Origin of the sequence: Wolbachia endosymbiont (group A) of Philonthus cognatus (assembly GCF_947251755.1) — a bacterium.
GTDB classification, from domain to species: domain Bacteria; phylum Pseudomonadota; class Alphaproteobacteria; order Rickettsiales; family Anaplasmataceae; genus Wolbachia; species Wolbachia pipientis.
Genome location: NZ_OX366388.1, coordinates 57,672 through 288,357 on the forward strand (window position 1 = coordinate 57,672; position 230,686 = coordinate 288,357).

The window sequence follows — 230,686 nt, forward strand, 5'->3', positions numbered from 1 at the left end:
TTCAAAATATAATACCGTATCCACCATATGCTCCAAAGTTTTAGGTCCAGCTATTTGTCCATCCTTAGTTATATGGCCAACTATTAAGAGGGAAATACCATATTGTTTCGCAAGAATGGTTAATTCATGTGCGCAAGTGCGGACCTGAGTTACAGTTCCTGGTGCTGATATAATTCTGCTATCATACATTGTTTGTATAGAGTCAATTACTAAGAATTTAATACTTTTGTTTTCCTTTATTGTTGCTACTACATCAGTTAAAGACACTGTAGACAAAAGCTTAATTTTAGGTTCATTTATCTTAAGACGCTTTGCTCTGAGGCTCACTTGCTCTAAAGATTCCTCGCCGGATACATAAAGACATTCAAAAGAGGAAAGTTGCACAACATTAGCTGCAATTCTAAGCAAAAGGGTAGATTTCCCAATTCCAGGTTCGCCACCAATTAAAATGCTAGCACCTTGAACGATACCTCCACCAAAAACTCTATCTAATTCTTCTATTCCTGTTAAAAAACGACTTGGAGTGATAATTTCGCTACCCGATAACGTCTTTATTAAAATTGGCGCAGATATACTTCTTTTGCCCGTTTTTACTGCTATTTCCTCAACAACTGTATCCCAATTGTCACATGCAATACACTTCCCTACCCACCTGCCAGTGCTGTGACCACAGGATTGACATACATATACAGTTTTCATCAAAGCCAAAATTATTTTGTTGTAATTGTAATAAAAATTAGCTGAATATGCGAAGTAAATCTATAGCTAACCCAAGAAAGGGTTCCCTATGTCATACCGCGATTCATTCGCGGTATCTCTAGATCCCGCTAACAAGTAGCGGGATGACGAGCTTATCGTCACGCCGCCGCGAACCGTCATACCGCGATTCATTCGCGGTATCTCTAGATCCCGCTAACAAGTAGCGGGATGACGAGGTCATGCCACCGCGCGAACCGTCATACCGTCACGGTATCTCTAGATCCCGCTAACACGTAGGGGAATGACGAGGTCATGCCGCCGCAAACCGTCATACCGCCGCGGTATCTCTTAGCCGCTAACACGTAGCGGGATGACGGTTGTCGTTTAGCTACAAACGTTAAGAAATTTACCAAATGAAAAAAAAGGCAAAAGAAGCCCTGGGGTTATTATCCGCTTTAAAATATTGGCGTTTTTTATGTTTTAAACGCTTGACAAGCAAGATTAAGCTGCTTTTAATTGCAACTAACTTACGCTGCAAATGTTTAAGAAGTTTACTAAGCAGAAAAAAAGACAAAGAATCCCCGAGTTAGCTAGTCTTTTACTATCTCTGTCGAGTATTGGCATTTTTTGATGTCTTGTAACGCTTTATAAGCGCGTTCAGCTTATTTAGATAAAAATCTAGATGTAGATGAAGTTTTGTAAAGACATACAGTATCTATGTACTGCAAAAAATTAAACATAAGACGCCGATACATTAAGTAATCCTTACCTTTTAATCTGCAGATTGGCGAAAGCAAATACAATAGCTTCAGTTTTATGATAAGGGTGCTGGCGAAGGGTGTCAAGCAAGTTTTTTGTTTCTATTCCCAATGTTATATGGTTATGTAAGAGGTTGTCCACAAACCAGTAAATCAAGCATATTCCCTACTTAACATAACTTTACTCATAGCCAGATATATGAAACTTTCAGTAGATGTTGTAAGTAAATCGTACTCCTTTGATAGCCTTCTATTTCTATTGATCCAAGCAAAAGTCCTCTCTACCACCCACCTTCTCGGCTGTACTGAAAATCCAGGATCCCGTTGTGGCAATAGTTCTAGTGGTGTATCTTTATGCACCCAAAACCTACATGGAGGCCTTTTGACAATTTCAATATCTATCCCATATTCTCTCTTTACGTAATCCTTTAAATCTTTTCCTTGGTATCCCATATCAGCCCACATTTTCTTAATATTGCTGTATTTTTCCTTCATATTGTCCAATGCCATCTTCACCCCATCTCTGTCATTTTCGCTTGCAGCTCCTACATAGCAACCAAGCACAAATCCTTGAGTATCTGTGATTATATGTCTTTTTCTCCCCTTTACCTTTTTCGCACCATCATAACCTTTGCCCCCCCTTTTTCCGTGGTTTTACCGATTGACTGTCCACTATGCATGCGCTCGGCTTCCCATTTTTGACCTACTATATTTAGTGATATCATAGTTCATTTTCTCAAAAATTCCCTGCTTTTTCCATCTTCTAAACTGTTCATGCACAGCCTTCCACGGCGGAAAATCGTGTGGTAAATAGCGCCATTGACATCCTGTGCGCAGTATATAAAGAATTGCATTTACTATCTCACACTTACTGTATTTTGGTGGCCTTCCTCCTTTCTTGTACGATACTCTGAAGTGTTTTTCTATTCTTGCCCATTCCCTTTTACTTAAATCTGTTGGATATTTTTTCCTCATCTCTTACCTCAATATTCTTTCTTTATATACTACGTATTCCTTGGTTTGTGGACAACCTCTTACCAACTTAATAAAATTCCTGGATCCCAGTGGGCTTTGTTGCATCGCTAGCTATGATGGATTAAAGATAAAAAAGATAGGGAATATCAGTAGCTTATTATTCTGGTATTTATAACAAGAACGGTCAGTGAATACCTAAATTTGAGTAAAAGAAATTTCACTACCACTCACTAATCTGGCTAAAATTCAAGAATTTCAATGCTTTAGCTATTTTCAATAGAATTAAATTTATTAATATAAATAACAAATTACTATTCTTAAATTTGATCAGATTGATTGCAAAAAAACAAGATTTTCAATAGGTTGCTTATAATCCTAACTATAGTTAGCCTTTCATAAGTAGCGATGCAACAAAGCCATCCCAGTGTCAAGCACTGGGATGACAAGAAGAGGGTACTTGGATAAGAGGCATTGCCCTCCTGCTAGGCCCAAATTGCAATGTCCGTACAGTTATGGATTCATTCGCGGTATAGATTCCGCTAATGAGTAGCGGAATGACGAATTTGTTGTTTTTCAAATTGTAGGTAAACCTAAGCCACTTTAGCTATATATAATAGAATTTCGCTTTCTACTATCTTTCCAGTTGTTTTATACATAATTCTCGAATTTTGAAAATTTGCTCCATATCTAATTTCTCACTTGTATAAAATTTGTTTTCTTACTTCGAGACCTAATCTACCACAACTTTTATATGGCGTTTCTTTCCTGCAGATAATTTTATAAATGGCTGATCTTTAAAGCTTTCGAAATTTATTACATGATCAATATTGTTTACAACATTATCATTAATCTTGCATCCGTTGCCCTGTATTAAACGCTTTGCAGCGCCTTTTGAAGGTTCAAAACCGGTGTCATGTAGTAGGTCTACTAAGGATATGCCGCTTGCAACTTGTTCTTTTTTTATGATGTAATCAGGAAGTAGTGAGCTATCTTCATTCTCAAAAGCAGAAATTGCAGCAAATTGTGCAAGTTCCGCTTCTTTGTCACCATGACATATTTTTGTCACTTCTGTTGCCAAGACCTTTTTTGCTTCATTTATTTCTTGATCCTTTAAAGACTCTAATTTTCTAATCTCATCAATTGGCACATCAGTGAGCAATCTTAAAAAACGTCCAACATCTTGATCATCAACGTTGCGAAAATATTGCCAGTAGTCGTAAGGCTTTAGCATATTATCATCAAGCCACACTGCTCCACTTTCAGTTTTGCCCATTTTTTTTCCTTGTGCATTTAATAAAAGAGGCATGGTAAGGCCAAATAGCTCAGGTAAATTCAACTTTTTTCCAAGTTCAATTCCGTTTACTATATTTCCCCACTGGTCTGACCCTCCAATCTGCAGACGACAATCATATTTTTTGTTTAATTCAATAAAGTCGTAAGCTTGCAATAGCATGTAATTAAATTCCAGAAAGCTTAAGGTTTGCTCTCTATCCAGCCTGGTTTTCACACTATCAAAACTTAGCATACGATTTACAGAAAAATAAGCTCCTATATCACGCAAAAAATCTATGTATTTTATGTTATCCAACCAATCTGCGTTATTTACTATCATTGCACCAGTCTTGCTGTCATTAAAAGACACCATTTTCTCTAATATTCTCCTTATACTGGATGTATTTTGATTGATGTTCTCTACAGGCAAGATGCTTCTTGCTTTATCTTTGAAGGATGGGTCACCAATTTTTGTTGTGCCACCTCCAAGTAAGACTATCGGCTTATAACCAAATTTTTGTAGGTGACAGAGCATCATAATCTGAATTAGGTGACCAGCATGAAGACTTGGTGCTGTGCAATCAAACCCAATGTATGCAACTATATAATTGCTCTGCAATAATAATTGATCTAGTCCTTCAATGTTTGTGCATTGGTATAGGTACCCTCTTTCTTGGATGAAATTTAAAAATTCAGATGCGTGTTTCATTTTATAAACCCCAGTCTATCCTGTCATTAATGCCGAAGGTAACCCTAATAGAGAAGCCAGTGCCCAGACACTGGAACTTAATTATAAACAAGCACACTATACAACGTTTTCGATGAAATTGCATGAAAAACTGGATTCCAGTGTCAGCTACTTTCATGACACCACTACCTGTGCAGGAGTTGCCTTCAAAATTACAACGTTTGTGCAATTGTGTACCAGCTATCTGGATAATCAATTCCATAACTCTTCTATTTTATAATACTCCCTTACTTCCGGCCTGAATATGTGAACCATTATGCCTTGAAAATTCAAAACCACCCAATTGCCTTCATCCATACCTTCTACATCTATTTTATCATGTGGCTTGAGGCTTTTTATTACGTGCTCAGCTAAAGCTTTAACGTGACGGCTTGAATCACCAGATGCAATAATCATATATTTTGCAATAACGGTTTTATTCTGCACATCAAAAGTTACTATATCATGACCTTTATTTTGATCTATTATCTCTTCAATTGTACTTCTTATCGATTTCATATCGCTAAGCATTGTTTACAGGTTATATGATTCATTTATAATTATATACTCAAAATTTCTAAATATGAACTATTTTCAACGCAACTACTTGTTAAAGGTATTACCTGCATCTATTTTATCATCATGTTTTTAGCATGTACAATGTATATACTTTTTATATAATTGAAAATAGCTTTTTACTAGTATTCATTATGGGCAAGACTCTCATCTACTTAATCGGCTTTCCAGGCAGTGGTAAGTTTACTACTGCAAAGGAACTGTGTAAAATCATTGGTGCAGTAATAGTAAGCAATAATCTATTCAATAATATTATATTTGATATTGTTAAATTACAAAACGCTGAAGTTCCAGATGACCTATGGGAAAAAATTTTTGCAGTTAGGGAAAATGTATTAGCAATACTGGAAAAACACTACGTAAAATCAAAACATTATATATTTACAAATGAATTGATAGAGGGTGATCCCTATGACCAAAGATTATATAACTCAGTGGTAAATTTAAGTAAAAAAATGGACATGGAAATTTTTTCTGTAGTATTACATTGTAATAATGAAAAACTAGTAAGACGTGTCCAATCAGAAGAGAGATATCAGGAAAATAAAATTACTGATCCGGATTTTGCTATAAAGAAAATTGAAGGGAAAAGGCTATTTATACCTGAGGGTTCGCTTGAAATTGATAACTCGAACTTGAGTGCAAAGGAAGTTGCAAAGAAAATTGTTGAAGAGATGAAGAAAGAAAAAAATGGAAAATTAATTAAAACTTCTGTAACAAATCATTTAAAAACAGAGCGTACTCGTGGTTGAGCAGAAAGATAAGTACCGTCCTTGTGTTGGCATAATGCTATTTAACAGACAAGGACATGCCTTTATTGGAAAACGCTTTGATAGCGATTCTTACTGGCAGATGCCACAAGGAGGTGTTGATGATGGTGAGGAACTGGAACAAGCAGCGTTACGTGAGTTGCTAGAGGAGGTTGGTACTAATAAAGTAAAGGTTATAACTAAAAGCAAGGATTGGATATACTACAACTTGCCTGAAGAAGTTATACCAATATGCTGGAATGGAAAATATTCTGGTCAAAAGCAAAGGTGGTTCTTAATGAAGTTTTGCGGAGAGGATGAGGACATTGATATTAATTATACTGGTCATCCAGAGTTCAAAGAGTGGCGTTGGCAAGGTATAGATAGTTTAGTAGCCAGTGCTATATCATTTAAAAAAGAAGTTTATAAAACAGTGATAGAAGAGTTTTCTTCTATAATAAAAGCCTCAACAATAAGCTCATGATAGTAGATTCTCATTGCCACTTGATTTATTTTTCTGACGATGAAATACCAAAAGTAATTTCAAGGGCAGAGCAAAATGGTGTAAAGGTTTTGCATAACATATGCGTAAGCATTGACGATGTTCCTAAGTTATTAAAAATTTCTTCATCCTATGATCAGGTCTACTCCTCTGTTGGTATACATCCGCTTGATGCTGCTATAGAAAACGGTGAGTGTATACATGTTGATGAATTAGTTGAATTTACCAAGAACCAAAAGGTAATTAGTATCGGTGAAACCGGGTTAGATTTTTATAAATCTGACAACAAAGACAATCAGAAAAAAAGTTTTGCATTACATATAGAAGCGTCAAGAATAACTGGACTACCTTTAGTTATTCACACAAGAAGCGCTGATAATGAGATGATCGATATGTTAAGGTCAGAAATGAAAGCCGGTGCTTTTAGTGGAGTAATGCACTGCTTTGCTTCCTCTAAAGAACTTGCTTATCAATCTATAGATTTGGGGTTATATATTTCATTTTCTGGAATTATTACTTTTAAAAATGCGAGCTTACTCAGAGAAATTGCACAAAATGTACCACGCGAGCGTGTTTTAGTCGAAACTGATGCACCATATCTATCACCTGAGCCTTATAGGGGAAAAAAGAATGAACCAGCAATGGTGAAATACGTTGTTGATTGTTTGGCAGAGTTGTGGAATGAGTCACCAGAACAAGTAGCGAAGGTAACCACAAGCAACTTTTTTAGGCTGTTTGAGCTATAAAGAAGCTCTATAAAACCATTAATTTGCTTATGAACCTAAAGATTTCACCAGCTCTCTCACCGAGTTTACAGACTTATTAAACATTTCTTGTTCACTATCATTCATTTTAACTTCTAGGATCTTTTCAATTCCGTTTTTTCCAATAATTACAGGAACACCAATAAACAAATCTTCTACACCATATTCACCATTAAGGTAAGCAGCACATGGTAATATGCGCCTCTTATCTTTTAAATATGATTCTAACATGCATATAGCTGAAGATGCAGGAGCGTAGTATGCAGATCCAGACTTAAGCAGATCAACTATTTCTTTACCGCCATTGCGAGTGCGTTCAACTATTTCATCGACTTTTTTCTGTGTGATAAGACCCATATCGATAATTTGAGTAAGTGGAATTCCAGCAACTGAAGTACAATTGATTAGTGGTACCATAGTGTCGCCATGTCCTCCAAGCACAAAAGCAGATATATCTTCAACTGAGATATTTAACTCACTTGCAAGAAAGTAACGAAAACGGGAAGAATCAAGCACTCCTGCCATGCCAACAATCATATTAGTTGGAAGGTTTGAAAATTTATGCACCACTGAAACCATGGCATCCAAAGGGTTGGTAACCACTATTACAAACGTGTTTGGAGAATATTTTTTAATATTTTCGCCAACCTCCTTCATTACTTTAGCATTGGTTTGCAGGAGGTCATCTCTGCTCATTCCTGGTTTTCTGGCAATGCCAGCGGTTATTATAATTGCATCGGAGTTTTTTATATCTTCATACCTATTTGTGCCAGTAATATTGACATCAAATCCATCAATAGGGGATGATTCTGCTATGTCGAGTGCTTTACCTTGTGGTATTCCATCACTAATATCAAGTAAAACAACATCACCGAGTTCCCTTAGTGCAATCATATGGGTGAGAGTTCCACCGATATTTCCTGCACCGATTAAAGATATTTTTTTTCTTTGTACTGTCATTTTCTACTCCTTTGTATTTACTTTTATGGTTTTACCTTCCCAAGGCGATAAGCTATCAAACATACGAAAATCTTGCGGTAAATCTATAGGATTATATACAACCTTTTTTGTCTCTATATCATATCTTACTTCCTCATAACCAGTGAGAGGGAAATCTTTTAACATTGGATGACCTTTGAATCCATAGTCTGTTAGAATCCTACGCAAATCAGGGTGATCAGAAAACTCTATTCCATACATATCAAACACTTCACGCTCAAACCACAAAGCCGTACTAAATATCTTCGCTACACTTGGAGGCATGTCGCTTTCACATAACTGAAGCTTTATGTGTACTCTAATATTATGCACAATGCTGAGCAGATTGTATATTAGCTCGAAACGCTTCTCTCTATTTGGATAGTCAACCCCAAAAATATCAACTAATAGTTCAAACCTACACTTTTCATCATCACGTAGAAAGAATAGGTACTTTTCAATTTCATCTAAAGTTGAATATATTACAATAATGCCATCATCTTTTTGAATGCACTCGCATTTGGTCTTTTTTTGTATATACTTTGCAGTTTTATCCATTCCGAGTCCGTTTTATTTTGTTTTGTAGGCATAGCATTCCATATAGCAACGCCTCAGCGGTTGGTGGGCATCCAGGGACATACACGTCAACTGGCACAATTCTATCACAGCCTCGAACTACTGAATAAGAGTAATGGTAATAACCACCACCATTTGCACAACTTCCCATGGAAATAACATACTTCGGGTCTGCCATTTGATCATAAACCTTGCGCAATGCTGCTGCCATTTTATTAGTTAGTGTGCCAGCAACAATCATCACATCTGATTGACGTGGGCTTGCACGAAACATTATACCATATCTATCAAGATCATAACGGCTGGATGCAGTATGCATCATCTCAACTGCGCAACATGCAAGACCAAATGTCATTGGCCACAATGAACCAGACCTTGCCCAATTCATTACATAATCTGTTAAATCACCAAATTTAGTGACAAGAAACCCTTCTTTTTTATAACGACCCCAGTCATCATTAGATAGAATTTGATTTGTCATAAACTACTCCCACTCTAATGCACCTTTACACCATTCATAGATAAAACCTATAGTGAGTATTGCAAGAAATACCATCATAGACCAAAATCCACCATAGCTTATCTTAGATAAAGAAACAGCCCAAGGAAAAAGAAAAGCAATTTCTAAGTCAAATATTATAAATAATATTGAAACTAGATAAAATTTAATGTCAAAATTTTTTCTTGCACTAGATAGTGGATTGAAGCCACACTCATATGTGGAAAGCTTTTCACCATCTGGCTTACTCACTGCAAGAAACATAGGCAATATACCTAAAGCAAAAGATACTACAATTGATACGCAGATAAAGATTACTATGGTTAAATATTCGCTCATTTAACAAAACATATAACACTATGAGTTTACATGCTTTCCTAACTTTTTACCACCTAAAATATGCACGTGAAAGTGTGGTACAACCTGCTCTCCATTTTCACCGTAGTTAGTGACTAATCTATATCCTGTTTTTTCTAGATTATATTTGTGTGCTATCTCTCTTACAGTTTTGAAGAAATCCACTATTTCCTCTTCAGGAGCTTTTAGAATGAAGTCATCATATGAAATATATTGATTTTTTGGTATAACTAAAATATGAACTGGCGCGTCAGGGTACTTATCATGAAAAGCTAGTACATTTTCATTTTCATGTACCTTCTCACAAGGTAACTCACCTCTTAATATTTGAGCAAAGATGTTATCGCTATCATAAGCTTCATTGCTCATATTTTAAGAGCGACCTTTCCCTCTTTCTTCGTTTTTCTCTACATTAGGTGTAGATAGTGGTTTTATCGCTTCACCAGAAGCATCTTCAAGATTTAAAGAGCTTACAAGTTCCCTTACTTTTACCATGTCCTGCTGTTCTTTCAAAAAGGGTTCTATTCCACTTACCCTTTTTCCAGTAATAACTCCTGGTTGTAAGTGATACATATCCCCAGGAACAGTTAGACTATGATGTCTTTCCTCTATTTTTTTAGCTTCACTCATAATACTCCCCTATAACTTATTTTTGCATTCCACAACTTTGCGACTTACCTGCTTTTATAGCTTCTTGCGCCCATTTTTTCTCACCTGAAGCTATAGTTTCTGAAGGCTGACCAACATCAGACTTCACAACTTTGTCTGATGACTGCTTTTGATTATCATAATACAATTTTTCTGCAATACCATTCAGCAATTTTAAGTCTGTATGAATTTTAAATTCTCCACCGGTAATTTTTGCCAGCTTCTTAAGGTCTTCGTCAACTTTATTAGCAATTCCTTTAAGAACAAGCTCTTTTATTTCTTTCTCGCTCTTGCCTGTATTATCAGGATTAGTTTTAATAGTGTTAGCTATTTCCTCAACGTTAATTTCAATTACAATTTTATTTTCTTCTCTATGTATAGTGATGTTTGAATACTCACTTTTTAGTGCTTTTATTTTATTCAATTGTTCATCATTCAAATAAGGTATATCTCCCGTCAGAGTTCTTGACACTAAAAAACTTACCTTTCCTATCCCTTTCTTTTGCTCTGTTATTTGTACACCAAGATCCTTACTAGCCTGTGTGGTTTCTATAGGTGGATCATATTCCCTTTCTTCTTCAGGTACATCTATACCAACAGCTTCCTTTAACGAAACTGTGGCATCATGTTTCATTTCACCCATTGAAGCAAACGGCTTCTTTATAGGGTAAATAAGTGCTTTAGGCACAAGAGCAAGCACCCGACCTGTAGCCTTTACACCTCTACCTAGAAAACTTCCTACTTTAGCTAGTATAGAAGTAGATTCTTCATTTTGGTCGTTTTTTGGCATACATACCTCCAAGGTACTTTCTATAACTAAATACATTTTAATTATAGACGAAAAAATTTAAACTTCTATATCCATTATAAGATAGAATTATAGGGATTGCAACCATTATTTGTACATTGTCTAAAACATGTAGTATTTTCGCTACTTTTATTGTTCAATTTATTATAAAGAATACTCTAAATTATGTGTAAATGGAACACAAATAATATCATTGATGCAACTGGCGGAAGAGACGTAAATGGTTGTAATTGGATACATAGCTCAAATATTTCAACGGACACAAGAAGCATAAAAAAAGGTGATTTATTTATTGCACTCAAGGGAAAGAATTTTGATGGCCATAATTTTTTGCATGAAGCGTTTTTAAAAGGGGCTGTCGCTGCAATAGTGAGTGAGGGTAAATATAAAAGTTTCCCTCTCATTATTGTACAAGATACCCTGAAAGCTTTGCACGATATGGCATCATACTACATTAGAAATGTTCTTATTGATGCTAAAGTTATTGCAGTTACAGGCAGTGTCGGGAAAACCACTACAAAGGATATGCTGCATACTGTTTTATCGCAATATGGAGTGTCCCATGCAAACGAAGGTAACTTAAATAATAATATAGGGTTGCCTTTGACAATTCTAAAAGCTCCAAAAAACTGCCAGTACTTAATTCTTGAAATGGGAATGAATAAAGCTGGTGAAATAAAAGAATTATCAAAAGTTAGTAATCCGAATATTGCAGTTATTACCAACATCGAACCTGCACATACTGAAAATTTTTCATCACTATTTGACGTTGCACAAGCGAAGTTAGAAATTCTGTATGGTATGAAAAATAACGGTACTTTGGTTTTAAGCAGAGATAATAAATATTATGATTATCTCTCATCACACGCCAATAGAAATGTAATAAGCTTCGGTAAAGATAAAAATGCTGAAGTTTGTTTACTAAACTTAATAAGAAACGATGAACCTTCTGTCATTTCAGCACTATCTTCTGTCGTTCCAACACCCTCCTCTGTCATCCCAGTGCTTGACTACTTGGATCCAGAAAATTTAATTGCAAATGAGCATATCAGACGGTTGTATAATAAAGACTGGATTCCAGCGTCACGCGCTGGAATGACATCAAACCGAGTTGCTAATAGATTAAATTTAAAAATCAGGCTGAGTGATAATCAAATTATAAACTGTAATTTACGTGTACAAGGTGAGCATTTTGCTTATTCGCTACTTGCTGTTGCAGCAGTTGTGCAAAGCCTCGGACTTGATTTATCAAAATTACCACTTGCACTTAAGAATTTTGGTGTAGCGAAAGGTAGAGGCAATATTCATAAGGTCAAATACAATAGAAAATATATACATTTAATTGATGACTCCTATAACGCCAGCCCTGCTTCGATGAAAACTGCGATAAAAACTTTGAGTACATATTCTAATCAGAGAAAAGTAGCTTTGCTTGGTGATATGTTGGAACTTGGTGATGAAAGCATAGAGTTTCATACAGATTTGGTTAAGATTATCACAGGAAATAATATAGATAAAGTTTATACAGTTGGTAAATTTATGTTAGAATTGCATGAGCTTTTGCCAGATAATATAAGAGGCGCGCATTTTAATGATTCTAATCAATTGAAAAGTGATTTAGCTAACATTATTCAGAATAATGATGCAATTCTAGTTAAAGGCTCACGAGGAATGAAAATGGATCTTATTGTACGGGAATTCGTAATAAAATATTAAGCGAAATCATTGTATTAATTTACAGTAACAAATTATTAGGAACTTTAATTGTGACAAAACGTGTAATTATTTTTGGTGGAACGGGGTTTATAGGGAAACACATCGTAAGACGCTTGGCAGCAGAAGGATATTTAATAAAGATATTCACTCGTAATCAGGAAAAAGCTGCTTGTTTAAAATTGTGTGGCAATTTAGGACAAATATCAATATTTAAAGGCGATTTTTTTGATGAAAAATCAGTTCTGGATGGTATGGAAGAATGTGATGTAGCTATAAACTTAGTGGGAATATTATATGAAGCAAAAAAGCACGATTTTTACGCTGTTCACGTTAAAATAGCTGAAAGGATAGCAAAAGCTGCAAAAATGAAAAATGTACCTATGATGATACATTTTTCTGCTATGGGAATAGAAAATAGCAAGTTGTCAAAATATGCCAAAAGTAAATTGGAAGGTGAAAAAGCTGTAACTTCAGCATTTCAAAAAGCAATAATAATTAGGCCAAGCCTTGTATTTGGTAAAGAAGACAACTTCTTTAATAAATTTGCAAGATTAGCAACTATTCTTCCTTTCTTACCACTAATTGGCAATGGAACGACTAAATTTCAGCCCATATGTGTAACAGACTTAGCTGAAGTGGTATATCGTATTATCAGTTTTAATAAGCAAGACAAGAAAATTTATAACATGGGTGGACCAAAGGTTTACTCCTTCAAAAGCTTATTGAAGTTTATTCTGAATGTTACTAACAGAAAGTGTTTGTTGATCAATGTATCTTTTCCAATGGCAAAGTTAATAGCTTTCTTTTTAGAAAATAAAATTATTTCTATGCTGCTAAAACCAATAACCGGAGATACGAACCCTGTGCTTACTCAAGATCAGGTGAAAGTTATGATGAATAGTTCAATCGAAAAGTCAGTTGACCTTGAAACAATGAAGGTTCGACCATTAGCAATTGAAAATGTGGTGCCAGAGTACTTGAAGATTTATAGAAAGTATTGATAGAAGAGTGTGCCCGGTGGGATTCGAACCTACGACCCACAGCTTAGAAGGCTGTTGCTCTATCCAGCTGAGCTACGGGCACACAACATATATAAAATGCTTCTTAGTACAAGTGAAGTCAAGTACTTCGTGTGAATATGATGTTTATCTTGCGACACCTTGTCATTGCAGTTGTGTGTCGCGCGCTGCCAAAATTGGATGCAAGAAGTCTATTTATTTTAGAAAATATTATATAGAAACTTACTTAACAAACTCCGCCAGCGCCCTTATCATTGCACTAAGAGTATTTCTGACTCAAAACTTGTTTTTGATCCGCGCGGGCTCAACAACAAAATCCAGTAAAAAAACTCAGGTGTTTATTAGCGGATTATATAAAATTATAGCGGCTGCATGTCTTTTAAATTTTTTCTACATTCAGCCAAATCGCGCTTAAACTAAGCGTCAGCACATTATTACAGCGCCAATTTAAAGCATTAGAGAGTCAAAACTCGCACTACGGGGTTTCTTTGCCTTTTTTTTTATTTGGTAAGTTTCTTAAATATTTATGGATAAACGACAACCGTCATCCCGTTACTTGTTAGCGGATGAGATACCGTGACGGTATGACGGTTCGCGGCGGGATGACAAGAAAGGAGCAACAGAATGACAGAGAGTAATGCAAGAAAATAATTGGATTTTTTGTAATGCTACGGAGTCCAGTGTTTTCTACAAATTTTTACGTGATTTGTTAGCAAAATTGACAGTTGCTGAAATACTGGATAAAACGCTTGTATAGTGTTTAGTAGAGAAAAGTTATGAAATATGAACAGTGGATAAAAATATTAAGTGCAGTAAATGCTGATGGTGATTTAAATCAGGGTAACATAATCGAAAAGATAAAAGAGAGGTTACAGAGGATAGATTTAAGTACATTCCAGGATTGGAAAAATGATAGATTTAACATAAATTATAAATTCACCTTATATACAGGTTCTCTAATTGCATGAAAGTCAATAATAATTTTTTGTATCATGAAAAATATTTTTTGATGTAAAATTCAGCTCTAATACAATCTTTTATTTACTATCGTATTATCTTATTCAATCAAAAGGGGTTTTATTGGCAATTAAAACACTAGCACTAAATTTCTATTTAATCCCTTTTAAATTAATGTAGCCAATGAATATGTGAATAAGTACGCTACACACACTTAAAGTACTTATTCACATATTCATTAGGCTTATAAAAATTAAAGTGTCATACTTTCCCCATCACCCTAATATAAGTTAAAATAGTATGCTTCCATGGTTCTCTCCGCGGTCTAACATGGCCAAAATTTTAATTTGCCAAGCCGCACTATACTTGTTAGGCGGAAGTGGACGGCAACATGTCTTTCACGAAGTCTATGCTTCAACCTAAATTCTTGCTTATCCCTTCCATCGGCATTACTATCTTCACTTTCAGTAAAATTATTGTTTTATACTCCTTTAGTGTTTATTGATAACAAAATTCTGTTTTGTTAACCAACATCCTATGCATAATTACAGATAATTTTCTTGCTACAGCAATAATTGCTTTCTTCATACCCTTCTTTTTTGCAAGCTTTAATCCCCAGCTTCTTAATTTAAATGTCCTTTTACATTTTACCAGTAAGACTTGTGCAGCTTCATACAACATATTCCTACATTCCACTGGCCCCATTTTTGATATACTTCCGTGTCGATCAATCTCACCAGAAGCGTACTGTCTTGGGCTTAATCCCATATAGGCTCCAACCGTATAGGATGTTTCAAACCTATATGGATTATCTATTGCAGCTTTATATGTCATTGCTACTATAATACCAACTCCTGGAACAGTAGTTAATAATTTACAATCCTCATCTTTTTTACCTTGCTCTGAGAGCATTTTATCAAGTTTTCTTATCGATTCTTCTATTGTTTCTAAACTATGTACTAATGATTCAATTGAGTTTTTGCTAATTTCATCTAGATTGTTAATTGTTTCTTGCATTTTGAAAGCAAAGTTTGCAAAACTAAGACGTTGATTAACTTTTATCCCGTATATTTTCAGTAATCCTCTTATTGTTCCCGCAATTTGCTCTCTGCTACGTATTAATTGTCTTCTGCTTCCAAGCATTATTTTAACCTGACAAGCTTCGTCTGATTTTACTAATACCTCCTTAAATAGCCCAACTCTCATCATTTGTGCTATACCTCTTGCATCATTTTTATCATTCTTATTGATCCTTGCAGATAATGCTGCTGCCATATGTCTTGCATCTACACAAATTACTGGCAACCCAAGATTCTTCAACTCTTTACACATCGATATTGACAATTGCCCACTTTCTATTCCTATGGATTCGTATTCTCTGCTTTGAATAAGCAGAAACTCAGCTATTGCACTGCTCTCACTTGCAACAACTTCTTCTTTAACAATTTTTCCTTTCTCATCAACGATACTAATAAAAGTTTCTTTGAGTGAGACATCTAATCCACTATAATATTTCATGAGACTACTCCTACCGTAAAAGTTTAAATTATTTTTGAAGAACTCATTCTATTGAATTTGTTACCTCGCGCTAAAATAATGGAGTATGTCTCTCCATCATTCAATAGCAATTACAGTATGTCTTGCCTCTTTTAAACTTACATTGTTATATTTGACTACTAGGGATGGCTGCAAAAAGGTAGTAGAAGCTCTGATATCAAATGGAGCTGATGTTAATACGAAAGATATGAATGGACTGACCCCTTTATATTGGGCTGCCAAAATTGGTCACAAGGAGGTAGTAAATGCTCTAATAAAAGCGGGGGCGGGGGTTAATATTAATGCAAAAAGTAAGAAGGAACAAACTTCTTTGCATAGGGCTGCTGAAACAGGCCATACGGGTGCAATAAATGCTTTATTAGCAAAAGGGGCTGATATTGATGCAATAGATGATAATGGAGAAACTCCTTTACGTTTGGCTATTAAAAATGGCCATACAAAAGCAGTAAATGCTCTATTGGAGGCAGAAGAATTTAATATTAATACGAGTGATGGTTTATGGAATTATGGATGGGCTCTTTTACATTGGGTTATTGCAAATGACCATAAAAAGATAGTAGAAGTTCTAATAGCAAGTAAAGCTAGTGTTAATACGAAGAGTGAAAATGGATGGACTCCTTTACATTGGGCTGCTGAAAATGGTTATACAGATGCAATAAATGCTCTATTAGCAGCAGGGGCTGATGTTGATGTGAGAGATTGTTGGCTTTACGATACTCCTTTACATTTGGCTGCTGAAAATGGCCATACAGATGCAGTGAATGCTCTATTAGCAGCAGAGGCTGATGTTAATTTACAAAACGCAGATGGCAAAACTCCTTTGCATTTGGCTGTTGAAAAGAAACACAAAAGTGCAGCGGAGTTTCTGATAGCACATGAAATTAAGTTACAAGGTTCCAATGCACAAAAGCCAGAATATCTAGTACAACATAATTCTAATTTTACAAGGGAAATGTCAGAATATTGGAATAGGTGCCTAGGTGAATACGAAAAACTTGAGGAGGAAGATAAGTTACTACATGACTTTTTGAAGGAAAGTGACACTAGTACATTAGTAAGTATATGGGAAAAAAATGAAGATATATGCAGTAAGTTTGATAACCAAAAAAGCTTACAAAGGCAATATCCAGAATATGCTTATACTCTAATTAATAAAGCTAACGAAATAAAAAAAGAAATTTTTCTGCACAATCATGAGCCGCTAATTGATGCTTTATCAACGCATTATAGGCGTGATTTTCAAGCAATGATATTTGCTGGTATAGAAAACTTTTTTAAAGTTCACAAAGATGACTTTAGAAAAGAGTTAGGAAATGGAGGAATCACTCTAATTAACTTCGTAGATTTTGAAAATTTTGCAGAAAGGCATGCTCCTACATTGAAAGTAAGAGCGTTTGCAAAGGTTATAGAGAATAACCTATCAAGCGAGAGCCCTGATGATCAAAACATTGATCAAGCTTGTTCTTCTAGTGTTGATGAGCAAGTTCCTCAGCCTGTAAGTGAAATAACTGGCATTATTAAACACATAGGTGCAAGTAATAGTGAGGCTTCTTCAGAACTCGAAAGTAATGGTAATCAACAAAGTACACAACCAGAATTTTTAACAACCAACGGTAACTCTAGTAGCATAGCTTCTGAAGGTGGCAGTACTAAAATACTAGTTTCAGATCAAGAAAATGACATCCAGAACAATAATATACGACCAAGTCCACAAAATGAAAAGAGGAGCAAACTGCCTATTGTAACTGCCTCTGTACTGGCAGTGGCTGGAGTTGCTTTAGGAGTAGCTATTGCAGTTCACCTAGAAATGTTAGCGGTGGGAATAGCAGTTGGAGCTTGTTGTCTGGTTGCTGCTGCGATCATATACTATTGTAATGAGCCTTCAAAGTCGCTTGAAAATATCAACGTCCAAGGGTTTTCTAAAGAGGGTCAAGAACCTACTTTGTAAAATTCACAAGAACCATTAAAATATTTTTTTACTTTTCATTGTATATTTCTCAACATATTATCTTTAAGTACTAAAATAATTAACAATATGGCATTATTAATAGTTGAATCACCTGCGAAAGCAAAGACAATAGGTAAATATTTGAGTAAAGAGTTCAAAGTAGCTGCATCCTTTGGACATGTGAGAGATCTTCCAGCAAAAAACGGTTCTGTCGATCCAGATAATGATTTTGCTATAAAGTATGAAACCATTGAAAAAGCAGAAAAGTATATAAAAGAGTTAGTAAAAGCCGCAAGCAAAACATCAGATATATATCTTGCAACAGACCCAGACAGAGAAGGGGAAGCAATGGCTTGGCATGTGATAGAGACATTAAAAGAAAAGAAAGCAATCAGTAATGAAAACAACATTTATAGAGTAGTCTTTAATGAGATAACAAAAAGAGCAGTACAAGAAGCAATAAAGAATCCACGTGAAATAAATATGGATTTAGTGCGTGCACAACAAGCACGTAGAGCTTTGGATTATCTAGTTGGATTTAGCTTGTCACCACTGCTGTGGACAAAATTGTCGGGGAGCAAGTCTGCAGGGCGAGTGCAGTCTGTTGCATTAAAGATTATATGCGAACGAGAAGATGAAATTATTAAATTTATAACACAGGAGTATTGGAGCATAAAAGCAGAAATGCAAAATAGCAAAGATGAGGCTTTTTTTGCTATGCTAAGCCACTATGACAATAAAAAGCTAGAAAAATTTGATATTAAGAATGAAGAAGAAGCAAAGAACTTAGTCAGGGAGATTGAGTCAAGGCAGTATGCTGTAAGCACAGTAGAACGCAAGCAAGTTAAGAGAAACCCGCTTCCTCCATTTATTACTTCAAGTCTTCAGCAAGATGCAGTGAATAAACTGTATTTTAATGTGAAAAGTGTTATGCGCATAGCGCAAAATTTATATGAAGGTATCGATATTGGTGGTGAAACTGTAGGGTTGATAACTTACATGCGTACAGATGGGTTTCATATTGCAGATGAGGCTATAAACTCAATTAGAGGGTCAATTAAGTCATTATATGGTGATAAATATTTACCGCAGTCTCCTCGTAAATATGTAAAAAAGGTTAAAAATGCTCAAGAAGCACATGAAGCAATTCGTCCAACTGATATCAATAGAACACCGGGTAGTATTAAGGATTACTTAACGCCAGAGCAATTTAAATTGTATGATTTAATCTGGAAAAGGACCATTGCAAGTCAAATGGAGTCGGCGATTCTTGATCAAGTGGTAGTCGAAATTAGTTCTACTGACCAGAAAGTAATTCTGCGAGCAAGTGGATCAAGTATATTCTTTGATGGTTTTTATAGAGTCTATCAAGATAACATGGAAGCCGAAAATGAAGGCCTGCTACCTGCCATGAAGGAAGGGGAAGCATGCAAGCTGATTTCAGTTGAGCCAAAACAACATTTCACTCAACCGCCACCTCGTTATAGTGAAGCAAGTATCGTAAAAAAAATGGAAGAAATCGGTATAGGCCGCCCATCAACTTATGCAACAATTATTTCGGTATTACAAGATCGTGAGTACGTTTCATTGGATAACAAAAGATTTATTCCAAGCAGCCGCGGTAAAATCGTTACTATATTTTTAGAAACCTTTTTTCAGCGTTGTGTAGAGTATGATTTCACAGCACAAATGGAAGAAAAGCTTGATTTAATTTCAAATGGACATGCAGATTGGAAAAAAGAATTAGGCCACTTTTGGGTGCCATTTTTTGGTCATGTAAACTCTGTCAAGCAAATGACGCATGATGAAGTTTTTAGCGGCATTCACGATTTGGTAGTCGATTGGTTTTGTTCAGAAGAAGGAAGAAAAGAGGTGAATACGAAATGCCCTGACTGCTTAGGTGGCATATTGAAATTGAACTTTGGAAAAGCCGGGGTGTTCCTTGGATGTTCTAACTATCCTGAATGCAACCATACAAAAGAAATTACAGGTAGTAACGACAATTCAGAATATCCAAAAAGTTTAGGTGTAGATGATATAACAAACCAAGAAGTGATGATCAAAAAGGGTCCTTTTGGACTTTATCTGGAGTTTAATAACGAGTTAAAAAAGAAAAAAACGGTTTCCATACCAAAAGATATAAATGTTAATGAGATTGATCTGAGCACCGCTACTCAGTTACTTTCCTTGCCAAAAGTAATCGGAGAACACCCTGAAACCGGAAAGGAAGTAAAAATAGGCCTTGGGCGATTTGGGTACTATATTTTCTATGATGGTAGATACTTTTCTCTTAAGAAAAGCTCCAAAGAGGTGCTGAATACAGAATTGAGCGAAGCTGTACAAATTATTGCAAACAGTCCACGCAAAGAGTTAAAATCTCTCGGGGTTAATGAAAAGGGAAAAGAAGTTTTTATCTGCAACGGTAGGTACGGATTCTATATAAAATGCGGTAAAACAAACGTTGCTTTGGGCAAGAGTGCAGATATTGAGAGTATAGATCTGGAGAAGGCTTTAGAGTTGATTAAGGGTAAGAAATAGACTTTTATTGAAATATTAGGTAAAGTTAAAATATACTCTAATAATGCGGTGGGATAAATGATATTTTACACACAGGGCGACACTCCAGCTTTATGTAGGTTAGATTACACGGATGTAAGTAAGTTAGTAGGCATACCAAATATCACAAGACTTGATTTAACTGAGTGCAAGATTAGTGTTGAAATTGTAAAAGAATTAGCTGAGCTCAAAAATCTTACTTCACTTGATTTAGGTAAGTGCAAGATTAGTGTTGAAGTTGCAAGAGAATTAGCTAAGCTTATAAATCTTACTTCACTTGATTTAAGTGAGTGCAAGATTAGTGTTGAAGCTGCAGGAGAATCAGCTAAGTTCACAAATCTTACTTCACTTAATTTAGCTGGGCACAAGATTAGTGTTAAAGATGCAAAAGAATTAGCCAAACTTACAAATCTTACTTCACTTGATTTAGGTAAGTGCAAGATTAGTGTTGGAGTTGCAAAAGAATTAACCAAACTTACAAATCTTACTTCACTTCATTTAGCTGGGTGCGAGATTAGTGTTGAAATTGTACAAGAATTAGCTAAGCTCAAAAATCTTCCTTCACTTGATTTAGGTAAGTGCAAGATTAGTGTTGGAGTTGCAAAAGAATTAACCAAACTTACAAATCTTACTTCACTTCATTTAGCTGGGTGCAATATTGGTGTTGAAGTTGCAAAAGAATTAACCAAACTTACAAATCTTACTTCACTTCATTTAGCTGGGTGCAATATTGGTGTTGAAGTTGCAAAAGAATTAACCAAACTTACAAATCTTACTTTACTCAATTTAATTGGTTGCAAGATTAGCAATGAAGTTGCAAAAGAATTAGATAAACTCAAAAAAAATCTTCCTTCACTTAATATAATTGGTTACAAGATTAGCGGTAAAGGTGCAAACGTAAAATTGCAGGATGAGGTATCAAACTCGCAAGAAAAACTTAAGAGCAGTAGCAAATACTATATTTGTGGAGCAACAGTTGGTTTAGTTATTGGTCTAGTTGCAGCATATTGTTTAGGGGCTGCTGCTTTAACTCCTGTTGGTGTTTCTGTTGCAGCGTTTATTGCATCTGCTGTGGTTGGCGCGTTACTCGGAGCTGGGGTGGGTTATGCTGTGAGTACATATCTTGAAAGCACTGAATTAAACAATATGCAACCACGAAGGAGTTGTTGAAGATCCGTGTTAAATTCTAGTACAGGAGCTTTTTTCTAATGCTAAAGTTTACAGTTGAAACAAACCACTTGGCCACGTGGAACTGATTTCAGTTTATCAGTTGAAACTTGATTTGAGGTAACCGTTCACGCAATGGCGTCAACTTAAGAGCCTTCATTAGCAGACTCTCCTAAAGACATGATGGCGTTTAGGCTTATCAACTTTGTCCATTCACGGTATAAGAAAGTAGTTTACAAAAATTGCATAATTAGTATAAAAAACAATAAACTAGATAGATGAGGGGTTGATGATAGAGGTGCTACAAGAAAAGATTGTGGTATTGGAGTCAGAAGTTGGTACTCTGAAAGCAGAGAATGATAAGTTAAGGACAAAAATAATTGAGCTAGAGGATAAGCTGGGTTTAAATTCAAAAAATTCATCGCTGCCACCATCGCAAGATGTATATCGCAAAAAGACAAAAAAGAAGAGCGATAAAAAACCAGGCGGGCAGCCAGGACATGAAGCGCACAAGCGGGAATTGATGGTAGCAGATGAGGTGGTAAAATGTTCAATTGATACAATTTGCATGTGTGGAAGCCAAGTTATTTTAGAAGAAGAAACTGTGCATCAAAAGGTTGAATTGCCAAAAATTAAACCGATAGTGACTGAATATAGGCTACAAAAAGGCTACTGTAAGGCGTGTAAGAAAAGGATCTCAGCTAGTCTGCCTGAAGGTGTGACAAGGGATCTTTTAGGAGCTAATGCAAAAGCAGTAATTAGCAGTTTTAGTGGATTTTTTATCAATTCAAAAAGGGAAGTACAGCAAATTTTGAGCAGCATATTTAATCTGAATATAAGCCTAGGTTTGGTATCAAAGACCGAGGGTAGAGTATCAGAAAAATGTATATCTGAATACGAAAAAATAAGAGAAGAGCTACGGAAAAGCAAGTATTTACATATAGATGAAACAAGCCATAGGAACCAGGGAAAGAAAGGTTGGAGTTGGGTAGTAACGAATAAAACAGCAACACTTATGAAGTTAGTTGGATCTCGCGGAAAGAAGATATTAAAAGGGCTATTGCCAGAGTATGATGGAATAGTTATAAGCGATAGGTATGCTGCGTATAATTACTTTAATCGTGAAAACAGACAGATATGCTGGGCCCATTTAGCAAGGGACTTTGAAAGGTTTTTTTACAGTAAAAATGTTGAAGTGAGCAGAATTGGCGCAGCATTAAAATCGCTGAGCAACAGGGTATTTGTGGTAGATAGAGCACGTAAACAAAACCTGATAGACAATTTAAGATTTTTCCGGTTAATGAGGAAGATTCGAAAAAGGGTGAAACATTTTTTGCGAGAGATAACAAGGGTTGCAAAAGGAACTCAGGCCTCGAGAATGGCTGCCAATATACTACGTTCTGAAGATATGATGTGGAGATTCGTGCGCAATCCTGATCTGATCGAGACAACCAATAACCTTGCAGAACGTCAGGCTAGACGGTACGTCATTTATCGTAAAAATAGTTTTTTCACTTGGTCAGAACGTGGAGAAAAGTTCATTGAAAGAATGCTTTCGATATTTTTGACTGCACGTTTGAATGATCAGAATCCTGTCCAGAAACTACAGAATTTAGTCGCTATTCCTGCCTAATTGGGAATATTCCGTGAACGGTTACGATTTGAGCAGAATATGTATTTTATTGTGTTGCTTGGAGTAAGTGAGTTATCAACAGCAATTCTATCATCAAAAACAAAACATTCTCCTTTCCAATTACCATTTTTATTATAAGTTTTTTCAAGGTAAGAAAGAATGCCGCCTTTAAGATGGTAAACATCACTAAATCCAAGGCTTTTCATATATGCTGTAGATTTTTCGCATCTAATCCCACCAGTGCAGTACATAGCCACTTTCAGGTCTTTACTCTCAGAAAATGACTCTGTCCACTGAGGAAACTCACGGAAACATTGTGTGTGTGGATTAATTGCATTCTTAAACTTGCCTAATTTCACTTCATACTCATTTCGTGTATCTATTACTAAAACGTCAGGTTGAGAAGTAAAATCATCCCAATGCTCTGGATCAACATATTTACCCTTAAGGGAAATATCAAGATTGCCTACACCAAGATTCACAATCTCTCTTTTTAATTTTACCTTCATCTTGCTAAATGGTTGATATTCTGCTGCACTCTCTTTCCATGTAAGGTCCCTTAGCCTATAATCAGAACGTAGAAAATCGAATATTTTATCAATCGCGTTTCTTTCACCAGATACGGTTGCATTAATACCCTCTTCTGCAAGGAGTATAGTACCCTTTAATTCAATGTTGTCGCATGCAGTTTTTATTTCGTCTTTCATGTCATAATAATTAGAGAGTTCTACAAAGTGATAGAAAGTTGCAATGACGAAGCTCATGATTATTCACTTATCAACTAAAAACATGATATACAAAATTATAAAGATATTCAATAGTACGGCTGTTAATTACTGGATATCTTTAGTTTTTACATATAACATTTTAATATCAAATATAGATCCAAATTAATGTTTTTGAGAGTATTTAAAAATATATTCTTATTTTCAGTAAGTATATTATTCGTCTGTCCTATACTATCGTTAATATCGATTCTATTTACAGAATCAGCAAATTCTGGATGGGTAATCAGCACACTTTTCCCTGAATATATACTGAATACGTTAATTTTGATGATAGGAGTGGGGGGAATATCCTTTATATTTGGAGTAATTCCAGCTTGGCTTACCACATTTTTTTCATTTCCTGGAAGTAAAATTTTTGAGATTGCTTTGTTCTTTCCAATATCGATTCCTGGATATATAGTAGCGTTCGTCTATGTAAATACACTAGAGTTTTCAGGTCCGGTGCAGAGCTCATTAAGAGACATTTTAGAGTGGAGCAAAGGTGACTATTGGTTTCCTGAAATAAAATCCCTAGGTGGTGGAATATTAGTAATGGGATTCAGCCTATATCCATACGTTTATATGTTAGTCCGCTCAAGTCTAAAGAATGTTAGTAACTCAGTCACTATTGCGTCAACACTTGGGTTCTCCTCATTGAAGAGCCTGTTTTCTGTCATCATACCCTCCATACGCCCATCAATTATAGCTGGGTTGTCTTTGGTACTAATGGAAGTAATTACAGATTTCGGCACACCACAGTTTCTTGCTATCGATACTTTTACGACAGGAATATATCGCACCTGGTTTTTACTGCATGACAAATATTCAACTACTGTTTTAGCAGTTGCAGAGTTGATTTTCGTTGCAACACTAATAGCTATCGAAAAAAAACTACAAAAAAAAGGAATATCCTACTCTTCAATCAATACCAATTCAGATTATCACAACAAACGGAGTATAAGTGGCGCTATACCGTTGATCTTTGCTTATCTTATGTGTGTATTGCCGATATTAATAGGTTTTATTTTGCCAATGATTCCGCTCATATATTGGAGCATAGAGAAGGGGTTTTTCATATACGAAGCAAGATTCTATAACATAATAGCAAATAGCATTAGTTTATCATTTATCACCGCATTAATCTCAATTAGCATTGCAATAATGATTGGATATACGGCGCGTAAAAATAAGGTAATCAACAATATAGCGCGTCTCATTTCTTTAGGCTACGCAATTCCAAATGCAATTATCGCAATTAGTATAATAATATTTTTAAGCAGAATATCCTCTTTCATTACTCAATATGTTGTGGAAATTAGCTTAGTAGGAACTATTGGCGCATTAGTTTACTCATATTTATTCCGTTTTTTTGCTATATCTTTCAAGGCGGTAGAGTCAGGGCTCAAAAAAACACCAAATGAAATTGAGTGGACTGCATATACTATGGGTCATGGACCTATTTCCACATGTTTGAATGTTCATATCCCTCTCATCAAGAAGAGTATATTATCGGGATTTTTGCTCGTATTTATGGATACTATCAAAGAGCTCACAGCAACACTTATTATAAGACCATTTAATTTTGAAACTATATCAACTAGAATATATGAACTTGTAAGCGATGAGCGCTATAGAGAAGCTGCCCCATTTTCGTTAATAATAGTTATAATAGGCTTAATCTCTACAATAACCTTATTTACACTTGATGATAAGGATAAAAAATAAACGTAACTGTTCACAGATTTCCACTTAATTCTTCAATCTCACTAATAGAAAGGCCAGTAAACTTAACAATAGTGTTGACATCAACATTATTAGCCAGCATTGCTTTTGCGACTTCAATTTTCCCTTCAATTTTCCCTTCAATTTTCCCTTCAATTTTCCCTTTCTCTATACCTTTTTGTATACCTTTCTCTTCAGCAAGATCAAGTCTGTATTCAAGAATAGCTTCTTCTTTGCGTAGATCCATTATCCTTTCTTCATAGGCTACTAAATCTTTTTCGTTCCAACGAAACTTGTCTAATTCATCATATGCTAGCTTTATTATTGGCGCTTTTTCTGCTATCTCTTTTAAGTCCTCTTCTGTTGTTTCTTCTGCGTATTTAAAAAAGAAACACCACCTTTCTACTATACTTTCTAACTGCTCTACTTTATTTTTTGCGAATTTAGGCAACTCAATAAAGACAAACTGAAAATCTTTTAAGTAATGGCCGTTAGTTTTTATATCACGTATATTGTGAGTAGAAATATAATCAACTTCTTCAGGAAGTAAGTTACAATTTGATATAGCAATAAAGAAGACTTTCTTTAAATCAATGTAGTTGCCAGATTTATCTAATTGTCTTGAGTAGGCTTTAGCGGCATATAATTGAGCGCGTTTTTCGAAGCCCTTGTCTCTAGCGAGCTGCATTTCTGCTATATATCTATTTCCGTGAGAATCCTTGCAGAGAACATCAACAATACTTTGTTTATCAGAGGCAACTTCGGGATCCATAATAGTGCTAAGAAACTCAACTTCTTGTATTGCATTTATCTCAGTAAACCCTAAAATATCGTTCAAAAAGTGGATCAGGATATTCTTATTTTTTTCCGTTCCAAAGATTTTTTTGAAACACAAATCATTGCGAGGATCGAGAAATTTTGAAAGAGCCATGGCAAAAATGCTTGAAAATATTAATAATTATACACTATTATTAACAATTATTCAACCATATTTTTGAAGATAGCTAGTTTCTGTATTTATTTTAAATTGAAGAAAGCTCAAATGAAAGATCGTGCTTTGCTAAAAATCACAGAATGCAGTCTGGTTACAAATAAACTATTTTGACAGTTAATGGGGTCTAGTTTTGATGTATGGACTATCCAAAGAAAAGGGTGGTATCATAACTTCAAAAACTTTTATGCTTTCTTCATTCAGAAATTCATACTTACCCTGCATTATTCCTGACGGTACATTTAAGTATGTTCCACTTGTGTATTTAAATACCTCTCCAGATTTTATCACAGGCTGTTCTCCGATAACACCAACTCCGGCAATTTCATTTACTTTGCCCTTATAATCTATTATTTGCCAATGACGACTTAACAATTGAATAGTTGATTGGCTTTTGTTTTTTATCTTAACGTTATACATCCATACATAGCAATTTTCATAAGGAATGGATTGCTCTTCAATGTAAATTGGTAAAACTGTAACTTCAACAAAGTTGGTAGTCAATGTGTATTCTAGAATCATTATAGAATATTCATGATAAAAAGATAATATTCTAATTATATGCTTTTTTCATAGATTTTTCAAGTATACTTTAATTAGGAAATATCAATTTATAGTATGAACGAACCAGATGCGCTTAGCAAAAAAGTAATAGGAATAATAGGTGGTGGACAATTAGGTAAAATGACTGCTATCGCTGCAACAAAACTTGGACAAAAAACACATGTTTTTGCCAGTGCTAAAGACGATCCGGCTTGCTCTGTTGCTGATGATTTCACAATAGCAGATTTCTCTGATAAGAAAGCTCTTGAATCTTTTGCACAGAGTGTGGATTTAGTTACTATTGAGTCTGAAAATATTCCATGTAGTGCAATTGATATCGATGTAAATTTTTATCCGGGTAAAAAAGCGTTACACATTTCGCAGAACAGACTGAGAGAAAAGGATTTTATTAAAAACTTGGGTATAAAAACTGCTAACTATAAGAGTATACAAAATTATAATGAGCTACTGAAAAGCAGTAGAGCTTTTGGCTATCCAATAAGGCTGAAAACAACAGAAATGGGTTACGATGGAAAAGGACAATATGTGCTTGAGAATGATTCTGAAGTGAAGCAATTTGCTTCCTTTGATTGGAATACAGAGTACATTCTTGAAGCAAGTGTTGATTTACTGAAAGAGGTTTCAATAGTCGTTGCAAGAGATAAAAACTGTAAAGTAGCTTTTTTTCCTATAGCAGAAAATTACCACGTTGATGGAATACTTGATACTTCAACAGTGCCAGCTAAAATAGATAGCAAATTAACTCAAGAGGTACAACGAGCTGCAAAGAAAATAGCAAATGCGCTTGATGTAATAGGAATTCTGGCTATTGAATTTTTTGTTACTAAAGATAACGAATTGTTAGTTAATGAACTAGCTCCCAGACCTCACAATTCTTGCCACTGGAGCTTGGATGCATGTAACGTTAGTCAATTTGAACAGCTAGTTAGGATAATATGCGGGTTACCTATGCAGGAAGTAGTATTACGCTTTCCTTGTATGACGAAAAATATAATAGGTAATGATATATATGATTCTCATAAGTATTTGAGCAACGAAAAAGCTAGTTTAACCATATATGGGAAAAAAGAGGTTAGGGATAAGCGTAAAATGGGACATGTCAATATAGATTTAAGTTAACAGTTTTTCTACGTCATACCGCCACAACTGTACGAACATTGTGATATGATGAGATGTTACATAGTAAACGGTGTCATTCTAGCACCTCTTTTCCCGTCATCCCGCTGCTTGTTAGCGGGATCTCATTTCACTTTGTGAAGGTGTCATCCGAGTAGCCTGACTACTTGGATCCAGGAATTTTATTAAGTTGGTAAGCATAAAAGTGGCTGATCTTATGTTAAAACACAACGTTCTTGATGAGATTACAGCAAGGCTGGGTTCCAGCGTCAGCTACTTGAATGACAGCAGTCCTACGTCATGCCGCCGCGGTATCTCTAGATCCCGCTAACAAGTAGCGGGATGACGATTGTCGTTTAGCCATAAATATTAAGAAATTTACCAAATAAAAAAAAAGGCAAAAGAAGCCCCGTGGTGGTTGGCTATTTACTATGTACTAAAATATCGGCGTTTTTTTTATTCTAAAACGCTTGATTAAGAGCGATTTAGCTGCTTTTAACTTGCAACTAACCTACACCGCAAGTGTTTAAGAAATTTACTAAGCAGGAAAAAAGGCAAAGAAACCCCGTAGTAGCTAGCATTCAAATTCTCCCTTGTCAATTTGACGTTTTTTGCTGTCTTAAACGCTTTGTAAGCGCGTTTCGGCTTATATAGGTAAAAACCTAAAAATTTTTAAAGACATGCGATGCACGTAGTGCGAAAAATTAAACATGAGACGCCAAATACCCTAAGTTTTTTGTCATTAACCTGCACAGATTGCGAAGATAAATAAATAGCTTCAGTTTCATGATAAGGGGACTGGCGAAGGGTGTCAAGTAAGTTTTTTCGTTTCTATTCCCAATAAAAGTTTGTATGCAATAACACAGAAGCATGCACTGCTATTCCTTCATTTCTTCCAATATAACCTAATTTCTCTGCAGTGGTTGCTTTGATATTTACAAATTCATCATCAATTTCTAATGCTTTTGATATGAATTTCTTCATTTCTACTTTGTAAGGCGATATTTTAGGCTCTTCACAAACTATAGTAATATCTAAATTAGACACGCTGTACCCTTTTTCTTTTGCTTTTTTAGCAGCAAAGTCAAGAAAGTGAGATGAATTGCAATCTTTCCATTCAGAGGAACTAGGAGGAAAGTGCTCTCCTATGTCGCCACATCCCAGTGCTCCGAGTATTGCATCAACGATTGCATGTATTGCAACATCACCATCAGAGTGCGCTTCTATTGCCATGTTGTGTTCAATTTTCACACCGCAAATTTTTATAAAGCTTTCAGCACCATTTTGAACTTTAATGAACTTATGTATATCATAACCGGCTCCGACACGAAATTTTGGCTCTTCAAAAAGAAGCTTTGCCATATTGATATCCTCTTTTGTGGTTAACTTAAAATTGCTTTTCTCACCTTTAATAATCGCAACATGTTTTTTGTGCTCTACCATTAGTGATGAATCGTCAGTAAATTCTTTGACTGATTGATGGCATGATAATAATTCTTTGAAATTAAAAATTTGAGGGGTTTGTATGGCTCTGAGCTTTCCTCTTGAAATCGTAGATTCAATAAAACTATTACTCACCAATGACATAGTGTCTTCAACTTCTATTGCTGGAACTACTCCTGTATATTGATCATTAATCATAGATTCAACCAAGTTATCTATCAGAACATCTGACACAAAAGGCCTACAAGCATCGTGTATAACTACAAAATCTGGGTTAACTTTTTGTAAGCTTTCAAGCCCTAGTTTAACTGAACTTTGCCTGTTTTCTCCTCCGTATACAGGGCTTAGTAATTTAGTGTCTGTAATTAGTGATATAGCTTTCTCATAGAAACTTTCATGGTCTCTATTAATTGCTATTCTTATGTAATCTATATATTGGTTAGCCAGAAATCTTTTAATTGTATGAAATAAAACAGATTTACCTGCCAGTTTTATATATTGCTTAGGAATCGTAGAATTGCATCTACTGCCTACTCCCGCTGCAACTATTAATGCTGCTATTTTGTATTTCTTAGCGCACATATTTCTTTTTGTAGAAGCTTTCCTCTCTATCCAAGATTCTTTCCGAAAAATAAAATTTCTGACATCATATAAAAGTTACTTCCCCTATTAACTAGCATAATTATAATAGCAAAAGAGATATTTAGAGAGCTCAAAATCTATCTTTGCCTGCGGATTAAACAACTAAATTTTAGTAAAAAACGATAGTATTACAAATCGTAAAATACTTTCAACATAGGAAAAATAAATTGCATATTTTTCAGTAAATTAGCTATGCTAAACACATGCAAAAACGTCATATAACTATTTGTTTCATACTGCTTTTTATAATAGGGATGTTATTCCTGATGCGTACTATGATTTTTCCATGTTTAATATCTATTATTATTGCATATTTGTTTAATCCGCTAGTAATTAAGTTTGAAAAGTATAGAATACCACGTTCATGTTCTGTAATTTTTATAATACTTGTTTTATTAATAGCTTTTATACTAGTCATAACATTTGTTTTACCTATTATATATGTTCAAATTACTTCAATATTAAATTTCTTAGTGAGTAAAGTGCCTTCATTAGAGCTTAAAGTAATCCCCTCTGTATTAGAATTTCTTAATATAAAAATCGAGGATAGCTTATTTGATCACTTATCTAAAAATCTAGCAGAAAATTACAGCAACTATGTATCTTATTTCATGAATGCTCTTGATATTGCTAGTAACTTTATAATCCAAGTGTTAAGTTCAAGCTTTAACACGGTATCATTAATGGTGATTACTCCTGTAGTGTTTTTCTATATATTACGTGATTGGCCTTTAATTATAGAAAAAGCTAATAAATTAATCCCTATTCCTTACAGGGGAAAAATTGCAGATTATTTTTTCAAAGTGGATTTCATTATATCTAATTATCTAAAGGGGCAGGTAAATGTATGTATTGTCATGATGATCTTTTACTCTGTAAGCCTGAGCATAATCGGATTGAAACACTCTATTGTTATTGGAATTTTATCAGGAATGTTAACGTTCATACCTTACGTAGGGCCATTATTATATACCATTATTGGGTTTTTGAGCGCTATCACTCAATTTAGTGGATGGTTTGAAAGTGCTGCTGTTTTGCTATTATTTGGTGTTGGGCAATTAATAGATTCAAACATATTAGTTCCTTTATTAATAGGAAAAAAAGTTCATATACATCCAACTGTAATTATTCTGGGAATTACTATATGCGCTTCATATTTTGGATTTATAGGTATATTACTTTTTATTCCAATAATAGCAATGTTCAATGTATCAGTAGAATATGCAATCAATAAATATTTTAAAAGTGAGCTTTATAAAAACGGCTAACAGACCTTTTGCATAATCAATTTATGGTAAGAGGAGAAATGAGCCCAGAATACCTGACACATTTGAGGAGCGTAAGTAAATTTCTGCGCAAAAATTACTACCAGAAAGAGGTTACGTAAGAGGTTCAACGTGCAATTAAATTTATTTAACAACAATCAAGCTGATTATAGTCGGCAGAATTACATCGTCTTAGATGAAAATAAGCACGTGTATAATTCGGTAGTTAATGATTTATCTTGGAAATGTCTGATTCTTTTTGGACCTAAAAGCTCCGGTAAAACTCATCTTGCTCATATTTGGCAATCAATAAACGATGCAATTTTTATCAATGTGAATAACTTCGTAAGCGAGATTAGGTATAGCGATGCTTTTATTTTAGAAGACGTACAAAACATTAAAGATGAAGCAATGTTATTACATTGTTACAATTACATGAAAGAAAGTGACAAGAGGCTGCTAATCACTTCTTCAATTTCACCAAAAAAGCTTAACTTCAAATTAAGAGATTTAAGTTCTCGAATATTATCAACTATCAGCGTAAAAATTTTGCCTGCAAGCGAGGAATTATTAAGAATTATGCTAATAAAACGATTTTCAGATAAACAGTTAAAAATTGATTTAAAAGTGATTAATTATATTTTAGCAAGAATAGAACGTTCTTTCTATAGCATTGATAAAATTATAGAGAAGATAGATAATGAATCTATAGGGTCGAATGTGACCGTTCCTTTTATTAGCACTTTATTAAAAAAAGATGCCATTTGATTTCTTCTTTTGTAAAGGTGTATATTAAAAATTTATTAACACCCATAACACTAACGTAATTGAAATCTCTATCTGTCCATGTTAGAATTATAATCAATGTTATGTTATAATAAATATAGATAGATACAGCTAAGAAGTATTCTATATTTATAGTAGAGCTCACTTTATAAGGTGTTTTTTATAGATTTAACGTTATAATTTAACTATGATAAGAGTAAGATTAAATTTAAGAAAAAGGTTAAAGCAAAAGTTTGTGATGTTCACTCTATTGATAAATGCTTTATTTGTCTCATATTTTCTCATAAGAAACACAGGGAACACTTCTAATCAAATTATAGCCAAAGAAATAAATATAGGAGCTGATAATGAAAAATAAACAGTCGCAAAATAAAAAAGAAAATCTTTACATAACATATTACATAGATGCTTTAGCTTCAGAGAGGTCCGCTACACAAAATACTCTGGAAAGTTATCGTTCGGATTTACACCAGTTTGAAGAATTTTTATTGGAAAGCGGCACTACCTTGGTTGGTGTAAACAAAACCAATATTAAAGATTATGTGAAATCTTTATGTACACAAAAAAAATATAAAAGTAGCTCTATATCAAGAAAAATATCCGCTATGAAAAATTTCTATAAGTGTCTATTTAATGACGGAATAATAGATTTTAATCCAGCGCCGGCTAATGATGCTGAATTAAAGAATCCAAAAGTTTCTCGTCCTTTGCCTAAGTATTTAAGTGTCGAAGAAATATTTTTGCTAATGGACGCAGTGAGAAAATCAGCAAGCGAATCGAATAAAGAGATAAGCAGTAAAAGGCTATGTGCGATTTTAGATATCCTTTACTCTTCTGGAATGCGTGTTTCTGAACTAATTAGTATGAAATTATGTGAAGTGTCGCATTTAATAAACAGTAATAACAAAGAATGCTATATAATAATAAAAGGAAAAAGTGGTAGAGAGAGGCAAATTCTTTTTAATGAACAAGCATTGCAGAGCCTTAGAAATTATTTATCAGTTCGTGACAATCTGCTCTCTAACAGAAAGGAGTCTGATTGGCTATTCCCAGGTGATAAACCTAATAAACCAATTACAAGGCAGAGGGTCGGTCAATTAATGAAGGAGTTAGCAAGAAAATGCAATATTGATGAAAATAAGATCTCTCCACACGTGATTAGGCATTCTTTTGCTACCCATCTACTGGATAGCGGAGCAAATATTGTGTTGATACAGAAAGTTCTTGGCCATACTAACCTTTCTACAACACAAATATATACTCATATTGCTAACGAAAAGTTAAAGGACAAATTAGCTGATTCGCATCCTATTACTCAGATGATCAATAATTAAATTTATTGTTTTTAATTTGTAATAAAGTTAAATTTAAATAAATTTATGTGAGTTTGTGATTTCAAGTTTATTGTTTAATTTCTTTCTTATATTATGGGAGGTATTCTATACTTTCATTACTCTCCCTGTAATTTTCTTTTCTGAGTGTGTAATAACCATTTTCCTCGTCTGTTCGGTGAGAGTTGTATTATTCATGCTGCGTTTATTATGTGGCATTAAATATGAAGTGAGGGGAATGGAAAACATCCCTAAGCAACCTTTTATCATTGCATCTAAACACCAATCTCCATTTGAAACATTTATTTTTATACTACTATTTAGAAAAGCGGTTTTTATTTTAAAACGTGAATTGAAATGGATTCCATTCATTGGTTTGCATCTTATAGCGCTGAAAATGATTTTTATTAACCGTTCAGATGGTATCAGTTCTATACGCCATATAATCAAACTAGCAAAAATGCGTATAAAAGAAAATAGAAGCATAATAATATTTCCTGAAGGTACAAGAACAACTATAAACCAAAATATAAAATATCAACCAGGTATTGCTGCTTTATATAGCGTATTATCTGTTCCTGTGTTACCGGTTGCTTTAAACACTGGTTTGTTTTGGCCAAAAAGCATACTTTCTCTGAGAAAAAATCCCGGAAAGGCAGTAATAGAAATATTGCCCCCAATATATTCTGGGTTAAACAAAAATGAATTCTTGCAAAGTTTAGAAAAAATTATTGAAGAGAGAAGCAGTAGATTAACCATAGAAAAAACTGATATTGCAAATTAACAAAAAAACTTTATAATTAAAAGGAAAGTACAGTATTTTAGGTATTAATATATGGCAAATCATAAGAGTGCTAAAAAAATGATAAAGGTAATAGCAAAACGCACTTTAATAAATAAGATGCGGAAAAGTAAAACTCGCACCGCTATTAGAAAATTGGTTGATATAATCAAGTCTGGCGACAAAGAAAATGTTGTTCTGGCATTTCGGAATGCTGAATCTAATTTACACAAGTGTGTGAATAAAGGTGTTATTCATAGGAATACTGCTGCGCGTAAAATAAGTCGCTTAAATGCAAAAGTAAAAGCATTGATGACCGCTTAATACGGTTAATGTAAAGTTAACTGTATTAATATATACTCCTCAGTTTGTATATTCTGTATAAAATTTAAGTAGCTTAAGTGATGGATAAAAAAGTGCTATTAGAACTAAGTAATGGATTAAAAATCGAGCTACCTGTATTAAGCGGAACAACAGGTCCTGATGTGTTAAATATCAAGGATTTATATAAGATGACAGGATTATTCACTTACGATCCAGGGTTTGTTTCTACAGCTTCATGCTCTTCTACAATTACATTCATTGATGGAGATGAAGGAGTTCTTAAATATAGGGGACATAATATAGCTGATTTGGCAGAGAATAATAATTTTACTGCTGTGATTTATTTATTGCTCTATGGTGAATTACCCAGTTCAGAGCAACACAAAAAATTTCTTCTCAAAATACAAGAATCATCCAAAGTATCAGAGCAAGTTACAAATGTAATTAAAGCATTTCCAAAAACTGCTCACCCTATGTCAATCTTAGTTGCATGTTTTGCAAGTTTGTCAGCATCTTACCATGAAAAGCATGGCAACAATATCAATGGTGAAGATCTAGATTTTGGAATTTCTGCAATAGCGCAAGTTTCCACAATTATTGCAATGATTTATAGGCATATCAACAATCAGGAATTCATAAATGCTAACAATGAATTAAGTTACAGTGAAAATTTCTTAAAGATGATATTTGGCGATGCTGTTGATAATGATAAAAGCACCCTTTTTGCAAAAGCTCTGGATAAAATATTTACTCTCCATGCTGATCATGAACAGAATGCTTCTACGGCGGCTGTCAGATTGGTGGGATCGGCTGGTTCTAATCTGTTTGCAAGCCTCTCTGCAGGAGTTGCTACACTTTGGGGACCAGCACATGGTGGAGCTAATGAGGCAGTTATAAATATGCTAAAAGAGATAGAGCAAAGTGGAGATATAGATAAATTCATCGAAAAAGCTAAAGATGATAAAGATCCATTTAAATTGATGGGATTTGGACATCGTGTTTATAAAAATTATGATCCGCGCGCGCGTATATTGAAAGGCGCTTGCCATGAGGTTCTAAGTAAACTAGAACAAAATAATGAACTGCTTAAAATTGCAAAAAAACTTGAAGAAATAGCTTTAAAGGATGAATATTTTATTGTGCGTAAGTTATATCCAAATGTTGATTTTTACTCAGGTATAATAATGAATGCTATCGATATTCCCTCAAATATGTTCACGCCTATTTTTGCACTTGCAAGAACCACTGGTTGGGTTACTCAGTGGTATGAAATGATAAATGATAAAGAAACTAAGATCTGTAGACCAAGGCAACTCTATTTTGGTAAATAAATTTATTTTCACTTCATTAGACTTCTTGCATAACCCAAACTAAGTAGAAAAAAGGTGTCATCCGAGTAGCTGACACTGGTTCCTTTACGACGGAAGTGTCCAGAGGTGTCATTCCAGTCTGGAATCCAAAAAAAAGGATGGTGTCATTCCGTATCCGTTCAGCCAATGGCGTCAACTTAAGAACTTTCATTAGCAAACTCTCCTAAAGACATGATGGCGTTTAGGCTTATCTACTTTATTGCGGCTGTCCCGGTCGGATTTTAACTTTAGCGCGTATACTTAAAAAGGGCTTGAAAGTTTTTTGGTGCAATAAGTACCTGATAGAGTTTCTGTCTCATTACACTAAATAAAACTGAAAAATTTAAACGATACTCAGTAATTTGATCTGGGTTCCAAGGCCCTTGTGCATCACACATATGAAGCGATAATATATTGCACATGACCAAGTTTGCCCAAAATTCTTGTAATACAGCCTCTCCAGAAAAATTCTCTAACTCTGCTCCTACTTTGAGTCGTTTCCTCTATGTGCCACCTTAACACATAAGCTTTGCTCCAAAATCTCGGTCAAAAACTCTGTTTCTCAGTTGGCTAATGTCAGCACTATAACTCTTACTTTCTGTCCTTTCATTTTATTTTTTAGCTTTTCATTTTCTAATATAAAATCAAAATCTAATGCGCCAGCGTTCCCATAGCTTAGAGGTTGTCCACAAACCAGTAAATCAAGCATATTCCCTACTTAACATAACTTTACTCATAGCCAGATATATGAAACTTTCAGTAGATGTTGTAAGTAAATCGTACTCCTTTGATAGCCTTCTATTTCTATTGATCCAAGCAAAAGTCCTCTCTACCACCCACCTTCTCGGCTGTACTGAAAATCCAGGATCCCGTTGTGGCAATAGTTCTAGTGGTGTATCTTTATGCACCCAAAACCTACATGGAGGCCTTTTGACAATTTCAATATCTATCCCATATTCTCTCTTTACGTAATCCTTTAAATCTTTTCCTTGGTATCCCATATCAGCCCACATTTTCTTAATATTGCTGTATTTTTCCTTCATATTGTCCAATGCCATCTTCACCCCATCTCTGTCATTTTCGCTTGCAGCTCCTACATAGCAACCAAGCACAAATCCTTGAGTATCTGTGATTATATGTCTTTTTCTCCCCTTTACCTTTTTCGCACCATCATAACCTTTGCCCCCCCTTTTTCCGTGGTTTTACCGATTGACTGTCCACTATGCATGCGCTCGGCTTCCCATTTTTGACCTACTATATTTAGTGATATCATAGTTCATTTTCTCAAAAATTCCCTGCTTTTTCCATCTTCTAAACTGTTCATGCACAGCCTTCCACGGCGGAAAATCGTGTGGTAAATAGCGCCATTGACATCCTGTGCGCAGTATATAAAGAATTGCATTTACTATCTCACACTTACTGTATTTTGGTGGCCTTCCTCCTTTCTTGTACGATACTCTGAAGTGTTTTTCTATTCTTGCCCATTCCCTTTTACTTAAATCTGTTGGATATTTTTTCCTCATCTCTTACCTCAATATTCTTTCTTTATATACTACGTATTCCTTGGTTTGTGGACAACCTCTAAGTATAAAAGTAGCCGTTTTATGTTAAAACACAACGTTCTTGATGAGATTACGGCAAGGCTGGATTCCAGTGTCAGCTACTTTCATGACACCATTTGCTGTGCAATTTACCTTCAAAAATGAATGTTCATACAGTGATGGAATGAATCGCGGTATGACGTAGGGAAACCTTTCTTGAGTTAGCTATAGCACTATAAAATTGTCCGCAGGGCCATATAAAAGTCGTGGTGAGTTAATAAATTTTTATGGAAGAAAGGATATATTAGAAAATTGAGGGTTTTAAAGGAGGTAAAAATGAGACTGTATTATAAAGATATCACAGGTCTTATCAAAGAACCCTACCGCTCCAGAGGAAGGGATTATTTTGACAAAAGAAAGGTACAGATTATATCTGTTAATGAATCTCAAGCTAAATCAAAGGTAGTTGGATCAAATGTATATCGAGTAACACTAAAGCACGATGGTCCTCTTTTGAGTGGAACATGTTCCTGTCCTGCATTTGTGTATTATGATCCATGTAAGCATATGGCTGCAACAGGTTTTGCTTTGGTTGCACTTGATAGAAAGGAGTATCGATCGTCTACGCGCCCAGATGAACAGACTCTCTTTGAAAGGTTTTACTAAGAAAAACAAAGCAAGAGCTAATTTCAATAATTACTCGTTCCAGTAAACATTATCCTGAGATTTTTGAAGAACTAGAGGATAAAGAATATGAGCAATTTATTCAAAGTGAACTTTCAAAATCCGAGAATTATGTATAAAACAACCGGAAAGATGGTGAGATCAGGTAATCTATGGCTAAGACGTCATACCGCCGCGGTATCTCTTAGCCGCTAACACGTAGCGGGATGACGAGATGCCACCACGAACCGTCATACCGCGCGATTCATCCGCGGTATCTCTTAGCATAGATCCCGCTAACAAGCAGCGGGATGACGGTTGTCGTTTAGCTATAAACATTAAGAAATTTACCAAACGAAAAAAAAGGCAAAAAAAGCCCCATGATTGGCTAATTACTTACATTATACTTTCAAGTATGGCGTTTTTTTATTCTAAACACTTAATAACCGCGATTCAGCTACTTTTAAACCGCAACTAATCTAAATTATAAACGTTAAGAAATTTACTAAACAGAAAAAAAGGCAAAAGAAACCCTAGGGTAGCTAGTTATTCACTATCCATTTTTTAAGTTGGCGTTTTTTTATGTTTTAAACGCTTTATAAGCGCGTTTCAGCTTATGTAGGTAGAAATTTTATAAGACATAAGGTGCACATAGTGCAAAAAATTAAACATGATACGCCAGATACGTGAGTTTTTTTGTCATTTAATCTGTACAGAGAAGATAAATAAATAGCTTCAGTGTTTATGATAAGGGGGCTGGCGGAGTTTGTCAAGTGGTTTTTTAGCCACGTTTCCCTGTTATAATGTTCGTTTGCTTGACCTAAGATCCAGGAGTATTTAAACTGAACCCTATACAGTGCTAAAAATGATAGGAAATCTAAGCGGAATAGTTGATGAAGTGCGCAGTGATCACATAATCCTGAACGTGAATGATGTTGGCTATATAGTGCACCTTTCTGCCAAAACTTTAAATGCATGTTCCATCGGAAGTAGAGTTAAATTACTTATCGAAACCTATGCAAATAACAGAGAAAATGTCGCTCAGCTATATGGTTTTATAAGCGAAGAAGAACAGCAGTGCTTGAGGTTGCTTGTCAAAGTAAGCGGCGTTAGCTATAAAACTGCAATGTCAATTTTGGGCAAATTAACTCCAGAACAGCTATTTTTGGCAATTATGAATGAGGATAAAGTAACACTCAAGATGAGTGGACTTGGCCTGAAACTCATAAATCGAATCATCACTGAATTGAGTGGCAAAGTGAGTAAACTAGAAATAAATAACAATAATTTTCATCCAATCAATGAAGATGCCCTTTCAGCATTGATCAATCTTGGGTATGAAAAAATGAAAGCTTATGATACGATAAAAAAATACAGGCCAAATCTGGACACTAAGGATATTATTCGCATGGCGCTTAAGGAGCTCTCAACATTATGAAATCAATATCGTGCGGTAAAGAATATACTGAAGATGCGCGCAATATCAACATCAGACCTGAACAACTTGATGATTTTGTCGGACAAAAAGACTTAATACAAAATTTAAAAGTGTTTATAAACGCTGCACAGACGAGAACTGAAGCTTTAGATCACGTCTTATTGTACGGTCCTCCAGGGCTTGGCAAAACAACTTTAGCACAAATTGTTTCTAAAGAATTAAGAGTTAGCTTTCGCGCAACTTCTGGTCCTTTACTTAGTAAAGCTGGAGACTTGGCCGCAGTGCTTACCACTTTAAATGCAAAAGATGTCCTATTTATCGACGAAATCCATAGATTAAATCGCAGCATTGAAGAAGTTTTATATACTGCTATGGAAGATTTCTGCCTGGACATATTAGTAGGTGAAGGCCCATCTACTCGCACTTTAAGGATAGATCTACCACCATTTACGCTAATTGGAGCAACAACACGGCTTGGATTACTTTCTGCGCCACTCAGAGATCGTTTTGGCATTCCTTTGCATCTTGAGTTTTATTCCTTTGAGGAGCTGGTTAATATTATAAAAAGAGGCGCAAGAGTTCTTTCTGCTGAAATTGAAGAGGATGCAGCACGGGAAATTGCCTGCCGTGCGCGCGGCACTCCAAGAATTGCTTTGAGGTTACTCAGAAGAATAAGGGATTTTGTTGAAGTGAAAGATGATAAAAAAATCACTTATGAAGTCGCTGATTCTGTATTACTAAAATTGGGTGTAGATAAAATGGGACTCAATAAACTTGATATGAATTATCTAAGATTTTTATTCAACACCTCAGGACCTGTTGGAATTGACACTATATCTATTGCACTATCTGAGGATGTTGGCAATATTGAAGAAACAGTAGAACCTTATTTAATCAAAATTAGTTTTGTAAAGCGCACACCAAGAGGACGCGTTTTAACTGACCAAGCAAAGGAGTATTTGAGCCTTTAATATTAGAGAGCTTTTCTACCATAATTCAATTATATATTGATTGGCATAATATCATATACTGGCATTTTTGCGTATGAAGGCATATATGTTAAATAGCACTGAAACTGTAGTTCAAATTAAAACTTCTCCGTTTCGTACTCGCTAGTTATGCTATTCTAACTAATGAAGCTACGGTTTGTGGTAATAGGAAAAAACTGGATTCCAGCGGGCTTTGTTGCATCGCTACTTATGAAAGGCTAACTATAGTTAGGATTATAAGCAACCTATTGAAAATCTTGTTTTTTTGCAATCAATCTGATCAAATTTAAGAATAGTAATTTGTTATTTATATTAATAAATTTAATTCTATTGAAAATAGCTAAAGCATTGAAATTCTTGAATTTTAGCCGGATTGGTAAATGGTAGTGAAATTTCTTTTACTCAAATTTAGGTATTCATTGACCGTTCTTGTTATAAATACCAGAATAATAAGCTACTGATATTCCCTATCTTTTTTATCTTTAATCCATCATAGCTAGCGATGCAACAAAGCCATTCCAGCGTCACGCGCTACCCTATGGGTGCTGCTCGCGTATATTCTTTCTTTCACCATCTCAGTGTTTCTTTCTTATTATGCCAGTACCATTTTCTTGTCATTCAAGTAGCTCCCCTCTTGTCATCCCAGTGCTTGACACTGGGATCCAGAAATTCTTAAACTGAATTCTATATAGAACCTCAGAACAAAAATAAAAAATGGGTAGCACAATACTGCCAAGAAATTTCTACGAACGCCCAACTTTGGTTGTAGCCGGGGAGTTACTAGGAAAGATGCTGAAATTTTCTAACTTTAGTGGAATAATAACCGAAGTTGAAGCCTATATAGGAATGAATGACCCAGCTTGTCATGCGGCAAGAGGCTATACTAATCGAACCTCAGTAATGTTTGGTGTGCCGGGGTTTTCGTACGTATATTTTATATATGGAATGTACTACTGTTTAAACATTGTAACAGAAGCAGAAGGGTTCCCAGCAGCAGTGTTAATACGGGGATTAAAGCTTATTGAACCACTTGAAGCAAATTTAGGTGGACCAGGAATATTGTGCAAAAGATTAAATATTACAAAAGAACATAACAAACAGGACCTTACTATAAGCCACGAATTTTGTGTTTATGAATCCCACCTCAAACCAGGTTATATTTGCACTCCGAGAATCGGAATTAGTAAAGGCCAAGAGAAATTTTGGCGGTTTAAGATTTTCTAAACTTAAGACCTTGCGTAGACTATTTGCCAATCGGATAATCACCAGTGAAACAAGCATCACAATATTGTGGTGTAGCATTGTTACGCACCTCTCCTTTAACAGCCTGATATAGTCCATCAATACTCAAGAAGGCTAGGCTATCTACTCCTATAATTTCCTTAATTTCCTCTACAGATTTAATTGCTGCAAATAAATCTTTGCACTCTGGCGTATCTATTCCATAAAAACAAGAATGCTTAATTGGTGGGCTTGAAATTTTGAGGTGAATCTCTTTTACTCCTGCATCCTTTAGCATAACTATTATATTTGTTAACGTACTACCACGCACTATACTATCATCTATTAAAATTATGTTTTTACCTTTCAAAGTGTGCTTATTAGCATTGAATTTTAATTTTATTCTAACTTTACGTACTTCAGCGGTTGGTTGTATAAAAGTTCTTCCTATGTAATGATTACGAATGATTCCCAGTTCCATAGGTAACCCTGAATGCTTTGCATATCCAATAGCTGCAGGTATTCCAGAATCAGGTATTGGTACAATCATATCCACATTGTTTTTTGGTGGACTTTCCTTCGCAAGTATTCTTCCTATTTCTTTTCTTGTATCGTATATAGACCTATTCTCCATTATGCTGTCTGGTCTCGAAAAGTAAACGTATTCAAAAATACAAAAACTTGATTTTTGCTGTGGGAAAGGAAACATTGAGGCTAGCTTACTATCCAAACTGATGGTAACTAATTCGCCTGGTTCTATTTCTCTAACAAACTCTGCATTTACTATATCAAGAGCACAAGTTTCAGATGCAAGAACGTAAGAACCGTTTAACTTTCCTAAAACAAGAGGCCTGATTCCAGATGGATCACGTACTCCAATAACTACTTCTTGATTGATTGCCACAAAAGAATAAGCACCTTGTATTTGCTTTAATGCATATATAAAACTCTCTAAGAAGCTATCTTTTTCACCGCTTGCTGTCAGATGTACTACTACTTCTGTGTCAATATCTGACTGAAAAACACACTCTTGTTTAATTAATTGTTCGCGTATCGGAGAAATATTAATTAAATTACCATTATGTGCTATGGCAAAATCCCCAAATTTGCCACTTTTGCCAAACATGGGCTGCACTCCAAATTTACTACCACTTGTTGAGTATCGAACATGACCTATTGCACAATCTCCAGGTAAGGATTTCTTTATTTCATCTATATCATCAAATACGCTGCTCACTTGACCTTGAAAGTGATAAGAGTGCAGCTTATCGTTGTTACTGGTTGCTACGCCAAAAGACTCTTGACCTCTATGCTGCAAAGCGTGGAGAGCAAGTATAGAGTTAAAAGCAGCACTTTGGTTGCAACTTATACCAAATACCCCACACTCCTCACGCATTTCATCTAGCATAAAAACTATTAAGTAAAATTTAATTTTACTTTAGCATAGGTAAAATACAAGCATTTTGTTGTTCATCTGCTTTTATTGCCAGCAATAATCCTATGCATATTAAGCTTGCGGCAGTTGTACTTCCTCCATAGGACAGAAATGGCAATGGGTCGCCTATCACAGGTAAGAGGCCCATTGTCATTCCGATGTTTATAAAGAAATGAGCACTAAAAAAGGAGAAAATGCCGATAGATACCGACTTAGAAAAATAATTTTTCGACCTATAAGCGATAGAGAAAATTATTCCAAGTAATGAGGTATAAAGCAAAATTAAAGCCATGCTACCTAAAAAGCCCCACTCCTCACTCAGCACTGCAAAAGCAAAATCCGTACGTTTCTCCGGCAAAAATCCAAGTTGAGTTTGACTTCCGTTAACAAAGCCCTTACCAAGTAAACCTCCTGAACCAATAGCTATCTGAGATTGCTGCGCATTATAACCTATTCCAAGTGGATCCACTGATGAATCCAAAAATGACAATATCCTTTGCTTGTGATAAGGACGTAAAAAAGGCCAAATAGCTGGTACTGCAAAAATGCCAAGCGTTCCACATATTATCGAATGAGATCTTTTTATTATTGCTGTGAATATAATTGACATCCCTATAAATAACATTATCATAGCTGTGCCTAAATTAGGTTGCTTTAACACCAAGAACACGGGTAAGAAAATAATTATAAGTGCCTTAAGCAATCTTTTAAATTCCATCATTTTATATACACTCTGCTTATCAAAATAGCGAGCAAGCGCAAGTATTAAGCCTACTTTTGCAAATTCTGATGGTTGCAAACTAATTGATCCAATTCTTATCCACCTTGTTGCACCCATTATGTGTGAGCCAAAAAAATTTACTGCTAATAGTGAAATCGCTGCTGCTATATAAAAAAAGTAGGCGTACTTCAAATAAAAATCTAGCTCTATGAATGACATAGCTATAGCGAGTAGGAAAAAGAAGGAAAATATGACCAGTTGGTGAATCGCAAATGGCACCCACTTTCCTCCAGCAGAAGAGTATTGAACAACAATGCCAACGCAAAACAGCGCTATCACGTTAATGACTAATAACCAATGAATCTTCTTCAGCCTACCCACAATAAAGACCTTATAACCTTAAAGTATAGTAAAATATGAAACAAAGATAAAAATCAAAAAACCAACTTCTCAACTACTAACCGAATTGGAGTGCTATATATTCCAGTTACTACTGTTAAAGCTGCCATAAACAATAGACAGAAAAGCATAGGAAATGGCACATCATTAATTTTGCCTAGTGTCATTCTAGTGCGTGACGTTGCATCATTTTCAAAATACATTTTCTCTACCATCTTCCACATGTATATTAGTGCAAGAAAAGAACCGGCAGCAAAAGCTATCAGGGAAATCCACGCGCGAGATTCGATAATTGCTTTCATTATATACCACTTGCTTACAAAGCCATTTGTTAAAGGCACACCGATTAATGCTAAACTGAGTAGAGTGAACGCAAGTGCTGTATAAGGCATTGATTTCTTGAGTCCCGATAAATTCTCTATTTTTGTTGTATCAAATTTGTAAGAAATACATCCTGCAGCCATAAATAAAGATGTTTTTATTATGCTGTGGTTTACTATGTGAAGAATTGCTGCAAATACACCTGTTTTTGAGTTAAAACTCAGTGCTAAAATTATATAACCAATTTGGCTAATACTAGAGTGAGCAAGCAGTCTTTTTATGTCTTTTGCGGTTATTGCAAATATCGACCCAAATACAATAGCGCAAAGTGCGAGGATAATTATCACATTGTCCAGTAGCGGCTTAAACAAGAAAAAATTTTGATGAAAAACAGTATAAAAGATTCTGATGAAAACATATATCATCACTTTTGTCACTGTGCCTGAAAAGAATATGCTAATGAAACTTGGCGCCTCACTATATGCATTAACCAGCCACCTGCTTAATGGAAACAGTGCCATTTTGATTGAGAGACCAACAAAAATGAACAACGTGCCAAGTTTTATGATGTTGTTATCGTATAATGGAACTATTCTTTCAGCCATGTCAGACATATTGAGCGTTCCAGTCATTGAATACAAGAGCCCGATGCCAAATAAATAAAATGTTGCACCTATTGTTCCACTAATTAGATATTCAAATGCTGCAACCAAGGCTTTTTTATCCCTTCCCATTGAAACTAATACATAAGAAGAAAGAGATGAAATTTCCAAGAAAACGTAAAGGTTAAATATGTCGTTTGTTACTAGAATCCCGAGCAGTCCGCTTAAGCACAGTAGAAATAGAGAGTAAAAACCAGTGATTTTGTTTTTGCTAATCTCTTTTTCGTTAATATAAAAGCTATAAAGCACACTAATCAGCGCTATAAAATTCACTAGGGTTAGAATTAAGGAATTTAACACGTCGATTCTTAACTCTATTCCATACGGAGGAGCCCAATTTCCAAGGTGATAAGTTATAATTTCACCTTTATATGTTTTAATGAGTAGTATTGATGAAATGATAAGAGTGATTGTTGTTGCAATAAAAGAAATAAACCAAGATACCTTGTGTTTCTTGGCAAGAAAGCAAAACATTGATGCAATTATTGGGATAATAACTTGTAAGATTGGTAATTGCATTAAATTGTTGTTAATATATCGTTAAAGTATTAGTATATATAATACTTTTTGTTTTAATACCCTTATGTTATCTAAAATTTGTAATGCAATAAAACGCCTATTACGAAGAGAAGATAAATTTGTAGGAAGAGATGAAAATGGAAATTCTTACTATGAATCAAGTAAAGGAAAAAGGTGGGTTATGTATAGCAGTGTTTCTGAGCCTACAACAGTGCCTCCGGAATGGCATATATGGCTTCACTATACTGATAATGTAGTACCAGTTAATAATAAAAAAAGAAAAGTAAAACATACTCCTAATTTAACGGGTACAAAAAATGCATACTATCCAAACCAAAAAGTGAAAAATTACTATAAAAGCTGGAGTCCTGATAACTAAAGATGCGAAGGTCAAATATACTTGAAATAACCGCTGGATTATTTGTATTAATTTTTACTATTTTTCTGATTTTCTTTGCTATTGATAAGCTATCTTACATAAAGAAAAACTATAAGGATTGCTATAAAATATATGGTCTTTTTGCTAACGCTAACGGTATAGGAGTTGGTGATAGTGTCAAGATCTCTGGTGTAGATGTTGGAAGCATAACTGGTGTATCACTTGACAAAGCTACCTACGTAGCACGAATCGATATGTGTATAAGCAAAGACATAAAATTGCCAATTGATAGTTCAGCTCTGATCACTAGCAGTGGAGTTGTTGGCAGTAAATTTGTTAATATATCACCTGGATCAGATATTAAACTAATCTTGCATGGTGGTAAAATAGAGTATACTCAAGCTGAAGCAAATATGGGTGGAATAATGGACAGAATTCTTGGTATGTTTATAAAGTGAAAATGGCAGGATTCCAAGTATATCCGTTCAGGTAAAGCCTCCTGTAGTTCTAAAGTATTTAAGGAGTTTGCCTTATTTCTTGCCTTTTCTACCGCTTGCTTTGGGGTTTATAGTATAGAAAGTGCCTTAACAGTTGCAGTGCATGTCTATTAATGATAAAATGAAGATTAATTCATTTTGATATTATGATTGGTTTACTGTTTGCCGTACTATTGTTCCTCTGTGGTAGTGATGCACTTGCAAAACAGGAGCCACGTTCAATAGCTGGAGATAATCACATAAAGGTAATAAATTATAACCCACAGGCTATACATAAGTATACGGGTTTTTATGGTTATCAGTCCAGTATATTGTTTGAACCAGGGGAGGTAATACAAAACCTTTCAATGGGTGATTCAACTGGTTGGCAACTCCTTCCTCAAGGTAACAGATTGTTTATTAAGCCTATAGATGATATTGCCGATACCAACGCAACTATAATTACCAATAAAAGAGTTTATTACTTTGAACTTCATGCTGAAGAAGCAACTGGACTAGATGATCCAAGATTAGCATATGAAGTAAGGTTTCTTTATCCACTATTTAGCAGTGATGAGATTTACACAACAAATAACGGTGATATCCTCGAACAAGCTAGTCATACCATTATTCCTGATATAAACGATATTGAAGTTGTAAAGAAGGGTTTAAATTTTAATTATTCCATCTCGCACGTTAAAGGCAGTCAGTCAATAATACCAATCAAGGTTTTTGATGATGGAAAATTTACATATCTACAATTCAATAAAATAAACTCTGATTTCCCGGCAGTTTTTATGGTTGATTCTGCAGGATATGAGTCTTTAGTAAATTTCCGTACAGTTGACACCTATCTGATAATCGAAAGGGTAAGTTCAGTATTTACCTTAAGGAATGGATCGAGTACAGTTTGCCTATTTAATGAAAACATGCCTTTCAAAAAAGGTAAGTGATTACTATCTAAAGGCTATAATGCCCGAGATATGGGTGCAAAGTTTTTTCTATGATGTTCTGTAATTCCATAAAGGCCAATAGCGTTAAGGTGCTCTTTTGTCCCATATCCTTTATTTTTATACCAATTATATTCAGGATGCTTATTGTGCAATTCTTGCATAAGCCGATCTCTCGTAACTTTTGCAACGATTGAAGCTGCTGCAATTGATGTACTCAAATTATCACCATTTACTATGGATTTCACTTGCCATTTCACTTCAGGTGGTTGATTACCATCAACTAGCACATAATCTAACTCTAGGTCCAAGTCTATCAACGCACGTTTCATTGAAAGTTTTGTTGCTTGCAAGATATTGTATGAATTTATTTCTTCTACGCTTGCCATTCCTATACCAAATTTTGCAACGGATATTATTTTTTCATATAGGACTTGCCTACATTGAGGAGTCAACTTTTTCGAGTCGTTGATTCCATCAATAATTGTATTTCTATCAATAAACACTACGGCTGCGGATATTACTGGACCAGCTAGCGGACCTCTTCCAACTTCATCCACTCCTGCTATCACTCCTGATAATTTATTTTCTAATGTAAAGTCTGGGTATTTCATAGGTTTTTATAATAAGAAAGTTATAGTAAAAACTGAACAGATAATAGAAATTATCCAAAATTTCATAACGATTGCATTTTCTGACCATCCCTTCTTCTCAAAGTGATGATGTATTGGTGCCATAAGAAAAACTCTTTTTCCTTCTCCATATTTAAACTTTGTATATTTAAAATATGATATCTGAATAATAACAGATAGAGTCTCTATTACAAAGATTATTCCAATAATGGCAAAAAGCATTTCTCTTTTAATTAGGACACTAGTTAACCCTAAAGCCGCACCTACCGACAAGCTACCAACATCACCCATAAATATTTTTGCTGGATGTGTGTTAAACCACAAGAAACTTAGAATAGCTCCTATAAATGCAATGCAGAATAAAGTAATATTCATATCTGCCTGAGTTATATATGCAATTAGCCCCAAAAAAGCAAAGGAAGTGATAACTTGAGTTGCAGCAAGGCCATCCAAACCATCTGTGAGATTCACAGCATTAGAAGAGCCGACAATTACAAACGCAGCAAACGGAACATATAGATAGCCAAAATCTATTATTACTCCTTTAAATAGGGACGTTTTTGTAAAACCTTCAGCAGAGTATAGCTTAAGTATAAACACACCAACCAGAGCAACAATAAACTGAATAAGTATTTTGGTTTTTGCACTTAAACCTCGATAGTGATTTGTCTTCAATTTTAAATAATCATCAATAAATCCAAGTAGAGCAAAAAATAGAGTTATCAATATCAGCAGCAAAATTTCTGGTGTTAACTGAGCCCAGAGTAAAATTGGTAATAAAGAAGAAATCAGTATTATTATTCCGCCCATAGGTGGTACATTCTTTTTTGTTATTAAATGACTTTCTGGTCCACATGATCTAATTGGTTGCCCATCTTTGCTTATTTTTTTTAGAAGCTTTATAAAATAGGGAAAAAGAATAAACCCAAAAACAAATGAGGTAAAAAATACTTTTGTAGCTAAGATCATCTGCTTACTTAAATTGACTAAGTGTCATACCACCTATAGCTAATAAAGTCAACTTCTGTCATCCTATAGCCTGACCCACAACTGTACGAACATTGTGATTTGGGCCCATCAGTAGGGTGTCATCCCAGTCTGGAATCCACAACTGTACGAACATTGTGATTTGGGCCCATCAGTAGGGTGTCATCCCAGTCTGGAATCCACAACTGTACGAACGTTGTAGTTTGGACCACCAGTGGGGTGTCATCCCAGTGCCCAGACACTGTTTCTATGCAACTTAATTAAAAACGTTTGTTTTAGTGTAAGACAATTACCTTTAGCTTATCAGCTCAGTTATAAGCAAAATTTCTGGATTACAGACTGGAATGACACCATTTGCTGTGCAATTTACCTTCAAAAATGAATGTTCGTACAGTTGTGAACCTGTGGCAGGTATTACATAAGAGCATTTCCCTCTTCTAAATTAAAACGCACTTTTGCCTCCTTTGCAGTCTATACTTTAGATGTATTTAATTTACAAATACTAATTATTTATTAATAATGGTGATATGTAAATATAGTTATAAAATAATTGTTACACTTGAATTCCTTCCTGGTTTCTGTTGTTATCAGAACATTTAAAACACTTTAAGAAAGCTGCTTAGTTAAATTAACTTAGACAAGTAAATAGCAGTTTTGCAGCCTGTTTTTATGAATGATGATAAAATGTTGTAGCCAAATGCGCTTTCAGCATTGTGCTGAATTGCAATATCTTTGTGCTCTAACTCCTCGTCGCGAAATTTACTTATAGTTTCTCTTAATTCCCCATCTTCTAAATGTGAAACTTGCTCTTTGTAGTGCTCCCCGATAACTTCTTCAACTGCAGCAGTGCAAGCCATAGCAGCTTTTTTGCCCATAATGGCAGTTGCAACGCCAAGCGACACTCCTAAAACACGCCAAACAGGCAACAAAACAGTAGGACGAACTTTTTGCTCTTTGATTTTCTCATTAAAATAGTGAAAATGCTTTTTTTCCTGCTCTTCCATTTCAATTATTTCATTGATTATAGAAGATTTCTTAAGAATAAATTTTTGACCAGAATAAATGCAAATAGCTCCATATTCTCCAGCGTGATCTACTCTAATTGCCTGTTGCAAGAACTGATTGTTGCTGTACCTTAAATTATTTAGATTTCTTTCTTTCTCCACAATACACCTTACCTGATACGAACAGAGCTACTATGAGATAAATTAGATTCCATGTTGCTAAGGAAACACCTAGAACGTAATGAGGTCTGTCACAAGATGGAGAGTAATTAGGATTTAGTAGATTATTTCTGAGCTCTTCTATACTAACGTTACCACTTGCTTGCTCTGTACAACCTAAAACATCATGAAATAAGTGGAGTTCAAGACCTACATGATAAAAAGATATTACTGCACCTATGAGGTAGCTGCAAAACATTGCATAGATTAGAATTTTGTTGTCTTTAAGCATGCACGCTACTGCAAGTAATCCGGCGATATAGTAAACTATTCGCTCGTATGTACATAACTTGCATGGCAGCATGTTGAAAAAATATTCTAGCACATATGCAAAAATTAGAGCAGCGGCACTCGACAGCAGAAAGATTGCAGGAATTCTGGAATTATTACACATAACTTTAAGTAAATTACCCCTGAAAGTATAAAGCAGAGTATTCATTTTACATAGGGATTTTTATTTTTTTTCAAAAGCAATCTAACTGGCACACCGTCTGCAAAGAAATTTTTTCTGAGATCGTTAATTAAATAGCGTTTGTAACTTTCATCAACACTTTCAGGTATGTTACATATCAAAGAAAAAGCTGGAGGTTTAGTACCAATTTGAGCGATATACTTCATTTTAACTGCTTTGCCTTTTACAAGAGGGTGAGAATGTTTTCCTACAGCATCTATGAGCCACTTATTCAGTTTTGCAGTGCTGATCTTCTTGTTCAAGGATTCACTCACTTCAAGACACTTATCTATCACATCACCGCAGCGCATGCCTTTTAACGCAGAAATTGTTATAGTTGGCACTTCCAAGAATAACCTGGTTACTTCCTGTTGTTTGACAAATTTTATTAACCTGCTTCTGTCATCCTTACCTATTAAATCCCACTTATTTAAAACAACAATAATCCCTTTCCCTCCCTTAATTGCAGCTTCACCAATTGATAAATCCTGCTGCTCAATACCAACTAGGGAGTCTAGCATTAAAACTACCACATGAGAGCGCTTGATTGATTCCATGCTTTTCTCAACAAATCTTGATTCTAAGCCATCTACAACATTCGCCTTTCTGCGGATTCCGGCAGTGTCAATTAGAGTAATTAACTCTCCATCATGATCATATGTAATATCCACAGAATCACGTGTGGTACCTGGCTCTGAACTTGTTATTAGTCTGTTTTCTGCAAGTAAACCATTTAAAAAAGTTGATTTTCCAACATTCGGACGGCCGATGATCGCGATCCTCAGCCTACTCAGTTCATTGTTAGGTAACTCAGTGTTCTCGTTAAAATTTTCAATAACACCAGCTAATGCATCATAAAGATCAACCATGCCAAGATTATGCTCGGCAGAGATATACACCGGGCCAAGAAAATCAAAAAACTGCAAATAATCAACATTTTCGGATTTATGACTCTCGCATTTATTTGCTACTAGTATTACAGGTTTATTTATTTTTCTCTTCAGCCACTTTGCAAACTCTTCATTTCGCTCATTTTGCACTTTTGCATCAACAAGAAAGAAAATTATGTTTGAATTGGATAAAGAAAATTCGATTTGTTCAATAACTTGTAGTGAAAAATTAGTTTGGTCGTTCCATCCTCCTGTATCTATAACTTTAAACTCCAAATCGCTAATTCTCCCCATTCCCTCTCGCCTATCCCTTGTCACTCCTGGAATGTTACTCACTACTGCTGCTTTTCTTCCTACTAATCTGTTGAATAGGGTCGATTTTCCAGCATTTGGTAGGCCTACTATGGCGATTTTTAGCATAATTCAAGGGCATGTTCTATATGAAGTAAATTATAACCGAAACTTTTCAATTTAACTATTGACTTCGTAGATTATATAAGCATACTACAGTTAGAATTTTTTATTTCGTTATGTAAAATATGGGGTAGTTATGCTAGTGTCAGAGCAAATAGAGAGTGTAGATAGAGAAGAATTAAAGCAACAAAATCATATACATAAAGATACAGAGTGTTCGGAAGAGACGACAATATATGGGCATATTAATCAACATATGGAAAAAAACATCTCAAATACATTGCATGAAATATATGATGCTCTTATGTCATATAACGAATCGGAACAGTCAATGACGTCAACTTAAGAACTTTCATTAGCAAACTCTCCTAAAGACATGATGGCGTTTAGGCTTATCTACTTTATTGCGGCTGTCCCGGTCGGATTTTAACTTTAGCGCGTATACTTAAAAAGGGCTTGAAAGTTTTTTGGTGCAATAAGTACCTGATAGAGTTTCTGTCTCATTACACTAAATAAAACTGAAAAATTTAAACGATACTCAGTAATTTGATCTGGGTTCCAAGGCCCTTGTGCATCACATATATGAAGCGATAATATATTGCACATGACCAAGTTTGCCCAAAATTCTTGTAATACAGCCTCTCCAGAAAAATTCTCTAACTCTGCTCCTACTTTGAGTCGTTTCCTCTATGTGCCACCTTAACACATAAGCTTTGCTCCAAAGTCTCGGTCAAAAACTCTGTTTCTCAGTTGGCTAATGTCAGCACTATAACTCTTACTTTCTGTCCTTTCATTTTATTTTTTAGCTTTTCATTTTCTAATATAAAATCAAAATCTAATTCGCCAGCGTTCCCATAGCTTACTATAATTTCTTTTTTGCAAGCGAAAAATAAAATCTACTTCCAAATCATAATGCTGCTGAATGAATTTTACTGAAGACGATCATAGATAAATAATAATTTCTCTTGATTTAATAAACGCATTTGAGTGATAACTTCGGGTAATTGCTCTGCCGCCAACGTTTGTTCACCTATATTCCAAGCTGCAAGACGAGCACTACAAATCAGCGAAGTACACAAATCAACAAACAAATTGCCAATGGTGCCTGTTGTTCCATTTGGTTCAAATTCGGATACAATTTCCCCAGAGCTGGGTAATCTCATACCAGAACCATCTGCTGCAATAAGTCTATAGCCTCTCCAACTCAGGTTCATCCTGATAGGCTGTTTGGATGCTTAAATTCTTGAAAGCCTGTATGGCAAATCTTATACCTTGCTTTAGAAAAAGCTTGCTTTGAGGGTACATGTCAATGGCTCCATAAGTTCACATTCTATTCCCAAACTTTTTTTAACTAATACCAATTCTCATTGTTGTCCAGTCAAATAGGAAACATTGCAGAGTTGTTTAATTGTGGAGCTGGCAAGAGAAGTAATAAATTTGCACAAAGCACCCTCAAGTAGAGCAATTGTATCGTATATTTTATTGCGCAAAATGTTCTGTTTTATATATAACCAAAGCCTCTCAACAGGATTTAGCTCAGGTGAGTATGGAGGTAGGTATATAATGTCGATATTTTTAGGTACCTTTAAATTTTTTGACCTATGCCAACTAGCACAGTCCATAACGAGAAAAGCCTCTCGTGTTTCTAGATATTGCGAAATTTGCTCAAGAAATATGTTCATGCAATCAGTGTTGACATTTGGTGCAAATAAGCTAGAACTCTCTCCATTTCTAGGATTAACTGCGCTATAGAGATAGAAATTTTGCCTACCTAATTTTGTTTTAACCTGTGTTCTAATCCCCTTTTTAAACCACCCATGTCCAACTTTTGAATGTGTGCCAAACCGTGATTCATCAAAGAAAAATAGCTCTTTTTCTGGATACTTGCTAATAGCTCCATTGAGATTTTTTTTTGAATTCCTCTTGTTTGCTTTTATCTTGTCCATTATGAACTGGTCTTGGTGTAATATATGAGAATTTCATCTTTTGCATATGGCGGTGTACTGTAGATTTGCTGATATTTAATCCGAACTTTTCCTGGATTCTTATTCTCATTTCTTTAATGGTGATATTAGGATTTTCTTCTATCCACTCTTCAATTTGCTGTAGTTGAGCCTGATTTAATTTAGTTTTTCTACGACGTTGTGAAGGAGCAAACAGTTTTTCTTCTCTGCCAATTTTCAAGAGTTTTACCCACGAAGTTAGTGCGCTTCTTGAAATGCAATATATTTTTGCTACAGCCGTTATACTGTACTTTTTTGCTGCAACTACAGCATTTAGTTTTTTTGAAACATATGCATTATTCCTTACTTTCTTCAGCATTTCTTTTGCTGATTCTACTACTTTTTCATCCAATAATTTTGATCTTAATGCCATTTAAACCTCGCTATTTTACTTACTTCAGTATGGCTTTTCTTCCATCATTGTCCATCTGTTTGCCCTGTAATGGGAATTGGTATAAGAGGTTGTCCGGAAACAGGTAAAAGGCTATGATATTTGAAATTTTAGTATGGGGTAAAGATGAGAAAAAAGTATCCAACAGATCTAAGTGAAAGGGAATGGGCACAAATAGAGAAGTACTTCAGAGTATCATACAAAAAAGGAGGAAGACCGCCAAAATATAGTAAAAGAAAAATGTTAGAGGGAATTTTCTATGTATTGCGTACAGGGTGCCAATGGCGGTATTTACCAAATGATTTTCCGCTATGGAAGACTGTATATGAGCAGTTTAGGCAATGGAAGAAACAGAGGATTTTTGAGAAAATGAACTATGATATCACTAAATATAGTAGGTCAAAAATGGGAAGAAATGAAGAGCCGAGCGCATGCATAGTGGACAGTCAGTCGGTAAAAACCACGGAAAAAGGGGGGTCAAAGGTTATGATGGTGCGAAAAAGGTAAAGGGGAGAAAAAGACATATAATTACAGATACTCAGGGTTTTATACTAAGTTGTTACGTAGGAGCTGCTAATGAAAATGATAGAGATGGTATTAAAATAGCATTAAACAATATGAGAACAAAATATACTAAAGTAAAAAAAATGTGGGCTGATATGGGGTACCAAGGAAAAGATTTAAAAACCCATATAGAGGAAGAATATGGCATAGATATTGAAATTGTGAAAAGGCCTCCATGTAGGTTTTGGGTGCATAAAGATACACCACTAGAACTATTGCCACAACGGGATCCTGGATTTTTAGTACAGCCGAGAAGGTGGGTGGTAGAAAGGACTTTTGCTTGGATCAATAGGAATAGAAGACTATCAAAAGAGTACGATTTACTTACAACATCTACTGAAAGTTTCATATATCTGGCTATGAGTAGGGTTATGTTACGGAGGGAATATGCCTAAGTTTACTTGTTTCCGGACAACCTCTAAGAGGTTGTCCGGAAACAAGTAAAAGGCTATAATATCTGAAATTTTAGTACGGGGTAAAGATGAGAAAAAAGTATCCAACAGATCTAAGCGAAAGGGAATGGGCAAGAATAGAAAAACACTTCAGAGTATCATACAAGAAAGGAGGAAGGCCGCCAAAGTATAGCAAAAGAGAAATATTAGAAGCAATTTTCTATGTATTGCGTACAGGGTGTCAATGGCGGTATTTACCAAATGATTTTCCGCTATGGAAGACTGTGTATGAGCAGTTCAGGCAATGGAAGAAGCAGGGAATTTTTGAGAAAATGAATTATGAAATTACAAAATATAGTAGAAGAAAAATAGGAAGGAATGAGCAGCCGAGTGCCTGTATAGTAGATAGTCAATCTGTAAAGACTACAGAAAAGGGGGGATCAAAGGCTATGATGGAAGTAAAAAAGTAAAGGGTAGAAAAAGGCATATAATTACAGACACTCAGGGTTTTATACTAGGTTGTTACGTAGGCGCTGCTAACGAAAATGATAGAGATGGTATTAAAATAGCATTAAACAATATGAGAACAAAATATACTAAAGTTAAAAAAATGTGGGCTGACATGGGATACCAAGGAAGAAATTTAAAGAATCACATAAAGGAAGAATATGACATAGATATTGAAATTGTTACAAGGCCTCCATGTAGATTTTGGGTGCACAAAGATACGCCACCTGAGCTACTACCAACAAGAGAACAAGGGTTTAAAGTACAGCCAAGAAGATGGGTTGTAGAAAGGACTTTTGCTTGGGTTAATAGGAATAGAAGGCTATCGAAGGAGTATGATTTACTCACAACATCCACTGAGAATTTCATATACCTAGCTATGAGTAGGGTTATGTTAAAGAGGGAATATGCTTGAATTTACTAGTTTCCGGACAACCTCTTATACCAATTCCCATTACAGGGCAAACAGATGGACAATGATGGAAGAAAAGCCATACTGAAGTAAGTAAAATAGCGAGGTTTAAATGGCATTAAGATCAAAATTATTGGATGAAAAAGTAGTAGAATCAGCAAAAGAAATGCTGAAGAAAGTAAGGAATAATGCATATGTTTCAAAAAAACTAAATGCTGTAATTGCAGCAAAAAAGTACAGTATAACGGCTGTAGCAAAAATATATTGCATTTCAAGAAGCGCACTAACTTCGTGGGTAAAACTCTTGAAAATTGGCAGAGAAGAAAAACTGTTTGCTCCTTCACAACGTCGTAGAAAAACTAAATTAAATCAGGCTCAACTACAGCAAATTGAAGAGTGGATAGAAGAAAATCCTAATATCACCATTAAAGAAATGAGAATAAGAATCCAGGAAAAGTTCGGATTAAATATCAGCAAATCTACAGTACACCGCCATATGCAAAAGATGAAATTCTCATATATTACACCAAGACCAGTTCATAATGGACAAGATAAAAGCAAAAAAGAGGAATTCAAAAAAAAATCTCAATGGAGCTATTAGCAAGTATCCAGAAAAAGAGCTATTTTTCTTTGATGAATCACGGTTTGGCACACATTCAAAAGTTGGACATGGGTGGTTTAAAAAGGGGATTAGAACACAGGTTAAAACAAAATTAGGTAGGCAAAATTTCTATCTCTATAGTGCAGTTAATCCTAGAAATGGAGAGAGTTCTAGCTTATTTGCACCAAATGTCAACACTGATTGCATGAACATATTTCTTGAGCAAATTTCGCAATATCTAGAAACACGAGAGGCTTTTCTCGTTATGGACTGTGCTAGTTGGCATAGGTCAAAAAATTTAAAGGTACCTAAAAATATCGACATTATATACCTACCTCCATACTCACCTGAGCTAAATCCTGTTGAGAGGCTTTGGTTATATATAAAACAGAACATTTTGCGCAATAAAATATACGATACAATTGCTCTACTTGAGGGTGCTTTGTGCAAATTTATTACTTCTCTTGCCAGCTCCACAACTAAACAACTCTGCAATGTTTCCTATTTGACTGGACAACAATGAGAATTGGTATTAGTATTAACTAAATTCTAAACTAACTGTGCTATAATGAAAAAGATAAAACTCGGAATACTAATTTCAGGTAGGGGGTCGAATATGCAGGCCTTAATAGAAGCATGTCAAGATCAGAATTTTTCCGCAGAAGTTGCATGTGTTATCACAAATAATAGCGAAGCTGCTGGTCTGAAAATAGCAGAGCAAGCAGGAATCTCAGCGTTTATTGTTAAAGATAAACCGCTTGATGCTGGTAAAATTCACGAAATACTTGTTCAACATAAGGTTGATTTAATTTGCCTTGCAGGGTTTATGAGAATTCTCAAAGCTGATTTTCTGAGTAAATGGCATAACAAGGTGATAAATATTCATCCCTCTTTACTTCCGTCTTTTAAAGGCCTAAACGCTCAAGAGCAAGCTCTAAAAGCAGGTGTAAAAATTACAGGTTGTACTGTACATTATGTCACTCCTGAAGTTGATGCTGGAGCCATAATTGCTCAAGTTGCTGTGCCAGTGTTACTAGCTGATGATATTCAAAGCCTCTCAGAACGCATTCTAGCTGAGGAGCATAAGTGCTATGTAAAAGCAGTAAGATCAATAGCAGAAAGTATTAATTATTGACCCTGAGCGTTTTTTCCAACTTCAACGAAAAATAAATTTTCGGGTTCCAGTAAAGAACTTGCCAGCTCGTTTACTTTTTCTAGCTTTACGTCATTAATGAGACTTACAAAATTATTTAGACGATTAATATCGCGATTACGTACCTGCATACTAGCCAAGAACACTGCTGTGTTTGCGTTATTAGATAGGGAAAAGATAAAATTATTTACCATACTAATTTTTGTATCTTTAAATAATTGTTCATCAATTCCTTCCTTTTTTATCCTGCTCAATGTATCTCTTATTGCAGATATGGATTGACTGGCAGTAGAGCTATCAGTACTTAAACCTCCGGCTATAATATTTGCATGCGTATAACTAGCCATAGAGGCACTAATACCATAAGTAATTCCAAGATTTTGCCTTAGCTCTTTCATCAGCACTGAATTCAGCCCCATACCACCAAGCGCATTAACCAAAACTTGAGCATTATAGTAGTCTGGATCTTCATAAGCTATACCTTTTTGAGCAAAAAGTATCACACTTTGTGGTATATCCATAAAAATGTTCTTACTTTCTGCAGAACCAAAATCATTTTTCACAGGTATTTTTCTCACTTTTGATCTTTTTGACGGCAATTTAGATAAATATTTATCTAATAGCGTAATAATTTCTTCTTTTTTTGCACAACCAGCAACACTGATAACTATGTTATCTTTAGCAAAATTACGCTTTATGTATGTTAAAACATCGTCTCTAGTAATGCTCATTATAGTATCAAGAGTACCGTACACACTTTTTGAGTAAGGATGTTTTTTAAACAATAACGTATCTAATTCTTTTCCAGCAACAAAATAAGGATTTTTTTCAAGATTATTAAAATCAACTTTGGCTTTCTCGAAAACTCTATTCAACCCTTCAGGGTCAACTTTAGGACGTATTATAGCATCGCTAAGTAGTGAAATACTTTCTTCTAAATTTTCAGAGAAAGTTTCTAATGACACTCCGAAACTTTCTAAATCGGGGTAAAAAAGTAAATTTATTCCTTTGATCTTCAGTTTTTTTGCAAAATCCTTAGCGTCATTTTCTCCTGCCCCTTCTTGGATTACAAGAGAAGTAAACCAAGCAAGCCCCTGTTTTTCTGCACTCTCATACACATAACCTGCATCTTTAAATGATATATTCAGTGAAACTTTTGGTAAAGCACAGTTTTCGACAAATAAAAACTTAAATCCTTTACGGGTAGTGACCTCCTCTATATTTAAGCTACCACTTGCTTGTAAATTAAAGCTTAGGCAGAAAAAAAACAGAAGTACAAATTTACTTATTCTCATTGTTATCTCCTTTTGGTAATAAACGACCAATTAACTTATTGGAAGAAAAGATAGTACGAATTTTGTTATTTACATCCTCTAAATTAACATCATCTATTTTGCTATATGAAATATCTATTTCATCAAGTGGAATACCAAGTGCAAGGTGTGGCACATAGAACATCGCTATATGAGTTAAGTCAGATAGATTATCAAACTGTGCTGCTTTGTATCTATATTTCGAGCTTTGCAACTCCTCATCCGTTATTCCTTTAGACATGAAGTTATTAATAGCATTATCTAACTCTCTTTCAACAATATCTAAATTAACTCCGCTTTTTGGAATGACCTGAATATCAATGTAGCCATCACTAAAAGCTAGGCTATTATAATAAGCAAACACTGATACTGCCACATCTTCATCTAAAACCAGATCATTATACAGTTTGCTGGATTTGCCGCCACCTAAAATTTCAACCGCTAAATGAGCAGCGGAAGCTTCATTTATATGCTCAAATAAGGGTACACGATAACGAAAATATAAAACTGGTTCTTTTACTTCAGTGCTCTCTAAGGTCACCGATAGACCTGCATTATGCACTGGATCCTGATTTGGGTAATTTCTCATTACAGGCTTAGCTTTAATTTCGCCATATTTTTCTTCTGCTAATTTCACTACTTCATCAAGTTCCACATCACCCACAATCAGCAATATTGCATTACCAGGGTGATAATAACTATCGTGAAACCTCACTATGTCATCCTGATTGTAAGTTTTGATATCGCTCTCCCAGCCAATAACAGATCTACCATAGCCATTACGGTAAAATGCACTATCCATTTCTTCCCACAACAAGTTATGAGGTTGGTTATCAAATCTCATTTTTCTTTCTTCCAGTACAATGTTTTTTTCTCTATCTATTTTGTCTTGAGTAACATTAAAGCTGCCCATTCTATCTGCTTCAACTTCCATTGCCAGTGGTAAATCTTTTTTGGGGACTAACTCATAATAACAAGTATACTCTTTAGTGGTAAACGCGTTAAATTGAGCCCCAATGCTACTCATAGTGGCTTCTATATCTGTGAACTTTCCTGTAGTTTCAAACATTAAATGTTCAAAGTAGTGAGCCAATCCTGCTTTGCCGATTGGATCATCCATTCCCCCAACTTTGTATATTACTGCATGTAAAACGGCTGGAATCCGATGATTAGAAACAACATAAACATCTAGTCCGTTACTGAGTTTAGTATATTTTATGTTGTGCTCTATGTTTAAAGCATTCGAAGAAATTGGGTAAGTAAAAAAAAGTACAGGTAGTATAAGAAAACTAAAAAACTTATGAAGCATTATTTCGACCTAATATAAAAACAATTATTTTATTCCTCATTTTGTTTAGAAATAAGCATATCGTATATATACCACTTATATAACAATGTAAACATTCCACAAACTATAGATAAATCTGCTAAATTAAAGGCTGGCCAATACCAATCATCAATATGAAAATATATGAAATCATATACAGCTCCCCAATAGATCCTATCAACTACGTTTCCGATTGCTCCACCAATCATCAGAGAAAAACCAAGGTAAGTTGACTGATCGTCAGACTTGTATATCAAATATGCAAGTATACCAATTATTAGTATTGAAAATGCTGAAAAAAAGAAACCGCCATGTGGTAAAGCGCTACACATTCCAAAACTAATACCTGAATTCCAAACTTCAACTAGTTTTATAAAACTAGCGATCTCAATTGATTCTCCTTCATCAATCAATGAGTTTATGTACAATTTGCTCGTTTGGTCAATCAATACTATAATTAATATAACAACTAAGCATAACTTTTTCATAAATTTGCCTTTAACCTATAAACTTTAAGTATATCATAATTTATCTGTTTTGTTAACTCCTCAATACTATGGAATTTTTTTTCTGACCTTATGAATTTTAAAAGTTGTATATTGACTTTATGACTATATACGTCTTCATCAAAATCGAATATGTGCATTTCTATTATAGGCTTTTTCAGATCCTTAAAAGTAGGTCTCATACCAATATTGACTACTCCATATAACCAATTTGGATTACTATCAGGAAAAGTCACTCTAGCGTAATATGTGCCAAACTTAGGTTTTATCATGCAATCTTCTATAGGAATATTTATGGTTGGAAATCCTATTTCTCTACCTCTACATGCACCTTTTGTCACAACACCAGAAACTTGATAAGGCCTGCCGAGCAATTTATTAGCAATTTCTATTTCGCCCCTTTGTACATACTCCCTTATTGAAGAAGAAGAGCAAATTTTGCCGTCAATTGTTAATGGCTCTAATTTAGTCAAAGAGTATCCATATATTTCAGAATATTTCTCTAGAGTTAATATATTACCCAATCGTTTATGACCAAAAGTGCAATTTTCTCCGACAATTATGTGTTTAGCGCCATATTTATCTATTAAAATCTCACTGATAAAGTCATCGCAGCTAACCTCAGAAAAACCTCTATTAAAATTAATAATATATAAGTAATCTATACCATAGCTGCTGATTAGTTCCTTTTTTTGTTCTTGGTCTATTAACCTAAAATTGTTTCTACCAAATAAAACAGTTGATGGGTGAGGCTCAAAAGTTAAAACTGCAGAGGGTAATCCTCTTTCTTGTGCTACCTTCTTTAGAGTAGAAATTGCAAACTCGTGTCCTAAATGAATGCCATCGAAATTTCCGAAGGTTAGTGCTATATTATTTTCTATCCCTTGCTCACAATTATAAATAATTTTCATACAATTTGATGTTTTTACATGTTTCTTATATATAATAACTATATTTTAGTAAGCTACGGAGATAAATTGTGAAAAATGTTGTGATATATGTAAAGAAGGGCTGTCCATACTGCATAAGGGCAAAGGATTTACTAGATAAAAAAGGTGTGAAGTATGAAGAAATTGATGTGCTCAAAAACTCAGATCTATTTAACGACATAAAATCAAAGTATAACGTTAGAACAGTTCCACAGATTTTTATCAACGATAAGCACATTGGGGGGTGTGACAAATTGATGGATCTTTAAAAAGAAGGAAAGTTGGATGATATACTAAATAATAATGACAATCACACTGATGTCACAACCTACACAAACAGCAATGATGAATGTGGAGAGTGTGTTATACCACATGATGATTTTATGTAACTTTTTATCTTGTTTTGTCGTGTAATACGTAAATGAAAACTAGTATGCTCACTTTAAACAATTCTTAATGAATTAAAAATACAATTCATTCAGTGAGTTTTTTTAGTGGGAAAAAATGACAAAAAATATTTCAATTATTAGCAGAAACTTAATTAGTATCGAATTAGTTAACAAACAAGATTTAGAGAATTTCATCAAGATTTTCACAGTGCTTGATAAACATATAGCAGCTAAAACACTTTTTACAGAAGAAGTAAGAATAGAGTATAAACAACACAACGGCATAGAAGTTGTTGAATTGCTAAAAGATACAGACTTTACATATCATGAGGTTGAAAATGTATTGAACCACCTGAGTAAACATGGAATGAAGGTGCCCAGCAGTGTTATAGCACACACCCTTTTTGCTGCATACAATCATGCACTTGAATTTAAGGATGTAGCATTTTCCTTTTCTGAAGGCTCTCCACAATTTAACATCAGAGTGAGTAAGAACACCTTCATAATAACTCCTATGAGTGAGGAGAATTTGGAATTGAATTCACAAAGTAGCAAGAAATTAATAGAGTCGTTACAGAGCGAAAAAAATATTTATGATTGTATAGTAGAAGAAAATACCATTAAAGTTATAGTGCATTCTGAAATACATCAAGCTATAAATTTGATTATAAAATCACTGATAAAGTCTCGCCTTTTAGCAAAAGAGGAAGAAGGAAAATTCAAAGAGAAATTGAGACAACTTGCTTTTAAGGATCAAGCTTTTGTTGAGTATTCCAGTATCAAAACCATCAGTAGGTATCCACATAATCATCCTCTGAGAAAGCATGAAAGTGTTACTAAGGATATAGAAAATATTTTATGTGATTTCATAGCAAATGAGAATAGCGAGTTCGCTATAGAGCGGTTAAATAGGCTGAGCTCAGCAGTTTCTCCGGATACTCCAAGAATCATCACTAAAACTATAGATAAACTTGTTAAGTTTCACTAAGATATACGAGAGCCAATAGATTTCTTGTATTACCTTTTGTCATCCAAGTAGCCAAGGCTACTTGGTTCTTTTTTTGGGTTCCAGCTATGTACATAGCTGTATGAACATTGTAGCCGTTATTCAAGTAGCCCGCAGAAGCGAAAAACTTACTTGACAAACTCCGCCAACTCCCTTATCATGAAACTGAAGCTATTTATTTATCTTCTCTGTACAGATTAAATGACAAAAAAACTCACGTATCTGGCGTCTCATGTTTAATTTTTTGCACTATGTGCACCTTATGTCTTTATAAAACTTCTAGGTTTTTACCTAATATAAGCTAAAATGCGCTTATAAAGCATTTAAAACATAAAAAAACGCCAACTTAAAAAATGGATAGTGAATAACTAGCTACCCTAGGGTTTCTTTTGCCTTTTTTTCTGTTTAGTAAGTTTCTTAATGTTTATAATTTAGATTAGTTGCGGCTTAAAAGCAACTGAATCGCGGTTATTAAACGTTTAGAATAAAAAAACGCCATACTTGAAAGTATAATGTAAGTAATTAGCCAACCACGGGGCTTCTTTTGCCTTTTTTTGTTTGGTAAATTTTTTAACATTTATAGCTAAACGACAACCGTCATCCCACTACTTGTTAGCGGGATCTAGAGATACCGCGAATGAATCGCGGTATGACGGTTCGTGGCGGTATGACGGTTCGCGGTGGCATGACGTAGAATTTTATACTCACCAACTCAGTATTCCAACCTGGATTGTATCTTATCGGTAAAAAAGAAGAGCTATTTTAGGAAGTTTTTATAGGACTAAAACCAAAGAAAACTTGCATATAAGTTTATCAAGATGTAAAATTGAAGTTATTTTAAAAGAATAGGTTAATTATGAATCTTGTAACAAAATCTGCTATCGATTTTACTGCTTCATCTGTTCTCTCTGACGGAGAAATTGTTGATGATTTCTGTCTGAGTAAGCGCATAAAAAATAAGTATGCTGTCCTTTTTTTCTATCCACTTGATTTTACTTTTGTTTGCCCAACTGAATTGATATCGCTCAATAATAGAATAAATGAGTTTGCAAAGCGTGGTGTTGAAGTGATAGGAATAAGTGTAGATTCAAAATTTTCACATTATAAATGGCGAAACACTCCAGTTAATGATGGTGGTATTGGAGAGATTAGCTACACTTTAGTGTCTGATATCAAAAAGTCTATATCAAGAGACTATGGGGTCTTATATGATGACTCAATTGCGCTGAGAGCAACTTTCGTTATTGATGATAAATTTATTGTACGTCATCAATCGATAAATGATTTGCCTTTAGGGCGTAATATCGATGAATTCGTTAGAATCGTTGATGCAATTAAACATAATGAAGAGCATGGTGAGGTGTGTCCAGCAGGGTGGAAAAAAGGTAAGCCAGCAATGCAGGCAAGCGATGAAGGAGTAGCTGATTATCTAAACTCATACAGTGAAGAATTATAAATTTAGTACAAAAGTTCTTATTATTGGATCTGGGGCAGCGGGTTATGCTGCCGCTATATATGCAGCACGTGCAAACTTAGAGCCAATTGTAGTAACGGGAATGCAGCCTGGTGGTCAGCTTACAATTACTACAGATGTTGAAAATTATCCTGGTTTTGTTTCAGTACAGGGTCCAGAACTAATGGAGCAAATGAGGTTGCATGCAGAAAAGGTTGGAGCAAAAATAATAGATGATGAGATAAAAAGCGTTGAACAACTTGAGGACTTTAATGAGTATAGATTTAGATCTTCTGGTAATATCAATGACTACTATTCAGATGCAATTATCATTGCATCTGGTGCGCAAGCGAAGTGGCTTGGTTTAGAAAGTGAAAAGAAATTTCAGGGTTATGGGGTTTCAGCTTGTGCGACTTGCGATGGTGCATTTTTTAGGAATAAAGTTGTAGCTGTGATTGGTGGTGGAAACACTGCTGTTGAAGAAGCAATATTTTTAACTCGATTTGCCAAAGAAGTGATATTAATACACAGGCGTGATAAATTAAGAGCGGAAAAAGTAATGCAAGATAGGCTCTTTAAAAATGATAAAATAAAAGTAATGTGGAACCATACCGTAGAGCAGATTCTTGGAGAAGAAAATCCAAAAAGGGTTGCTGGTATTGCGATTAAATCAGCAGAGATCGATAAAACCCAAGAATTAAAAGTGGATGGAGTGTTCATTGCAATCGGGCATGCACCAAATACGGGTATTTTTAAAGGCTTTGTTGAAATGGATGAGCAGGGTTACATCATTACAAAACCTGGAACAACTTTAACTAGTAGGGCAGGAGTGTTTGCTGCAGGTGATGTTCAAGATAAGGTATATCGTCAAGCAGTAGTTGCAGCAGGAACAGGATGCATGGCTGCGCTTGATGCAGAAAAGTTTTTGGAGTCGTAGTTAATTCTAGGATTTTAGATAAATTGCTTGCAATTTTCCTTTTCTTTTACATAATTATATTAGTAAATCATTAATAAAGAGGGTTTAGTATGCCTTATAGAAACGGTGTAGCATATTATGGAGCTTATGGAGGTGGTGATAACACGGCATCGCAAGCTCGAAATCCGACAACTTCAAGACAGCTAAGTGAATCAACAAAACAGCTATTTAAGGCTATTGATGATGGAAACCTAGAAGATTTTAAAGAAGCTCTGGCAGAGGGTGCGGATGTTAATGCGTTTGATAAAGAAGGCATGACACCTTTGATGTCCATAGTTACTAATTTGTCTGCAGGCTCTGAAACAGAAAAAGAATATCAGAATATGATTAGGTTGCTCCTACTGCACCGGAGCATAGATGTTAATATTTCTGAACAAAATAATAACAATACAGTTTTGCATCTAGCAATGTGCTTTCAACAAAAGAAAACTTTACAACTCTTACTAAGTCATCCAAACATAAACACTTATCTAACCAATAAAAACCATCAAAATCCTGAGGAATGTGCTAGACAAAATCGTGCTGGGCATTTGATAATAGAAATACAAAAAGCACAGAAAGGAAAAGAATTATTAGCTGCTCTTTCTAGCGGAAATATTTGCCAAGCGAAAACACTATTGAATCAAGAGCTTCATCCTAATTGCTGGAGAAGAACCCAAGATGGAAGAATAAAAACACCACTTAGCTTAATTATTCGATTATGTTTACGAACGATAACAGAAGATGAAAAAGAAGTATTGACAAAACTTTTAAAACATAAAGACCTAGATTTTAGTTACGAGCAGTATGCACAATTAAAGCAAACAATTGAACAAGCTATTCAGAGCCGATTAACTGATACTATTAATAGAAAAGATTTAGATAATGTGAAAAAATTAGTAAAAGATAATTGTTTTATAAATCGTGCAGTTGTTACTGCTGCATTGGGGGGTGTTGATAATCCAGTTAACTCTATTAAAGATTATTTAAATGAAAAATTTCCTGCAAATACGAATAATATACCAGAAGATTTTGAGAAGTTTTTACAAGGGCTTGAAAGAACAAAAGCTCAACTTGTAGAGAAAGAGCAAGAGCTAACGAATAAAACTAGCAAAATTTCACAATTAGAAAAAGATTTAAGGCAGGAAAAATCGGCTCAAAAAATAAAAATCAATGATCTAAATAGTGAAGTAACTCGACTTAATAGAATTGTGTATGGAAGAGCAAGTGACACTGTTGAAATTTCACAATTAAGAGAGATTTGAAACAAGTAAGGGAAGAAAGAGATAGGCTTTCATCAGAAAATAGACTGCTCCGTACTAAAAGTCTGAGTAATAAAAACGAAAAACCCTCGCAAGCAATTTCTTCTGGTAGAGAACAAAGCAACTACGCTTATGCTTCTTTTGTGTTGTCTGGAGCGTTTGCTGTTGGTGCATGTTTAACAATACCTAATTTGGAAATATGTATTCCACTTGCTGTAACTGCATTTGCCTTTTTTACAATTGGATGCTACTTTTCATACAAAGCAAACACAATACTTAGTGATGTTGAAAGCACTCAGCTTGGTGGTTTAGAACGAAGTTAAAGTTTTGATTTCTTCTCCAGGCCCTGCTGAAAATTTTTGTACATGTTAAAAACATCTTGATAATTGAGGTGAGTGTAAATTTGAGTAGTTTCCAGGCTTGAGTGACCAAGCAGTTGTTGTATTGATCTTATGTCAATATCTTCCTGAAGCAAATGAGTAGCAAAACTATGGCGAAATGCATGTGGAGATAAAATTTCTGGTAAATTTAACATTCTCCTTATTTTTTGCAAACGATTGGCCACATAAGTTCTTCCCAATTTTTTTCCTCTTACTCCCACAAAAAGATGTTGTGCTTCATCAAGGTAAGGACAGGCTTTTACATATTCTTGTATACACTTTTTTACTACCGGAAGAATGAATACCTGCCTTTGTTTATCTCCCTTACCTGTTACTATTAAACTTTCATTGTTAATATCACTAACCCTAAGGTTCAACGCTTCACTGATTCTTAAGCCTGTACTATATAGCAGGACGATAATCGCAATTTCTCTTTTTACCACCCAAGATTCGCCCAGATCGGATAGTTTCATTTCTTTCAATAAAGTTTTTATATCAGGTATTGATAATGCTTTGGGCAAAGTTCTTCTCTGAATTGGCCTTGATAAGGAAAATACAGCTTCATTGTCTATATTGTGGTTATTTTTTATGTACTTGAAGAAATTTCTGATTACTGAGAGTGCTCGAGTGTTGGATCTTGCGTTTACACCTCTTGCGTAACGAGAGGTAAGCCAACTTCTTAACTCAGGTACGCTCAATTTTTCCAAAGTGCCGACATTTACTTCTCCACCAATGTGAGTATTTAGGAAACTTATAAGATCCTTCAAGTCCCTCATGTATGACTCTAAAGTGTTTGGTGAATAAGATCTGTTGCACCTCAGCCACTCATACCATTTTTCAATGATTGAACCGAGGTCCACAATTATTTTTTAAAGAAAGCATCGATGCACGCATCTCGAAAGGCTTCATTTATATCAGGATGAGAGTGACAAATTCTGTATATATCCTCTGCTGCTGCGCCATATGCCATTGCAACTGCTGCTTCGTTGATTAGCGTATCAGCGTATGCTCCTATGATATGCACACCTAGTATTGTATCTGCTCTGCTACAAGTCAGCACTTTCACGAATCCTTCAGCATCATCAGTGATTTTTGCTCTGCCGTTTGCAGCAAATTGACATTTACCAACTTTGTACTTACGGCCAGCATTTTTGAGTTCCTCTTCGGTTTTACCAATCGAAGAAACCGCAGGGTGAGTATAAATGACAGATGGTATAATTTCATAATCAACGTGAGGTGACTGTCCTGCTATTATCTCTGCAACTGCCACTCCTTCTTCCTCTGCTTTATGAGCAAGCATTGCTCCACCAATCACATCACCAATAGCAAATATTCCTTTCACATTAGTTTCATATCTGTTGTTAACTTGAACGAAACCACGATTATCTTTTTCTATTTTTTCAAGACCCTCAGTGCATGGTTTGCGTCCTGCTGCCACCAATACCTTATCCGCCTCTATAGTGTTTGTTTGATTATCTTTTACAGAGCAAACTTTCACACTCAAAGAATTACTACTTTGTTTTATCTCCTCAACTTTAGTGCTAAGTAAAAATTTTATTCCTTGTTTTTGTAGACTAGAAAGTAGAGACTTACTTAATTCTCCATCCATTGCTGCAGCGATTCTGTCAAAAAATTCTACTACAGTGACTTCAGACCCTAGCCTCCTCCATACAGAAGACATTTCAAGCCCTATTGCCCCAGCTCCGATTACGACAAGTTTTTTTGGTACTTCAGTTAAAGATAATGCACCGGTGGAAGAAATAATGTCTTTCTCATCGATATTAATTCCTGGCAAAGAAATAACATCAGAACCGGTTGCAATTACTATATTTTTTGTCTTCAGCACCTTACCTTCAACTGAAACTTCAAGATTACCTTGGTCAAAAGAAGCAAGCCCATTGATTTTAGTGATTTTATGAAGGTTAAACAGATATTCTATACCTTTTCCAAGTTCCTGAACTCTGGCATCCTTATAGCCTAGCATTTCTTTTAAATCGAAACTTGCGTCCTTAATTTTTATGCCAAGCTTCGACAGATCATTTTTCGTGTGAGCATACTGATAGGAAGAATGGAGCAATGCTTTGGAGGGTATGCACCCAACTCTGAGGCATGTGCCACCAAAAATGCTATTTTTATCTATGCAGGCAACTTTCAACCCAAGTTTTGCAGCAGCGATAGCGCACTTATAGCCTCCTGGGCCACCACCTATAACAATTAAATCATAATCAGTCATAAAAAACAAACCTATTTTCTAAAGAATAAACACCTTTTCCCTCAGTTGTTACATATATCTTATTGCGAGTAAACACTGGAGTGTGAAACACATTACCAGGTACTTTGACTACCTTTCCTGCACTTTCAGATCCCGGAAAAGCAAACATTGAACCTTTATTGCTTGTCACCCACAGTGTATGGGCATGCATAATTGGAGCAAACAATTGCGTATTTTCTATTAAATCAGATGTCCAGACTGTTTCTCCATTTTTTATATCCAGGCCAATTATTTTATCGTCTTTAGTAACTATAAAAATTCTTCCGCCTTCTTTTTGTTTCTCTGCAGGAATAAGAGGACTATAATATGACTCAATGTCTGATACACTTTTTACTTGCAGTGACTTTGACCATAAAATATTTCCTGATTTTACGTCAATACCATAAATATAAGAATTATTTGTAGCTATTAAAGTATCGCCAAGCACTCTCGGTGTAGTAGTTACATCTGTGAGCTGTGTATCCAAAAGGTTTGTAGCCAATTTTTGGCTCCACAATTTTTTACCGTCTTCATTAAAAGCTATTAACTCACCATTTGAAAATGGTGCTATTATTTTATCATTAGAAATTGCTGGCGATATGGAATACAAACCTCGAACCTCATTGATGCCGTTTTGATAAGTCCAAACGAAGCTGCCATCTTTTATATCAAACACGTACAGATAATTATCAATAGTCAATACTACCAATTTATTGTTTATTACTGCTGCTTTCCCTCTTACTGGAGCTCTCAATTCTTTTTCCCACTGAATCTCGCCGGTTTTTGCATCTATTGTGTGTAGAACGTTATCCACTATAAAGAAAACGTTTCCTCTGTGACGCAATAGGCTCATGTTACTAATTTTTTTTCTGTGTGAGAGGTGTAATTTCCAATTCATAGCCTTTGAGTTATCAATATCAAAGGAATATAAAGCGCCGTGCTTGTCTGATAAAATAACGCTATTTTCTGTAAGCACTGGAGCTACATATCCTTGAGATAGTTTTTTATCCACTAGACTTATTCTCTCGCTTGCCATTGTGTAACTGCTACACAATAACATTATCATGACAATTATTACTTTCATTATTTATTGAAAACAAGATTCATTAATATACATCTTAAGAACCTTAATTACAACGGAAATGTTCTTGCTGCATGTTAAAAACGTTGATTTATGAACGAAATATTATATTATTATGTGAGATAATGTATACTCTTAGAGGTAGTACACCTCATCCACTATGCGGCAACGTGCATAGCTGTACGAACATTGAGATATAAAAGTAATTTATACCAAGAAGAAAGATGTCATCCAAATAGCCTCTTTTCCTGTCATCCCAGTGCTTGACACTGGGATGGCTCTGTTGCATCGCAACTGAAAAAATCTGGTGGCTACTGACAAAATTCATTATAAAATAGCCATTTAACCGCTTAAGGAAAAATATGCCACAAAAAATGAGAGTTAGTAACTGCCATGAATATAACAAATTTCTAGAAAAAAGAGGAAATATTTTTCGTTACATCGATAAAGCTATCGAAAATTGGTATGAAAATAGTCCAAAAATGCAGGGCGGCAACTATATTTATAGTGATAAAGTTGTGATTTTAGTGCATATAATCGTTAATCTTTTTAGAATTGGCTTAAGACAAACAGTCGGGTTTATAAAAGGATATTTGCAACAAATAGGAAGAGATTTGGCAGTTATCAGCTATTCGCAAGCTTCAAAAAAAACTTAATATTAAGATCAATGATTGCAGAATTGATAAAAATAATATGGAAGATATCGAAATTGCCATAGATAGCACAAGCATCAGCATTTATAACAACACACAGCAAGGAAAATAGCGCTGACAGAAAATATCGTGGTTATGAACAGACAAGAAAATTGCATGTAATGTTGAATATAAACAGCAAAAAAGCCATAGCTGCAAAATACAGTAACGGTCTGATCACTATGGAGCTTGCGATTTACTTAAAGGAGTTAATTTTCAGCATGCCATAAAAGCACTATATGCAGACAGAGCATATGACAGACATAAACTCTATAAATTGTGTGATGAATGCGGCATAAAGACAAAAATTCCTCCAAAAAAACAATGCAGCAGAGCATCCAAAGTATGGCAGAGAGAAATGCTGCAATTAGACTAATAAAGTCATACAGCGAAGATGGAATGAAGAGGTGGAAAAGGCAAACAAACTACGGAAAAAGATCTTATGTAGAAAGTTTTTTCTCGCGACTGAAACAAACATTCGGGTTTAATTTTCGGAACAAATCTGAAATTAATCGTGGGAAGGAACTGCTACTCAAGTGTTATTTGCTTAATCAATTTACTGACATTGGTATGGCTAAATTTGAAATGGCTACATGAATTTATCGTAAATTACCACCGCATAGTTGTAACATTGTACCATATTACAATGTTCGTACAGTTGTGTGCGCGACCGGGGGTTTTATACTATTCTAGAAGTAACATACGGAAAAGGGGGGATTCGAACCCCCGACATATTTTCATATGTGCACGCTTTCCAAGCGTGTGCTTTAGACCACTCAGCCACCTTTCCATGCTTATTCATAATATTGAAAATTGTACTGCTAAACAATATAAAAACCTGGTATATAGGGTTCACCACGAAAATTCACAGTATTGTTAAACTTGCTTCTGCAAGTTGGAAATGTTTTATCGCAACCTGCGAGTATTGAATATTTATCTCCAGCAAAAATTTGGTATGGAGGCGAAGTAAACAACGTAACTACTTTATTTTTATATTCTTTTACTACACCTTCAAACGCTATTGAGCCAAAGAATTTTACTACTCCGTGCTTATAATATTCATCACTCTCAGTTAAATTCGTGTCTTCAAATCTTCTTTCATCTATTACTTTAGTGATTGTACTTATTTTACTAAATTTTTTAGTATCGGCTTTACATTTATCATCGCAAAATTGTGCTCTGCATGCAGGAGAGTATAATTCTGCTATGCTTCTCTCAAGCTTTGCTGAGAGCCCTCTAATTTCAGCAATAAATCTTCCACTACTTAATGTCACTTTACCAAAAATTCCTGAATGTAGATTCATTGTTCCCTGGGTCAAGTCTTTATAATTCACAAGAAATATCTCAATATTTGCAAAGTCGTACTTTCCTGATAAAACATCTTTTTCTTTGATATCAACACTATTTAATATTCCCTCAATTTCCAAATTATCAGTCTTTAAATCGCTGTTTAATATTATACTACTGGCTGTAAATCCACTTGAAGATTTATAGAGTATATTATCAATATTTAAGTCTTCATCATAGTCAGTGAATCCCATTACTTCTCCACCTGCAAGCGTTAATTTCCAGCACGTAGCAGTGGTAAGTAATTCTCCAGCTAAATGATTTTTTAGTGTGGTTTGCATAGGGGCCTCCTGCTTAATTGATTAAATTTGAAAGTAGCTATACGGCCAGTAGAATAAGGGCAGTGTGTTCTTTTCTCATCATCTAAGTAGCCATAAAGCGTCATTCCGGTGACCATAGGGTGTCATTCCAGTGCTTGACACTGGAATCCAGGAAATTTTGCTTGTAAGTAAGCAAACTGATTTGGTGAGCATAAAAAGTGGCTGATCTTATGCTGAATAAACGCTTTTGATGAAGTTGCATGGAAAGCTGGATCCCAGTGTCTGGGCACTGGGATGACATCCTTCTTGGTGGAGTGTCCTCAAATCACAATGTTCGTACAGTTGTGTGTCACGCACTGGGATGACAGGAGAGAGGACACCATATGTTTATTTGATCGACAAATAAACACTAACAGACAAGAATACACCACAGTTAACTGTGGTGTGTACTGGCTGGTTAGAAAGAAAACTTCACACCAGTAAGAAGGAGAATTCCTTGGTTAGAAGGTACATCAGCATCAGACTCATCTTTCAGCTTACCTGTTTCGTTAGTCATAAAATAATGGAGAGCTGCGTAAGGAACAAATTTGTTCTTACTGCATGCAGGAGACAGATCATATTGAACGCCAAGTGCACCATCATGAAGCATATCTTTGTCATTCATTCTGCTGCCAAAATACGTCAAACTTGTGTAGATATTCTCATGTTGATACCCAGCTCCTACAGTCCAATACATGGTATCTATACTATCTTTACCAAATTGAGCTTTCAGCCCTTCCACTCTTTTGCCATCAGTAGCATCTTTACTATCAATTTCCGTATAGGTATCACCAATTAATTTTTTAATACCCTTCGGTTGACCAGATTTGCCCAAGTATGCAAAAGAGGCAGCAAACTTTACGCCTTGATCTTCATTAATCTTATAATCAGCGCTTACACCAAAATTAACACCCATCAGGTCATTATACTCCACAAATTCCTTATAAAGATGCTTATCTTTACTTGGTTGCTTTGGAAAGCCATATTCACCAACTGCAGAAGTTTTAACTTTTATGTTATGTTTATCAAAGTCATATTCATATGATGCACCAGCACTTACTATGTGCTCATAGTCTGGGCCGACATGCTTTATCGTTTCCTTATGTTCTATCTTACCGCCTTTATCTTCTGAAACTGTTTCTTTTACAGTAAACAAACCACTATCATAACGAGGTGAGTAGCTGATACCAAACCTTGCGCCCATATAATTTGGTGAGTAGTAAGCAACTCTAAATGGCAGTGTAGTCATAACGCCTTTGTTATATTTCCCTGCCATGCGGAAAGAGAATTTTTCACTTTCACTCGAAAAACTTTCAGTGTAAAGACGTGGTGTTACATAAAATGGAAAGCTAGCAGCGCTTCCTTCTAAGTTCACTTTTCTGAACCAGTCACTATCTGCAGCTCCGTCAACAGTCGCAATTCTTGTTGCATCAAGCCTCATCAGAGCCTCAGGACCAAATTGGTAACCAAGCTTCACGTCACCATATTTTGAGTTAACAAACACATGCGCACTTCTGCCTTTTGCAGCATAAACACCCTGTGAAGCTCCCTTACCTTCGGTCACTGGGACATGAAACTGCACGTCAGCACCATAAAGAAGACCTAAATCTTCATTCTTATTTTCTGCTCTGAGGTGCAATATTGCATCAGCAATCATACCCATATCGTTGCTGTAATCACCAATATTTCCTATTCCTTCATAGAATATTGGATTTGCTCCTTTTGTTATATCTGAAGTGGCATTATAATACTCTGTAGATCTGTTTGGCATAACGTTATAACGTTTATAATCTGCGCCACTTGGTCCAGCTTTGCCATAACCTTGAGCATCAACAACACCACCAAAAGTTATTCTTAAATTACTTTGCCCTTGATTGGTATCGATAATATCAACTCCACCAACTGAAACAACAGGACTTGCCTTACCTTTTTCCTCTGTATTTTTGTTAACAACTTTTATATCCTTCTTTACATCTTTAGCTTCAACTTTAGCATTCTTAGTTTTAGAACGCTTAGTTTTTGAAACTTTACCTTTTTCTATATTAGAATTCTTAGCGTTTAGAGCTTTCGCTTTTGAATCCTCTATAAGCTTTGCTTTTTTCTCATTTGCTAGCCTGATCTCCTCTTTTTTCTTCTGCTCGGCTGCTAATCTTAGCTCCTCTTTTTTCTTAAGCTCTTCAGCTTTTTTTCTTGGATCAGCATTACATATTCTGTCCATCTTTTCTTTCAGTTTTTTATTTGATGTTTTCATAACTTCTGTTTTTCCAGAAGTTTTTGTGCTCTCTTGCTTTTTTATTTCCTTCATACTCTCATCAGGAAAGTCAGCTGCAAAACTGCTGAAAGAACATAAAGTTAATAAAGAAACTAGAGCAGTTCTAGTATACATAGACTTTTTCATGAAGTGCCCCCAAAAAATTTCGAAATCATATCTTAAATGTAAATAGTATAAAAATGTTGAAAATTCAACTTAAAGCAACCTTATAACGAAAATAAAAGTAAAATGCAATACCTTAAAAGCAACTTTCTTAATATGCTCAACGTGTATATTAACCAAAATTTAGTACAGAGGTTCGCTTGTTAGTGCATTATAACTCGACTATTTATTCTATGGAAGTAAAATTTTTCCACCACAAGTTCTTTCCCATTCTTCTTTAAATTTCTTTAGGTATTCTTTTTTTTCGCACTCTAAAAGCAGCTCTTCCGCACTTTTGTTGTAGCTTTCAGTAGTAATCCTTCCCTGATGATGCATGAACCTTAAGTAAATCAAATAAGTGTTAATTACATCTGTTTCACAATAATCTCGAATCTCTTGTATCTTGCCGCTATCATATAAGTCCATAACTTGTGACCCATCAACTCCAATCTTACCAGGAAGATTAAATGCTGCACAAACTTCGTTCATTTTTACTCTCGCAGAAGCTCCAAAATCAGAGAGGGATTCAAGCAAATCACAATGCCAATCACTGCTATATCTCTGATTGTAACTATTCCACTTATCGCCAGCTTTATGAAAATATTCCGCTTGAATGCCATGGACCATAGCACGATACTTCAGCACTGGTATATCAAAAGTGCGTCCGTTGAACGAAACTAATCTTGGCTTTTTCTCTGATATGTAGTTAAAAAATCCTTTCACTAGCTCCTTTTCACTGGAATTTAGTGTGCCTCCAGATCTTATTTCTTGCAGTGTGAACACCTCATAACCACTCTGGTAGCTTATATTGCAAAGTAAAAAACTAATAACTACAACAAGGTGAAAAGGCTGACGCAGAAAAGAGTTTTGCCCGTTTGTTATTTCAAGATGATATTTTGTTAATGCATCCCTCTTCTCTTCTACACTACTATCATCACTAATATTGAGTAAATTTTTGCAGGAATTTACATCTGGTATAGTTTCAATATCAAATACCAATAAAGAATTAAGCATTGCCTATATACTCCTCCGGACGGTCGATCCAAGGTCGCACTTTCACAAATAAAAAGAGGTGTACCTTGCACTCAAATAATTTTTCTAGTTCAGCACGCGCTTCGATATTAATTTTTTTAATATTACTGCCATCTTTTCCTAGTACTATTTTTTTATGACTATCTTTCAACACAAATATGATCTGTTTGATGACTAAACTCTTATCTTTTTTTTCCTCAAATTGTTCAGTTATAACAGCTGTAGAGTATGGCAATTCTTCACGCAAGTTCAAGAATAATTTTTCTCTCGTAATTTCTGCTGATAAAAAATTTGTCGAGGAATCGGTTATTTGATCTTCTTCATAAAACCAGGGGCTCACCGATGCAACTTCAGACAAGTAATTCATCAAATCAGAAAGTCCATCATTCTTTAATGCTGATATCATAAAAACCTTTTCAAATTTATAAAGCAAATTCAGATGCTCATGCGCCATCTTTAATTCAGGCCTTTTTACCAAATCAGTTTTATTGATAACCAAAATGCATCTGCCTTTTGTGCGCTGCAGCCGCATAAATATAGTCTTAATTCTTTCTATATTTTTCAAATAATTGCTTACATCAACAAGCAACAAAGTGATGTCACTATCCTTAACTGCCGACCATGCAGATTTGACTAAAGCTTTTTCAAGTTTTGTTTCTGCTGAGAAAATTCCTGGGGAGTCAGTAAAGACAATTTGTGTGTTGTTGCATGTTGCAACACCCCTTATTTGCGTCCTTGTTGTTTGCACTTTAGGGGTGACAATTGCAATTTTCTTGCCTATGATGCTGTTAATTAATGTAGACTTCCCAGCATTTGGTAAGCCAGCTATGGTTACAAATAAGCATTTTTGTTCTTTCACAAAGAAAATTATAAAGAAAACTGAATGCCCGCGTCAAGCTACTTATATGACAAGAAGGATGACAGAACCCTTTTTGGTTAGCATGCAAAAAGGAAAAAAACTTATTCTACAAATTAAAAATACAATATACTCAAAAACTTTTCAGAAAATCCATAGGAGGGTTTGCTAATGAAGGTTCTTGAGTTGACGCCATTGCCTGAACGACTGCTTGATTTAAGGGTAACGTTTTAACCATAAGGTCACTAACTCCTTAATATGTGTGTTCATAATTTGATTTTCCACGAAAGACATAATAGCAATAACCAGTGTAAGTTAAAATGATTGGTAAAAGCGGTATTATAACAATGAGCATTAAAGATAAACTTGGCCCAGAAGCAGCTGCATCCAGAATGGTATATTGAAAAGGTATAATCCATGGGTAGATACTAATTCCTAAACCTAAATATCCCATAAAAAAAATAGCAATACTGAGAAAGAATGGACGGTACTCCCGTTTAGTATTCTGAAGATCAAACCACAGCATGAAAAATAGCCAAGATGTGAGTAATGGAATAGAAAATAAATAATAAAAATTTGGCATGCTAAACCAAAAGTTTTTAATACGTTCATTTAAAAATGGTGTCACTACACTCACTAGTCCCATGAAAATACCTACAAAACCAAGCGTATAAGAAGCAACCTTGCGTGCCCATTCTTGTGTTATATTTTCTGTCTTCATTATGAGCCATGTAGAACCTAAAAGTGCATATCCAAATATCACAGCAATGCCTGTCATTACACTAAAAGCACTTGCCCAATCAAATTGGCCACCAGAAAAGTTGCGTCCGTTTACTTCTACACCATGTATAAATGCACCTAAAATCATGCCTTGGCAAAATGCAGCACCAAGTGACCCAAAATGAAAGGCATAATCCCATAATCGCCTGTATTTTCCTTCTGCCTTAAAACGAAACTCAAAGGATACTCCGCGCACTATAAGGCCAAGCAGCATAATAATGATTGGAATATAAAAAGCAGGCATTAATATTGAATATGCAAGAGGAAAAGCAGCAAACAACCCTCCACCACCCAATACCAACCATGTTTCGTTTCCATCCCAAAATGGTGCAATTGAGCTTATCATGTGATCACGGCATTTATCTGACGGTGCAAAAGGAAGTAAAATACCAATACCTAAATCAAACCCATCCATTAAAATATACAGTAAAACAGCTATGGCAATTAGTAATCCCCAGATTAGGGGTAAATTAATTAAGGAAGAAAAATCAAACATGATTGTTGTCCTTTCCAGATGTACCAGCATCAATCACTGAAGCTCCAATACCGTGTTTATAAAATTGCTCTTCTTCTTTAATGACAGGAATTCCTTTGTATATAAGTTTCAGAATATAGTAACTACCTGCTCCAAATATAAGGGTATACATAACGATAAATGCAATCAAAGACCATGCAACCTGAGGACCGGTAATCGCAGATGAAAATGATTCAATTGTGCGCATAATTCCATATACAGTGTAAGGTTGACGGCCAATTTCAGTAGTAAACCAACCTGCAAGTAACGCTATGAACCCAGACGGCATCATTGATATCCACCATCCATGTAAGAAACAACTTTGGAATAATTTGCCACGAAGATACTGTATAACACTTACTGACCCAATTATGATCATTAAAATTCCAACTCCAACCATTATACGGAAGGACCAGAATACCCATACTACAGGTGGTCTATCTTCTTTTTTCCATTCCTTTAATCCTTTTACTTCTCCTAAAAAATCATGTGTTAAGATCAAGCTGGCAAGATTAGGAATTTTTATCTCGTAGTGATTAATTTCATTTTGCTGATCCGGATAAGCAAATAAAAGTAAGCCAGCCCCTTTTTCGGTTTCCCATATACCTTCCATTGCAGCAATCTTAGCAGGTTGATGCTTTAGTGTATTTAATCCATGCCTATCTCCCATGAACAGCTGAAATGGTGCAGCTAAAGCTACCATAATGGTTGCCATACCAAGCATAATTCTTGCTTGAGGAGCATGTCGTTTTCTCCAAAGATAAAATGCTCCTACACCACCAACCACAAAAGCTGTTGTAAGATAGGCTGCTGTTACCATATGAATAAAGCGATAAGGGAAAGAAGGATTAAAAATAATCTCTAACCAATTGGTTGGATATAGGAGACCATTCTCACCAATCGTGAATCCAGCGGGTGTTTGCATCCAACTGTTGGCTGCAATAATCCAAAAAGCTGAAATAAGCGTTCCCACTGCAACAATACAAGTAGAAGCAAAGTGCATACGAGAACTTACTCTATTCCATCCAAATAGCATAATACTCAAAAAAGATGCCTCCAGAAAAAAGGCTGTTAAAACCTCAAAGGAAAATAGAGGGCCGAGAACATTGGCTATGCGGTCAGAAAAAATTGACCAATTGGTACCAAGTTGATATGACATTACAACTCCAGATACCACTCCCATGCCAAAAGCAACAGCAAAAATCTTGATCCAGAATTTATAAACATCACGGAAACGTGTATCACCAGTCTTAAGCCAACACCATTCCAAAAAGGCTAGAAAACTTGCAAGCCCGATCGTGAAAGCAGGAAATATAATGTGAAAGCCTATTGTGAAGGCAAACTGAATTCGAGCTAGCAGCACAGAACTAAATTCAAACATTTTATCCAATACCCATGTATTACAAATAATAGCCAAATCTACCTATAATTCAATCCATTTTTTCAAAAAATATTTTAACAAGATACCATGTCAATTAGTGACCTTGCCCAGAAAAAGTAGAGAAAAAGTTAAGACGTTTTTGTCATGAGAATAAATTGTGCAGGAATGCAACTGTTCTTCCTTGTCATACCGTCACGGTATCTCCAGATCCCGCTAACAAGTAGCGGGATGACGGTTGTTAGGCTAGCTGTCATCCAAGTAGCTGACACTGGTTCCTTTATGACGGCAGTGCCCCTATGGTGTCATTCCAGTGTCCCTATGATGTCATCCCAGTGCTTGACACTGGGATGAAACCATTTGTTGTGTTTAACAAAGTTCGTACTTAGCTTCATGTTAGCTACAAATATTAAGAAATTTACCAAATGAAAAAAAGGCAAAAGAAGCCCTGGGGTTATTATCCGCTTTAAAATATTGGCGTTTTTTATGTTTTAAACGCTTGACAAGCGAAATTCAGCTGCTTTTAATTGCAACTAACCTACGCTGCAAATGTTTAAGAAATTTACTAAGCAGAAAAAAAGACAAAGAATCCCCGAATTAGCTAGTCTTTTACTATCTCTGTCGAGTATTGGCATTTTTTGATGTCTTGTAACGCTTTATAAGCGCGTTCAGCTTATTTAGATAAAAATCTAGATGTAGATGAAGTTTTGTAAAGACATACAGTATCTATATACTGCAAAAAATTAAACATAAGACGCCGATACATTAAGTAATCCTTACCTTTTAATCTGCAGATTGGCGAAAGCAAATACAATAGCTTCAATTTCATGATAAGGGGGCTGGCGAAGGGTGTCAAGTAACTTTTGCATTTAATCCATTTCTATGGCTTATATAATAATCGTTATTGTAGTATAATTTAGAATAATGCAATAGATACCTAAATGTTTTAGCTATTAATTATATGTTGCATAAAAGCATATATTGCCCTACCATCCAAGTAGGTCAAAAATAAAGAGGTTGGCATGAGTTTTACTTTACCTGAATTACCATATGATAAAACAGCTTTGGAGCCTTACATATCTGCAAAAACTTTGGATTTTCATTATGATAAGCACCATAAAGGATATTTAAATAAACTCAATGAGCTAGTTGAAAATACGGATTATCAACATGTAAAAATTGAGGAATTAATAACAAAAGTGCATGGTAATAGCGGCAACTTGCCTATATTTAATAACGCAGCACAAGTTTGGAATCACACTTTTTATTGGAATTCAATGAAAAAAAATGGTGGTGGTAAGCCTAAAGATGGTAGTCTTCTAGCAAAAAAAATTCAAGACGATATCGGTGGCTTTGATAAATTTTATGAAGAATTTTCGAGTCATGGAGTAAGCCAATTTGGCAGTGGATGGGTATGGTTAGTGCTCGAAAAAGGTAGGTTAGGAAAGCTCAAAATCACCAAAACTCCAAATGCAGATTTGCCAATAATTTATGGCCAAGTGCCACTACTCACTATGGATGTGTGGGAGCACGCCTATTATTTAGATTGTCAAAACCGTAGAATTGACTACATAAAAGTTTTCCTTGATCATTTGATTAATTGGGATTTTGCAGAAGAGAACTTAGAAGAATATATGAGATGAATATACCCCGGGTAACAAAATTAGATAATGGTCTGCGCATAATAACTGAGCAGGTGCGTGATATTGATTCCGTAGCTTTAAGCATACGAGTTGGTGTTGGCAGTAGAGCAGAAAGTGCAAAGCAAAATGGAATATCCCATTTTTTAGAACACATGGCTTTCAAAGGGACGAAGACAAGAACTGCCTTTGAAATTGCAAAAGCTTTTGATGACATAGGTGGAGTTTTCAACGCTAGCACCGGTAGGGAAAGCACCACCTATTATGCAAAAGTCCTCAAGAAAGACATAAAAACTGGTATTGATATATTAATAGATATATTGATGAATTCCACGTTTCCAGAAGATGAATTGGAACGTGAGAAGGGTGTTGTAATACAAGAGATTTTTCAAACTAATGATTCACCAAGTGACATTATTTTCGACAAATATTTTGAGGCAGCTTATAAAGACCAACCATTTGGTAGGTCAATCTTAGGCACGCAAAATACTGTAAAATCTTTTACTCGAGGAGATCTAGATAATTACATAAATGAGCATTACTTTGGTGAGAATATGCTATTTGCCGTTGCAGGAAATGTTGAACATGAAGAAGTTGTTGCATTAACCAAAGATTTTCTCTCAAAGATTCATTCTAAAAAGCTGAAAAAAAGCCAAAATGCGAGCTGTACTGGTGGTGAGTATTTAGAACATCGTAAATTAGATCAGGTACACTTGCTAATTGGTCTACCTAGTGTTTCTCGCCATGACGATAAATATCACACGTTTCAAGTGCTTGATTCTATATTAGGGAGCGGAATGTCATCACGTTTATTCCAGGAAGTAAGGGAAAAGCAGGGATTAGCTTACTCTGTTTATTCATTTAATTCCAGCTATACTAATACAGGAATGTTTTCCATTTTTGCTGGTACAGACAGTAGTAACTTAGATAAGCTTTTAAAATCTATAACGACAGAGTTGAAGAAGTTGTCTACAGATGATCTGAAGGAAGAAGAAGTAAATAGAGTGAAAGAGCGAGTAAAATCCCAAATTTTAATGTCACGCGAAAGTGTTAGCTCACGTGCTGAAACATTGGGACACTACTACGGTAACTATAATAGGTACATCAGTAAAAATGAATTAATAGAAAAAATTAGTGCAGTTACCACTGCTAACGTAAAAAAAGCAGCAGAAGAATTGTTATCTCAGCATGAAAAAACCACTCTAGCTGCAATTGGAGAAATTGAATCATTGCCAAGTTACGATAAAGTGGTTTCTATGCTTAAAGCTTAGTGTACTTTAATTATGTTGCTTAAGCTCACTAAAAAGTTCAATGAACGGTTGCAAAATCCTTTCTATAAAAAGTTTGCTTTCTGGTTCATCGCGTATATTACTTATCAGTTTATTCAAAGTTTTCTCGCTGTTTCGTAAAAATAAATAGCTTTCTACTGCTTGCACACCAGACAAGACAGTCAAAATTCCTCCTATCACTAGACAAGCAGCTATAGCAGGTACGGTACCCACTGCAATTGCAGTTGCGATTAATGATAACCCAGCTAAGAATGTAACGGCTGAAACGCAAAACGCTATTTGATGTTTTTCTTTATTGTTAACCATAAATACCTCACAAAAACTATATTTTTAACATACCAGTGTTGTCATGTATTGTCAAGTTTTTAAAGAAGATTAAAAAATGCAACGCACATGTGCAAAAAACGCTAACTATGGATTAGCCAAGGAAGAAAGAGTAGGAAGAGGAAGGCTTTTTCTGTTTTAGGGAATATAAAATAAGCGTAGAAAAATATGAACTAGGTGTATAATTCACAGTGTAGTGGTGTCTCACTAATCCAATTATTTTTCTCCCGATCTAGCCTATCATCTAATATAGCCTGCCTTATTGATGCCATTAACTTATTCATAAAGAAAATATTATGAATGGTAACGAGCGTGTAAGCCAGGAGCTCTTTAGCTTTCAGTAAATGGTGTATATAAGCTCTTGAATGTTTTCTGCAGGTAAAACATAAACAGTCACTTTCAATTGGGTTGTTGTCCAGCTCAAATCGTTGATTCCGCAAATTAATATGCTCTTTGCACTTTGAAGAAATAGAATTTCTGTTTTTTACTTTAACAAGTGCGCCACCATGCCTTGCTAAGCGGGTTGGATGCACGCAATCAAACGTGTCAATTCCAAGCTCTACTCCGCGAAAGATGTCCACAATTCCACCAATACCAAGCAAATGAGTAGGCCTGTCTTTTTTCAGGTGGTCCATAGTGAAAGAAACTACATCATGCATCTGCTCTTTACTTTGACCAAGTGATCCACCTATTGCTTGACCAAAAAATGGCAAATCGTTGATAAAATCACAACTTTCTCTACGTAAATCTTGATACACTCCGCCTTGACTAATTCCATACAGTGCCTGCTTGCCATTATTGTTTTTTTCAAATTCATTTAAAGAACGTTCAGCCCATCTGTGGCTCATGAGCATTGATTTTGCTGTGTATTCTTTGCTTACGTGAAATGGAGTGCATTCATCTAAAACTAGGATTAAATCTGCACCTAATTTCTGTTGAATTTGTACAGATTTTTCAGGAGTTAAGCAATAAATTTTACCATTAATGTAAGAACGGAAAATTGCCCCATCCTCATTAATTTTGATCAAAGTTTTTTGTTTTTTTCTTATTCCTTTTATCTCTTCCGAAACTGATCCGTGGCCTAAGCTAAATATCTGATATCCACCTGAGTCAGTTAGCATTGGCCCATTCCATCCTATCATCTTGCGCAAACCACCAAGTTTTGCAACAGTATTCTCTCCTGGTTGAAGCATTAGGTGATAGGTGTTGGAAAGTATGATTTGGGTACCAGCTTCACTTATTCTTTCAATATCTGCAGCTTTAATTGCAGCTTTTGTTGCGCAGAATATAAAAGCGGGGGTTTCTACGCTTCCATTTGGAGTTTTAATTGTTCCAACTCTTGCAGAACCTGATTGCTTGATTCTCTTGAATGAAAATTCTTCTTTCATCTATTTGCCTGAAAGTTCTGTTATGATGTTTTCTACTTTCTCAGGAGTAAGATTTTCATAGAAGTCATTATTGATCTGCACAACGGGAGCATTAACGCATGCACCTAGGCATTCAACTTCTTTTAAAGTGAACAAATTATCTTTAGTAGTCTCACCGATATTGATTCCAAGTTTTTTTTTAAAGGTATTTAAAACTTCTTCACTATTGCACAACCAGCAAGGAGTTGTTCTACAAATTTGTATTAGATATTTGCCTACTGGTTTTAAATTATACATGGTGTAAAAATTTGCCACTTCATATACACGAATATGTGGAATATGCAGCATATCAGCAACATAACGCATAGCAGATTCAGAAACCCATCCGCATTGCTCTTGAACCAGATATAGTAAAGGCATAACAGCACTACCTTCTCTACCTTTGGGATACTTCTCTATAAACTTTCCCGCTTTCTTGAGGTTTTCTGATGTAAAACTAAACTGCTCTTCTTTTTCTATCATTCATGAGACTCGTGTAAACTTTAACAGATTATACCTGTAGAACCAATGATTGCAATTGTTGGTTTTTTGAGAAATAGCATAAAGCTTCTTAGCCCTCTTCAAGCTTATATTTACCTTTTAGTATAAAATATTATATTAATCTTTTAATTTTAGTTAAAATTTTCATTGACATTAACACACAGGAGTAATCATAATAGCATTTTATTAATATTTTAAATAAAATTATATCTATATTAAGAAGATTGCTCGGGATCAACTCAAATACACCGGAAATTAAAGAAGCGATAGGTTTTAATCCAACAAACGTAGAATTAATTGAGGGGAATGGAGTTGCTTACGGACTCAGCTATCAAGATAATGGTAATGGGAGCAGTAAAGTAAAATTACTTATTAGTCCATTATATCAATCAAAAACATACGAATGTGGTACAAATATCAGCGTAGCAAATGAATTCAAAGATCAATTATCTCTCACATTAATAGAAGATTCAGCTGAAATAGATAAAGTTGGAGTTATCTTTCCTGAAGAAGGAATTAGCGAAGAAGGAGAAAAATGCGTTAAAGGCTTATCTTTTAACACTTACGGAATTAAACAATCAGTTAATACTCCTTCAGTTGAACATTTAGATAAAAGAAAATTACAAAAGAATATTGATAATAATAGTCTTGCAAATGTGGGCAATAGTTACTTTCAACCAAGAGCAGTGAAAGTTGGTAATGGTGACGTAATTGTAATCGCCCATAACTTAAAGGATCAAACTTTAGTTTCTTGGTACTTAAAGTCAAGCGAGAGCGGAAAATTTAAGGTATTGACTGGAGAAAAAGGTGTTACAGAAAGAAAATTGTTCAATTTTGATAATCAGGGGCAATTGGCATTAAATGGAAACACGATGCTTTATTTGCAAGTGAGCAAAAGGATTACTAAGGAAAATCAAGAGGTGAGAAAAACACGTATTTTTAAATTTGATATGGCTAAAGTGATTCAGGGTCTGAAGGATGGAGTTAATGGCTTTTTACTTGGTAATCGAAAAGGTCAAATAGATAATAAAGCACTATCTCTTTCTAGAGAACATGAAATAAGCTTTTTGCAGTATGTTGAACAAACGGAAGGAAATGATCTAGTTGCTTTTCTTGAAAATGACCAATCAGCTAATGAGCAGAGGTTACATATAGCAACTCTACTTAAAAATGGATCAGTGTCAGATTTTCCTATCTATCAATTTACAGATCCTATAGAGCAATTATATATTAAAGGCAACGGTCAGGGTGGTTTTATCGTAACTGCGGTAAGTGGAGAAAATATTGTAACTTTTAATCAAAACGGCTCTGGAAAATCTTCTGAAGCAACAATAATACCGGCAAATAGCATCAAAACTCTCAGTGATTTTGTTAATATCATTAACGGTCGATTAACGCCAGATATTATTTCTAGTAGTACCGTGGCTCCTATAACTGTTGCAGAAACGGTTGTGACTTCTAAGAAAACGCCGACTGCTGCAATTACTAGCACAGCAGAAACCGACGCTGTGAAGACTACTAAATTGACAACGGAAGCCGTTGCACCTACTTCTACAATAAGTAAACCTTCAACGGAGTCAACGACAGTAGCAAAAACAACTACTACTTCACAAGCGACCACGGTTGCTACAACGTCAACTAGTGTGCCGATAGTAACTTCAGGGACTGAGACAAGTACTGTAAAACCTACAGCAGCGACTGGTGCGTCGACTTCTACGATGAGTAAACCTTCAACAGAGTCAACGACTCAAACAAGTACAGTAACAGTGAAGCCAACAACAGAAGCCGTTGCACCTACTTCTACAACGAATAAACCTTCAACAGAGTCAACGACTCAAACAAGCACAGTAACAGTGGAACCAACTGCGCCAACAACAAGCTCAGAGAAAACTACACAAACAGTATTTAGTATACCAAGTACTAGAACAAAAGAGTCAACAACTCCTATATTCACCACGACTTTACTTCCTCAGTCTACTTCTTCACCACAACCTACTCAACTTGCTATAGGGTCTAATAAGGCAGGAATGATAGGGGGATCTTTGGTTGGAGCAATAGGTATTGTTGGAATTATAGGATTCATAGCATATAGATATGTTAAGGGTCGTAATGCTGCTCCTGTATTAGAACTAACTGATTTGGGTTATAGAAGGCGATCATCTTCAAGTAGCGATGAAGAAATTTTTACCACTGGTAACAGAATGCGAACTATATATCAATCTGAAACAGTGCTAAATAGTATATCAGTAGAAAGTAGTAGTCGATCAAGAAGTAGCTCATCGTCTTCAAGCGGTGGACCAGGCTCTTGACTAACTGAAGCGGAGTCTAAAAGTGAAAAAAGCTTATCTTGGGATAGTGATGATGTGCCGGAATATCACCTTTAGCTATTTGTCTAAATGTTTTTAATATGTAGACTGTTAGGAAATTGTCTTTTGCTTTTGTGATTTTCATGTTAAAGTATAATTCCTAGGTGAAATAAGTAGCTGCTGTTGTGTGATAAACATAGCAGAGGAAAGTCCGGGCTCCAAGGAAAAATAGTGACGGGTAATGCCCGCCGGAGGTAACTCCAGTTATAGGGCTACAGAGAATTACCGCCTAAAATATTCTTAGGTAAGGGTGAAAAGGTGTGGTAAGAGCACACCATGGCAATGGCAACATTGGTAGTCGAGTAACCAACACTAGGAGCAAGATTAAATAGAGGTAGATTTTATGTTTTCCTCATATCTACTCGGGTAAATCGCATGCGGTAAATGGTAACATTTACTCCAGATAAATAGCTACATAAACAGAACTCGGCTTATATTTCACCTAGGCGTTCACATGATACGTGCGATATAAGCCATGCTATATTTAAATGTATAGGCATTTCATGCGTTGTCCTTCACTTGTTCTGCTTGATAGCCATCACTACTTTCGCCTACATTAACATTAGAATATTCTTCATCATCAATATACTCTTTCAGAACATACCCTCTGCCCCAAACGGTTTCTATGTGGCTTTTTCCATCATTTGCACTTTCAAGTTTCTTACGTAATTTGCACATAAAAACATCAACTATCTTGTTATCTGAAGGTTCATCTAAGCCATTGTAAAGATGATTTAAGAACATTTCTTTTGTTAATACTGTTCCTTTACGCAGTGCTAGCAATTCTATCATAGAATACTCTTTATTAGTAAGGTGAACCGTTTTACCTTTCACCTCAACAATCCTGTGATCAAAATTGATATTTATATTACCAATCTTTATCACCGATTCAGGATGGCCTTTAGTACGACGCACTATGGCCTTAATTCGAGCTAATAACTCACTTTTATGAAATGGTTTGGTTAAGTAATCATCGGCACCATACCCGAGTCCTTTAGCTTTGTGATTGACAGCGGATATACATGAAAGTATTAAGACAGGAACTTTGATTTTTGCACTTCTTAGTCTTAGCAATATATCATATCCGTCAATATCACCAGGCAAGTGTATATCTAAAATAACTAGGTCATAGTAATCTCCGTTTGAGGAAACCATATTATTGTTATAATCTTGTGCAGAAGTAACAACGTCACAGAAATGTCCATCAGAAGTTAAGGCGTTAACCACAGTCTTTGCACTTACTTGATCATCTTCAATTAATAATATACGCATATTTTACACCCCATAAATAATTTATAATTTTAGTAATATATATAACTAAGGAAAGTAATAAATCAAATTTTTATTAACAAATGATCAAAATTACACTTATTAATTAATAGTAAATATATTGTTCCAAAGTTATATAAATAGATCTAAAATATAATAGACATACCATGATAGTAATAATATTTTTAGTAAATATTGAATTAAAGTTACTATTATTAAAAGAATACTTCGGTTAATAAATATTTAACTATTCTATATGTCTGTGTTATATTTTTAATTTACTTATCCTACTATTTTAAAGTATAAGTAATATTTTCAGGAATATTGTGTGGCAATATCAATTTTAGGTGCTGGTGCATGGGGTACAGCAATCGCAATTTCATTAGGTAGTAAGAAAGATGTGATTTTGTGGACTCGCAATGAAACTACATTTGAATCAATCAACGGGAAAAGAGAAAGTGACAAGCTACCCGGTTGTCGAATTTCTGATAATGTGTCAGTAAAATTGGCTATTGAAGACACAATTAATGCTTCAGTAACAATCCTCGCTGTTCCCACTCAGTCTCTGAGGAAGGTATGTCAGCAATTGCATAATTGTAATCTGAAAAAAGATGTAGCAATAATTTTAGCTTGTAAGGGAATAGAAAAGTCTACATTAAAATTACCTAGTGAAATAGTAAATGAAATTTTACCTAACAATCCTATTGCTATTTTTTCAGGTCCTAGCTTTGCTGTAGAAGTTGCAAGAAAATTACCCTATTCAATGGTTCTTGCATGCCAAAATAACACATTAGGTTCAAAGCTAGTATCAGAGCTGCAACAAGAAAATGTTAAATTGGAGTTTAGTAACGACATTATAGGAGTACAGATTTGTGCAGCGTTAAAGAACGTTTTTGCTATAGCGTGTGGGATTGTTCTAGGTAGTAAACTTGGGTTTAATGCTCATGCAGCATTGATTACGAAAAGTATGAGCGAAATTAAGGCTTTATACTCAGCAAAAATTGGTGACGGTAGTGTGGATATAAATACACTACTTGGGCCAGCATGTCTGGGTGACCTAATTATGACATGCACATCCTTGAATTCAAGAAACTTATCTTTTGGGTTTAAAATAGGTAATAGTGACAATGGCTTTAATGTTCAGCAGATTTTGTCAGAAGGCAAGTCAGTGATTGAAGGTTTTAGCACTGCTGAGTCCATATTTAATTTAGCAGGAAAGCTAAAGATAAAAATGCCTATATGTGAAGCGGTCTATAGATTATTGTATGAAAGCGCCTCTATAGAGGATACTATTTCTGTTCTTATAAGTTAATTTTGTATTTGGATATATTGTGAAATTTTTATATAAATTAATATCAACGTGGTGGCTGTCTGGAACAGTAAAAAAAATGCCAGGTACTGTGGGTAGTTTAGCTTCTTTTCCGCTTGTTCCTGTAATCCTGAGCAACAAAATTTTAGGTGCAGCAATTATTTCTTTTTTATTCTTAATTGGATTATGGTCTACAGGTAATTATATAAAACATTACAAGACTTCATGTGATCCAAAAGAGGTAGTAATTGACGAAGTGGTTGGTCAATTGCTGACGATACTTTTAGTTTCGATATTGTTAAGCCAAGAGATGAATTGTTCTTCATTGTTGTTGTGCTTTTTTTCTTTCAGGTTTTTTGATATAATAAAAACGTGGCCTATAAATTTAATCGATAAAAATACCAAAGGTCCTTTAGGTATTATGCTAGATGACGTTATAGCTGCAATTTTAGCCTGTGTTCTTATAGGAGCCTTTTATTGTTTATTGTTGGTGTATGCAGGATAAAAAAATTTATTATTCAAGCTTAATTGTTCAAAATCTAAAGGATTATATACTGTACACAGCGAATTTATCTGAGTGGGAAGTACACGATGAATTTGATAACATCATATTTACAATAAATGGTACCAGGGAGTCATTATTTAATTTTGTGTTCTGTGGAGACCAATGTACTGAGCTTTCTATACAAAAAACTCTAGATTATCTCAGAACAAGAGATATAGAAGCAACATGGGTAATAAATTCACATATGAAAATAAGAGATATTTTAGAAAAGTGTGAAATAAAACACGTTAGCACACCAAAAAAAGCTTTACTTAATATGAAAAATTACTTTTTACCTGCTGATGTTATTCCAAACTTGAGGTTAAATGCTGTGAATGGTAGCAACCTCTTAGAACAGTTAGATCTACACACTTCTAAAATTTTTTATCATGGCGTTGGAATTGTCAGCACATTTTTTCGCGGATTATCAAATTATGATGATAAGAACTCAAGATTAAGATTTTTTCTTGTAACACTAAATAATGAAATTATTGGGACATGCGGTCTTTATGTTCAAGACAGCGTAGCTGGTTTTTATAGTGATGGAGTTTTACCAATTTACAGGAATCGTGGAATAGGTACCCAAATGGTTTTAGAAAGAATAAAGATAGCTAAACAGCTTGAATGCAAATATATAGTAGCACATTGTATGAAATCTTCTGTGAACCTTTATAAGAGATTGGGCTTTCAAATGTTAGGCAATCTTTACTTATATACCTCTTCAGCATAATTCTGAGCGGTTACAAATTTTTACATTTGTTTTAAAAGTGCTATGTTTTTTTTGTATGAAGTGGTTTTAATATTGATTCTAATATTATTCTTTCTCTCTTATTCTAAATTAAAAATTAGTAATAAGATTAAGAACTTACAGCATCAAAATGTTATCATAAATAATTTAATTGATACTGTGAATGATGGGTTTTATATTTGGGATGCAAAAAAACGTATAGAAAAGTTCTCTCCCAATTTACTAATTTTGCTTAATACTGTTTTTTACTCATTTAATGAGTTTGTGAATTTTTTTGAGCAATCAGAAAGCTTAATCAAAAATTTTGTTGAGGCAAAGGAAATAAATAAATCTTTTACTCTAGATTTAAAGTCAAAAGACAGTGAGGTTTATTGCATATGTTACGGTAGAAGCATAATAGATGATTCTAACAATGTGATAGGTGTGCTGTTATGGATAAGGAATGTCTCAGACTGTAAGATAAAGGCTAACGGACTTGAGTTAGAAAATAGTAAGCTTACACAGGAAGTGGAGAGCTATAAAAACGTTTTCAACTCTTTACCATTTCCAATACTAAGATATAACAAGAGTAGAAAGGTGGAATTTTATAACTTGTTTTATGATAAATATGTAGATGGTTCTAAGAAATTTGCTATTACCGGTAGCGCTCATAGCACAAAACCAGGAAGACATGTCATAACTTATAAGAACGAACCTAAGGTTTTCGATTTTGTTAAAATTCCAATACAAGGTTCTGGTAGCATAGTAATGTATGGGAAAGATGTTAGTGATGCAGAGAAATTATATACTGAATTAAACAGTTATTTAGCTACACAGAAAAATTTGCTTGAGAGGTTACCGGTTGCTATAGTAATATATAGTAAGAATCAAAAGCTAAAATTTTATAATAATGCTTTTATAAAAACCTTTCAATTTGACCCAAAATTTTTGGCATCTTACCCAACTTATCATGAAGTTATGCTTTACCTCTGCGAATCTAAAAAGCTTTTAGAAAAAGAGGATTTTCAAACTATTAGTAATCAAAGACATGAGTTGTTCAAAAAATTATTTGAATCGTATGATGATACGATGCATTTCACGAATGGAAAAGCGTTCAGGGTATTAACAATACCCTACGCTTCGGAAGGTTTGCTGTTCTCTTACGAAGAATGCAAAAGATAATACTTAAACTCCTTCTCTCTCTACCATGAGCTGTTTTACTTTCGCTATTGCTCTTGCTGGATTAAGTCCTTTAGGACAAGTTTTTGTGCAATTCATTATTGTATGACAACGATACAACTTGAATGGGTCGTTTAAAACATCAAGTCTTTCACCTGTCTTATTATCACGGCTGTCAGCAATCCATCTGTAAGCTTGTAATAGTATTGCTGGTCCTAAAAATTTATCACTATTCCACCAGTAGCTTGGGCAACCAGTCGAACAGCAAGCACATAATATACAGTCGGACAAGCCATCTAATTTTTTTCTATCTTCAGAAGATTGAGAGTATTCTTTATTTGGTAGGGCAGGCTTATCTGCTTGTAACCAAGGTTTAATTGATTTGTATTGCTCATAAAATTGGCTCAAATCCGAGACTAGGTCCTTTATTACATACATGTGAGGTAATGGATATATTTTTACGTCACCTTTTATATCATGTATAGATCTAGTACATGCAAGAGTATTGGTTCCGTCAATATTCATGGCACAAGATCCACATATGCCTTCTCTACAAGAACGTCTGAAAGTTAAAGTCGAATCTATTTCATCCTTTATTTTTATTAATGCATCAAGTACCATAGGGCCACAACTATCCATATCAATAAAAAATGTGTCTATTCTAGGGTTTTTCTCGTCATCAGCAGACCAACGGTAAATTTGAAATCTTCTGATGTTTTTTGCTCTAGCAGGAATAGGATAAATTTTGCCCTTTTGATTAATTTTAGAATTCTTTGGCAAAGAAAACTGAACCATATCACTTACCTTTTATTGTTTATAGCTAAAACCCTTTGTAGATAACATATTTTATTATCATCTACTATATTTTTATTAAATTCCTTTTAAATCGCACACATATTGTAGCCAAGCGAAGCTAAAATCTCTCTTTCTAGATTTTTCATTATAATTTCTTCATCTTTTTTTTGGTGATCATAACCAAGTAAATGCAGTAATCCATGCACTAACATGTGTGCAATGTGAGCAAGAATGGGTATATAATACTCATGCGATTCTCTTTTTATTGTGTCTATTGAAATTGCTATGTCTCCTAAATCGCACTCATTAGACAATTGTTCATACGGAAATGATAGTACGTTAGTTGGCTTATCCATTTCTCTAAATTTTAAATTAAGTTGATGTAGCAAGTCATCATCAGCCAGAGCTATTGATATATTTGGTTTATAGTGGTCTATTTTTAATTCTTTTAGAGAAGCATTGATGACACCTAATACAAAATTTTTAGGATTTTCTATAATGCTGCACCATTTCTTGTCAAGAATATTTACTTCTAACATGAGTGACACATCAGTAAGGGTGTCATGCAAATAGCTGACACTGGAATCCAAAAAAGAAGAGTTATAGACCCTTGTGTCATGTACACAACTGTACGAATATTGTACACTAGAAGGATGTCATCCCAGTGCCTAGACACTGGGATCCAGGAATTTTGATTAGACATCAAGTTAGTGAATATAAAAGTAGCTAATCTTATATTAAAACACAACGGCTTTAATGTGGTTGCATTAAGGCTGGATTCCAGTGTCAAGCACTGGAATGACACCTTTGTGTTTGATGCAAAATCGGCTATAACGTTTAATGCACTGCCTTCGAGACAAATATTCATACAGCTGTGCGTTGTGTGCTGAGATGACATCATTTAGGAACTGAAATGACAGGTATTACACATCACTCATCCTTATTATTTCATTCCATTCAATTTCCGAAACTGGGGCAATTGATAAACGTGGTTGTTTTAATATAGTCATATTTTTCAAAAGTGGGTTTTGTTTTATATTATTTAACGTTACTTGGTTATTTAAAGGTTTCAAAAACTTTACATTCACTAATCCGAACTTGGGATCATTAACATGATAATACTCTTTAAATACTTCAACGATTCCAAGTATTGCTTTCTCTTTACCTGTATGATAAAAAAACGCAAGATCGCTTGCTTTCATAATTTTCATGTAATTTTGAGCTTGATAATTGCGCACACCATCCCACTCAACTACCTGATCCTTTTCCATTTTTTGCCATGAGTATTCACTTGGCTCTGACTTGAGTAGCCAAAATTGCATTATTTTTTTCTTCTTAAGTAAGCTGGTATATCATAGATATTGCTGCCCCACTTAGCTCCTTCGCTTACCTGTTCAGCTGGTTTTGTTTCCAGTGTTTTGTCTTGCGTACTTTCACTTTGACTATATGGCCACTTAAATTTCTCTTTCTCTGAGTCTTCGCTCTGACTTATAGGTGAAGTTTCTGATTTATTATTGCGACCATCAATGCCAGTTGCAAGAACAGAAACTCTAACTCTTCCCTCCATCGCTTGATCAAAAGTAGCACCAAATATTATATTTGCATTTTCATCTACTTCTTCACGCACTCTATTGGCTGCAGCATCAACTTCAAACAGAGTCATATCTCCGCCACCAGTAATGTTAATTAATATTCCTTGCGCACCTTTCATTGATACATTATCAAGCAATGGATTAGATATTGCAGCCTCTGCAGCGCTAATTGCTCTATCTTCTCCTTCTGCCTCTCCGGTGCCGATCATCGCTTTGCCCATCTCGCTCATTACTGTTTCTATATCAGCGAAGTCAAGATTGATAAGCCCTGGCATGACCATCAAGTCAGTTACTCCTCTGATGCCAATGTGCAGAACATTATCAGCAAGTTTAAATGCATCAGAAAATGTAGTTTTTTCATTTGCAATTCTAAATAAATTCTGATTTGGAATGACAATAAGTGTATCCACGTATTTTTGCAGTTCTTCAAGTCCAAGCTCTGCAATGCGCATACGGCGCACACCTTCAAAACCGAACGGTTTAGTTACAACTCCAACAGTCAATATCTTTTTTTCTTTTGGCGCTCTATCCTTAACTGCGGCTCTTGCTTCTCTGGCTGCTTTTGCAATTACCGGTGCTGCACCGGTTCCAGTACCACCGCCCATTCCTGCTGTGATGAAAAGCATATGACTATCTTTTATATGCTCCATAATCTCATCAATTGACTCTTCTGCTGCACCTTTGCCAACATCAGGCAAAGCACCAGCACCAAGCCCCTTAGTTAAATTAATGCCAAGCTGAATTTTTTTATCACATAACGACTTTTCTAGTGCTTGAGCATCGGTATTTGCGACAACAAAATTCACTCCTTGCAAATTAGATTGGATCATGTTATTCACAGCATTTCCACCAGCACCACCCACTCCCACAACGGTAATCCTTGGGTGTAATATAGGCAACTCCGGCAGACTAAGATCAATAGACATTTAAATTACTCAAATTTAGCGAATTCACTTGATAATAAGTTACCGCTTTTTTAATAATATGCAAATACTTTTCACTTCTATAGGCGTAAACAGTAAACGGGATTTACTTATTCTTAACATTTATACTAATAAGTGCCGTTAATTATAATAACTAGATTCTTAAATGACATCACTTAACCGATGCAAAAAATAGAAAATGTTTATAAAAAGGGACAGAAACCTATCCCTTTTTATTTTGTTGAAGATTATTATACTTCCTGATCTTTCCCTTTCGATGCTTCAACTGCAACATCTTTTAATTTTGAGGCAACTTGATATGTTCCATAAACAGCAGCAACTGCAGCAATTGCCATTATGGCACCCGCAACTATCTGACCAGCAACACCTGTTCCGATAAATCCAGGTAATGAAGCAGCTATTGCTTGATTTGTTCCAACAAAGTAACTGGCAGTCTTAGCAAGAAACCCAGAAGCTTCTGCTGCACTAACAAAGCCTGCTTTCATATGCATTGCTGTAAAGACAACACTTGCAACTGCAAGCGGAAATAATGCTGTTCTCCCTTTATTATGCATAGCGTACTGACCAGCTCCACCAGCAGCACCAGGAATTCCCCAGTATTTTTCAGCTCGTATATATCCTTCTGAAATAGCATGAAAAATGCCATCCCCTTTTCCATACTCATAATTTGTTAATGCCATAGCTCTACTCCTTAAATAGAATGTTAAAATTTCATTAAGGAAGCATATAGTAAAAAAAATTGCCTGTCAAGTAAACTAATTTTTTAATATACCTTTATTCTGTAATTGAGCGCTTCAGCAATGTGTGCTCTTTTTACTTCTTCACTTTTTGCAAGATCTGCAATAGTTCTTGCAACTTTTAATACGCGTGTGTAGCCTCGATTGGAAATGTAATTTTCTTTCAGTACGTATTTTAGCAATTCTAACCCTGCCTGATCTGGTTCAGTAAATTTATTAAATGCTTCACCGCTTACTTCTGAATTGCAACGAATATTTAATTCACTATAGCGCTCAGTTTGAACTTTTCTTGCTGCTATCACTCTTTCTCTTATGATTTTAGTACTTTCTCCCTCCACAGAGATTTCAGGAGAGAGTATGCTAACGTTTGGCATTTCAATGCATATGTCTATTCTATCAAGCAATGGGCCTGATATTTTGTTTTTGTAATCTGTGCCACACTTTGGAGCTTTGTTGCACGATCTGCTTGCATCACCTAAATAACCGCACCTGCAAGGGTTCATTGCAGCAATCAGTTGAAAATTTGCAGGGTAGGTTATGTGAGCATTTGCCCTTGCAACGGTAACTTTTCTATCTTCAAGTGGTTGGCGCAGAGAATCAAGCACAAGTCTTGGAAATTCTGGCAACTCATCAAGGAATAACACGCCATTGTGAGCCATGGTAATTTCTCCAGGTTTTGCATTCTTTCCTCCCCCTATCATCGCTGGCATAGAGCATGAATGATGAGGTTCACGAAAGGGACGAGTTACTTTGAATATTTCATTACCAGTTTTTGTTATGCTGGAAATAATATTAACATCAATCATCTCCTGTTCGGTTAAATCAGGCAGCAATCCTATAAAGCGCTTAGCAAGCATTGATTTTCCAGTACCAGGAGGGCCAACAAGAAGCATATTATGCCCACCTGCTGCTGCAATTTCAGCTGCTCTTTTTGCAACAACTTGGCCTTTGATATCCTTCATATCGGGAACCAATCTTTTTTCTTTGGGTGCATCACTATAATTAAAAATTACTGGCTGAATTAATTGCTCACCCTTAAAGTGTCTGATAATATCAGTTAATTTCTCTATAGCCAGAATTGAAACATTCTTCACCCATACAGCTTCTACACCATTTCCTCTCGGGCAAATTACTCCTTTATTGTCCTTTTTTGCATTAATTGCTGTTGGCAGCACACCTGAAACTGGAATAACTCTGCTATCAAGAGCCAGTTCACCCATGATTATATAAGACTGAACTTTTTCAACTGGTATCACATTCATTACAACAAGTAGTCCAATAGCAATAGCCAAGTCATAATGACTGCCTTCTTTCAGCAAATCCGCAGGGGAGAGATTAACTGTAATTCTTTTTGGAGGTAGTAGTAGATTGATTGAATTTAACGCTGCTCTGATGCGCTCTCTGGATTCTGCAACAGTTTTATCCGGCAAGCCAACAATATTAAAAGCTGGAATACCATTTGCCATATGAATTTGTGCATTGACATTTACTGTGCTAATTCCCTGAAGCGCAACGGTATTTATATTTGCAATCATAATATATTATATAAAATTGTTAATACAATATATTAAAGAAGCGATGAAGTAAAGGCTACAGCAATTAAAGATGGCTTAACTTAGCAAAAAAGTGTAGTATTCTATCACTTTGCTGATTACAAATGTTTATAAGGATAATCACTTTTTTCTTACTATATTCAAGTACGGCTTTTTGTAGTGATTGTAATTTTAATTTACCATACTGTGGGCTCAGTTGTAATCTAGATCTATCATATAGAAATTTAAGTAATATAAAAAAATTATTGAATAACGACGATAAGTTTGTTGCGCTTACGTTTGATGATGGACCGTCTAACAATAGAGTAAACGATATTATTAATGTTCTGGAAAGCTATGAAGCAAAAGCAACATTTTTTGTGCTTGGTGAACGTATAAATGAAAAAACGTCTGAAATAGTAAAGAAAATTCATGAATCAGGTCATGAGTTAGGCAATCACTCTTGGTCGCATAGGAAGTTGACATCACTTTCAAGTGAGGAACAATTGCAAGAATTGGAAAAGACAAATACAGCAATTAAAAATGCAATAAAACAAGATGTAAAATGGTTTCGTCCGCCATATGGATGTTATGACGATAATCTGATTGAAAATACTGATCAATTAAATATGTATTCAATATTATGGACAGTTGATTCGCTAGATTGGCAAGGTGATAAGCCAGAAACTTTAGTTGAAAGAGTTTTAAGTAATGTACATAATGGAGCAGTTATACTGTTTCATGATCACAATAACAGGTCAAACACAATTGAAGCTTTACCTCATATTATTAAAATACTAAAAAAATCAGGTTATAAGTTTGTGACCTTAAGTGAGTGGGAAAAAAGGGTTTGTAATACGGTAAAAGCCAGAAGTGTAACAATAAAAGAGGGGAAAAAAGTGTGTTTTGAAGGAATGTTATGTGGACAAAAAACAAAGTCTTTAACCGCAGAGCATTCATATTAGGTGGTATTCAGCTTACCATTTCCGCGGTTTTTAGTTGCAGGTTATATAATTTACAAATACGAAACAGACAAAAGTACGAAGCACTATCTAATAGTAATAGAATAAGAGTTGCTACTATTATGCCTAAGCGGGGCAAAATTTTAGATAGGAATAGCATTGAACTTGCGGTAAACAAAATTTCGTATGTTGTTTTGTTTGATGGTTCTGGTAAGGAAGTTGATTTGCAGACATTATCAGAAGTAGAGTCTAAAATAGCAAAATCGTCAGAAAAAATAACTGCTCTTTATAAACGTTATTACCCGTTTGGTTCAATGTGTTCTCATGTAATCGGATATACAAAAAGACAGCAAGGCATAAGCGAAGTAGGAATCAGCGGTATTGAATATACATATGATCATATATTGAAAGGCAAGTCAGGAAAATCTGAGCAGGAAATAAATTCTAAAAAACGCGTCATAAAAGAATTATCAAGCATACCACAACAAGACGGACAAGATGTACAACTGACAATTGATATTAATCTGCAAGAGAAAACCGCAGAGGTATTTAAAGATCACCAAGGCTCCGCAGTGGTAATTGATGTAAATAATGGAGAAATTTTAGCATTATATAATTCACCTTCTTACGATAATAATCTTTTTGCTAGCAGGCTATCAAATGAGACTTGGGAAAACTTGAATGCTCCTTCATTACCGCTTGTGAATCGTGCGTTATCATATCAAATTCCACCTGGTTCAATATTTAAAGTAATAGTTGCGCTTGCGGGTTTAAAAGACGGGATAATAACACCAGAAGAGAAATTCTCGTGCAAGGGCTATATGAAAATAGGTGAGCGGAAATTTCGTTGTCTGAAAAGCAAAGTCCATGGGTATGTATCTTTAAATGAGGCAATGGCATTATCATGCAACACTTACTTTTATAATATAGGGAAAAAAATAAGTGTAGACTCTCTAGTAGAAATGGCCAGAAAATTTGGTATTGGAAGTGGGCCACTGATTGGAACGTTTAAAGAAGAAGCTCCAGGGTTGTTGCCAGATAGAGATTGGCGTACACGAAAGCTATATTCGCAGTGGTATTTAGGTGACACTATCAACTTAGTTATAGGACAAGGGTATATGCTTACAACACCACTACAGCTTGCAGTTCTTGCAGCGAGGATTGCAACAGGAAAAGAGGTAATTCCCCGCATTAAGATGAATGAAACGATACAAGATTTTCCCGATATTGATGTGGATTGTGAGCATCTTAGCATAGTTCGAAAAGCTATGTTTGATGTGGTGAATTCTAAAACTGGAACCTATAAGAAAGGGCTAAGCGGTATACAAATTGCCGGTAAAACCGGTACACCAGAGATAAACTCTAAGGGCGAAAGTCATAAGTTATTTATCGCCTATGGCCCTTACCATAACTCGCGCTATGCAATCTCTGTGTTTATAGAACACGGCAAAGCCCCACGCCAAGATGTTGCTATAGCTAATGAAATATTTCAGTATATGCTTGAAACTATGAGTATTAAACTTCTTGCATAACCATATAACAAACTTTTATTGGGAATAGAAACGAAAAAACTTACTTGACACCCTTCGCCAGCCCCCTTATCATGAAACTGAAGCTATTGTATTTGCTTTCGCCAATCTGCAGATTAAAAGGTAAGGATTACTTAATGTATCGGCGTCTTATGTTTAATTTTTTGCAGTATATAGATACTGTATGTCTTTACAAAACTTCATCTACATCTAGATTTTTATCTAAATAAGCTGAACGCGCTTATAAAGCGTTACAAGACATCAAAAAATGCCAATACTCGACAGAGATAGTAAAAGACTAGCTAACTCGGGGATTCTTTGTCTTTTTTTCTGCTTAGTAAATTTCTTAAACATTTGCAGCGTAAGTTAGTTGCAATTAAAAGCGGCTGAATCTCGCTTGTCAAGCGTTTAAAACATAAAAAACGCCAATATTTTAAAGCGGATAATAACCCCAGGGTTTCTTTTGCCTTTTTTTTCATTTGGTAAATTCCTTAATATTTATAGCTAAACAACAACCGTCATCCCTAAGTATCCCGCTGCTTGTTAGCGGGATCTCTTGTTAGCGCCGCGGTGGTATGACGTAGGATTGTTGTCATTCCGCTACTTGTTAGCGGCTGAGATACCGCGAATGAATCGCGGTATGACGGTGTAGATGATGGTTAAGTAATTCGTCATCCCGCTGCTTGTTAGCGGGATCTATGTTAAGGTATAGTAGGGGATCTATGTTAAGAGATACCGCGAATGAATCGCGGTATGACGGTGTAATGATGGTTAAGTAATTCGTCATCCCAGCGTTACGCGCTGGTTTCAACATTATATCATGAACTTTCTAAAATTCATTGAACTGTGCTTTCAAACGGTAGTGCCGGGGTGTGAGTATAACGATTATCAGTATATAAAAGTCATAGCAGATAGGCTGGAAGCGGCGAGCGCTGGTGAAGTGAAACGAATAATATTCAATATGCCTCCGCGTTCAATGAAATCCCTGTGCGCTAGTGTTGCGTGGCCCGCATGGATACTGGGAAACCAACCAACTGCGAGAATAATAGTTGCAAGTTATTCTCAGCGGCTCAGCGAAAAGCACTCGCTCGACACCAGGTGCGTGATGCAGTCTAGTTGGTATAGAGCGCTATTTCCAGAGATAGAACTATCCAAAGACCAGAATACCAAATATAAATTTCAAACAGTGCAGAGAGGATACAGAATTGCAACATCAGTTGGAGGAACACTAACTGGTGAAGGTGGTGATTTTATCATTGTGGACGATCCGCTCAGTTCTGCTCAAGCTTTGAGTGAAACGCTTAGAAAGCGTGCCACAAACTGGTTTGATCAGACTTTAGTAACCAGGCTGAACGATAGAAAAAAAGGAGTCATCGTTCTTGTAATGCACAGGCTACACCAGGAGGACTTAACTGGACACCTTCTCTCCAAGCCAAAAAACATATGGCATCATATTTGTTTGCCAATGATTTCTGAAAATAAGCAGGTTATTTATTCAATCAAAAAGCCAATGCCTCCCGTTCCTGTCATCCGAGTAGCTCAGCACTGTGCGACCAGGCGATTATATAATAAACCAGCGTCACCTGTAAGGATATTATATTCAAGAGAAGAAGGTCAGTTGCTATATCCCCTCGATGGAGGAAAAGAAGAAGTTGAGATAATAAAAGCTGAACTTGGGAGTTACGCTTTTGCTGCTCAATATCAACAAAACCCTCTGCCGCTTTCAAGTGGTATAATTAAACCAGAGTGGTTGAAACGCTATAAAAAATTTCCTGATAATCTCTCGCATATAACACAAAGTTGGGATACTGCGGTTCCAACAAGTAACATGAGCAACTTTAGTGTCTGCACCACCTGGGCAAAAATAGATAATAAATTCTATTTACTCGACGTATATCGCGCAAAGCTTGAGTATCCAAAGCTTAAAGAACAGGTTTTGTCACTAGCTGCAAGATGGACGCCACACGCAATTTTAATCGAAGCAAAAACAAGTGGTCAACAATTGGTGCAAGAGCTAAAGACAAACAGTGATTTACCGATTATTGAAATAGTGCCACATGATGACAAGCTCACTCGATTTCATCAAATTGTTCCGATTATAGAGTCTGGCAAGGTTTTTCTGCCACATCAAGCAGTATGGCTGAACGATTTTGAGTATGAGATTTTAATGTTTCCTGAAACTCGACACGATGATCAAGTAGATAGTACCGTGCAATATCTCCAGTGGGTGAGAAACAGTACCTCCAGGGTTGCAGCTATACGAGCATTGTGATTTGAGTCTACCAGTACTGGGATGACAGCTAGGAGACAACCGTCATCCCGCTGCTTGTTAGCGGGATCTAGAGATACCGCGAATGAATCGCGGTATGACGTAGGAATGCTGTTATTCCAGTGTCTGGGCACTGCCGTCTTGGATGGAAAGGCTGGATCCAAGTAGCCAGCTACTCGTATGACATCTTTGTGTTTGAGGCAAAACCAGCTATAACATTTCTTCGCAAACAAATGTTCGTACAGTTGTGGGTCGTGCACAACTCTATTCCTATAGTGAGTAGCTCCCTCCTATCTTATTTATATCATATTTTTAACTTACCCAATAACATAAATTACTTTAGCTATGCTATAGCTAAAGTGGCTTAGGTTTACTTACAATTTGAAAAACAACAAATTCGTCATTCCGCTACTCGTTAGCGCTGCGGCGGTATGATGTAGGGAAACCTTTCTTGGGTTAGCTATATCAATAGCATTGCTTTAAAAAGAGTGCCCATATTTTCAGTCAACCTTAAGAATTCACTAAAGATCCTATTCTTTTGTTCATCACTTGCGCTTTTCATTAAAGCCTGGGTTCTTTCTTTTATGCCAAAAAGATATAAAAATTCCCTTTGAGTTAAAATCTCACAATCTACATGCTTTAATGAATCTCTTAACGCTTGAAAGTTCACAAGTGCGGTAATATCACTATTACCAACATTCTCAAGAAAATTAGCATACTTATGTTGTTTTATCGATTGCAAAGTGCTCTTATATGCGGGGTATACATAACCGTAATCTACAATCAAAGCAGCTCCTTTATTATTATATATCTTCTTCTCAAGTTTTTTTAACATTTCAACCCCAACTGAACATATTTCCACCACTGCACCATTAAAAAATTTTCCATTTGTCATCTGAGTAGCTGACACTGGAGTCCATGATTCTTTTTTTCTGGATTCCAGTGTCACGCACTGGCATGACACCAAGAGACTGCCATCATCTTGTTTTGTCACCATATTTTCATACCACCCCTCATCATGATATACAAACTGATCTATCGGAAGAGCGTCAAAGAACTCATTTGCTAAAAAAATGGTTGGTTGTTCTGGTAGGTTGTCAATATTTTTGTGCCAATTAACATCTAAGCTTTTTAATTTTTCCTTTTGTATCTTCCGTAAAGTAGGGCTTATTTCAACTAAGTGGATCAACATCGAATTAAAAAAGCTGCTGTATTTTTTAGTGACTCTTATTATATCGTGAATGAGTGTTCCTTTGCCTGGCCCAAGTTCAACTAGAGAAAATTTTGATGGCTTTCCTAATTTTTCCCATGTATGCATTATCCAAACTGCAATTACTTCACCAAATAATTGGCTGATCTCAGGTGCGGTAGTAAAATCACCATCCTTACCAAGCGGTAATTTACTTGTATAATAGCCGTATTTTTCATGGTACAAAACGGCATTCATGAAATCACTGATGGATATTGATCCTTGACTTTTGTCAATTAATTCGTGTATATAAGTGAGCATGTTATTAATAAATGTTTAACTATAGCGTGCCATAATATAAAATAGTAGAGTATTTATATATATAGTATACACTTAAGTTTGTGAGTAATAGTGCTTCAGTTATGGACGACAAAAACACCGATTATGTTGCCCTTATAGCTCAAGATGATAGTATTGAATACAAATTTGAAGAAGCTGTCAATTTTATAGAAAACAAGGTTATAAATGCTGATGGGCTAACTTTAGCGGAAGTGTTTCAAGTGCTAGTTCAAATGCTAGATGGTGATCTAGCATTGGTAAAAAAAGTACTAGCATATGCTAATATTATGGCAAAGCATGGAATGAAGGTAGCAAAAGAGTCGCAATTAAGCAGAGCTGATGTTCGCCGAGCTTTGGAAGGTAGAGAAAGTGTTGTCAATAGACAAGATTTTATAAAGAAACCACCTCTTCCACCTGCTATAAAATCGACCAAAAAGAAAAGTAGAGGTCTTTAGATGGCTGAATCTATAAAAAAATTTACTGTACAATGTGACTTCAAAGGACAAAGTTCACCTTTTGCAATATACATAGGAAATCCAAAAAGTGATGCTCATCCAATTCATCATCAAGATTCCTGGCTTGTAAAAGAACGTGGAGGGAATATTCCTAATAAAGTAAAAGAAAGTCTACAAAAATTATATAAACTATCTCAAGAAAATGGAGTCTCTTTCTCAGAGTTATGCGCGTATGCCATTACTGTGGTTAGTAACAATGATAAAAAAAGTGACGACAAGCAGTGAGATAGTTTAATCCCTCAATATTTCATTTATAGAGATTTTCGATCTCGTCTTTTCATCCACTTTTTTTACTATGACTGCACAATAGGTTGAAATGTTATTTTGAGATGGAATAGACCCTGGTACCACTACAGAATAAGGTGGCACTTCGCCATAAAATACCTTGCTAGTTTCTCTATCAATAATCTTTGTTGATGCCCCAATAAACACGCCTATGCCAAGGACTGATCCTTCTCTCACTACCACACCCTCAGCCACTTCGCTACGTGCTCCAATAAAGCAATTATCTTCTATAATGACAGGTGAAGCTTGAATAGGCTCAAGAACTCCACCTATTCCCACTCCACCGGAAATATGACAGTTTTTTCCTATTTGCGCACAGCTACCAATCGTTGACCAGGTATCTATCATTGTTCCTGAATCAACATATGCACCAACGTTGATAAAACTTGGCATTAGAACAACATTTGTACCTATATAAGCAGATCGGCGAACAAAACACCCAGGAACTGCTCTAATTTTTAACCGGCGAAATTTCTCCTCATTCCATTCACTAAACTTGTTACCGATCTTATCAAACCAGCAATTAGTATTATCTATTATTTTATTTTCTTCGGTGAGAAAATGTAATAATATTGCCTGCTTTATCCACTTATGTACTACCCATTCTCCACTTGATAGCTTTTCTGCTACTCTAATTTTGCCACTATCAAGGAGCTCAATTACCTCTTTAATTGCTATTCTTGCTGTTTTCTTTAGATTACAGTCATTAAATTTTTCTCTATTTTTCCAAATATCTTTTATCTCACTCTGTGTTTTTTTTAGTTGCAAACCTTCCATTTGTTATATATATATTGATATTAAATTTGTAGCTCTGTATCATTTAAGCTTGTTACTACTTTATACGTAAGTACTATGAAAATACAATGTTATAATTGTACTAAGACTTACTTAGTATCTCCTAAGCAAATTGGTGCGTCTGGAAGAAAGGTAAAATGTACGCACTGCAATCACATATGGCATGAATATCTAGAAGAAGTGTCAGACAAATCGCACTCTGCTAATATACAGGAAAAAAAAGTTAGTGGAAGGAATTTTTTACAAAATCTAGCATTTACCACTCTAGCTTTTGCAACAGCTACAGGGTTATGCATTGTAATTGCTAATGGCATCTTTCCTAGAGAGATGAACAAAGCATACAAAACGATCAGTTTATACAAGGATTCAATAAGCTATAAATTAGGGTACAAAAAAGAACAAACAGAAAGTCCAAATGTAAAAAAACTTGCTGTAAATAAGTTTTATCAAGACTACCTTTTTTTATCTAATTTAAGATCTAGTTAAATAGGCATACCGATATCGGTATCCAGCTTCTCTAGCTACTTAGATGGTGTTTAGGGTGACAGAGTTTAAAAATAAGTTATTTTTTAGTAAAAAAGGCAGCTCATGAGTATTAAAATTGCACCTTCTATACTTTCAGCAGACTTTGCAAAATTAGGAGAAGAAGTAAGAAAAATTAGCGATTTAGGTGTAGATTACATACACATAGACGTTATGGATGGGAATTTCGTTCCAAATATTACAATTGGTTCTAGCGTTGTCTCTGCAATACGTAAATACAGCAATCTTCCTTTTGATGTGCATTTAATGGTCAAATCTCCTGGTAACCACATTGAAAGCTTTATAAATGCTGGTGCTGATATTATTACTGTACATGCAGAAGCAGAGATACACCTTGAGAGGTTGATAAGAAAGATAAAGTCATACAAAAATGTAAACGACGCAAAAAAACCGATTCAAGCTGGAGTCTCAATTGTTCCTTCAACTTCCCCAAGTGTGCTTGAATATATAATACATGAGCTAGATATTGTGCTGATTATGACAGTCAACCCTGGCTTTGGAGGGCAGGAATTTATTCATTCACAGTTGAACAAGATATCTACTATAAAAAAAATGATACAAGAGCGTAACCTTAAAACACAAATTTCAGTAGATGGTGGAATTAACTCTTTTAACGCAGCTGATATAATAAAAGCAGGTGCAGATATTTTAGTTGCGGGATCGGCGATATTCAAGGCTGAAGATATTAAGAAGGCCGTAAATGATCTTAAAAATCCATCGTTGTGACCCTATATAGCTAAAGTGGCTTAGGTTTACCTACAATTTGAAAAACAACAAATTCGTCATTCCGCTACTCGTTAGCGGAATCTATGCTGAGATACCGTGGCGGTATGACGTAGAAAAACCTTTCTTGGGTTGTATCCGTTCAGCTAAGCGGTGTGAGAGATGATAGATAAGAGGTTTTGGAAAGGATTGAGACCCCTTTGTTTCCATGTCAAGTATAATGAAATTATCCGTTCAAGGAATGCATTTCCCCGCTTCGATTGGGTAAAATATGAATTTTTGCGATAAACGACATAATGCCGTATCTGCTGTTCAGCATGGTTGTTTGTCAGCGGAATGTTTTCTGGGTCATCTAAAAAATTCCACATTATTCTTTCAGATTTCAAAATATTTTTTGCAACTCGAGAAGCTCCAATTGCTTCAGGTAAACGGCTTCAAGTAATACCTTGTACGTTTTCGCAATTTTCTGGCACGTCTGGTAAATCTAAAAACATCTATCTCATTTTTTAGCAAGGCCTTTTTTAGTGCAAATAATTCAGTGGCTACGTTTCTTAAGTAACAGCCCAGAACTTTAACTTCAACTATGTGCTAATCTTTCAAAATCTCTTGATAAATGTGCCCAACAGATTTGCCTGTTCTTATCGGCAAAGTAGTTGTATGCTGCGTACCTGTCGTAAGCTATTGCGATTGCAGAACTTACTATTTTGTAAAACCTTCATTCCTCTTGACTCTGTCAATTTTATAAAACTTGCTGTATTACTGGCAAACATCCAGCACCAACCAAGTTTACCTTTGTTATAATGGCTCGTTTCATCGATATGCAGAACTTCACTTTTACTTACTTCTTGCTCGATTTGCTCATATGCTTCTTGGCATTTTTCTGCAACTCTAGCCTCGCTATTTGACACGCTACCAACACTGATGTCCAGGTTGAAAATATTTTTTATAATATTTGCTACTTCTCTTTTCGAGTTCTTGTAAAATCCGCTCAGCGCCGCGATTGTTGACTTAACTTTTGGACCAAATGTATCCGCAGTAACACCTTCTAGTAGCCTGCTACTTTTTCTTTTTCCACACTTGCAACAGCGGCCATTCTGTAATTGGTATTCCACAACATAAGGCTTAATTTCTGGCAAATCAACTTTTTGATGAATGTATGGCTCTTTCGATATCGCAATTTCTCCTCCGCACTCGCAAGAACTCTATTTTCACCACTTCATCTGCTTCCATTTTAGGGCGATACTTTCCTTCATGCCCAATCTGTGCCCCTATTTTCCTGTCACTTTTTTTCTTTTTCTTCTTTAGCTTGTATAACTCTTTTGAGCTCGGTATCGATGAATTTTGTGAATTCAGACCTAGTCTTTCTTTCAATTCAGCATTTTCGATTCTTAGCGCCTTATTCTCAGATCTAAAATTTTCGTTTTCTATCTCTAACCTCTTTATCTCTGCTTTTAGTTGCTCTATCTCTATTTTAAAGCTTTCACAGAGCTTGAGAAGACTAGCTAGTAGATCAGACATATTTACCACACATACTACTTGTGATATTATGTTTTTAGCACTCCTTGTCTACTTTTTATTTTACCGCTCCGCTGAACGGATACCTTTTTTTTACTGTTTGAGTATGTAAGGATTATGACGACCTATCCCAAACCTCAACTATATCCTCACTAAACTCTATTATCTTTGTTTTTTTAAACTGATAACAGTTGTTAATGAATTGAATCCCTAAATCTCCTACAAAAGGAGTGGCATCATTGCCTAAAATTTTACCACTGCGGCATATTATCAACCTGTCGATTAAATTACACTTTAATAGTTCTGTGATTAACACTCCTCCACCTTCAACTAATAATCTTGTTATACCAATTTCTGAAACAAGTTTTAATGCCATGTCCTTTAGGCAAACCTTACCTGCGTTGCTTGAATTAACTACTAAGTAGTTAATGTTTTTTATTTTTTTCTCTACTTCTTTATTTGTGATGACCCAAGTTATTACTTTGTCTGCAGTCTTTGCAATGTTATGCTCTTCCTTTAATCTCCCTTGGCTATCTATAATTAGCCTTATTGGCGATCTACTTCCAAGTCCTGGTAATCTGCAAGTTAAGAGTGGATCATCATTAATAAGAGTATTGCTGCCAATCATAATTGCATCATATTTTGCTCTAAGCTCATGCACCCAATTTCTCGTATTTTCACTTGTTATCCATTTGCTATCGCCTGTAAATGTTGCGATTTTTCCGTCAAGAGTTGTTGCGACTTTGCAAGCTATAAATGGTCTATGTAATTCTTTAGTGGTGAAAAAACCGACATTCAGTTCTTTTGCCTCTTTTTGCATAATACCTTGCTCAACTTCAATTCCTGCTTCTTTCAGAGCTTTCATGCCTCTGCCTGAAACTCTACTATCTGGGTCAATAGTTGCAATTACTACTCTTTTTATGCTAGCTTTTATGATTTTTGCAGTGCAAGGCCCCGTGACTCCGTGATGACAACATGGCTCAAGAGTGATATATATAGTTGCGCCATGAGTTGAATCTTTAGCGTTTTGCAAAGCGACTACCTCCGCATGCGGACGCCCACCAATCCCTGTATATCCCTCACTAACAATTGTACCATCTTTTACAATAACACACCCGACAGCAGGATTTGGTGCAACATTTCCAAGATTTTTTTCTGCAAGCCTTAATGCAATTGACATGAAATGATCATCAGTCATTAGAAAGAAGTCATTTCGTATGAGGTATCAAAAATTCTTCTGTGCTCGTGTATAGCAAATCTATCTGTCATACCTGAGATATAGTCACATATTATTACCGAACGCTGAGATTCACAAGCGAGTTTGCTCCACTCTGTGGGAAGTAATCCTGGGTTTTCATAAAAACATTGAAAGAGTTCCTGTATTATGCGTTTTGCTTTGTTCATCGTTCTACTCAGTTTATAGCTTCTGTATATTTTCTCCATGTTGAATCTTTTCATTTCTTTTGTAGCATTCGCAACTTCTGGTGAAAATGTGACTAGCATTTTATTTAGACTTCTTACGTCTTCTACGCTTTTTATTTTGTGATCTTCAATATTTCTTTCAGTCTGAGAAACAACATCACTTATCATAGTTCCTATAGTTCCACTCAGTGATTCATGTATGAGTTTGCTCTGAGGCAATTCTGAATATCTGCTCCTTATGTCTTTAAACATTTTTTCAATTAAAGGAACATTCAGCAAATCTTCGATGGTTACTAAATTCGCCCTGAGTGCATCATCAAGATCGTGAACACTGTAAGCAATATCATCGGCAATTGAAGCAACTTGAGCTTCAATGCTTGAAAATTCTTCAAGTTTTAGATCATATTTTTTGTTGTATTCTAATAACAGCTGATTACTTGTAGAAGACTCCGCGTTTTGACCAAGCAAGGGACCGTTATGTTTTGCAACTCCTTCAATCACCTCCCAACTTAGATTCATACCATCAAAATCAGCATGTTTTTGTTCAAGATAAGTTAAAATCCTTATAGCTTGAACATTATGATCAAACTCATACTTCTCGTTATCAAGATTCAAATCTTGAACTGATTTCTTTAGAGCATCTTCACCTGCATGACCAAATGGAGGATGACCAAGATCATGTGCGAGCGCTATGCATTCAGTGATATCCTCATTTAAGCCAAGTCTACGCGCAATGGACCTTGCAATTTGTGCAACTTCAAGGCTATGAGTAAGCCGAGTGCGATAGTAGTCGTGCTCATAATTGATAAAAACTTGTGTTTTGTACTCCAACTTTCTAAACGCATTAGAGTGAATGATACGGTCCCTATCACGCTGAAAGCAGCTGCGATTCTCATCTTCTGGCTCTTTGAAGTATCTCCCTTTTGTTTTGCTTGGAAAACATGCATAATTTAATAGAAAATTATTGTTTGACATGTAAAATTTCTACTATAATAAGTTATCAATAATAAACGGTGGTTACTATGTCAACAAATTACAACATCAACTTAACTGATAATGCACTAAAAAAAATCCACTCTCTTGCAGAGCAGGAAGGGGATAAGAGTTCCATTTTACGGGTTGCAGTTTCAGGTGGTGGATGTTCTGGCTTCAAATACAATTTTCTTATGGATCAAATGAATAAAAATCTATCTTTGGATGATGAAGACGATGATTACGATGATGAGTTTGATGACGAAGATGATGAAGAAAGCGAGGACTATAGAAGCCACTCCAGTTTTAGCGAAAAAGGTAAAGATATAGTAATTAATGATGAAAATGGCAATCCTGTATTAATGGTTGATAATTGTTCAGCAAAATTTTTAAATAACTCAGTTATAGATTATACTGAGGATCTCAGTGGTTCTGGTTTTCAAATAAAGAATGCCTTTGCTAAATCCCAGTGTGGTTGTGGCAACAGCTTCTCAGTTTAGTCAAAAATTTGATGTCATCCCAGTGCTTGACACTGGGATGACACTCTTCTCTGGTGGAGGGTGCTCTCAAGTCACAACGTTCATATAGTTGTATACTTGACACTGAGGTTTATTCTTCTATTTCTTTTTTACTGGTCATGCACTATCATTTGCTATGCAAGCACAACATTTGTATGGTTATAGGTCTTTTAAACATGGGTGGTAATGTAGCACTAGAACTAACTTCTGTAGATAAAAGCTTCAAGGACAATTCTGTTGTTGTAAAGGATATCAACTTAAGTGTTACAAGAGGGCAAGTAGTAGCGCTGATTGGCAATTCAGGTGCAGGGAAAACAACTATATTGCAAATCGCAGGCTTATTGGATAAGCCAACTTCAGGTATAGTTACGATAGATGGAATAAATTGCACACAAGCCAGTAATAAGCATAAAACTCATGTAAGAAGAAATTTTCTTAGTTTTGTTTATCAATTTCACTATTTGTTACAAGAGTTATCGGTGTTGGAAAATATTATGCTTCCTCAACTCATTGCAGGAAAAAGCAAAGCTGAAGCAAAAAAAAATTCGCAAGCAATGTTGGAAAAATTTAGTCTGGAAAACAAAGCAAGTAGCATGGTATCTGAAGTTTCGGGTGGGGAAAGGCAGAGAGTTGCAATTGCAAGAAGCATTGTAAATTCTCCAAAGCTTTTACTTGCAGATGAGCCAACAGGAAACTTAGATCCAACAAATTCTTTTAACGTGTTTTTACTGCTACATTCATACGTAAAGGAAAATAACAGCTCTATGCTTATAGTAACACACAATCATCTCCTTGCAGAAAAGGCAGACTGCATTTTCCAATTGAGAGATCGATCATTAGTGAAGTTGTGAATAGGAAAAATAGCACAATTTCTATGCCTTATACTTATCTAACCAATGATCATTAACAGAGTACAACTCGCATGAAATGCTTTCATTGCTTTTTATACACGGACTTTTTAACTTACGCTGTTTACTTAGGGAACACCCCGATAACATAAACACAGCTAAAACAAAAAATAATAGCTTTTTAAACATAACAAAACCTTTTCATTTATATTACTACACTCATTTCTCTTGTTTGTAAAGATTAGGCATATTCTTTTACCCTTACCTCTTTTTTGACCTTTTGAAAAGAAATAGTTGCACTATTCAAGCGCAGTTTTATATAATTGTCCACGATTTGAGTCACTTCCTCTTCTTTATCCTTTAGAAAGTGATTAGTATCATCTATTATATGGTATTTCATGTGATCACTTCTTACTGAATTTATCAACCTTTTTGCTAATTCTGTTACATCGCTTTCTTCTGAGATTGTATCATTACTGCTTTGTATTATAAGCCCAAAAACTGGACAGGGAGAAAGAAAAGAAAAATCGTACTTAGTTACCGGAAGAGAAAGAGCAATAAAACCCACTATCTCAGGGCGGCGCATTGTTAGCTGCATAGCCACCCATGCTCCAAAAGAAAAACCAGCGATCCAAATTGGAACATTGCTAGGATTATGTTCCTGAAGCCAATCAATGGCTACCGCAGCGTCAGTTAATTCTCCTATACCCTTATCAAAAGTTCCGGTAGATTTTCCCACACCACGAAAGTTAATTTTCAATGCAGAAAAATTGTTATCGATAAAAGACGTATATGTACTATGTACAATTTTACTATCCATATTACCACCATATTGAGGATGATGATGTAAAACCAGCACAACCGGCGCGTTGGCATCTTTGCTTTGGTGGTATTCACCTTCTATCTTTCTTGTTGCATTATTTAAAAAAACTTCAACCATGATAACTCCTAATAAGAACCTGCTTGACAGGTATTGATGACGTGAGTTATTAATTATGTATTAATTTCGCTGTTTTTGCAATAAATTTTTTATCGTGTTAAAGCTAACGTACATAGTTATGGCTATAGTTGATGGTAAACTTATTTAAGTGACAGATGAATCCATTCTCTTTAGAAAATAGTGGTTGCGTATATGCTGATTACAATGCAACTGCTCCAATTAGTGAAAATGTAAAAAAAAGTATATTTGAGGTCTTGTCAAAACAAACGCTCAATCCATCATCACTACATAAGAGAGGACAAGAAGCGAGGAAGATTCTTCAGGATGCAAGAGATAACGTACGTGGTGCTATTGGCGTTTCAAGTGATAAAGAAATAGTTTTTACGTCTGGTGCAACTGAAGCGAATAACCTTGTTATGAGAGGAATAGCAGGCTACCTGCATATAATTTCAGCTATAGAGCATCCTTCAATTCTTAATTCTGCATGTAATCCATATATAATACCTGTTAATCAGGAGGGCATTGTTGACTTTTTAGAGCTAGAAAAAATTCTAAGCGAACTTAAAGGAAACAAAGCAATAGTTTCAGTTATGATGGCAAATAACGAAACCGGAGTTATTCAACCTATTGAGGAAATAGCTAAAATAGTACACAAGTTTGGAGCAATTTGCCACACTGACACTGCTCAAAGTGTTGGGAAAATTAAAGTTAATATGGAAGATTTAGGAGTGGATTTACTCACTTTATCCGCCCATAAATTTGGCGGTGTAGCAGGCAGTGGAGTTTTAATATTCAATAAAGAACTTGCGATAGAACCTATTATAATAGGTGGTGGACAAGAGAAGGGATTTCGTGGTGGTACGGAAAATATTGTTGCGATTGCAGGCCTTTCTGCTGCACTGCAAAATATTCCAGACCTTCTATCAAAAATGGATGAAGTAAAGGAGCTACGTGATCAATTAGAGTGTGAATTATTAAATCTTGCCAGTGACATAAGAATCTTCGGTAAAAACTCTAAGAGGCTGCCAAACACAAGTTTTATTTATATGCCAGGAGTAAAGAGTGATGTGCAGCTTATGCATTTTGACTTGAATCATATTGCAGTTAGTAATGGCTCCGCATGTTCTTCTGGAAAAGTTGAGCCTTCCCATGTTTTGCTTGCAATGGGGGCAACAAAAGAGCAAGCAGAGTGTTCAATTAGAATCAGTATAGGTCCAGAAACTAAACCACAAGACATAAAAAAAATAGTGGATTGTTGGTATAATATCTACAAGCAGAACTCCTTGGTATAGATAATACGTGATATCATGCAGGGAGCTATAAATTAGATGTAAAAAATTCCTTTACAAGTTTCGCCAGCCCCCTTATCATAACAGTGAAGCTATTTATTTATCTTCGCAATCTGTGCAGGTTAATGACAAAAAACTTAGGGTATTTGGCGTCTCATGTTTAATTTTTCGCACTACGTGCATCGCATGTCTTTAAAAATTTTTAGGTTTTTACCTATATAAGCCGAAACGCGCTTACAAAGCGTTTAAGACAGCAAAAAACGTCAAATTGACAAGGGAGAATTTGAATGCTAGCTACTACGGGGTTTCTTTGCCTTTTTTCCTGCTTAGTAAATTTCTTAAACACTTGCGGTGTAGGTTAGTTGCAAGTTAAAAGCAGCTAAATCGCTCTTAATCAAGCGTTTTAGAATAAAAAAAACGCCGATATTTTAGTACATAGTAAATAGCCAACCACCACGGGGCTTCTTTTGCCTTTTTTTTATTTAGTAAATTTCTTAAATATTTATGGCTAAAGCAATTTAAGAGACCGAAAATGGTGTCATTTCAGTGCCCCTGTAATGTCATCCCAGTGCCCTGACTACTTGGATCCAGGAATTTTATTAAGTTGGTGAGCATAAAAATAGCTGTTTTACGTTAAAATACAATGTTTTGATGATTATGGAAAGGCTGGATTCCAGTGCCAAGCACTGGAATGACATCCTCCCTTATGGAAATTGCTCTCAAATCACAATGTTCGTACAGCTATGGAATGAATCGCGGTATGACGGTTATCAGTAAACATGAATTACTTTAGCTATGCAATCAGGCTTCCTAAAAACACTTTGTAGCCAATCAATTCTTGAGTATAAAAAAAATTCCTTTAATAATAAGGTATGCTAATCAGGAATTTAATAAAACAAGCAACTCAAGTAGGAAGCAGTGAAAATGCAATACGGTATGTCGAATATCTCTATCAATTTGAGAAGTTTAGAAACACATTAAACCTCACTTTATCACTAATAAAGCAAAATAGGCTCTCATTTGAAATATACCAAGAGGGATTAGTGGATATGGAAGAGGGAGTGTGTAAGACAATCAGGTCTTCCAGTGTAAATAGATATGTTATTGTACTGAGGAAGTCAAACCCATACATTATAGTGCATGAACTTTCACACATGGTTGAAAATGAACTGAACTTAAATTTGGAGCAGGAATTCCTCCATAAAGTTTACCAGGATATTGAGCAGAACCTAAAGCAAGCAAATATTCTTGTGCAGAAAATTATCGGCCAAGTTATATTTAAGGAGATACAGGCTTATCAAACTGCAAAATCACGTGCATCTGAATTATTTGCACGCTATTTTGAGCTATTTGCTTGGGCGCAGGAGGTTTACCCTAAAGATAAAGAATACTTAATCCGCACTCAAGACTTAAACAAAGTGTTCCTTGCTACTGGCCAATGGAAAAAGAGCTACCTTGATTCACAAATGATGGAGAGAATAGATAAGGAAATCAAGGAATACAGCAATAAAACTGCCACTAAAGACGTAACCAAAGTGCAAAGCAGTTGGACTAATAAATTTTCTCCTGGGGGCAAAAAAATTAGCTCTATATTTGGAGATGATGATTAGCTTATAGTGCAGGCCAGACGTCATACCGCCGCGAATCGTCATACCGCGATTCATTCCACAACTGTACGAACGTTGTAGTTTGGGAGCAATTCCTACCAGTGGGGTGGGCTTTGTTGCATAGCAACTGAAAAATCTGGTGGCTACTGACAAAATTCATTATAAAATAGCCATTTAACCTTGAAAGAAAAAATATGCCACAAAAAATGAGGGTCAGTAACCATAGCGAATATAACAAATTTCTAGAAAAAAGAGGAAATATTTTTCATTATATCAACGAAGCCATAGAAAAGTGGTACGAGAATGGTCCAAAAATACCAGGTGGCAACAATATTTATAGCGATAAAGTTGTAATTTTGGTGCACATAATAACTTGTTTATTTAGAATAGGCCTGAGGCAAACAGTTGGGTTTATAGCAGGATACCTTGAGCAAATTGGGAAAAATTTGCAAGTTATCAGCTATTCACAATCATCAAGAAGGTTTAAGAAACTCAATATTAAGATCAATGATTGCAGAATTGATAAAAATAATATGGAAGATATCGAAATTGCTATAGACAGTACAGGAATTAGTATATACAACAACACTCCTGGTCATAGCAAAGAAAATAGCGAAGATAGAAAGTATCGCAGCTATGAACAGACAAGAAAATTGCATGTAATGTTGAATACAAACAGCAAAAAAGCCATAGCTGTAAAATACAGTAACGGTGTCTACTCTGATCACTATGGAGCTTGTGATTTGCTAAAAGAAGTCGATTTTCAGTATGTCATAAAAGTACTATATGCAGATAGGGCATATGACAGAGAAAAGCTCTATAAGCTGTGTAATCAATATGGTATAAAAACGAAAATTCCTCCGAAAAACAACGCAGCAGAGCATCCAAAATTGGATTATATGCTTGATAGAAATGCCGCTATTCAGTTAATGAAATTACATGGTGAGAATGGTATAAAAAGATGGAAAGAAGAAGTAAATTACGGAAAAAGATCGTATATTGAAGGATTTTTCTCAAGGTTGAAGCGAATATTTGGGTTTAGTTTTAGGAGCAAATCTGAAATTAATCGTGAGAAGGAACTGCTACTCAAGTGTTATTTGCTTAACAAATTTACTGAAATAGGCATGGCTAAGTTTGAGATAGCTTCATGAATTTATTGTACGTTACCTACTATCCGAAGAGCGATGCAACAAAGCCCACTGGGATCCAGGTTGCTCACAAGCAAACTAGCATAGAAAGTGGTTACAACATTTCCGATGAGATTGCAGAAAGGCTGGATCCCAGTGGGCTTTGTTGCATCGCTAGCTATGATGGATTAAAGATAAAAAAGATAGGGAATATCAGTAGCTTATTATTCTGGTATTTATAACAAGAACGGTCAGTGAATACCTAAATTTGAGTAAAAGAAATTTCACTACCACTCACTAATCTGGCTAAAATTCAAGAATTTCAATGCTTTAGCTATTTTCAATAGAATTAAATTTATTAATATAAATAACAAATTACTATTCTTAAATTTGATCAGATTGATTGCAAAAAAACAAGATTTTCAATAGGTTGCTTATAATCCTAACTATAGTTAGCCTTTCATAAGTAGCGATGCAACAAAGCCATCCCAGTGTCAAGCACTGGGATGACACCCTCCTAGTAGAAACGCTTTTGTAATTGCAACATTCGTGCAATCTTTAGCCATAAACATTAAGAAATTTACCAAATAAAAAAAAAGGCAAAAGAAGCCCCGTGGTGGTTGGATATTTACCATGTACTAAAATATCGGCGTTTTTTTTATTCTAAAACGCTTGATTAAGAGCGATTTAGCTGCTTTTAACTTGCAACTAACCTACACCGCAAGTGTTTAAGAAATTTACCAAGCAGGAAAAAAGGCAAAGAAACCCTAGGATAGCTAGTATTCAAATTCTCCCTTGTCAATTTGACGTTTTTTGCTGTCTTAAACGCTTTGTAAGCGCGTTTCGGCTTATATAGGTAAAAACCTAAAAATTTTTAAAGACATGCGGTGCACGTAGTGCGAAAAATTAAACATGAGACGCCAAATACCCTAAGTTTTTTGTCATTAACCTGCACAGATTGCGAAGATAAATAAATAGCTTCAGTTTCATGATAAGAGGGCTGGCGGAGTTTGTCAAGTAAGTTTTTTCGTTTCTGTGACCAGTTGGACTTAAAGTCTACACAAAAAACGTTTACAACCAACGTTCAACATGGTAAATTAAAAACGGTTTATTCCTCGGTAGCTCAGTGGTAGAGCAGTTGGCTGTTAACCAATTGGTCGCTGGTTCGAATCCGGCCCGGGGAGCGTTTCTCTGTGAAATTCTAGTGTTGATTTTATATGAACATTAAATCAGTGGTTTTATGTATACTAGATGGCTGGGGAAATGGAATAGAGAATAATAAATACAACGCTATCAGCAACGCAAATCCACCCTGTTGGCAATATATTAGCTCTAATTATCCAAAATGCAGTTTATCCGCCTGTGGAGCTGATGTGGGGTTACCTGGTGGTCAAATAGGTAATTCAGAAGTTGGCCATATGAATATTGGCAGTGGTAGAGTAGTAATGCAAAGCCTTCAGCGCATTAATCAAGAGATTGGAACAATAGAAAACAATGCAAATCTACAAAGTTTTATTAGTAATCTAAAAAGTAAGAACGGAGTATGCCATATAATGGGATTAGTGTCAGATGGCGGTGTTCATTCGCATCAAAAGCATATTTCAACTTTAGCAAATAAAATATCACAGCATGGAATAAAAGTGGTGATACATGCATTTTTAGATGGCAGAGACACATTGCCAAATTCAGGAAAAAAATGCATTCAAGAATTTACAAAGAGTATAAAGGGAAATGACACAAGAATTGCTACTGTTTCTGGGCGTTACTATGCTATGGACCGTGACAACAGGTGGAAGAGAACAATCGAAGCTTATGAGGCTATCGCATTTGCGAAGGCACCTCGTCATGATAATGCAGTATCGTTGATTGATGAAAATTATCAGAATAACATAACTGATGAGTTTATCAGGCCCGCAGTAATAGGTGACTATCAAGGTATAAAACCAGAAGATGGAGTGCTGTTGGCTAACTTTCGTGCTGATCGAATGATACAATTAGCAAGTATTTTGCTTGGCAAAACAGATTACGCTAAGGTAGCAAAATTCTCTTCAATTTTAAGTATGATGAAGTATAAAGAAGATCTCAAAATTCCTTATATTTTTCCTCCTACTTCTTTCGCTGATACTCTAGGACAAACAATAGAAGACAATAAATTACGACAATTACGTATCGCCGAAACCGAGAAATACGCTCATGTGACTTTCTTTTTCAATTGTGGAAAAGAAGAACCTTTCTCTGGTGAAGAAAGAATACTCATTCCCTCACCAAAAGTTCAAACTTACGATTTGCAGCCCGAAATGTCAGCCTTCGAGCTCACAGAAAAGCTTGTAGAAAAAATTCACTCCCAAGAATTCGCACTGATAGTTGTAAATTACGCTAATCCTGATATGGTAGGGCATACAGGTAATATAAAAGCAGCCGAGAAAGCTGTGCTAGCTGTAGATGATTGTCTTGCGAAAGTGCTGAATGCTGTTAAAAAGTCAAGCAACACCGCATTAATTGTTACTGCAGACCATGGTAACGTGGAATGTATGTTCGATGAAGAAAATAATACACCTCATACAGCACACACTCTAAATAAAGTGCCATTTATTGTGTCTTGCGATAATCTAAAACTAAGAGACGGAAGGTTATCTGACATTGCCCCTACTATTTTACAGCTACTTGGAATTAAAAAACCAAACGAAATGACAGGCAGTTCGTTGATTTCTTGCATTACCCTCTGTCATTCCAGCTAGGCAGCGTTATGCACCGGAATGACATCAAATAGATGTGTTTTAACTTAATCCAACTTTTAAATTTTTCGCTGTTAGTACTAATGATTCATTAAAGAAGCTGTCAATATCACCAATACTATCTATATTTTTTGTACTGATAGATTGGTCAATTCTTTTGACCAAATTAGATAAAACTTTATTAGGGCCAATTTCAACAAATTTGTTAATGCCACGGCTTGACATATACAAAACCATTTCTCTCCATTTCACTCTGCTTACAACTTGCTTGGCGAGTAAAGTTTTTATAACTTTGGGATCACTCTCCTCTTTAGCTGTAACATTTGATATCAAAGGAACTATAGGACGGGTTATTTTAATACCCTTCAAAAACTCCAAAACTTTTTCATCAGCAGGTTTCATAAGAGATGAATGAAAAGGCCCACTAACCTGTAATTTAATTAGTTTCCTCACACTCGAGTTTTTGAATAAATCGGGTAACATTTCAAGAGCTTCTCTAGTGCCACTTATAACCACTTGTCCGCCACCGTTATCGTTTGCAATTTCACAAATTCCGTCAATTTGAACTGATTTCAATATATCTTCCACTTCATTTATCTCTGCTCCAAGCAACGCAACCATTCCGCCTTTACATTTCAGTGAAGCTTCATGCATTGCTTCGCTGCGAACTTTCAGCAGCTTGATTGCAGACTCAAGCATTAACGCTCCTGCAGCACACAGCGCTGTATATTCGCCAACTGAATGCCCACAAACATATTTAACATTGTGATCAGTGAAAAGAGATTTGCCAAACACATGCTCCATAACACGTAGCATTGCAATTGATACTGCCATTATAGCTGGCTGAGCGTTTTCTGTAATGGTTAATTCTTCAATAGGACCGTTGAAGATTAAATGAGACAGCTTTCTATCCAATATGCTATCTACTTCATTAAATACTTGTCTTGCAACGGAAAACTCACTATATAAGCTCTTTCCCATTCCTACAAACTGAGAGCCCTGACCGGGGAAAGCAAAAATCATGATAGTTATTATTTATTCCTTATTAAATATACTACTTTATTTATTTTTTGTCAATATTTTAGAATAATGATTGACTTAGTGAATTAAGTTCACTAGAATGTTAACTGACTAAAAGTTTATAAACAACAATGAATTATCATAAAATTATTATAGTTATGACAGACGGTCAAGAGTTTGAAACTCGTTCCACTTATGGAAAGGAGGGAGATAGGGTAAAACTTGATAGAGATCCTCTTACTCACCCTGCATGGACTGGAAGTTTGACAAGCGGGTTAGCAAGTAAAACTAGCAAATTAGCTAAGTTTAACGATAAATATGGAAGCATTTTCTAATTTTCCTCCTCTTTAAGTTTTAGAGAGTTTACTGAAGCATGCATAAATACAAAAATATAGGCTATGTTGCTTCTCCATCACCAAAATCGCAGGAAGTATCTAAACTATTAAAGAAACTTAATTTTATCAATATAACAGAAGAAAATAAGTCCGAAATTGATCTACTGATAGTTGTTGGCGGTGATGGCTTTATGCTGCGTACCTTGCATAATTACGTTATAGAAAATAAAAACATGCATGTGTATGGGGTAAATACCGGCAATGTTGGGTTTTTGATGAATAAATGCTTTAGCCGCAGTGAAGATTTAATTGATCATATAGAACATGCAACTTCAACTCAGTTAACTTTGCTAAAAATGGAAGCAACAGACACAAGTGGCAAGAGGTATCACTACATAGCGGTAAACGAGGTATATGTTTTTAGAAAAGCAAACCAAATAGTAGAAATGAATATCACTATTAATGATAAGCTAAAAGTAGAAAAATTTAGAGGGGACGGAGTAATATTATCTACTCCCACAGGTAGCACTGCATATAACTTCTCTGCCGGTGGCCCAATCTTGCCGCTAAATTCAAATTTACTTGCATTAACCTCTATCAATAGCTATTACCCAAGGCATTGGAATGGAGCGTTAATATCAAACGATACAATCGTACAAATTGACATTAACGACACAAAAAACCGTCCAGCACTTGTAGTATCAGATTACAAAGAATTTCATGATATATCACAGATAAAAATACAAAAAGACCATGAGAACACAATCACTTTGCTTTTTGACAAAGATTACCCTCTGAATGAAAGAATCTTTGATAGACAATTTCTATACTAATAATTATCCGTAAATTGGTATTTACTATATCTTAATAACTATAGCGTAATCAATGCAGCATAGTAATTAATTTTGGAGTGAATATGCCTGGACCAGTAAATGAAGAACAAACAGTAACATTAATTTCTTCCACATCAATAAGTGAAGATGGCGAGATAACACCAGGAATTTTACCAATACCAGCACTTAGGACAAGTACTCCGAAAAAAAATGATGAAAATACAGCTTTAGAAGCTTTGTTAGAGGAAGAATTTAAAGAGAAAAAAAACAGCAATGCTAATTCAAGAGATCCGTTAACTCTTGAGACTCAAGTATCACCTCCTTCCCTAGAAGAAACAAAAGGTGAAGAAACTCATGTTGACGTGCCACAAAATTCAACTCTAAGCAGATCCCCTTCTCAAGAGACAGTATTTGATGATCCTGATGATCTTGATAAAACATTAACACGGTTAAGCAGAGAATCAAGTAACAAACTTAGCAATGTACCTTCAACTTCTCCACCATCATATAAGACAGATGACTCTGAAGAGTCTTTGTCACTAAATTCTGATGTAGGTGGCACAACAAATAAAAAAACAAACAGATTCTTGCCAAGAGCAAAGTATTCCATGCAGCAGAAGGGCTTTATAATTTTTACTGCAAGTGCTATTATACTCAGCACATCTGCAGCTTTATTATATTTACAAGATAAAGAAAAATTTATTGCATTTTTTACAAACAGCCCAAAATATATCACTATACCAGTTATCGCACTTGCTGCATTGCTTGCAATTGGTCCAATATTTTTTGCAACAAGGCAATTTATAGATACTGAAGAACATTCCATTCAAAAAAAAGATGCGGATAAAATTTTAGCTGAGGTGTTGGAGCACCAGCCAAAAGATAAAGCTATAAAATCTGTAAGACTGGAATATAGCAATGGCACTCATTCAAATTTTGTACTTAATGCTTGGGAAGCTAAACAAGGCTTCACTAACATTGACGAAAAAGTAATTACTAGAACTAATAAAATAAAATCAGTAATTAACGACAGACCAATATTTACTGCATTATTTACTGGTGTAGTTGCTGCAAATATAGCGTTTCCTCTAGGGCTACTTGCAACACATGGTGTTAATGGTGTACAAAAATTTTACCAAAACCCTTTGACTAATAACATAGGATTATCATTACTTATAGGTTCTGGTATACTTGCATTACTCATTGTGGGTTTTGGCATACATTATTATAGAAAAACAAATTGCACTAATCTTATATATTCGCAGGAAAAGATTGACCCTGAAAGCGTTAACAAGAAATTCATTGAAGAAATAAAACACGAAAGAACAAATGTTCTTGGGGAAAACCACGGTAAAGACGCTAAACGCAGCAGCTTAACGCTTGAGCAAGTTGTGGTTCAATCTCATAATTGTAAGGATGTTGTTTATAGTGTCGGTTAATAAAATGCATGATATGGCTAGTGCAACCCTACGTCATACCGCTGCAGACCGTCATACCGCGATTCATTCGCGGGATCTAGAGATACCGCTAACACGTAGCGGGATGACGATTGTCAGGGTAGCACCTCCCTCCTCTGTCATCCAAGTAGCTGACTGACCTTACCCAGAAAAAGTGGAGAGAAAGTTTGGAATGTTTTTCACAAAGAGAATGATGAATCAAAATGCTCAGGAATGCATAGCATTTCTCATAATAGTCCGAACAGGTCATAGGAAGGCAGAATCAACAGCACGACGAAAGGATTCGAATAGAGGAATGTTTTTCCTGGCTCTGTTTTTTATAGCAAACCAATGATGCTCAATTTTGTTGAAATCTGGAGAATAAGGCGGCAGATACAAAATTTCTGCACCAACCCCTTTAGCAAGCTTTATCAGACTTATGAAAAGTAGCATTGTCAAGAATGACAGTCTGTCCAGGTTCCAAGATCGGTGTCAAAAATTGCTCAAACCATCCATTAAAAACATCCATATTACAGTGGCCTTCAAAGGTTAACGGAACAACTATCTTTCTTCCACTTAAGGCTGCAACCATACTGATTCGTTGAGTTTTCTTTCCAGATTTTAAGGCATAAAACCGCTGTCCTTTCTGGCAATATCCGTAGGGGTAGTCTTCGGTGTTATCAATGCCAGACTCATCTATATACACTAAGTTTTTAGGTTCTTTTGTCGCTATAATTTTCAAAAATTCAGCACGTTTTTCTTCGTTTCTTTCCTTGTATCCATATGTCTTTTTTTGCGCGTAAATCCAATTTTTTTAAGGGCTCGATAGATCGTTTGGATACTAACGTTGTTCCAAAGTTTAGCCATTTCCGATAGAGTCTTTCCTCCGTGTTCTCTGGCAAATTTGGCAAAGGTATCCCAGTCGGTAATTTTGTGATTGTAACCCCCATTTCCAAGTTTTTTTGATTGAAAGTCTCCTGTTTCTTTTCTTCTTTGCTGCCACTCCCATAAAGTAGTTCGTCCAATCTTAAATCTTGCTGCCACTGTTTCTCTGCTTTCTCCTTCGTCTAGCGCTTCCATTGCTTTTTTTCTTAAATCATAACTATATGCTGCTGGCATTCAACCTCCTTATCATCATCTATCCTTATCCTATCACATCCGGACTTTTATGGAAAGAGCTATATTTTTATCAATTCTGCAATCATTTATCTTAATATTAAGTTTCTTAAACCTTCTTGATGCTTGTGAATAGCTGATAACTGCCAAATCTCTTCCTATTTGTTGCAAATACCCTTTTATAAACCCGACTGTTTGTCTTAAACCAATTCTAAAGAAACTGACGATTATATGCACCAAAATCACAACTTTATCACTATAAATATAGTTGCCGCCCTGCATTTTTGGACAATTCTCGTACCAATTTTCTATGGCGTCATTGATATAACAAAAAATGCTTCCTCTTTCTTGGAGAAATTTGTTATATTCATGGCAGTTACTGACTCTCATTTTTTGTGGCATATTTTTTCTTCAACAGTTAAATGGCTATTTATAATGAATTTTGTCAGTAACTGCCAGTTCTTTTCACTTGAGCGATGCAACAAAGCCATCCCAGTGTCACGCACTGGGATGACAAGAAGAGGGTACTTGAATAAGAGGCATTGCCCTCCTGGTAGACTCAAATTGCAATGTTCGTGTAGTTATGGATTCATTCGCGGTATCTCATCCGCTAACAAGCAGCGGAATGACGAGGTCTTTCGATAGTAAATCTTACCTATGTTAGCTATACCAAAAAATCAAGAGTAAAAAAGTCGTGTAACTCTATTTATTCATTAATAAAATCTTTGTCTTCTCCTAAAAATTAGTTAAAATGTAGGATATTTTGTGTTATTAAGTTAGCACTTGACTTAACTTTAGTTGTTACTTAGACTGCTAAAGTGGAATTTTAATTTTTTTTACGAGGACAATTATGCATTATAAAAAGTTTTTTTCAGCAGCCGCTTTAGCAACGTTGCTAAGTTTATCAAACTCTGCTTTTTCAGATCCTGTTGGTCCAATAAGTGATGAAGAAACTAGCTACTACGTTCGTTTGCAATACAACGGTGAAATTTTACCTCTTTTCACAAAAGTTGATGGTATTACCTATAAGAAAGACAATAGTGATTACAGTCCATTAAAAGCGTCTTTTATAGCTGGTGGTGGTGCGTTTGGTTACAAAATGGACGACATCAGGGTTGATGTTGAAGGAGTTTATTCATACCTAAACAAAAATGATGTTACAGATGCAAAATTTACGCCAGATACTATTGCAGACAGTTTAACAGCAATTTCAGGACTAGTTAACGTTTATTACGATATAGCAATTGAAGATATGCCTATCACTCCATATATTGGTGTTGGCGTTGGTGCAGCGTATATTAGCACACCTTTGGCAACTGCTGTGAGTAGTCAAAATGGTAAATTTGCTTTTGCTGGTCAAGCAAGAGCTGGTGTTAGTTACGATGTAACTCCAGAAGTCAAACTTTACGCTGGAGCTCGCTATTTCGGTTCTTATGGTGCTAACTTTGATAAAACTGACAAAGACGGCAAAGGGGAATTCAAAGTTCTTTACAGCACTGTTGGTGCAGAAGCTGGAGTAGCGTTTAATTTCTAGTCTATCTCAATCTTGTTATCCCAGTGGGTTTTTTCTTGTCATCCAAGTAGCATGACACTGGGATGGCTTTGTTGCATCGCTACTTATGAAAGGCTAACTATAATTAGGATTATAAGCAACCTATTGAAAATCTTGTTTTTTTGCAATCAATCTGATCAAATTTAAGAATAGTAATTTATTATTTATATTAATAAATTTAATTCTATTGAAAATAGCTAAAGCATTGAAATTCTTGAATTTTAGCCGGATTAGTGAGTGGTAGTGAAATTTCTTTTACTCAAATTTAGGTATTCACTGACCGTTCTTGTTATAAATACCAGAATAATAAGCTACTGATATTCTCCACCTTTTTTATCTTTAATCCATCATAGCTAGCGATGCAACAAAGCCCACTGGGATCTAGAAAAAAGAAATGTGGATTCCAGTGTCAAGGCACTGGAATAACACTATTTGCTATGTGTTTAAGCTATAACGTTTACCATTGTACTGGTAGAATATCATCTAAAGTTACATGATGTTATCCAATTAGCTAACACTGCGGCCTACTGTCTCCAAGAAATTAGATGGAAAATTTGTACTTTTTTCAAATCAAAGCTTGAATTTTTGCTGGAAAATCAATATATTATATGCATGAAGTTTTAATTTAAGTTGTTATGTTGACCTCAATGGCAAACTTATGTGTCGATAGCAGAACCAATCTCATGCAATATATTGCTAGGGTGCAAAAATTTCCTATGCTGTCTCAAGAGGAAGAGGTACGATTAGCAAAAAATTGGAACCAATATAAGGATGTTTCTTCTGCTCATAAATTGATTACCAGCCATTTGAATTTGGTAGTGAAAATTGCAATGAAATTCAAAAATTATGGACTATTGTTGATGGACCTGGTCATGGAAGGAAATATGGGTTTAATGCATGCAGTGAAAAAGTTTAATCCTGATTTAGGGTTTCGTTTTTCAACTTATGCGGTGTGGTGGATTGAAGCTTCAATAAAAGACTTTATATTGAAATCTTGGTCGTTTGTGAAAATAGGCACAACGCAAGCACAAAGAAGATTGTTTTTTAGTTTACGTAAAATAAAAAAAAGAATTTTACAGTATACAAACAGGGAAACCTTAAATAATGAAGAAATAAAAGCAATATCTAATGAGCTTTCTGTATCCGAAGGAGACGTTCTGCAGATGAATTACCGTATGGCTTGTAAGGATCAGTCGCTAAACGATTGCATAAAAATAGGTGATGACTCTAAAAGGGAGCTACAAGATATGATCCCATGTAACTTGGTTAGTCAAGAAGTAACCTATCAGAATCATGAAGAAAAAGAATTAAAAGAAACAATTTTAAACAATGCACTAGCGAGCCTCAACGAAAGGGCAAGAGACATTTTTATCAGTAGATATTTGTCTGAAAACATTCAAACTCTGGATGAACTTAGTAAAAAATATTGTGTTTCAAGAGAAAGAATAAGGCAGTTGGCTGAGCAGGCGATGGCTAAGGTAAAACAATATATACAATCTGAAAGTTTGAAATTTGGTTTGCATGCGTAGTTTTTTTATATTTCTAATATTTTTTTCGATAGGCGCTTTTGCATCGGTTAGTGATGTACAATTGAAGGAAAAATATAAAGATTGGCTCGTGTATACTGCATTGGAAGATGGAGAGAAAGTATGTTATATTGTATCCTATCCTAAAAAAAAAAGCGAATATTATACAACCAATCGCAAGCCGTATGTAATGGTTAGTTATGTTGATAAAAAAGCAGATGAGGTAAGCGTTACCTCTGGTTTTCAGTATGATAAGGAGCCTGTAGCTCTCAATATCGACAAAAAAATTAAATATACACTGCCCATAATACAGGGAAGTTTTGCGTGGGCAGAGCATACAAAAATAGATCAAGATCTCATTCTAAAAATGAAGCAGGGATTATCAATGGTAGTTAATGGAAAAACAAAAACAGTGACCATTGATGATACTTATTCCCTACTTGGTTTTCAAAAAGCGTATCAAAAAATGCATGATTTATGCCATACAAAGTAAATTATTGTAACAGAATAGGTAATTTTCCAGTTGTAGTATAAAACAGACTGCCCTTTCGATAAATAGCACTTTACTTTATATGGGATGTGGATATCATTTAAAATATATTTTTGAGAGTTAGCAATGTCAGAGGTTGCAGGTGTAGATACAGAAATCAAAAAGCAAAATTCTGTGTGCGAGCAGATGCGTTTTAGCGTGAGCCGCACAAGTCTTTTAAATACATTATCCAGAGTAAGTGGAGTGGTTGAAAGGCGTAATGCAATAGATGTTTTGGCGTGTATAAATATCAAAGCACAACACGGCAGCATAAAATTAATGGCAACTGATCTTGACATTTCAATGTTTGCCTCACTTGCTGCAACCGTATTAACAGAAGGAGAAGTAAAAATTTCAGCGCATACTTTACATGACATAGTGAAGAAGTTACCCGCTGATTTGGATGTCAATTTTGAAGTAAACAACCAAGGAAAATTATTGATGTCTTGCGGAAATGCAAACTTTTCTTTACCGAATGTAGTTTCAAGCAGCTTTCCTGCTCTTGAAGAAGACAATTATAAACATGATTGTACTCTACTAAATACAGACCTGATAGACTTATTAACTAAAACAAAATTTGCTGTATCACTAGATGATACAAGGTATAATTTAAATGGAATATATCTACATACAGATGAGCAATTTCTGTACTGCGTTGCAACTGATGGCCATCGTTTATCATGTATAAAGAGGCCAAAGCCTGGGAACATCAATGGCGAATTTGGTGTGATCATTCCACGTAAAACTGTTATGGAGCTGTTAAAAATATTGGACGATTGTAATGAAATTAAAGTAAAACTCTCAGGCAGAAAAATCAAGTTTACATGCGGTGAATATATTCTAATATCAAAATTAATAGATGGAACTTTTCCAAATTATAAAGCAGTTATTCCAGCATCTCAAGATAAGCATATGATTATTGAAAGTAAAAAACTTTCAGACGTTATAGATCGAGTTTCCGTTGTTGTATCTGATAAAGTAAAATCTATTAAATTCTCACTACAAGAAAAGCTGCTAACTCTGCATTCAAACTCCCAAGAGTGCAGTGATGCAACTGAATCCATAGAAGTGGACTACAATGAAGCCCCTATAGAAATAGGGTTCAACTCGCGTTATTTACTTGATGTTCTATCCTGCATAAAAAATAAATGTAAGTTTAGCTTAGCCGATGGTAATAGTGCTACAATTATCACTGATGAAGACGATTCAAGTGCATTATATGTAGTAATGCCAATGAGAACTTAAACTCGTCATCTCGCTGCTTGTTAGCGGAATCTGGAGATACCGTGGCGGTATGGCACTTATTTCACTAGCTTTTATTAAATTAGTAATCTATCTTTACCAAATATAAGCCAAAAGGTGGTGCAGTAACTCCAGCGGCACTTCTTTTGCATTGGTTTAATATATTTAGCATTTCTTGCGGATTGGTTCTATTTTTTCCAAATTCAACTAAAGTACCCACAATAATCCTCACTTGGTTATGTAAAAAGGAAATAGCAGATATTTTGATGTGTATATGATTCCCATTTTGTATTATATCGATATCATCAATTGTTCTTATCGGATTTGCGGCTTGACAATCTTTTGAACGGAAACTTGAAAGGTCATGTTTTCCAAGTAGATGTTTAGCAGCTTCACGCATAATATTTACATCAAGTGGGCTAAACACTTGCCATACATAACCCGTCTCCAGAGCGGCAGGAGCATAGCGATTAACTATTCTATATTCGTAATATCTTTTTTTTGCTGAAAACCGTGCGTGAAACGCATCATCTACAACTTCTGCATTAAGCACGACTATAGGAATTGATTTTAAATGATAGTTTATTGCATTCCTTATTCTATAAAGCTCAAATTCCTTTTCCATATCAAAATGAGCAACTTGTCCTAAAGCATGAACTCCTGCATCAGTCCTGCCACCACAGTACAAAGTAACTTTCTCACCACTAAAATTAAATATAGCATTTTCTATCTTCTCCTGGATTGAGTTAGCAGAGTGTTGCTGTTTTTGCCAACCAGAGAAATTACTACCATTATATTCTACCGTTATTTTGTATCGCACTGCATTACATCAAGCTCTATCTAAAATAGTCATTTTCTATCTTAACATAATTTATGGTCAAGCCTACAGTGCTGCCACTCCCATAAAGTAGTTCGTCCAATCTTAAATCTTGCTGCCACTGCTTCTCTGCTTTCTCCTTCGTCTAGCGCCTCCATTGCTTTTTTTCTTAAATCATAACTATATGCTGCTGGCATTCAACCTCCTTATCATTATCTATCCTTATCACATCCGGACTTCTATGAAAAGAGCTATAAGAGGTTGTCCGGAAACAGGTAAAAGGCTATGATATTTGAAATTTTAGTATGGGGTAAAGATGAGAAAAAAGTATCCAACAGATCTAAGTGAAAGGGAATGGGCACAAATAGAGAAGTACTTCAGAGTATCATACAAAAAAGGAGGAAGACCGCCAAAATATAGTAAAAGAAAAATGTTAGAGGGAATTTTCTATGTATTGCGTACAGGGTGCCAATGGCGGTATTTACCAAATGATTTTCCGCTATGGAAGACTGTATATGAGCAGTTTAGGCAATGGAAGAAACAGAGGATTTTTGAGAAAATGAACTATGATATCACTAAATATAGTAGGTCAAAAATGGGAAGAAATGAAGAGCCGAGCGCATGCATAGTGGACAGTCAGTCGGTAAAAACCACGGAAAAAGGGGGGTCAAAGGTTATGATGGTGCGAAAAAGGTAAAGGGGAGAAAAAGACATATAATTACAGATACTCAGGGTTTTATACTAAGTTGTTACGTAGGAGCTGCTAATGAAAATGATAGAGATGGTATTAAAATAGCATTAAACAATATGAGAACAAAATATACTAAAGTAAAAAAAATGTGGGCTGATATGGGGTACCAAGGAAAAGATTTAAAAACCCATATAGAGGAAGAATATGGCATAGATATTGAAATTGTGAAAAGGCCTCCATGTAGGTTTTGGGTGCATAAAGATACACCACTAGAACTATTGCCACAACGGGATGGCTTTGTTGCATCGCTACTTATGAAAGGCTAACTATAGTTAGGATTATAAGCAACCTATTGAAAATCTTGTTTTTTTGCAATCAATCTGATCAAATTTAAGAATAGTAATTTGTTATTTATATTAATAAATTTAATTCTATTGAAAATAGCTAAAGCATTGAAATTCTTGAATTTTAGCCAGATTAGTGAGTGGTAGTGAAATTTCTTTTACTCAAATTTAGGTATTCACTGACCGTTCTTGTTATAAATACCAGAATAATAAGCTACTGATATTCCCTATCTTTTTTATCTTTAATCCATCATAGCTAGCGATGCAACAAAGCCCAACGGGATCCTGGATTTTTAGTACAGCCGAGAAGGTGGGTGGTAGAAAGGACTTTTGCTTGGATCAATAGGAATAGAAGACTATCAAAAGAGTACGATTTACTTACAACATCTACTGAAAGTTTCATATATCTGGCTATGAGTAGGGTTATGTTACGGAGGGAATATGCCTAAGTTTACTAGTTTCCGGACAACCTCTAAGAGGTTGTCCACAAACCAAGGAATACGTAGTATATAAAGAAAGAATATTGAGGTAAGAGATGAGGAAAAAATATCCAACAGATTTAAGTAAAAGGGAATGGGCAAGAATAGAAAAACACTTCAGAGTATCGTACAAGAAAGGAGGAAGGCCACCAAAATACAGTAAGTGTGAGATAGTAAATGCAATTCTTTATATACTGCGCACAGGATGTCAATGGCGCTATTTACCACACGATTTTCCGCCGTAGAAGGCTGTGCATGAACAGTTTAGAAGATGGAAAAAGCAGGGAATTTTTGAGAAAATGAACTATGATATCACTAAATATAGTAGGTCAAAAATGGGAAGCCGAGCGCATGCATAGTGGACAGTCAATCGGTAAAAACCACGGAAAAAGGGGGGGCAAAGGTTATGATGGTGCGAAAAAGGTAAAGGGGAGAAAAAGACATATAATCACAGATACTCAAGGATTTGTGCTTGGTTGCTATGTAGGAGCTGCAAGCGAAAATGACAGAGATGGGGTGAAGATGGCATTGGACAATATGAAGGAAAAATACAGCAATATTAAGAAAATGTGGGCTGATATGGGATACCAAGGAAAAGATTTAAAGGATTACGTAAAGAGAGAATATGGGATAGATATTGAAATTGTCAAAAGGCCTCCATGTAGGTTTTGGGTGCATAAAGATACACCACTAGAACTATTGCCACAACGGGATGGCTTTGTTGCATCGCTACTTATGAAAGGCTAACTATAGTTAGGATTATAAGCAACCTATTGAAAATCTTGTTTTTTTGCAATCAATCTGATCAAATTTAAGAATAGTAATTTGTTATTTATATTAATAAATTTAATTCTATTGAAAATAGCTAAAGCATTGAAATTCTTGAATTTTAGCCAGATTAGTGAGTGGTAGTGAAATTTCTTTTACTCAAATTTAGGTATTCACTGACCGTTCTTGTTATAAATACCAGAATAATAAGCTACTGATATTCCCTATCTTTTTTATCTTTAATCCATCATAGCTAGCGATGCAACAAAGCCCAACGGGATCCTGGATTTTCAGTACAGCCGAGAAGGTGGGTGGTAGAGAGGACTTTTGCTTGGATCAATAGAAATAGAAGGCTATCAAAGGAGTACGATTTACTTACAACATCTACTGAAAGTTTCATATATCTGGCTATGAGTAAAGTTATGTTAAGTAGGGAATATGCTTGATTTACTGGTTTGTGGACAACCTCTAAATCGTGAAAAAGAACTGCTCATTAAGTGCTATTTGCTTAATAAATTTACTGACATTGGTATGGCTAAATTCGAAATGGCTACATGAATTTATCGTAAATTATTACCGTATAAGGTACGATGCGACAAAGCTATCCCAGTGTCAGCTACTCGGATGACACTGTCATAAAGGAACCAGTGTTAGCTACTTGGATGACAACCATTGTGCTTGAGGCAAAATTGACTATCACTTCTTTTTATAGAGCTTGCTCCAAACTTTGTTGTTAGTTAATACAAAAAACACTGTTAAAATTATAAAATACGCCACTACTTTTAATCCAAGTTTATGCCGGCGCTCTAATTCTGGCTCTGCTGCCCATTGTAAAAAATTTATCACATCATACGCCATATTTTCAACTGTGGCTTGCCTTGCACCATCATATTCCACCATTCCTTCAGAAAGTGGTGGCGCCATAGCTAATCTGCCTGTTGGAAAATACGAATTAAAATATAAATCATTTTCATCGTGTTCGCCGTTTTGATAGCCTGTTAACAATGAATAGACATAATTTGCACCATCATACCTTGCTTTAATAATTAATGATAAGTCTGGTGGGACTGCACCATTGTTGCTTGCTGCAGCTGCTTCTTTTGTATCAAAAGGTGCAATAAAATAATCCGAAGGTATTCCAGGTCTATCGAACATTTCACCCAAATCATTTGGGCCATCTTTAACTTGATAAGAAGCTGCAATCTGTTTTACATCTTCTTCAGAAAAACCAACATCTTGCAAATTACGAAATGCTACCCTATTCATTGAATGACAAGCAGCACAGACTTCTTTATACACTTTATAGCCACGCTGAATTGACTCTCTATCGAAAGATCCGACAATTCCATCAAATTTCCAGTCTATTTTCTTATTTGGTGATGATTTAAATTCTTCTGCAGATATAAGACTAGATAGAAATAACATGCAGAAGATTGCAAATACATTAGATCCCATGCATAACCACTGTTTTAGTAAATTTCGAATTGATGTCATGCAAGTAGCTGACACTGGAATCCAGCTTATTTCATCACTGACATTATGGTTATCGTGCACTCCTAGAATCTGTTGTCCATTGCATGATTTGTAAGTATTTTTATACCTGGATCCTAGTGTCAAGCACTGGGATGACAACGGAAGATAGTGGAATGACACTGTGTGTTGTATACAACGTTCATACAATTGTGTACATGATGCTGGAATCCATTTATTTTTTTTCTGGATCCCAGTGTCAAGCACTGGGATGACAAAAGAGGGCTCTGGGATGACAGAAGAGAGTTCTGGGATGACAGAGAATTTTGTAAGAGATCTGCTTTGAATTGACATCACCTCATCTCCGGCACAGAATCACTTAAGGTTTTTGGTGGTTCTTTTGGCTTTTCATACTTACTAAGCAGTGGTAAAACTATCACAAAGTATGCAAAGTAATAAAGAGTAGATAGCCTACTCATAGTGATGTAAGGCTCTTTTACCTCTTGTCCTCCAAGCCAGGCAAGAAGTACAAAATTTATTGCAAAAACCCAAAAAAATTTCTTAAACACCGGGCGATAAGCACCACTTTTAACTTTTGATTTATCAAGCCAAGGTAACAAAAACCACACTAAAATAGACGCAAACATGGTAAGCACACCAGTAAGTTTATCTGGAATTGAACGTAGCATTGCATAAAAAGGTAAAAAATACCACTCTGGCACTATGTGTACCGGAGTTACCATAGAGTCAGCTTCTATATAATTGTCTGGATGCCCAAGATAATTGGGAGCATAGAAAACAAATGCGAACAAAACTACAAAAAACAGACCAAAAGTTATGCAATCCTTGACTATATAATAAGGATAGAGAGGGATGGTATCCTTATCTGATTTTACCTCCACTCCACTTGGGTTACCAGAGCCAAACCTATGCAGAGCTATCACATGAAGCATAGCTAAAGCAATAATAACAAAAGGCAGAAGATAATGCAGAGCGAAAAAACGGTTAAGTGTTGGGTTATCCACTGAAAAACCACCCCATAACCATATAACTATTTTATTGCCAATTAAAGGTATAGCAGAAAATAAGTTGGTTATAACTGTTGCACCCCAGAAACTCATTTGTCCCCAAGGCAATACATATCCCATAAAGGCAGTTGCCATCATTGCAAAAAATATAAATATTCCAATAAACCACACCATCTCTCTCGGTCTTTTATAAGATCCGTAATATAATCCACGCATTATATGAACATAGACTACCATAAAGAAGAGCGATGCTCCAACAGCGTGAGTGTAGCGTATTAACCACCCGTAATTCACATCCCGCATTATGCGCTCTACACTATTAAACGCATAATCAACATGCGGAGTGTAGTGCATAGCAAGAAATATACCTGTTATTATTTGTAAAATTAGCGCTATACCAGCCAAAGAGCCAAAGTTCCAAGCATAATTTAAGTTTTTTGGTACTTGATAAGAAGCGGTGTGTTTTAGAAAAGAAAATATAGGCAGTCTATATTCTATCCACCCTAATATGCCTTTTTCTTCTTCTATCGTTGTTTTTTTTTTAGTATCATCTTGCATAACTTAAAGCTTTCTCTACCTTTAACTCGTTTTATTGTAGCAGCTTATCCTTTATGCACAAATAAAAACTTTAAAGCAATATTAATTACCTCTTCAGCAACCTATCACGTGCCGCGTTTAACTTTTGTGCAAAATATTCCGAGCCTCCCTTATCTGGATGAACTAACTTCATTAAATTTTGATATGCTTTATTGATTTCATTTTGACTTGCCTCAGGATTCAGCCCCAGTATCTTTAATGCTTCATCTTTGGATATGTTGTCACCAGTGTAATTTTCAGTATAACTTCTACTGCTATTAAATTCGTTCAAAAACTTACTCAATATAGAGTTCATCATGAAACTTATGTTATTTTTTTTTGTCAGGAAAAGAAAAAATACAACAACGCTAGGCAAGACAAATGTAATTACTATGAATACTAAAAAAAGAAAAAAGATGAATGACATGTATATTTTTTTATCATTTTATGATTAAATAGTAACAATTATAATTGTCATGGTAAATAACATGTTCATCCAGATTGAAGAAACACCAAACCCAAATACGCTAAAATTCCTTCCTGGATTTGCAATTCTAAACGAAGGAGAAACGGCTGATTTTTCAAATGCAGATGAAATAAAAAACTCCAAGTTAGCAGCAAATCTTTTTCAAATAGAACATGTGGTAAGAGTGTTTTTTGGTCATGATTTTATTTCAGTAACAAAATTGGGTGGAATTAATTGGGATACACTAAAAGTAGAAATTTTAACTACAATCATGGATCACTTTACTTCAGGTGGAAAAGCGCTAGATAAAGAAGGAGTGAATGATAATAATATATCAGATGAGGAATTTTTCGATGAAAATGATATAGAAATTGTAAATAGAATAAAAGAATTGATGGAAAGTTATATCAAACCTGCAGTTGCTCAAGACGGTGGTGATATCAAATTCCGTGGCTATAAAGATGGAATAGTTTATGTTGAGCTGCAAGGAGCCTGCTCTGGATGCCCAAGTGCTGCAATTACTTTAAAGCAAGGAGTGCAGAATATGCTGAGCTACCACATACCAGAGGTTGCAGGTATAGAGACCACACTATGACTAATCAAACAGTTAGAGGAACAAAAGATCTCCTGTTTGATGAATGGTACAAGTTTAAATACATAGAGCAAACAGCAAATAGAATCTCAAGTCTATACGGCTTTTTGCCCGCCCAAACTCCAATATTTGAGTACACGGAAGTTTTTACAAAAACCTTAGGTGATAGCTCAGATATCATCACTAAAGAGATGTATAGCTTCAATGATAAAGGGGGAAAGAGCATAACTTTACGTCCTGAGTTCACTGCAGCGGTTGTCAGGCTACTCATTGAAAAAAAACTACAAACACCGATAAAACTATTCTCAACAGGACCTGCATTTCGTTACGAAAGACCGCAAAAGGGAAGACAAAGGCAATTTCATCAGATAAATTTTGAGGTTTTTGGCATAGAAGATCCAAAAGCTGATATTGAATTGATATCACTCGCTCAGCACTTACTAACTGAATTTGGCATCAATAAAAATGTAAAGCTGGAAATCAACTCTTTAGGTGATGGTGAAACAATAACTAAATATAGAGAAGCTTTGATCTTATACTTTACAAAGTATCAAAATGATCTATCAGAAGATAGCAAAAATAGGTTGATCAAAAATCCACTCAGAATACTGGATTCCAAGGATGAGAAAGATAAATCAATAATTTCTGATGCGCCTAAAATCAGCAATTATTATACGAAAGAGTCCTCAGATTTCTTTGAACAAATACTAAATGGATTAACAATTCTTGATATACCTTATACCGTAAACAATAAACTAGTTCGAGGTTTGGATTATTATTGCCACACAGTGTTTGAGTTTGTTACAGAGGATTTAGGTGCACAAGGGGCAGTTTTTGCCGGTGGAAGATACGATAATTTAGTATCTTCAGTAGGTGGAAAACACACTCCAGCAATAGGATTTGCAGGGGGTATTGAGCGCATAATGGAGTTAATCAATTATTCTCCGAAAGAAGAGCGACCTATTTACCTAATTCCAATCGGTAGAGAGGCTGAAAAACATGCTTTAACACTTGCAAATGAATTGCGCAGAAATGGTTTATATGTAATCTATGAATATAGCGGAACGCTCAGAACCCGAATGAAAAAAGCAAATCAAGCAAATGCTAAAGCTGCTTTAATTTTTGGCGATGAAGAATTGAATAGTAAAACTTTAAAGATTAAAAACATGGATACAGGTGAAGAAAAAATAATTGCTCGCGATAACACAATAGAAAATATCTATTAGGAGCAATGCAAATGTTTTTCTCAGTCAGCTATAGAAGAAAATTCGTCTGCACAAGAATTTTTCATAGCATTCAATGTATCATAATCTGTAAAATCTAATTTTACTGGTGTGATAGTAATAAATCCTTCTTTTATTTTATTTACACTACCACTGCCTGAGTGCTCTCGAGACCAATTTAAGCTAAAAGAGCCATTCGAATTTTCAGTAAAAGTTAAATCCCCATCAATGTTATATTCACCTTGTTCAGCAAATTCTACTCCTTTTACTTTTTCCGTAGCAGGAAAATTTACACTCATCACTATGTTTTTAGGCCAACCAACCTTAATTAGCTTGGCAATAACCTTTGGTGCAAAAACCTTTGTATTGTGCCAGTCTATTTTATCATGATAAACTTGGCTTAGCGCAATAGAAGGTATAGACCTTGCAGCACCTTCCATTACAGCACCAATTGTTCCTGAATAACAAATATCGTCCCCGACATTTGATCCAATATTTACTCCGGACAATATTAAGTCTGGTTTTTTATTCATAACTTTATTTAGCGCAATAATGACACAATCTGCAGGAGTACCAGACACACTAAATTCCCTTTCACTATGTTGTTTTATTCCAATAGATTGTTTCACTGGATAATCAAGAGATCTTGCAGCCCCGCTTCTATCAGTATCTGGTGCCACTATCCATATTTCTGACGCAAAATTCCGTGCAACCTCTTTGAGTAATTTTATTCCTTCACTTCCAAAACCATCATCGTTTGTTATTAATATTATCATATACAATACTCAGCTATACAGCTCCAAATTATGTAAACCACTGGCTGTAAATAAACTCATGAGGCTTTAAGTTTCTTTGCATAACTGTGGACTGTAACAAAGAACCTGCTGTAAATCAATAGATTTCTTGCACAGGCCATAACTGTCATTACAATAGAAACGAAAAACTTGCTTGACAAACTCCGCCAGCCCCCTTATCATAAACATTGAAGCTATTTATTTATCTTCTCTGTACAGATTAAATGACAAAAAAACTCACGTATCTGGCGTCTCATGTTTAATTTTTTGCACTATGTGCACCTTATGTCTTTATAAAACTTCTACCTACATAAGCTGAAACGCGCTTATAAAGCGTTTAAAACATAAAAAAACGCCAACTTAAAAAATGGATAGTGAATAACTAGCTACCCTAGGGTTTCTTTTGCCTTTTTTTCTGTTTAGTAAATTTCTTAAACATTTATGACTAAAGGTTAGTTGCATTAAAAAGCAGCTAAATCGCGGTTATTAAGCGTTTAGAATAAAAAAACGCCATACTTGAAAGTATAATGTAAGTAATTAGCCAACTACGGGGCTTCTTTTGCCTTTTTTCTGTTTAGTAAATTTCTTAAATATTTATAGCTAAACGACAACCGTCATCCCGCTGCTTGTTAGCGGGATTTAGAGATACCGCGAATGAATCGCGGTATGACGTAGGACTGCTGTCATTCCAGTCTGGAATCCAAAAAAAAGGATGATGTCATCCCAGTGCCCTGACTACTTGGATCCAGTTTTCTTTACAAATTCACAAAAAGTGCTTCATTCTATAACGCAAAACCCATACTCACCAAACCCAATGCATTACTTGCAATTAAGTTTCCTGGATCCAAGTAGTCAAGCTACTCGGATGACACCCTTTTGGATGGAGACCAGTGTCAGCTACTTGCATGACACCATTCTTTTTCCTGGATCCAAGTAGTCAAGCTACTCGGATGACACCTCTGGGCGCTGGGATGACAGGAGAAGGAGGCTACTTGCATGACACCATTCTTTTTCTGGATCCAAGTAGTCAAGCTACTCGGATGACACCCCACTGGTGGCCCACACTACAATGTTCGTACAGTTATGAAATGAATCGCGGTATGACGTGTTGCTTGGGTCAGCTATAGTATTTCTTAAAATTAATAATAAATTTCTTGGCTAGCAAGAAGCTGTAAATTTTTTTGCGAGACCTAAGCCGGCTTTTGATATAGCTAAAGGTAAGGTCACTTACTTTCTGCTTAGCATATCCATCAAATCAGATTCTTTGAGTTTACTATGGTCAACTTTACTGAACTTATTTACCATAGAGCTCATTTGATTATACTGCTTAATTAGAAGATTAATGTCAGTTACAGTTGTTCCGGACCCCTTAGAAATTCTAAGTCTTCTTTTGCCATTTAAAATATCTGGATTTTGCCTTTCTTTTTCAGTCATTGAGTTTATGATGGCTATATATTTTTTCACTTTATTGTCATCTGGCACACTGCTACTTAGCTTTTTTGTGAATGAACTAGGAATGAATTTCATTATGTTGCTAATGCCATCCATTTTACTCAGAGTTTTTAACATTCCCACTAGGTCGTTTAGGTCGAATTTACCTTTTTTCACTTTCTTTTGTAACTTATCAATTTCTTCCTGACCAACAATCTCAGCAGCTTTTTCAACCAATGAGACAACATCACCCATGCTAAGTATTCTTTTTGCAATTCTATCTGGATAAAAATCATCGAGGTCACTTAATTTTTCACCACAAGCAATAAATTTAATTGGACAATCGGCGATCATTTTCATAGAAAGAGCAGCACCACCACGTGCATCACCATCAACACGGGTAAGAATAATGCCGGTTACACCTATTACCTCATTGAATGATTTGGCAATGTTGACCGCATCCTGGCCTATCATTGCGTCGGCTACTAAAATAACTTCTGCAGGTGAAGCTATTTCCTTTACGGCTTTCAACTCATTCATCATATTATTGTCAATATGAAGCCTGCCTGCAGTGTCTAGTATTAATACATCATAATTATCGTTCTTTGCTGCTGCCAGTGCCCTTTTTGTAATTGTAATGGGCTTCTCATCTATTACTACAGGTAAAGTTTGCACATCTATTTGTTTACCTAGCACTTCAAGTTGTTTCTGGGCAGCAGGCCTATAAATGTCTAAAGAGGCAAGCATCACTTTTTTCTTTTGCTTTTTTAGTTTTAAAGCAAGCTTTCCTGAGGTAGTTGTTTTACCTGCACCTTGTAAGCCCACCATCATAATCACAGCAGGGGGTTTAACTGCTAGATTTAAGTCACTTTTCTCTGATCCGAGAACTGCAACTAAATTATCCTGTACAATTTTAATTATCATTTGTGCTGGAGAAACACTTTTTATGACTTTTTCCCCAATCACTTTATCTTTAATGTCGTTGATGAATTTTTTTGCAACTTCAAGTGAAACGTCAGCTTCAATTAAGGCTATGCGTATTTCACGCATGGCAAGATTAAAATCATCTTCAGAAATGATTGACTTTCCTCTCAGTTTACTAAATACAGAATTTAAACTTTCAGTTAACGATTTAAACATAATAGCATTAGTAGAATACTCATTAAAAAGAGAGAAGAAGCTGAAACAAAACTCACTGAGTTATAACCCAGCACTTCTTTAAGTTTAGTAATATTATTAAAGTATAAACCAGTAAGTGGATTAGTCAAGTTTTGCACTACGCTGGCAAACATTTCTCTAGTTTTAGAGACTAACTGATTGAACAACAAGACAATATAGGATATGAAAGTTCTAAAAATCCAATCAACATCCATTTTAAAATTTACTCTCGGGTAAAATAACTTGCGTAAAGGAATAAACAATAAAGTGGTACATAGTAACAAATTAAATTGCGACAAAATATTTTTTGTGTTGTACACAAAATCGAAAATCGAAGGTTTATTGTAAATAGGTAAGTAAGGATTGCCAGCGATTACGCATATAAATGCTAAAATAATCATAGTCATTTTGCCTCCTCTCTCTGCTAAAGGTTTTGACTTACTTTTTGCAATAAATAAGTAATAAAGAAACTTTAGCCCCACGCTTAAATGAAGCAGCAAATTTAGAAGCTTATATAAATTTTTATACCCTTTTAAGGCAACAGTGTTCATTTCAATTTCAGCTGTGATATATGATTTACTGATAAATCCAACGGTTCCAGGAAATGCAGCCATTGTAAGTATTGCGATTATAGCACACATGCCTTCCACTGACATCAGTTTACCCACTCCATTAAAACTAATTGTTTTTGTTTGTGAAATAATCGAATTACTGACCACAAACAATAATGATTGATAAACAAGAGAGAAGATTATATGCAGTATCAAAATTGGTATTGCTTTTTCCGAAGGACTGAGCAAACTTCCTGCAATAATCAGCAAGCCCATTTGTCCTACAACGTTATAGCATAAAAATCTGCGAATATTTTGCTCAAGAGAAGCAAATATAATGCTGTAAATTGCAGTGATGGCGCCTACAAGCGCTAATATTTCAGTACAATCTTGCCATAGGTTATAAGTGTGTAAAAGCATCACTAAAAAAGAGACTTTAGTGGTAAATAAAGAGAGATATGTGGTGCCATGTAGCGATGCAGCAGGATATGCATCAACAACCCAAAATGAAAAAGGAAAACAAGCGCAGTTTATCAATAAACCCAAAATTATCAGGTTAGTGCTTTGAAGTGCCAATCCTGCTATTAATATAACTCCAACGAAAAAGTGTACACAAGCGTACCTTATTGCAGGTCCACTATCTCTACAGCTAGCTGCGATAATAAAAAATGCACTGATGGTCATTAATTCACAGAATATTATAACCAATATCATATGTTCAGATAAAACTGCATAAAGTGAACTAATAGTGTAAGCAGCAAAAGATAGCATCTCTGAAAAAGTCAAATTTTGTGCTGGTAGAACAGCTAAAAATGCAACTGATAAAAAAGATATTAGTATGGTACGAAAAGATAAATCAAAATCTAGAATTGGGAGAGACCAATTTACTGCAATGCTCAAATTTTCAGGTAATTTTAGGACTATAACTATTAATACAGTCAGTAGAAGTAACAGTGACGATTTATAAAGTTGCACAATAATTAAAACCAATATGGTTTATGCTATCTCAATATATGAATAAAATCAATTTGCATATTAACCACTAATTAAACTAATTATCATATAATTATATCAGAGTTTAGAGGGTTATAGAGAAACCGGTCAGATTAGGTTTTTAATCTAATCTGACCGATAGCTTTAATAGTGAGGTAAGCTTTAATATAGCACTCCTAATTCATAACGCTACACTCGTGCATAATTTATTTTTAATTTGTGCACGAGCGTTAGTAAATTATTTACTTTTTGAAATAAAATTTGGCATCACTTTAATATTGAGACTTAGTAAACCTCAGTAGGGCTGCCAGTTGGGCCCATAAGAATTATTTGCTCGCCTTCTCTTAAGTGTCTGCATAAATTAGTGGAGCCGCCGATTTCCAGCACAATAGTGGAAATAATTCCTTTTTTTTTGTCTACTTCAGTGCCGGTTACGGCTATACCTTCCATAGCAAGGTTTGTATTATTGGCTTTTCTGCCATTGGTTTCAAAATTTTGCAATCTAAAGAATTGCCCAGGCTTAAAATTCTTTGCCGCAAGAGGTGCTTTGATCACTATTTCCACAACTTTGTCTGTTAAATATTGAACTTTTATAACCTTTGCAGTGAATTGCTCTTTGATTCTATTAAATAATTCTTTATTAGCCAGGTCTTCAACACTTGACCACGCATTTTTTTTCTGGCCCACAACATCACACACTGGAATGACAGAAACGAAGCTATTAACTCTACTCAAAAGCTGGGAAATAATAGGGTAGCCGTTCTTAGCACTTGCCATAGCTTTCACGACGCTGCCGCTATACGAAGGATGAAGGTCACCAAAAAAGCTAATTGTTTTATTGCCTTGCTTGTATACTAATATTCTGTCTTTATTTCGCATCTTAGGAGAAAATATTGGATCCATTTCTTTTCCTGATGAATTCAATTGAGTAAAATACCCATTACTTAATTTAAAATGCCTTTTATCTTCTGTTGCAATAACTGTATTTGGCTCAGTACCTGCTGCTATAAAAATAGAACGTGCTTTTATACGTTTGATTTCGCCGGATTTTGTGTCTATTAGTTTTATTAATTCAGCATGGTTATATTTATCCGTCACAACTTCAACTGGCTCTAAGTTTTCAATAAAGTAAATCCCTTCTGATAATGCGTTTTGCACCTCTTCGCTATTTAATCGATAACTTGGTGAATCTTTTAGCTCTTTTCTATATATAACTTTCACTCCCCCGAGGCTCTGCATTAACTCTAATATTTTTATTTCTCTATTCTCTTTTTTTGCTAACTTTTGCTTTTCTCGGATCAATTGTGCGTGCGATATAAACTCATTCGCAATTTCGCGTTCTTCTTCTGTCCAATCTTTTTCAACACAGTCCTTTCCATACTTATCAACTAATATCTCATAACGAAGAAGAAATTTTTCTACTTGAATTGGATAATACGCTAAAGCTTCAGTGGCAGTGTCAATCGCAGTAAGCCCAGCCCCTATGACAACTATCGGCATACGAACTTGCAGATTTGCTATAGAATCAAATTTAAGAGCGCCAGTCAGTTGTAACGACATAAGAAAGTCAGATGCCATACGCACTCCACGAGCTAGTATATTCTTTATTTTGATCATTCGTGGCTTGCCAGAGCCAAGTGCTAGGGCAATGTGATCAAAACCCGAGTTGAACGCGTCATCAACATTAATCGTGCCACCAAAACGAATGCCTCCATAAAGTGCGAAATGCTCACGTCTTTCCAGCAGTAATCTAATAATCTTTAAGTAATTCTTATCCCACCGAGAAGTAATACCATATTCTGCCACCCCACCAAACCCTTCTGCCATGCGTTCACTCAATTTTTCGTGTTTGAAATCTTTAATTAGCTGGAAATTATCGATCAAAGGTTCAATCTTTAGTCCATCAATGGCAATAACGTTATGCCCATCATTCAACAAATGATGAGCTAAATTAAAACCAGCAGGACCAAGACCTACAACTAGAACGTTTTTTCCAGTATTTCCTCTTGGCAATGGACACTGAAAATTTAAAGGATTCCAACGGCTGAGCAGAGAATATATTTCAAATCCGTACAGTAAACTGAGCACATCATCCAGAATCCTTGTTTCAATTGCTGGCACATTTACGGGTTCTTGCTTTTGATATATGCACGAATTCATGCAGTCATTGCATATTCTGTGTCCAGTAGCCGCACATAATGGGTTATCTATCATCACAATTGCAAGACTTGCAATGCTGTATCCTTCGCTTTTCACCAGATTCATTTCTGATATTTTCTGCTCTAGTGGGCAGCCGTGCAGTTCAACTTTTAGTGGAGATTGTTTAAAAGTATTGTCGTTATTAATTAGCCCCTTTGAGCAGCTGTCCTTATTTTGCTTATGACAAAATATGCAGTAGTGAGCATTATCTAGTGCTTTATTCAAACTTACCTTTTTGCTTGTTAGATCAAAACCGTATCGTCTTTTTACTTCATTTGAATACAGCACTTCAACTTTGTCCACTTCTTTTTTAGAAAATGGTATGAGGTCTTCGTGGTCAATTTTTTTATGTATGCTAAATAATATGCTCTGTTTATTTTTTACTCTCCACACTGCATATTGTGCCGCAAGTTCTATTTCCTCTTTGTGATTTTCTTTATCTTCAAACCAATGCATCACCTGCTCAGCGAAATTTTTTTCTGTTGTTGGCAAAGTGAGAAAATGACTTAGTTTGTTAGTAATATCTATATTCGCCACATTAGTGTATTTCTTCAATGCATAGCGTTGGACAAATAACCTTTTGCATTTATATATTACAGCAAAGTCGTTGTGCTTTTTCTTTAGCTCTTCTATTTCTTTTTCAATGTTGAAAAGTTTTGCAATAAATTCATCAAGTAAGTACGAAAGGTCTATAATGAGCTGGCTATCTGTCATCCAAGTAGCTGATCGTCCTTCTTGTTTTCTAGATCCCAGTGTCAAGCACTGGGATGACGGGGGGTGACACTGGGATGACGGGGGGTGACACTGGGATGATGGGAGGTGACACTGGGATGACATCGAAGAAGAAGCTGCTTTTTCTCTTGCTTCAATTAATGAACAAAACAAGCTCTCATCACATGATTTAATATAATTCAAAAATGTCTCATCTAATTTTGTTAATCCATTGCGAGTATATAGATTCGAAAATGAGATTTTGAAATTCAGCTTCATTGCTATACTATAAAGTGTACATGCTGTTTCTTACAGATGAAGATTTTATTTATTTTGCAGTACTGCTGAGATTGTTGCTTCTGCAACTTTTTCTTCGCTAACAGATGCAATACACCTAAATTTGTGTACACCTAAACACACACTTTGAATGTTAGCTTGAAGAATCAATGTGTCCCCTGGAGTAACTGGCTTTCTGAATTTTGCATTTTCAATGGATCTCAAGTAAACAACTTTATTTTCTATTGTTTCTTTACTTAGAACACATATAGCAGATGCCTGAGCTAGAGATTCAATTATCAAGACTCCTGGCATTATTGGATGACCAGGGAAGTGGCCAATAAAAAATGGCTCATTGAAAGTCACATTTTTGATTGCTTTTATACTTTTACCAGGATCACACTCTATAACTCTATCTACTAAGAGAAACGGATAAGAATGTGGTAATATTTTTATAATATCACTGATATTAAATTGCATAAGCCTACTCAATGCCTTTCAAAGCAAATTCAGGTATTTTCTTGTTTATATTGTTTAATACCACATCTGATAAATCAACTTCATCCATGGAGTATAAAACTTGGTTCTTTTTTGAAATAAATAGTACCAAATCTATGTTGTTTTTTTCTGCCGTTTTTTTAGCGACTTCTTTTATCTTGTTAAAAACACTCTCTACTGCGTCTCTATAGCTTTCTTCTAAATGTAACATTTTTTTAGCGTAATTATCTCTAGTATTTACAGTGTGCTTATTAAACTGTTCTGTCTTTTCTTTTTTTGCTTCTTCTGACAAAAGTTCAAATTCTTCTTTTGATGGCTTAAGTTTTTCTAACTCACTTTCAAATTCTTGTTGTAATCTAGAATTCTGCTCCTTTATTTGTTGTTGTATATTTTGCAGAGCAAGAGATTCATTGATGACTTTGTCACTATCGATAATTGCAGCTTTTGTGTTCTGAGGTTGATATCCTACAAACTTATACCCCACAAATAAGGAAATAATTAAGGCAATAACTGATATAAATAACTGTATATATTTCATTCAAATCCCCGCTTCAATAGAAAATTTAACATTTGGTGATGGTATTATATCATAAGATTCCTTTACTAAAGGAAACCCGAAATCCAATCTAAGTCTACCAAAAGGAGAAAGCATTGAAAAGCCAAAACCTGGTGACACTCTCACAAGCTTGCTATCATAGTATTTCCCTTCATACTTCTTATTTTTATCATCTAAGCCAAAAAGTGTCGCATAGTCAACAAATAGTGAGCCTTTGATACCAGCATAGTCATATAGTTTTGGTAGAGGAAAATCCACTTGCTGTGTTAGATTAAAATAAGTTTTGCCTCCTAATGAGCTTTTATTTTTGTCTTCTGCTCTTGGTCCAATACCGGAAAGGTCAAACCCTCTAATCTCATTACCCCCTTTAAAAAAGTGCTGGCCAATGTTTAGGTTTTCATCAGTATAAGAAAAAATATGACCTGCCGCCATCTTAAAGCGTAGCGTTATATCATCGTCAATTTTGCTTAATATAGGGTGCGTATAAAAAGATAAGAATTCAGATTTTAGGAAATTCACGTTTCCTCCCAATCCTGAAATATCCTGACTTAAGCGCAGTAAATACCCTTCTTTTGGAGCATATAGATTATCCAGTTTATTATATGCCAACGTGTATCCCACTGATGAAATCTGATGTTTACCTTTTCGGTCCAGTATTATTTCAGAGATATCGGTGTCTTGTCCACCCTTATTATCCATGTGTATATGATTATACTTATAAGAATAGCGAAGGGAATTAGTTAAGTTCTCTGTGACTTTATATGATAACTTTGTAAAAAATCCCATATCGCAACTATCAAAAGTAGTGTTTGGTTTATCTTGTTTTTCATAAAATACACCCATGCCTAGTGACGTATCAGAATCGTTAAAATTATTTTCAACAAACTCTAAATCAGTAGAAAATACGTATTGACTTTTTTCAAGAGCAAAAGAGAGCTCTTTTCCAGTACCAAATAAATTACGGTCTTTGAGGTCAATTTTAATCAATGCTCCACCAGGAAGAGACACACCTCCTCCCAAATACAACGAAGTAGTGTTTTTTTCTTTAACACTTAAGTCAAGATTTACTGCATTATCATTAACTGCATAACTATTTACTTTCACTGTTTCAAAAAAATCACTACTCATTAGTTTTTTACGTGACTTTTGAATCTCAGATATATTGTACGCATCACCTTCTGCTACACTTAGCTTACTTCTGATCACTTTATCTAAAGTGCGATCGTTACCATCAATTGTAATTTGATTTATATAAATCTTTTTACCCGGCAGCACTCTGTAGGTTACATCTACAACGTTGTCACGTTGTGCATACTCTGGATTAACTTTTGCAAATATATATCCTTTTTCATTTAAATATTTGTTTATTTTTTCTACTGTATTATTAATTTTAACTCTATTAAATATCTTATCGTTTTCCTCTGTTATAAAATCCAATATTTCTTCTTTTAGGCTCAAATCCTGAATTTCAGTTTCAATATTAACCTCATTATTTCCAAACAAATACTGCTGTCCTTCGTCAATCAAAAAAGTTAACTCTGTTTGATTGTTATTATCAACCTCAACAATTGGTTGAATATTATTTTGAATATATCCCTTAGACGAATAAAAACGATCGAGCAATTCTGTGTTAATCAATAGATATTGCGGTGAATAATGATTTTCGCCTTTAAAAATGGCTCTAAATAACTTACTAAATATGTCATTACTATGTCTTTTAATAACTTGCTCTAGCTCATTTTCAGAAAAGTTTTTATTGCCTATAAATCTTATATCCTTAATTTTAGAGGTTTTGCCTTCTTTTATTTTGAAAATTAGATTGACCCTATTACTATCGAGCTTCTCCAACTCATATTCAATTTTAACGCCAACCTTACCGTTATTTCTATAAGTAGTGATTAAATTCATTAAATCGTTTTGCAATTTTGTTTCAGTGAAAATAGTTAGCGATTTTGACTGAATCACATTATTTAGTAACTCTTTGCTATTAAATAACTTATTACCCTTTAATATTATCTTGTTAATTAGTGGATTTTCTTGAATTTTTATTACCAAATTTTTTTTATCATCTATGTAAGCATTAACACTAGCAAATAACTTTGTTTTATATAGATCTTTTATAATTGAGTCTATATCATCGTCGTTTATATAATCACCAGATTTTAGTTTTATATAGAACCCTATTGTCTGGTTGCTTACCCTCTCATTACCAATACATTTGACATCTTTCACCTGCACTTTTTCCGCAGTTCCTAAAGCAACAAGCAGGGCAGGAAAAGAAATAAAAACCACTACCAGTATATAAAATAGCTTTTTCATATTTTATTTCAAAAAAGATCCCTAATATCATTTGACATTCCAGTTGCCATAAGCAAAAACAACACTAAAGCACCAAAAATAGCTGCATATTTTTGACATTTCAAGCTTAAATCCCTACGTATAACCGCTTCTATGATATAATGAAATAAATGCCCACCATCTAGCAGTGGTATTGGCAGCAAGTTAATTGCAGCTAAATTAGCTGAAATGATTGCCATAAAATATAGAACCATAATAAATCCCTTTTTAGCTGATTGTCCTGAATATTTTGCGATTTTTATTGGTCCACCTATTTCATTGATACTCCTTTTACCAACAATAATGTGAAAGAGAGCTTTGATCGTTAAGCACATAGTGTGGTAAGTTTCACTTACTGATAAGCTCACAGCCCCAAGAAAAGACGACTGCTTTAATGTATTGACTGAAATAATCCCTATAGTTTCTCTTTCTATTGTGTTGCCAAAAACGTCTTTGTCCTTGATTATTAATGGAGTTAAACTGGTCCTGTGCTTCTCATTATTTCTGCTATACTCAATCTCCATTCTTGTTTTAGGATTCGACATTATCACACGTGAAATATCTTCAAAGTATTTTATTTTATGCTCATTGATTTGTGTAATAGTGTCACCTGGCAACAAACCAGCTTGCTTAGCTGCACTACCTTCGATTACATTTTCAATCACCGGTGGAGTGCGATAATAACCTGCTATGCTAAAAAATATTGTAAAAGCTATAACAGCAAATACCATGTTTGCAAAAGGCCCTGCAAAAACTACTGCTGCTTTTTTATGACGCGGTTTTGTATGAAATGAATACAATTTTTCTTCTTCCGTTAATTCTTGTTGATCAGCTGGGACACTCGCTGCATTAGTATCTCCTAGCATTTTAACATAACCACCCAATGGAACAGCGCTTAATTTCCATCTAGTTCCAGACTTATCGTTAAAACCAAAAATTTCAGGACCAAAACCTATGGAAAAAGATTCAACTTTAACTTTGCATGCTTTGGCAACAACATAATGCCCATATTCATGCACGAATACTATGACAGAAATTATTAAAGAAAATGATAAAAAATAATATATTCCATCGCTAAATTGATGGATAAGATTAGAAATTAATTCCACCTGTATATTTAGATCTTAACAAAATGTTAAGTATATTAAAATGCGCCTCGCTTGACAAGTATTTAGTTTAACTTTTAAATTAAAAAAAGTTTAATTGTAATGACAGATACCTCACTACTCAGAAGAAAATTAATATATAGAAGCTGGCATAGGGGTTGCAAAGAAACCGATATACTTTTAGGGCATTTCGCATTGAAATATCTTGATAAATTTTCCTTAAGCGAACTAATCGAATACGAAAAAATAGTTGATCTTGATGATTACGAATTATATTGTTACATAACTCGTAAGACAAAACTCCCTCCTGGCTTGAATAGTCAGATAGTCAATTTAATTGCTTGCTTTATTGAAGCTAATCCTTTATGCACTCAAGATTAGTGATAATCTTATTTACCTTATCTAGTACCTCAGTATATTCTATTCTTTTCTCGTTTCTATACTTTTCGCGCTCTTGATTTACTTCATCTAATCGCTTTGTTAATTCTAAAATTTTATCCTCAAGAATTAGTGCTGCAAGTAAGAAATTTAATGCATCCGAACCCTTACCTCCAGTTTTTTGAGATACAGAACTAACTAACTTGTCAAAACTATTAGCAAGGCGTAATAAATGATTCCCCTTCCCACTTTCGCAAGATATTTTATATGTGTTATTACGTATAACTATTTCTACTACTTGCATATGGTGCTAAAAATTTCTATCGTACAGTATAAACTCAAACCCCTACTTTCATCTTATTTATGGTATAAATTTTTATTCATTTATCAAATCAGATAATTTTTTACTGCTACGAAAATATGTTTTAAAGTATTGATTCTTTGTAAACTTCTGTAACATTAAATGGCTTGTTTCTTTCAAGTTATAACTTCTAACTGAAAAAGAACCAAACCCCCTAATTTCAACTCTATTATGATGTTTCAATGTGCTTGAAAGTATCCCAAAAAATCTATCAACTATAGCTGCTATAACAATCTTATCTAAAAAAGGATGTCTTTTTGCTACCCTCGCTATTATATCAGACTTTGTTGCCATTTATATGAAGCCAAAATAAGTAAACCTTATCACTTAGCAGATAATGCTATGTTATATTCTTCAACACCCAATACTTCAACTTCTATTTTTTCTGATATAGAGAATTTTTTATTCTCTGGTAAATGCTCTTGATCTATTAGAAGGGTTACATCGTTCTCAACTTCAACGACTAGTCCATTATCTTCTCTCTTACCTACAGTAACCTGTATTTTATCACCTACCTTAACTTTCTTTATCAGTTCTTCAAGAGGATCATACTCTATTTGTTTTATTCCAAGATAAATTCTTGCCCGATTCACGTTAGCCCTTATTACTTTTGCTTCTATTTTATCACCTACATTATACTTCTTTATCTCATCTGAACCATTTTTAGACCAACTAAAATCTTTCACATATATTGTCCCTTCTACGTTCTCATCTATTTCAGAATCACCGAAAGCAACAGATACATATGAGCCGGTATTATTCTTCACTTCACCAGAAACAATAGAACCAGGAGGATATTTATTGATAAATACTTGCCAAGGGTTGTCTACACACCTTTTCATGCTTAAACTCATCCTACTCTTAGCAATGTCAATACTGAGAATTTTTACATATACTTCTTGTCCCCTTGTTACGAGACTACTAACTGGTAAATTACTCTTAACCCAAGTTATTTCTGACGAGTGCACTAAACCTTCAATTCCAGGTCTAAGCTCAACAAATAATCCATAATCTTCTATGCTTGTTACATAACCCTTATGCACACTATCAACTGGATATTTTGACTCTGCATCTTGCCAAGGGCTATCTTCTAGCTGCTTCACACCCAAGGAAATTTTAGCATTTTCCTTGTCTATTTTTATAATTTTAACTTTTATAGTCTGACCACAAGTAAAAACTGCAGACGGATGACTTACCCTACTCCAAGAGATATCTGTAATATGTAACAATCCATCTATAACTCCCACTACATCTGATTCATGAATACCGACAAATACACCGTAATGAGTGATACTTTTTATTTTCCCTTCTATTATATCGCCTTCATTTAAAGATTCTAAAAATTTAATTTTTTCACCAGCGTGCAATTTTTCTAACACCAGCTTTCTTGATACTACAATATTGCCCTGCTTCTTATCCATTTTAAGCACGATGAACTTTTGTTCAGTTTCAATAAGGTGCTTCGCATCTTTTACTTGCTTCAAATCCACATGACTCAGCGGTAAAAAAGCGCTTATTCCGTCACCAAGATCAACAATAAAGCCACATTTAATTGAGCGTTTAATAACTCCGCTTACTTCAGCCCTTGTAACTGTATCTTCTTCCAACTTATTCCATTTTTCGTCCCTAATTGCTTTTTCACGACTAAGAACAACATTACCATGATAATCTTCAATTCTTTCCACATAAACTCTGATTTTCGAGCCAATAATGACCTCATCATTACAACCGAGTTCCTTGATCAGAATTCTCCCGTCAGATTTTAAACCAATATCAACCACAACGTCGTTAGGGTTTATTCTTGTAATTACACCTTCTACCACATCTCCTTCTTTAATTTTGTTAACAAAAGAATCTTCAAACAAGGTATTATCTTGATCCTCAAATTGGCCTTGACATATCTCTTCTATAAATTTGTTTGATGATAGCTTTCTGATAGTAACCGGTAGATTTACGACTGGATTATTATTATTCATACCTTTAACTTAAACTTTATTAGAACTCATATATTATATAATATTAACAATTATTGACAAGTAATTTTTCATTAACTCATTTCGAGAATTGTTTAAGCTATATAAAATATAGTGAGAAAATTATATATGTATCAAGAATATGCTATTTAAGAATAGCAAGTGGATTAGATCGTTCTCCAGAAGGTCCAGGCTAAAACCTGATGTTGATGAAATATTGGAAAAATATTCTATTCAAAACAGCAAGGAATCTATAGAGAAAATTGTAAATTCACAAAAAAGAATATGGGTAGAAATAGGCTTTGGCAACGGTGAAAATATGCTTTACCAGGTGCTCAATGAACCTGATCTATTATTTATAGGATGTGAGCCCTACTTAAAGGGGGTTTCTCGCTTGCTGACAAACATAGAAATACAGAACATAAAAAATATTTTAATGTGGACAGAAGATGCAAGAGAATTGATTGCAAATTTTCCTGATAACAGTGTTGAAAGATTCTTTATTCTCTTTCCAGATCCATGGCCAAAAAGAAGTCACAATAAAAGACGATTAATTAATACGGAATTTTTAAATTTATTAGCAAAAAAAATACTTATAACAGGGGAAATATTCATTGCAACCGATCATCAGGACTATGCAGAGTGGATAGCATCACATATAAAGCAGTGTAACTCTTTAATCTATAGGGAAGACGATTTCACAAGTTATACTCTTACAAAATACCACAGAAGAGCGCTCAAAGATCAGCGTAAAGTGAGGTTCTTTAAAGTAAGTGTTATTAATAATTTGCAGACTATGGATCAATAGAGTTTTTGCATATCTCTTTTACGTTAACTATAGATTAAAAATAATAAAAAAAGAGGGAGAAATAGAGTAAATTCCTTTAACTACTTCTCCTTATGAAGGAATAGACTTCTTGCATAACCCAAACTAAGTAGAAAAAAGGTATCATCCAAGTAGCCCCTTTCTCGTCATGCCGCTGCGAATCGTCATACCGCCGCGGCGCTAACACGTAGCGGGATGATGAGGCTTATCGTCATGCCACCGCGAACCGTCATACCGTCACGGTATCTCTTAGCCGCTAACAAGTAGCGGGATGACGGTTGTCAGGTTAGCTGTTATCCCAGTTTTTGACACTGGGATGACAACGAAGGGCTACTTGGATGACAGGGAAGGATGCTGGAATGAAGGTTTTTCAAATTGTCGATAAACCTAAATCTATAATAACTATTTGCCTTTTTTCTAGGTTATGCAAGAAGTCTACTGAATAACAGTAAGATTTTTCAATCCTGTTCCACAGCAAATTTTAGTGCCATGTGAGTAGTTATGGTGCTGTTAACAATCAAAATAACAAAAATTAAGATGGTGATTAGTAGTGTATAAATATTCAAGGACAAATTTTCAAATTGAGTTAGCATTTTAAAATACACAAAGGTTGGCATTATCATTGGCAAAACAAGAATTTGCGATACTCCTGATGCTAAGTTGTTTCGACCAATCATCAATGCATTTCCAGTAGCTGAAATATTAATGATTATCAGCGTATTAAATAATAAAGACACTCCAACTGCTATTGAGTGTTCAATACTATTGCATAGAACTGCAAAGCTGAATATGGAAGAAATCACTGAAATTGGTAATCCAAATAATAGCCAGTGAGCGAAAATTTTATAAGCAACTATAAGCCTAGAAGAGAGTGGCTGTACAAAGATTTGCTCTAATATTCCATCATGATAATCAGATGTAAACAAATTATTTGTAGAAATCTGCAAAACAAATGTAGCACATATCCATGTTAATGTTAACATAACTTCTTGTTTATTGTTGTTTTTAAGTGTAAATGAAGATAAACTTAACATTATGATAAAAATACATACTATATAGGTAAAGTTCTTATCATCTATTACTAATTTTTTTACTGAGTCGATCATACTAGGCTTTTAAATGTTTATTATAAATTATAGTGTTTACTTTGAGGTAGTATAATTTTTTGTTCATAAATTATATAGGTTTTATTATTTTTTTGATAATGCAATTATGGAAAAGTTACCAAAAATAAAGTCACCAGAAGATTACACTCCTTCAGAAGATGAAGAATATATGAGCGTAAAACAACTGGAATACTTCAGCTTAAAGTTACAGTCAATACTCGCTGAGCTGGAGAAACAAGAACTAGAAGAGAATAGTATTGATACATACTATTCTGATGGAGATAGTGGAAACGAGGAATTAATCAAGCGTCGAAAAGATAGAAAAGAAAAAATTAAGGAGGCGTTAGAAAAAATAAAATTAGGCACTTATGGTTACTGCGATGGAACAGGAGAAGAAATAGGAGTCGAAAGACTTAAAGCTAATCCGCTTGCTATATATTGTATTGAAGAGCAAGAGAGAGTAGAAAAAGAAAAGAACGTGTACAACATTAACGATTAATTTACACATAAGTGGTGAGCCCATTGGACTTCAAGAGGAGCAAGAGGCGCTGAAGTATGTTATGCTATAAAGAAAGTGGAAAATTGGACATTCTCAACTTGACTCCTGCAGATTAAAAATTAAGTTGTATCCGTTCAGGCAATGGCGTCAACTTAAGGAAAAATGTCAGAGATTGTGTATAAAATTTCTCTCCAAATTTTTTATCATTAAATTATCCAAAGAGTGCAAGGGACAGCACTTTTGTTTCTGTTTTATTTCAACAAAGAAGTCTAAAATGTGTCCTTTTTAGGTGAAATATGCGTGCGCCAAGCAAAGTGCGTAAAGTCCAGTTGGTGAAAATCCAACCCAGGCAAAGCCTAGCCAGCAGGCTGGAACAAACCACTATGCTGCGTAAGGTAACGAGCGTAGTAAAGCTAGTGGAATGGACAACACAGGGTACAACGAAAGTGAAGGTATTGAGTCCCGAAATTCTCGATGTCATAGAGGTCGACACGTTGCATATAGTGGAAGACAGCAAGAAGGGTAACAATAGGGCAAGTTATCACTCACTCTATCGGGATCTGAGGCCGTATCACGTGTTGAGATGGAGTTTACGTAAACTTGGGAGATCCTTTGTATTCCTATTAAGGTACGTTGGAACAAGTCAACAAAGGCGAGTACTGACGGAAGATATAAAGGAAGTCGGACTGATTGATAGTACTCAGAGTGTGGGAAAGCCACATACAAGGGGAAGCGGTCAGCAATATAGTGACTGGTTTAGGAATTGCTATGCCAATACAACGGAGGTTGGAATAACGTGCAAAGAAAACTAAATCAGATAGCAGTAAGAGCCAGGCAAGATAAACGATTGAAATTTACATCGTTAATTCATCTGATAAACGCAGAGAATCTTGCTGAATGTTATAAAGAGCTAAAGCATAACAAAGCATGCGGTATAGACCAGGTGACAGTAGAAGCTTATGGAGAAAATCTTGAAGAGAAGCTCAACACTCTGGTGGATAGTATGAAAAGAAAGCGATATCAACCGCAACCAGTGAAAAGAGTATATATACCAAAAGCTGGAAGCAAAGAGAAACGCGGGCTTGGAGTACCGTCAACAGAAGATAAGTTAGTCCAGATAATGCTGAAGAAGATATTAGAAAATATTTATGAAGCTAACTTTCTGGATAACTCATATGGTTTTCGTCCTGGTAGAAGCTGTCATCAAGCGGTAAATGCACTAAATAAAGCAGTTATGTACAGACCAACTAACTATGTAGTAGAAGTTGATATCAAGAAATTCTTTGATAATGTCCAGCACAAATGGCTAATGAGATGCTTGAGAGAACGGATAACAGACCCAAACATACTGTGGTTAGTAAAACGATTTCTTAAGGCAGGAGTAGTCGAAGCAGGACATTATGAAGCAACTGAACTAGGCACACCTCAGGGGGGAATAGTAAGTCCTATACTAGCTAATATATACTTGCATTATGTGCTGGATTTGTGGTTTGAAAAGAAATTCAAGCTAAGATCTAAAGGTTATATGGAGCTAGTTAGGTATGCAGACGATCACCTGATTTGCTGCGAAAGAGAAAAAGATGCTAGAGAACTCTTAGAGTCACTGAAACAAAGGCTAGGAAAATTTGGACTGGAAATATCTGAAGACAAAACAAGAATAGTAAAGTTTGGCAAAAAGGAGTGGCAACAAGGAATAAGGGAGAAACGAAAAACGGAAAGTTTCAACTTTCTAGGATTCACCCATTATGGTACAAGGAGTCGTAAAGGTAGAGTAATGGTAGGTCATAAAACCTCGAAAGAAAATCTATCTAGAAAACTTAAAGAAATCAAAGAATGGGTGAAAAAGATCCGAAATAAAGTTCACCTTAAAGATTGGTGGTCAATACTTAAAGCAAAACTAACAGGACACTATAACTACTTCGGAGTTAGCGGAAATTACCGGTGGTTGAATAAATTCTTCTGGCGGGTAATCAAGCTAGCGTATAAATGGATAAACCGACGTAGTCAGAAGAAGAGTATGAATTCAAAGCAATTTATACACTATCTACAAGTTAATCCATTACCAAAACCAAGAATATGCTACTCATTATATACAAAATAGGAAATGCTGTGAATACTACATTGTGGAGCCGTGTGCGGGAAAGCTGCAAGCACGGTTCTGGTGGGGGAGTCATAGCGATAAAACTTAATCAGGAGGATTTAAAACTATGACTTCTACCAAACAAAAAGGAAAAAACCTTATTCTACAAATTAAAAATATAATATACTCGAAAACTTTTCAGAAAATCCATTGTGTTGAGTTTTACACGAACAAGAAAACTTCCTTTTTCGACAGTATTTTCTATGATTTTAAAGTTAGAGGTTGTCCGGAAACTAGTAAATTCAAGCATATTCCCTCTTTAACATAACCCTACTCATAGCTAGGTATATGAAATTCTCAGTGGATGTTGTGAGTAAATCATACTCCTTCGATAGCCTTCTATTCCTATTAACCCAAGCAAAAGTCCTTTCTACAACCCATCTTCTTGGCTGTACTTTAAACCCTTGTTCTCTTGTTGGTAGTAGCTCAGGTGGCGTATCTTTGTGCACCCAAAATCTACATGGAGGCCTTGTAACAATTTCAATATCTATGTCATATTCTTCCTTTATGTGATTCTTTAAATTTCTTCCTTGGTATCCCATGTCAGCCCACATTTTTTTAACTTTAGTATATTTTGTTCTCATATTGTTTAATGCTATTTTAATACCATCTCTATCATTTTCGTTAGCAGCGCCTACGTAACAACCTAGTATAAAACCCTGAGTGTCTGTAATTATATGCCTTTTTCTACCCTTTACTTTTTTACTTCCATCATAGCCTTTGATCCCCCCTTTTCTGTAGTCTTTACAGATTGACTATCTACTATACAGGCACTCGGCTGCTCATTCCTTCCTATTTTTCTTCTACTATATTTTGTAATTTCATAATTCATTTTCTCAAAAATTCCCTGCTTCTTCCATTGCCTGAACTGCTCATACACAGTCTTCCATAGCGGAAAATCATTTGGTAAATACCGCCATTGACACCCTGTACGCAATACATAGAAAATTGCTTCTAATATTTCTCTTTTGCTATACTTTGGCGGCCTTCCTCCTTTCTTGTATGATACTCTGAAGTGTTTTTCTATTCTTGCCCATTCCCTTTCGCTTAGATCTGTTGGATACTTTTTTCTCATCTTTACCCCGTACTAAAATTTCAGATATTATAGCCTTTTACTTGTTTCCGGACAACCTCTAACAAAACAGCTCAAAAGGAAAACTTATTTTATAGCAAAGAAGGCAGACTAAACTCTTTATATAAGTGGACCTCTAATTTTGGACCTCACTGGACAACACAAAATAACGAATAGCCCCATGTATCCAGCTAAAACTAGCTTTAATGCTTAGATATTGTGCTATTTTTGTATAATATACCACTATAAGTATATATTTTTGTAATCGCGTTATTATTTATTTAACAAAGTATTAGTATAATTTATTACACTGGATTAAATGGAGAAAGTTCAATGAGTAAATTACCGAACAATGCAAAAATAGGTAAATCTCAGGTTACTCAGTGGGGGGTAATAAAAAATTGTGAATATGCTGATAATTGCTTGTCAAAAATAGTAACTTTGTACGTTATTAGAATAACTCAGCTATCAGATTTTTATACGAGTGACGAACCTGAAATTAACACTGTTTTAGCAAGAATAAGCGTGACAAGTGAAAATGTATTTTTAAACAAGGCTACTACTATTGAAGTTATGGAAGGTATTTTTCCGTATAAATTTAACAGCAAGAAGAGAAATAACATATTAAGGTTAGAAGATTTATATAATTATTTATGTTCTATTGTTAATAATAGCCTTCCAAAAGAAATGCTTGAAAGTCTTGTAAGGGAATATAAGGATGCTGTTAACTTATTTAAAGCAATTACTTAACTGAACGTAGTATTTTTAAGATTTTGTTTTCTATTTCAGAAATGCCGCTTTCAAGGTTTTTATCTATCAAGCATATGGTAGACAAATACGTTTTTTGCTTGCTTTCAACATTGATAGTTAAAGTTCCGGGAGTGATTGTGACTGAATTGGCAAATAACGCAATGCTTTCGTCATTATGCCCTTTGCATTTTCTTAGGATAATAATCGGTTCAAGCTTAGATTTGAGTTGTAGCACCTTTTTTGTTACATAAACACTTGATAAAATGATTTGGTACATTAACCACGGTATATAACTTACTAACTTATAAAACGATAGTCTACTCGTACTATTTAAAATCTGGCTAAGAGCTCTTTCAGCGTTTATCAACCTTCTAAAGATAAACGATGTGAATATAGAGGAAAACACTCCACAAAAAATAAAAAACGGCTCAAAATAACCAGACAATACAGTCCATAGAACAAATAAAATTATAAATGACAGAGAAAAAAACTTGATTTCCTTCCTAAAGTTGAGGTTTTTCATAGTCTGTAATATAACTTAAATGACTCTTTAAGGAAAGATAATAACGAATATTTAGGTTCTTGACTTCTATGTTGAAAGATATAACAACTAAGTTATGTTTTTTAAGTGAGGAAGTTATGAAATATGACAAATTTATGGAAATATTAAAAAAAATAAATGACCTTTCAGATTTGAGCAAGGACAATATAGTTGAAAAAATAAAAGCTAAGTTACAAGAAGAAGATCCAGATTTATGTCAAGAGTGGGAAAAGAGTAAACCTGACAACGATAGTGGATCTGACATAAATTACATATTTACTATATCTTGTGGTCAAAATTCTAAGAAAGTCAAATTGTTACATCTTGCTTCTTATTGGAACTATGCAAATGTAGCAAAAGCTCTGATTGAAAACGGGGCAGATATTAATGCAGAACATGATAATAAAATTACTCCTTTACATATTGCTGCTCACTATGGCCACAAAGATGTAGTAACCATTCTAACTGGAAAAGGAGCAATTGTTGATGCAAAAAATGGTGATGGATGGACTTCTTTACATTTTGCTGTTGAAAAGAACCACGAAAATGTAGTAAACACTCTAATTGGAAAAGGAGCAAATGTTAATGCAGAAAATGATAAAGGATGGGCTCCTTTACATCTTGCTATTACAAATGGCCACAAAGAGATAGTACAAGTTCTATCAAAAGCAGAAGGAATCAACGTTGATGCAAAAAATAGTGATGGGTGGACTCCTTTACATCTTGCTGCTGCAAATGGCCGCGAAGATATAGTAGAAACTCTAATTGAAAAAGGAGCAGATGTTAATGCGAAAGATCATTATAAATGGACTCCTTTAACATTTGCTTCTCAAAAAGGCCATGAAGTGGTAAAAGGAGCTCTATTAAAGGCACAAGAGAACATCAAAGCTTTGCTTTCAGCTGTTAAACATAATAATGAGGAGGAGGTGAAAAACCTATTAAATAAAGGAGTAAACGTTAATGCAAAAGATGATGATGGATGTACTCCTTTACATCTTGCTGCCAGAGAGGGCTGCGAAGATGTAGTAAAAATTCTCATTGCAAAAGGAGCAAATGTTAATGCAAAAGATGATGATGGATGTACTCCTTTACATCTTGCTGCTGAAAATAACCACATAGAGGTAGTAAAAATTCTAGTTGAGAAAGCAGATGTTAATGCAGAAGGTATTGTGGACGAGACTCCTTTACATCTTGCAGCCAGAGAGGGCCATAAAGATGTAGTAGACATTCTAATCAAAAAAGGAGCAAAGGTTAATGCAGAAAATGATGATAGATGTACTGCTTTACATCTTGCTGCTGAAAATAACCACATAGAGGTAGTAAAAATTCTAGTTGAGAAAGCAGATGTTAATATAAAGGATGCTGATAGATGGACTCCTTTGCATGTTGCTGCTGAAAATGGCCACGAAGATATAGTAAAAACTCTAATCGCAAAAGGAGCAAAGGTTAAGGCAAAAAATGGTGATAGACGTACTCCTTTACATCTTGCTGCTAAAAATGGCCACGAAGATGTAGTAAAAACTCTAATCGCAAAAGGAGCAGAGGTTAATGCAAACAATGGTGATAGACGTACTCCTTTACATCTTGCTGCTGAAAATGGCAAAATAAAAGTGGTGGAAGTTCTGCTACACACTGAAGCAGACCCTTCATTAAAAGATGTTGATGGAAAAACGCCAAGAGACCTTACTAAATATCAAGGTATAATTCAGCTTTTAGAGGAAGCGGAAAAAAAGCAAACGTTAAAAAATGAGAATAAAAAAACGCCAAAGGATCTTACTGAAAATAAAGATGTAATGCAGCTTCCAGAGAAAAAGGAAGAAAAACAGGTTGGAAAAAATGCAATTGTGAAAGAAAAAGAACAATCTGCAAAAAATGCAATTGTAAAAGGTGTTATTGTGTGTTTTGTAACTGCAGTGATAGTTGGTGTTGCACTTGCATTTGCTACTGCCCTATCTGTACCAGCAATAATTGGACTAGCTGCAGGATCTGCGCTCATAGTTGGTGCTGGTCAATATATAATGTCAAAGCCTAAAACTGAAATGAAAGGAGTAAAGCAGGAACTTGTATCTGGAAAGGCAAAAGAAGTACTTACTTGATTTTTGTTATCCTGTTGCTATCAGACTAGCCTGGCACCTTATATTTATTGGGATAACTGTTTTATTATGAATTAAGTCAAAAACTCTGTAATATATTGAAGCTTAAAGATATCTTTAAATATGGAAGTTATTGCAGAAAATAGGAAAGCAAGGTTTGAATATTTCATCTTAGAAGAATTTGAAGCGGGTATGGTCTTATTAAGCAGTGAAGTTAAATCGCTAAGAGAAAGAAAAGTAAATATTTCCGACGCCTATGTTGTTGAAAAGAATAGCGAAGTATGGCTGCACAATATGCATATTGCAGAATATAAAGCTGCGAACCGAAAAAATCATAAACCAAAAAGGGAACGTAAATTACTCTTGCATAAACAGGAGATAAATAAACTAATTGGTCAAATCAAGACTGCTGGGATAACTGTTGTGCCGCTTTCGGTCTATTTTAACGATAAAGGATTTGCAAAAACTAAAATTGCCATTGTAAAAGGAAAAAAACTCTACGATAAGAGAGCAACCATAAAACAGAGAGAGTGGGATCGTGAAAAAAGTAGATTGTCTAAGAATAATTTATAGCAAAATATGTCTTTAAATCCAGTAATTTTCAGCATCGGTCCTGTTTCTATATATTGGTATTCCTTAGCCTATGTTTTGGGTATAGTGTTTGCATATTGGTATTTACATAAGCTAGATGACCAAAAAATATTTACTAAGAATTTTTACGATTCGTTATTAACAGCCACTATTGTAGGTATTATCCTTGGAGGTAGACTTGGCTACGTATTGATATATGATCCAGTTCTTTATATAAGCAACCCTATTGAGATATTGAAGACCTGGGAAGGAGGGATGTCATTTCATGGTGGTGCTATAGGAGTTTTGCTTGCAGTAATAATTTCGTGTAAAAGACATAATATCCCTACATTTTATGCACTGGACCTAGTTTCTTGCGGAGTTCCCATAGGTTTATTTTTAGGTCGCATAGGCAATTTTATAAACGGAGAGTTATTTGGCAGAGTTACAACTATGCCATGGGGTATGGTATTTCCAGAGAGTGGTGATAATTTGCTGCATCATCCAAGCCAGCTTTATGAGGCACTTTTTGAAGGACTGCTACTTTTTGCAGTTGCAAATTCACTGTTTTTCTTAACTAGAATAAGACTGTATCACGGTGCGTTAACTGGTATTGCAGTTATGTGGTATGGAATAGCACGTTTTTTCGTTGAGTTTTTTCGCGAACCAGACTATCAAATTGGCTATTTGTGGCTTGATTTAACTATGGGGCAGTTGCTTTCTATACCTATGGTTTTGCTAGGAATGCTTGTATATCTAGGCGCATTAAATTTAAAATTTAATACGAAATCTGTCACATAGAGAAAAGGTGAGTTCAATAGAAAAATGTAGCCAGAAGCCCCACATTATGCACAATTGTACGAATTTTCTGCGTTGCAGTAGAATGAATCGGTGGGCTTTGTTGCATCGTTAGCTATGATGGATTAAAGATAAAAAAGGTGGAGAATATCAGTAGCTTATTATTCTGGTATTTACAACAAGAACGGTCAGTGAATACCTAAATTTGAGTAAAAGAAATTTCACTACCACTCACTAATCCGGCTAAAATTCAAGAATTTCAATGCTTTAGCTATTTTCAATAGAATTAAATTTATTAATATAAATAACAAATTACTATTCTTAAATTTGATCAGATTGATTGCAAAAAAACAAGATTTTCAATAAGTTGCTTATAATCCTAATTATAGTTAGCCTTTCATAAGTAGCGATGCAACAAAGCCATCCCAGTGTCAGCTACTTTCATGACACCATTTGCTGTGCAGTTTACCTTCAAAAATGAATGTTCGTACAGCTATGGAATGAATCGCGGTATGACGTAGCTTCGCTATAGGCAATGAAGGAAATATTAACTATACTTCTTTTTACCATTGTTTATATTTCCTATTCACATATATTAATATTTTACTCACTTAAAGTAAGCTAACTACCGTTATTAATATTTTTGTAATAAAAATTGTATATGGTGCATGTAATCAAATTAAGAGGAAGATTGTGGAAATTACGCCATCAATAAAAAAAGAATTGAAGCAAAGTACTCTATATATTTGCCTAGAAAAATGCAAAAGTGCATTTTGGTTTATCTTTTGGTTTAGTGCGGGAATCAATTTATTAATGTTATTCCTACCACTTTATACCTCTCAAGTGCTTGATCGGGTGATATCGAGCGAAAGTGTATCAACACTAACTATGCTGACAATTATCACTTTATCTGCATTTGCATGTTCTGCAATGCTTGAAACTTGTCGATATTTAGCCATGGCAAAAATAGGTGATTGGATCGATAAAACTGCAACACCAGATCTGATAGTAAGGTCAATCAGGCTAACGTCAGTGCAGAGCTCAACTTCAAGTGGTGAAGCAATACGAGATCTCGGAGTGATAAAAAATTTCATTACAGGAAATGGTATATTCTCACTGTTTGATACTCCATGGTCGTTAATTTACCTTGTTGTGATTTTCATGATACATACCTCCACGGGGTTTATAGCTATTACTGGAATTATTATATTAGTCTCTATGGCAATATGGAATGAACTTGCCACTAAACGAATATTACAAGAAACCAACGAAGAAACTATACGGAATATCAATGCTATAGATGTTGCAACAAGAAATGCAGAAGTGGTTGAAGCTATGGGCATGTCAGAATTCATAGTCTCTGATTGGTGTAAACGAAATGATCAGAACCGAGCAATGCAAATTAAAGCACAAAATCGCTCTAATGTAATTACTGGAATCACTAAATTTTTGCGCTCAACTCTGCAAATATCAGTGATTGGAACAGGTGCATTACTTGCAATCACAGCTCATAAGACTGCCGGTAGCATCATCGCTGCTTCAATTTTAATGGGTAGAGTATTAGCACCATTTGATGCTGCGGTTCATACTTGGAAGTTTTTAAATCAGGCTAGAATGTCATATGGAAGGCTACAAAGACTTATATTAACATCGCCAAAAAGAGAGCAAACGATGGCTCTACCAGAACCTGAAGGAAAATTGGAATTTGATAGAGTATTTTTTACTCCTTATGGAAGCAATAAGCCGACAGTAAAAGGAATATCATTCATTATAGATCCTGGAGATGTAGTTGGTGTTATTGGTGCAAGTGCTTCTGGTAAATCCACTATCGCAAAATTAACTGTTGGTGTATGGAAGCCAATATCTGGTGTAGTCAGACTAGATGGCGCTGATGTATATACTTGGAATCGAGAAAATTTTGGTAATTATGTTGGCTACTTACCTCAGGATATTGAGTTATTTAACACTAGTGTCAAAGCTAATATTGCTCGCATGAGGCCAGATCCAAATCCTGAAGAAATAATCAAAGCAGCAAAAATTGCAGGAATACATGAACTAATACTAAGCTTACCAAATGGATATGATACAACAATAGGAGGTCCTGGAGGAGTAACGCTCTCTGGCGGCCAAAAACAGCTTCTTGGACTTGCCAGAGCTTTTTATGGTCACACAAAACTTTTAGTACTTGATGAACCAAACGCTAACTTAGATAGCAATGGAGAGGCATGCTTAATTAATGCAATTGGCATTGCAAGAAAACAAAATACTACTACTGTTATCATCACTCACAAGCTACCGTTATTGTCCGTAGTTGATAAGGTGATCCTCATGTCAGATGGTGTCATTTACGCTATGGGACCAAAAGATGAGATTTTGAGCAAATTAGTTGCTCCATCATCAAGTACCACAGAAGATGAGCGCTCTTCAGCAAATGGTTAGTTTACTTACAATAAATTCTGTATCTGAAATAACAACTGTTCCAGAAAAATATATATTTCTTTACCATTAGAAATAATATTACAAGAATAGTAAATAGATTAATAACTCTTATTAATTAAAGTCAATCGGCAGATATAGCTAAAGTGGCTTAGGTTTACCTACAATTTGAAAAACAACAAATTCGTCTTAATGAATTTTCTTAATTTGTTATCTAAACAACTTAATATTAGTGGTAATTTTATAAAAAAATTATAATATAAATAATGTTGCTGCGAAAATTTATAACAATATTTCCCTCTAACGTTTAATGAATTTCAATAAATTGCCTTTTTAATTCTAGATAAGTATATGCTTTGTTAATATGTTTAGTTCAAAATCCAAAAGTAAGTTTATGCTTTCTATTGGAGAAGAAGGCATAATGTTACTATATTTTAAAAATAATACTTTAAATAAAAGGTATTTTGTTAAGGGCAAAAACGATAAAGCAGTTTCCGATTTAATTTCATGTCTTTCGTCAGATAAAAAAGCACCTTTATACCTGGTGCTTAATCATGCAGATCAAAATTACTCGCTACAGTTTATTACAAGGGCAAACAAGATTAGTGCCTATCTATCAGCAAAAACAAAGATGGAGCATTTTTCTCGTAATAATGACATAAGTTCAGTTTTTTTGGTTGAGAAGCCAAACAAATTCAATCAAAACTGGTGCTATCTTCTTGTTTCATCAAAAGCAAAGCATTTAGTAGAATATTGGTTGAATGTGTTTATTGAGATAGGCTCCAACTTTAAGGGAATATTAATGTTTCCTATAGAAATAAGTAATATAACAAAAAAGATTCTACATAAAGATCCTAATAATTGGAAAATTATAGTTGCTGCAACTAAAACGGGAGGCTATAGACAAGTGGTTCTTAAAGAGAATAAAATGGTATTTACGCGCTTAACATCATTTACTAATGATAATTTACCAGGAATTATCGCTGGTGGAATATATCAGGAAGTGCAAGATACTATTCGATCCTTAACTAAGTTTGGGTTTGAAAAAAATAACCCTATCGACCTTTGTATCATAGTGTCAGAAGATATCAAAGCTAGTTTATCAGTCATAAATTTTTCAGAGAACAGTGTGAACATATTAACTCCATATGAGTTAGGCAAACTATTAGGAGCAGAACTAGCTATAAGTGAAAAAGATAACTTTTGCGATACCATAATTTTGTTTCATAGCTTTAAGAATAAATTAGCAGCTATTTTTAATACAAAGGAAACTAAAGAATTTTATCTATTCAATTACCTTTATTTAAACTCTCCTCGAATTTTTCTATACTTCGCCCTGGTTTTAGTTATAACAAACACCCTTTGTTTGCTAAATTTGTATTCAAATTTCAATGTCGCTGATAATTTATCAGCAAAGCAGAACACCTTAAATAACCAATTAACAAAACTTAGCCAAAGCTATAATGTAAAAAAAATAGATGAAATTTATGATTTTATTAATATCAATAATATTTTATCAAAAATAGAATACTCTCCTCTTACACAAGTTAAGTATGTAGAAAAGTTAAAAATACCAGGTATAGAGCTTCGATCATTTGAATGGAATTATAATGAGGCAAAAAGTTATATTACCACAACTTTAAAGTTTAATTTTCAATCCGGTAAAAATATTTCTCATCAATACGAGAAACTACGAAAAAATTTAAACGATAATTTTCGTACCTATGACATTAATATTTCTAGCTTACCTGCTGCTAAAGAGCAAAATCTATCTATTGATGTTGAAATAGGAGAGGCAATGTAGATTAATGACTATCTCTCAATTAAAAAGAAAAGCTACAATTCAGTTTATATCGTATTTGTTATTATCTGTTGGATTAATAGGGTTATTAACATATGTTGTTATCTATAACGAAAAGATTTATAATAAAAACCAAATTGCGATTGATAAAATACGTTCTATTAATTTACAGATTACTGGAATTCAAAAAAAGGAAGTTGTTCTAAATAAAAACCTAGATTTATGGAAAAAAATTTCTTCTTCAAATTTACATAGTAGCAGATACATTGCAAATTTAAATTTCGAGCTTAGCAAGTTATATAAAAAGCACTATATATTAGAACCTGAAATATCAATTTCTATACCCGAAGAAGTTGAGCTCCACAACAAAAGTGAACGCACAAAAGTAATAAAAAGTGAAGTGGTCCTAAATTTAAGCTCAATCAGCGATAAGCATATTTTTTTATTTCTACAGTCTATTCCAAATCTGCCCGGTTATGTTATGATCAAATCTCTTATTTTAAATAAGCAGAGAAATATTGATGCTGCAACTATGAATCAGATTTTGAATGGTAATATGATAGAGATAGTGAGAGCTAATATAGTCTTTGATTGGTATACTATATTAAGTAGATAAGGTGATGAACATAAAGCTGTTTTTTATTTTTACGCTACTCATTTCCAATGTTAATGCATATTGCAGTTGTGAAGATATCATAGAAAGCATAGAAATTTGTAAGGAGTATTCTTGCCGACAATATATTGGCAATGAAGATTTTATTGAGCATAAAATATTAGGATTAAATAGTGGAAATTTATGCGTATATATAGAAAAACAAGGTAATGATGAAATGGTTTGTCATCATTCTCAGTATGGAATGATGATAGAAAAAAGATATTTTGAAAGTATTCTTAAAGTTGGCAATCAAGAAATCGACGATTTTATTGATATAGCAAATTTGCGTGCAAAAGAGTGTTTCTTTATCAACAATCAAAAACTAAGCTATACAGATCGGGACGATATAATAAGAGAAGCAGTGGAAAGTGACTTTGACGTTTTGTCACAATATAGTAACGTAAAAAGCATTTTTTTTGATGAAGAGCCAGTTAATAGAATGGTCAATGAAATGGAAAAGTTCAATTTACGATCTTCAAGAGCTGTAAAAGAGGAGGTATCAGATAATTTCAACTGTAAGGTAGTGAGTTTAGACTCAATTTTATATCTTTCTCCCGATACATGGAAAATATGGGTAAATGGAAAACTGTTTATAAATACCAAGGATTTAAAAGTGCACTCAGTCACTGAAAATTATGTAACTTTTGTATGGACCGTAGATCAAAAAGCAATAAAAAAGCATGCGAATGATTCTCAAAATGTATATTTTGGATATGGGAGTATTATGTTTACGCTTTATCCAAAACAAAAATTTGACTTGGATGGCTTATCTATTAAATAACTTAAATATATATGCGCTTGTAGCTCAGTTGGATAGAGCGTTGCCCTCCGGAGGCAAAGGCCGTGGGTTCGAATCCCTCCAAGCGCACTTTTAATTAAATTTGACAATAGTATTTTCACATAAGATAATAAAAGGATTTATTTAGAGCATAATTATGTCTGGTGGTACCATAAACAAAGTCATACTAGTTGGTAATTTAGGAAAAGATCCTGAAATTAGGACTACACAAAATGGAAAAGAAATGGCAAGTTTTTCAATAGCCACGTCTGAAAGTTGGACTGACAAACTTTCCGGTATGCGCTCTGAAAAGACAGAGTGGCATAATATCGTAATTTTTAGTGAAGGATTAGTAAAAATCGTCAAAGATTTTGCACGCAAAGGCAGTAAAGTTTATGTTGAAGGTTCTTTGAGAACTAGAAAATGGACTGACCAAAACGGTGGTGAAAGATACACAACAGAGGTGGTTCTATATAATTTTAATAGCGCTCTTACTCTCCTCGATTCACGACCAAACTCTGATTACAAGCCAAGTGAATACAAACAAGGTGAAACAGAACAAAAAGATAAACACGAAAGTTTTGACAACGATATAAAAGATGAACTACTCGACGATGAAATACCATTTTAACAATTTAAATTGAAATCTACATTTTTATGGACTGCTTGTGTTACTCCTTTTAATTGCAATGGAGATAGTATAGATTATAGCAGTTTGCAGCGTTTACTGACAATGCAAGTTAAAGCTGAAAATGGCGTAGTGTTGCTGGGTAGCACAGGTGAGAGCCTATCGCTTACTGATTCTGAAAAGCGTACATTAGTTGAATTCGTATGTAAGCTAAAATTAAATACGAAAATTATAATTGGCGTACCAGGAGTGAATCTATATCAGACTCTTGAATGGCTTGATTTTTGCAAGGGTATGCCTATTCATGGCTATCTAATGACAACTCCCATTTATGCAAAGCCCGGAATTATGGGGCAGACTTTATGGTTTGAAAAGCTGCTTGAGAAAGCACATGTGCCGGTTATGTTTTACAATATTCCATCAAGAGCAGGAATAAATCTTCACGCTGAAACTGTACGCAACTTATCCAGCCACGAAAAATTTTGGGCTATCAAAGATTCAAGTGGCACTGTTGATACTTTAGCTCAGTATAAGAAAGTTGCACCAAATATTGAGGTCTTTTGTGGAGATGATAATATGATATCCGATATGGCCGCTTATGGTGCGGCTGGCCTGGTTTCCGTTGCTTCCAATGTTTGGCCATATGTAGCACATGAATATGTTAAGAAGTGCCTCAATGGCAGGAACCCTCAGGCAGATATCTGGCAACAGGCTTGCGAAGCGTTATTTACTGCCAGCAACCCAATACCTACTAAAGCACTTTTGCATGATATTGGTCTTATAGAACATCAAACTGTCCGCCTACCGCTCAGCACAGAAGACTTGCCTTCTGTTGAAAAATTGAGGCAAGTCAATAAAATGATTCTTGGATGGAAAGAATTGGCTACTCTCTAAATAGTCTTGCAACTTTGATTTAATATACAATCCAAGTTTCATTTGAACACTCCCAAACTTATCACTTTATGCCACTGGTCTTCATCTAAAATTTCTACACCTAATTCCACTGCCTTTTTATATTTGGATCCTGGTTTTTCTCCTGCAATTAGGTAGTCAGTTTTAGCAGAAAGATGTGAGCTGACCTTTGCTCCCAGAGTTTTGGCTCTTACTTTTGCCTCTCCTCTACTCATAGCAAGTAGCTTACCAGTAAACACTATAATTTTATTATTTAAAACAGAGTCACTAGAGTTGGAGCTCACAGGAAGAATTTGAAGACAAGCAGTAAGATCATTTAACATTTTGATGTTATGTTCCTTAGAAAAAAATGATTCCAAAGATTCAGCTACTTTTTTTCCTATGCCGTCTATACCTACTAGCTCAGTATTATCTGATGACAGTTCAATCATCGAATTATACCAATTATCATAAGAAACATAATAATCTGCAAGCAATTCTGCTGCAACTTGGCCAATAAATCTAATACCTAAAGAAAATATAAACCTATCTAGAGTTATTACCCTTCTGCTTTGTATAGCATTTAATAAATGAGCTATTGATTTCTTGCCCCAACCAGACTGTTCTTCCAGATTAAATTCATCCAATCTTTCTTCTAAAGTAAAAATATCGGGAATTTGTTTTATCAGACCAAGGTCGTAAAAAAACTCTATCTGCTTATCACCAAGGCCAACAATGTCAAATGCATCTTTCGATACAAAATGCTTTAGTTTTTCTATTATTTGAGCTTTACAGGCAAATTCCTCAGGACATCTTACTGCAGCCTCTCCCTCAACCTGACGTACTTTACTACCACATTCAGGGCATACTTCAGGAAACACAAATTCAGGTGTATTTGGAAGACGAGAATCTCTGCTTACTTCAACGATCTGGGGAATTACATCCCCTGCCCTTTTGATTGTTACAATATCTCCCTCTCTTATGTCTTTACGTTTTATCTCATCTTGGTTATGCAGACTTGCTCTACTAACTAGCACCCCACCAACATTGACTGGCACTAAATCTGCAACTGGAGTTAAAACCCCTGTTCTGCCCACCTGTATAAATATCTTGTTTAACTTTGTTTTTGCATAAACCGCAGAAAACTTGTATGCAAGTGCTGAGCGCGGTGCTTTGTGAGTATTCCCTAGACGATTTTGTAGTACCAAATCATTTACTTTATAGACTATTCCATCAATATCATAATCCAAGTTATAGCGACAGTTATAGACTTCATTATAGAACTTCAGCATTCCATCTAAACTACTCGTTAAGGACTGATGCTCATTTACGCAAAAACCAAGTGCCTCAAGCTTATTTAGTACCTCACTTTGACTTTTCTCTGCTCCACCAATCAAAGAATAAGCAAAATATCTAAGAGGTCTGCTTGCTGTAATGTTTGCATCCAATTGCTTTAGAGAACCAGCAGCTGCATTTCGAGGATTGGCAAATTCATCGTTTTCATTTAACTTTAAAAAGTCGCTGTTACTGATGTATATTTCACCTCTTACTTCTAGTCTTCCTTGCACACCTTGCAAAAACTTAGGAAAGCCTTTTATTGTTGCAACATTGTGAGTGACATCTTCCCCTACAAAACCATCACCTCGAGTTGCAGCTTTAACAAATCTTCCATCCTCATAAATTGCAGAAAACGACAACCCATCAATTTTTGGTTCACATAATATCTCTATTTTGTCCTCAATTAAAAACCTCTTTATTTTAGACAAAAATTTCTCTACACCTTGTTCATCATAAGCATTCTCAAGGGAAAGCATAGGTTCTTGATGTTCCACCTTAGAAAACCTCTCATCAGGTGGAGCACCAACACTATCTTGTGTTGCATAAATTTCTGGCTCTATTTCAGCTAACTTTTTCTTCAGTTCATCATATTCAGCATCACTTATTTCTGGCTTATTTTTTTGGTGATACAAAACATTATGATAATTTATTTGATCTTGCAGTTTTTCTCTCATCTTTTCTAAGTTAGTCATGATACCAATATAATGCTACATTAGCCTTTGTCGTCAAGCTGTGAATTTTCTTGAATTTATCATATGGTCTTAATCCATCAAATATCAAAGGTGCCACAATGCTATAGCCATACTTATTCTTCTCTTGCTCAATTGTATTAGCAGATCTCGCTTGCTCTAGCCATATATTTATATAAAATTAAAATAAATTAGAGTAAACAATATTGCTATTTAAATGCTAACAAGATTCGCTCCAAGCCCAACTGGCTACCTCCACGTAGGAAACGTACGAACTGCCTTGGTTTGTTGGATGTACACACGCAATCAAAATGGAAAATTTTTACTCCGTTTTGATGATACTGACCTTCAGCGTTCAGATGTCAAATATATAAATGATATCATACAAGATTTGAAATGGATTGGTATCAATTGGGATGCAAGTTTCAAGCAATCAGAGCGCTTTGAGCGTTACAATGAGGTGTTTTTGCAGTTAATAAAAGAAGGGCATATTTATGCATGCTATGAAACAAGAGAAGAGTTAGACATTAAACGAAAATTGCAGTTAAAACAAGGACTTCCCCCTGTATATGACAGAAGCGCGTTACTTCTAACTGAGCAAGAGAAAATTAGTTATGAGCAAGAAGGAAGAAGACCACATTTTAGATTTAAGTTGGATAGAAATGAAGTTGTTAAATGGAATGATGAAGTTAAAGGTGAAATAAATATTGCAACAAGTCACATCAGCGATCCTGTGGTAAAAAGAGAAGATGGAATTTACACATACATGTTACCTTCTGTTACTGATGATGTTGACTTTAATGTAACTCATATTGTACGCGGGGAAGATCATGTAACTAATACCGCAGTGCAAATCCAAATGATTAAAGCATTAAAAGCGAAAATCCCTACATTTGCTCACCTTTCTCTGCTACATTTTGATGATAGCAAAATATCCAAGCGAACCGGCGTGCTGGACATTAAATCTATAAAAGAAGATGAAATTGAACCGATGGCACTAGTTAGTTATTTAGTGAAGCTTGGAACATCCAATCCAATTGAAGCTTGCGCCTGTATGCAATCTTTGATTGATTCATTTGACATTAAAAAATTTAGCTCAGCATGTACGCAATTTAGCTTGAGTGAAGCATACAAGCTAAATAGCAAAGTGCTGCAACAAATGCCATTTGAAATTATACAAGAACGTTTAAATCAAATTGGAGTGGACTCCTCAGAGTTTTGGTATTTTATAAAGAACAATATAGAAAGGTTTTCTGAGGTGGCCAAGTGGTGGAAAATATGCAAATCCGATATAGAGCCTGTGATTCTTGATAAGGAGCTTATAAAAATCGCGCTCAATACATTGCCTCAAGACGATTATAATGAAAACACATTATCAGAGTGGGTCACAACTATTCGGCACACAGTAGATATAAAGGCAAAAGACCTATTTATGCAGTTGCGCTTAGCTTTAACAGGAACAGAAACAGGACCAGAGCTCGCTAAATTATTAATTTTTATCGGCAAAGAAAATATCATTGCAAGGTTAAAAGAAAAGTGAAAACTAAAGAATTATAGCTAATGCAATCCCTACGTCATACCGCGATTCATTCGCGGTATCTCTTAGCCGCTAACAAGCAGCGGGATGACGATTGTCAGGGTGTCATCCAAGTAGCCTCTTTCTTGTCATCCCAGTGCCCAGACACTGGGATCCAGCCTTTCCATAATCATTAAAACATTGTATTTTAACTAAAACAGCTATTTTTATGCTCACCAACTTAATAAAATTCCTGGATCCCAGTGTTTGGGCACTGGGATGACAAAAAAAGGAGCACTGACCTCTCTTGGGCTCTTTTAGCTACAAACGTTAAGAAATTTACCAAATGAAAAAAAAGGCAAAAGAAGCCCCGTGGTTATTATCCGCTTTAAAATATTGGCGTTTTTTATGTTTTAAACGCTTGACAAGCGAGATTCAGCCGCTTTTAATTGCAACTAACTTACGCTGCAAATGTTTAAGAAATTTACTAAGCAGAAAAAAAGACAAAGAATCCCCGAGTTAGCTAGTCTTTTACTATCTCTGTCGAGTATTGGCATTTTTTGATGTCTTGTAACGCTTTATAAGCGCGTTCAGCTTATTTAGATAAAAATCTAGATGTAGATGAAGTTTTGTAAAGACATACAGTATCTATATACTGCAAAAAATTGAACATAAGACGCCGATACATTAAGTAATCCTTACCTTTTAATCTGCAGATTGGCGAAAGCAAATACAATAGCTTCACTATCATGATAAGGGAGCTGGCGGAGTTTGTCAAGTAAGTTTTTGTATTTTAATTTTAGAATTTTATAGGCTTTTGTTCTCATGAAAATTATGTTCTCATGAGTAAATTAATGTTATCCTTTTTTGTTGATCTAAAGTTTTTTATGTTCATACACTTGCGTGTTCATAGTGTTTATTCGCTGCTTGAAAGCTCGGTTAAAATTGAGGAGCTGATCGGCCTTTGTTTGCGAAATAAAATGCCAGCGGTTGCAATTACTGATTCAGGTAACTTGTTTGGCTCACTTGAATTTGCAGAATATGCGGCAAGTAGGGGAATACAGCTAATAATAGGATGCAATATTATAGTTAAACATTCAGAACAAAATTTACCTATATTATTGCTTGCAAAAAATGAGCAAGGGTACACTAATTTAGTCACTTTGGTGAGTGAGTCTTTTAGAAAGCGCAAGAATAACAGCGATATTCCTTACGTTGATTTTGATGAGCTATTGAATTTAAGTACGGGTCTGATCGCTTTAACCGGTGGATGTTTGGCTCAACTATTGTTGGGGCAAGATAAAGAAACGGTTGAAAAACTGCTTTCAGCATTCAATGGTCATTTATATGTTGAATTGCAGCGTCATGGGTTGAATAAAGAGCTAGAGCTTGAAGAAGCTTTGATAGACTTTGCTTATCAGTGCAATATACCACTAGTTGCAACGAACGATGTGTTTTTTCCAAATAGGTCTGACTATGAGGCTTATGATATATTAACGTGTATATCGGAGGGGAGTTATGCCCTGGAGAATAACAGAAAGAAGTTAACTACCGAGCATTACTTCAAGTCTGTGGCAGAAATGGAGGAGCTGTTCAGCGACATTCCCGAAGCAATTCATAACACTTTAGTGATAGCTAAGCGGTGCTCTTACATGCCAAGAAGCAGGCAGCCTATTTTGCCTAAATTTCCTTGTCGAGAAAATAAAACTGAGAATGAAGAACTGAGGGAGCAGGCAGTTGCAGGATTAGAATTCCGTATTGCGAATGAGACAGACATAGACCTTAAACAATACTACGATCGGCTGAATTACGAACTGAGTGTGATAACTTCGATGAACTACGCTGGCTACTTTTTGATAGTTTCTGATTTCATTCGTTGGAGCAAAGCAAATGGCATTCCAGTTGGTCCAGGAAGAGGCTCTGGTGCTGGATCAATTGTTGCTTGGGGCTTGCAGATTACAGACCTTGATCCAATAAAGTTTGGCCTAATATTTGAAAGATTTTTGAATCCTGATCGTGTATCGATGCCTGACTTTGATATCGATTTCTGCCAAGAGAAAAGGGACCTGGTTATTGATTATGTTCAGAAAAAGTACGGTTATGTTGCTCAAATAATCACTTTTGGTAAATTGCAGGCAAGGGCAGTATTGCGTGATGTTGGTAGAGTATTGCAAATGCCTTACTCTCAAGTGGATAAAATATCTAAAATGGTTCCATTTAATCCAGTAAATCCTGTAACTTTATCACAAGCGATAGAGTTTGATCAAAACCTGCAGAAAGAGCGGGATAGTGATGAGGTAATTGCAAAGCTTCTTGATATATCTCTTAAGCTTGAAGGAATATATCGTCACGTTTCAACCCATGCTGCTGGAATTGTAATATGTGATCAAAAGTTGGAAAATTTTGTTCCTGTGTATTATGATCCAAATTCAGCTTTGCCAATCACTCAATACAGCATGAAATATGTGGAGAAAGCTGGGCTAATAAAATTTGATTTTCTTGGGCTTGGTACGCTAACGCTAATAGATCATGTATGTCGTTTAATTAATCGTGATGGAAAAAAGATTGATATTTCTTCAGTTCCTTTAAATGACCAAAAAACCTATGAGATACTCTCAAGCGGTGATTCAATTGGAGTGTTTCAGCTTGAAAGTTCGGGAATGAGAGAAGCTTTAATTAAACTAAAACCGGACTGCATTGAAGATATTATCGCTTTAATTTCCCTTTATCGTCCAGGACCTATGGATAACATTCCAACTTATGTTGCAAGAAAACACGGACTTGAAAAGCCAGATTATATTCATCCGTTACTTGAGGAAGTATTAAAAGAGACATTTGGGGTAATAATTTACCAAGAACAAGTGATGGAAATAGCCCGTATTCTTTCCGGGTATAGCTTAGCGGAAGCAGATCTGCTGAGACGTGCCATGGGTAAGAAAATCAAGGAAGAGATGGATAAACAACGTGAACTTTTCATCCAAGGGGCAACGAAGAATGGCGTTGATTATGACAGGGCAAGTTATATTTTTGACCTTGTTGCAAAATTTGCTGGTTATGGGTTCAATAAATCTCATGCTGCAGCATATGCGGTGATATCTTATCAAACGGCTTACCTTAAAGCTAATTATCCATTAGAATTTTTTACAGCACTAATGAATCTGAATATTGATGATAGAGATAAACTGAATTTATTTTATCATGCAGCAAAGTTTAGTGGCGTTACCGTTCTTTCACCTGATATAAACAAGTCTCAAGCTGAATTCTCAATAGAGGATGAACGCATACGTTATGGTATTGCTGCCTTGAGGAATGTTGGTTTTTCTATAGCGGAAGGAATAGTGAACGTACATTCAAGCGCTTGTAAGGACATATGGGAATTCATTCAAAATTCAGGTCATACAATAAATAAGAGAGCGCTAGAAAGCCTGATTAAATCCGGAGCATTCGATAGCGTGCATAAGAACAGAAAGCAGCTATATGAGTCAATGGACACGCTGATTTACTTTGCAAATAAAAACAAACAGGATAGAGAATCAAGTCAAGCTGCTTTGTTTGGTAGTCTTGATGTCCTCAAACCGAAACTTGAGAATGTGGAAGATTTTGATGAAGAGGAAAAATTAGAACATGAGTTATTTTCACTAGGATTTTATTTAACTAATCATCCGCTTGAAAAATTTAGAACTCTTCTGGAAAAGTTAAATATTGGGTTTATCGGAGAAAATAGAACAGCAAAAACTGCTGGGGTAATATTAAATGCACGTATGAGAACTTCAGAGCGTGGAAGGTTTGTTATCCTCACACTTTCTGATCCCCATAACGTTTCTGAAATAGCATTCTATAATAATGAAATAATAGAAGAAAAAAGAGATTTATTTTCACCAGGAACATTTGTGATAATTGATCTTGAAGCTTCGGAAAATACAACAAGATTGGCAGGCAAAGATATATCTGAGTTTACAAAAAGAATCACTTCTACAATAAAAGAATTAGTTCTCACCACTGAGTGCACGGATTCGCAAAAAGCCGCTATGGAATTAAACGCAATATTGAAAGATGAAGGCAGAACCAAAATAATGCTAAAACTTCTTCTCGAAAAACATAAAGTGAGCATCTTATTACCAGGTGCATACTCAATTGCTCCTCAAGTAATTTATGAAATATCTAACTTAAGCTGGATTAAAGGCGTAGAAATTAATACAAATAACTTGCTTATATAAAAAAGCTTTATATAATGAAATATTTAATCGGTATTAAAGGAAGATATAGTGAATCTTTATGAATTTACTTTTATAACACAACAAGGATTATTACAGCAAGAAGTAGAGGAGATGGTCCAAGAGCTAGCTGTTTCATTGAAAAATATTAAAGCAGATGTTATGTTCCAGCAAATCAGGGATATTCTGAAAAAAGGAAATGACAAGCTTACAACACAAGAGTTAGAAGTGCGTGCTGAAAACATTAAAGAAGGTCTAGTTGCTTACTCTGATTTCTTGGAAGATCTTACAAAAATTTTATGGGTTGAATTGGAAGAAGATCTTTCAAATTTGAAAGAAGTGAAGTCAAAAATCGATAAAGAGTTGAAAGATGACCTAAAAGATTTAGGAATAACGCAAGATTTTACAAAATTTCTAGGAGGCAGTACTAAAAGTGCGTTTATCCATAACGCAGTAAATGCTTTGAAGAGAAATATTTCAGAACATCTAATAAAGATTTTTCAAGATATTTTGAAAGATTTTAGAATAAACGGTCCAACTCAATCGAGCAAAGCGTTGGAAATGCTTTTGAAAAACATTGAAGCATCAGGATTAATCAAGTATGAACATTGGGGTCTTTTGGATTTTGCATATCACAAAAATAAAATGAAGAGCGGTCATTATTGTATAATGTGCATAAGTTCTACTGCAAGCATTCTGGATGAATTTATGCGTAGAATGAAACTTAATGAGAACGTTATTCGCCACTTTCCTGTGCAGGTTGATAAAATTTTTGAAGGTAAATCTCATATGATGAATAAACAAATTGAGGAGCAAAGCGCATAATGATGAAAAGACGAAATAGTTTTAATAATTCATACGTATCTGTAAATAATAGGACTGGCTTTAGGCGTTCTAAAGTTTGCCCTCTTGCTGCGTCTAAAGATGAAGACATAGATTATAAGAATATAGATTTATTATCCAAGTTTACCTCTGACTATGGTAGGATATTACCTAGAAGATTAACAGGCGTATGTGCAAAAAAACAAAGGAAGTTACGCTTAGCGATCATAAGGGCACGTTTTTTAGCTCTTATTCCTTACTGTACTAAAAAAGTTTAGGTAATTTATGTTGATAATTTTAAAGGAAAATATAAGGACTTTAGGTAAGCTTGGTGAAGTTGTCAAAGTTAAACCAGGTTATGCACGTAATTTTCTTTTTCCACAAAGAAAAGCGGTGAAAGCTACCAAGGAAAATTTAACAAAGCTAGAGGAGCAACGTTTATTACTGGAAGAAGAGAATATAAAAAGATTAAATGTAGCAAAAGAGCTTGCATTGTCACTACATGATAAGTTTGTGGTATTGATAAAGCAAGCTTCAGAGGATGGTAAAATTTTTGGTTCTGTAACAACACGTGAAATTGCGAAAATTTTACTACAAGAAGGACATGTGATAGATCACCGTAGTTTATCTTTTGGTGGAGTAAGCATCAAAAACTTGGGTGAATACCAAGTAAACGTAGAATTACATAGTGAAGTAGTAGTACCAATTACTATATACGTCGTGAAATCCGAAACAGATGCAAATGAGCTAAGGCAAGTAAAATTGCAAAATCAGAAGTCTGAGCAACAAGAGGCAGAGCAAGATGCGAATAAAGAAGCTACTGATGGTGATGATAGCTGATCAAAGATGATCCCTTGTTATAGTCGTAAAGAAATGTCTGCCATGGCTAAGCTGGTGTCATCCCAGTGCTTCCCTCATGTCATCCCAGTGCGTGACACTGGAATCCAGTTTATTTCATCATGGACATTATTTTATGCTTCTAGAATCCGTTGTCCATTGAATAATTTGCAAATACTTTTATACCTGGATTCCAGTGTCACGCACTGGAATGACACCATTATTGGAATAAATCAAAAATGATTCCCCGCTATAGCAGAAAAGAAATGTCTTCCATTTGGGAGGAAAATAATAAATTTAATATATGGCTTAAAATAGAAAAATTAGCGTGTGAAGCTCAAGCAAAGTTAGGAGTGATTCCGAATAATATTGCTGAGAACCTCTCTGGTGCTATTGAATTTGATGTTGAATGTATCAACGAAATTGAATCCATTGTAAAACATGATGTTATAGCTTTTCTGACATATATTGCTAAAAAAGCGGGAGTTGATGTTCGTTATCTTCATTATGGAATGACAAGTTCTGATGTTTTGGATACATGCCTTGCGGTGCAACTGAAAGAGTCCTGTGATATTTTGCTCGAGAATCTAAAAAATTTACTTGCAGCATTGAAAAAAAAAGCTGAGGACTATAAAGATATTGTTTGTGTTGGACGCAGTCACGGAATGCATGCAGAACCAACAACTCTTGGAATAAAATTTGCCAGATTTTATGCTGAATTTAAACGCAATTATCAGAGATTAATTAGCGCGCAAAAAGAGATCTCAATTTGTAAAATATCAGGTGCAGTAGGCAATTTTGCAAATGTTGATCCGTTTGTTGAAGAATATGTAGCGAAAGAAATAGGACTCATACCTGAAATCATATCGTCTCAAGTCATTCCTCGTGATAGACATGCTATGTTCTTTTCAGTTTTGGGAGTGATTGCAAGCTCAATAGAAAATGTTGCTGTTGAAATTCGTCATTTGCAAAGAACTGAAATCGGCGAAATTTCTGAGCATTTTTCCACTGGGCAGAAGGGAAGCTCTGCTATGCCACACAAATGTAATCCTATTTTAAGTGAAAATCTGACTGGACTCTCACGTTTAATACGCAGTTATGTTTTTCCTGCGTTAGAAAATGTTGCATTGTGGCACGAACGTGATATATCACACTCGTCTGTGGAAAGATGCATTGCTCCTGATGCTTGTATAACAATGGATTTTGCTTTAGTGCGATTAACAGATTTGATAGATAAATTGGTGATCAATAAGGAAAACATTGAAAAGAACTTAAATTCTTCAAAAGGTTTAGTTTTCTCACAGCGTGTATTGCTTGAGTTAGTAAATAGTGGTTTGGCGAGGGAAGAGGCGTATAAAATTGTTCAGAGCAATGCAATGAAAGTGAAACAAAACAACAGTGATTTTCTGGCCGAATTGAAACAAGATAAACCCTTACTTAAGGTTATTAACTCGGAAAAACTTGAATCTTTGTTTGATTTGAAGTATTATACGAAACATATAGATCGTGTGTATAATAAGGTTTTTAATTAGGCTGAGTAGCTCAGTTGGTAGAGCAGGAGGATCATAATCTCTTGGTCGGGGGTTCAAGTCCCTCCTCAGCCACTCGAACTAAACTATGTTTAGCAAAGCAGTGCTATTGGTGAAACCCAGTGTCAGTTACTTGGAATGAGTTGTATATCCACTCAGGTGAGGAGACAATGGATAAGAGATTGTGAAAAGGGTTTAGCTTTTGGCCTATGATCTCTTTAAATGACAGAATTTCACTACAAAACTTAACTTTCTTCTATGCAGTTAGCTAAGTCAAGAAAGGTGAATCTATCTCTTGTTGTAAACGCAAGATCGACCACTTTACAATATTGTTCTTTATTCCAACTGAGGTGCTCTGGTAAGTGTGGAATTGATAGATCTTCAAATATTTTTTGCAGGTGTTTTGCAGGTAGTAAATTTTGCTTAATTAAACTGGAAATATTATGCCATTCTTTACAAATAATCTCTTGGATTTTTTGCTGCATAATTTGCTTCTGTTCAAAAGTTCTTACAAATTCGATATTATCAAAGCACTGAGTTATATGTTTTACATCTAAAGTGGTCGGTTTGATAATCGGGTTTTGTATTGATAATATCTTTTCCTGCAAATTAGCCATGGTAATCGTCGTAACAGCAATTTTTTCGCCATGTAGTAAGGAATGATCTCTTGTTACCATTTCCATTGCGTGAGCTATCATATGCTCTCCTTGGCTTGCAGAATAGCTGCCTTTTGATATTACCATTCCAAGTCCTGAAATTAGTAGAACTTCCATAAGTAATAGGACCACTTTTCTACTTCTTTTAGTAAGCGCCGTATACTCTCTTAGCAAAATTTGCTCCAAATCGCGAACAAGTGTAAAAGGTAATTCATTGTATTCTGTGCCAAGCAACAAATGAGATAGTAGCCAGTCAGCCTGAACTGTTGAACGACAAATGAAATCTGCAAATCCGCTTAATGTGAGACGCAGTGGTGCATTGGCAAGTATGTCTATATCTATATATACTGCTCTTGGAAGATGTGCTTTGAACGATTTTTTATATCCATTTACTAATATTGAAGCATTTGCAGAGGTATATCCATTCATAGAAGCGGCTGTTGGGAACGATATATAATCTTTTTTCTCGAGGTAGCTTGCATATTTGCAGATATCGTTAACAGTGCCGCTACCAAATGCAACTATTAAGTCACTGTCTTTTGCTTTGTTTCTAACTAGATTTACGGTTTCAAGAGAGGCAGCTCTGCTTGGTGTCATGCAAGTAGCTGACACTGGGATCCAGGAAAACAACTTATGGATTCCAGTGTCACGCGCTGGAATGACAGGTGGAGCTGGAATAATTAAGTTAGGAATTTTATTAAGTACGTTTTTGTTTAAAAGTTTTGCTGTATTTTTATCTGCAACTAGAAAGACGTCATTTCCGTGTCGTGTGCATATTTCATAGATATCATCAGCAAGGTAGTAATCTGTTATTACTTCCCTTAGAAAAGTTTGTTCGGTTTGATGTAATATTTGTTTTAAATAGTGCATAGAGTGTTTACAATATAGCAGTATAAGTATTTTAAGATTGACATGAAAATTGACCCTGTAGAGCTAACTAGGAAATTGATCTCTTTTGAGAGTATAACACCAGAAGACAGCGGGGCAATAGAGTATATAGCAACAATCTTCAAGAAGAGCGGCTTTGATTGTGAGATTTTAGAATTTGGTGATAAAGTTAAAAATCTTTATGCGAAATATATAAATGGAGTACCAAATTTGTGCTTTGCTGGGCACGTTGATGTTGTACCACCGGGTCAGTTAAAAGATTGGGCATTTGGTCCATTTAATCCAGAAGTGAGGGATGGAATGCTATATGGAAGAGGGGCAGCTGATATGAAAAGCGGAGTAGCTGCATTTATTGCTGCTATGGTAAATTTGATTGCAGAGAAGTTTCAATTTAATGGTTCGATAAGTGCATTGATTACCAGTGCTGAAGAAAGCATGGAAGAATATGGAACAAAGGCAGTTTTGGAATGGATGAAAAATAAGCAGAAAAAGATAGATTTTTGTGTGGTTGGCGAACCAACCAGTAGTAAGAAATTAGGTGATACCATAAAAATAGGCAGAAGAGGTTCTGTAACATTTGAATTAATTTGCCATGGAAAACAAGGGCACGTTGCCTACCCAGACCTAGCAGACAATCCAATATATAAGGTAATATCGATATTGAGTAAGGTAAAAAATACTACTTTTGATCATGGTAATAAATATTTTCAGCCTTCACATTGCGAAGTTACTACTATCGATGTTGGAAATAATACTAGCAATCTAATACCTGGCTCAGCAACTACACGTTTTAACATTCGATATAACAATGAACAAACACCGGGTGGCTTATATAAGCTGATTGATGAAATATGCTCTAGTGTAACTAACGATTATAAGCTTTTTATGCATAGCAGCAGGGACGTTTTCCTCTCTACTCCCGATAGGAATACTGATATTATGCTTGATGCAATAAATAAAGTTACCAGTATTGATGCTGCGTTGAGCACAAGTGGTGGCACATCTGACGCTGCGTTTATCAAAGATGTTTGTCCAGTGATTGAATTTGGTATAATCAACAAAACTGCACATCAGATAAACGAATGCGTATCAGTAAACGATATACACAAGTTAACAGCTATATATAAGGAATTTATAGAAAATTATTTCAATCCCACTAATAAAATATTGAATCAGGTCAACGTGGTTAGTAATATATCTAGTGGTCCATTGTTAGCTTAGATGTAATCAGATCTCTTGCATAACTGTTGTTTGAATAATAACTTGTATCATTGTAACCGTTCACGGAATATTCCCAATTAGGCAGGAATAGCGACTAAATTCTGTAGTTTCTGGACAGGATTCTGATCATTCAAACGTGCAGTCAAAAATATCGAAAGCATTCTTTCAATGAACTTTTCTCCACGTTCTGACCAAGTGAAAAAACTATTTTTACGATAAATGACGTACCGTCTAGCCTGACGTTCTGCAAGGTTATTGGTTGTCTCGATCAGATCAGGATTGCGCACGAATCTCCACATCATATCTTCAGAACGTAGTATATTGGCAGCCATTCTCGAGGCCTGAGTTCCTTTTGCAACCCTTGTTATCTCTCGCAAAAAATGTTTCACCCTTTTTCGAATCTTCCTCATTAACCGGAAAAATCTTAAATTGTCTATCAGGTTTTGTTTACGTGCTCTATCTACCACAAATACCCTGTTGCTCAGCGATTTTAATGCTGCGCCAATTCTGCTCACTTCAACATTTTTACTGTAAAAAAACCTTTCAAAGTCCCTTGCTAAATGGGCCCAGCATATCTGTCTGTTTTCACGATTAAAGTAATTATACGCAGCATACCTATCGCTTATAACTATTCCATCATACTCTGGCAATAGCCCTTTTAATATCTTCTTTCCGCGAGATCCAACTAACTTCATAAGTGTTGCTGTTTTATTCGTTACTACCCAACTCCAACCTTTCTTTCCCTGGTTCCTATGGCTTGTTTCATCTATATGTAAATACTTGCTTTTCCGTAGCTCTTCTCTTATTTTTTCGTATTCAGATATACATTTTTCTGATACTCTACCCTCGGTCTTTGATACCAAACCTAGGCTTATATTCAGATTAAATATGCTGCTCAAAATTTGCTGTACTTCCCTTTTTGAATTGATAAAAAATCCACTAAAACTGCTAATTACTGCTTTTGCATTAGCTCCTAAAAGATCCCTTGTCACACCTTCAGGCAGACTAGCTGAGATCCTTTTCTTACACGCCTTACAGTAGCCTTTTTGTAGCCTATATTCAGTCACTATCGGTTTAATTTTTGGCAATTCAACCTTTTGATGCACAGTTTCTTCTTCTAAAATAACTTGGCTTCCACACATGCAAATTGTATCAATTGAACATTTTACCACCTCATCTGCTACCATCAATTCCCGCTTGTGCGCTTCATGTCCTGGCTGCCCGCCTGGTTTTTTATCGCTCTTCTTTTTTGTCTTTTTGCGATATACATCTTGCGATGGTGGCAGCGATGAATTTTTTGAATTTAAACCCAGCTTATCCTCTAGCTCAATTATTTTTGTCCTTAACTTATCATTCTCTGCTTTCAGAGTACCAACTTCTGACTCCAATACCACAATCTTTTCTTGTAGCACCTCTATCATCAACCCCTCATCTATCTAGTTTATTGTTTTTTATACTAATTATGCAATTTTTGTAAACTACTTTCTTATACCGTGAATGGACAAAGTTGATAAGCCTAAACGCCATCATGTCTTTAGGAGAGTCTGCTAATGAAGGCTCTTAAGTTGACGCCATTGCGTGAACGGTTACGTATCATTCCAGCAAAATGTGTCAAGTAAGTTTTTTCGTTTCTATAGCTACTTGGATGACAAAAGAAGAAATACTAGACTTTATACCTTTTGCACTCAAATTCACATAAATCATGAATTATGCACGTTTCACACGAAGGTTTCTGTGCTTTGCAAACATATCTACCATGCAAAACTAGCCAATGATGAGCATAAAGCAGGTATTTTTTGGGAACCACATTTAAAAGAGATTGCTCTGTTTTAAACACATCTTTTTCTTTCACAAGCCCAATTCTATTGCTCACTCTAAAAACGTGAGTATCAACTGCCAATGTTGGAATGCCCAGCCCCGAATTTAAGAACACATTAGCGCTCTTTCTCCCCACTCCAGGCAAAGACACCAAATCATCAAAATTAGTAGGTACTTTGCTGTTGTATCGTTCTACCAATATTTTACTAAGCCCGATTATATTTTTTGCTTTGGAATTATATAAACCAATACTGCTTATGCATTTTTTCAGCTCACTCTGCCCAAAGCTCAGCATTTTTTCTGGCGTATCAGCGATATTAAATAGTTCTCTTGTAATTTTATTAACGCTTACATCAGTTGTCCGCGCTGATAAAACTATCGCAACCAGTAACGTAAAATGATTGGTATAATTTAGCTCTATTTTTGGCGCAGGATTTGATTGTTGAAACTTTTCAAATATTAGTTCTACTTTTTTTGAGTCCATTTCATTTACCACACCTCTTTTAAATATTTAAACAAAGAACCCCTCTTTCCCATCATACAAATACAATTTGTCCATTCTCACCACGTCAAAATTGTGTTCTTCAAGTTTGATTAGCAAGTTATTCACATCACTATTTGTAATAGCTTGCTTTTCATTATTTGCGATAAACCTACAGGTTATTTGATCACTTGAAGGTTTTGAGTTTCCTGGCCAAATCGCAAGACCTTTTGAGTATATTGCTATCATTTGCAGATTACTCGATTCAAATAACCTAACTATTTGGTCAAAGTTGCTGGATTTGTCCCAAGCAAGCGCTATATCACTACCTACTAGCTTTTTGGTTTTATAGTCCTGTTCATAGCTATTTTGTATTTCACTTATTTTGCTATTTGTACTGCTACCGACTGTAAGCTCAGATAATGTTTTCGGTTTTTTTCCTAGATTATCTATAACGGCTTCTGCAAATTCTTTGGTACCAATTTTCTGTTTACTCTTTTTCTCTTTATATAAATCGGCGGTATGTATTCCATCCTCCAAAGTCTTGAGCCATGCATCGTAAATTAGTTTTGCAGTACTCACTTGACTGATGTAGACCAACATATGCACTGCAGCATTCAAAAGTCCAGAAGGATTAGCTATGTTTTTTCCTGCAATATCAGGAGCAGAACCGTGCACTGCTTCAAACATTGCATATTCATTACCTATATTGCTACTTCCAGCGAGTCCAACAGATCCAGAGGTTTGCGCCACAATGTCCGATAATATATCGCCATATAAGTTCTCGGTTACTATAACATCGAAATTCTCCGGTTCTGTGGCAACACGTGCCATCCCAATATCGACTATATAATGTTCTGCCTTTATGTCCGGGTATTCCTTTGCAATACGATCAAACGCCGCATGGAAAGTTCCGTCAGTCATTTTCATTATGTTATCTTTAGTAAGACAAGTTACCTTCTTTCTACTATGTTTTTTTGCATATTCAAAAGCGTACCTGCATATTTTTTCTGAGCCGGATCTAGTAATAATTTTAGTGCATTGGTAAGAGTCACCAGTGAGCCTGTGCTCTATTCCGGTGTAAACGTCCTCTTCATTTTCACGTATTACTACGATATCAAACTTATCGAATTTATTTTCTATAACAGGATGATATGAAATGCATGGTCTGATATTTGCATACAACCCTAGATTTTTTCTGAGTGCAACGTTTAAGCTTTTGTGGCCTTTACCTTGAGGAGTTGTTGTCGGAGATTTTAATAATATTTTTGTCCTTTCAATTGATTCCCAACCACTTGGAGAAATTCCGTGAGACCATTCTTTACTATAAACACGCTCCCCTATTTCAATAATATCTATTGAGATTTTCGCTTCTGCTTCGCGCAATATCGACAGCACCGCTTCCATGATTTCTGGTCCGATACCGTCGCCATATGCAACTGTGATTGGTGTTGACATAACTTCCCTAGTTATAAATGATTTAATATTAATTTAAATAATAGAGTGGCACAAGTAGCTAATATTACCCAAGTTAGTATATTTACGGTTATTTAATAACGTATTTTTATATTATATGATGATATTATGAAATATAGGTGGGGTTATGAATACTGAAATAAATGTTAAAGTAAATTATGTAGGATTTACAAGGCGTATTGTAGCAGAAATACTTGACCTCATCATATTTTCCCCTCATTTTATCTTCGGTTTTATCTATGGTGTATTCATCGTATCATTACAAGATCAAGATAAAGACTCTTTTCAGGAACTTGCACAACTAGCAACAGAAATACCATTTATAGTTTCTACAGTGGTCGCAACATTAGTACTAACAATATCCAAAATATTAATGGTAACAAAACTTGGTGGTACCCCAGGAAAACTATTGTGTGGTATGCATATTAAAGATGCTAATACATTTACAAATGTTACCCTTATGCAAGCAACAATAAGATGTATTTCTAAGGGAAGCATCTGGATTATTTTTCGCTTTTTGCTTCATCTGCATTATCATGGTTATACTTTTCTATATCTTTTAATTGTGCTAATTTTATTTTTGTTTGCAGTATTTGATCAACGCAAACAGACTTTTTACGATAAAATTGCAAAAACAGTAGTGATAGACTATAAATCTAGTTGATATTTTTCTTTATAGGTAGTACATGGATAAAAAAGTAAACTACTCAACGATGACAAGACATACTCTAGCATTTATAGTTGATTGTATTTTATTTATCGCAATACCATTTGGTTTAATGGCGGTGGGTTTCTCACTTACACACGCAATACAAGGGATCATGGGTGCAATAATTGTAATCACCACGATTGTATTTTCTTTATTTTTAATGATACCATGTATATTTCATATATTCATGCTAGTAAAATTTGGCGGCACTCCAGGACACTTGTTATTTAGCATGCGCGTAAAAGACAAAGATACATTTGAGTCAATCACTACAATGCAAGCAATGAAAAGGACTATAGCTCTTTTTATAATTTATTGCATATCACTTTGTAATCCCATTTTATTCTTAGCTATACTAATCTTAGTTTTAGTATGTGCAGTAGGTGATGAACATAAACAAGCTTTTCACGACAAAATTGCAAACACGGTAGTGATAGATTATAAACCTAGTTGATATTTTCCTTTAGCTGTCTGCCACCAAGGGTGTCATTCCAGTGTCACGCGCTAACTTAAGGTAAATTGCCAACTTAACTATAAATATATTTTGGTAAATCCAAATTATTTTAGCTGTAAGAGCGTTTTACTTTTTGCTCAGCATATCCATCATAACTGGCTTACTTTTAGTGATTCATGGAGTTAAAAAAGTCAGCATTGCTCTTTGTTAAAAGTAGTTTGTCACGTAAAAATTCCATTGCTTCAACGGGTCCCATAGGATTGAGTATCCTACGCACCACCCATATTTTATTTAGTATAGCCTTATCAACTAATAGCTCTTCCTTCCTTGTTCCGGATTTTGTAATATCAATAGCTGGAAATATACGTTTATCAGAAAGTTTTCTATCAAGTATGATCTCAGCATTTCCTGTACCTTTAAACTCTTCAAAAATAACTTCATCCATTTTTGAACCAGTCTCTATAAGAGCTGTGGCGATTATAGTTAAAGAACCCCCATTCTCAATATTACGAGCTGCTCCAAAAAAGCGTTTTGGTCTCTGCAGTGCGTTTGAATCTACACCACCAGTTAGAACTTTCCCAGACGAAGGAATAACCGCATTATAAGCACGTGCAAGTCTAGTAATATTGTCAAGTAGAATTACCACATCTTTTTTATGCTCAACCATTCTTTTAGCTTTTTCTATTACTATTTCAGCAAGCTGTACGTGACGGTAAGCAGGCTCATCGAACGTAGAACTTACTACCTCACCTTTTACAGAACGTATCATATCTGTTACTTCTTCAGGTCTTTCATCTATAAGTAACACTATTAATTCTACTTCAGGGTGATTTATAGCTATAGAGTTAGCCATTTGCTGAAGCAATACAGTTTTTCCTGTGCGAGGTGGAGCAACTACTAACGCTCTTTGCCCTTTTCCAAGAGGAGCTACTATATCTATAGCACGCATGCTTAAGCCTTTTTTATCATCACCATTATTACACTCAAGTACTATGCTTTCCTCAGGATAAAGAGGAAGCAAATTATCAAAATGGACGTACTTTCTTAATTCACTTACTTCAGTAGAGTTTATACTTTGAACCTTAGTTAAAGTAAAATATCTCTCTTTATCACCAGGTGGCCTTATTTCTCCATATGCCATATCTCCTGTACGTAAATTAAACTTCTTTATTTGCCCGTTAGAAATATAAACATCATCGGTACTTGGGGCATAATTTGCACTTGCTGAACGTAAGAAACCAAAACCATCAGGCAATATTTCCACTATTCCACTCCCTGTGGTTATGCCTCCTTCTTCACTCATTTTTTTCATTAAGCTGAATATTATTTCCTGCTTTAGCATTCTACCATTGCTTTTACCGTTAGTTGAAATTTTTCTTTCTTCAGCTAACTCTAACAATTCTTCTGCTGTTTTCTCTTTTAATTCGCTCAGATCTAATGTTTTTCTGTTTTTCTCAGTACCTTCATTAACCATCTGTTTTACTGTATCGTTATTGTAAATTTGCTCACTTTTTTCAGGTTGAGCTGTAACCTTTCCTTTTGCCAAAACATCTTCATTGATTGTTGTCATAATCCTCCAAAAATTTTAATTGATGCTTACTAACCTAAAATGTGACTATAAGATAATAAATTAGGCTGAGTTAGTTTCAGTGCGTATTAAGCTTAATTATCATTAAACCCCGTACTTTACTTACATTATACTAATAAACACTAGCAAGTCAAGTTAATTTAATGTTAACAAAACACAAAAATTTGAGGATTTTCAATAGCTATTCTTTATATTTTTTTAACCTTTCTTGCTTCTCCTCTTCTACTTTTGCTTTTTCCACTTCTGCTTCTAAATTTTCTTGACTACATAAGCCGAGTAGTACAGGATCTTGGGGTTTTATATTTTGCATGTTATGATGAGATCCATCTCTTACCTGCTCAACTGTGTAATTTGTTGTACTAATTAATTTAGCTATAACGTTATCGTCCAAGATAGGAAATTTTTTTACTAAATAATAAATCGCATCAGGTTTATCTCTACGTCTTGCCGTAGAGGCAAAGCCAAGAATGCTACCAATCGCTTTACTCCTTTTTTTTATATTTTTTATAATCAAATTTGGTACACGATTTGGATTTTTTTTGCAATCATCGATTTCTTTTTCAGTAATTATTCCAGAAATAATAGGGTTATATTTTTCTACTTCTATTTCCTCATCAGCTATGTCTTGTACTTCTTCAAGGGCCAATCTGCAACATTGTGCTATTTGATTAAAAGTTAAACCAGTGTTGTCTACTAACCAAGCAGCTATTTGCACTAGAAACTGTTTATTTCTATCGTTATTGCCCTTAGAAGATTCCATTGACATCAAAAAAGCATCTCCCATTTAAAGTATCCCTTACTGTTATACAGAGCTAAAATATAAACTATTAAAACTAAAAAAGCATTAATTTTGTCATTCAATAACTTTTTGTTTGTCACTTCCCACCTCTTAAGTTAATTAAATGCGCTTACCTTTAAGCATATTTCAAACAAAATATTTCCCCTTCCTAAGGTATAGTATAACTCAGTTAAACATATGTTCCTATTTAAGATTAGAGAGTTAAATTTTAAGTTAATATATTGTAATATTATATATATTAGCTAATAAAGCAACAGGTTTACAAGCATTAAATTATCACTATTCTATAATTAATCATTAATTAACTGGGTTTAAAATGAATGTTAAAAATTTTTTCACTAAAGTAACCGTTGTCCTTTTAGCTTGCTTGTTAATCTTCATGGGAATTGGCAACCTTTTATCAGGTGATGATGAAAAAGAAGAGGTAGCTAGGGTTGGAAAAGAAGTTATAACGTCAGATGAGTATAAATCACTATATCAAAATTATGAAAAGCAAATTTCTGGATCTGATGCGAGTAGAGAACAAGTAAAAAAGCTGAAATATGATTTGCTTAACGCACTTATAGAGCAAAAACTATTGTTTAACCTAACTAGTGAGCTGGGGTTGACAGTTGGAGAAGAATCTATAAAAAACCATATTAAAAACACCAAATACTTTCAAAATGATAAAGGTGAATTTGACAAAAATAAATTCTATGAAACGCTAAATGACCTGCATATGACAGAGAAAGAGTATATAGCAAAGCTAGAGAAAGTCCTGCCTGCAATGATGTTCATGACTTCATTATTTAAAGATAATTATCCAGTAACTTTTGGCGAGAAAATTGATGAGCAGATATACAAAAGTCGCTACCAAACTAGAGTAGTTGATATTGTTAAAATAACTGAAGATGCAGTTACAAACATTCCTGAACCAGATGATCAAGCCTTACTTGATTTGTACGAAAGAAATAAATCCCATTTTTATTATCCTGAGTATCGAACTGCGCAATATATTTCCCTAGGCCAAAAGTATTTTGAAGATCAAATCAAGATCTCAGATGAAGAAGTTGATGGTATAATAGAACAACAAGAACTTAAAAATCAAAGAGATATATTCAATGCAATATTTTCTACCAAAGAAGAAGCTGAGACAGCAAGAAGAGCATTTGAGGAGGGTAAAACAAGCTTTGAACAGATAGTAGAAGAGTTTGGCAAAGCAAAACTTGAGGAAACTAGAGTAAATAATATAACTAAGGATTTTTTACCAGAAGACGTGAGAGAGAAGGTATTTGCTCTTAAAGTAGGTGAAGTAAGTGAAGTTTTAGCAAGCAGTTTTGGTTGGCACATAGTAAAAGTGGAAAGTGCGCATCAAATCTCTGATGAAGACTTAGTTGATTTAAAAAAAGACATAAAGTCAGTTCTAACTAACCAAAAGTCTTTTGAAAGAGTCAATGATTTCATAAACCAAGTGAACTATAAGATATACAATGGTTCAGAAATTGAAGAAATATTGAGTGAATATAATTTACCTATACAAACTATTGGTCCAGTAGATGCGAGTGGAAAAGATCAAAGCGGTAATAACGTAGGAGATTCTGGTGATTTGATTTCTTTCATTTTTTCGCGAGAAAAGGATCAGAAAGGTTATTTTAAGGGCGTTGGGGACGCTGTTGTTAGTGTAAAAATCGTCGATATCGTTCCACCCAAATTGCAAAGTTTTGAAGAAGGCAAGGCATTAGCGGTAGAGCTTTGGCGTAGTGAGTTTATAAAAGAAAGAATGTTTAAATTCGGGCAAGAGGTTGCAGTTCAACTAAGAGAAAAAACAGATTTGGAAGAAATTCAAGGTGTGGAATTAGTTAAAGGTCAGCAGATGCACCGCAATAAAGTGGATCAACAAAACTACCCCTTTTCTTTTGTAGAAGAGATTTTCAATATGAAAACAACTGGTTCAGTGACAGATCCTATTCAATACAATAATGAAATTATAATAGGTGTTCTAAAAGAAATGCATTCATCAAATGGCAAATTAAACATGCTTGACACCGGAAAACGTGTGATGATATCGCTAAAAGAGCAATTAATTAGCTATCTGGAATCAAAGTATAAAGTCGAAGTTAATCACGCTATACTTGATGATATATAATCAAAAATCTTATAAGTTGCTTCAAACGCATCCAGTGCCCAGACACACAACTGTACGAACATTGCGATTTGAGAGCAATCTTCACTAGAAAGGATGTCATCCCAGTGCCCAGACACTGGGATCCAGGAATTTTATTAAGTTGGTAAGCATAAAAGTAGCCGTTTTATGTTAAAATACAACGTTTTAATGATTAAAAAAAGGCTGGATTCCAGTGTCAAGCACTGGAATGACACCATTTGCTGTGCAATTTACCTTCACAAATGAATGTTCGTATAGCTGTACACCCGGCACTGCCCTACATTATTGGTAATTATATTATAAGGTGCAAAAGTTGTATAATTCATTTGACTTAAAACGGCTCATTGTATAAAATTGTGGCTAATATATGAATAAAGGTTAACATGGCAGTTAAAATAAGGTTGGCGAGGTTTGGCGCAAAGAAACGCCCTTTTTATAGGATAGTTGTAGCTGATTCACGAGCACCAAGAGATGGGCGTTTTATTGAGAAAATAGGACAATATGATCCAATGTTACCAAAAGACAATAAAAATCGTGTTGTGGTGAAAGCTGATAGATTAAAACATTGGCTAAGTGTAGGCGCGCAGGCAACTGAAAGAGTACTGTGGTTTATCAAAAAAGGCATAGTAACTTTAGAAACAGAACCAAAGAAAACAGAAAAGAAGAAAGTAGAGAACGAGAAAGCACAAGGGCAAGAGGCATAAGTCTCTTAAAATGCTAAATACTGATTTAACAAACAGCGATAAATTAGACGATATTGTATCTTCTGATTTGTCAGCTATGAATGACTTTGTCTTCAAAAATGTCAATGATGAAGATGCTAAGCTTGCTACTGATATTATATCTCATCTTGTTAGGTCAGGTGGAAAAAAAATAAGGCCTAAACTAGTTTTTATTATATGTAAAATGCTAAACTATTCTGGGGAGAATAGGATCAACGTTGCTGCATCGGTAGAGTTTATACACAATGCTACTTTACTTCATGATGATGTGCTCGATGAAAGTGAGGCACGCCATGGAGTTAAAACAGCGAATAAGATTTGGGGAAATAAATCAAGCATTTTAGTTGGTGATCTATTGTTGACTCTAGCATTTAGATGGCTTATAGAGTGTGGAAATTTAAATATTCTCTCTATTTTATCTAAAGCATCGCATTTACTTGTGAAGGGTGAAATAAAGCAGATGACAGCACGCTTTGACCCCCACACAGTCAGGGAAAATTATTTTGATATCATTGGAGAAAAGACAGCATCTTTATTTTCTGCATGCTGTGAAGCTGCATCAACAGTATCTGGTGCAACAAATGACGAAACAGAGAGGCTAAAGAATTTTGGTTTTAATTTTGGTATGGCATTTCAAATAGTTGATGATATGCTCGATTATACTGCTAATCAAGGCACTTCTGGAAAACAAGTCGGAAAAGACTTTTTCGAAGGTAAAGTCACCTTACCTGCTATTATAGCATACGAAAAGGGCAGTCCAGCAGAGCAAACATTCTGGGAAAAATGCTTTTCTTCAGCTAGACACAATTTTGACCAAGCATTACACTATATTAATCACCATAATGCCATTCAGCTTTCTATGGAAAAAGCTAGACACTACATTAATATGGCACAAAATGATATTAGTACTTTTTCTGATTCTTTTTATAAAACTACTTTAATTAACTTTTTAAATGCGAGCATAGAAAGACGAATGTAGCTGGCGCTTGATATTTTCAGATTAATTGTTATATATTTATTAGATTCTTAAGGGTAATGATATGTCAGATAGCAGTAAGGAGAAAAAGAAGAAGTTTGCTGATATGGTAAGTAGGCAGAAAGGTGACGACCAACAAAGTGATAACCATAAGCAAACTGATGATTTAAATGAAGATCTCAATACATTAAAAGAACGTGCAGTTCAGCTTGAAGATCATTTACGCCGTGCTGTTGCAGATAATGAAAACGTCAAACGTATAATGCAAAAGCAAATTAGCGATGCAAGTGACTACGCAGTCACAAAACTTGCACGTGATATGATCGACTCGTGCGACAATTTAAAAAGAGTAATGGAAATTTTGAAAGACGGTGATCCTGTTCATGAGGGGATTAAAGTAGCTTATCAAAAAATTATAAATGATCTAAAAAAACATGGAATAGAGGAAGTAGATCCACTTGGTGAGCTTTTTGATAGTAATTTACACCAAGCTGTTGTGGAAAGAGAAGACAATGAAAAAAAGCCTGGCACCATTGTAGAAGTACTACAAACTGGTTATACTATCAAAAATAGGTTGCTCCGTCCTGCAATGGTTATTCTTTCTAAGAAATCTGCTGATTGTGGAAGCGATTAGCATGAGGTAAATGTATAATGACAAGTATTGTCTTTTCAGGTATCCAGCCAAGTGGCGTACTACATTTAGGTAATTATCTTGGTGCAATCAAACAGTGGATAGACTTACAGGATAAATACAAATCTCTTTTTTGTATTGTCGACCTACACGCAATCACAGCAAATAAGCTTCCCGCAAGTGAATTAAAAAGTAATATTTTCAAAACAGCAGCAGCTTATATTGCATGCGGAATAGATCCAGAAAAGTCCATTATTTTTAGTCAGTCCACAGTTAGTGGTCATGCAGAACTGGGCTGGCTGCTTGGATGCTATACACCAATTGGTTGGCTTAATCGCATGACTCAATTTAAAGATAAAGCTGGCAGCGATAAACAAAAAGCCTCTCTTGGATTATATAGTTATCCAGTACTTATGGCTGCAGATATATTGTTGTATCAAACTAAATACGTTCCTGTTGGTGATGATCAAAAACAGCATTTGGAGCTTGCACGTGATATTGCATCAGCTTTTAACAATCATTATAAGCTGGATTATTTCATCGTACCTGAAATCTTAACTTTGGATTGCACATCAAGGATAATGAGCTTAAGGGATGGCACAAGCAAGATGAGTAAATCTGATCCTTCAGAACATTCGTGCATTAACCTTGATGATACGGATGACTTAATTGTCAAAAAAATAGAAAAAGCAAAAACAGATTCAATTCTAGGCTTTGCTACTTTAAAGTGCCGACCAGAAATAAGCAATTTGATAAACATTTATTCAGTGCTTAGTAATGTAAATGCGGAAAAAGTATGTGAAGAAGTGAACAAACATGACATGAAGCACTTCAAAAAAGAGTTAGCTGATTTAATTATCAGTGTTATATCACCCATACGTGAGAAAATGAATGATCTTTTAAAAGACCAATTCCATTTACATGAAATATTAAAAAAAGGCACAAAGAAAGCAGCAGAAATTGCAACCCATAATATAAAAGAAATCAAGGATATTATTGGATTTGCTCAATATCTGTAAGGTTCCAAAGTGTGATGGTGCGAACCGTCATCCCGCCGCGGTATCTCAGCCGCTAACACGTAGCGGGATGACGGTTTTTCAAATTGTCGGTAAATCTAAGTCAGTTTAGCTATAGGCAGCAATTTTCTGTATTTATTTTAAGTTGAAGAAAGCTCAAATGAAAAATCGTGTTTTGCTAAAAATCACAGAATGCAGTCTGGTTACAAAATTCTCTAATGGTCTTAAATAAAACTTCCAGTGAATGATTGTCAGACATATTGTGCTCTGCTGATTTTATTAAGTGTACTTCAACATCGGTTGACTTAATTTTTTCAGCTAAATTCAATGAAGTTTGATAAGGAACATCTTTATCATTAATGCTATGCAGCAAGCGCACAGGACAGTTTATCTCTATTGTCTTTTTGTTTAAAAGAAGGTTCTTTCTGCCATCTTCGATCAAATTTTTAGTTATTTTGTATGTACAATGCTCTGAAGTAAAATCTATTACACCTTTAGAATCTAGTTCTTCTTTTTGCTTGCCTGACAATTGCTTGAATATCAAATCTTCAGTAAAATCGGGAGCAGACGATATACCAATTAGTGCTGCAATTTTTTCTGGAAATTGAAGGGCAGTGAGCAACATCAGCCATCCTCCCATACTTGAACCTATAATTATTTGTTTATCGCTAGTTAATTCACTCATTACTTTAGCACAATTTTTTTGCCAATCACTTATCGTGTAATCAATAAAATTACCACTTGAATGACCGTGACCAAAATAATCAAATAGCACAAGTGCTACGTCATTTTCTTGGCAAAATTTGTAAATAGCAGTTGCTTTAGTTCCATCCATATTGGATGCAAATCCACCGAAAAAAACTACAGAAGCTTTCTTTCCTTGTAGCTTTCGATATGCTATGTGACCATTATTTCCATCAAACAATTTACAATAATCCATACTACTTTGGCAAAGCAACCGGGCTATCACTCAATTGATGCAAATAACTAACTAGATCTGCAATTTCTTGTGGATTGGAAATACCTGCAAATGCCATACGTGTACCTTTTATATAGGCTTTTGGGTTCTTTAAAAAGGCAAATAGCTCCTCATACCCCCATTTTCCACCTCTTTCAAGCACTGCTTTTGAGTAATTGAATGAGTTACCAAGATGGGCCTTTTTATTTCCAACTATGTTCCATAAGTTTGGTCCTACTTTATTCATTCCACCTTTCTCAAAACTATGGCAGGCTATACATTTTTTTGCTGCTGATTTACCTTTCTCAAAGCTAGCATTCTGCATGAGCGCTCCAATATCAAGCGCCACTTGCTCGATTTTTTGCTGGAACTCATTGCTGCCAGCAGCTACTATCGTTTGGTGTTCAATCTTATATTCTTCTGGACTGTAAAGCATATCAACTACATTACTAACTATCATAATGATTAGCCCAGAAAGTAAAATCGATGCTGCAATCTTATTAAGCTCCATAGTTAATTTTTATTAAGTAATGTTACTTAAATTATGCGAATATTTTCGCAAATAGCAACCAATTACCTTGAAGCTCGCTAAAGATGAGAGTCTCTATAGCTGACCCAAGAAAGGTTTTCCTACGTCCATACCGCCGCGAACCGTCATACCGCGATTCATTCGCGGTATCTCAGCCGCTAACAAGAGATCCCGCTAACAAGTAGCGGGATGACGAGGTTCACTGCCATTAAGTTAAGGAAAGAATGGTTAAAAACTGAACTAAAAAGTCAGAAATAATTAAGGATTTATGACAAATACTGAAACAGAATAGAGTAAACTTTAAAGCAGATAAACTCTGAAGTGTAAATTACTTAAGAAATAGTTTGTTTAGAAGTCATTTTACAGGAGCTATGGCAATAAGCTACCCAGTTATTATCAGAAGATATGAATACTACCTCTAGTCAAAATATGTGTTTTCTAACCCTTTTTTGGTAATTGAACGAACGAAGATAAGGTACCTTATGACGATCAACTTTCCTTCCCTTTCTTACCGCCAAAGTGTTCATCAAAAATAGCTTTGATAATTGATCCATAATGCAGTCAGTATCTGATTCCGTAGCAAAAATGTCGAAAGCCAAGTTTTTGATCGCGTTAAATGAGACAGATTTGTTAATGCTCCTCTTAAGCTTATCATCGGTTAAGTCCATATTCAACGCTTCTTCTACATCTTCTGTCATAACACTTTCTAGGTTGCTAATAAAGATAGCTGACCAAAAATCCTGTTTAACAGACTCAACACTTTTTCCTGTAAAATTTTCTAGACTTAGTCTTCCTTTGAGTTTTGCAAAAAATGTCTCAACTCCCCAGCGTAAAAAATATAACTCCTTAAATCCTCCAGTTTGAAACTTTTGTTCATCCATTAATGATGTAGCTAACACTTCAATTTCACCAGATGGCAGTACCACTTTGAAGCGTTATTCCACTATTTTCTTGTTTTATCTTACGCTGAGCACATATGGTAACCTCAACACTAGATGGGCTTTTTTCTTCAAACATAGCATTCACTTCATTAAAAGATGATCTGGGACATCGAATGACATAAGCAATTTTTCTTTTTGTAAGGCTAGAAAGAAATTTATAAGATAAATATACAAATCAGTAAGTCATTAGTATTTACAACTTTAAGCATTTCATCTGCTAAGTTAATTTCATGAGTGTTACCTCTATCTAACACTGACCTTATGGCAACATTATTTAGCACATCTTAACAAACCGCAAAGGTTGCACTTGCATAATCACCTAAATCTTTTGGTTTTTGGTTACGTATTTTTCTTGAGCCAAATTCATTTTTTATTTCAACGCTTGTTGGTAAAATGATTTTGGAGGCATCAAGAGCTAACACTCTAAAGCCAAAACAAGTTTTAAATTTTTGGTCTTGGTAGTACAAGGAAACCACACCTTCGTTAATTTCTGAAAATGCACTGTGTTTCATTTTTTTTCTTGCTTGACTAAAAGCACTAGCAGTAACGGTATAGTCTTTTTTCCTATATAAAATAAATTCGTTTAGTATTACTTGCAGCGACTTTACACTTTTTCTTAAAATTAAGATAAATATGTCAATAAAAGATAACTTCCTCTTTCTCATAAAATCTTTTGAAGATGATTTATGGGATTCTATAAATTCTAGACTTGCCAATTCATTTTGAATAAATTTTATTACTGCCTTTTTTACTCATACTACCTTTAAACTTATTGGTATACATCATTATCCCATAAAATCTATCTTTTTTCCTTAACTTAATGGCAGTGAGACGAGGTTATCGTCATGCCGCCACGAACCGTCATACCGCGATTCATTCGCGGTATCTCTTAGCCGCTAACAAGTAGCTGGATGACGATTGTCAGGGTGTAATCCCAGTGTCCCTATGATGTCATCCCAGTGCCCAGACACTGGGATCCAGGAAAGTTTGCTTGTAAGCAAGCAAACTAGCACAGAAAGTGGTTACAACATTTTCGATGAGATTATATGGAAAACTGGATCCCAGTGTCAAGCACTGGGATGACAAAAAAAGGAGCACTGGAATGGCACCATTTGTTATGTTTAACAAAGTTCGTACTTAGCTTCATGTTAGCCATAAATATTTAAGAAATTTACCAAATGGAAAAAAAGGCAAAAGAAGCCCCATGGTTAACTAGTTCTGACGCTGGTTTCCATCCAAGACGGCAGTAGCCCCTTCGGTGTCATTCCAGTGTCAAGCACTGGAATGACACCATTTTGGATGGAAACCAGTGTCAAGCACTGGAATGACAAAGGAGAGCAGTGTCAGCTACTTGGATGACACCTTTTTTCTACTTAGTGTGGGTTATACAAGAAGTCTATTGTATGGCTATTGCTGGTCGTATATTACTTATAGCTTATCTATTCAAATTGCAACTTTGTTTTTCATAATTAATTATTGACAGAAATTATTAATTGGGTTATTATTAAATTATCGTTAACAAGTGAGGCAAAGAAATGATGATATCCAATAATTCTTCATTGCTAAAAGATAGTCAGGAGCTTACTAAAACTAAGCAGACTATATGGAAACCTTTAATTGCTGTTTCATTATTATCTATATTTAGTTTCATATCTGGTCAATATCTTCCTTATGTTATTATAGCAGTTTCTGGTTCTGGTCCTATTGCAGCAGTTCCTTTAGCAATTTTTGCTGTTTCTACGGTTGTTGCACTTATTTCAGTGACATATCTTGTTAAACTGGCTATTTCTAGAGATGATAATAAGAAAGAAGTAGGTCTTAATGGACAGAAATTCGGCCATACTCCATCTCAAGAACCACAAAAATTTGTGTGTAAAAATTGTACTAATCTGGAGAATAAATCAAATGTACCTACTCCTCAATCACCTCCAGTAACGTTTGGAACACAACCAAATCCAAGTGTCAGTGTACCACCGCCGCCACCTCCTCCATTGCCACAAGATGCTGCACTACCACCTCCGCCTCCGCATTTTTTTACAGCTTCCAAGCGTACGGAGCAACCTAAGAATGATGCACCGAAGAAGGCTGGTGAACCTGAGAATAATAATCATTCTACTCTGTTTGAACAGATAAGAGGAGGTACTACGTTAAAAAGAGTGGGCAGCAACAAAATTTTACAAATGAATTGAAAGCAAAATTAGAAAGTAGTGGGGGCACTGACAAAAAAGAAACACCAGAAGAGTTTGCTGCAAGAATAGATAGGGAGCAAGCAGAGAGAAAGAAGTCGGATGATAATGATTCAGATTAGACAAAGAGACTTAAGGAGAGAGTAGCAGTCATGCAATTCTCAGATAGTGAAAGTGAGCATTCTGATTCTATTAGCGATTCAGATTGGACTACAGATGAAAGCAAAGACAAACAAAAAGAGATAGAGCAGGAAAAAGAGGAGCAGACAAAACACACAAATTCCCCATCAAGCAAGGAAGAAGGAAGCGGGGGTCTTGACAGTGGTATAGGATCTAGAGCCACATCTCCGATACATCCTGAACAAGAAACAGAGGAGTCACCGGTACCGCCAAGTTCGTGTGTTGATTCACCACAAGTAAATAATGTTGACTCAGTGGATAATGAGGTGCAAGATTCACCTCCTCTTTCTGTTGAGGATCGCATAGCACAGTTTGGTGGAAAAGCGTTGCGATGCCAAAAGGAAAATGTTGTACAAGGACTATGATAACTATGAAATGGTCAGCCATGCACTTTCCTTCCTTTTCAAAATAAGTTTACCTACAGGTCTGATTGTATTAAGATTACTTAATACAATCAGATCTATTATATGCGTTTATCCAAATATTACCTGCCAACTCTAAAGGAAAAGCCTGCCCATGCTAAAATTATCTCCCATCAATATTCTTTGCGTGCAGGTTTAATAAAGCAGATAGCATCTGGCATCTATACGTGGTTACCACTTGGTCTCTTAGTGCTTAAGAATATTGAAGATATTATCAGAGATGAAATGAACAAATCCGGTGCTATTGAAGCATTAATGCCTTGTGTGCAACCAGCAAGTCTTTGGCGAGAATCAGGGCGTTACGATGATTACGGTAAGGAAATGCTACGCATAAAGGATAGGCATGAGGAAGATATGCTTTTTGGTCCAACGCATGAGGAGATAGCAACTGATTTAATTAGAGATGTGGTAAAAAGTTACAAAGATTTGCCACTTTGTTTATACCAAATTCAATGGAAATTCCGTGATGAGGTAAGACCACGTTATGGTGTTATGAGGGGCAGGGAATTTTTGATGAAGGATGCATACAGTTTTGATGTAGATTACGAAGGTGCACTGAATTCATATAATTTGATGTACAAAACTTACATAAAAATCTTCAAACGCATGGGATTTACTCCAATTGGAGTTCGAGCTGATACGGGGCCAATTGGAGGAAATTTGAGCCACGAGTTTCATATATTGGCAAACACTGGTGAGAGCACTTTATATTATGACAATAAATTTTCTGAACTACTAGAGAGTGAAGATATTGAAAGTTTAAAGAGTATATATGCAGTTGCAGATGATATGCATGATCCTGAGACTTGCCCTATATCACAAGAACAGTTAAATGTTAGTAAGGGTATTGAAATAGGGCATATTTTTTATTTTGGTGATAAATATTCGAAGCCTATGAAGGCAAGTGTTACTTCTCAAGATGGAAAAAATGTCAATATACATATGGGTTCGTATGGCATTGGGGTTTCAAGACTTGTTGGTGCAATAATAGAAGCTTTTCATGATGATAAAGGAATTATCTGGCCAGAATCGGTAGCTCCTTTCAGAATTGGTTTAATCAATTTACAACCGAAAGTAACGGAGGCTGCAGATAAAATATATAAAGCTTTGAAAAGCGATGAAGTGCTTTACGATGATACGGAAGGGAGTGTAGGAGTAAAATTTTCTAGAATGGATCTGATAGGCTTGCCGTGGCAAATAATTGTCGGAAAAAAGGCAATAGATGAAAAGATAGTTGAAGTAAAAAATAGAGCAACTGGAGAGGTAAAGGAAATGCAGATTGAAGAAGCAATAAATCACTTTAGCACAAAATGATACACGGTATCGGCACTGACATAGTATATATACCAAGAGTATCGAGGATATTACAAAAATACGGGGAAAAATTTCTCAATAGAATCTACACTGAAAAAGAAATAGAGCTAAGTAGAAAGTATAATAGTCAAGAAATGCGAGCAAGGTATTTTGCTAAACGCTTTGCAGCAAAGGAGGCTTTTGTTAAAGCACGAGGTAGTGGTCAGGGTATTATAATGAAAGATATAGAAATATACAATGATGTAAGAGGCAAGCCATATCTTACCGTTAGCAAGGATTTTATCTCCAAAATTCATCTTTCTCTAAGTGACGATGGAGATTACGCTACTGCATTTGTTGTAATTTGCGTCTATAGCTCACACAGATAAAGTTTACTCTTTTGTCATCCTATGGCTTACTGTATGAACATTCATTTTTAAAGGTAAACTGCACAGCAAATGGTCAGTGCTTGACACTGTCCTCCTTTGTCATCCCAGTGCCCAGACACTGGCTTTCTGCAATCTCATCGAAAACGTTTTTCTATGCTAGTTTGCTTGTGAGCAAGCAAACTTTCCTGGATCCAAGTAGTCAGGGCACTGGGATGACATCTTTGTTGTGTTTAACAAAAACAAATGTTCGTACAGTTGTGGAATGAATCGCAGTATAGCTATAGCATACACAAACAACTAAAAAAACATAGCGGTTTTTCTATGATTTTAGTATAATTCTAGCTTTACCTAAACAAAAAGATGAATTATTTAATGGACTGTGTTTTAACGTCTCTTTCCTTACCATTTTCAATTACCGAGAATTATTTATTAATTACTGCGTTGATTCCACTTTTAAGTGCGTTAGTTATTTTTTTTACTGGTAAATGGCCCAGAGTGAACAATAGTATCACTGTCACTTCTTCTGTACTTCTATTTGCGTATACGTGTCTGTGCACTTTATATTGGGTGTACGGTGATCATTCTCAATTTATCCTCATGGATTTTGGTAATAATTTGCACATTAGTTTAAAGCTAGAGTCTACCGGAGTAATATTCAGTTTATTGATATCGTTTTTATGGATACTAACCAGTGTATATGCAATATGTTATATGCAGAATAACTATGCTGATAGCAATCACTCAAGTTTTCTATGCTTTTTTTCAATATCGATTAGCTGTGCAATGTTTATTGCTTTTTCTGGAGATTTGCTCACTACATTTGTCTTTTATGAGCTTCTAACTATTAGTACATACCCTCTGGTTACTTACAACTCAACAAATGAATCAATGATTGCAGGACGCTATTACTTTGGCGTGCTATTTTTCTCTTCTTTGGTATTGTTTTTTCCTGCAATAGGCCTTTTATATAATGAATTTCATACTTTAGACTTTATAAGTGGTGGAATATTCAAATTTGATACTTCACTCATCACTTTTATTGCAGTGTGTTTTGCTATGCTAATTTACGGAATAGGAAAAGCTGCATTAATGCCAATGCATTTTTGGTTACCAAAAGCAATGGTTGCACCAACTCCTGTGAGTGCACTACTGCATGCTGTTGCTGTTGTGAAATCCGGAGTTTTCATCATCATAAAAGTTATATTATACACTTTCGGCGTCGATAATATGCAACGTTTTGTGCAGCAAAATTGGTTTGCTGGAGGGTGGCTTCCGTACGCTGCTGGATTTACTATTATTACTGCATCATTGATTGCACTAAAGCAAAAAGAATTAAAGAAGTTGCTTGCTTACTCTACCATCTCTCAATTGTCGTATATTATATTATTCGCTTCAATTTTTAGTGATCTCAGCATGAGGGTTGCAATTTTTCAATTAGTTTGCCACGCATTTGCAAAAATCACTTTGTTTTTCGTTGCCGGAGCAATAATAACGAGAGCAGGTGAGAAATATATAGATAAGATTTACGGTATAGGACGCAGTATGCCAATTAGCATGACAGCATTTGCTATAGGTGCATTGTCTATGATAGGGGTGCCGCCTGCTCCGACTTTTTGGGGTAAATTTCTCATTTTTCAAGCTGTTTTCAACTCTGGCAATGTAATACTTTCTGTGTTTGTAACTCTAGTGTTAATTGTTAGTACTATACTCAACGCTCTGTACTTTTTACCGATAATTTACAATGCCTTTTTCTTAAAACCTTCTCAGAATTACTTTATTAAAAAAACACCAATTCTTCTAGTTTTACCTCTAGTTATTACTGCTATGTGCACTTTGGTTATTTTTTTTAGCTACCAAGTAATATTTTAAAATCTGTATTTATAACCATTAACAATAAATTTAAATGGTATTATACCAGCCAGAGTTGCTTTTATATTCGACAAAGTGAAGCTAATCTCCACAGTATCCTCCTTATTTTGCTCGGTTGTAAAAACTACAGTAGCATTTCCAGCAAATGTAACTAAGTCCTTGGTCGATCGATCAATAGATAATGTTATTACATTTATGTTGGCGATTTTTCTTTTAGATAAAGACAAATTACCAGCTTCATTATTCGTTTTTTCCTGAAAGCATTGATAGATTTTATGTATAGAATTGTTTCTTATAAAATTTTCTTGGTACTTCGGTTCAACGATCTTAATGGACTCGTATATTTCAATGTATTTACTTATTAAGTACCTCGCTGTGGAAGTGTATTCATCTTCCTTTTTACTGAAACTAAGCTTATGCATTGCAGAGAACTCATCTTCTGTGTGGTTCATATACTTCACAAAATTTAAATCTTTTTTAATAGGAAATAACAGGTATATGTTTAATGTTAATAAACATAAGCATACTAGGAGAAGCGATACTATTAATGCCATCCAAGATCTTTCTGCTACACAAAACAGATACCTATGGCAGTACCATTCGACTGCTTTACTGAAATAACTTTTGTTTTTTACTGATTCAAGCAATTTATCTTCCATAACACAATGCTACCAAATCCAATTATAATAACAACAAGATTAGATACTCTAAAAAACTTTAAAATATGTCTAAATTTTCCAAAATAGGATGAATGATTATATCACCTTGTTCCGCAATAAGGTAGAATTTGTCGATTTTGCTCACATCTATATTTATCATTTTTATACTGAAATTTTCAGGATTGTAAATATTACTTTCAGCACTTTTGTGATAATTATAATAATGTAATTTATTTTGATCATCAAAATAACCAAATTCATCAGCGAGGGTTCCCACTTTGCTACCTTTACCATCTTTGACTAGCCTAAATAGATCAATTGCATGGTTTTGAGATCCAGGCTCAATAGGACCTTCTGCAGCAAAAAACTTAGGTGCATGACCAACATATTCCTTAAATTTTAGATTATGAGTCTTTTTTACACTACCAAAATCCACAAATTTATATTCATCTGAAACGCCAGAATATTGTGGATCATACTTTTTATATTCAAAAAACTCATTACCTAAAAAATTACAAAACGTTAATTTATAATTATCATGATCGGATTTAACGACTTTAAGGTAATGAAAATCTCCAGGAATCTTTACTTCCTCTTCCGTAATATGATTACGTACAACAAGCTCACCATTTAGCATATGATAGCCAATTTTTGGCAAAGTAGCTATATTGATTGTCTTGTTTAGCTTAAAATTTGCTTCATAAATGCCACTTAACAACTCCTTTCCTTTTTCTAGGGTTACGTCTTGATCTGAAGCTATATTCTTAATTAAGCTTAATTTTTTCTGCATGTTCAATATGGCTTTCGTCAAAACTTCTATTGATTGCCATACAGTTAATTTATTATCAGTCAAATTATATACTTCGAGTATTAAATTAACAGAATTTTATCATGAATTTATGTTAAAAGTATTATACTTCGTAAACTTATGTCATGATATTAACTACATTAGCTAAAACATGCTTTTTATCTAAGTGAAGTTGCTTAGCAACAACGAAAAGTTCATCTATTTTTTTCCACTGACTTAGCAGAATTTCAACACCATTTACCTCTCTCTTTATGCTTTCTAAAATGAAGGCCTGAATTATATATGATGCTAGTTCTAGTTCGATTTCGCTATTAATTACTTTATTAATCATATTGGGATTCTTTAAATCATGAAGAAATTTATAAAAGCATTTGTATGCTTCATAAGCATCACTACTTATTGTATTTATTATCATTCCTGGCATTCCAGGAAATAAAGTAATCATTTCGTCAAACGTTTGATTATCAAATTTACATTGAGATGAAGCAACTTGCTTTGTTTCATCATAAGTTAATGGGAGTAAATTTAGCTGAAAGCACCTACACAAGATAGTGGTTTGTATATCATATGGCTTATGGCTAATTATAAATATCTTAGAATTTTTTGGCGGCTCTTCTAATATTTTCAATATTGCGTTTTTAGCGTTATTAGTCATTGCCTCTAAGCTATCTATTATAGCTATTTTGTGTTCTGATTGAATGGGACTTAAGTGTAGAAAGTTTTTCATTTCTCTGACTTTTTCTATTCCGATAGTATCACCTTCAACAATGTGTAAGTCCAATGCTACTTCATTATAGTTTTTTATGAGTAACCAATTGGAGAAGGATTTTGCAAGTGTTGCTTTTCCTATACCTTTTTTACCACAGATCAGCCAAGACTGAACAGATAAGTTGTTCATTATTTTTTTTTTGGCTTGGTTGTGGCCTATTACTTTTTTCATTCTTTCTCCTATAGATTTTAGTTTGAAAATGCGTTGTTTACTGTTTGTAATGAAATTGCACCTTCCCTTAAAACCTTAATCTTATCTTCGGTTAAGTCAATAATAGTAGATTCTATACCAGAAACTAGTTCGTCATCTTCAATCACTACAGATAAATGTTGCTTAATGGATTGTGGTATGTCGTTTGCCTTACATACACTTTCTTTTCCTGAAATATTTGTACTAGTTGCAACTATTGGAACTTTCAGTTTGTTTAGTATTGAAATTGCAATAGGATGCTCAGGAATTCTGATACCTATACTATCTTTAAAGAATTCGTTTGGCAATATGTTGTTGTTTTTAAGTGGTAAAATATAGGTAATTGGTCCAGGAGAAAAGTGGTTTATTAAATCAATATATCTTTCCTTTACCTTTGCTATTTTTGTCAAATTGTAAATATCACTAACAAATATAGACAGTGGTTTATTTTGAGAGCGTTTCTTTATCTGATATATTTTTCCTATAGATTCATTATCTAGTGCATTACAAGCAAGAGCATACACTGTTTCTGTTGGAAAACACACTAATAAATTGTTCTGTATTGCATTTATTATTTTAGATACCATATAGCTAAAAACTTATTCATAACAACTAGATCAGTTTTGTTGCACTGTATCTTATATAGTAACTGCTAGTTTTTGTAAACGTAATGCAACGCAGCTTACCATTTGTTATGCAGATTTGCTACAACCCAAACTCTTCATTGACTTTATCAATTATTGCCTGTGGTGGATCCTCTCCCCATCCTGAATACAAAATCTCTCCATAGTCTGCAACATCTATAGAGCCAGTTCTGCTTTTTGCTAGAAACATTTCTCTTTTCTCTTTATCAACTAATACATAATGCCACGCTGATTTTCCACGATCTTTACCACGGACTAAGTATATAAGATCTGACCTACTTCTTTTTGTTGCATCAGCAAAAGATCTTTCATTGACAGTTCTGCTTTTACTTTTTATGCCGCCACTTTCAGAAAAAGCTTCCTTGGATTCGGTTTTTTTGCCTGCTAATTCAGAAATTTTTCCTTTTTCCCCTAATGCCCGTTCTTTGGTGTTTTGAGACGAATACTTACTGGAAAAACCTTCCCCTGTACCGCCAGGAGTCCTGTTTGTGAAACGCTTAGTAAATGAATTATTGTCGTTGTTTTCTGCCATAAAAATCTCCAAACTTTAGATTGTAGAATCCAAACTTTTACTACACTTTATCATATGTTAATTAAATTAATATAAATGAAAAATAATATAGTAATTATTACAGGAATTACGGCCTCAGGTAAATCAGAATTATGCGATAACCTGATAGAAAAATATGGAAATATTAGTATAATAAATTGTGATTCAAAGCAGGTATATGAAGAAATTCCCATAATTACTGCTCAACCACCAAAGCAAGAAGTATTTTATAAACTATATGGTTATGTTTCAGCAAAAGAAAATTATTCCGTGGGTCTATGGTTAGAAGATTTAGAAAAAGAAGTTAATCACGCATTAGAAAATGCTCAAATACCTATCATCACTGGAGGAAGCGGGCTTTACATCAGCAGTTTAATCAAAGGCTTATCATCAATGCCACAAATAAGTCAGAAAGTGAGAAAAAACGTAAGTGAGCTCAGGAAAAATTTAAGTAAAGAGGAGTTTTACAAATTAGCGCTAAGCAAAGATCCAAGGATTCAAGGTAAAGTGTTCATGAATGACTCGCACCGCCTTTCAAGGGCACTTGAAGTTATCACTGAAACTGGCAAGTCAATTTTTGTATGGCAAGAGAATAGACAGCCTCCTTTATTCAATAATTTTAAGATATATACAATTCTGCCTAAACGTGAAGATGTATACCGAAAAATAAATTCTCGTTTCATTACAATGATTGAAAATGGAGCAATTGATGAAGTAAAAAAGCTACTTAGCATGAACCTAGCCCCACATTTGCCAGCTATGAAAGCACACGGAGTGCCAGAAATTATAAAGTACTTGAAAGGTGAGATTACTTTAGACGAAGCGATACAAATTGCTCAAACAAACACAAGACACTACGCGAAACGTCAGTATACCTGGTTTAAAAAACAATTTCTAAATGCTGAAGTGATTGATTGTGCAAACAAGCTCAAGATATTTTAATTCAGGCCGTGCTCATTACTACGAATAGGGGGTTCCATATTTTCCAGATGGTCGCTTACTTCTAGTGGATCGCCTAAACCATGCTCTATTTTTATTTTAAAAAATCCAAGCCTCTCGCACAATTTCTGAAAGTATTCTTTTATAATGTCAAATAAGCTTTTATCACCTATATTATAGTCCTTCAGTCTCTCAGGAACAGTAAGTGACAAGTTACCATTTGTGTATGTTACATTTTTATCATCTTGAGACTTAAGCGTGAATTCTAGTGAGCTGGATAGATCACACACCTTGTCACCGAATGTACCGTCACTCCTTTGGAAAAATATTGGTAATGTCATATCAGATTTAACACTCACATTATTTTGGCTAACACAGTCAATACTTATCACTTTTTCAGGGCTTTCTATTATGAATGAATGCTGGCTAAGTGCACCTTGAAACTCTATATGTACACCAGCTTCATATCCTGCTTGATTACAATTGATAACTAATTCTTCCAAGATAGAGTCACTTGGAACTTCTGCCTTAGCGTATTTGAACATCTCCTTAAAAACTTTTCTTGCAAATGGGCGGTAGTCTTCATTTTTACCTTCACTTTTTGGCAGTAAACTATCATGTTCTTTGTATAGCTCGGCAATCAAATCTCTACTTATACTTTTGCCGTTAATAACAAAATCCATTCTCTGAAAATCTAAGAACGCTGTATTACCAGAATTCGCTTCAGCATTGTCTTTACCAGCTCTTAACTTGCTAAAACCAAACTTTTCTGCTTGAGCTCTTAATGTAACTACTGGGTTTTCCTTTTCTTTTGGTGTAGAGCTGTTCATCATTAATACCTTGATATAGACTGCTAATGGTATAATAACACATAAAAATGATTAATAAGTTAATAAAATACCTACTATAAGCCCTATGATAGCAAATATAGTTAGGGGTAACTTAGGCTTACCGACGATTTTAAAAACAACAAATTCGTCATTCCGTTACGTGTTAGCGGCTGAGATACCGCGAATGAATCGCGGTATGACGTTAGAGAGCTGTGCTAGCTATAGTGCATACCTGACCATAAGGTGACAAGATTTTAAAAAGGCTCTATAACAGTTTTACACATGTATGAATCTCAATGAGCAATCAGATTTTTCTAAATAGCAGGCTGGAGAATATACCTAAGTTCCATTCCGCAATATTGCCTAAACTTTGTGGTGGGGACAAGGTGGTGGATCTGCTGTTTTATAAGCCACTTAGTTATGTGGATAGAAGCAAGTTACTATCTGATGCTCGAGTTGGAGAATTTACAACTTTCATTGCAAAAGTTTATGAACATCAGTCGCCCACTTTTAGAGGTAGACCATATAAAATAGTCGTTGAAAGTGAGAGTCAGTATATATTCATAGTCTTTTTTAATTACTCAGTTAAGTATTTATATAAACTATTTCCAATTGGAGCGAATGTGATCATCAGTGGCAAACTCGAAAAATTTGCTGAACATTGGCAAATTACTCATCCAGATTACGTGTCGCTTGACATCAACCAATTTAAAGAAATAGCTTGCATAGAGCCAGTTTACCAATTATGCCGTGGCATTACCAATAAGCGCATTGGGAACATAATAAGCTCTAATCTAAAGGAATTGCCTGATTTACCAGAGTGGATAGATGATACATTAATCAAGCAAAAAAAATGGTTAAGTTGGAGGGAAAGCATCATAAAGTTGCACAGACCAAGCTCATTGGCGGAAGCTGAGGTTTGTAGAAAAAGGCTTGCTTATGATGAATTGTTTGCGTATCAGCTAGCGCTGAAACTTGCAAGAAAAAATCATGTGAAAGAAAGGGGAAGAGAATTTATAATATTGAGTAAATACAAAGAGCAAGTTTTAAATGAATTGTCGTTTCAATTAACAAATGATCAAACTCGTGCAATAGATGAGATCTCAGAGAGACAAAAATCCAAGTATCGCATGATAAGCTTGCTGCAAGGTGATGTTGGTAGTGGCAAAACCGTAGTTGCACTTTTTGCGATGATAAATGTGGTAGAAAACAACATGCAGGCAGCTCTAATGGCACCGACTACTATCTTGGCGGAGCAACATTATAATTGGATTGAGGAAGTTTTATCCTGTACCGATATAAAAGTTGCGCTGCTTACTGGTAAAACTTCGCGCAAGGAAAGAAAGATTATCATGAACGAACTTGCAAGTGGTGTTTTAAATATAGTGATTGGCACTCATGCACTATTTCAAGCTAACGTTACATTTAAAAATTTAGGGCTTGCAGTCATAGACGAGCAACAGCGATTTGGAGTGATGCAGAGAAATCGCTTGGTAGGAAAAGGAGAAAATGCCGATATACTTTTCGTTACTGCAACTCCCATTCCAAGAACCTTGCAGCAAGCTATGTATGGTGATGTTGAATGTTCAATTTTGAAAGAAAAACCAAAATCCAGATTGCCAATAAAAACTGTAACTATGAACATTAGTAGGGTGCCAGATGTTATTGAAAAGCTAAAAGGTGCTATAAACAGGGGCGAAAAAGCATATTGGATTTGTCCATATATAGAAGAAAACGAAGAGACCAATATTGCTGCAGCAGAGATGCGTTTTCAGGAATTACAAAAAACATTTCTTGATAAAGTCGGGATAATACACGGAAAATTGACTCAGGAGCAGAAAGATCAAGTTATGTTTTCCTTCAAAAGGAATGAATTTTCTCTGCTTGTTGCAACCACTGTGATAGAAGTTGGTATAGATGTGCCAGATGCAACCATCATGATTATAGAAAATGCAGAGCAATTTGGGTTATCACAATTGCATCAGTTAAGAGGCAGAGTAGGGCGAGGAAACAAGCCATCTTTTTGTGTATTATTATACGATAATTTAAGTAAAAGCTCATCTTCAAAGTTAAAGATCATGTGTGAGTCACAAGATGGATTTTACATTGCTGAAAGGGATATGATGCTAAGAGGCAGTGGAGATATTTTAGGCACAAAACAATCAGGATGTATGGAATTTAAATTTGCTGATTTATATCAGGACAAAGAGCTGCTCAATCTCGCGTATAATAACGCAAAAGGCGCAATGGCTGATTTTGAATTACTGCTTGATATATTTGAATATAGGAGTAGATTACATTTTTCAAAATTTCAGTAGGAAAACCAGGTAGCCCGCAGAAACGAAAAAACTTCCTTGACAAACCTCGCCAGCCCCCTTATCATGAAACTGAAGCTATTGTATTTGCTTTCGCCAATCTGCAGATTAAAAGGTAAGGATTACTTAATGTATCGGCGTCTTATGTTCAATTTTTTGCAGTATATAGATACTGTATGTCTTTACAAAACTTCATCTACATCTAGATTTTTATCTAAATAAGCTGAACGCGCTTATAAAGCGTTACAAGACATCAAAAAATGCCAATACTCGACAGAGATAGTAAAAGACTAGCTAACTCGGGGATTCTTTGTCTTTTTTTCTGCTTAGTAAACTTCTTAAACATTTGCAGCGTAAGTTAGTTGCAATTAAAAGCGGCTGAATCTCGCTTGTCAAGCGTTTAAAACATAAAAAACGCCAATATTTTAAAGCGGATAATAACCACGGGGCTTCTTTTGCCTTTTTTTTCGTTTGGTAAATTTCTTAATGTTTGTGGCTAAAAGAGCCCAAGAGAGGTCAGTGCTCCTGTGATGTCATTCCAGTCTGGAATCCAGCATTTCACACAATCCCATCAAGAACGTTGTATTTTACATAACACTTTTATGCTTACCAACCCAGTGTCCAATCAAAATTCCTGGATCCCAGTGGGCTTTGTTGCATCGCTCTTCGGATAGTAGGTAACGTACAATAAATTCATGAAGCTATCTCAAACTTAGCCATGCCTATTTCAGTAAATTTGTTAAGCAAATAACACTTGAGTAGCAGTTCCTTCTCACGATTAATTTCAGATTTGCTCCTAAAACTAAACCCAAATATTCGCTTCAACCTTGAGAAAAATCCTTCAATATACGATCTTTTTCCGTAATTTACTTCTTCTTTCCATCTTTTTATACCATTCTCACCATGTAATTTCATTAACTGAATAGCGGCATTTCTATCAAGCATATAATCCAATTTTGGATGCTCTGCTGCGTTGTTTTTCGGAGGAATTTTCGTTTTTATACCATATTGATTACACAGCTTATAGAGCTTTTCTCTGTCATATGCCCTATCTGCATATAGTACTTTTATGACATACTGAAAATCGACTTCTTTTAGCAAATCACAAGCTCCATAGTGATCAGAGTAGACACCGTTACTGTATTTTACAGCTATGGCTTTTTTGCTGTTTGTATTCAACATTACATGCAATTTTCTTGTCTGTTCATAGCTGCGATACTTTCTATCTTCGCTATTTTCTTTGCTATGACCAGGAGTGTTGTTGTATATACTAATTCCTGTACTGTCTATAGCAATTTCGATATCTTCCATATTATTTTTATCAATTCTGCAATCATTGATCTTAATATTGAGTTTCTTAAACCTTCTTGATGATTGTGAATAGCTGATAACTTGCAAATTTTTCCCAATTTGCTCAAGGTATCCTGCTATAAACCCAACTGTTTGCCTCAGGCCTATTCTAAATAAACAAGTTATTATGTGCACCAAAATTACAACTTTATCGCTATAAATATTGTTGCCACCTGGTATTTTTGGACCATTCTCGTACCACTTTTCTATGGCTTCGTTGATATAATGAAAAATATTTCCTCTTTTTTCTAGAAATTTGTTATATTCGCTATGGTTACTGACCCTCATTTTTTGTGGCATATTTTTTCTTTCAAGGTTAAATGGCTATTTTATAATGAATTTTGTCAGTAGCCACCAGATTTTTCAGTTGCTATGCAACAAAGCCATCCCAGTGTCTGGGCACTGGGATGACATCATAGGGACACTGGGATGACACCATAGGGGCACTGCCGTCATAAAGGAACCAGTGTCAGCTACTTGAATGACATCATAGGGGCGCTGGCCTGACAACCGTCATCCCGCTGCTTGTTAGCGCCGCGGCGGTATGACGGTCCGCTGCTTGTTAGCGAGATACCGCGAATGAATCGCGGTATGACGGTGTAATGACGGTTAAGTAATTCGTTATCCCGCTGCTTGTTAGCGGAATCTGCTGTGGCAACATAAACTCAAATCATTCAAATTTTAATCCAAAGAGGTATCATTATGTCAAACAACTTCAATTTTAAAGAATTTTTTAACCACTATGAAACAAATAGTACGTCAGATGATATACAAAGGTATTATTTGCTGTGGAAATCAGTAATAGCGCAGGCGATGACTGATGCAGCAAGTAACTGTAAAAAAACAGAAAGCTTGGTAGAAAAACGTAAGGCAATTTCTTGGTTGTCAGACTTTAGTCAAGATTTTGTGCACACATGTATATTGGCTGATTGTGATCCGGTATACGTAAAAAATAAAATACAGCCAACCTTAAAAAGCCTTACTAGATAAAGCCTTTTTATATACTTAATGAGGTTTACTCCTTTTACCGAAAAAAATATAATTCAATCTCCTATCTATAGTTGCCTCTATATCTTTGATTAATAGCTGCTTTATCATGTTTACTTTTCGCTTTGCATCTTGAGCTTGACGCTCATTGTTACCACTGTTATTGCTGTAATTATTCTTATCACTATAACTACTGCCACTTGTGTTACTGAACTCACTACCCTTTTTTCTTCTTGTGTTGAGTATCTGTATTATCTTTTCCTTTAAAAAGGACTTCCAGCCTGTGCCAAGTAATAATTTATAGAGAAAATGCGGAGTAAGAAACGCCACTAATATTCGAATAGAAATTCCGTAACCGAGATCTTCCCTATTTTCATAATACCACTTGCAATATTGAAACAAACGGTAAAACGCATTTTTGAAAGAGCAAAATTCTACAGCATACCAAAAACCATTGCTGAGAAACATGAGCACAATGCTGAATGTGTAAAGATACATTGTGAAGAGAAACAGTTTCACAATTATATCTTTTAGACTACCTAATATATAATTCAATAATCTTAATTTATAGAAAAGTGATATCATTCCACACCCACTTCAATATGGCTGGGGTGGAAGGATTCGAACCTTCGCGTGGCGGTATCAAAAACCGCTGCCTTACCACTTGGCTACACCCCAATACTACTTACATCAATAACACTATTAGCCCAATTAGTAAAAGATTTATTTGCTTTTTCTATGGGCATCACAGCAATAGCTGGCTGATCATAAGAATGCATTGCTTCGATTTTTTCTACAATTTTATCAACTTGATCATTCCTGCTCTTCATAATTGCCACTACTTCACAACTATTACTAATTTTACCTTCCCATAAATACAGAGAATGCACTTCGGGAAATATATTTACACATACAATTAATTTCTCGTTTAACAATTCTTCAGAAACAGTTTTAGCCTCCTTCAAACTTGAAAAAGTTGTATAAATCAAAACTAAATTATTCATTAGAATCTACATAAATGCATTGCTACTATACTCTACCGAGATTTATTCATCAAGAGAAAATAACGCCAGCGCGTACTGTATGAACATTTGTTTGCAAAGGTAGTATGTTAAGTGTTATAGCTAGTTTGCCTCAAACGTAAAGGTGTCATCCCAGTGCCCCTGTGATGTCATTCCAGTGCTTGACACTGGAATCCAGTTTTCCATATAATCTCATTGAAAACGTTGTAACCACTTTCTATGCTAGTTTGCTTGTAAACAAGCAAACTTTCCTGGATCCCAGTGGGCTTTGTTGCATCGCTCTTCGGATAGTAGGTAACGTACAATAAATTCATGAAGCTATCTCAAACTTAGCCATGCCTATTTCAGTAAATTTGTTAAGCAAATAACACTTGAGTAGCAGTTCCTTCTCACGATTAATTTCAGATTTGCTCCTAAAACTAAACCCAAATATTCGCTTCAACCTTGAGAAAAATCCTTCAATATACGATCTTTTTCCGTAATTTACTTCTTCTTTCCATCTTTTTATACCATTCTCACCATGTAATTTCATTAACTGAATAGCGGCATTTCTATCAAGCATATAATCCAATTTTGGATGCTCTGCTGCGTTGTTTTTCGGAGGAATTTTCGTTTTTATACCATATTGATTACACAGCTTATAGAGCTTTTCTCTGTCATATGCCCTATCTGCATATAGTACTTTTATGACATACTGAAAATCGACTTCTTTTAGCAAATCACAAGCTCCATAGTGATCAGAGTAGACACCGTTACTGTATTTTACAGCTATGGCTTTTTTGCTGTTTGTATTCAACATTACATGCAATTTTCTTGTCTGTTCATAGCTGCGATACTTTCTATCTTCGCTATTTTCTTTGCTATGACCAGGAGTGTTGTTGTATATACTAATTCCTGTACTGTCTATAGCAATTTCGATATCTTCCATATTATTTTTATCAATTCTGCAATCATTGATCTTAATATTGAGTTTCTTAAACCTTCTTGATGATTGTGAATAGCTGATAACTTGCAAATTTTTCCCAATTTGCTCAAGGTATCCTGCTATAAACCCAACTGTTTGCCTCAGGCCTATTCTAAATAAACAAGTTATTATGTGCACCAAAATTACAACTTTATCGCTATAAATATTGTTGCCACCTGGTATTTTTGGACCATTCTCGTACCACTTTTCTATGGCTTCGTTGATATAATGAAAAATATTTCCTCTTTTTTCTAGAAATTTGTTATATTCGCTATGGTTACTGACCCTCATTTTTTGTGGCATATTTTTTCTTTCAAGGTTAAATGGCTATTTTATAATGAATTTTGTCAGTAGCCACCAGATTTTTCAGTTGCTATGCAACAAAGCCATCCCAGTGTCAGCTACTCGGATGACACCTTTCCTAGCAGAGAAATCACAATGTTCATACGGTTGTACGCATACCGCTGGGATCTAGGATTTTTCTATAGTTTAAAAACAAAAAAAGGACGTTACTCATTGAGTAACATCCTTTTGGAGAAGGTAGAAGTTTTACTTATTACACTGTTCCTGGAGTTGCTGTAGCTCTTGAGTTGACAGGTTCTGCACTAGGTTGATCTAGAGATGCGCGTCGTTTTGCCAACTTTTCTTCGAGTTCTCTGTCAAATTCTTCTTTTAAAGGAAGAACTTGTTTTCTTGTTAGCGTAGAAGAACCAGAACCCATTCCACTATCAGTAGAATTACTGTGAGTGAGAGTTCTGTTACTCAAACTATCCAGGTTTTGCTCCACAATAGGATCACTGAGAACATCTTCACTGAAAGAACTTTGTCCATTTAAGTTAGTCAATGAGGCGCTTCTAGGTAGTTCTGGTGGAGCAACTGGAGTAAGCTTAGGAGTTAAGCTACTAGATGAATTGCTTCTACGGACTGTTGCAAAGTTCTGAGAATCTGAATCAGAGACAGTAGCAGTACTTTCAGTTCCTATAGAATTTAGTGAATTGCTTCTTGGTGGCTTCGGTGGAGCAACGTAAAAAGTGCTCTCCCCTACTCGTCTAGATGACGCGCCTGATTCAAGAGATTGATATTCAACTTCAGAAGTTTTTCCTGACTTTTTGCCACTTTTGAAAGGTGATGAAACCTTATCCCAAAGTGAAGTAGCTCCTTTATGGTTTGCAGGATTTAACAATTCCGCTTCGCTGCTAGCAGTACTGTCAGTACTTACAGAATTTAGAGAACTCATTGAACTGCTTCTTGATGAGCTGTTTTCAAAAGATTGCATTGAACCTTTTCTGATACCATACTTTCCTGCTACTTCATTAAGGTTCTCTATAGAGTTAGAAAGTTTATGCTCTGTTTTGCATTTTTTAATAATCTCCTTAATTTCATTATGATGTTCAGAGAAAATTTCATAAAGACTGTTATTATCTTTAGATAATAAATTTTGCAACTTCTTAGCGTCTAATTTATTGACAAAATCTACTTGCTGTTTCAACCGGTTGATCAACTGGTCCTTTTTGGCACTTTGTTGACCATCAACAGAATAAGCTTTCTCTAATATTTTTTCTCCCAGCTTAGAAAATATTTCCTTAGTTAAAGCAGAGTTATTCACGGCTTTGTCTTCAAGAACTTCCTTAATAAACATCTCCTTTACACTATTGAAATTCCTTGTTTTTTCTTCTGTTTTCAAAACAACAGTTTGACCTTCGTTACCTATTGAATATGGGATGCCGTCTAAACTAGACATGCTCACACCACTATTACTCATCTTTCTCCCAAATTTTTGAACGCCATCCCCCATTGCTCTTAATGCAGAACTAGTTCCCTCTCTTGTTGCCTGTCCCACAGAACTTACAGCTTCTTTTACTGAGTCCTTAGCATGCACAGCACCATCTTTAATTTTTCCTGCAGCGTATGTTGATGCGTCCTTAACTTTCCCAGCAGTATATTTCGCCCCATCAACTGTCTTTTCTGCTGACCACTTGAGCCCTTTATATCCAGATTGAACTGCTTTTACAGCAACTTTTACAGCGAAATATAAAGCAAGACCAACTATAGCACCTGGTATAGCAAGTGTTGCACCAACTGCCAAAAGTGGTAGTACTGCCGTAAATAACCCACTTGCTGTACTTACTACAAGAATCTTATCTCCTTGTTTCATCTTAGAGAATTCTGTATCTCCTTTTAACAGGTCAGTTATTCTTTCTTTTAGCTTCTTGTGATCATTAGCAATATCTGAATTTGATAGATTTTGCATAGTTTTATTCAAATCAAGACTACCTTCTTGTTGTAGGCCTATTTCAGTTTCAACAGAATTTAAACTTTTTTTATTAGGTAACATTTTTAACCTCACTATTAATTAAATATATTGTAATTGTATTCCTTGATTCTTAAGTTAGTGTTAAATTGATTGCCAGTATTTATTTGTCTTCAAATAATTTCGCTTGACGTGTTTTTTGATAGTGTGGAAAATTAGGTCAAGAAGCTGCAGCATTTATGAAGTATAGAAAAAGAACACTCATCTTTTTGGCTGTTATAACTTTAATAATAATAGCTTTACTATTTAGGTATAATTCCCATTTTCACAAAGACGTAGTGCACTTAAAGAGTGACAACAAAGAATTCAAAAAAAAGCCAGAAAATTCCATAGAGTCGACCATATTACATAGAGAAAAGGAAGTGTACGATCATGTTTTCCATCCTGATGATTAATTTGTAAATAAAATAGCAATTTATGTTTGCATTTTCTTATTAAAGAAGTAATATTAGCGTATTAATTATAGAATCAATCATTATGTTTGATGATAATAATCCTTGGAATCTGGGAAAGAAACCGGTAGGGAACAAAACTCCTAATAATGAAGATATTTTAAGTAAAGCTGTATCTGATATAAGGTTCTTTCTTAATGGATTAACCAGAAACAGGGGCAAAAAACCTTATTTCATCATTTTCATTATTTTGCTGTTCTATGCTTGCACTGGCTTTTATATTGTCCATCCTAGTGAAGAAAGTATAGAACTTACCTTTGGTAAATATTCTAATACAGAAACACCTGGTTTGCGTTATCACTTCCCCTACCCTATTGGCAAGGTTTTTAAAGTGAACGTTAAGGAAGTAAATCGTGAAGAAATTGGGGTAAGTAGTTCTTATGGGCGAGATACAGATCGCGGTGAAGGCGTGATGCTAACTGGAGATGAAAATATAGTCAACGTTAACTTCGAGGTTCAATGGCGCGTTAGAGATGCTAAGGACTATTTATTCAAAGTGCGGGATTACAAACCTGGTTTCAGTGTTAAAAATGCTGCTGAAAGTGCCATGAGAGAAATAATAGGTAAAAACACGATCTCTTTTGCACTTGGTCAAGGCAGACCAGAAATTTCTAGAGATACTAGAATTCTATTGCAGCAGATTCTTGATGGATACCAAATGGGCATAGAGATTTTATCTGTTCAAATGAAAAAAATTGATCCACCAGAAAAAGTAATCAGTTCGTTTAGAGATGTACAAAGTGCTCGTGCAGACAAAGAGCGTACTATAAACGAAGCATATGCTTATAATAATGATATTATACCTCGAGCAAAGGGTGAAGCGATAAAGATAAAATTAGATGCACAAGCATATGAAAATGAAGTAATAAATGAAGCAAAAGGTAATGCAAATCGCTTTTTATCTCTTTATGAGGAATATAGACAGAATCCTTCTCTCGTTAAGAATCGTATTTATCTTGAAACTATGGAAAATATTTTCAGTAAGGTAGACAAAGTTGTTGTAACTGATGATCTGAAAGGTATGTTTTCTTATTTACCTCTTACAAATTTAGGAAAATAACCATGAGTAGTAATATTAAAATTGTTTTTGTTTCTGTATTTGTTGTTTTATTGATTGTTTTATCTAATTCAATATTTGTTGTGCAAGAAACAAAGCAAGCAATAGTTATACAACTGGGTAAAGTTGTAAGGGATGTTAGGGAAAGTGGCTTATATTTTAAGTTACCATTCATAAATAGTGTAGAGTTTCTTGATAAAAGAGTTTTAGATTTAAGTCCTGATAAGATCCCAAGGGAAGTGATAACAGCGGATCAAAAACGTATTATAGTAGATGCGTATGCAAAATATAAAATAACAAATCCTGTTACTTTTTACCAGGCTGTGAGGAATGAATCAGGTCTGGTTAGAAGATTATATCCGGTTATAGAAGCTCACATAAGAGAAAATATAGGCAGATTTTCGTTGATTAGCTTGTTGAATGAAAAAAGATCAGAGGTTATGCAATTGATTCAGCGTGGAGTTTATTCTGAAGCTGAAAAATTTGGCATAGAAATAATAGACGTAAGAATTAAGAGAGCAGATTTACCAGAAGAAAATAGTTCTGCAATATTTCGCCGTATGCAAACTGAAAGGGAAAAAGAAGCAAAAGAAATCAGAGCAGAAGGAGAGCAAGCTGGGCAGGAAGTTAGATCAAAAGCTGATAAATTAAAAAGGGAAATTATCTCTAGTGCAGTAAAAGAATCGTACGAAATAAGGGGCCGTGGTTATGCTGAAGCAACTAGAATTTATAATGAGGCATTTAAGGTTGATGAAGAGTTCTTTAACTTTTATCGCTCTATGAGCGCTTACAGTAAATCATTTGCCGAAAATAATACTAAATTTGTACTTTCACCAAACAATAACTTTTTAGATATTTTAAATAAAGGATGGAAATAATTTATGAAAAGTAAGGCATTTATTTTATCTATATTTGCATATTTTCTAATTGCGTTTTCTTCGTATGCTAATATGTTTGATTGGAATGCAAAAAAGGTCGTTGATGCTAGCACTACTGCATGCAACTGTAATCAAGGACTTGCCGATTTAGTGGAAGAACTCATTCCTGCGGTTGTAAATATTTCAAGCGAACAAATCATCAAACAAGAAAATAACAGCAGAACTAGAGTTCCATCTATGCCAGGAAATAATTTTTTTGATGATTTTAGAGAGTTTTTCGAGCATTTTGATCAGTTTTTTATGGATAGGGGCCCTAGTGTTAACAAAGAGGTGGTGTTGCTTGGTTCTGGGTTTATTATAGATAAAGGTGGAACTATAGTAACCAATTATCACGTTATTAAAAACGCCAAAGATATCACAGTTACTATGAACGATAATACTTATTTCAAAGCAGAAGTTTTAGGCTATGATGCAAGAACTGATCTTGCTGTGCTTAAGATTAATTCTGATAAAGATCTTTCTTCTGTTGCATTTGGTGATTCTGATAAAGCAAGGGTTGGTGATACGGTTATGGCAATAGGTAACCCATTTGGTTTGGGTGGCTCTGTAAGCACAGGAATTATATCTGCAAGGTCCAGGGACATTAGTATTGGCACTATGAATGAATTTATTCAAACTGATGCTGCAATTAATAGGGGTAACTCTGGAGGACCGTTATTTGATTTAAATGGAAAAGTTATAGGTATTAATACTGCTATCTATTCTCCATCTGAGTCTGGCGGCAACGTGGGTATAGGTTTTGCCATACCATCTAATTTAGCTATGTCAATTATTGACACATTAAAAAGTGGCAAAAAAATAAAACATGGTTGGCTTGGTGTGCAAGTTCAGCCTATAACGAAAGAATTTGCTGAGTCCTTGGGTTTAAAAGATATAAAAGGCGCATTGGTTGCAAGTATAGTAAAGGATAGTCCTGCAGAAAAAGGTGGGATTAAAGTAGGTGATATATTATTAGAATTTGACGGTAAAAAAATCGATAGAATGACACAATTACCTCAAATGGTTTCAAGAGCTGGACCTGAGAAAAAAGTACAAATTAAGTTACTTAGAAAGAGCAAAGAGGTCAATATTAAGGTTGTGATTGAAGAATCTGCAAATGATGGTCAAGGTAATAATCAAGAAGAAAACAAATCAACATCCGATTACATAACTGGTTTAACTGTTTCAAACCTGCCAAAAGAATCAAAAGAAAGTAATCCTACAAAAGGTGTGATAGTTACTAATGTAGATAGTAACAGTAATGCCACGTTGCGTGGTATTAAAAAAGGGGACATCATTATCCAATTGGATGGAACTGATATAGAAAATACTAACGATTTTCAAAAACAAGTTGATTTAGCAGTAAAGAAAAACGGTAAAGATTCAATAATGTTGCTCATTTACCGCAATGGAAATCAATTTTTCGCTTCAATAAAGTTAAAGAAGTAATTTTATTCACTAAATTTACAAAACAGTGGTGTTGTAAGCTCGCTACTGTAACACTTCAATCTTATAAAATAAATAAAAATCTACACTAGATTTCTTGCATAACCATATAAAAAATCAAAGGATGTCATTCCAGTGTCAGCTACTTGCATGACGCCGTCATAAAGGAACCAGTGTCGGCCACTTGGATAACACCATAGGGGTTACTTGGGTGATACTATAGGAGGTCTAACATGAACTTTCTAAAATTCATTGAACTGTGCTTTCAAACAGTAGTGCCGGGATGTGAGTATAATGATTATCAGTACATAAAAGTCATAGCAGACAGGCTGGAAGCAGCGAATGCTGGCGAAGTAAGGCGCATAATATTCAATATGCCTCCGCGTTCAATGAAGTCCATATGTATGAGTGTTGCGTGGCCCGCATGGATACTGGGAAATCAGCCAACTGCAAGAATAATAGTTGCAAGTTATTCTAAGTTGCTTAGTGAAAAACATTCGCTTGATACCAGGTGCATAATGCAATCTGATTGGTATAAAGAACTATTTCCAGAGGTAGAACTATCCAAAGACCAGAACACTAAATATAAATTCCAAACAGTGCAGAGAGGATACAGAATCGCAACATCAGTTGGAGGAACATTAACCGGTGAAGGTGGTGACTCTATTATTGTGGATGATCCGCTTAACCCTGCTCAAGCTTTGAGTGAAACATTTAGAAAACGTGCCACAAACTGGTTCGATCAGACTTTAGTAACGAGACTCAACGATAGAAAAAAAGGAGTAATTGTGCTTGTGATGCATAGGCTCCACCTGGAAGACTTAACTGGGCACCTCTTATCTAAGCCAAAAAACATATGGCATCACATTTGTTTGCCAATGATTTCTGAAAATAAGGAGGTTATTTATTCAATTAATAACCATACTGGTGTCATTCCAATCCCCCCTCCTGTCATCCCAGTGCCCAGACACTTGTATCTGGGATCTCGTTCCTTAACTTTATAGTGTAAATTATTTCAAATTGTGTCTAGCTGCAAGTATAATAATTTCCATTTATAGATAAAGTATGTTGCAAATGTTATGCCAAAGAGTATAATAAAATCTATATCAAATACTTTACAAGAAAAAGTGGGATAGAGGCAAAAGCAAATATTAATAAGGATAATTTAAGAAAAGCGCATGCTAGAGCTTGAAGAAGCAGTAAAAATAAAAAATATTATTGAAAGGTTAAATAGCACATGATATAATATATATATATAGTGTAAAAATGTAAATAATTTTATTGACATCTTTACATTAATAGTTCTTAAATATTTAGTACTGTAGAATTAAATTATTAAGTTTTATGAAGGAAGTAAAAATGGTGGAAAGCTTTTCAGGTAACAACAAAGGCAGTAATTTTATTGAGGAGGCAAAAATAATGGAAAATTTTTCAGATAATAACGGAAACGGTAGCTCAATCTTCCAAGGAAAAATCAGGGAGCAAGATTTCTCTGCAGAGCAGAAGCTAAATGAACTAAAAGCAGCCATAGAGGAGCTTACCAGACAAGATTTGCTCAGGAGGCTCGAGTGTGAGCGTCAGGCTTCTAGTTGTATCGATGAAATATCATCTCAAGCAGAGCTACATATCGGAGAAGGTGATGATGAGGATTACTTCACTGGTGAAAAAGGAAGAGTACTCGGAGATTTCTGGAATTTCTTTGAATCTCTCTTCAACCTTTTTGAAGTAGATGTAGATGATCCGAAAATCTACCAAATGCTCAAGGAGAAGAAAGAAAAAAACCTGATTGCTGCGATAATGAAGTTTTTGCGTGATAAGCTTAAGGAGTTAATCAAGAAGATTTTTGCACGCGATTTAAGTTTCAATCAGAAGTTGGACAAAGAGATAAAAGAATTGCAGGAAAAATTAGGCAGTGGTGAGTTATCAGAAGAAGAGTTTGCAAGGGCGTTAGAAAGATTAACTGCATTGCAAGATCTGAAACTCAGGTTACAAATGGCCGTTGTCGGATGGATTGTTACAATGTTCGCAGAGATGTTTGGAGTTGAGTTGGCGGCTGCGGTAGAGGCATCTACAGAAAAAGAAGATAAAAAAGCAGAAAAAACATCATTAGAAGCAACTAAAGAAGTTTGCGAAAACGTAGAAATGAAAGTGGATGAAAGAGAAAAACCTAAAGTGCCAGTTTTCCTTTTTGAAATTTCACCAGGATTTGTAAGACCGGTTGTTCTGAGCAAACCAGAACTTGAAATTGCGTCAGATCCTTTGAAACATCTATTGCGTCTTGCTGAGCTTGAAAGAAAATATCATGAAAATTCACAAAAACCAGAAAAAGTGAATGAAGAGAAAAAAGCGAAGCCTGAACCGAAGAAAGAGGTGTGTCCACCGAAACTTCCAGACAAGAAGCCTGTGGCAAGTGGGATAAAAATTAATTTTAATAAAATAAAGAATATTGGTTTCCGAGAAAGGGATGCGAATACTAGTGTTAATGGAAGAGGAACCACGCCACCCACTAATGGACAAGGAAACAAGCTTGATAATGGGAAGAAAAACGAGTCTGCTAGTTATGCAGCAAGCCGTCTGAATGGTAATGTTAATAAGAAAGAAGCGGATAACCTTTACACCGAACTTGCAAAAGAACTTGCCAATTTTAAAATAGGTGTTTGGAATGGTGCTGAGAATGAAGGTTCTGTGAATGATGCTCAATCACCAAGAGGATTGACTAATGATGTAAAAGTTGAGAAATGTGTAGAAGGTCAATCAGTAGGAAAGACATAATCGTGAAGGTAGTTAGATCCCAGTGTCTGGGCACTGGGATGACACCCTCTTGGATGGAAACCAGCGTCAGCTACTTGGATGACGCCTCACCATGTCATTCCAGTGCGTGACGCTGGAATCCAGGAGTATAAAAATGACGAATAAAATTTATACTAAAAAATATAAAAAAAGTGCTTGCACTACAATTTATTTTTAGTATATTAGTTACATAATATTTTTACTTAGGGGTCAATATGTATAGTAATAATGATAAAAAAGATAGCGATAAAGGGTTTACTCCAAGCAGCAGGTATGAAAAGTATAGCGGTTCTAATCCGGTAATGCTTGAGGCACGTGAAAGACAGAGACGTGAAAGTAGCAAGCCTGGCTCGCAAATGGAGAGTAGTAGCTCTACTAGTGCTGGCAGTAGTAAAGGTAAAAGTAAGTAATGTTGTTTCATCACAATTTTAGTAGGGGGAGTTATGGGTAATTCTACAAAAGAGCTAGTTAACGCATTTAACTTAAATAATTATGGTATTGATAAGGTCAATACTAATTTTACTGTAGAAGGTAAAAAGATTGTTGGTTTATTTGCTAGTGGTACTAATACAAAAGAATATCTGCGAAGAATAGGAGAGGAGATAATAAAGCAGCACTACAGTGATGGAACTGAGGTAGCAAGTGAATATTATAACTTAAACTATTTTCCATTTGTTCTAGATGCTAATCCTGATAAAGAGGATTTAGGTAATGGCATAGTGAAAGTAAAGCTTGCAGATTCTACAGATAATGGAGTAATTCGTAACTTGAAGGTTCATTTTGCTAATGAGTTTGAGGGGGCTGTGAGATCTAAAGTGGCTGCACTTCTACAAGAATTAGTAGGAATAACGAAGGAACAAGCATATGAATGGGTCAATGGAACTGTTGGAACAGGAGCGATAGGTAGTCCTTATCTATACTGTATAGCTTTTAGCAACGAGTACCTCGAAAAAAGGTATAATCCGAGGATTTTTGAGCTATTGAAGAGTCTTTATATCAGTGAATTTAACTCAAGATTAGAGGCGTGTGGTCTTAAGAGTTCAGACTTTTATGAATATAAAGATGGTATGTTATACATTAAAAATGTGAGTGATAAGGTAGTCAGGAGTGTAACAGAATATGTTAAAGGGCGAGTAGCGCTTGATTTTAGAACTCCAGGCAGCGTAGAGTCTAAAGTTGAAAATTGTAAAAATGTTTTGAGTGAACTAATTCTTAAAGCGACAGGAAAGTTTGTTGACGGGTATGATTATGATGACTTTACAAACAAAAACAAAATAAAGAATGGGCATAGTTTTGCTCTTATACCTTTTATAGAAGAGAATGGTCAGTTGAAATCTTTAAGTTCTAGGGATGCATCAAAGATTAATGGAGGAATATTTAATGGTTTTCATTGTATAAGTGATATTAGAGGCAAAACTGCAAATCCACAATTTGCTAATTGTAAAGAGCCAGTTTATGCTTTCTCTAATAAGCAGATTGCTCAGTTACTTCCTAAAATTATGGGGTCTCCAATTGCATATAATCAAATAAACGGACGTTTTGAATTTGCAGTTGATCTTGAGAATTTTAAGAGACGTAGCTCGAGTCGATCCTCCTCAACGGTAACTTCTCCACTCAATTCTCCTACACATGCAGAGCCACCAAGAACACCGCTTGAACAAACTGGAGCTAGGTTTTTTGAATCTAGAGGAGACAGAGATAGTGGTCTTGGTGATTCACCTCCACAACTTAAGGATTCTGGTTCTTCAAGTGGTGGTCCAAGTTCTGGCTTAACTGAATTGTCATCACCGACACAGGAGTTTCCCAAGCGAAGTCGTGGTGAAGGGTTAGAGAGGCCTCCCAGGCAAGGATCAGAAAGAGAGGAAGGAAAAGGGGGGCTGTTTCAGTTGGTGCCGGGGGAAATAGATTCAAGTCAATCCACTTGTGATCAATCACAGCTATCTTCCGGAGAAATAGGTCCAAGTCAATCCACTTGTGGTCAATTACAGCTATCTTTGACCTGTGGATCATCATCGATTCCTTCTCTTAGAGCATGGGATAGTTCAACATTCTTAAATCTTGAGGTTTCTAATGAGGAATCTGAAAAACAGCAAGTTACTGATAAAAGTGATCGAAAAAGTAGTGATGAGTATTCTGAAGCGAAGCCACAAAAG

213 protein-coding genes, 6 tRNA genes, 1 other RNA gene and 16 pseudogenes (2 of these 236 only partly in view) are annotated in these 230,686 nt (G+C 35.2%); 130 read left to right on the forward strand and 106 right to left on the reverse strand.

The window, feature by feature from the left end; translation table 11 throughout:
- The 5 genes and pseudogenes from radA to rsfS all read right to left on the reverse strand — a co-directional run.
- Window positions 1-699, reverse strand: the 5' portion of a protein-coding gene (gene radA / locus OPR21_RS00320) for a DNA repair protein RadA (protein WP_236514360.1). Its footprint begins 645 nt before the window's first position; only the first 699 of its 1,344 coding nucleotides appear in the window; the start codon lies at window positions 697-699; its stop codon lies off the left edge, out of view.
- A 911-nt stretch (window positions 700-1,610) separates the two neighbouring features.
- Window positions 1,611-2,432, reverse strand: a pseudogene (locus OPR21_RS00325) (IS5 family transposase).
- A gap of 730 nt (window positions 2,433-3,162) precedes the next feature.
- Window positions 3,163-4,413 carry a tyrosine--tRNA ligase gene (tyrS, locus tag OPR21_RS00330; protein WP_007548582.1) on the reverse strand — a complete coding sequence of 417 codons (1,251 nt, stop codon included), beginning with the start codon at window positions 4,411-4,413 and terminating at the stop codon, window positions 3,163-3,165.
- A 1-nt stretch (window position 4,414) separates the two neighbouring features.
- Window positions 4,415-4,654 carry a hypothetical protein gene (locus OPR21_RS00335; protein ID WP_049973599.1) on the reverse strand — a complete coding sequence of 80 codons (240 nt, stop codon included), beginning with the start codon at window positions 4,652-4,654 and terminating at the stop codon, window positions 4,415-4,417.
- Complete coding sequence (rsfS, locus tag OPR21_RS00340; protein ID WP_015589391.1) at window positions 4,645-4,962, reverse strand: ribosome silencing factor; 318 nt, start codon at window positions 4,960-4,962, stop codon at window positions 4,645-4,647. Before rsfS ends, OPR21_RS00335 begins: the two co-directional genes overlap by 10 nt.
- A gap of 179 nt (window positions 4,963-5,141) precedes the next feature.
- Here rsfS and OPR21_RS00345 point away from each other — a divergent pair, with 179 nt between their 5' ends.
- Genes OPR21_RS00345 through OPR21_RS00355 form a run of 3 tightly spaced genes read left to right on the forward strand, consistent with a single transcriptional unit; the run spans window position 5,142 to window position 7,004 of the window.
- Window positions 5,142-5,759: an AAA family ATPase gene (locus OPR21_RS00345; RefSeq protein ID WP_022626414.1), complete on the forward strand. Its 618-nt coding sequence runs from the start codon at window positions 5,142-5,144 to the stop codon at window positions 5,757-5,759.
- A gap of 34 nt (window positions 5,760-5,793) precedes the next feature.
- Window positions 5,794-6,240, forward strand: coding sequence for an RNA pyrophosphohydrolase (locus tag OPR21_RS00350; RefSeq protein WP_007548581.1), 447 nt, complete (start codon window positions 5,794-5,796; stop codon window positions 6,238-6,240).
- On the forward strand, window positions 6,237-7,004 hold the full coding sequence (locus OPR21_RS00355) for a TatD family hydrolase (RefSeq protein ID WP_010082353.1): 768 nt from the start codon (window positions 6,237-6,239) through the stop codon (window positions 7,002-7,004). The genes OPR21_RS00350 and OPR21_RS00355 overlap by 4 nt, the downstream gene beginning before the upstream one ends.
- A gap of 27 nt (window positions 7,005-7,031) precedes the next feature.
- Here OPR21_RS00355 and mdh read toward each other — a convergent pair whose 3' ends face one another.
- From mdh to OPR21_RS00390, 7 genes are read right to left on the reverse strand one after another with little or no spacing between them, the layout of a single operon-like run.
- On the reverse strand, window positions 7,032-7,982 hold the full coding sequence (gene mdh, locus OPR21_RS00360; protein ID WP_236514358.1) for a malate dehydrogenase: 951 nt from the start codon (window positions 7,980-7,982) through the stop codon (window positions 7,032-7,034).
- A gap of 3 nt (window positions 7,983-7,985) precedes the next feature.
- Window positions 7,986-8,558, reverse strand: a complete 573-nt coding sequence (locus tag OPR21_RS00365) for an NADH-quinone oxidoreductase subunit C (RefSeq protein ID WP_006279573.1) — start codon at window positions 8,556-8,558, stop codon at window positions 7,986-7,988.
- On the reverse strand, window positions 8,551-9,057 hold the full coding sequence (locus OPR21_RS00370; protein WP_006279574.1) for a NuoB/complex I 20 kDa subunit family protein: 507 nt from the start codon (window positions 9,055-9,057) through the stop codon (window positions 8,551-8,553). The genes OPR21_RS00365 and OPR21_RS00370 overlap by 8 nt, the downstream gene beginning before the upstream one ends.
- Window positions 9,058-9,060: 3 nt before the next feature.
- Window positions 9,061-9,414, reverse strand: a complete 354-nt coding sequence (locus OPR21_RS00375; protein ID WP_006279576.1) for an NADH-quinone oxidoreductase subunit A — start codon at window positions 9,412-9,414, stop codon at window positions 9,061-9,063.
- Between the two features lie 18 nt (window positions 9,415-9,432).
- Window positions 9,433-9,801: an HIT domain-containing protein gene (locus tag OPR21_RS00380; RefSeq protein ID WP_006279578.1), complete on the reverse strand. Its 369-nt coding sequence runs from the start codon at window positions 9,799-9,801 to the stop codon at window positions 9,433-9,435.
- Window positions 9,802-9,804: 3 nt separating this feature from the next.
- Entirely contained in the window at window positions 9,805-10,062 is a 258-nt protein-coding gene (locus OPR21_RS00385) for a hypothetical protein (protein ID WP_006279579.1), read from the reverse strand.
- Between the two features lie 16 nt (window positions 10,063-10,078).
- Window positions 10,079-10,870, reverse strand: coding sequence for a hypothetical protein (locus tag OPR21_RS00390; protein WP_265029978.1), 792 nt, complete (start codon window positions 10,868-10,870; stop codon window positions 10,079-10,081).
- A gap of 183 nt (window positions 10,871-11,053) precedes the next feature.
- Between OPR21_RS00390 and OPR21_RS00395 the strand changes: the two genes are divergently transcribed.
- Window positions 11,054-12,604 carry a UDP-N-acetylmuramoyl-tripeptide--D-alanyl-D-alanine ligase gene (locus tag OPR21_RS00395; protein ID WP_265029979.1) on the forward strand — a complete coding sequence of 517 codons (1,551 nt, stop codon included), beginning with the start codon at window positions 11,054-11,056 and terminating at the stop codon, window positions 12,602-12,604.
- 50 nt (window positions 12,605-12,654) lie between these two features.
- Entirely contained in the window at window positions 12,655-13,605 is a 951-nt protein-coding gene (locus OPR21_RS00400; protein WP_265029980.1) for a complex I NDUFA9 subunit family protein, read from the forward strand.
- 8 nt (window positions 13,606-13,613) lie between these two features.
- Here OPR21_RS00400 and OPR21_RS00405 read toward each other — a convergent pair.
- Window positions 13,614-13,687: transfer RNA gene (locus tag OPR21_RS00405), tRNA-Arg, on the reverse strand.
- A 712-nt stretch (window positions 13,688-14,399) separates the two neighbouring features.
- Between OPR21_RS00405 and OPR21_RS00410 the strand changes: the two genes are divergently transcribed.
- Window positions 14,400-14,591: a hypothetical protein gene (locus OPR21_RS00410; RefSeq protein ID WP_265029981.1), complete on the forward strand. Its 192-nt coding sequence runs from the start codon at window positions 14,400-14,402 to the stop codon at window positions 14,589-14,591.
- A gap of 487 nt (window positions 14,592-15,078) precedes the next feature.
- Here the strand turns inward: OPR21_RS00410 and OPR21_RS00415 are convergent, their stop codons facing one another.
- Window positions 15,079-16,098, reverse strand: a complete 1,020-nt coding sequence (locus OPR21_RS00415) for an IS110 family RNA-guided transposase (protein WP_265029982.1) — start codon at window positions 16,096-16,098, stop codon at window positions 15,079-15,081.
- Window positions 16,099-16,183: 85 nt separating this feature from the next.
- On the opposite strand from OPR21_RS00415, the gene OPR21_RS00420 reads away from it, so the two are divergent.
- From OPR21_RS00420 to tnpC (OPR21_RS00435), 4 genes are all read left to right on the forward strand, one after another.
- Window positions 16,184-18,085, forward strand: a complete 1,902-nt coding sequence (locus tag OPR21_RS00420; RefSeq protein WP_265029983.1) for an ankyrin repeat domain-containing protein — start codon at window positions 16,184-16,186, stop codon at window positions 18,083-18,085.
- Window positions 18,086-18,172: 87 nt separating this feature from the next.
- Entirely contained in the window at window positions 18,173-20,623 is a 2,451-nt protein-coding gene (gene topA / locus OPR21_RS00425; RefSeq protein WP_265029984.1) for a type I DNA topoisomerase, read from the forward strand.
- A 57-nt stretch (window positions 20,624-20,680) separates the two neighbouring features.
- A complete protein-coding gene (locus OPR21_RS00430; protein WP_265029985.1) occupies window positions 20,681-21,811 on the forward strand; it encodes a leucine-rich repeat domain-containing protein in 1,131 nt (376 codons plus the stop codon).
- Window positions 21,812-22,097: 286 nt separating this feature from the next.
- A complete protein-coding gene (gene tnpC, locus OPR21_RS00435; protein WP_265022247.1) occupies window positions 22,098-23,441 on the forward strand; it encodes an IS66 family transposase in 1,344 nt (447 codons plus the stop codon).
- Here the strand turns inward: tnpC (OPR21_RS00435) and trhO are convergent.
- The gene (trhO, locus tag OPR21_RS00440; RefSeq protein ID WP_265029986.1) at window positions 23,438-24,205 is read right to left on the reverse strand and encodes an oxygen-dependent tRNA uridine(34) hydroxylase TrhO; all 768 of its coding nucleotides are present in this window, start codon (window positions 24,203-24,205) and stop codon (window positions 23,438-23,440) included. The genes tnpC (OPR21_RS00435) and trhO overlap by 4 nt on opposite strands.
- Before the next feature lie 129 nt (window positions 24,206-24,334).
- Between trhO and OPR21_RS00445 the strand changes: the two genes are divergently transcribed.
- Entirely contained in the window at window positions 24,335-25,933 is a 1,599-nt protein-coding gene (locus OPR21_RS00445; protein ID WP_236514351.1) for an ABC transporter permease, read from the forward strand.
- A 10-nt stretch (window positions 25,934-25,943) separates the two neighbouring features.
- Here OPR21_RS00445 and OPR21_RS00450 read toward each other — a convergent pair whose 3' ends face one another.
- Window positions 25,944-26,861, reverse strand: a complete 918-nt coding sequence (locus OPR21_RS00450) for an Rpn family recombination-promoting nuclease/putative transposase (protein ID WP_264719029.1) — start codon at window positions 26,859-26,861, stop codon at window positions 25,944-25,946.
- A 177-nt stretch (window positions 26,862-27,038) separates the two neighbouring features.
- The gene (gene apaG / locus OPR21_RS00455; protein ID WP_179951370.1) at window positions 27,039-27,440 is read right to left on the reverse strand and encodes a Co2+/Mg2+ efflux protein ApaG; all 402 of its coding nucleotides are present in this window, start codon (window positions 27,438-27,440) and stop codon (window positions 27,039-27,041) included.
- Window positions 27,441-27,539: 99 nt separating this feature from the next.
- Here apaG and OPR21_RS00460 point away from each other — a divergent pair, with 99 nt between their 5' ends.
- Entirely contained in the window at window positions 27,540-28,604 is a 1,065-nt protein-coding gene (locus OPR21_RS00460; RefSeq protein ID WP_006279559.1) for a 5-(carboxyamino)imidazole ribonucleotide synthase, read from the forward strand.
- An 828-nt stretch (window positions 28,605-29,432) separates the two neighbouring features.
- Here the strand turns inward: OPR21_RS00460 and OPR21_RS00465 are convergent.
- Window positions 29,433-30,626, reverse strand: coding sequence for a bifunctional 2-C-methyl-D-erythritol 4-phosphate cytidylyltransferase/2-C-methyl-D-erythritol 2,4-cyclodiphosphate synthase (locus OPR21_RS00465; RefSeq protein WP_077188604.1), 1,194 nt, complete (start codon window positions 30,624-30,626; stop codon window positions 29,433-29,435).
- 263 nt (window positions 30,627-30,889) lie between these two features.
- Here OPR21_RS00465 and OPR21_RS00470 point away from each other — a divergent pair, with 263 nt between their 5' ends.
- From OPR21_RS00470 to OPR21_RS00495, 6 genes are all read left to right on the forward strand, one after another.
- On the forward strand, window positions 30,890-31,954 hold the full coding sequence (locus OPR21_RS00470; RefSeq protein ID WP_077188603.1) for an AI-2E family transporter: 1,065 nt from the start codon (window positions 30,890-30,892) through the stop codon (window positions 31,952-31,954).
- 129 nt (window positions 31,955-32,083) lie between these two features.
- Complete coding sequence (locus OPR21_RS00475) at window positions 32,084-32,719, forward strand: DnaA ATPase domain-containing protein (protein ID WP_077188602.1); 636 nt, start codon at window positions 32,084-32,086, stop codon at window positions 32,717-32,719.
- 365 nt (window positions 32,720-33,084) lie between these two features.
- Window positions 33,085-34,071, forward strand: coding sequence for a tyrosine recombinase (locus OPR21_RS00480; RefSeq protein ID WP_265023569.1), 987 nt, complete (start codon window positions 33,085-33,087; stop codon window positions 34,069-34,071).
- A 55-nt stretch (window positions 34,072-34,126) separates the two neighbouring features.
- On the forward strand, window positions 34,127-34,852 hold the full coding sequence (locus OPR21_RS00485; protein ID WP_006279235.1) for a lysophospholipid acyltransferase family protein: 726 nt from the start codon (window positions 34,127-34,129) through the stop codon (window positions 34,850-34,852).
- Between the two features lie 51 nt (window positions 34,853-34,903).
- The gene (rpsT, locus tag OPR21_RS00490; protein WP_006279236.1) at window positions 34,904-35,173 is read left to right on the forward strand and encodes a 30S ribosomal protein S20; all 270 of its coding nucleotides are present in this window, start codon (window positions 34,904-34,906) and stop codon (window positions 35,171-35,173) included.
- A gap of 80 nt (window positions 35,174-35,253) precedes the next feature.
- The gene (locus OPR21_RS00495) at window positions 35,254-36,504 is read left to right on the forward strand and encodes a citrate synthase (protein ID WP_077188600.1); all 1,251 of its coding nucleotides are present in this window, start codon (window positions 35,254-35,256) and stop codon (window positions 36,502-36,504) included.
- 189 nt (window positions 36,505-36,693) lie between these two features.
- On the opposite strand, the pseudogene OPR21_RS00500 reads toward OPR21_RS00495, so the two are convergent.
- A pseudogene (locus OPR21_RS00500) lies at window positions 36,694-37,186 on the reverse strand (IS4-like element ISWosp8 family transposase); the annotation flags it as partial.
- A gap of 37 nt (window positions 37,187-37,223) precedes the next feature.
- Window positions 37,224-38,045, reverse strand: a pseudogene (locus OPR21_RS00505) (IS5 family transposase).
- Window positions 38,046-38,399: 354 nt separating this feature from the next.
- Here OPR21_RS00505 and OPR21_RS00510 point away from each other — a divergent pair.
- From OPR21_RS00510 to OPR21_RS00525, 4 genes are all read left to right on the forward strand, one after another.
- Window positions 38,400-38,729 carry an SWIM zinc finger family protein gene (locus OPR21_RS00510; RefSeq protein WP_077188599.1) on the forward strand — a complete coding sequence of 110 codons (330 nt, stop codon included), beginning with the start codon at window positions 38,400-38,402 and terminating at the stop codon, window positions 38,727-38,729.
- 862 nt (window positions 38,730-39,591) lie between these two features.
- Window positions 39,592-40,164 carry a Holliday junction branch migration protein RuvA gene (gene ruvA / locus OPR21_RS00515; protein ID WP_077188598.1) on the forward strand — a complete coding sequence of 191 codons (573 nt, stop codon included), beginning with the start codon at window positions 39,592-39,594 and terminating at the stop codon, window positions 40,162-40,164.
- On the forward strand, window positions 40,161-41,135 hold the full coding sequence (ruvB, locus tag OPR21_RS00520; RefSeq protein WP_077188597.1) for a Holliday junction branch migration DNA helicase RuvB: 975 nt from the start codon (window positions 40,161-40,163) through the stop codon (window positions 41,133-41,135). The genes ruvA and ruvB overlap by 4 nt, the downstream gene beginning before the upstream one ends.
- Window positions 41,136-41,867: 732 nt before the next feature.
- The gene (locus tag OPR21_RS00525; protein ID WP_236515117.1) at window positions 41,868-42,377 is read left to right on the forward strand and encodes a DNA-3-methyladenine glycosylase; all 510 of its coding nucleotides are present in this window, start codon (window positions 41,868-41,870) and stop codon (window positions 42,375-42,377) included.
- Window positions 42,378-42,396: 19 nt separating this feature from the next.
- On the opposite strand, the gene purF is transcribed toward OPR21_RS00525, so the two are convergent.
- The 3 genes from purF to OPR21_RS00540 are packed head-to-tail and all read right to left on the reverse strand — an operon-like array spanning window position 42,397 to window position 46,431.
- Window positions 42,397-43,782, reverse strand: a complete 1,386-nt coding sequence (gene purF, locus OPR21_RS00530) for an amidophosphoribosyltransferase (RefSeq protein ID WP_265029987.1) — start codon at window positions 43,780-43,782, stop codon at window positions 42,397-42,399.
- A gap of 25 nt (window positions 43,783-43,807) precedes the next feature.
- On the reverse strand, window positions 43,808-44,911 hold the full coding sequence (gene rodA, locus OPR21_RS00535) for a rod shape-determining protein RodA (RefSeq protein ID WP_236515121.1): 1,104 nt from the start codon (window positions 44,909-44,911) through the stop codon (window positions 43,808-43,810).
- A gap of 53 nt (window positions 44,912-44,964) precedes the next feature.
- Entirely contained in the window at window positions 44,965-46,431 is a 1,467-nt protein-coding gene (locus OPR21_RS00540; RefSeq protein WP_065094850.1) for a proton-conducting transporter transmembrane domain-containing protein, read from the reverse strand.
- Window positions 46,432-46,495: 64 nt separating this feature from the next.
- Between OPR21_RS00540 and OPR21_RS00545 the strand changes: the two genes are divergently transcribed.
- The 3 genes from OPR21_RS00545 (at window position 46,496) to virB9 (ending at window position 48,239) form a co-directional block, all read left to right on the forward strand.
- Window positions 46,496-46,810: an NADH-ubiquinone oxidoreductase subunit NDUFA12 family protein gene (locus OPR21_RS00545; protein ID WP_006280055.1), complete on the forward strand. Its 315-nt coding sequence runs from the start codon at window positions 46,496-46,498 to the stop codon at window positions 46,808-46,810.
- A 2-nt stretch (window positions 46,811-46,812) separates the two neighbouring features.
- Window positions 46,813-47,268, forward strand: a complete 456-nt coding sequence (mlaD, locus tag OPR21_RS00550; RefSeq protein WP_006280054.1) for an outer membrane lipid asymmetry maintenance protein MlaD — start codon at window positions 46,813-46,815, stop codon at window positions 47,266-47,268.
- A gap of 185 nt (window positions 47,269-47,453) precedes the next feature.
- Window positions 47,454-48,239 (forward strand): P-type conjugative transfer protein VirB9, encoded by a 786-nt coding sequence (gene virB9, locus OPR21_RS00555; protein WP_006280053.1) that lies wholly within the window; start codon window positions 47,454-47,456, stop codon window positions 48,237-48,239.
- Between the two features lie 14 nt (window positions 48,240-48,253).
- Here virB9 and OPR21_RS00560 read toward each other — a convergent pair whose 3' ends face one another.
- The 4 genes from OPR21_RS00560 to OPR21_RS00575 form a co-directional block, all read right to left on the reverse strand.
- The gene (locus OPR21_RS00560; RefSeq protein ID WP_015589381.1) at window positions 48,254-48,850 is read right to left on the reverse strand and encodes a ribonuclease HII; all 597 of its coding nucleotides are present in this window, start codon (window positions 48,848-48,850) and stop codon (window positions 48,254-48,256) included.
- A gap of 6 nt (window positions 48,851-48,856) precedes the next feature.
- The gene (mraY, locus tag OPR21_RS00565) at window positions 48,857-49,837 is read right to left on the reverse strand and encodes a phospho-N-acetylmuramoyl-pentapeptide-transferase (protein ID WP_065094848.1); all 981 of its coding nucleotides are present in this window, start codon (window positions 49,835-49,837) and stop codon (window positions 48,857-48,859) included.
- 641 nt (window positions 49,838-50,478) lie between these two features.
- Window positions 50,479-51,021 (reverse strand): demethoxyubiquinone hydroxylase family protein, encoded by a 543-nt coding sequence (locus OPR21_RS00570; RefSeq protein WP_006279362.1) that lies wholly within the window; start codon window positions 51,019-51,021, stop codon window positions 50,479-50,481.
- Complete coding sequence (locus OPR21_RS00575) at window positions 50,996-51,439, reverse strand: disulfide bond formation protein B (protein ID WP_320157061.1); 444 nt, start codon at window positions 51,437-51,439, stop codon at window positions 50,996-50,998. The genes OPR21_RS00570 and OPR21_RS00575 overlap by 26 nt, the downstream gene beginning before the upstream one ends.
- Here OPR21_RS00575 and OPR21_RS00580 point away from each other — a divergent pair.
- Entirely contained in the window at window positions 51,381-51,503 is a 123-nt protein-coding gene (locus OPR21_RS00580) for a hypothetical protein (protein WP_265030318.1), read from the forward strand. The genes OPR21_RS00575 and OPR21_RS00580 overlap by 59 nt on opposite strands.
- 10 nt (window positions 51,504-51,513) lie before the next feature.
- Here the strand turns inward: OPR21_RS00580 and der are convergent, their stop codons facing one another.
- Window positions 51,514-52,839, reverse strand: a complete 1,326-nt coding sequence (gene der / locus OPR21_RS00585; RefSeq protein WP_010963041.1) for a ribosome biogenesis GTPase Der — start codon at window positions 52,837-52,839, stop codon at window positions 51,514-51,516.
- A 130-nt stretch (window positions 52,840-52,969) separates the two neighbouring features.
- On the opposite strand from der, the gene OPR21_RS00590 reads away from it, so the two are divergent.
- Entirely contained in the window at window positions 52,970-53,179 is a 210-nt protein-coding gene (locus OPR21_RS00590) for a hypothetical protein (protein ID WP_015589377.1), read from the forward strand.
- Window positions 53,180-53,188: 9 nt separating this feature from the next.
- Here the strand turns inward: OPR21_RS00590 and OPR21_RS00595 are convergent.
- Together OPR21_RS00595 and OPR21_RS00600 are read right to left on the reverse strand one after the other, a co-directional pair.
- A pseudogene (locus OPR21_RS00595) lies at window positions 53,189-54,194 on the reverse strand (transposase); the annotation flags it as partial.
- Between the two features lie 3 nt (window positions 54,195-54,197).
- Window positions 54,198-55,209 (reverse strand): IS630 family transposase gene (locus tag OPR21_RS00600; protein WP_265029988.1). Its coding sequence is split into 2 segments (ribosomal slippage): window positions 54,198-54,746 and window positions 54,748-55,209, totalling 1,011 coding nucleotides; the frame shifts between segments, so codons are not numbered across the junction.
- A 144-nt stretch (window positions 55,210-55,353) separates the two neighbouring features.
- Here OPR21_RS00600 and OPR21_RS00605 point away from each other — a divergent pair.
- From OPR21_RS00605 to purN, 4 genes and pseudogenes are all read left to right on the forward strand, one after another.
- Window positions 55,354-56,186 (forward strand): IS5 family transposase gene (locus tag OPR21_RS00605; protein WP_265029708.1). Its coding sequence is split into 2 segments (ribosomal slippage): window positions 55,354-55,720 and window positions 55,720-56,186, totalling 834 coding nucleotides; the frame shifts between segments, so codons are not numbered across the junction.
- A gap of 86 nt (window positions 56,187-56,272) precedes the next feature.
- Window positions 56,273-57,105, forward strand: a pseudogene (locus tag OPR21_RS00610) (IS5 family transposase).
- A gap of 109 nt (window positions 57,106-57,214) precedes the next feature.
- A protein-coding gene (locus OPR21_RS00615; RefSeq protein ID WP_265029892.1) for an IS630 family transposase occupies window positions 57,215-58,226 on the forward strand; the annotation gives its coding sequence in 2 pieces (ribosomal slippage) (window positions 57,215-57,676 and window positions 57,678-58,226; 1,011 coding nt in all).
- A 45-nt stretch (window positions 58,227-58,271) separates the two neighbouring features.
- Window positions 58,272-58,838 carry a phosphoribosylglycinamide formyltransferase gene (gene purN, locus OPR21_RS00620; protein ID WP_077188224.1) on the forward strand — a complete coding sequence of 189 codons (567 nt, stop codon included), beginning with the start codon at window positions 58,272-58,274 and terminating at the stop codon, window positions 58,836-58,838.
- On the opposite strand, the gene OPR21_RS00625 is transcribed toward purN, so the two are convergent.
- The 4 genes from OPR21_RS00625 to ribF are packed head-to-tail and all read right to left on the reverse strand — an operon-like array spanning window position 58,832 to window position 62,913.
- Window positions 58,832-60,151 carry a M16 family metallopeptidase gene (locus OPR21_RS00625; protein WP_265029989.1) on the reverse strand — a complete coding sequence of 440 codons (1,320 nt, stop codon included), beginning with the start codon at window positions 60,149-60,151 and terminating at the stop codon, window positions 58,832-58,834. The genes purN and OPR21_RS00625 overlap by 7 nt on opposite strands.
- Entirely contained in the window at window positions 60,138-61,478 is a 1,341-nt protein-coding gene (locus OPR21_RS00630) for a M16 family metallopeptidase (RefSeq protein ID WP_265029990.1), read from the reverse strand. The genes OPR21_RS00625 and OPR21_RS00630 overlap by 14 nt, the downstream gene beginning before the upstream one ends.
- Before the next feature lie 29 nt (window positions 61,479-61,507).
- Window positions 61,508-61,984 carry a signal peptidase II gene (gene lspA, locus OPR21_RS00635; RefSeq protein ID WP_006279329.1) on the reverse strand — a complete coding sequence of 159 codons (477 nt, stop codon included), beginning with the start codon at window positions 61,982-61,984 and terminating at the stop codon, window positions 61,508-61,510.
- Window positions 61,981-62,913 carry a riboflavin biosynthesis protein RibF gene (gene ribF, locus OPR21_RS00640; protein ID WP_010082493.1) on the reverse strand — a complete coding sequence of 311 codons (933 nt, stop codon included), beginning with the start codon at window positions 62,911-62,913 and terminating at the stop codon, window positions 61,981-61,983. The genes lspA and ribF overlap by 4 nt, the downstream gene beginning before the upstream one ends.
- Before the next feature lie 68 nt (window positions 62,914-62,981).
- On the opposite strand from ribF, the pseudogene grxC reads away from it, so the two are divergent.
- From grxC to OPR21_RS00670, 6 genes and pseudogenes are all read left to right on the forward strand, one after another.
- Window positions 62,982-63,320, forward strand: a pseudogene (gene grxC / locus OPR21_RS08485) (glutaredoxin 3).
- A gap of 115 nt (window positions 63,321-63,435) precedes the next feature.
- The gene (locus tag OPR21_RS00650) at window positions 63,436-64,308 is read left to right on the forward strand and encodes a hypothetical protein (protein WP_007550039.1); all 873 of its coding nucleotides are present in this window, start codon (window positions 63,436-63,438) and stop codon (window positions 64,306-64,308) included.
- Window positions 64,309-65,182: 874 nt separating this feature from the next.
- The gene (locus OPR21_RS00655) at window positions 65,183-65,782 is read left to right on the forward strand and encodes a peroxiredoxin (protein ID WP_012673206.1); all 600 of its coding nucleotides are present in this window, start codon (window positions 65,183-65,185) and stop codon (window positions 65,780-65,782) included.
- Complete coding sequence (gene trxB / locus OPR21_RS00660) at window positions 65,769-66,716, forward strand: thioredoxin-disulfide reductase (protein ID WP_264329504.1); 948 nt, start codon at window positions 65,769-65,771, stop codon at window positions 66,714-66,716. The genes OPR21_RS00655 and trxB overlap by 14 nt, the downstream gene beginning before the upstream one ends.
- Window positions 66,717-66,805: 89 nt before the next feature.
- The gene (locus OPR21_RS00665; RefSeq protein ID WP_265029992.1) at window positions 66,806-67,999 is read left to right on the forward strand and encodes an ankyrin repeat domain-containing protein; all 1,194 of its coding nucleotides are present in this window, start codon (window positions 66,806-66,808) and stop codon (window positions 67,997-67,999) included.
- The gene (locus tag OPR21_RS00670; protein ID WP_265029993.1) at window positions 67,996-68,319 is read left to right on the forward strand and encodes a TomO hydrophobic C-terminal domain-containing protein; all 324 of its coding nucleotides are present in this window, start codon (window positions 67,996-67,998) and stop codon (window positions 68,317-68,319) included. The genes OPR21_RS00665 and OPR21_RS00670 overlap by 4 nt, the downstream gene beginning before the upstream one ends.
- Here OPR21_RS00670 and OPR21_RS00675 read toward each other — a convergent pair.
- Genes OPR21_RS00675 through OPR21_RS00685 form a run of 3 tightly spaced genes read right to left on the reverse strand, consistent with a single transcriptional unit; the run spans window position 68,316 to window position 71,711 of the window.
- Complete coding sequence (locus tag OPR21_RS00675; protein ID WP_174516027.1) at window positions 68,316-69,236, reverse strand: tyrosine recombinase XerC; 921 nt, start codon at window positions 69,234-69,236, stop codon at window positions 68,316-68,318. The two genes, OPR21_RS00670 and OPR21_RS00675, sit on opposite strands and share 4 nt — an antisense overlap.
- A 2-nt stretch (window positions 69,237-69,238) precedes the next feature.
- Window positions 69,239-70,609 carry a dihydrolipoyl dehydrogenase gene (lpdA, locus tag OPR21_RS00680; protein WP_265029994.1) on the reverse strand — a complete coding sequence of 457 codons (1,371 nt, stop codon included), beginning with the start codon at window positions 70,607-70,609 and terminating at the stop codon, window positions 69,239-69,241.
- Complete coding sequence (locus OPR21_RS00685; RefSeq protein WP_265029995.1) at window positions 70,602-71,711, reverse strand: outer membrane protein assembly factor BamB family protein; 1,110 nt, start codon at window positions 71,709-71,711, stop codon at window positions 70,602-70,604. The genes lpdA and OPR21_RS00685 overlap by 8 nt, the downstream gene beginning before the upstream one ends.
- A 359-nt stretch (window positions 71,712-72,070) precedes the next feature.
- Between OPR21_RS00685 and OPR21_RS08710 the strand changes: the two are divergent.
- A pseudogene (locus OPR21_RS08710) lies at window positions 72,071-72,997 on the forward strand (IS5 family transposase).
- Window positions 72,998-73,103: 106 nt separating this feature from the next.
- On the opposite strand, the gene OPR21_RS00700 reads toward OPR21_RS08710, so the two are convergent.
- The 7 genes from OPR21_RS00700 to OPR21_RS00730 all read right to left on the reverse strand — a co-directional run bounded on the left by OPR21_RS00700 (window position 73,104) and on the right by OPR21_RS00730 (window position 81,022).
- Window positions 73,104-73,190: transfer RNA gene (locus OPR21_RS00700), tRNA-Ser, on the reverse strand.
- A 31-nt stretch (window positions 73,191-73,221) separates the two neighbouring features.
- A complete protein-coding gene (locus tag OPR21_RS00705) occupies window positions 73,222-74,028 on the reverse strand; it encodes a DUF2163 domain-containing protein (protein WP_265029996.1) in 807 nt (268 codons plus the stop codon).
- Window positions 74,029-74,464: 436 nt separating this feature from the next.
- A complete protein-coding gene (locus tag OPR21_RS00710) occupies window positions 74,465-76,444 on the reverse strand; it encodes a WD0745 family porin (protein WP_265029997.1) in 1,980 nt (659 codons plus the stop codon).
- Window positions 76,445-76,651: 207 nt separating this feature from the next.
- Window positions 76,652-77,473, reverse strand: coding sequence for a 3'-5' exonuclease (locus OPR21_RS00715; RefSeq protein WP_065094884.1), 822 nt, complete (start codon window positions 77,471-77,473; stop codon window positions 76,652-76,654).
- Window positions 77,466-78,350 (reverse strand): GTPase Era, encoded by an 885-nt coding sequence (gene era / locus OPR21_RS00720; protein WP_010082484.1) that lies wholly within the window; start codon window positions 78,348-78,350, stop codon window positions 77,466-77,468. The genes OPR21_RS00715 and era overlap by 8 nt, the downstream gene beginning before the upstream one ends.
- Window positions 78,351-78,600: 250 nt before the next feature.
- On the reverse strand, window positions 78,601-79,623 hold the full coding sequence (gene cydB / locus OPR21_RS00725) for a cytochrome d ubiquinol oxidase subunit II (RefSeq protein WP_010962802.1): 1,023 nt from the start codon (window positions 79,621-79,623) through the stop codon (window positions 78,601-78,603).
- Window positions 79,616-81,022 carry a cytochrome ubiquinol oxidase subunit I gene (locus OPR21_RS00730; protein WP_138264951.1) on the reverse strand — a complete coding sequence of 469 codons (1,407 nt, stop codon included), beginning with the start codon at window positions 81,020-81,022 and terminating at the stop codon, window positions 79,616-79,618. Before OPR21_RS00730 ends, cydB begins: the two co-directional genes overlap by 8 nt.
- A 228-nt stretch (window positions 81,023-81,250) precedes the next feature.
- On the opposite strand from OPR21_RS00730, the gene OPR21_RS00735 reads away from it, so the two are divergent.
- The 3 genes from OPR21_RS00735 to OPR21_RS00745 all read left to right on the forward strand — a co-directional run bounded on the left by OPR21_RS00735 (window position 81,251) and on the right by OPR21_RS00745 (window position 83,930).
- The gene (locus OPR21_RS00735) at window positions 81,251-81,373 is read left to right on the forward strand and encodes a hypothetical protein (protein ID WP_265029998.1); all 123 of its coding nucleotides are present in this window, start codon (window positions 81,251-81,253) and stop codon (window positions 81,371-81,373) included.
- A gap of 668 nt (window positions 81,374-82,041) precedes the next feature.
- Window positions 82,042-82,662 carry a superoxide dismutase gene (locus OPR21_RS00740; RefSeq protein ID WP_010082437.1) on the forward strand — a complete coding sequence of 207 codons (621 nt, stop codon included), beginning with the start codon at window positions 82,042-82,044 and terminating at the stop codon, window positions 82,660-82,662.
- Window positions 82,659-83,930: a M16 family metallopeptidase gene (locus OPR21_RS00745; RefSeq protein ID WP_010962800.1), complete on the forward strand. Its 1,272-nt coding sequence runs from the start codon at window positions 82,659-82,661 to the stop codon at window positions 83,928-83,930. The genes OPR21_RS00740 and OPR21_RS00745 overlap by 4 nt, the downstream gene beginning before the upstream one ends.
- A gap of 6 nt (window positions 83,931-83,936) precedes the next feature.
- Here OPR21_RS00745 and OPR21_RS00750 read toward each other — a convergent pair whose 3' ends face one another.
- The 3 genes from OPR21_RS00750 to nuoE all read right to left on the reverse strand — a co-directional run bounded on the left by OPR21_RS00750 (window position 83,937) and on the right by nuoE (window position 86,161).
- On the reverse strand, window positions 83,937-84,254 hold the full coding sequence (locus tag OPR21_RS00750; protein ID WP_010082444.1) for a WD_0736 family protein: 318 nt from the start codon (window positions 84,252-84,254) through the stop codon (window positions 83,937-83,939).
- Window positions 84,255-84,445: 191 nt separating this feature from the next.
- Window positions 84,446-85,660, reverse strand: a complete 1,215-nt coding sequence (gene tgt, locus OPR21_RS00755) for a tRNA guanosine(34) transglycosylase Tgt (protein ID WP_010082445.1) — start codon at window positions 85,658-85,660, stop codon at window positions 84,446-84,448.
- Entirely contained in the window at window positions 85,661-86,161 is a 501-nt protein-coding gene (gene nuoE / locus OPR21_RS00760; RefSeq protein ID WP_182320564.1) for an NADH-quinone oxidoreductase subunit NuoE, read from the reverse strand.
- A gap of 224 nt (window positions 86,162-86,385) precedes the next feature.
- Between nuoE and OPR21_RS00765 the strand changes: the two genes are divergently transcribed.
- Complete coding sequence (locus OPR21_RS00765; RefSeq protein ID WP_265030288.1) at window positions 86,386-88,488, forward strand: hypothetical protein; 2,103 nt, start codon at window positions 86,386-86,388, stop codon at window positions 88,486-88,488.
- Window positions 88,489-88,645: 157 nt separating this feature from the next.
- Window positions 88,646-88,995, forward strand: an RNA gene (rnpB, locus tag OPR21_RS00770) — RNase P RNA component class A.
- 51 nt (window positions 88,996-89,046) lie between these two features.
- Here rnpB and OPR21_RS00775 read toward each other — a convergent pair.
- Window positions 89,047-89,817 (reverse strand): response regulator transcription factor, encoded by a 771-nt coding sequence (locus OPR21_RS00775; RefSeq protein WP_096616586.1) that lies wholly within the window; start codon window positions 89,815-89,817, stop codon window positions 89,047-89,049.
- A gap of 325 nt (window positions 89,818-90,142) precedes the next feature.
- On the opposite strand from OPR21_RS00775, the gene OPR21_RS00780 reads away from it, so the two are divergent.
- The 4 genes from OPR21_RS00780 to OPR21_RS00795 are packed head-to-tail and all read left to right on the forward strand — an operon-like array spanning window position 90,143 to window position 93,576.
- The gene (locus tag OPR21_RS00780; RefSeq protein ID WP_006280098.1) at window positions 90,143-91,126 is read left to right on the forward strand and encodes an NAD(P)H-dependent glycerol-3-phosphate dehydrogenase; all 984 of its coding nucleotides are present in this window, start codon (window positions 90,143-90,145) and stop codon (window positions 91,124-91,126) included.
- A 19-nt stretch (window positions 91,127-91,145) separates the two neighbouring features.
- Window positions 91,146-91,628 (forward strand): phosphatidylglycerophosphatase A family protein, encoded by a 483-nt coding sequence (locus OPR21_RS00785; protein ID WP_006279290.1) that lies wholly within the window; start codon window positions 91,146-91,148, stop codon window positions 91,626-91,628.
- Complete coding sequence (locus OPR21_RS00790) at window positions 91,618-92,397, forward strand: GNAT family N-acetyltransferase (RefSeq protein WP_006280097.1); 780 nt, start codon at window positions 91,618-91,620, stop codon at window positions 92,395-92,397. The genes OPR21_RS00785 and OPR21_RS00790 overlap by 11 nt, the downstream gene beginning before the upstream one ends.
- A gap of 42 nt (window positions 92,398-92,439) precedes the next feature.
- The gene (locus tag OPR21_RS00795) at window positions 92,440-93,576 is read left to right on the forward strand and encodes a hypothetical protein (RefSeq protein WP_236514561.1); all 1,137 of its coding nucleotides are present in this window, start codon (window positions 92,440-92,442) and stop codon (window positions 93,574-93,576) included.
- Between the two features lie 3 nt (window positions 93,577-93,579).
- Here OPR21_RS00795 and OPR21_RS00800 read toward each other — a convergent pair whose 3' ends face one another.
- Window positions 93,580-94,368: a succinate dehydrogenase iron-sulfur subunit gene (locus OPR21_RS00800; RefSeq protein ID WP_010082472.1), complete on the reverse strand. Its 789-nt coding sequence runs from the start codon at window positions 94,366-94,368 to the stop codon at window positions 93,580-93,582.
- Window positions 94,369-94,454: 86 nt separating this feature from the next.
- The gene (gene ybeY, locus OPR21_RS00805; RefSeq protein WP_010082473.1) at window positions 94,455-94,907 is read right to left on the reverse strand and encodes an rRNA maturation RNase YbeY; all 453 of its coding nucleotides are present in this window, start codon (window positions 94,905-94,907) and stop codon (window positions 94,455-94,457) included.
- 24 nt (window positions 94,908-94,931) lie between these two features.
- On the opposite strand from ybeY, the gene OPR21_RS08675 reads away from it, so the two are divergent.
- Together OPR21_RS08675 and OPR21_RS00815 are read left to right on the forward strand one after the other, a co-directional pair.
- Window positions 94,932-95,063, forward strand: a complete 132-nt coding sequence (locus OPR21_RS08675) for a hypothetical protein (protein WP_259348783.1) — start codon at window positions 94,932-94,934, stop codon at window positions 95,061-95,063.
- A 15-nt stretch (window positions 95,064-95,078) separates the two neighbouring features.
- Window positions 95,079-95,258, forward strand: coding sequence for a hypothetical protein (locus OPR21_RS00815; RefSeq protein WP_022626337.1), 180 nt, complete (start codon window positions 95,079-95,081; stop codon window positions 95,256-95,258).
- A gap of 33 nt (window positions 95,259-95,291) precedes the next feature.
- Here OPR21_RS00815 and OPR21_RS00820 read toward each other — a convergent pair whose 3' ends face one another.
- From OPR21_RS00820 to OPR21_RS00835, 4 genes are all read right to left on the reverse strand, one after another.
- Window positions 95,292-95,690 (reverse strand): EVE domain-containing protein, encoded by a 399-nt coding sequence (locus tag OPR21_RS00820; protein ID WP_077188253.1) that lies wholly within the window; start codon window positions 95,688-95,690, stop codon window positions 95,292-95,294.
- Entirely contained in the window at window positions 95,690-96,886 is a 1,197-nt protein-coding gene (gene ftsZ, locus OPR21_RS00825) for a cell division protein FtsZ (protein WP_010962790.1), read from the reverse strand. The genes OPR21_RS00820 and ftsZ overlap by 1 nt, the downstream gene beginning before the upstream one ends.
- A 248-nt stretch (window positions 96,887-97,134) precedes the next feature.
- Window positions 97,135-97,584, reverse strand: coding sequence for a hypothetical protein (locus OPR21_RS00830; protein WP_265029999.1), 450 nt, complete (start codon window positions 97,582-97,584; stop codon window positions 97,135-97,137).
- Between the two features lie 83 nt (window positions 97,585-97,667).
- Window positions 97,668-99,176 carry a YifB family Mg chelatase-like AAA ATPase gene (locus OPR21_RS00835; RefSeq protein ID WP_213863007.1) on the reverse strand — a complete coding sequence of 503 codons (1,509 nt, stop codon included), beginning with the start codon at window positions 99,174-99,176 and terminating at the stop codon, window positions 97,668-97,670.
- A gap of 122 nt (window positions 99,177-99,298) precedes the next feature.
- Here OPR21_RS00835 and OPR21_RS00840 point away from each other — a divergent pair, with 122 nt between their 5' ends.
- The 3 genes from OPR21_RS00840 (at window position 99,299) to terL (ending at window position 103,936) form a co-directional block, all read left to right on the forward strand.
- The gene (locus tag OPR21_RS00840) at window positions 99,299-100,138 is read left to right on the forward strand and encodes a polysaccharide deacetylase family protein (RefSeq protein WP_010962787.1); all 840 of its coding nucleotides are present in this window, start codon (window positions 99,299-99,301) and stop codon (window positions 100,136-100,138) included.
- Window positions 100,093-101,667, forward strand: coding sequence for a penicillin-binding transpeptidase domain-containing protein (locus tag OPR21_RS00845; protein ID WP_265030000.1), 1,575 nt, complete (start codon window positions 100,093-100,095; stop codon window positions 101,665-101,667). The genes OPR21_RS00840 and OPR21_RS00845 overlap by 46 nt, the downstream gene beginning before the upstream one ends.
- Window positions 101,668-102,484: 817 nt before the next feature.
- Entirely contained in the window at window positions 102,485-103,936 is a 1,452-nt protein-coding gene (gene terL / locus OPR21_RS00850; RefSeq protein WP_265030001.1) for a phage terminase large subunit, read from the forward strand.
- A gap of 457 nt (window positions 103,937-104,393) precedes the next feature.
- On the opposite strand, the gene OPR21_RS00855 is transcribed toward terL, so the two are convergent.
- Window positions 104,394-105,443, reverse strand: coding sequence for a class I SAM-dependent methyltransferase (locus OPR21_RS00855; RefSeq protein WP_265030002.1), 1,050 nt, complete (start codon window positions 105,441-105,443; stop codon window positions 104,394-104,396).
- Between the two features lie 101 nt (window positions 105,444-105,544).
- Between OPR21_RS00855 and OPR21_RS00860 the strand changes: the two genes are divergently transcribed.
- Complete coding sequence (locus tag OPR21_RS00860; protein WP_077188297.1) at window positions 105,545-105,916, forward strand: hypothetical protein; 372 nt, start codon at window positions 105,545-105,547, stop codon at window positions 105,914-105,916.
- Window positions 105,917-106,201, forward strand: a complete 285-nt coding sequence (locus tag OPR21_RS00865) for a DUF2610 domain-containing protein (RefSeq protein ID WP_007549418.1) — start codon at window positions 105,917-105,919, stop codon at window positions 106,199-106,201. It begins immediately after the preceding gene.
- Between the two features lie 6 nt (window positions 106,202-106,207).
- Here the strand turns inward: OPR21_RS00865 and dapD are convergent, their stop codons facing one another.
- Complete coding sequence (gene dapD / locus OPR21_RS00870) at window positions 106,208-107,038, reverse strand: 2,3,4,5-tetrahydropyridine-2,6-dicarboxylate N-succinyltransferase (RefSeq protein ID WP_265030003.1); 831 nt, start codon at window positions 107,036-107,038, stop codon at window positions 106,208-106,210.
- Window positions 107,039-107,113: 75 nt separating this feature from the next.
- Here dapD and OPR21_RS00875 point away from each other — a divergent pair, with 75 nt between their 5' ends.
- Window positions 107,114-107,542, forward strand: coding sequence for a zinc-ribbon domain-containing protein (locus tag OPR21_RS00875; protein WP_265030004.1), 429 nt, complete (start codon window positions 107,114-107,116; stop codon window positions 107,540-107,542).
- A 102-nt stretch (window positions 107,543-107,644) separates the two neighbouring features.
- Window positions 107,645-108,325 carry a ribulose-phosphate 3-epimerase gene (rpe, locus tag OPR21_RS00880; RefSeq protein ID WP_077188290.1) on the forward strand — a complete coding sequence of 227 codons (681 nt, stop codon included), beginning with the start codon at window positions 107,645-107,647 and terminating at the stop codon, window positions 108,323-108,325.
- 143 nt (window positions 108,326-108,468) lie between these two features.
- Here rpe and tnpC (OPR21_RS00885) read toward each other — a convergent pair.
- The 3 genes and pseudogenes from tnpC (OPR21_RS00885) to OPR21_RS00895 form a co-directional block, all read right to left on the reverse strand.
- Window positions 108,469-109,840 (reverse strand): annotated as a pseudogene (gene tnpC / locus OPR21_RS00885) (IS66 family transposase).
- 112 nt (window positions 109,841-109,952) lie between these two features.
- A complete protein-coding gene (gene ribD, locus OPR21_RS00890; protein WP_015589162.1) occupies window positions 109,953-111,035 on the reverse strand; it encodes a bifunctional diaminohydroxyphosphoribosylaminopyrimidine deaminase/5-amino-6-(5-phosphoribosylamino)uracil reductase RibD in 1,083 nt (360 codons plus the stop codon).
- On the reverse strand, window positions 111,035-112,234 hold the full coding sequence (locus OPR21_RS00895; RefSeq protein ID WP_065106726.1) for a deoxyguanosinetriphosphate triphosphohydrolase: 1,200 nt from the start codon (window positions 112,232-112,234) through the stop codon (window positions 111,035-111,037). The genes ribD and OPR21_RS00895 overlap by 1 nt, the downstream gene beginning before the upstream one ends.
- 47 nt (window positions 112,235-112,281) lie before the next feature.
- On the opposite strand from OPR21_RS00895, the gene OPR21_RS00900 reads away from it, so the two are divergent.
- Both OPR21_RS00900 and OPR21_RS00905 read left to right on the forward strand, forming a co-directional pair.
- Window positions 112,282-112,731 carry a HesB/IscA family protein gene (locus OPR21_RS00900; RefSeq protein ID WP_265030005.1) on the forward strand — a complete coding sequence of 150 codons (450 nt, stop codon included), beginning with the start codon at window positions 112,282-112,284 and terminating at the stop codon, window positions 112,729-112,731.
- Window positions 112,732-112,925: 194 nt separating this feature from the next.
- Window positions 112,926-113,600, forward strand: a complete 675-nt coding sequence (locus OPR21_RS00905) for an ABC transporter ATP-binding protein (protein WP_265030289.1) — start codon at window positions 112,926-112,928, stop codon at window positions 113,598-113,600.
- A gap of 238 nt (window positions 113,601-113,838) precedes the next feature.
- On the opposite strand, the gene OPR21_RS00910 is transcribed toward OPR21_RS00905, so the two are convergent.
- Window positions 113,839-114,537, reverse strand: a complete 699-nt coding sequence (locus OPR21_RS00910; protein WP_265030007.1) for an alpha/beta hydrolase — start codon at window positions 114,535-114,537, stop codon at window positions 113,839-113,841.
- A gap of 155 nt (window positions 114,538-114,692) precedes the next feature.
- Here OPR21_RS00910 and OPR21_RS00915 point away from each other — a divergent pair, with 155 nt between their 5' ends.
- The 6 genes from OPR21_RS00915 (at window position 114,693) to gpmI (ending at window position 121,298) form a co-directional block, all read left to right on the forward strand.
- The gene (locus OPR21_RS00915; RefSeq protein ID WP_077188296.1) at window positions 114,693-115,829 is read left to right on the forward strand and encodes a cysteine desulfurase family protein; all 1,137 of its coding nucleotides are present in this window, start codon (window positions 114,693-114,695) and stop codon (window positions 115,827-115,829) included.
- 869 nt (window positions 115,830-116,698) lie between these two features.
- On the forward strand, window positions 116,699-117,436 hold the full coding sequence (locus OPR21_RS00920; RefSeq protein ID WP_012673220.1) for a WD_0702 family putative metalloprotease: 738 nt from the start codon (window positions 116,699-116,701) through the stop codon (window positions 117,434-117,436).
- Between the two features lie 191 nt (window positions 117,437-117,627).
- Window positions 117,628-118,584, forward strand: coding sequence for an IS5 family transposase (locus OPR21_RS00925; protein ID WP_265029812.1), 957 nt, complete (start codon window positions 117,628-117,630; stop codon window positions 118,582-118,584).
- Window positions 118,581-118,802: a hypothetical protein gene (locus OPR21_RS00930; protein WP_236514706.1), complete on the forward strand. Its 222-nt coding sequence runs from the start codon at window positions 118,581-118,583 to the stop codon at window positions 118,800-118,802. The genes OPR21_RS00925 and OPR21_RS00930 overlap by 4 nt, the downstream gene beginning before the upstream one ends.
- Before the next feature lie 870 nt (window positions 118,803-119,672).
- Window positions 119,673-119,744, forward strand: a tRNA-Asn gene (locus OPR21_RS00935).
- Between the two features lie 33 nt (window positions 119,745-119,777).
- Window positions 119,778-121,298, forward strand: a complete 1,521-nt coding sequence (gpmI, locus tag OPR21_RS00940) for a 2,3-bisphosphoglycerate-independent phosphoglycerate mutase (RefSeq protein WP_265030008.1) — start codon at window positions 119,778-119,780, stop codon at window positions 121,296-121,298.
- Window positions 121,299-121,337: 39 nt separating this feature from the next.
- Here the strand turns inward: gpmI and fabD are convergent, their stop codons facing one another.
- A complete protein-coding gene (fabD, locus tag OPR21_RS00945) occupies window positions 121,338-122,318 on the reverse strand; it encodes an ACP S-malonyltransferase (RefSeq protein WP_265030009.1) in 981 nt (326 codons plus the stop codon).
- A 128-nt stretch (window positions 122,319-122,446) separates the two neighbouring features.
- On the opposite strand from fabD, the gene rpmE reads away from it, so the two are divergent.
- From rpmE to OPR21_RS00960, 3 genes are all read left to right on the forward strand, one after another.
- Window positions 122,447-122,650 carry a 50S ribosomal protein L31 gene (rpmE, locus tag OPR21_RS00950; RefSeq protein WP_007548602.1) on the forward strand — a complete coding sequence of 68 codons (204 nt, stop codon included), beginning with the start codon at window positions 122,447-122,449 and terminating at the stop codon, window positions 122,648-122,650.
- A gap of 38 nt (window positions 122,651-122,688) precedes the next feature.
- Window positions 122,689-123,483, forward strand: a complete 795-nt coding sequence (locus tag OPR21_RS00955; RefSeq protein ID WP_141457245.1) for an NAD kinase — start codon at window positions 122,689-122,691, stop codon at window positions 123,481-123,483.
- An 83-nt stretch (window positions 123,484-123,566) separates the two neighbouring features.
- Entirely contained in the window at window positions 123,567-124,922 is a 1,356-nt protein-coding gene (locus OPR21_RS00960; protein WP_265030010.1) for a hypothetical protein, read from the forward strand.
- A 264-nt stretch (window positions 124,923-125,186) separates the two neighbouring features.
- Here OPR21_RS00960 and OPR21_RS00965 read toward each other — a convergent pair.
- From OPR21_RS00965 to OPR21_RS00975, 3 genes and pseudogenes are all read right to left on the reverse strand, one after another.
- Window positions 125,187-126,038: pseudogene (locus OPR21_RS00965) on the reverse strand (IS630 family transposase).
- 42 nt (window positions 126,039-126,080) lie between these two features.
- Window positions 126,081-126,437 (reverse strand): annotated as a pseudogene (locus OPR21_RS00970) (transposase); the annotation flags it as partial.
- The gene (locus OPR21_RS00975; RefSeq protein WP_236514703.1) at window positions 126,422-126,598 is read right to left on the reverse strand and encodes a hypothetical protein; all 177 of its coding nucleotides are present in this window, start codon (window positions 126,596-126,598) and stop codon (window positions 126,422-126,424) included. The gene OPR21_RS00975 and the pseudogene OPR21_RS00970, both read right to left, overlap by 16 nt.
- Window positions 126,599-126,885: 287 nt before the next feature.
- Between OPR21_RS00975 and OPR21_RS00980 the strand changes: the two genes are divergently transcribed.
- The 5 genes from OPR21_RS00980 to dnaN all read left to right on the forward strand — a co-directional run bounded on the left by OPR21_RS00980 (window position 126,886) and on the right by dnaN (window position 130,887).
- On the forward strand, window positions 126,886-127,569 hold the full coding sequence (locus OPR21_RS00980; RefSeq protein WP_265030012.1) for a P44/Msp2 family outer membrane protein: 684 nt from the start codon (window positions 126,886-126,888) through the stop codon (window positions 127,567-127,569).
- Between the two features lie 377 nt (window positions 127,570-127,946).
- Window positions 127,947-128,084, forward strand: a complete 138-nt coding sequence (locus tag OPR21_RS00985; RefSeq protein WP_265030015.1) for a hypothetical protein — start codon at window positions 127,947-127,949, stop codon at window positions 128,082-128,084.
- A gap of 138 nt (window positions 128,085-128,222) precedes the next feature.
- Window positions 128,223-129,116, forward strand: a complete 894-nt coding sequence (locus tag OPR21_RS00990; RefSeq protein ID WP_010963019.1) for an RNA polymerase factor sigma-32 — start codon at window positions 128,223-128,225, stop codon at window positions 129,114-129,116.
- Entirely contained in the window at window positions 129,109-129,606 is a 498-nt protein-coding gene (locus tag OPR21_RS00995; RefSeq protein WP_006279310.1) for an invasion associated locus B family protein, read from the forward strand. Before OPR21_RS00990 ends, OPR21_RS00995 begins: the two co-directional genes overlap by 8 nt.
- Before the next feature lie 123 nt (window positions 129,607-129,729).
- The gene (dnaN, locus tag OPR21_RS01000) at window positions 129,730-130,887 is read left to right on the forward strand and encodes a DNA polymerase III subunit beta (protein WP_265030017.1); all 1,158 of its coding nucleotides are present in this window, start codon (window positions 129,730-129,732) and stop codon (window positions 130,885-130,887) included.
- A gap of 79 nt (window positions 130,888-130,966) precedes the next feature.
- Here the strand turns inward: dnaN and truA are convergent, their stop codons facing one another.
- Entirely contained in the window at window positions 130,967-131,704 is a 738-nt protein-coding gene (gene truA / locus OPR21_RS01005) for a tRNA pseudouridine(38-40) synthase TruA (protein WP_010963021.1), read from the reverse strand.
- A 71-nt stretch (window positions 131,705-131,775) separates the two neighbouring features.
- A pseudogene (locus OPR21_RS01010) lies at window positions 131,776-131,898 on the reverse strand (IS630 transposase-related protein); the annotation flags it as partial.
- A 119-nt stretch (window positions 131,899-132,017) separates the two neighbouring features.
- Between OPR21_RS01010 and OPR21_RS01015 the strand changes: the two are divergent.
- The 4 genes and pseudogenes from OPR21_RS01015 to OPR21_RS01030 all read left to right on the forward strand — a co-directional run.
- Window positions 132,018-132,685 (forward strand): annotated as a pseudogene (locus OPR21_RS01015) (IS5 family transposase); the annotation flags it as partial.
- Window positions 132,686-133,050: 365 nt separating this feature from the next.
- Window positions 133,051-133,185 carry a transposase gene (locus tag OPR21_RS01020; protein ID WP_406829253.1) on the forward strand — a complete coding sequence of 45 codons (135 nt, stop codon included), beginning with the start codon at window positions 133,051-133,053 and terminating at the stop codon, window positions 133,183-133,185.
- 86 nt (window positions 133,186-133,271) lie between these two features.
- A pseudogene (locus OPR21_RS01025) lies at window positions 133,272-133,929 on the forward strand (IS5 family transposase); the annotation flags it as partial.
- A gap of 365 nt (window positions 133,930-134,294) precedes the next feature.
- Window positions 134,295-134,429 (forward strand): transposase, encoded by a 135-nt coding sequence (locus tag OPR21_RS01030; protein ID WP_406829215.1) that lies wholly within the window; start codon window positions 134,295-134,297, stop codon window positions 134,427-134,429.
- A 250-nt stretch (window positions 134,430-134,679) separates the two neighbouring features.
- On the opposite strand, the gene OPR21_RS01035 is transcribed toward OPR21_RS01030, so the two are convergent.
- From OPR21_RS01035 to OPR21_RS01045, 3 genes are all read right to left on the reverse strand, one after another.
- Window positions 134,680-135,438 carry a cytochrome c1 gene (locus OPR21_RS01035; RefSeq protein ID WP_265030290.1) on the reverse strand — a complete coding sequence of 253 codons (759 nt, stop codon included), beginning with the start codon at window positions 135,436-135,438 and terminating at the stop codon, window positions 134,680-134,682.
- A gap of 368 nt (window positions 135,439-135,806) precedes the next feature.
- On the reverse strand, window positions 135,807-137,039 hold the full coding sequence (locus OPR21_RS01040; protein WP_264337924.1) for a cytochrome b: 1,233 nt from the start codon (window positions 137,037-137,039) through the stop codon (window positions 135,807-135,809).
- An 85-nt stretch (window positions 137,040-137,124) separates the two neighbouring features.
- The gene (locus tag OPR21_RS01045; protein ID WP_236514981.1) at window positions 137,125-137,376 is read right to left on the reverse strand and encodes a J domain-containing protein; all 252 of its coding nucleotides are present in this window, start codon (window positions 137,374-137,376) and stop codon (window positions 137,125-137,127) included.
- A 169-nt stretch (window positions 137,377-137,545) separates the two neighbouring features.
- Between OPR21_RS01045 and OPR21_RS01050 the strand changes: the two genes are divergently transcribed.
- Both OPR21_RS01050 and hisS read left to right on the forward strand, forming a co-directional pair.
- Window positions 137,546-138,118, forward strand: a complete 573-nt coding sequence (locus tag OPR21_RS01050) for a NifU family protein (protein ID WP_049973585.1) — start codon at window positions 137,546-137,548, stop codon at window positions 138,116-138,118.
- Complete coding sequence (gene hisS / locus OPR21_RS01055) at window positions 138,115-139,341, forward strand: histidine--tRNA ligase (protein ID WP_265030020.1); 1,227 nt, start codon at window positions 138,115-138,117, stop codon at window positions 139,339-139,341. Before OPR21_RS01050 ends, hisS begins: the two co-directional genes overlap by 4 nt.
- A gap of 20 nt (window positions 139,342-139,361) precedes the next feature.
- Here the strand turns inward: hisS and surE are convergent, their stop codons facing one another.
- The gene (gene surE / locus OPR21_RS01060; protein ID WP_265015522.1) at window positions 139,362-140,114 is read right to left on the reverse strand and encodes a 5'/3'-nucleotidase SurE; all 753 of its coding nucleotides are present in this window, start codon (window positions 140,112-140,114) and stop codon (window positions 139,362-139,364) included.
- Window positions 140,115-141,037: 923 nt separating this feature from the next.
- Here surE and OPR21_RS01065 point away from each other — a divergent pair.
- On the forward strand, window positions 141,038-141,259 hold the full coding sequence (locus tag OPR21_RS01065; RefSeq protein ID WP_265030022.1) for a hypothetical protein: 222 nt from the start codon (window positions 141,038-141,040) through the stop codon (window positions 141,257-141,259).
- Between the two features lie 100 nt (window positions 141,260-141,359).
- Here the strand turns inward: OPR21_RS01065 and ffh are convergent, their stop codons facing one another.
- The 7 genes from ffh to rseP form a co-directional block, all read right to left on the reverse strand.
- On the reverse strand, window positions 141,360-142,703 hold the full coding sequence (ffh, locus tag OPR21_RS01070; protein ID WP_151808007.1) for a signal recognition particle protein: 1,344 nt from the start codon (window positions 142,701-142,703) through the stop codon (window positions 141,360-141,362).
- Window positions 142,688-144,247, reverse strand: coding sequence for a proton-conducting transporter transmembrane domain-containing protein (locus OPR21_RS01075; RefSeq protein ID WP_155969468.1), 1,560 nt, complete (start codon window positions 144,245-144,247; stop codon window positions 142,688-142,690). Before OPR21_RS01075 ends, ffh begins: the two co-directional genes overlap by 16 nt.
- A gap of 303 nt (window positions 144,248-144,550) precedes the next feature.
- Window positions 144,551-147,454 (reverse strand): FAD-dependent oxidoreductase, encoded by a 2,904-nt coding sequence (locus OPR21_RS01080; RefSeq protein WP_265030024.1) that lies wholly within the window; start codon window positions 147,452-147,454, stop codon window positions 144,551-144,553.
- Between the two features lie 45 nt (window positions 147,455-147,499).
- Entirely contained in the window at window positions 147,500-147,931 is a 432-nt protein-coding gene (fabZ, locus tag OPR21_RS01085) for a 3-hydroxyacyl-ACP dehydratase FabZ (RefSeq protein ID WP_265030027.1), read from the reverse strand.
- Between the two features lie 4 nt (window positions 147,932-147,935).
- The gene (locus tag OPR21_RS01090; RefSeq protein WP_077188197.1) at window positions 147,936-148,487 is read right to left on the reverse strand and encodes an OmpH family outer membrane protein; all 552 of its coding nucleotides are present in this window, start codon (window positions 148,485-148,487) and stop codon (window positions 147,936-147,938) included.
- Window positions 148,488-150,824 (reverse strand): outer membrane protein assembly factor BamA, encoded by a 2,337-nt coding sequence (bamA, locus tag OPR21_RS01095; RefSeq protein ID WP_264719027.1) that lies wholly within the window; start codon window positions 150,822-150,824, stop codon window positions 148,488-148,490.
- Window positions 150,825-150,832: 8 nt separating this feature from the next.
- The gene (gene rseP, locus OPR21_RS01100) at window positions 150,833-151,951 is read right to left on the reverse strand and encodes an RIP metalloprotease RseP (RefSeq protein ID WP_012673365.1); all 1,119 of its coding nucleotides are present in this window, start codon (window positions 151,949-151,951) and stop codon (window positions 150,833-150,835) included.
- Window positions 151,952-152,050: 99 nt separating this feature from the next.
- Here rseP and OPR21_RS01105 point away from each other — a divergent pair, with 99 nt between their 5' ends.
- Window positions 152,051-152,329, forward strand: coding sequence for an FAD assembly factor SdhE (locus tag OPR21_RS01105; RefSeq protein WP_265030030.1), 279 nt, complete (start codon window positions 152,051-152,053; stop codon window positions 152,327-152,329).
- Here the strand turns inward: OPR21_RS01105 and OPR21_RS01110 are convergent.
- From OPR21_RS01110 to OPR21_RS01120, 3 genes are all read right to left on the reverse strand, one after another.
- The gene (locus tag OPR21_RS01110) at window positions 152,304-152,630 is read right to left on the reverse strand and encodes a cell division protein ZapA (RefSeq protein WP_010082086.1); all 327 of its coding nucleotides are present in this window, start codon (window positions 152,628-152,630) and stop codon (window positions 152,304-152,306) included. The genes OPR21_RS01105 and OPR21_RS01110 overlap by 26 nt on opposite strands.
- A gap of 72 nt (window positions 152,631-152,702) precedes the next feature.
- Entirely contained in the window at window positions 152,703-152,981 is a 279-nt protein-coding gene (locus OPR21_RS01115) for an HU family DNA-binding protein (RefSeq protein ID WP_010963035.1), read from the reverse strand.
- 29 nt (window positions 152,982-153,010) lie between these two features.
- Window positions 153,011-154,663, reverse strand: coding sequence for a 30S ribosomal protein S1 (locus OPR21_RS01120; protein WP_265030032.1), 1,653 nt, complete (start codon window positions 154,661-154,663; stop codon window positions 153,011-153,013).
- Window positions 154,664-154,802: 139 nt separating this feature from the next.
- On the opposite strand from OPR21_RS01120, the gene trmB reads away from it, so the two are divergent.
- Complete coding sequence (gene trmB / locus OPR21_RS01125; protein WP_012673367.1) at window positions 154,803-155,468, forward strand: tRNA (guanosine(46)-N7)-methyltransferase TrmB; 666 nt, start codon at window positions 154,803-154,805, stop codon at window positions 155,466-155,468.
- Window positions 155,469-155,944: 476 nt separating this feature from the next.
- Here the strand turns inward: trmB and OPR21_RS01130 are convergent, their stop codons facing one another.
- The gene (locus OPR21_RS01130) at window positions 155,945-156,592 is read right to left on the reverse strand and encodes a heme exporter protein CcmB (protein WP_077188200.1); all 648 of its coding nucleotides are present in this window, start codon (window positions 156,590-156,592) and stop codon (window positions 155,945-155,947) included.
- A gap of 106 nt (window positions 156,593-156,698) precedes the next feature.
- On the opposite strand from OPR21_RS01130, the gene OPR21_RS01135 reads away from it, so the two are divergent.
- The 3 genes and pseudogenes from OPR21_RS01135 to OPR21_RS01145 form a co-directional block, all read left to right on the forward strand.
- Window positions 156,699-157,091 carry a TraR/DksA family transcriptional regulator gene (locus OPR21_RS01135; protein ID WP_064124828.1) on the forward strand — a complete coding sequence of 131 codons (393 nt, stop codon included), beginning with the start codon at window positions 156,699-156,701 and terminating at the stop codon, window positions 157,089-157,091.
- A 796-nt stretch (window positions 157,092-157,887) separates the two neighbouring features.
- Window positions 157,888-159,192 carry a group II intron reverse transcriptase/maturase gene (gene ltrA / locus OPR21_RS01140; protein WP_017531706.1) on the forward strand — a complete coding sequence of 435 codons (1,305 nt, stop codon included), beginning with the start codon at window positions 157,888-157,890 and terminating at the stop codon, window positions 159,190-159,192.
- 106 nt (window positions 159,193-159,298) lie between these two features.
- Window positions 159,299-159,449 (forward strand): annotated as a pseudogene (locus tag OPR21_RS01145) (IS4-like element ISWosp8 family transposase); the annotation flags it as partial.
- A 24-nt stretch (window positions 159,450-159,473) separates the two neighbouring features.
- Here the strand turns inward: OPR21_RS01145 and OPR21_RS01150 are convergent.
- Window positions 159,474-160,306, reverse strand: a protein-coding gene (locus OPR21_RS01150; RefSeq protein ID WP_236514306.1) for an IS5-like element ISWpi1 family transposase whose coding sequence is annotated in 2 segments (ribosomal slippage) — window positions 159,474-159,937 and window positions 159,937-160,306 — 834 coding nt in all. Because the reading frame shifts where the segments join, the coding sequence is not laid out codon by codon here.
- A 330-nt stretch (window positions 160,307-160,636) separates the two neighbouring features.
- Between OPR21_RS01150 and OPR21_RS01155 the strand changes: the two genes are divergently transcribed.
- Complete coding sequence (locus OPR21_RS01155; protein WP_265030035.1) at window positions 160,637-161,053, forward strand: hypothetical protein; 417 nt, start codon at window positions 160,637-160,639, stop codon at window positions 161,051-161,053.
- On the opposite strand, the gene OPR21_RS01160 is transcribed toward OPR21_RS01155, so the two are convergent.
- A complete protein-coding gene (locus OPR21_RS01160; RefSeq protein ID WP_077188223.1) occupies window positions 161,046-161,576 on the reverse strand; it encodes a Na+/H+ antiporter subunit E in 531 nt (176 codons plus the stop codon). The genes OPR21_RS01155 and OPR21_RS01160 overlap by 8 nt on opposite strands.
- A 68-nt stretch (window positions 161,577-161,644) precedes the next feature.
- Between OPR21_RS01160 and OPR21_RS01165 the strand changes: the two genes are divergently transcribed.
- From OPR21_RS01165 to dapA, 10 genes are all read left to right on the forward strand, one after another.
- Complete coding sequence (locus OPR21_RS01165; RefSeq protein ID WP_265030037.1) at window positions 161,645-163,690, forward strand: ankyrin repeat domain-containing protein; 2,046 nt, start codon at window positions 161,645-161,647, stop codon at window positions 163,688-163,690.
- 120 nt (window positions 163,691-163,810) lie between these two features.
- Window positions 163,811-164,260, forward strand: coding sequence for an SsrA-binding protein SmpB (gene smpB, locus OPR21_RS01170; protein ID WP_006279384.1), 450 nt, complete (start codon window positions 163,811-163,813; stop codon window positions 164,258-164,260).
- A 6-nt stretch (window positions 164,261-164,266) separates the two neighbouring features.
- The gene (gene lgt, locus OPR21_RS01175; protein WP_010962823.1) at window positions 164,267-165,058 is read left to right on the forward strand and encodes a prolipoprotein diacylglyceryl transferase; all 792 of its coding nucleotides are present in this window, start codon (window positions 164,267-164,269) and stop codon (window positions 165,056-165,058) included.
- 690 nt (window positions 165,059-165,748) lie between these two features.
- Complete coding sequence (locus OPR21_RS01180) at window positions 165,749-167,494, forward strand: type I secretion system permease/ATPase (protein WP_065094799.1); 1,746 nt, start codon at window positions 165,749-165,751, stop codon at window positions 167,492-167,494.
- Window positions 167,495-167,855: 361 nt separating this feature from the next.
- Window positions 167,856-169,295 carry a hypothetical protein gene (locus OPR21_RS01185; protein ID WP_015589193.1) on the forward strand — a complete coding sequence of 480 codons (1,440 nt, stop codon included), beginning with the start codon at window positions 167,856-167,858 and terminating at the stop codon, window positions 169,293-169,295.
- Window positions 169,296-169,299: 4 nt separating this feature from the next.
- Window positions 169,300-169,908, forward strand: coding sequence for a hypothetical protein (locus tag OPR21_RS01190; protein WP_015589194.1), 609 nt, complete (start codon window positions 169,300-169,302; stop codon window positions 169,906-169,908).
- A gap of 4 nt (window positions 169,909-169,912) precedes the next feature.
- Window positions 169,913-170,728 (forward strand): hypothetical protein, encoded by an 816-nt coding sequence (locus tag OPR21_RS01195; RefSeq protein ID WP_065094808.1) that lies wholly within the window; start codon window positions 169,913-169,915, stop codon window positions 170,726-170,728.
- Between the two features lie 13 nt (window positions 170,729-170,741).
- Window positions 170,742-170,815 (forward strand) — tRNA-Arg (locus OPR21_RS01200).
- 67 nt (window positions 170,816-170,882) lie between these two features.
- Entirely contained in the window at window positions 170,883-171,356 is a 474-nt protein-coding gene (ssb, locus tag OPR21_RS01205; protein ID WP_265030042.1) for a single-stranded DNA-binding protein, read from the forward strand.
- A gap of 9 nt (window positions 171,357-171,365) precedes the next feature.
- Complete coding sequence (gene dapA, locus OPR21_RS01210) at window positions 171,366-172,247, forward strand: 4-hydroxy-tetrahydrodipicolinate synthase (RefSeq protein ID WP_077188220.1); 882 nt, start codon at window positions 171,366-171,368, stop codon at window positions 172,245-172,247.
- 38 nt (window positions 172,248-172,285) lie between these two features.
- On the opposite strand, the gene ligA is transcribed toward dapA, so the two are convergent.
- The gene (ligA, locus tag OPR21_RS01215; RefSeq protein ID WP_265030045.1) at window positions 172,286-174,274 is read right to left on the reverse strand and encodes an NAD-dependent DNA ligase LigA; all 1,989 of its coding nucleotides are present in this window, start codon (window positions 174,272-174,274) and stop codon (window positions 172,286-172,288) included.
- Between the two features lie 214 nt (window positions 174,275-174,488).
- Between ligA and gltX the strand changes: the two genes are divergently transcribed.
- The 8 genes from gltX to OPR21_RS01255 all read left to right on the forward strand — a co-directional run bounded on the left by gltX (window position 174,489) and on the right by OPR21_RS01255 (window position 183,264).
- The gene (gene gltX / locus OPR21_RS01220) at window positions 174,489-175,811 is read left to right on the forward strand and encodes a glutamate--tRNA ligase (protein WP_253303429.1); all 1,323 of its coding nucleotides are present in this window, start codon (window positions 174,489-174,491) and stop codon (window positions 175,809-175,811) included.
- 863 nt (window positions 175,812-176,674) lie between these two features.
- A complete protein-coding gene (gene dnaE / locus OPR21_RS01225; RefSeq protein WP_265030291.1) occupies window positions 176,675-180,004 on the forward strand; it encodes a DNA polymerase III subunit alpha in 3,330 nt (1,109 codons plus the stop codon).
- A 48-nt stretch (window positions 180,005-180,052) separates the two neighbouring features.
- The gene (locus tag OPR21_RS01230) at window positions 180,053-180,826 is read left to right on the forward strand and encodes a 30S ribosomal protein S6 (protein WP_065094495.1); all 774 of its coding nucleotides are present in this window, start codon (window positions 180,053-180,055) and stop codon (window positions 180,824-180,826) included.
- Complete coding sequence (rpsR, locus tag OPR21_RS01235; RefSeq protein WP_007548890.1) at window positions 180,826-181,101, forward strand: 30S ribosomal protein S18; 276 nt, start codon at window positions 180,826-180,828, stop codon at window positions 181,099-181,101. Before OPR21_RS01230 ends, rpsR begins: the two co-directional genes overlap by 1 nt.
- 7 nt (window positions 181,102-181,108) lie before the next feature.
- On the forward strand, window positions 181,109-181,663 hold the full coding sequence (gene rplI / locus OPR21_RS01240) for a 50S ribosomal protein L9 (RefSeq protein WP_006279792.1): 555 nt from the start codon (window positions 181,109-181,111) through the stop codon (window positions 181,661-181,663).
- 6 nt (window positions 181,664-181,669) lie between these two features.
- Window positions 181,670-181,903 carry a hypothetical protein gene (locus tag OPR21_RS01245; RefSeq protein WP_077188215.1) on the forward strand — a complete coding sequence of 78 codons (234 nt, stop codon included), beginning with the start codon at window positions 181,670-181,672 and terminating at the stop codon, window positions 181,901-181,903.
- Entirely contained in the window at window positions 181,900-183,192 is a 1,293-nt protein-coding gene (gene purB / locus OPR21_RS01250; RefSeq protein WP_012673216.1) for an adenylosuccinate lyase, read from the forward strand. Before OPR21_RS01245 ends, purB begins: the two co-directional genes overlap by 4 nt.
- Window positions 183,192-183,264: transfer RNA gene (locus tag OPR21_RS01255), tRNA-Met, on the forward strand. Before purB ends, OPR21_RS01255 begins: the two co-directional genes overlap by 1 nt.
- 170 nt (window positions 183,265-183,434) lie before the next feature.
- On the opposite strand, the gene OPR21_RS01260 is transcribed toward OPR21_RS01255, so the two are convergent.
- A complete protein-coding gene (locus tag OPR21_RS01260) occupies window positions 183,435-184,715 on the reverse strand; it encodes an iron-containing alcohol dehydrogenase (protein WP_006279794.1) in 1,281 nt (426 codons plus the stop codon).
- Between the two features lie 42 nt (window positions 184,716-184,757).
- On the opposite strand from OPR21_RS01260, the gene dapE reads away from it, so the two are divergent.
- Complete coding sequence (gene dapE / locus OPR21_RS01265) at window positions 184,758-185,954, forward strand: succinyl-diaminopimelate desuccinylase (RefSeq protein WP_182320691.1); 1,197 nt, start codon at window positions 184,758-184,760, stop codon at window positions 185,952-185,954.
- A gap of 77 nt (window positions 185,955-186,031) precedes the next feature.
- Here the strand turns inward: dapE and tnpC (OPR21_RS01270) are convergent, their stop codons facing one another.
- The 3 genes from tnpC (OPR21_RS01270) to icd form a co-directional block, all read right to left on the reverse strand.
- Window positions 186,032-187,375 (reverse strand): IS66 family transposase, encoded by a 1,344-nt coding sequence (gene tnpC, locus OPR21_RS01270; protein ID WP_265022247.1) that lies wholly within the window; start codon window positions 187,373-187,375, stop codon window positions 186,032-186,034.
- A 242-nt stretch (window positions 187,376-187,617) separates the two neighbouring features.
- The gene (gene nth, locus OPR21_RS01275; RefSeq protein WP_006279797.1) at window positions 187,618-188,256 is read right to left on the reverse strand and encodes an endonuclease III; all 639 of its coding nucleotides are present in this window, start codon (window positions 188,254-188,256) and stop codon (window positions 187,618-187,620) included.
- A gap of 27 nt (window positions 188,257-188,283) precedes the next feature.
- A complete protein-coding gene (gene icd / locus OPR21_RS01280; RefSeq protein WP_006279798.1) occupies window positions 188,284-189,711 on the reverse strand; it encodes an isocitrate dehydrogenase in 1,428 nt (475 codons plus the stop codon).
- Window positions 189,712-189,856: 145 nt separating this feature from the next.
- Between icd and OPR21_RS01285 the strand changes: the two genes are divergently transcribed.
- Window positions 189,857-190,393, forward strand: coding sequence for an RDD family protein (locus OPR21_RS01285; RefSeq protein ID WP_006279799.1), 537 nt, complete (start codon window positions 189,857-189,859; stop codon window positions 190,391-190,393).
- A gap of 22 nt (window positions 190,394-190,415) precedes the next feature.
- The gene (locus tag OPR21_RS01290; protein WP_265030047.1) at window positions 190,416-190,892 is read left to right on the forward strand and encodes an RDD family protein; all 477 of its coding nucleotides are present in this window, start codon (window positions 190,416-190,418) and stop codon (window positions 190,890-190,892) included.
- A gap of 166 nt (window positions 190,893-191,058) precedes the next feature.
- On the opposite strand, the gene rho is transcribed toward OPR21_RS01290, so the two are convergent.
- Window positions 191,059-192,462, reverse strand: coding sequence for a transcription termination factor Rho (gene rho / locus OPR21_RS01295; RefSeq protein ID WP_007549497.1), 1,404 nt, complete (start codon window positions 192,460-192,462; stop codon window positions 191,059-191,061).
- Window positions 192,463-192,661: 199 nt separating this feature from the next.
- Complete coding sequence (locus tag OPR21_RS01300) at window positions 192,662-193,264, reverse strand: cell cycle transcriptional regulator TrcR (RefSeq protein WP_006279803.1); 603 nt, start codon at window positions 193,262-193,264, stop codon at window positions 192,662-192,664.
- 331 nt (window positions 193,265-193,595) lie between these two features.
- Between OPR21_RS01300 and OPR21_RS01305 the strand changes: the two genes are divergently transcribed.
- From OPR21_RS01305 to trpS, 5 genes are all read left to right on the forward strand, one after another.
- Window positions 193,596-195,404, forward strand: a complete 1,809-nt coding sequence (locus OPR21_RS01305) for a peptidylprolyl isomerase (RefSeq protein WP_236514542.1) — start codon at window positions 193,596-193,598, stop codon at window positions 195,402-195,404.
- Between the two features lie 401 nt (window positions 195,405-195,805).
- Window positions 195,806-196,126, forward strand: coding sequence for a 30S ribosomal protein S16 (gene rpsP, locus OPR21_RS01310; protein WP_006279266.1), 321 nt, complete (start codon window positions 195,806-195,808; stop codon window positions 196,124-196,126).
- A gap of 10 nt (window positions 196,127-196,136) precedes the next feature.
- On the forward strand, window positions 196,137-197,123 hold the full coding sequence (locus tag OPR21_RS01315; RefSeq protein ID WP_182320705.1) for a polyprenyl synthetase family protein: 987 nt from the start codon (window positions 196,137-196,139) through the stop codon (window positions 197,121-197,123).
- A gap of 61 nt (window positions 197,124-197,184) precedes the next feature.
- The gene (locus OPR21_RS01320; RefSeq protein WP_012673267.1) at window positions 197,185-197,754 is read left to right on the forward strand and encodes a nucleotide exchange factor GrpE; all 570 of its coding nucleotides are present in this window, start codon (window positions 197,185-197,187) and stop codon (window positions 197,752-197,754) included.
- Window positions 197,755-197,771: 17 nt separating this feature from the next.
- Window positions 197,772-198,770, forward strand: a complete 999-nt coding sequence (gene trpS, locus OPR21_RS01325; protein WP_182320709.1) for a tryptophan--tRNA ligase — start codon at window positions 197,772-197,774, stop codon at window positions 198,768-198,770.
- A 175-nt stretch (window positions 198,771-198,945) separates the two neighbouring features.
- Here the strand turns inward: trpS and OPR21_RS01330 are convergent, their stop codons facing one another.
- The 3 genes and pseudogenes from OPR21_RS01330 to OPR21_RS01340 form a co-directional block, all read right to left on the reverse strand.
- Window positions 198,946-199,707 (reverse strand): alpha/beta hydrolase, encoded by a 762-nt coding sequence (locus OPR21_RS01330; RefSeq protein ID WP_236514540.1) that lies wholly within the window; start codon window positions 199,705-199,707, stop codon window positions 198,946-198,948.
- A gap of 1 nt (window position 199,708) precedes the next feature.
- Window positions 199,709-200,236, reverse strand: a complete 528-nt coding sequence (locus OPR21_RS01335) for a c-type cytochrome (RefSeq protein WP_010082469.1) — start codon at window positions 200,234-200,236, stop codon at window positions 199,709-199,711.
- Between the two features lie 440 nt (window positions 200,237-200,676).
- Window positions 200,677-201,932, reverse strand: a pseudogene (locus OPR21_RS01340) (IS4 family transposase).
- Window positions 201,933-202,140: 208 nt separating this feature from the next.
- On the opposite strand from OPR21_RS01340, the gene OPR21_RS01345 reads away from it, so the two are divergent.
- From OPR21_RS01345 to OPR21_RS01380, 8 genes are all read left to right on the forward strand, one after another.
- Window positions 202,141-202,278, forward strand: coding sequence for a hypothetical protein (locus tag OPR21_RS01345; protein ID WP_265030050.1), 138 nt, complete (start codon window positions 202,141-202,143; stop codon window positions 202,276-202,278).
- A gap of 452 nt (window positions 202,279-202,730) precedes the next feature.
- The gene (locus tag OPR21_RS01350) at window positions 202,731-203,384 is read left to right on the forward strand and encodes a hypothetical protein (protein ID WP_209472625.1); all 654 of its coding nucleotides are present in this window, start codon (window positions 202,731-202,733) and stop codon (window positions 203,382-203,384) included.
- Complete coding sequence (locus OPR21_RS01355) at window positions 203,381-203,503, forward strand: hypothetical protein (RefSeq protein ID WP_255324038.1); 123 nt, start codon at window positions 203,381-203,383, stop codon at window positions 203,501-203,503. The genes OPR21_RS01350 and OPR21_RS01355 overlap by 4 nt, the downstream gene beginning before the upstream one ends.
- A 30-nt stretch (window positions 203,504-203,533) precedes the next feature.
- Window positions 203,534-203,926: a hypothetical protein gene (locus OPR21_RS01360; protein ID WP_236514298.1), complete on the forward strand. Its 393-nt coding sequence runs from the start codon at window positions 203,534-203,536 to the stop codon at window positions 203,924-203,926.
- A gap of 102 nt (window positions 203,927-204,028) precedes the next feature.
- Window positions 204,029-205,297 (forward strand): proline--tRNA ligase, encoded by a 1,269-nt coding sequence (proS, locus tag OPR21_RS01365; protein WP_236514297.1) that lies wholly within the window; start codon window positions 204,029-204,031, stop codon window positions 205,295-205,297.
- Window positions 205,294-205,665, forward strand: a complete 372-nt coding sequence (locus OPR21_RS01370) for a holo-[acyl-carrier-protein] synthase (protein WP_006279473.1) — start codon at window positions 205,294-205,296, stop codon at window positions 205,663-205,665. Before proS ends, OPR21_RS01370 begins: the two co-directional genes overlap by 4 nt.
- A gap of 11 nt (window positions 205,666-205,676) precedes the next feature.
- Window positions 205,677-205,931 (forward strand): hypothetical protein, encoded by a 255-nt coding sequence (locus OPR21_RS01375; RefSeq protein WP_265030051.1) that lies wholly within the window; start codon window positions 205,677-205,679, stop codon window positions 205,929-205,931.
- A gap of 106 nt (window positions 205,932-206,037) precedes the next feature.
- Complete coding sequence (locus tag OPR21_RS01380; RefSeq protein WP_265030292.1) at window positions 206,038-207,534, forward strand: proton-conducting transporter transmembrane domain-containing protein; 1,497 nt, start codon at window positions 206,038-206,040, stop codon at window positions 207,532-207,534.
- On the opposite strand, the gene OPR21_RS01385 is transcribed toward OPR21_RS01380, so the two are convergent.
- The 5 genes from OPR21_RS01385 to OPR21_RS01405 form a co-directional block, all read right to left on the reverse strand.
- Window positions 207,531-208,193 (reverse strand): conjugal transfer protein TraJ, encoded by a 663-nt coding sequence (locus OPR21_RS01385; protein ID WP_236514296.1) that lies wholly within the window; start codon window positions 208,191-208,193, stop codon window positions 207,531-207,533. The genes OPR21_RS01380 and OPR21_RS01385 overlap by 4 nt on opposite strands.
- Window positions 208,194-208,251: 58 nt before the next feature.
- Window positions 208,252-209,046, reverse strand: coding sequence for a hypothetical protein (locus OPR21_RS01390; RefSeq protein WP_236514295.1), 795 nt, complete (start codon window positions 209,044-209,046; stop codon window positions 208,252-208,254).
- 73 nt (window positions 209,047-209,119) lie between these two features.
- On the reverse strand, window positions 209,120-209,941 hold the full coding sequence (locus OPR21_RS01395) for an AAA family ATPase (RefSeq protein ID WP_077188393.1): 822 nt from the start codon (window positions 209,939-209,941) through the stop codon (window positions 209,120-209,122).
- A 17-nt stretch (window positions 209,942-209,958) separates the two neighbouring features.
- Complete coding sequence (locus tag OPR21_RS01400) at window positions 209,959-210,546, reverse strand: L-threonylcarbamoyladenylate synthase (protein ID WP_006280292.1); 588 nt, start codon at window positions 210,544-210,546, stop codon at window positions 209,959-209,961.
- Window positions 210,547-210,664: 118 nt separating this feature from the next.
- Window positions 210,665-211,135, reverse strand: a complete 471-nt coding sequence (locus OPR21_RS01405) for a hypothetical protein (RefSeq protein WP_010082479.1) — start codon at window positions 211,133-211,135, stop codon at window positions 210,665-210,667.
- Window positions 211,136-211,210: 75 nt separating this feature from the next.
- On the opposite strand from OPR21_RS01405, the gene miaA reads away from it, so the two are divergent.
- A complete protein-coding gene (gene miaA / locus OPR21_RS01410) occupies window positions 211,211-212,095 on the forward strand; it encodes a tRNA (adenosine(37)-N6)-dimethylallyltransferase MiaA (protein ID WP_006280293.1) in 885 nt (294 codons plus the stop codon).
- Here miaA and OPR21_RS01415 read toward each other — a convergent pair.
- Window positions 212,092-212,922, reverse strand: a complete 831-nt coding sequence (locus OPR21_RS01415) for a hypothetical protein (RefSeq protein ID WP_236515191.1) — start codon at window positions 212,920-212,922, stop codon at window positions 212,092-212,094. The two genes, miaA and OPR21_RS01415, sit on opposite strands and share 4 nt — an antisense overlap.
- A 296-nt stretch (window positions 212,923-213,218) precedes the next feature.
- Between OPR21_RS01415 and recG the strand changes: the two genes are divergently transcribed.
- A complete protein-coding gene (gene recG, locus OPR21_RS01420) occupies window positions 213,219-215,240 on the forward strand; it encodes an ATP-dependent DNA helicase RecG (protein WP_209472617.1) in 2,022 nt (673 codons plus the stop codon).
- A gap of 690 nt (window positions 215,241-215,930) precedes the next feature.
- Here recG and OPR21_RS01425 read toward each other — a convergent pair.
- Window positions 215,931-216,887, reverse strand: coding sequence for an IS5 family transposase (locus tag OPR21_RS01425; RefSeq protein WP_265029812.1), 957 nt, complete (start codon window positions 216,885-216,887; stop codon window positions 215,931-215,933).
- 402 nt (window positions 216,888-217,289) lie between these two features.
- Here OPR21_RS01425 and OPR21_RS01430 point away from each other — a divergent pair, with 402 nt between their 5' ends.
- Complete coding sequence (locus OPR21_RS01430; protein ID WP_213863045.1) at window positions 217,290-217,577, forward strand: hypothetical protein; 288 nt, start codon at window positions 217,290-217,292, stop codon at window positions 217,575-217,577.
- A 15-nt stretch (window positions 217,578-217,592) separates the two neighbouring features.
- Here OPR21_RS01430 and OPR21_RS01435 read toward each other — a convergent pair whose 3' ends face one another.
- The 6 genes from OPR21_RS01435 to OPR21_RS01460 form a co-directional block, all read right to left on the reverse strand.
- Window positions 217,593-218,042, reverse strand: a complete 450-nt coding sequence (locus tag OPR21_RS01435; protein ID WP_231115844.1) for a hypothetical protein — start codon at window positions 218,040-218,042, stop codon at window positions 217,593-217,595.
- Window positions 218,043-218,177: 135 nt separating this feature from the next.
- A tRNA-Gln gene (locus OPR21_RS01440) sits at window positions 218,178-218,252 on the reverse strand.
- Complete coding sequence (gene cutA / locus OPR21_RS01445) at window positions 218,243-218,578, reverse strand: divalent-cation tolerance protein CutA (protein WP_320157058.1); 336 nt, start codon at window positions 218,576-218,578, stop codon at window positions 218,243-218,245. The genes OPR21_RS01440 and cutA overlap by 10 nt, the downstream gene beginning before the upstream one ends.
- A 167-nt stretch (window positions 218,579-218,745) precedes the next feature.
- Entirely contained in the window at window positions 218,746-218,910 is a 165-nt protein-coding gene (locus OPR21_RS01450; RefSeq protein ID WP_265030053.1) for a hypothetical protein, read from the reverse strand.
- Window positions 218,907-219,863, reverse strand: a complete 957-nt coding sequence (locus OPR21_RS01455) for an IS5 family transposase (protein WP_265029812.1) — start codon at window positions 219,861-219,863, stop codon at window positions 218,907-218,909. The genes OPR21_RS01450 and OPR21_RS01455 overlap by 4 nt, the downstream gene beginning before the upstream one ends.
- A 253-nt stretch (window positions 219,864-220,116) precedes the next feature.
- Window positions 220,117-221,895, reverse strand: coding sequence for an actin-bundling T4SS effector WalE1 family protein (locus tag OPR21_RS01460; protein ID WP_320157059.1), 1,779 nt, complete (start codon window positions 221,893-221,895; stop codon window positions 220,117-220,119).
- A gap of 155 nt (window positions 221,896-222,050) precedes the next feature.
- Between OPR21_RS01460 and OPR21_RS01465 the strand changes: the two genes are divergently transcribed.
- The 8 genes and pseudogenes from OPR21_RS01465 to OPR21_RS01500 all read left to right on the forward strand — a co-directional run.
- Window positions 222,051-222,266 carry a hypothetical protein gene (locus OPR21_RS01465; protein WP_006279848.1) on the forward strand — a complete coding sequence of 72 codons (216 nt, stop codon included), beginning with the start codon at window positions 222,051-222,053 and terminating at the stop codon, window positions 222,264-222,266.
- An 82-nt stretch (window positions 222,267-222,348) separates the two neighbouring features.
- Window positions 222,349-223,383: an FtsH protease activity modulator HflK gene (hflK, locus tag OPR21_RS01470; protein WP_006279849.1), complete on the forward strand. Its 1,035-nt coding sequence runs from the start codon at window positions 222,349-222,351 to the stop codon at window positions 223,381-223,383.
- Between the two features lie 2 nt (window positions 223,384-223,385).
- Complete coding sequence (hflC, locus tag OPR21_RS01475) at window positions 223,386-224,258, forward strand: protease modulator HflC (RefSeq protein WP_012673275.1); 873 nt, start codon at window positions 223,386-223,388, stop codon at window positions 224,256-224,258.
- Window positions 224,259-224,261: 3 nt separating this feature from the next.
- On the forward strand, window positions 224,262-225,746 hold the full coding sequence (locus OPR21_RS01480; protein WP_265030054.1) for a DegQ family serine endoprotease: 1,485 nt from the start codon (window positions 224,262-224,264) through the stop codon (window positions 225,744-225,746).
- Window positions 225,747-225,976: 230 nt separating this feature from the next.
- Window positions 225,977-226,705, forward strand: a pseudogene (locus tag OPR21_RS01485) (hypothetical protein); the annotation flags it as partial.
- 397 nt (window positions 226,706-227,102) lie between these two features.
- The gene (locus tag OPR21_RS01490; protein ID WP_265030055.1) at window positions 227,103-228,515 is read left to right on the forward strand and encodes a gas vesicle protein GvpG; all 1,413 of its coding nucleotides are present in this window, start codon (window positions 227,103-227,105) and stop codon (window positions 228,513-228,515) included.
- Window positions 228,516-228,748: 233 nt separating this feature from the next.
- On the forward strand, window positions 228,749-228,943 hold the full coding sequence (locus OPR21_RS01495) for a hypothetical protein (protein ID WP_010962871.1): 195 nt from the start codon (window positions 228,749-228,751) through the stop codon (window positions 228,941-228,943).
- Between the two features lie 33 nt (window positions 228,944-228,976).
- Window positions 228,977-230,686, forward strand: the 5' portion of a protein-coding gene (locus OPR21_RS01500; RefSeq protein WP_265030056.1) for a hypothetical protein. Its footprint extends 861 nt past the window's final position; only the first 1,710 of its 2,571 coding nucleotides appear in the window; the start codon lies at window positions 228,977-228,979; its stop codon lies off the right edge, out of view.

Bases quoted from the DNA above. Each gene is read 5' to 3' on its own strand.
- OPR21_RS00470 (WP_077188603.1), top strand. From the start codon at position 30,890: ATGCAAAAACGTCATATAACTATTTGTTTCATACTGCTTTTTATAATA.
- OPR21_RS01400 (WP_006280292.1), bottom strand. From the start codon at position 210,546: ATGGTATCTAAAATAATAAATGCAATACAGAACAATTTATTAGTGTGT.
- OPR21_RS00955 (WP_141457245.1), top strand. From the start codon at position 122,689: ATGCATAAATACAAAAATATAGGCTATGTTGCTTCTCCATCACCAAAA.
- OPR21_RS00665 (WP_265029992.1), top strand. From the start codon at position 66,806: ATGCCTTATAGAAACGGTGTAGCATATTATGGAGCTTATGGAGGTGGT.
- OPR21_RS01080 (WP_265030024.1), bottom strand. From the start codon at position 147,454: ATGAAGCTGAATTTCAAAATCTCATTTTCGAATCTATATACTCGCAAT.
- tyrS (WP_007548582.1), bottom strand. From the start codon at position 4,413: ATGAAACACGCATCTGAATTTTTAAATTTCATCCAAGAAAGAGGGTAC.
- OPR21_RS00345 (WP_022626414.1), top strand. From the start codon at position 5,142: ATGGGCAAGACTCTCATCTACTTAATCGGCTTTCCAGGCAGTGGTAAG.
- OPR21_RS00395 (WP_265029979.1), top strand. From the start codon at position 11,054: ATGTGTAAATGGAACACAAATAATATCATTGATGCAACTGGCGGAAGA.
- ruvB (WP_077188597.1), top strand. From the start codon at position 40,161: ATGAAATCAATATCGTGCGGTAAAGAATATACTGAAGATGCGCGCAAT.
- ffh (WP_151808007.1), bottom strand. From the start codon at position 142,703: ATGTTTAAATCGTTAACTGAAAGTTTAAATTCTGTATTTAGTAAACTG.
- OPR21_RS00745 (WP_010962800.1), top strand. From the start codon at position 82,659: ATGAATATACCCCGGGTAACAAAATTAGATAATGGTCTGCGCATAATA.
- OPR21_RS00795 (WP_236514561.1), top strand. From the start codon at position 92,440: ATGTTTTTTTTGTATGAAGTGGTTTTAATATTGATTCTAATATTATTC.
- OPR21_RS01465 (WP_006279848.1), top strand. From the start codon at position 222,051: ATGAAGTATAGAAAAAGAACACTCATCTTTTTGGCTGTTATAACTTTA.
- OPR21_RS01110 (WP_010082086.1), bottom strand. From the start codon at position 152,630: ATGCAAGTAGTAGAAATAGTTATACGTAATAACACATATAAAATATCT.
- OPR21_RS00710 (WP_265029997.1), bottom strand. From the start codon at position 76,444: ATGAAAAAGTCTATGTATACTAGAACTGCTCTAGTTTCTTTATTAACT.
- ssb (WP_265030042.1), top strand. From the start codon at position 170,883: ATGTCTGGTGGTACCATAAACAAAGTCATACTAGTTGGTAATTTAGGA.
- OPR21_RS00420 (WP_265029983.1), top strand. From the start codon at position 16,184: ATGTCTCTCCATCATTCAATAGCAATTACAGTATGTCTTGCCTCTTTT.
- OPR21_RS01115 (WP_010963035.1), bottom strand. From the start codon at position 152,981: ATGGCAACAAAGTCTGATATAATAGCGAGGGTAGCAAAAAGACATCCT.
- OPR21_RS00735 (WP_265029998.1), top strand. From the start codon at position 81,251: ATGACGGTTGTTAGGCTAGCTGTCATCCAAGTAGCTGACACTGGTTCC.
- topA (WP_265029984.1), top strand. From the start codon at position 18,173: ATGGCATTATTAATAGTTGAATCACCTGCGAAAGCAAAGACAATAGGT.
- purF (WP_265029987.1), bottom strand. From the start codon at position 43,782: ATGCTAGATGAAATGCGTGAGGAGTGTGGGGTATTTGGTATAAGTTGC.
- OPR21_RS00510 (WP_077188599.1), top strand. From the start codon at position 38,400: ATGAGACTGTATTATAAAGATATCACAGGTCTTATCAAAGAACCCTAC.
- OPR21_RS00915 (WP_077188296.1), top strand. From the start codon at position 114,693: ATGAATCCATTCTCTTTAGAAAATAGTGGTTGCGTATATGCTGATTAC.
- OPR21_RS01425 (WP_265029812.1), bottom strand. From the start codon at position 216,887: ATGCCACAAAAAATGAGGGTCAGTAACCATAGCGAATATAACAAATTT.
- OPR21_RS00900 (WP_265030005.1), top strand. From the start codon at position 112,282: ATGTCAACAAATTACAACATCAACTTAACTGATAATGCACTAAAAAAA.
- tnpC (WP_265022247.1), top strand. From the start codon at position 22,098: ATGATAGAGGTGCTACAAGAAAAGATTGTGGTATTGGAGTCAGAAGTT.
- OPR21_RS00985 (WP_265030015.1), top strand. From the start codon at position 127,947: ATGCAACAAAGCCCACTGGGATCTAGAAAAAAGAAATGTGGATTCCAG.
- rpmE (WP_007548602.1), top strand. From the start codon at position 122,447: ATGAATTATCATAAAATTATTATAGTTATGACAGACGGTCAAGAGTTT.
- virB9 (WP_006280053.1), top strand. From the start codon at position 47,454: ATGATTGGTTTACTGTTTGCCGTACTATTGTTCCTCTGTGGTAGTGAT.
- dapD (WP_265030003.1), bottom strand. From the start codon at position 107,038: ATGGAAGGTTTGCAACTAAAAAAAACACAGAGTGAGATAAAAGATATT.
- OPR21_RS00560 (WP_015589381.1), bottom strand. From the start codon at position 48,850: ATGAAATACCCAGACTTTACATTAGAAAATAAATTATCAGGAGTGATA.
- OPR21_RS00980 (WP_265030012.1), top strand. From the start codon at position 126,886: ATGCATTATAAAAAGTTTTTTTCAGCAGCCGCTTTAGCAACGTTGCTA.
- lgt (WP_010962823.1), top strand. From the start codon at position 164,267: ATGTCTTTAAATCCAGTAATTTTCAGCATCGGTCCTGTTTCTATATAT.
- OPR21_RS00790 (WP_006280097.1), top strand. From the start codon at position 91,618: ATGCAGGATAAAAAAATTTATTATTCAAGCTTAATTGTTCAAAATCTA.
- OPR21_RS01360 (WP_236514298.1), top strand. From the start codon at position 203,534: ATGCAATTCTCAGATAGTGAAAGTGAGCATTCTGATTCTATTAGCGAT.
- OPR21_RS00590 (WP_015589377.1), top strand. From the start codon at position 52,970: ATGCTAGTGTCAGAGCAAATAGAGAGTGTAGATAGAGAAGAATTAAAG.
- surE (WP_265015522.1), bottom strand. From the start codon at position 140,114: ATGATAATATTAATAACAAACGATGATGGTTTTGGAAGTGAAGGAATA.
- gpmI (WP_265030008.1), top strand. From the start codon at position 119,778: ATGAACATTAAATCAGTGGTTTTATGTATACTAGATGGCTGGGGAAAT.
- OPR21_RS00650 (WP_007550039.1), top strand. From the start codon at position 63,436: ATGACAAAAAATATTTCAATTATTAGCAGAAACTTAATTAGTATCGAA.
- OPR21_RS00750 (WP_010082444.1), bottom strand. From the start codon at position 84,254: ATGGTTAACAATAAAGAAAAACATCAAATAGCGTTTTGCGTTTCAGCC.
- rpsR (WP_007548890.1), top strand. From the start codon at position 180,826: ATGATGAAAAGACGAAATAGTTTTAATAATTCATACGTATCTGTAAAT.
- gltX (WP_253303429.1), top strand. From the start codon at position 174,489: ATGCTAACAAGATTCGCTCCAAGCCCAACTGGCTACCTCCACGTAGGA.
- OPR21_RS00990 (WP_010963019.1), top strand. From the start codon at position 128,223: ATGTTGACCTCAATGGCAAACTTATGTGTCGATAGCAGAACCAATCTC.
- OPR21_RS00625 (WP_265029989.1), bottom strand. From the start codon at position 60,151: ATGAGAATAAGTAAATTTGTACTTCTGTTTTTTTTCTGCCTAAGCTTT.
- OPR21_RS00705 (WP_265029996.1), bottom strand. From the start codon at position 74,028: ATGCAAACCACACTAAAAAATCATTTAGCTGGAGAATTACTTACCACT.
- OPR21_RS00930 (WP_236514706.1), top strand. From the start codon at position 118,581: ATGAATTTATTGTACGTTACCTACTATCCGAAGAGCGATGCAACAAAG.
- smpB (WP_006279384.1), top strand. From the start codon at position 163,811: ATGGAAGTTATTGCAGAAAATAGGAAAGCAAGGTTTGAATATTTCATC.
- trmB (WP_012673367.1), top strand. From the start codon at position 154,803: ATGCTATTTAAGAATAGCAAGTGGATTAGATCGTTCTCCAGAAGGTCC.
- rpsP (WP_006279266.1), top strand. From the start codon at position 195,806: ATGGCAGTTAAAATAAGGTTGGCGAGGTTTGGCGCAAAGAAACGCCCT.
- OPR21_RS00335 (WP_049973599.1), bottom strand. From the start codon at position 4,654: ATGGAATTGATTATCCAGATAGCTGGTACACAATTGCACAAACGTTGT.
- ftsZ (WP_010962790.1), bottom strand. From the start codon at position 96,886: ATGTCTATTGATCTTAGTCTGCCGGAGTTGCCTATATTACACCCAAGG.
- OPR21_RS00390 (WP_265029978.1), bottom strand. From the start codon at position 10,870: ATGCCAAAAAACGACCAAAATGAAGAATCTACTTCTATACTAGCTAAA.
- cutA (WP_320157058.1), bottom strand. From the start codon at position 218,578: ATGAATAATTTAGTTTTGATTTATACAACTTTTTCAAGTTTGAAGGAG.
- dnaN (WP_265030017.1), top strand. From the start codon at position 129,730: ATGTCAGAGGTTGCAGGTGTAGATACAGAAATCAAAAAGCAAAATTCT.
- OPR21_RS00375 (WP_006279576.1), bottom strand. From the start codon at position 9,414: ATGAGCGAATATTTAACCATAGTAATCTTTATCTGCGTATCAATTGTA.
- OPR21_RS01090 (WP_077188197.1), bottom strand. From the start codon at position 148,487: ATGAAATATATACAGTTATTTATATCAGTTATTGCCTTAATTATTTCC.
- OPR21_RS00895 (WP_065106726.1), bottom strand. From the start codon at position 112,234: ATGTCAAACAATAATTTTCTATTAAATTATGCATGTTTTCCAAGCAAA.
- OPR21_RS00775 (WP_096616586.1), bottom strand. From the start codon at position 89,817: ATGCGTATATTATTAATTGAAGATGATCAAGTAAGTGCAAAGACTGTG.
- OPR21_RS01105 (WP_265030030.1), top strand. From the start codon at position 152,051: ATGACAGATACCTCACTACTCAGAAGAAAATTAATATATAGAAGCTGG.
- trpS (WP_182320709.1), top strand. From the start codon at position 197,772: ATGACAAGTATTGTCTTTTCAGGTATCCAGCCAAGTGGCGTACTACAT.
- OPR21_RS01120 (WP_265030032.1), bottom strand. From the start codon at position 154,663: ATGAATAATAATAATCCAGTCGTAAATCTACCGGTTACTATCAGAAAG.
- OPR21_RS00630 (WP_265029990.1), bottom strand. From the start codon at position 61,478: ATGCTTCATAAGTTTTTTAGTTTTCTTATACTACCTGTACTTTTTTTT.
- OPR21_RS00445 (WP_236514351.1), top strand. From the start codon at position 24,335: ATGTTTTTGAGAGTATTTAAAAATATATTCTTATTTTCAGTAAGTATA.
- OPR21_RS01430 (WP_213863045.1), top strand. From the start codon at position 217,290: ATGTCAAACAACTTCAATTTTAAAGAATTTTTTAACCACTATGAAACA.
- cydB (WP_010962802.1), bottom strand. From the start codon at position 79,623: ATGTTTGATTTTTCTTCCTTAATTAATTTACCCCTAATCTGGGGATTA.
- OPR21_RS00580 (WP_265030318.1), top strand. From the start codon at position 51,381: ATGTTGAAAAAATATTCTAGCACATATGCAAAAATTAGAGCAGCGGCA.
- OPR21_RS00430 (WP_265029985.1), top strand. From the start codon at position 20,681: ATGATATTTTACACACAGGGCGACACTCCAGCTTTATGTAGGTTAGAT.
- OPR21_RS00715 (WP_065094884.1), bottom strand. From the start codon at position 77,473: ATGCTTAATTCTTTATTGGTATTTGATATTGAAACTATACCAGATGTA.
- OPR21_RS00920 (WP_012673220.1), top strand. From the start codon at position 116,699: ATGCTAATCAGGAATTTAATAAAACAAGCAACTCAAGTAGGAAGCAGT.
- OPR21_RS08675 (WP_259348783.1), top strand. From the start codon at position 94,932: ATGCAAATAGCTGACACTGGAATCCAAAAAAGAAGAGTTATAGACCCT.
- ybeY (WP_010082473.1), bottom strand. From the start codon at position 94,907: ATGTTAGAAGTAAATATTCTTGACAAGAAATGGTGCAGCATTATAGAA.
- rho (WP_007549497.1), bottom strand. From the start codon at position 192,462: ATGACAACAATCAATGAAGATGTTTTGGCAAAAGGAAAGGTTACAGCT.
- OPR21_RS00875 (WP_265030004.1), top strand. From the start codon at position 107,114: ATGAAAATACAATGTTATAATTGTACTAAGACTTACTTAGTATCTCCT.
- OPR21_RS01160 (WP_077188223.1), bottom strand. From the start codon at position 161,576: ATGAAAAACCTCAACTTTAGGAAGGAAATCAAGTTTTTTTCTCTGTCA.
- OPR21_RS00995 (WP_006279310.1), top strand. From the start codon at position 129,109: ATGCGTAGTTTTTTTATATTTCTAATATTTTTTTCGATAGGCGCTTTT.
- ribF (WP_010082493.1), bottom strand. From the start codon at position 62,913: ATGAAAATTATTTATAATTGTGAGCAAGGGATAGAAAATAATATAGCA.
- OPR21_RS01290 (WP_265030047.1), top strand. From the start codon at position 190,416: ATGGATAAAAAAGTAAACTACTCAACGATGACAAGACATACTCTAGCA.
- OPR21_RS00480 (WP_265023569.1), top strand. From the start codon at position 33,085: ATGAAAAATAAACAGTCGCAAAATAAAAAAGAAAATCTTTACATAACA.
- hflC (WP_012673275.1), top strand. From the start codon at position 223,386: ATGAGTAGTAATATTAAAATTGTTTTTGTTTCTGTATTTGTTGTTTTA.
- mdh (WP_236514358.1), bottom strand. From the start codon at position 7,982: ATGACAGTACAAAGAAAAAAAATATCTTTAATCGGTGCAGGAAATATC.
- OPR21_RS01315 (WP_182320705.1), top strand. From the start codon at position 196,137: ATGCTAAATACTGATTTAACAAACAGCGATAAATTAGACGATATTGTA.
- OPR21_RS00855 (WP_265030002.1), bottom strand. From the start codon at position 105,443: ATGCTCACTTATATACACGAATTAATTGACAAAAGTCAAGGATCAATA.
- proS (WP_236514297.1), top strand. From the start codon at position 204,029: ATGCGTTTATCCAAATATTACCTGCCAACTCTAAAGGAAAAGCCTGCC.
- terL (WP_265030001.1), top strand. From the start codon at position 102,485: ATGAACTTTCTAAAATTCATTGAACTGTGCTTTCAAACGGTAGTGCCG.
- fabD (WP_265030009.1), bottom strand. From the start codon at position 122,318: ATGATTTTTGCTTTCCCCGGTCAGGGCTCTCAGTTTGTAGGAATGGGA.
- OPR21_RS00545 (WP_006280055.1), top strand. From the start codon at position 46,496: ATGTTATCTAAAATTTGTAATGCAATAAAACGCCTATTACGAAGAGAA.
- rsfS (WP_015589391.1), bottom strand. From the start codon at position 4,962: ATGCTTAGCGATATGAAATCGATAAGAAGTACAATTGAAGAGATAATA.
- OPR21_RS01380 (WP_265030292.1), top strand. From the start codon at position 206,038: ATGGACTGTGTTTTAACGTCTCTTTCCTTACCATTTTCAATTACCGAG.
- purB (WP_012673216.1), top strand. From the start codon at position 181,900: ATGATTCCCCGCTATAGCAGAAAAGAAATGTCTTCCATTTGGGAGGAA.
- OPR21_RS00960 (WP_265030010.1), top strand. From the start codon at position 123,567: ATGCCTGGACCAGTAAATGAAGAACAAACAGTAACATTAATTTCTTCC.
- OPR21_RS01165 (WP_265030037.1), top strand. From the start codon at position 161,645: ATGTTGAAAGATATAACAACTAAGTTATGTTTTTTAAGTGAGGAAGTT.
- lspA (WP_006279329.1), bottom strand. From the start codon at position 61,984: ATGAAAAAGTTATGCTTAGTTGTTATATTAATTATAGTATTGATTGAC.
- OPR21_RS00740 (WP_010082437.1), top strand. From the start codon at position 82,042: ATGAGTTTTACTTTACCTGAATTACCATATGATAAAACAGCTTTGGAG.
- OPR21_RS01415 (WP_236515191.1), bottom strand. From the start codon at position 212,922: ATGAACAGCTCTACACCAAAAGAAAAGGAAAACCCAGTAGTTACATTA.
- miaA (WP_006280293.1), top strand. From the start codon at position 211,211: ATGAAAAATAATATAGTAATTATTACAGGAATTACGGCCTCAGGTAAA.
- OPR21_RS00905 (WP_265030289.1), top strand. From the start codon at position 112,926: ATGGGTGGTAATGTAGCACTAGAACTAACTTCTGTAGATAAAAGCTTC.
- OPR21_RS01050 (WP_049973585.1), top strand. From the start codon at position 137,546: ATGTTCATCCAGATTGAAGAAACACCAAACCCAAATACGCTAAAATTC.
- hisS (WP_265030020.1), top strand. From the start codon at position 138,115: ATGACTAATCAAACAGTTAGAGGAACAAAAGATCTCCTGTTTGATGAA.
- OPR21_RS00350 (WP_007548581.1), top strand. From the start codon at position 5,794: ATGCTATTTAACAGACAAGGACATGCCTTTATTGGAAAACGCTTTGAT.
- OPR21_RS01130 (WP_077188200.1), bottom strand. From the start codon at position 156,592: ATGATCGACTCAGTAAAAAAATTAGTAATAGATGATAAGAACTTTACC.
- OPR21_RS00685 (WP_265029995.1), bottom strand. From the start codon at position 71,711: ATGAAAGTAATAATTGTCATGATAATGTTATTGTGTAGCAGTTACACA.
- OPR21_RS01285 (WP_006279799.1), top strand. From the start codon at position 189,857: ATGAATACTGAAATAAATGTTAAAGTAAATTATGTAGGATTTACAAGG.
- OPR21_RS01350 (WP_209472625.1), top strand. From the start codon at position 202,731: ATGATGATATCCAATAATTCTTCATTGCTAAAAGATAGTCAGGAGCTT.
- OPR21_RS01480 (WP_265030054.1), top strand. From the start codon at position 224,262: ATGAAAAGTAAGGCATTTATTTTATCTATATTTGCATATTTTCTAATT.
- OPR21_RS00820 (WP_077188253.1), bottom strand. From the start codon at position 95,690: ATGCAATTTTGGCTACTCAAGTCAGAGCCAAGTGAATACTCATGGCAA.
- OPR21_RS01385 (WP_236514296.1), bottom strand. From the start codon at position 208,193: ATGGAAGATAAATTGCTTGAATCAGTAAAAAACAAAAGTTATTTCAGT.
- OPR21_RS00365 (WP_006279573.1), bottom strand. From the start codon at position 8,558: ATGGATAAAACTGCAAAGTATATACAAAAAAAGACCAAATGCGAGTGC.
- OPR21_RS01245 (WP_077188215.1), top strand. From the start codon at position 181,670: ATGATCCCTTGTTATAGTCGTAAAGAAATGTCTGCCATGGCTAAGCTG.
- OPR21_RS01345 (WP_265030050.1), top strand. From the start codon at position 202,141: ATGATGTCATCCCAGTGCCCAGACACTGGGATCCAGGAAAGTTTGCTT.
- OPR21_RS00800 (WP_010082472.1), bottom strand. From the start codon at position 94,368: ATGGTTCAGTTTTCTTTGCCAAAGAATTCTAAAATTAATCAAAAGGGC.
- OPR21_RS01405 (WP_010082479.1), bottom strand. From the start codon at position 211,135: ATGGCAGAAAACAACGACAATAATTCATTTACTAAGCGTTTCACAAAC.
- OPR21_RS00865 (WP_007549418.1), top strand. From the start codon at position 105,917: ATGGCTGAATCTATAAAAAAATTTACTGTACAATGTGACTTCAAAGGA.
- OPR21_RS00730 (WP_138264951.1), bottom strand. From the start codon at position 81,022: ATGTTTGAATTTAGTTCTGTGCTGCTAGCTCGAATTCAGTTTGCCTTC.
- OPR21_RS01455 (WP_265029812.1), bottom strand. From the start codon at position 219,863: ATGCCACAAAAAATGAGGGTCAGTAACCATAGCGAATATAACAAATTT.
- lpdA (WP_265029994.1), bottom strand. From the start codon at position 70,609: ATGACTGATTATGATTTAATTGTTATAGGTGGTGGCCCAGGAGGCTAT.
- OPR21_RS01460 (WP_320157059.1), bottom strand. From the start codon at position 221,895: ATGTTACCTAATAAAAAAAGTTTAAATTCTGTTGAAACTGAAATAGGC.
- OPR21_RS00495 (WP_077188600.1), top strand. From the start codon at position 35,254: ATGGATAAAAAAGTGCTATTAGAACTAAGTAATGGATTAAAAATCGAG.
- OPR21_RS01370 (WP_006279473.1), top strand. From the start codon at position 205,294: ATGATACACGGTATCGGCACTGACATAGTATATATACCAAGAGTATCG.
- OPR21_RS00465 (WP_077188604.1), bottom strand. From the start codon at position 30,626: ATGTGCGCTAAGAAATACAAAATAGCAGCATTAATAGTTGCAGCGGGA.
- OPR21_RS01185 (WP_015589193.1), top strand. From the start codon at position 167,856: ATGTTTAGTTCAAAATCCAAAAGTAAGTTTATGCTTTCTATTGGAGAA.
- OPR21_RS01190 (WP_015589194.1), top strand. From the start codon at position 169,300: ATGACTATCTCTCAATTAAAAAGAAAAGCTACAATTCAGTTTATATCG.
- mlaD (WP_006280054.1), top strand. From the start codon at position 46,813: ATGCGAAGGTCAAATATACTTGAAATAACCGCTGGATTATTTGTATTA.
- OPR21_RS00840 (WP_010962787.1), top strand. From the start codon at position 99,299: ATGTTTATAAGGATAATCACTTTTTTCTTACTATATTCAAGTACGGCT.
- OPR21_RS00910 (WP_265030007.1), bottom strand. From the start codon at position 114,537: ATGGTTGAAGTTTTTTTAAATAATGCAACAAGAAAGATAGAAGGTGAA.
- OPR21_RS01450 (WP_265030053.1), bottom strand. From the start codon at position 218,910: ATGAATTTATTGTACGTTACCTACTATCCGAAGAGCGATGCAACAAAG.
- OPR21_RS00380 (WP_006279578.1), bottom strand. From the start codon at position 9,801: ATGAGCAATGAAGCTTATGATAGCGATAACATCTTTGCTCAAATATTA.
- ruvA (WP_077188598.1), top strand. From the start codon at position 39,592: ATGATAGGAAATCTAAGCGGAATAGTTGATGAAGTGCGCAGTGATCAC.
- OPR21_RS00860 (WP_077188297.1), top strand. From the start codon at position 105,545: ATGGACGACAAAAACACCGATTATGTTGCCCTTATAGCTCAAGATGAT.
- rpsT (WP_006279236.1), top strand. From the start codon at position 34,904: ATGGCAAATCATAAGAGTGCTAAAAAAATGATAAAGGTAATAGCAAAA.
- OPR21_RS00845 (WP_265030000.1), top strand. From the start codon at position 100,093: ATGTGGACAAAAAACAAAGTCTTTAACCGCAGAGCATTCATATTAGGT.
- ligA (WP_265030045.1), bottom strand. From the start codon at position 174,274: ATGACTAACTTAGAAAAGATGAGAGAAAAACTGCAAGATCAAATAAAT.
- OPR21_RS01330 (WP_236514540.1), bottom strand. From the start codon at position 199,707: ATGGATTATTGTAAATTGTTTGATGGAAATAATGGTCACATAGCATAT.
- OPR21_RS00540 (WP_065094850.1), bottom strand. From the start codon at position 46,431: ATGCAATTACCAATCTTACAAGTTATTATCCCAATAATTGCATCAATG.
- ribD (WP_015589162.1), bottom strand. From the start codon at position 111,035: ATGACTGATGATCATTTCATGTCAATTGCATTAAGGCTTGCAGAAAAA.
- OPR21_RS00385 (WP_006279579.1), bottom strand. From the start codon at position 10,062: ATGAGTGAAGCTAAAAAAATAGAGGAAAGACATCATAGTCTAACTGTT.
- rpe (WP_077188290.1), top strand. From the start codon at position 107,645: ATGAGTATTAAAATTGCACCTTCTATACTTTCAGCAGACTTTGCAAAA.
- hflK (WP_006279849.1), top strand. From the start codon at position 222,349: ATGTTTGATGATAATAATCCTTGGAATCTGGGAAAGAAACCGGTAGGG.
- OPR21_RS01305 (WP_236514542.1), top strand. From the start codon at position 193,596: ATGAATGTTAAAAATTTTTTCACTAAAGTAACCGTTGTCCTTTTAGCT.
- OPR21_RS00370 (WP_006279574.1), bottom strand. From the start codon at position 9,057: ATGACAAATCAAATTCTATCTAATGATGACTGGGGTCGTTATAAAAAA.
- OPR21_RS00925 (WP_265029812.1), top strand. From the start codon at position 117,628: ATGCCACAAAAAATGAGGGTCAGTAACCATAGCGAATATAACAAATTT.
- purN (WP_077188224.1), top strand. From the start codon at position 58,272: ATGAAAAAGATAAAACTCGGAATACTAATTTCAGGTAGGGGGTCGAAT.
- nth (WP_006279797.1), bottom strand. From the start codon at position 188,256: ATGGACTCAAAAAAAGTAGAACTAATATTTGAAAAGTTTCAACAATCA.
- der (WP_010963041.1), bottom strand. From the start codon at position 52,839: ATGCTAAAAATCGCCATAGTAGGCCTACCAAATGCTGGAAAATCGACC.
- OPR21_RS00460 (WP_006279559.1), top strand. From the start codon at position 27,540: ATGAACGAACCAGATGCGCTTAGCAAAAAAGTAATAGGAATAATAGGT.
- OPR21_RS01035 (WP_265030290.1), bottom strand. From the start codon at position 135,438: ATGGGATCTAATGTATTTGCAATCTTCTGCATGTTATTTCTATCTAGT.
- OPR21_RS00525 (WP_236515117.1), top strand. From the start codon at position 41,868: ATGGGTAGCACAATACTGCCAAGAAATTTCTACGAACGCCCAACTTTG.
- OPR21_RS01495 (WP_010962871.1), top strand. From the start codon at position 228,749: ATGTATAGTAATAATGATAAAAAAGATAGCGATAAAGGGTTTACTCCA.
- dapE (WP_182320691.1), top strand. From the start codon at position 184,758: ATGAAAATTGACCCTGTAGAGCTAACTAGGAAATTGATCTCTTTTGAG.
- OPR21_RS01040 (WP_264337924.1), bottom strand. From the start codon at position 137,039: ATGCAAGATGATACTAAAAAAAAAACAACGATAGAAGAAGAAAAAGGC.
- trhO (WP_265029986.1), bottom strand. From the start codon at position 24,205: ATGAGCTTCGTCATTGCAACTTTCTATCACTTTGTAGAACTCTCTAAT.
- bamA (WP_264719027.1), bottom strand. From the start codon at position 150,824: ATGAAAAAGCTATTTTATATACTGGTAGTGGTTTTTATTTCTTTTCCT.
- OPR21_RS01045 (WP_236514981.1), bottom strand. From the start codon at position 137,376: ATGATGAACTCTATATTGAGTAAGTTTTTGAACGAATTTAATAGCAGT.
- OPR21_RS00450 (WP_264719029.1), bottom strand. From the start codon at position 26,861: ATGGCTCTTTCAAAATTTCTCGATCCTCGCAATGATTTGTGTTTCAAA.
- OPR21_RS00355 (WP_010082353.1), top strand. From the start codon at position 6,237: ATGATAGTAGATTCTCATTGCCACTTGATTTATTTTTCTGACGATGAA.
- dnaE (WP_265030291.1), top strand. From the start codon at position 176,675: ATGTTCATACACTTGCGTGTTCATAGTGTTTATTCGCTGCTTGAAAGC.
- OPR21_RS01300 (WP_006279803.1), bottom strand. From the start codon at position 193,264: ATGGGAGATGCTTTTTTGATGTCAATGGAATCTTCTAAGGGCAATAAC.
- nuoE (WP_182320564.1), bottom strand. From the start codon at position 86,161: ATGATAGAAAAAGAAGAGCAGTTTAGTTTTACATCAGAAAACCTCAAG.
- icd (WP_006279798.1), bottom strand. From the start codon at position 189,711: ATGTCAACACCAATCACAGTTGCATATGGCGACGGTATCGGACCAGAA.
- OPR21_RS00410 (WP_265029981.1), top strand. From the start codon at position 14,400: ATGAAATATGAACAGTGGATAAAAATATTAAGTGCAGTAAATGCTGAT.
- tnpC (WP_265022247.1), bottom strand. From the start codon at position 187,375: ATGATAGAGGTGCTACAAGAAAAGATTGTGGTATTGGAGTCAGAAGTT.
- mraY (WP_065094848.1), bottom strand. From the start codon at position 49,837: ATGATCTTAGCTACAAAAGTATTTTTTACCTCATTTGTTTTTGGGTTT.
- OPR21_RS01395 (WP_077188393.1), bottom strand. From the start codon at position 209,941: ATGAAAAAAGTAATAGGCCACAACCAAGCCAAAAAAAAAATAATGAAC.
- rplI (WP_006279792.1), top strand. From the start codon at position 181,109: ATGTTGATAATTTTAAAGGAAAATATAAGGACTTTAGGTAAGCTTGGT.
- OPR21_RS00835 (WP_213863007.1), bottom strand. From the start codon at position 99,176: ATGATTGCAAATATAAATACCGTTGCGCTTCAGGGAATTAGCACAGTA.
- fabZ (WP_265030027.1), bottom strand. From the start codon at position 147,931: ATGCAATTTAATATCAGTGATATTATAAAAATATTACCACATTCTTAT.
- OPR21_RS01335 (WP_010082469.1), bottom strand. From the start codon at position 200,236: ATGGAGCTTAATAAGATTGCAGCATCGATTTTACTTTCTGGGCTAATC.
- OPR21_RS01155 (WP_265030035.1), top strand. From the start codon at position 160,637: ATGAGTAAATTACCGAACAATGCAAAAATAGGTAAATCTCAGGTTACT.
- OPR21_RS00415 (WP_265029982.1), bottom strand. From the start codon at position 16,098: ATGAAATATTATAGTGGATTAGATGTCTCACTCAAAGAAACTTTTATT.
- OPR21_RS01135 (WP_064124828.1), top strand. From the start codon at position 156,699: ATGGAAAAGTTACCAAAAATAAAGTCACCAGAAGATTACACTCCTTCA.
- tgt (WP_010082445.1), bottom strand. From the start codon at position 85,660: ATGAAAGAAGAATTTTCATTCAAGAGAATCAAGCAATCAGGTTCTGCA.
- OPR21_RS00830 (WP_265029999.1), bottom strand. From the start codon at position 97,584: ATGGCATTAACAAATTATGAGTATGGAAAAGGGGATGGCATTTTTCAT.
- OPR21_RS01320 (WP_012673267.1), top strand. From the start codon at position 197,185: ATGTCAGATAGCAGTAAGGAGAAAAAGAAGAAGTTTGCTGATATGGTA.
- OPR21_RS01195 (WP_065094808.1), top strand. From the start codon at position 169,913: ATGAACATAAAGCTGTTTTTTATTTTTACGCTACTCATTTCCAATGTT.
- OPR21_RS01260 (WP_006279794.1), bottom strand. From the start codon at position 184,715: ATGCACTATTTAAAACAAATATTACATCAAACCGAACAAACTTTTCTA.
- OPR21_RS01065 (WP_265030022.1), top strand. From the start codon at position 141,038: ATGACACCATTCTTTTTCCTGGATCCAAGTAGTCAAGCTACTCGGATG.
- OPR21_RS01490 (WP_265030055.1), top strand. From the start codon at position 227,103: ATGGTGGAAAGCTTTTCAGGTAACAACAAAGGCAGTAATTTTATTGAG.
- recG (WP_209472617.1), top strand. From the start codon at position 213,219: ATGAGCAATCAGATTTTTCTAAATAGCAGGCTGGAGAATATACCTAAG.
- OPR21_RS00655 (WP_012673206.1), top strand. From the start codon at position 65,183: ATGAATCTTGTAACAAAATCTGCTATCGATTTTACTGCTTCATCTGTT.
- OPR21_RS01435 (WP_231115844.1), bottom strand. From the start codon at position 218,042: ATGTTTCTCAGCAATGGTTTTTGGTATGCTGTAGAATTTTGCTCTTTC.